The sequence below is a fragment of the Staphylococcus sp. GDY8P45P genome (genome assembly GCF_017892745.1).
GTDB classification, from domain to species: Bacteria; Bacillota; Bacilli; order Staphylococcales; family Staphylococcaceae; genus Staphylococcus; species Staphylococcus cohnii.
The window spans coordinates 519,393-688,515 of record NZ_JAESLS010000004.1 but is presented as its reverse complement, the minus strand read 5'-3'; the positions used below and the strand labels follow the sequence as shown (position 1 = coordinate 688,515).

Genomic DNA, 169,123 nt, shown 5'->3' with positions numbered 1-169,123 from the left:
TTCAGTTTTCAATGTTCATTTAAATAAATAATTGCTTTACTACTATATCATCTTTGTTTACACTTTGTCAACAAAGATTTCATTTGCTTAACAATCATTTAACATTACTTTAACAATATTAAATTATTAATATCTTTTTTTCAAGTATATTTTTTACACTTTTAAAAATTTATTTAAAATAATGTTTTGCCGTTTTGACGACTTTTATATATTATCAACTTCATAATAAAAAGTCAATAGTTTAAATATATTTTTGCAACAAACTTTTCAAGCTACTTAATCGTGCTTTCATTGGTCACAAGAAATTATTCTAACAGCAATTCAAAAAATTGCAAGAGAAAAACTGAGCAGAATTAAAAATTTCTACCCAGTTCTATAAATAATCTATTTTTTTGTTTTGTCGATGATTTGTTTTGCCATTGATTGATATATTTTACCTAGTCGATCATCCGCTTGATAAATAGAAGGTGCGAAATCTTTTGGATTCCATGATGGCTGTTCTAATGGTAATTGACCTAAAAGTTCTGTTTGCAACTCATCAGCTAACTTTTCACCGCCACCTTTACCAAACACGTATTCTTTATTACCAGTTTCTTTACTTTCAAAGTATGACATGTTTTCTATAACACCTAAAATAGAATGTTCTGTATGTTTAGCCATTGCACCTGCTCTTGCTGCAACAAAAGCTGCAGTCGGATGCGGCGTAGAAACAATAATTTCTTTACTAGATGGTAGCATTGTATGAACATCTAAAGCGACATCACCTGTACCTGGAGGTAAGTCTAAAAGAAGATAATCTAAATCTCCCCAACGTACCTCAACAAAAAAGTTAGTTAACATTTTACCTAACATAGGTCCTCTCCATATAACTGGCGCATTTTCTTCTACAAAAAATGCCATCGAAATGACTTTAACTCCATGTCTCTCAACTGGTATAATCTCTTTGCCATCCACTTCTGGCTTTTTGTCTATACCCATCATATCTGGAACACTGAAACCATATATATCAGCATCGACGAGTCCAACTTTTTTACCTTCCCTTGCTAATGAAACGGCTAAGTTTACAGCTACAGTGGATTTACCAACGCCCCCTTTACCAGATGCGATTGCTATAAATTCAACAGGATTATCCTTTGATAGTAAACCTTCTATTGTTTGCGGTTGGTCATCACTGTTACCTCTATACTGTTCAACAACATCAGACGGTAATTCCTCAAATCTTATTCCAACAGTATTCGCGCCATTTTCTTTAAGCACTTCCACAATAGCCATTTGTAAATCTAACTGTGGCTGTCCTCCTAATTGAGCCATAGCCACTTTAACACTTACATGTTCTATCTCATCTTTTGTTGTTACCTCTACGATTCCATCAGTTTCCTTTAAAGGAACATTAATAATTGGATCCTTAAGTTCTCCAACAAGTTCTTTAACTTGCTCTATCGTTAACACAAAGCGTCCCCCTCTATTATATAAATATATCCACTAATATTCTAACAAACATAACTTAATTTTGCTTAAGTAGTTTACACTTAGTATAAATATAATCTTGGTAATACAAAAGCAGTTAGCTCAACGGTCACTTAACCACCTCTTAGCACTTATATCATCAACTATTTATTCTGATTAAGATTTTTGCTATCAGGATAAAAGACTTCTTTACATATAAATAGAATACCCATAATTACAACAATCACCCAAAAATCAATATCTATATATGCATAATGAATGTGAACAATAAAATAGAATAATAACGTTGTAACAACAAATGTTATTAAATGATAAGTTATTCCTTGAAAATAGGGATTATCTGGTAATTTTTTTCTGAAATAATCCATTAAGTTCTCAATAATAAATAAAGTAAAATAACCTAATACGATATAACTGCCGTAATAAATTAAGTTATCATAAAAGCTTTTATTATAACCAAAGTATGCTAGATGAAAAAATATAAGGATACGGCTTAATCCATATAAGCCAAATCCTAAGAATGCTAAAAATATAGCGCCAGAAATGATAAATACCGAAAGCACAATAAGCGTCGTAAATAAATACTTTATATATTTCATTGCTTACTGTCCTCCCCTTCACCTAATTTATTTTCTGCTTATTTCACATTAATCCTTAATTAAAAACTGTTTCTTATTTTACCATTATAACAACATACACCCAAATACAAATAAGCAAGTATTAAAATTCACTAAACTTCAATACTTGCTTAATAATTAAAATACATATAACTTTTTGTTTTTATTCTAAGAATTGAATTTGCGATCATCTTGTTTATACAGTGTATTCCAAAGTACAAACAGTACGATTAAGATGATAAAACTGAGTAAAATCACATTGTGTATTGGTAAATGAATAAATGCGATTGTTAAACCATAAACCGTACCCATAATTGTAGAGCCGATAGAATTACCTAAACTTTTTGTTAATGTATATAATGACATCATACGCTTCATATTCTGTGGGGAAGTTTCTTCTTGAGTTATTACACTATCTTTCGTATAAACTGTTCCAAAACTAATACCAGCCAGCAATAAACTAAACGCTATAAATATTGGTGTTTTTGTACCTGCAAATATAAAAATGCCACATATTGTTAATAATGTAAAAGCAAATATATACAAGCCTTTTCTAGACATTTTTGCTTCTAACCTATTTAAGTTGAAATTTAACACTAACCAAGCAAAGGAAATTGGAAAAATAACAAACCCACTTTGTAATGGTGATAGTCCGAGTTCTTCTTGAAGATATATCGGCATATATAAATTATATCCCATCAATATCATTGCATATAAAAAATCTGTGATGAAAACAAGTATAATTGTTTTGTTAAATTCTTTAACAGGGAAAAATGGAGCCGCTACGCCCTTTTCATTTTTAATTAAGATCATACCCATAGCTATCGCTACAATAAACGAAATACAATTTAAATACCAATGACTGCTATTCATTACTGTAAACATTAAAAAGAAAACAAACAGATAAAATAACATAAGCCCTTTAATATCTAATTTATGTGAAGTTGTCGTTTGTTCATGTTCAAAATGAAATGTAAATACTACCAATAACATCGCAATGATAGCGATAGGTATATTGACAAAGAATAACCAATGCCATGTAGCAAATTCTAAAATCCCACCGCCTAGGACGGGACCTATGATACTTGATATACCCCACACACTGCCCACAATCCCCATGATTTTATATCTTAATGGAATTGCAAAAGCAAGCTTTGGAACTATTTGACTCAAAGCCATCATTATTCCTGCACCTAATCCTTGAATAAAGCGCGAGATAATTAATATACCAAATGTACTACTTATACCTGAAAAAAAGCTTCCAATCGTAAAAAAGACTAATCCTAATAGTGTTATGTATATGATTTTAGTGCGGTCCAACAACTCACCTACAATTGGATTAGCAATTACAATTGCTATAAAATAGACTGAAAATATGAGTGATATTGAACCAGTCACATTTAAATCTTCTTTTATAGTAGGCAATGCTAATGAAACGATTGATGTTTCAATTGCAGACATAAACATAATTAATATTAATGCAACAACAACACCAAATGTTTTTATATTCATAATTAATCTCCTAACACGATACTTTCATTATCAATCATTACTAAATCACTAATTGTGCCTAAGTTCAATAGGTTTGCTGCAAATTACTTCTTTTGCCCTATAAAAAGGGATTAAAAAGAAAGCGAGAATTATAATCAAATGAACCTTTTTGATTTACTTCTCGCTCCCTTATTTGAGTGCTTTTTTAATCCTATTCATTTTGTAAAATAATCATACTTTACATTTAAATGGTCCATCTATTCAATGATTACATAAAATATAAAATAGCTATAAAGTGAAAAACAGAAGCTATTAAAATAAACAAATGCCAAATCATATGAAAATAAGGTCTATCTTTTTGCGCATAGAACCACGCACCTATTGTATAGGCTATACCGCCCAATAGTATAAATAACATAAACTTCAAGCTAGTATCGAAAATAATTGTGGGTAAAAATATTATGCCAATCCATCCCATCACTAAGTACATCGTTAAGCTAAGCTTATGATTGACATGTTTAGCTAAAGATTTATAGAGTATGCCCCAAAGCGTTATACCCCATAAAACAATCATTGCTGTCCAGCCTATCCAACCACCTACTAGTACTAGACACACTGGTGTATAGGTTCCAGCAATGGCAATATAAATCATACTATGATCAATGATTCTAAGTATAAATTTATGTGAAGAATAATTAGGCATTGTATGATAGACCGTTGAAGATAGAAACATTAAAAAAATACTTATTACATAGACAGAAACACTAAAAGAGCCTAAAACACCATGTGCAAAATAACTTTGTAATGCTGCATATGGCAATGCGCATAAAGTAACAAAGGCAGCTACGCCATGTGATACTGCATTACCAATTTCTTCTCCAAAAGTTAATGGTATGATGTTTTTAAATGATTTAGTGACTTTATTGCTTTTAATCTCTAATGGTTTAGTCATTAGTGTAATCACCTTTTCTTAGATCCTATTTAAACGTTTTAAATCAGCTGTAGCGGTTTCCACACTATCTTTGCCCTCTTTGTTTTTTAATGGTGAGAACTCTTCGTCCCTCGGTACTTGTAATGTTATAAAACTATGAGCATATTGGAAGATATCAAAATAAAATAATTCAAATTTTAAAGCAGGATTTTCAATAACGCCAAAATCATCGTCCAATTGTTTAAGCTGTTTTACTGCTAAATGATATGGCAAATGATTATCTACAGCAGTGTTAATAAATTGTAGCTTAAACATATGTATACCAATGTTTGCATTATTTAATTGATTTGCAGTTTCTGCTTCCAATTCTGAGTATTCAAGCACTGTATCTTTATCCTCGTTTGTAACTAACCTTCCGACGCTTTCCCCATGCTTGGGCTGAATCGATTTCGTTGTAATATCCATACTATTTTGGAAAGTATAACCTGCAAAAAATAAATCTAGCACTTTTACCAAAACATTATCAATGTTATTTAAAAAGATATATTCAACACCATTTTCTGTCATATCTTCAAGATATCCTGCTTTTTTGAGTGATTTAAATACGCCACCATTACCATTTGGAGTTTCCAAAATAGAACTATCAACATCTAAAATAAGTTTGCCTTCTTCAGATAATGCGACGATATTATCTTGAATAAAAAAGTGTACATGTTCTTTGTCATATCCAAAATAATTTTTTTCTTCAAAAAACAACTGGGTTTGACTATCATTTATTTTACTTGTCATGATATACCAATCTACATAAACACCCGTTTTTTCTTTCAATTCTAATAATTGACGTGCTTGTAGTTCAAATAAGCTCACACCTTCAATCTCAAATGCACCCTTAGGTCCTTTGTATCCTAAACGTGTGCCTTGTCCACCTGCCATTAAAACTACTGCAAATCTACCTTTTTTAATTGCTTCTATGCCAACATCTTCAAATTGTTTAATTTCTTCATCTGAAAAATTTTCTTTTATATCGTATTTCACTTCATTTACTGAAGATATATCATCTATCATTTGTTTATTTAAATACAAATCACGATATAAATCTTGAATGTAAGCTAAATCTAATTGATCAACTTGACTAGCTAATTGTTCTTTTTCATTATTACTCATTAATTTTTCAAATTCTATTAGATGTTCTTGGTTAAACTTTGCTAACTCTTTCTTATCTAACATGTTCTCTCTCCTTTATATTCAAAATAGATAAAAATAATATCTTATATCTAATAGGAATATATAATTTCACTATATGCACTTTATATTATTACAATTATAATCACAACCATAATCACTAAAAATTTAAAAAGAGATTATTAAAAAATGATTTGAATAATACGTAAAGCGCACCTATTGAAAGCGCGCCTGCTAACGATAAGTCTACTAAGCCACCTGTTTTAAAAACTAAGGGGAATTTAATCGTTAACGGTATTGGATATAATAATTTTACACCTCTAGGTGTTAACATATCTAGTATAACATGTGAAAGCAAACCAAGGATAATTGAAACCAAATAATACTCTGGTGTTTGAATAAAATATAAAAGGATACTAATTATAGAAAGGAATAATAACGAGTGTGTAAATGTCCTATGACCAAACAGTATACGAACTAAAAAACTCAATACTTTGAAACGTCTTCCAACCTTGCTTTGCGTGTGACAAATATCAGGTAATAAGCTTGATATAACTGCAAGCGTCATAATTGTAATCGATGTAAATAAATCTGTTTGGTAATATTCTATAGTTAATGCGCCTACTAATAAACCGCATGATGTGTGTGTTTTACCTGTCATGTGCATTGCCCCTTTTCTCGGCTAAATTTTACCATAAAATTATAGAAAATGCGAACATACTTTCGTAAAATAAAATAGTATGACATAATGATTAAAAGTATCACACAATCACTTGAAAACGATTACTTTTTATTGTATGCTATAGCTATAAATAATTTAAAGGATGTGTTCGCGATATGGCAATGACAGTAAAAAAAGATAACAATGAAGTAAGAATTCAATGGAGAGTCGCTGATATTAAGATTCCAACAAGTGAAATTAAAAATGTTTCTCAAGATCAAAATATCCATGCAGTTCCAAAATTAGATAGAGAAAAAGTTTCACGTATTGGTTCTACATTTGGAAAAACAAATCGTGTTATCATTGATACTGATAATCATGAATACATTATATACACGCAAAATGATCAAAAAGTTTATAATGAAATTACAAAATAATAATCACTAAAAGTTTAATTTAATAAATCTAATTGATTATAAAAAGAAGTGAAATTCTGATAAATAGAATTTCACTTCTTTTTCAATATACAGAGTAAGTGAATATTGAACAATGGCTTTCAATCATATAAAGGTTTAGTTAAATGCTATACTAAAAATATCAATTAGAAAGTAGGTGAATAACATGTATGTTGTTACTAATAGAATAGATGTTAAGAAAGGGTTTGCTGAAAAACTAGCACCAAAATTTACACAAGGCGGAAAAATTCAAGATTTAGATGGCTTTCATCATATTGAAGTGTGGTTAATAGATGACGAAGCAGATTACGACCAAATGTATGTTAATACTTGGTGGGAAAATGAGGCAGCTTTCAACGGTTGGCTAAAAAGTGACGCTTTTAAAGAAGCGCATAGTCAAAACAATAATTCCCAACAAGATGAGCCATCTCCTATTTTAGGAAATAAAATTGTCAAAGCTACTGTTTTAACAGAACTTCACTAATCTAATTAAAAAACACACATTTACAAATATGAGAAATGACTTAAAGGTAGGTTACCTCTAAAAATTTCAAATATGAGTTCATGTGTGTTTTATTTTATTTAATTAAAATAAAGATGTGCCATTAAAGCAATAATTGGTAAAGCGATGATTGTTCTAATCAAGAAAATAACAAACAATTTAAAAATACTAACTGGTATTTTAGATCCTAATATGACGCCACCAACTTCAGATAAATAGATCAACTGCGTAATACTCAAAGCACCAATGACAAACAATGTTATGTCATTGCCCACACCTTCAATTAAAATAGAAGGCAAGAACATGTCAGCAAAACCTATTAAAACTGTTTCTGAAGCCTGTGTAGCTTCTGGAATTTGCAATAAATCTAAATAAGGTACAAAAGGTTTACCAATGATTGCAAATATTGGAGTATAAGTCGCAATGACTGTAGCTAAAGTCCCAACACTCATTACAACTGGTAATATAACGAACCACATATCTATAACAGTTTTAAATCCAGATTTAAAGAACGATTTGAATCCTGGTGCTCTAATTCCTGTTTCTGTAGCCATATCAAATCCATGTCTCAACGCAGTTTTATTTTCAGGTAACTTCTCAGTTCTCATTTCCTCAGATACTTCTTTGGAATATTCATCTTTAATCTTACTCAATGGCCATATTCTAGGTAAAATCAAGGCACATACAATACATGATACGATTACTGATAAATAAAAATAAAAGAAATGATTTTGCATATGTACTGTTTCTGCAACAACAATTGCAAATGTTAATGATACTACACTGAAAGTTGTGGCTATCACTGTCGCTTCACGTCTAGAATAAAATCCACCTTCATACTGCCTACTTGTTATTAAAACTCCAACTGTCCCATCGCCAATAAATGATGCTAAATTATCTACTGTCGAACGTCCTGGCAGCGTAAATAGAGGTCTCATGATTGGTCTGAAAATCGGTCCTAATAATTCTAATAAGCCATATTCCATTAATAAAGGTAAAAAAAGTGCCGCAAAGAAAAACACAGATACAAGCGTTGGTAATAAACTTTCGAACACTAAACCACCAGTATCAGTTGAATAAATTGCTTTTGAGCCCATTTTCAAATATGTCATCCAGACAAAAATAACGGCTAAAACCCTTAAAATAAGCCATACAAATTTTACATTAAATGCGTTATTCATTAATCCATCAGGTTTCAATTTATTTTTCAATACCGTCGAACAGATGATAGATAAAACACCTGAAATAGTAATTATTATTACAATAATCACTGGCATCGCATCACCTAATAAATCTTTTAATAGACCTGCTAAAAATGCCACTGGTAAAGTCGTTTGCTTTTCACCATCTTCAGTCACGGTTATAGGAATCAAAAATAGAATAATCCCCAAAACTGACATCAAAATGAATTTTAATCTTCCTTTGATAATTTGTGCTTTACTATAATCGTCCATTTCGTTCACCCCTTAGGTGTGTATATATTTTCATAAACACTTTAAAAAGCAACAGCAATAATTATAACCTATTTTGTATAAATATGTAAATCAAATTTTAATGTCTTTTTAATGTCATTTCTTTTTATAGCTAATAAAAGGAGTGGGACAGAAATCTAATTTTATTAAATAGATTTCGTCGTCCCACCCCGATAAGGTTGACTAGAATTGAAAAACTTAATCTAAAGCGCGTTTTCAGTTCAGTCATTTTCTGTCAATATGAAGTGAGGTTGGTACAAATGCATGTTGTCTCAGCCTCTACTTTAAATGAAAGCGCTTTCGTTTTCAATCTTTTATATATTAAATTTATAATTTTCTCAATAAAAATAGAAAATATGGTACACCAACAATTGCGACAATGACACCAACAGGAATATCAATTGGCGGATGGATGCCTCTTGCTAGACTGTCGCTTATCATTAAAATTAAAGCACCTAATAAGCCAGACATAAGCGTAATATGCTTATGTTTATGACCAACTAATTGTCTAGCTATGTGAGGTGCAATGAGACCTAAAAAGCTCAGTCCACCAACTACTGATATTGAAGCACCTGCTAGGATGACAGCTAAAAATAAAAGAATTGCTTTTACCTTTTTCACTTTTGCCCCGAGTGCAATCGCTATCTCATCTCCTAATGTCAAAATATCTAGTTGATGACAATAATAAAATATCACCGGTAACGCAACAATAAACCAAGGTAATATCACCCACACATTTGACATACTATGACCATATAAGCTACCTGTTAGCCAGACTAATGCCGTGTTAGCGTCAAGCGGGTTACGTATGAGCATATATTGTACAATTGCTGTACATATTGCACCTATCGCTAAACCAATTAATGCTAACTTAGAGCCCTTTACATTAAATCTTGATATTAATATAGTTAAAATTAAACTTATGATTAATGCGCCTGCAAATGATCCAAATGGCAATATGAATAAAGGCGCTGATGGAAATAACATGATAATTGTAACGGCAGATAAACTTGCACCTTTGGTAATACCTATCACATCAGGAGAAGCCAGAGCATTTCTTACTACGCCCTGTATCAATGCACCGGAAATAGCAAGGCTACTACCTACAATTAATGCCAAAAACATTCTTGGCGCTCTATACTCGTTAATTATAAAATTATTTTGCGTAAAAAGGCTATTTACCGCTTCAAACGGATTGATTAAAACAGCACCTATTGAAAGGGACGCAATTGACGCAATCAATAACAATACTGTAACTAACAAATAGCGAAATATGAATGGACGCCTCATAGCCTTCTCACCCCTTTTATTGTAAATGCTAAGAAATAAAAAGCACCTATAAATGACGTTACTATACCTACAGGTGATTCAAAAGGAAAGGCAATCAATCTACTTAAAACGTCAGATAATAATAATAAGTTTGCACCGATAATCATCGTTAAAGGCACCATTAATCTATAATCTGTTTTAATATAGTGTTTAACAATATGTGGCACTATCAGTCCTACAAAACCAATTGGACCTGCGATTGAAACAGAAGTACCTGCCAACACAATGACTAAGATACCAATGATCATTCTTATCAATTTAACATTTTGGCCTAATGAGGTGGCCAAATCTTCACCTAATTCCATGATTGTCAATTGTTTAGCTATGATAACTGTACAGATAAATGCAAGTATCAACCATGGCAAGATACCTAATACTTGTGTCCATGTAATCGAAGATAAAGATCCTACTAACCAAAACATCACTGTTGATGTTGCATCTTCATTTAATAAGATAATACCCTGTGTCATACTTGAAAAAAATAAATGGATTGCCATTCCGGCAAGCGCTAACTTAATTGGAGTCATCCCTCTAGTTGAGCCAGATAAAGCGTAGACAGTTAGACCACCTATAAAGGCACCTATAAAAGCTAATATCGTTGCATAAGATGACAACGATGGCACAATCATAGTAATCAATACAATCACGAAAGATGCACCTGAATTCACGCCAAATATTTGAGGAGAAGCTAAAGGATTTCTAGTCATCGCTTGCATTAACAATCCTGCTAACCCTAGCGCTGCACCTATGAATAAACCAGCTAACATTCTTGGTATTCGTACATTATGTATTAAAAAAGTTTGTTTCGTTTGTGAATGCGCAAAAAAATAATCATTAAAGTCATTGAAAGTAATATGAGATGCGCCTATACTTAAATTAAAATAAATAATGACAAAAAGCGCACACACACTCACAATAAATGTGAGTGCTGTGCGTTTGTTATTTTTCTTGTCTTCAGTTTTGGTTTGGTTAATGCTATTAGACTTAGTCATTTACCGTTCACCTTACTTTTGTTGTTTATCATTTTTTTCATCTTTTGAAATCTCTACTAACTGTTTAGCAATCTCTTCAGAAGAAATGATACCTCTTGCACGAGCCCAAGTATTTCTATCTACAATAGCAATTCTATCATTTTTAACAGCATCTAAACTTTGCCAAACTGGCTCTTCTTCTTGCTTTTTCAAGTTTGGATCAGCTTTTCCTTTGTCCACCATGATAAACATGCGTCCTGGATTAATGTCTGAAAGCACTTCTGAATTTAGTTGTAAGTATGGTCCTTTTAAATACTTAGATAGATTATCTGTTTCAGTTTTATTAAGCGCGTTGTTAAAACCTAATTCTTTTAATAATTCACCTACATATGTATTTTCTGGGTGTGCAAGCAAACCAGATTTGGCAATTACTGTAGCTAATACTGGTTGAGATTTGTCCATTGTTATTTCTTTCTTATATTTATCCATTAACTCATTATGTTCTTTTAATCTTTCTTTTCCTTTATCTTCTTCACCTGTAGCTTTAGCAATTGTTTTAAATGCCTCTAAGTTGTCTTTATAATCACTATCAAAGCTTGGTAACATTATCGTAGGGGCAATTTTTTCTAAATCTTTTTGTATGCCTTTATGTCTATTACTATCTGCGATAATTAAATCTGGTTTCTGATTACTAATTTCTTCCAGGTTTGGTTGTTTACGTGCACCCACTGATTGATAATCACCTATTTTTTCACGAATCGGTGCTAAAATTCTATCTTTTTTACCATCATCAGCGACACCAACCGGTTTAATATCCAATGCCGCTAATGCATCAACAAATGAAAACTCAAGTGCAACTACACGTTTAGGTTTTTTATCAATGTTAGTTGTTCCTCCATCATGCTTAATCGTTGTGCCGTTTTTACTTTTGTCGTCATTTTTAGATTGGTCAGAACCATTATCACTAACTTTACCACAAGCCGCTAACAGGATAAGCGTTAATGTGATTAATAATAGACCCATCCATTTAGATCTCTGCTTCATCGTTTTCACTCCTTAGATATGTATCATTACACATCTAATTTTATTGATAACGATTCTCAATGTCAATAATTTTTTTATTAAAATTTGATAAAAATCAAATTTTATTCAATATTCTCATATTTTTGATATAACACATTTTTTCAATAACATCATCACTCTGATAATCTTTAGCTAAATTAGGTACAAACATACTTTGTGCTAAAGCTTTGTAACCTAAACTGAACTGTATTTTATCTCCGATACGGTAATGATCATTATTTAATAAATTTATCATAAGGTGGTCACTCGTCGCACCCAAAACTTTCACTTGATGATGTAATGGTTTAATGTCATTAACGTCTGTGTCTAAATTTCCTATATCTACAATTGCTTGTAAATAGTGTTGTCCATCATTCATGTTAATACGTGGTTTGATTTCAACAATTTCTGTTTCTAAAATGATGGCATTTTGATATAAAGTAGCAAATGAATTATTTGTAGTCGTTTCAATTCCTCTAAACAAAGTTTCTCCAACTCTTAATTCATTAATTTTTCCTAAATCGTTATAAAGCATTTGTAATAGCATACTAGAATTGCCACCTGAGATTATTTCAAATTTCATATGTGTTTCTTTCTCGATTGAAGTTATAAACTGATTGATCATCTCAACATCCTCTTCGGTTGGTGCAATAGCATTAAAACACATAAAATTAAAAGCCAATCCTTTGAGGCAAATATGATGCATGTTAATAATTTCTCTAATATAGGCAATTACATCGTAAGTCAGCACACCTTCTCTAGCATCTTTCCAATCAACCATTAATAATATTTTATGTTTCACATTATAATTACTTGCGATTTCATTGATTTGTCGTATTGTTTCTAATTCAGTTTGGATGCTCATGTCAACGTGGCGTACTACATTTTCTAATTCATCATGGTTACTATTTCTAATTAATGTATAAGATATGGCTTCATCTGTACTTTTTAGAATATTGCTGATCCTTGCGTCTGCAACATGTGTAATGCCAATACTTTTCAACGTTTCAACGATTGTTTTATCACCCGCTACACATTTAATCACAGGTGTAAAAGCAATGTGATGTTGTTTTAAAAGTGTGTTTAATGTCATGGCGTTGTATTTAATTTTAGAAAGATTTATGTTGATTTTTGCCATAATTACACCTCATTACTTAAAGGATTATCTAAATCTACAGTTAAATAATTTTTAACCTTACCTTCCATTCGCATACGTAGCAATGCTTTCACATTTATTTTAGCTCCAAATAAGGTTTGTCGTAGTATGTGTGCATGTGCTTTTTTAGAATCAATGGATTGTTCAACTGCTTCGCGTACAAGGTCAAATAGTTCGTCTGCTTCAATACCATCATATTGCGTAAAATGATGTATTAGTTCTGAAATTTGATTTTGAATGACAGCATGTTGAAATTTTGCAATGACCGCTTCAATATTCTCGACGATTAAACTTTTATTAGTAACATTAATGTTAGGTAATTGAGCTTTTAACGTATCTAAGTCAATTCTTGAACCTCCTAAATCTCTGATCATAAACTTCATTTTAAAATCGTGGTTCAAATTAACAATTGTGTTTTGCATGTGCGCTTCTAATGCAACACCGTAATCTTGGATATAGGCTATTAATGGTTTTATAAGTGTTAATGCATAATTACTAATAAATTTTTTAATTGTCTCTTTGGTTAACTTTAGACCAAGCCATTCTATATAACTATCGACAATGATTTGATTATCTACAGGATTTCTATTGACCAAACTTCCAGTTACTATCGTGAGACCAGTGTTTGAAATTTGTGGCTGATAGCGCACAATACAAGCTAATTGGCGTGCGATATCTTCATCTGTATCAGCATATATACCATAGGGCTCCAACGCGACCTTTAATTGAGGATACACATCCATCATATCTTGCAGCTCATAACTTAATTTAGGACCGTCAACGGTTGTTACTGCTGAAACGGTTCTCACTGCACTTGTCGCCTGAACATTTATTGGTAATTTGACATGAAATGGTTTATTGAGTAGCTCCATTGTTCTAAAAGACAGTGTTGCTTTGGATTCTAAGTCAAACGGTGTCGCTACAAGACGTTGTGTTTCTATCCAATGTCCAAATTGTTGTGGAATAACATTTTCATATTGCCATGGATGTACAAATATAATTCGATAATCTGCTAAATCTAAATCATGTGAATCTAGAAATGCTTTTATTTTAACTTTATATTCAGGAATGACTTGATTGATGATATATTGTTCATCGTCTTCCATCGCAGTTGCTATACAAAATTGTTTATGGATAAGCATGATTTTCAATGGAATAATTTTTTCAAATTCAGGCGCATATAATTTAACTTCTTCATTCGTTAAGGGTAACTTTGTTTTAGTTAAAGGGTGCGTTGGATGCCCCTCCACTACAAGACTTTCAGAATAAATTAAATCATTAACGTCATTATCTTCTTTCATATGTTGGAGCCATGTAAAAAAGTTGATCGTAATTGGCATTCTTGAAAAATTCAAACTATCACGAATGTTGGATTGTCTATTATTAAAATGTTCATAACTCATCGCTAGTCCTTCTCGGCTTGATTGTAACTCTGCTGTTAGTCTAGTACTAATAGGGATATCAAATTGATTTGTTAATAATTCAAGCAATTGTTCCAAAGATTCAATATTAAAACTTGCGTCACCTTTAATATAACGTATCTCACCTTCAAAGACATAACGCATTAAAGGACTCTTTCTTATATAGTTAACATTTAATGCTTGTCCTTTGTATTGAAGTTCTAGGCATTTATCAAAAGACTTAAAGAACATTTGCTCAGGAAAAATATGTTCTTTAAGAATTGCATTAAACATGCGGTGTTGAATATTTAAATCTGCTAATTTCCATATATGATGCATCATACAACATTGCCTCCATTTGTTCTTTGTCTGTTAATCGTGCCAAATATTAATGCAATCGTTAAGGTACTTAATCCCATAATAATGAAGGTTTCTATAATACCTATGTACTCAGTTAAAAAACTCATGATCATGGCACCTAGGGGAATCATCCCTCTATCCATCATTACAACACTTAGTATTTTCCCTCGATGTTCTGATTTAACACGATGTTGAAAATAAATCCTATTAGTGGTACGCATCCATTGACTGAACAGACCAATTAAGAAAACTGAAATAAAAAAAACAACAATATTCTGGCTAATACTACCTAATAAAGAAACGCCAAATAATATCGAACTATAATAATACATCTTCACCATAGAGATGTTTTCTAGTAAATTAGGTAAAATCATCGTCGCAATAATACCACCTATTGCACAACATGTCATTGCTGTCCCAAACATCGTTACTTGTTCAGGGAACGTCTTATCTGTTAAAACTGGTAATAATGAAGTATATGTAAAACCACTAGCCATTATAAATAAAGATGTTACAAATATCCTAGTGCCAACACTATTATCTTTAAAGTATTCAAACACAAATTTAATACTCATTTGTGTTTGTGCTTCATTATCTCTCGGTTGTTCAATCTTGAGAGGCAAGCACAGCATTAAAGATATTAAGTAACATACCGCTTGTATAATGAAACTTATTTCTGCGTTATAACTCGCCATTACTAAACCTGCTATAGCAGGACCTATAGATCTACAAATATTAATAATAAATGAATGGTACGAAACAACCTGTGTTGTTGTTAAACGTTTCGTCAAATCTGGTAGTACAGATTGACGAACTGGCGTTTCTATTGCACTCATAATACCTCTACCCAATGAATATAATAAAAATACTACAATCGGTATATCCCATTCTTGAAAGATTAAGACACACAATAAAGTGGTAAGTAAGAAAGAAGAAGAGATAGTTATTTTCAATAATTTCCCCCTATTACATCGATCTGCTAATGCACCAGCCCATACACTTATGAGTAAAATAGGTACAAGACGGAAAAAATTAATGAGTCCAAGATGAATTGCGTTATGATATAACGTATACACATACCAATTTAAAGTGATATGTCCAATCCAATTTCCTAAAAATAATAGGAACGAACTTGGGAAAAAATACTTTGCCATAATTTCACCTGACTTTTTAATTGATAATAATTATCATTATCGATATTATGGATTATACAAATATCTTATACTTTTGTAAAATAATTTTTAGAGGTGCTTTATGAATTCAAAAAGTATTAACAACAATTTTTTAAATAATATTAACAATGACGAACAACATGCATTTGATTATTTATCATCAATCAATGAACAATGGGCAAAATTGTTCCTAAATATGCTTTTAGAAAGTCGAGATAAAATATCTCAAAGATTAATTTCTTCATTACATAGGGAAAATTTAGTAGAAAGTCGGAGCCACAGTAAGGTTATTTCTAATCAAGATTTGAACATTGAACACTTACCAGCAAACAGTAAATTGTTATCCATTGCGTTTCCTAAACTTAATAAGACACTATATGCAACTATAACAGGAGAACATGCATTTGATCGCTTAGATGTTCAAGGGCCATTTTATATTGAACACAATGGCAGTTACAATAGGGTACAACATCCAAATGAAATATTAAACATTATTTTAACAATATCGCCAGAACTTGATAATGAAGCTAGCACTCAATTTTATGAAGATTTGAACAATATTGTCACAAATATGGCAATTGCATTAAGCTATCAAGCATACACATTAGAAAACAATAAAAAAAGTTTATATGATTTAATTATAAATTCAGAGGATAGTTATTTGAGTTCTGAACAGTTTGTTATTGAAGGACACCCAATTCATCCGGGAGCTAAATTACGAAAAGGAATGACACCAGAAACTGTAATTAATTATTCAGCGGAATTTGGTAATGCCATATCCTTACAATTTATTTTAATACATAAATCAATAGCAAAAGCTCAAACTTATATTGAAGAAGAAAATGATTTACTTTTTAGAATGTTTGAAGGGTTAGAAGCAGCTGTTATGAATCATGTTGGTCGTGATCAAATTAATCAATATTACGTAATGGTCGTGCATCCATGGCAATACGACCATATATTATTACAGGAGTACAAAGTAGAATTAAATACCAAGAAAGTGATACCAATTGATTATCAACAATCATATTACGCAGGACTATCATTTAGAACATTAATGCCCAAATATCCTGAAAAATTACCTCATATTAAGTTATCAACTAATGTTCATATTACTGGTGAGATAAGAACATTATCTGAACAAACTACAATAAATGGGCCACAGGTAACACGTATCCTTAATGATATTAAACAAAATGATTCATTGTTTAAGCATATAAACGCTGATACAATTGATGAGCTTGCCGGTATTCATTTTTATAACTCATTGGATGAGACAACTATCAGAACAAAAAGAAGTGAACAACTAGGTACATTATTTAGAACCAATATTTATCAATTGATCAAAAATGATACTACACCCATCATTCCTTCAGCATTAGTTACTTCAACTATATATAATGATGAACCATTAATTGTCTCGTTAATTAAAAAATATAAAGAAAAAAATAAACTTCCGACCTTTGAAATAGCTGCTTTATCTTGGATACAACAATACAGCCAAGCCTTAATAGATATCACGATTCCTCTATATGTGAAATACGGAATCGCCCTTGAAGCGCATCTACAAAATTCAATCGCTACATTTACCGAAGATGGGCTTTTAGATACACTTTATATACGTGATTTTGAAGGGCTACGTATAGATCAAATGCACTTAAATAAGATGGGCTATAGTACTGCAAAATTTCATGAAAAATCTTTAATTTTATCTGACCAACCTCAAACAGTATTCAATAAAGTTTTTTACTCAAGTATTCAAAATCATCTCGGTGAATTAATTGTCAGTATTACAAAATCAAGTGAGCACTCTAATTTTGAAACTCAACTTTGGCAATTGATCCGTGATATTTTAATTGCTAAATTAAAAGTTATTGCAAATGATATAGATGACCAACAACGCGTAGAAAATATTAAATCAATTCTATTGGCACCAAAAATAGATTATAAATGTGTTACAACGATGCGCCTCACAGATGAAGCGGATTATTATACTTATATCAAGGTTAGCAATCCATTATATCAGGAATAAAAATACGCTATATGAACGTACAAAAAAACTACCGGTAAAGTAATTACTTTACCGGTAGTTTTGTATTAAGCATTATTGTAAGCCTTTATTTTCGTTGTTTGAATCTTGGCTTTTTTCATTTTTTTGTGACCATTCTTTTCTAGTCATCACGTCTTCAACACGCATATTCACTTCTACAACTTCAAGACCAGTAATATATTTAACTTGTTCTTTTACTAAGTCTGTCACTTTGCGGAAGATTTTAGGTGCAGATTCACCATATTCTAAAATAACTTTTAAATCAACTGCCGCTTGTTTTTCGCCTACTTCAACGCTAACACCTTGTGTTACGTTGTTACTGCTACCAAATGAACTAGAAATGTTATCAACGAAGCCGCCTTTCATTTCTAAAATACCATTTACTTCGCGTGCAGCAATACCAGCAATTTTTTCAATAACTTCGTCTGAGAAAGTTAACTTATTAGTGAATTCTGGTTCTTGTTGCTGTTGTTGTTGCTGTTGTTGCTGTTCTTGCTCTTTTTCTTTTACTCCAGTTTGATTATCATATGCTTGTTTTGCTTTATTATTATCTACTGCCATAATTAATTCTCCTTTTTTATATAAGATTTTAAAATGATTAATTTACTATTTTAAATTAATTAACTCCATCGATTTAAGAAATTCAAAAAATCCTGCTTACGGTCTTTAGTATACCCAATACCAATACCAATTAAACATAAAACAATTATTAATATTGTACTCCAGAAACCTAACGTTAAAAATAAGATAGCGATAATTAGAAATGCTAAAAATCCAATTATTCTCCATTTAAACGTTTTGAAAAAATCAACAACTTCTTGTGTAGAATCTTGTCTTTGTTGGTTATTATTGTTAGCCATGATAACCCTCCCTTACAACACACGTTTGCCTGAGGCTTTTTGATCTCTAACATTAACCTCTAATTTTGAAACTGGTAATTCTGTGAAATGCTCAACATTTTGTTTAATGTCATTTCTTACTTCTTCTGTCAATGAACCAACTTGAACATCACCTGGAACAAAGAAATCCGCTTTTAAAGCAATATGTGATTTCTTTTTCTTGTTATATAGTTTCGCTATAACATTTGGTTGACGAATTTGGTCATATTTTACAAGTGTATCGTATGCAGATTTTTCAACTGCTTTTCTTGATACATAAATATGTCCATCTTCATAGTCTTTATAAAGTCCAGGTTTTCTGTACGTAGGTTTAAACAAGCTAAATACAAGTATTAGACCTATTAAAATCAGTAGGGCTGCTAAGCCAATAAGCGTCGGTTCAAACCAATTAAATTGCTTGAAGTAGTCTTGGTACTCACTAATTCTAGAATCTTTGATATACATAAATAGTAAAAAACCAACGATGACTACGATTAATAGACCTAGTATAAAATTTTTAATTCGCTTCACCTCGTATGACACCTCCTATAGTTAAATTATATGTACATGTCATACATCTTTATACCCCGTTAAATAAAAGTAAAAACATTTTAAATTGAAATTATAATGTATTTGGTAAAATAATTTTAATTACTGTCGTGATGCGTTTGTGATTGACTATTTTTTTCATGGTCTTGACTCGCTTTTCGATATTGTAAATATTTTTCATCTGAAACAAGTAATTTATTGCTAGGCCGTGGTTTTTCAATTGATAATGATTTGAATAACGACCAAATCATAAAGATAATAACGATTGAAAAAGGTAATGCTGCTATGATTAATAAGTTTTGTATTGACTGTGTACCACCTGTATAAATCATAATCATAGCAAATAGTGCTAAAATAACACCCCAACTTACTTTTACTACGCCAGATGGATTAATACTCCCTTTAGAACTCAACATACCTAGTACATAAGTTGCAGAGTCTGCTGAAGTAACAAAGAAAATCATAATTACAATGAGTGTAATAATACTGAGTAAAAATCCTAATGGAAAATGCTCAAGTGTTGCAAATGTTGCAGTTTCAGTTGCCTCTTTAGCAATGTTGGCAATGCCATTTTGCTGTAAATAAATCGCTGACGCCCCGAACACTGCAAAGAATAAAAAACAAACAAGTGCAGGTACAAAAAGTACACCTAAAATAAATTCTTTAATTGTTCTACCTCGAGAAACTCGAGCAATGAATATGCCAACAAAAGGTGCCCAAGAGACCCACCATGCCCAGTAGAAAATTGTCCACTGTTGCAACCATTGGAATTTCTCTCCACCTGATTGTGGAATACGTAAACTCATGTTAAAGAAATTAGCAATATAATCTCCCAATGAGTTAGTAAACGTATTTAAAATGTTTAACGTAGGTCCGACACAAAATAATGCGATTAATACTACAAAAGCTAAAAACATATTAATATTACTTAAGTTTTTAATGCCTTTATCAATACCTGACCAAGCAGACCACGTAAATAACACTGTAGCAATAACAATAATCACAACTTGTGTACCAAAATTAGAAGGTATTTTAAATAAAAAATTTAGACCTTCATTAATTTGTAATGCACCAAATCCAAGTGTCGCAGCAACACCAGTCACTGTGGCGATAATTGCAAGCACATCGATTGCGCCACCTATTGGCCCACGCATCATCTTTTCTCCTAAAACTGGTCTTAATGTAGCACTCACTAATCCAGGATAACCTTTATGAAAATTAAAGTATGCAAACACAAGTCCAACAATTCCGTACACTGCCCATGCATGTATACCCCAGTGGAAAAATGAGAACTGCATCGCTTCATTTATAGCAGTTTGTGTTCCTGCTTTATGTATCGGTGTTAATGTAAATGCATGACTGATAGGTTCAGCTGTTGTCCAAAATACTAAACCAATCCCCATACCCGCACTAAACAACATTGCAAACCATGATTTTAGTGAAAATTCTGGGTCTTCTCCTTCTTCTCCTAAAGTTATTGTTGAATATCTAGAAAATAATAAATAAATAGATACAACTAAAATAGCTAATACTAATAGTAAATAATACCATCCAAAATTTACTGCAATAAAATTGGTAATCGCTTGTGTAACCGATTCTAATTGTTTAGGCGCAATTGCGCCATAAATAACAAATAGCGTACAAATCGTTAGCGCTACCCAAAAAACTACTGTTAATTTTTTAAGACGCATATTAACATGACACTCTCCCTTTACTTTATGTGTCATATATACCCTTACATCGTGGTAATATGCGTAATTTATGAATTTAATTGTATTTAACACTTTAATTTATACATTTTATATCTTAAATTGTGCGTATATTCAAAAGTAATAATTTTCGATATTGATATTGTGAGAAACCGTTACTTTGAAAAAATAAAGGAGCAAAATAACAATCAAATATACTGTTTTGATTGTCTTTGCTCCTTTGTAGCAGCTATTTTATTGAAAGCTGTTAAACTTTTATAGTATTGCTTAACAATAAGAATTTCTCAATAGCAGTGTTCATATTTATAACATCGTGCACTTTTACTAAATAGAAATAACTAATTTGCCAACCATGCTGTGGTTTTCCATTTTTTTATGCGCTTCATAAATATTATCTGCTGTTAATCCTTTTAACACTTCATTTGCTGTTGGTTTATAGTCGCCTGATTCTACTTTGTTAGTGATATCTTTTAAATAGGTACCATGAATAGACATATCTTCTGTTTTATTTAACGGTCTTGAATACATATATTCATGTGTAAAGGTTACACTTTTAGGCTTCAATAAATTTAAATCTTGCTTATTGTTGAAAGCAACAATTGTAGCAATCTTACCGCGTGGTTTTACTAATTCAATCATTTTTTCGTAATACAAGTCCGTATCAAAAGTACAAAATATATAATCTACTTCACTAATTTCATATTTTTTAAATTCATCTGTCAGATTATTTTTATGATTCAACACGATGTCTGCACCTAATGATTTTGACCAATTATACGTTTCATTGCGAGATGCAGTGGTGATGACGTGTAGCCCGTAATACTTTGCTATCTGTGTTGCGATACTGCCTACGCCACCTGCGCCATTAATTATTAATATGGACTTGCCTTTATTTTCTTCTGGATTATGAGAAATATTAAAAACATCAAAAAGCGTTTCTGAAGCTGTTAAACCAGTTAAAGGGAGACTTGCCGCTTCAACATCACTAATATTACTCGGCTTCAATGCTACCAATCGTTCATCAACAAGTTGATATGTCTGATTCGATCCTTGATACGAAGGTGAACCTGAATAATAAACTTCATCGCCAATCTTAAATTGTTTAACATCTTCGCCTATAGCTTCTACAACACCTACAGCATCATATCCTAAAATTCTTGGCGACTCATTTATAGACGATTGTCTAATTTTCGTATCTACTGGATTCACACTAATAGCAGTTAAACGCACTAATAATTCATATTGCTGAGGCTTTGGCTTCTCTATATCCATTTCATAAAATTGATTACCCTCATCTAATGTAAACGGTCTATCTGCAGCAATTGCTTTCATATGTGCATCTCCTTTACTTATAAATTGTCTGAAACTTGGACCACTTGTTTACCAAAATTATCTCCAGTAAATAAATTTCTAAATGCATTAGGCACGTTTTCAAATCCTTCTACGATCGAAGTTTTTGTTTTTATTTTATCTTCATTTACCCACTGAGCAAGCTGTTGACTCGCTTGTTTAAAGTCATCAGCAAAATTTGCAACAACAAATCCTTTCATAAGTGCTTGTGATTTTATCAAAATCGGCTGAATACGTGGTCCGTGCTCAATACTTTTATCATTATAGCCAGAAATTGCACCACATACTGGAATTCTAGCAAATTGATTTAAGTGTTTCATTACTTCATCTGCAATGTGTCCACCAACATTTTCAAAATAAACATCTACACCATCTGGAACTGCTTGAGCTAATTGTTCTGAGAAGTTATCAGCTTTATAATCTACACTAGCATCAAATCCTAATTGTTCAGTTAAATATTTCGTTTTGGTTGTTCCGCCTGCAATACCAACCACACGCGCACCTTTTAATTTAGCTATTTGACCTACTACTGAACCGACAGCCCCTGAAGCTGCAGATACAACAACAGTTTCTCCTTCTTTTGGTTGGCCGATTTTTAGCAGACCATGGTATGCCGTTTGACCAGTCATACCTAATACACTTAGATATAAATAAAGTGGAATGTCTCTCTGAGTAATTTTCGTAACTTTTTGAGCTGATACATTTGTATATTTTTGCCAAGGTAACATACCTAATACATAATCACCTTGCTCAAAAGTGTCAGCGTTGGATTGCACTACTTTTCCAACAATATGTCCTGCCAATGGTTCATCTAATTGAAATGGTTGTATATAAGATTTACTATCATCCATTCTGCCACGCATATATGGATCTACCGAAATATATATCGCTTCAACTTGAATCTCATCATTACCAGGCTCATCTATTTCAATAGTTTCGTATCTAAATACATCATCAGAAGGTATGCCTTCTGGGCGTTTTGCTAATACAATGCTTTCTGTTTTCATTATTTTGCCTCCATTTCATATTTTCTTCTATTCTATAGTGATGAAGTTATGCAATCAATCAAATCGCTTATTTGATATTTTGTCCTCGTGTTATGATAAATAAAATGGAGCACTTAAATGATTGTAATGAAGGAGAGTGTAATATGCGATTAAGTATACTAGACTATGTTCCAATATTTGAAGGCAGCGATACTACTCAAGCGATAAATCATTCTGTTGAATTAGCTCAATTTGCAGAATCGCTAGGTTTTTATCGATTTTGGGTTGCTGAACATCACAAAGTATTGTCAGTTGCTTCTAGTGCTCCTGAAATGATAATGATGACTTTGCTAGAAAATACAAATTCGATTCGCATAGGCAGTGGTGGTGTTATGCTTCCTCACTATAGTGCATATAAAGTAGCAGAAGTATTTAAAATACTAGAAGGACGTCATCCCGGCAGAGTGGATTTAGGCATTGGCCGTTCTATGAGTTTTAAAAATGTAAATCAAGCATTAAATGAAAACAAAACAACCAACGTTGATTTTAAAACACAAATTGTGGATTTAACAAACTATTTTAATGATGACATTCAAAGACAAAGATTTCTTGGATTATACGCTACACCTTTAATCAATACACAACCTGATATGCATTTATTGGGCACAAGCCAAAATAGCGCTGAACTCGCTGCACAACTTGGTTTACCCTTTGTCACTGCTTTAATGGGTAAGAATAAAGATAAGGTTAAACAATCCATCGATGATTATCGAAAACTATTTTCAAAACTTCATCCAAACCGAACACCTTATGTTATTATTTCAACTTTTGTAATCACTGCAAATGACATTCAAAAGATTAAAGAATTGGAACAAGCTTTTCATCTATGGTTATTGCGTATTAACTATTTAAAACAACCTAGTCACTATCCATCAATTACATTTGCTCAACAAAGACAACCATCTACTAGAGAACTTGAAAAAATGAGGCAAAATGAACCACGCTTTATCAGTGGTTTACCAAATGAAGTTTACACACAATTACAAGCAATCGCACATAACTACAATGCGGATGAAGTAATGATTCAACCACATGTTTATGGGGAGTCAAACCGCAAAAACGTGTTACAATTATTAGCAATTGAAAACAATCAATTTTAAGTTTTTTATAATGAGTAAATATAGTGACTTCATAACTGTTCAAAAGATAATTCTAATATAATAGAGTTATCTTTTTTATTTATAATTCCCAAAGAAATGCATTAATTTGATCTGTAACTTTTTCATTATCATGAAGCTCGCTATGTTCAGCTTTAGGTCCATAAACTTTGTATGTTTTATAAGTTTTAACATGATTTGATAATAAGTACCTTAACGATTCTGATGATACATTCGTTACTCTACCATCAGAATGCGTCCCGTCTTTTAAATCACCATAAATATTAAGAACTTCAGCGTTTTTAGGATAGTGTGCTTGCATGGATAATAAATCGCGGTATTCTTTTAACATCTTGTTGGGTTTGCCATTTTTGTCTAAATGTATATTTAAGTCTAAACCATTGATATCTACTTCTCCGTTAAAGTTTCCAGCTAAACTAACTTGCTTATTCAACTTAGGTAAAACACTATCATCACCATACTTTAACATATAATAACTAAAAGATTGATTTCCCATTGAATGTGCAACAAAATTAAATTTTTTAAAATGATATTTTGCATTAAAAGCTATCATAACATTTTTGATCCATTGTGCATTTTTTTCTAAATTTTTATTTTCATTATCTTCAAGTATAATTTTTATAATTGGACGCTTCATATTGTTAGATATATTTTTATTAAATGTCACCTTTCCATTTGATGAAACTTTAGCTTCAACAACGTCATTTGTAATATTATTTTGGACTGCCGAATTTACCATGTATTTTTCTGATTGAGTTGTTCCAGAATAACCATGTAAATAAAATGTCGGTACTGATGTTTCACTGGACATGTTTTTAATTAACGTTTTGTTAAACACTTGGTTCATGACCAAAAGAATAATGCTAGAAAAAATAATTAATATTAATACGATACTCAATTTTTTTAAGTGATGATTTAGTTTGTTGAATGTCATATGTATAACCTCTAATACTGTTTTATTTTATTATACTTCATACTATTTGAACTTACTAAAATAAAACAAATTCTTTCTATTTTTACGAGTACAAAAGTTGTATACATTTTTGATTATTTATAAAACAAAAAAACTTCCCATATTAATATGGGAAGTTTGAAACGTTTCTTCTGTTTGACATCAATTACCTAAGCAATTAATGTACCAAATCTGTGAGCGAAAAATATTCGCAACAACATTTGGGAAATTAACGTTTTGAGAATTGTGGTGAACGACGAGCTTTTTTAAGACCTGGTTTTTTACGTTCTTTCATACGTGGGTCACGTGTAAGTAATCCAGCGCGTTTTAATGAACCTCTATATTCAGGATCTGCTTCTAATAAAGCACGTGCAATACCATGACGGATAGCTTGTGCTTGTCCAGTGAAGCCACCACCGTGAACGTTAACTAATACATCATAGTTACCTTTAGTTTCTGTAACATCAAATGGTTGGTTTAAGTCTAAGATTAATGATTCGAATGGTAAGTAGCTACGTACATCAGTGTGGTTAACAGTAATGTTACCTTCGCCAGGTACTAAACGTACACGTGCTACTGAGTTTTTACGACGGCCTGTGCCTTTATATTCAACTTGTGCCAATGTAATTTCCTCCTTTTAATTAACCACGTAACTCGTAGTTTTCTGGTTGTTGTGCAGCGTGTGGATGTTCAGCGCCACCATATACAAATAATTTTTTGCCTTGTTTTTCACCTAGACGTGTGCTTGGTAACATACCTTTAATTGAGTTTTCAAGTAGACGTTCTGGGTTTGTAGCTTTTAACTCACCAGCAGAGATTGATTTGATTCCGCCTGGGTGGTTACTATGACGGTAATACATTTTGTCTTGTTCTTTATTACCAGTGAATTGAATTTTAGCAGCGTTGATGATAATTACATAATCACCTGAATCAACGTGTGGTGTATAAGTTACTTTATTTTTACCGCGTAGAATAGCAGCTACTTCTGATGATAAACGACCAAGTGTTTTACCTTCAGCATCAATAACATACCATTTGCGCTCAATGTTTGCTTCATTAGCCATAAATGTTTGACGCATATAATTGTCCTCCTAGAATAAATAAATGTTTCTTGTCTAATTAAAGTGATATTTAAACTTAAATTCATTTATTTTGTTAATTTATAATTTCTACGTGCTTCTATATCTTGTTACACAATAAGATTCCGGGGCTTATCGTGGGGTGATATAAAACAATACCGTTAGTTATCGTATAATTTTTATGGGGTTTTGTCAATGTAATTCAACTATTTTGTGTAGATTTTTTTTGATATATTTTTATATCTTCACCAAAGTCTCTTTTCAGTGCTTTGGGGGATAAATATATATGTTCCAAATACAATCCATCAGCTGGTGCAGTGAACGGAACTTTATTGCGATCTTTAGCAATTAATAATTGTGGAACTACCTCAGGTTGGAATTTCCCTTTGCCTACTCCAATTAAAAATGCTACTAACACACGCACCATATTATATAAAAATCCCGAACCAGTAACGACATAATCAAAACCATATTCTGTTTTTTCTATTTTACTTTCATATAATGTACGGACTTTACTTTCAACTTCTGTTTTTTGGGAACAAAATCCAGTAAAGTCATGTGTACCAATAAACAAATTGGCAGCTTGTGACATTTTTTCAAAGTTTAAACTTTCTGGTACGTGATTTTTCAAACCACATTCAAATGGATTTTTATTAGGTGATTGATAAACTTTATAGCGATAAGTTTTACCGACACAATCATAACGACAATGGAATGATTCATCTACAAATGAAACATCTTTCACATAAACATCATCAGGCAATGCCCGATTCATCGCATATCGCCATTGATCTGGTGAAATGTTAAGCTCTGTGTCAAAATGAAAATATTGTTCTAATGCATGCACGCCACGATCAGTTCGACTACTAGGATGTATCCTGATATGTCGTTTGTGCATGCGCTTAAGTATTTTTTCAAATTGTTGTTGTACAGTTCTACCATTATTTTGGATTTGAAAACCCAAGAATTGACTACCCTGATATGAAATATTTACTAAAACACGAACCATTCTTTACACTCCCATATACTTTAACACAAATAATATTATTGCTATTGGTATAATTGAAATCAATAACAAACTATCAAACCATTGCCAGTCTAATTGACGATAACTTGTTCGCTGTTTGTTTGTTTCATAACCACGGACTTCCATTGCAATGGCTAAATCTTCTGCTCTTTGGAAAGCTGAGATAAATAAGGGTATCAATAAAGGAATAAATGCTTTAACTCTGTTAATTAACCCCCCAGAACTGATTTCAGAACCTCTTGATTTCTGTGCTAAGATAATCTTATCTAGCTCATTCATTAAAGTTGGAATAAAACGTAAAGCGATTGACATCATCATACTCAGTAAATGTACAGGAACTTTTATCAACTTTAATGGATATAATAATCGTTCAAACGCATCAGTAAGATCTAATGGACTTGTCGTTAAAGTCATGATCGTAGATACCATAATGATAAACATTAGCCTCAACACAATATAAATACCTTCTAAAACGCCCTGAGTATCAATTGAAATAAACCCTATCTCAAATATACGCATACCACCTTTAGTTAAAAACAAATGCATTAAAAAGGTGAAAATCAGAAAAATCCATATAGGTGTTAATCCCTTTATTAAAAACCAAGATTTTATGTGCGCTACTTTCATCATGGTTACAATGATCAAGAATAACCATAAATAAGTGATAAATGAATGTGCAAAAAATATTAGTATGATAAATAAAAATACAAATATTAATTTGGCACGTGGATCACGACGATGTACAAAAGTGTCTAATGGAAGATAACGTCCTATAATAAACTTATCTCTCATGTTGTTGCCACTCCTTATACATCTCAGTGAATTCTGATTCGGTTAATGCCGTGCGCTCAAATTTAAATTGATGCTTTGCTTCAATATCTCTCTGTAATTTGACGATGTCTGGTACATCTAAATGCATATCTTTAACATAGTCGTCAGCATTAAACAATTTTCTTGGAGAACAGCTTTCCACTAACTTGCCATGTTTAATAATTTTCACTTCATCAACATATTTTGCAACATCATTCATTTCATGCGTAACTAATATGATTGTTTTATTTTGTTCAAGCTGAAGTTTCTTTAACATTTCCATGATTTGATTTCTACTTTTAGGGTCAAGTCCTGCAGTAGGTTCATCTAAAATAACAATATCTGGATCCATAGCTAATATAGAAGTAATTGCTATTTTTCTCATTTGACCTCCCGACATTTGGAAAGGTGATTGTTCAAGTATATCCCTATTAAAACCGAACTCTAATAATAATTGAAATGCTCGTGTTTTTACTTCTTCAAGTGGCATATTAAAATTTTTAGGTCCGAATAAAATTTCTCGTTCCACGGAGTCTTCAAAAAGTTGTGATTCTGGAAATTGGAATACTACCCCTACACGCTTACGCACTTGCTTTAAATATTTATCTCTAGTCTTGTGCGTAATCATGACCTCATCGACCTCTAAAGCGCCATGTGACGGTTTTAGCAATCCATTAATATGCTGTATTAATGTAGACTTACCAGAGCCTGTTTGACCAATCACTGCATAATACTTACCTTGTTCAAAAGTAGTTACAATCTCTTTCAATGCAAGATGTTCATAAGGTGTTCCTTTTTGATAAACATAGGACACTTGATTGAATTTAACAGTCATAATTTGCTTACCAACCCTTCATAAGAAATATAGTCAGTAACACCTAATAGTTGTTGGCTCATTCTCATTGCAAACGGTAAATCTAAACCTATTTGTGTTAATGCCTCTCCTTTATTAAAAATAACTTGAGGCAAACCTGATTGATATAGAAAGCCTTGGTTTAAAACAACTAAATGATCCGCATCTATAGCTTCAGATAAATCATGAGTGATGGATATAATTGTCACATCTTTTTCTTCCTTTAAACGATGTATGAGTGAAATTAATTCTGTTCTACCTTCTGGATCTAACATAGACGTCGCTTCATCTAATATGATGATATCTGTATTTAATGCTAAAACACCTGCGATAGCGACACGCTGTTTTTGGCCACCAGAAAGTGATTGCGGCTCATATGTAGCTCTGTCCAGCATATCTACATCCGCTAATGCTTTAGGCACAATTTCATGCATTTTCTCGTAAGTCATAGCATTATTTTCTAAACCAAATGCTACATCAAATTCCACAGTAGACCCAACAAATTGATTTTCTGGATTTTGAAATACAATTCCTATATGCTGTCTCAACTTATTTAAGTTATCGTCATTGATACTAACACCGTTTAAATATATTTGGCCCTCAAAAGGTTTTTGAATGCCTATCATCAGTTTTGCTATCGTTGATTTACCTGAACCATTATGACCTACTATAGAGGTCCATTTGCCTCTAGGAATGCTAAATGATACATCATTTAACGCAAGTGGTTCATCGCTATTATATTTAAAAGATACATGATCAAATTTAATTATTTCTTCTGCTTGCGTTATCATACCAGTTATCTCCTAAATCAAAAATATTAATCATATACTTAATCATTTTACATGAAAAACGATAAATAAGCACTTCATCTTCATTAATTTCTCTTTTAAATTTTATTTATTGAGACACGCATAAAGATAATTTTGAGCATAAAATACACTTCTCATTAATATAAATAGTTAACAATTATTGTTTCTTAGCAATTTATCTACTTTTAAATTTATGAACAAAATATTGCCTAGTTAGAACTTCTTATGCATTGGCTCTATGAATGTATTCCTTTACCTTACCCAAATTAAGGCTCAGCAGTTCGCTATTGCTTCGCAATTGCATAAGTCCCCCTAAATTCTTCGAATTAAGGCTCAGCAGTTCGCTATTGCTTCGCAATTGCATAAGTCCCCCTAAATTCTTCGAATTAAGGCTCAGCGGTTCGCTATTGCTTCGCAATTGCATAAGTCCCCCTAAATTCTTCGAATTAAGGGGGACTAACAAAAAAAAGCGCGCACCCCATCATATTTGAGTTCACGCTTTAAAATTTATTAAGTTTGATGGGGTACTCTGAGCTAGACAATATTTGTATGTGGCAAACATTATCGTTGCACTCATTTGCTTTATACATAGTAGTATGTGTATTTAAATTAAACTAATTCTATAATTACTGATTCAGCACCGTCACCGCGACGAGGGCCTACTTTAAGGATACGTGTGTAACCACCTTGACGTTCTGTATAACGTTCAGCAATTTCACCAAATAATTTTTGAAGTGCAGTTTGTGTAGTTTCATCTTCATTTAAGACTTCAACATTACGTAAAGTTTTAGCAGCTTGACGACGAGATGCTAAATCTCCTTTTTTACCTAAAGTGATTAATTTTTCAACAACACTACGTAATTCTTTTGCACGTGCTTCTGTCGTTTCAACACGTTCACTAACAATAAGTGAAGTAGCTAAGTCACGTAACATCGCTTTACGTTGATCAGAAGTACGACCTAATTTTCTGTAACCCATGAGTTAACCTCCTTTTTATTAATCTTCTTTTCTAAGACCTAAGCCTAGATCTTCAAGTTTATATTTAACTTCTTCTAATGATTTGCGTCCTAAATTGCGCACTTTCATCATATCTGCTTCAGATTTATCAGCTAATTCTTGAACAGAATTAATACCTGCGCGTTTCAAACAGTTATATGAACGGACAGATAAGTCTAATTCTTCTATAGACATTTCAAGTACTTTTTCTTTTTGATCTTCTTCTTTTTCAATCATGATTTCAGCATTTTGTGCTTCATCAGTTAATCCAACGAAGATGTTCAAATGTTCAGTTAGGATTTTTGCCGCTAGAGAAACAGACTCTTGTGGCGTAATTGAACCATTAGTCCAAACATCCAAAGTTAATTTATCAAAATCACTACTTTGACCTACACGTGTGTTTTCTACAGTATAGTTAACACGTTCTACTGGTGAATATAGTGAATCCACTGGAATTACACCAATTGGTAAATCACTAGTGTTATTTTGTTCTGCTAATGCGTAACCTCTACCCTTATTAGCAACAAGACGGATTTTTAAATGTCCACCTTTAGATACTGTTGCGATTTTAATCTCAGGATTTAAAATCTCTACATCACTATCATGCGTGATGTCGCTTGCAGTAACTTCGCCTTCATCTTTTACATCAATCTCTAATGTTTTATCTTCTTCAGAATAAATTTTCAATGCTAGCTTTTTGATGTTCATAATAATTGTTGAAACATCTTCTACAACATTATCTATTGCTGAGAATTCATGTAATACACCTTCGATTTCGATGTACTTAACGGCTGCACCTGGTAATGAAGATAGTAGGATACGACGTAAGGAGTTTCCTAGTGTAGTACCGTAGCCACGTTCTAGTGGTTCAACAACGAACTTACCGAATTTAGCATCTTCACTAATTTCAATTGTTTCAATTCTAGGTTTTTCGATTTCAATCATTTACAAATATCCTCCTTGATTACGTCGACTTGAATTGTACTGTGTTTCTCAGTGACTTGCGACAATAACGATAATATTATACGCGACGACGTTTTGGTGGACGACAACCATTATGTGGTACTGGAGTAACGTCACGGATTGCAGTTACATCTAATCCAGCTGATTGTAATGCACGGATCGCTGATTCACGACCTGGGCCAGGACCTTTAACAGTAACTTCAACAGTTTTTAAACCATGTTCCATAGCTGCTTTAGCTGCAGTTTCTGATGCCATTTGTGCTGCAAATGGTGTTGATTTTTTTGATCCTTTAAATCCAAGTGCACCTGCTGATGACCATGATAAAGCATTACCAAATTCATCAGTAATAGTTACGATTGTATTATTGAATGTTGAGCGGATGTGTGCCACACCATTCTCAATATTCTTTTTCACTCTACGTTTACGAGATACTTGTTTACGTGCCATTTAAAATTTGCCTCCTTTACCTATTATTTTTTCTTGTTAGCTACAGTTTTAACTGGGCCTTTACGAGTACGAGCATTGTTTTTTGTCTTTTGTCCGCGTACTGGTAAACCACGACGGTGACGGATACCACGGTATGATGAGATTTCCATTAAACGTTTAATGTTTAAGTTTTGCTCACGACGTAAGTCACCTTCTACTTTATAATTGTCTACTACTTCACGGATACGACCTAATTCGTCATCAGTTAAGTCTTTAACGCGAGTATCTGTAGATACATTAGCTTCTTCAACAATTTTTTGAGCTGTAGTAGTACCGATACCATATACATAAGTTAAAGAAATAACAATACGTTTTTCACGTGGAATATCTACTCCTGCAATACGTGCCATAATTATTTACACCTCTCTTTATTAACCTTGTCTTTGTTTGTGTTTTGGATTGCTACAAATTACCATTACTTTACCTTTACGTTTAATGACTTTACATTTTTCGCAAATTGGTTTTACTGATGGTCTTACTTTCATTTTAATACCTCCCTATATTATGGAGTGACGATTATTTATAACGATACGTAATTCTTCCGCGTGTTAAATCATACGGAGACATTTCTACAGTTACTTTGTCGCCAGGTAGAATTCGAATATAATTCATTCTGATTTTACCACTTACGTGAGCTAAAATCTCATGACCATTTTCTAATTCTACTTTAAACATTGCATTTGGTAAAGTATCTAATACTGTACCTTCTAATTCAATAACATCTTGCTTAGCCATTTATTAACTTCCCCCTTTTTACAATAGTTGGTTATCGTCTAAGATCAACTATAACCATACGAGTCTATAAGTGTTGTTAATAAGTTCAACAAAATTAAAATGAATTACTATATCGCATTGTCACTCTTTTTCGTTTATACTCTTGGCATTACATAGACCGTACAAAGTTGATACTATTTTAGGTTCTCAAGAATATCGATTACGTTTGAAGTAACCTCATTAATATCTTTTGAACCATCAATGTTTTTCAATACATTTTCATTATCATAGTATTCTAGGATTGGCTTAGATTGTTTTACATTGACATTTAAACGATTTGCAACTGTTTCTGGGTTGTCATCTTCACGTTGGTATAATTTACCACCGTCAATATCACAAATGCCATCAACTTTTGGAGGATTGAATACAAGATGATAAGTGTGCCCGCATTTTTCGCAAATTCTACGACCAGTAAGGCGGTTCATTAATTCTTCTTCAGGTACCTCTATATTGATAACAGCATCAATTTTTCTATCTAGTTCTTGCATGATTTCACTTAATGCTTTTGCTTGTTCAATAGTACGAGGAAAGCCGTCAAGTAAGAATCCTTTTTTTGCATCGTCTTCAGAAATTCTTTCTTTAACAATGCCCACAGTAACTTCATCAGGGACTAATTCTCCACGATCCATGTACGATTTAGCTTCTTTTCCTAAATCAGTTTCATCTTTAATCGCTTTTCTGAACATGTCTCCAGTAGATATGTGTGGAATTGGGAATTTCTTAACAATTTCACTCGCTTGAGTTCCTTTACCTGCGCCAGGTAAACCCATTAAAATGATATTCATAAGTGCCCTCCTACAATTTATCTACCACCAAAGCCTCTATAATCTTTTTGACTCACTTGAGCTTCAAGACTCTTCATTGTTTCAATCGCAACACCAATTACGATAAGTAGACTTGTACCACCGACTTGTATCGATTGTGGTAAGTCCATCACCTTAGTAGCAATGATTGGTAGTATAGCAACGACAGCTAAGAATATTGATCCTACAAAGGTCAATCTGTAGAGAACTTTAGTAATATATTTTTTTGTTTGTTCGCCAGGTCTAATACCCGGAACATAACTGCCTTGTTTTTTAAGGTTATCAGACATCTTTTCAGGATTGACTTGTACAAATGCATAGAAATATGTGAATGCAATAATAAGAATCACATAAACAATCATCCCTATATTATTTGATGGATTTGCAACGTCAGATATTTTTTGCGCCCAACTTGCATCAGGGAAGAACAAAGTTAATGTTCTTGGTAATAAGAAGAACGCCATTGCAAAGATGACTGGGATAACCCCTGCAGAGTTAACTTTCAAAGGTAAATATGTTGCTTGTGAACCTAATCGTTGTGCAGACTGTTTTTTCGCATATTGAATTGGTATTTTTCTAATAGCTTGTAGTACGAATATTGCACCAACCGTTAGCAATACCATTCCAACAATTAATCCAATAACTTTTAACCATGCTAAAGTTGTATCATCTTGTCCTACAAAGGACTGTTGGTAAAACTGGATTAATGATGAAGGTAATGAAGATAAAATACCTCCAAAGATAATGATGGAAATACCATTACCAACACCGAATTGAGTGATTTGTTCACCTATCCAAATTAAAAACGCTGTACCAGCTGTTAACACAACAGCTATTGTTAGGTAGCTTATTACGGACTGATCCATAATAAGTTGACCTTTCAAATAATTATTAAATTGGAACGCCATTCCTATTGATTGGATAAAAGCAAGTACAATCGCAAAATAACGGGTTACGTTATTAAGTTTTTTTCTACCTGCATCACCTTGTTTTGCCCACTCTGAAAACTTTGGAACAATATCCATTTGTAATAACTGCATCACAATTGATGCAGTAATATATGGCATTATACCCATGGCAAAGATAGAAAAGTTCTGCAAGGCTCCGCCACCAAACGTGTTAAGTAAGTCAGTGACACCTTGAGAACCTTGTTGACTGTCAAAAGCAGCTGGATTTACGCCAGGTGCTGGAATATAAGTACCTATTTTAAAAATAACTAACATTGCGAGCGTAAAAAAGATCTTGTTACGAACTTCTTTTGTAGTAAAGAAGCTCACAAGCGTTTGAAACATTAGATCACCTCGTGTGCTCCGCCTTTAGCATCAATAGCTTCTGCTGCAGAAGCAGAGAATTTGTTAGCTTTCACTGTTAACTTCTTGTCAAGTGAACCACTACCTAGTACTTTAATACCAGATTTTTCACTTTTAACTACACCAGATTCTACTAATAAAGCAGGAGTTACTTCAGTACCATCCTCAAATTTATTAAGTTGGTCTAAGTTAACAATAGCATATTCTTTGCGGTTAATGTTAGTAAAACCTCGTTTTGGTAAACGGCGGAATAAAGGTAATTGTCCACCTTCAAATCCTGGTCTAATACTACCACCTGAACGCGCTTTTTGTCCTTTTTGTCCACGGCCACTAGTTTTACCGTTACCAGTAGCTGCACCACGACCTACGCGGTTACGAACTTTACGAGAACCTTCTGCTGGTTTTAACTCATGTAATTTCATTTCGGCACCTCCTTAATTATTTTTCTTCTACTGTCACTAAGTGACTTACTTTGTTGATTTGCCCACGAATAGCAGGGTTATCTTCAACAACTACTGAAGAGTTTGTTTTTTTCAAACCTAAAGCTTCAACAGTTTTACGTTGTGTTTCTGGACGACCTATAACACTACGAGTGAGGGTAATTTGTAATTTAGCCATAACTTATTTTCCCTCCTTAATTATATAATTCTTCTACTGACTTGCCACGTAATTTCGCAACTTGTTCAGCATTTTTAAGGTTTTGTAATCCATTAATTGTTGCACGCACCATATTGATTGGTGTGTTTGAACCTAAAGATTTACTTAAGATATCAGTGATACCTGCTAGTTCTAATACTGCACGAACAGGACCACCCGCAATAACACCAGTACCAGGAGCTGCTGGTTTCATTAATACACTACCTGAACTGAATTGTCCAGTGATCATGTGAGGAGTTGTACCTTCGACACGTGGAACTTCAACTAAGTTTTTCTTAGCTGCTTCAACTGCTTTTTTGATTGCTTCAGGTACCTCTTGTGCTTTACCAGTACCGAATCCAACGCGACCGTTTTTATCTCCAACTACTACTAAAGCGCTGAAACGGAAACTACGACCACCTTTTACAACTTTTGCAACACGATTAATTGTAACAACGCGTTCTTCAAATTCTTTCGCTTCTTCTCTACGAGCCATGTAAATGTCCCTCCTTTAAATTAAAATTGTAAACCATTTTCACGAGCTGCATCTGCTAATGCTTTAACACGTCCGTGATATAAATATCCTCCGCGGTCAAATACAATTGTTTTTACGCCTTTTTCATTCGCTCTTTTAGCAATTGTTTCGCCGACTTTAGCTGATAAATCAACTTTAGATCCAGTTTCATTAGCTAGATCTTTTTCTTGTGTTGAAGCTTGTGCTAATGTTTTACCATTAACATCATCGATAACTTGTGCATAAATGTGTTTGTTTGAACGATAAACATTTAAACGTGGTTTTTCAGCAGTGCCAGATAATTTGTTACGGACACGAGCATGTCTTTTCAAACGCACTTTGTTTTTATCAATTTTGCTGATCATTTTATTACTCCTTTCTTCTGAAAGTTATTTATTATTTACCAGTTTTACCTTCTTTACGGCGAACGTATTCACCTTGGTAACGAATTCCTTTACCTTTATAAGGTTCTGGAGGTCTTACTGAACGAATGTTTGAAGCAATAGCTCCAACTTGTTCTTTTGAAATACCTTCTACAGTTACTGTAGTGTTTTTATCAACACCGAAAGTGATACCATCTTCAGCTTTAAATTCAACTGGGTGTGAGTATCCAACGTTTAATACTAGGTCATTACCTTGCATTTGAGCACGGTAACCTACACCTACAAGTTCAAGTGTTTTTTTGTAGCCATCTTTAACACCTAGAATCATATTATTAATCAAAGCACGAGTTGTACCATGAACTGTTCTATCATTTTGAGAATCAGTTGGTCTTACAACTTCTAATGTGTTTTCATCTTGCTTATATGTCATTCTTTCATTCATTGTTTGTGATAATTCGCCTTTTGGACCTTTAACAGAAACTGTATTTCCTTCGATAGTTACTGTAACGTCACTAGGGATGTCAATAATTTTTTTACCAACACGACTCATGTTATCGCACCTCCTTGTTATTAATTATTACCAAACGTAACCTAAGATTTCTCCACCAATATTACGTTTTCTTGCTTCTTTATCAGTGATTACACCTTCAGAAGTAGAAACTAATGCAATACCTAAACCATTTAACACTTTAGGCACTTCGTTTGCTTTAGCATAAACACGTAAACCTGGTTTTGAGATACGTTTTAATCCAGTGATAACACGTTCATTGTTTTGACCATATTTAAGGAATAAACGAATAACCCCTTGTTTATCGTCTTCAACGTATTCTACGTTTTTAATGAAACCTTCACTTTTTAATATTTCAGCAATTTCTTTTTTGATATTTGATGCAGGCAATTCTAACTTATCATGGCGCACCATGTTTGCGTTTCTTACACGAGTTAGCATATCTGCAATTGGATCGTTGATTGTCATTGAATGTTGCCTCCTTTCAGACTTTTTTCTATTACCAGCTAGCTTTACGAACGCCAGGGATTTGGCCTTTATAAGCTAATTCACGGAAACAAATACGGCATAATTTAAATTTACGATATACAGAATGTGGACGACCACAGCGTTCACAACGCGTATATTCACGTACTTGGAACTTTTGTTTTTTTTGTTGCTTAGCAACCATTGAAGTTTTAGCCACTTAATTAGCCTCCTTTAGAGATTATTTTTGAAATGGCATACCGAATTGTGTTAACAATTCACGAGCTTCCTCGTCAGTGTTAGCAGTTGTTACGATAACGATATCCATTCCTCGTATTTTACTTACTCGGTCATAGTCGATTTCAGGGAAAATTAATTGTTCTTTAACACCTAAAGTGTAGTTACCTCTACCGTCAAATGCTGATTTTGATACACCACGGAAGTCACGAACACGTGGAAGTGATACCGCAATTAATTTATCTAAAAAGTCATACATTCTTTCACCACGTAAAGTTACTTTAGCGCCGATTGGCATACCTTCACGTAAACGGAATGTAGCGACAGATTTTTTCGCTTTAGTTACTAATGGTTTTTGACCAGTGATAGCTTGTAATTCTTCTACAGCATCATCTAATACTTTAGAGTTTTGTACAGCATCACCAACACCCATGTTCACTACAATTTTTTCTATTTTTGGTACTTCCATTACTGAACTATAGTTGAATTTTTTTACTAAGTCCGTTGTAACTTCAGAATTAAATTTTTCTTTTAAACGATTCACAGTGGATCCTCCTTTCAATTAGTTATTCATTATTAGATTTGATTTCTTCGCCAGATTTTTTAGCGATTCTAACTTTTTTACCGTCTTCGAATTTGAAACCTACGCGAGTTGGTTCATTCGTTTTAGGGTCTAATAATTGTACATTAGAAACATGGATTGCTGCCTCTGTTTCTAAGATTCCACCTTCAGGATTAAATTGAGTTGGTTTTTGGTGTTTTTTAATAGTGTTAACACCTTCCACAACGACACGGTCTTTTTTAGGTTCTGTAGCTACTACTTTACCTTCTTTACCTTTGTCTTTACCTGCGATAACTTTTACGTTGTCACCTTTTTTGATATGCATGTGTGGCACCTCCTTAAATTTATATATTTATAAATAATTTATTAAAGTACTTCTGGAGCTAATGATACAATTTTCATGAAATTACCTTCACGTAATTCACGCGCAACTGGTCCAAAAATACGAGTACCACGTGGGCCTTTGTCGTCACGAATGATGACACATGCATTTTCATCAAATTTGATATATGAACCGTCATTACGACGTACACCTGATTTAGTACGTACAACAACAGCTTTAACTACTTCACCTTTTTTGACAACGCCGCCTGGTGTAGCATGTTTAACAGTAACGACGATAACGTCACCAATGTTCGCTGTTTTACGACCAGATCCACCTAATACTTTGACTGTAAGTACTTCACGTGCACCAGAGTTATCTGCTACTTTTAATCGTGTTTCTTGTTGGATCATGAGTTAAACCTCCTTTATCTTCACTGTTTATTAAATAATTACTGATTCTTCAACAATATCTACTAAACGGAAACGCTTAGTTGCTGATAAAGGACGTGTTTCTTGAATCTTAACGATGTCCCCTAATTTAGCTGAGTTGTTTTCATCATGTGTTTTGTATTTTTTAGAGTATTTTACTCGTTTGCCATATAGTTTGTGTGTTTTGTATGTTTCAACAAGTACAGTTACTGTTTTATCCATTTTATCGGAAACGACTCTACCTACATAAACTTTACGATCATTTCTTTCGCTCACTTTAGTAACCTCCTCTTTCAATTTGATTATTGATTAGCCTTACCTTGTTCAATTTCTCTTTCACGAGCAACAGTTTTTAGACGTGCAATCGTTTTTCTCACTGTACGAATACGTGCAGTTTCCTCTAATTGACCTGTAGCTAACTGAAAGCGTAGGTTAAAAAGCTCCTCTTTTGAAGATTTGATTTGTTCTTCGATTTCAGAAGTGGTTAAGTCTCTAATTTCCTTAGCTTTCATTTGTTTCACCACCCAATTCTTCACGTTTTACAAACTTAGTTTTAACTGGAAGTTTGTGACTAGCTAAACGTAATGCTTCACGCGCAACTTCTTCGTTTACGCCTGCAACTTCAAATAAAATTCTACCTGGTTTTGCAACTGCAATCCAGCCTTCAACGGCACCTTTACCAGCACCCATACGAACTTCTAAAGGTTTTTTAGTGTAAGGTGTATGTGGGAAGATTTTGATCCAAACTTTCCCGCCACGTTTCATATAACGAGTCATTGCAATACGAGCTGATTCGATTTGACGAGATGTGATCCAAGACGTTGTAGTTGCTTGTAAACCATACTCACCAAATGTTACATAGTTACCGCCTTTAGAACGACCAGTTGTTTTAGGACGATGTTGACGACGATATTTAACACGTTTTGGTAGTAACATTATTATTTTCCTCCTTCACTAGTGTTCTTAGTAGGAAGAACTTCTCCACGATAAATCCACACTTTGACACCTAACTTACCATAAGTTGTGTCTGCTTCTGCGTGTGCATAGCCTATGTCAGCACGTAGTGTATGAAGTGGAACAGTTCCTTCTGAATATTGTTCTGCACGAGCGATATCAGCACCAGCTAAACGACCAGATACTTGTGTTTTGATACCTTTAGCGCCTTGTTTCATCGCTCTTGTAATAGCTTGTTTTTGTACACGACGGAATGATGCACGGTTTTCTAATTGACGCGCAATATTTTCTGCTACCAATTTAGCATCTAAATCAACTTTTTTGATTTCAATTACGTTGATGTGTACTTTTTTATTTGTTAATGAATTTAATTTGTTACGAAGTTTTTCGATTTCTGAACCGCCTTTACCGATTACCATACCTGGTTTACCAGTGTGAATAGCGATGTTGATACGATTAGCTGCACGTTCAATTTCTACATGAGAAACTGATGCTTCACTTAATGCGTTATCAATAAACTTACGGATTTTTAAATCTTCGTGTAATAATGATGCGAAGTCTTTTTCTGCATACCATTTAGCTTCCCAATCACGGATTACACCGACACGAAGTCCAATTGGATTAATTTTTTGACCCACAGTGTTCCCTCCTTAAGATTTTATTAAGCTTCTTTAGCTTCTTCTTTACCGTCACTTACGACGATTGTAATGTGGCTTGTACGTTTGTTGATCGCACTTGCACTACCTTGTGCACGTGGACGGAAACGTTTTAAAGTTGGTCCTTCATTAGCATAAGCTTCTTTAACTATTAATTCATCTGTGTTCATATCATAGTTATGTTCTGCATTAGCTAAAGCGGACATTAATAATTTTTCAATTACTGGTGATGAAGCCTTGTTTGTTAATTTTAAAATCGCTATCGCTTCACCAGCGCTTTTGCCTCTAATTAGATCTAATACTAATCTAACTTTACGAGGTGCGATTCTTATTGTTTTAGCAACCGCTTTTGCTTCCATTCCAATTTCCTCCTCTACCTGTTAGATATTATCTTCTTGTTTTTTTATCGTCTGCAACGTGACCTTTAAATGTACGTGTTGGTGCAAACTCTCCAAGTTTATGACCAACCATATCTTCTGTTACAAATACAGGCACATGTTTACGTCCATCATATACAGCGAATGTATGTCCGATGAAATCAGGGAAAATAGTTGAACGACGTGACCAAGTTTTGATTACTTGTTTTTTCTCGCTTCCGCTTTGAGCTTCTACCTTTTTCATTAGGTGATCGTCAACGAAAGGTCCTTTTTTAATACTACGAGCCATAGTGGCGCCTCCCTTCTTATTATGTGCGTGCAGCGTTTAAGCCGCACACCCAAATAAGTTATTTTTATTTTTTCTTACGTCCACGAACGATAAGTTTATCTGATGATTTTTTACCGCGACGTGTTTTCTTACCAAGTGTTGGTTTGCCCCAAGGTGACATTGGAGAAGGCATACCGATTGGTGCGCGTCCTTCACCACCACCGTGTGGGTGATCGTTAGGGTTCATTACAGAACCACGAACTGTTGGACGGATACCTTTCCATCTTGAACGTCCAGCTTTACCAACGTTAACAAGTTCGTGTTGGATATTACCAACTTGACCAATAGTAGCGCGACAAGTTGAAAGAATCATACGAACTTCGCCAGATCTTAATCTGATTAATACATATTTTCCTTCTTTACCTAATACTTGTGCACTAGCACCAGCAGAACGAGCAATTTGTCCACCTCTGCCAGGTTTCAACTCGATGTTATGAATAACAGTACCTACTGGAATATTTTGTAGTGGTAGGGCATTACCTACTTTAATATCTGCTTCAGCACCACTTTCAAGTACTTGACCTACTTTTAAGTTTTTAGGTGCAATAATATAACGTTTTTCTCCATCAGCGTAAAATAACAATGCGATATTTGCTGAACGGTTTGGATCGTATTGAATTGAATCAACTTTTGCTTGGATACCATCTTTGTTACGTTTGAAATCAATTACACGGTATTGACGTTTATGTCCACCGCCATGATGGCGAACAGTCAATTTACCTTGGTGATTTCGTCCCGCTCTTTTCGGTAGCGGTTGTAATAATGACTTTTCAGGAGTAGTTTTCGTAATTTCTGCGAAATCTAAACTAGTCATATTACGACGACCGTTAGTAATTGGCTTATATTTTTTTAGAGCCATTGTCGTTTACCTCCTTATTGGTAATTTTTTAGTTAAATAGATCGATTGATCCTTCTTTTAATTTAACGATTGCTACGCGTCGTTTGTTTGTATAGCCTTGGTAACGGCCCATACGTTTTTTCTTTGGTTTGTAGTTAATGATATTTACACTATCAACTTTTACATCAAAGATTTCTTCTACAGCGATTTTTACTTGTGTCTTGTTAGCACGAGTATCAACATCGAATGTATATTTGTCTTCAGCCATTGCAACTGAAGATTTTTCAGTGATTACGGGGCGCTTAAGAACGTCTCTTGCTTCCATTATCCGAGCACCTCCTCAACTTTTTTAGCAGCTGCTTCTGTGATTACTACACTATCAGCGCTTGTTAAATCTAGAACGTTTAAACCTTGTGCAGTTGTTACTTGAACACCAGGGATGTTACGTGCTGAAAGTGCAACATTTACATCTTCAGATTCAGTAACTACTAACACTTTTGTAGGTTGTTCTAAGTTAGAAAGTACAGTTTTGAATTCTTTTGTTTTTGGAGCTTCAAAACTTAATGCATCTACAATTGTTAAGCTATTTTCTTGTGCTTTGAAAGATAATGCTGAACGTAATGCTAAACGACGCATTTTCTTAGGCATTTTGTAAGCATAGCTTCTTGGTGTTGGTCCGAATACGATACCACCACCACGCCATTGTGGCGCACGAATAGTACCTTGACGCGCACGTCCTGTACCTTTTTGTCTCCATGGTTTACGTCCACCACCACGTACTGCTGAACGGTTCTTAACAGCATGTGTACCTTGGCGTAATGAAGCACGTTGTAAATTAATTGCTTCAAAAAGAACGTTATTGTTTGGTTCGATTGCAAATACTGCATCGTTTAATTCAACTGAACCTGATTTAGTTCCATCTACTTTTAATACATCATAATTTGCCATTATGCATTTCCTCCTTTCGCTCTATAATTATTTATTACCTTTAATTGATGAAGAGATTTCTAAGTATCCTTTTTTCGGACCTGGTACATTACCTTTTACTAAGATAACATTGTTTTCAGTGTCAACTTGAACTACTTCTAAGTTTTGGACTGTTACAGTGTTTCCACCCATACGTCCTGGCATTTTTTGTCCTTTGAAAACTTTTGAAGCATCAGATGCCATACCTACTGAACCAGGTGATCTATGGAAATGAGAACCATGTGACATTGGTCCACGTGCTTGGTTATGACGCTTGATAGCACCTTGGAATCCTTTACCTTTAGATACGCCAGTTACATCAATGATGTCACCAGCTTCAAATGTATCAACTGAGACTTCTTGACCTACTTCGTATTCATCAACATTAACGTTTCTGAATTCACGAATGAAGCGCTTAGGTGCTGAGCTTGCTTTTTTAGCATGGCCTTCAGCTGGCTTGTTAGCATATTTGCTTGACTTGCTTCCTTTTTTGTAAGCTGCTTTATCAGCATAGCCTACTTGGATTGCATTGTAGCCATCTACTTCTTCAGTTTTCTTTTGTAATACTACGTTTTCACTAGCTTCTACTACTGTTACAGGGATTAAATCACCGTTTTCTCCGAAAACTTGTGTCATCCCGATTTTTCTTCCTAAGATTCCTTTGGTCATCGAAAGTCCACCTCCTAATTTTTTCTATTATAATTTGATTTCGATGTCTACACCAGATGGTAAGTTTAAGCCCATAAGAGCATCTACTGTTTTAGGTGTAGGGTTAACAATATCGATTAAGCGTTTATGTGTACGTTGTTCGAATTGTTCACGTGAATCTTTATACTTATGCACGGCACGAATTACAGTATAAACTGATCTTTCAGTCGGTAACGGAATTGGTCCAGACACATCTGCACCAGAACGTTTTGCTGTTTCAACAATTTTTTCTGCAGATTGATCGATAACTCTGTGATCATAAGCTTTTAATCTGATTCTGATTTTTTGTTTTGCCATAATTTTCCCTCCTTATTCGTCTACATTTAAGTGATAGACTTCTCCACGAAAACTATCTCACACAGCGCCATGGCAAAGCGGCCGGGTGTGTCAGTAACCTTTCGCTTCATCGCGTGTTCTTAAAGTCCAACATTAGATATGTTACATGAAAAGCAGTGATTTATCAAGCTTTTCTGCAAAAGTTTTTACTATTTGCCTAACACATACCTTGTTATTATACTTGAACTACTTATTCAGTTCAACCACTTTTAGGAAATTTTTAGTTTTTGTAATTTTAAATGTTTATTTGCCCTTTTTTATTTTCATTTGATTTATTTCGTTTATACTATTATTAGTTAGGAGTGAATATTAATGAAAAGTGGTATCCGTACGACACTTATAATCCTTAGTTTAATATTAATTGTTGGCGAGTTTATTTATGGCATCCCATTTTTAGGTGGTAGTATCATTTTCAGTTTTGGTTGGCAGCCTTTATTAATCAATGCATTACTTTATTTTATAATCGTGATTATATTAATAGTTGATAAACAAAATTCTATTAAACCAATGTTAATCATACCATTGTTAGGTGTTATTGGTTCTTTTATAGCATTCATACCTTTTGTTGGGATGATTGTCCATTGGGTTTTATTTTTCTTGATGTTGTTCTTTGTTTTGATTATTTTCTCTACGCCGCTTTATGTTCCAAACAAGCATGCAAAAGTTGTTTACACGCAACAAAAGCAAGAGAATAATAAATTTTAAAGTTATACAGCCATGATTATTATATTATAATGAAGAAACACGACTTTTTTATAAACTGAATACAGATAATTAACACGTATAAAAAATCCCTTTGCTTCGATATGGATCGACTGCAAAGGGATTTTTTATTTAGCCGTGAACAAATACAAAATATAATATAAACAGTATCATTAAAGCATACATGATTGGGTGGACTTCTTTATGTCTTTTAGAAATCAACATTGTTATTGGATAAAAGATGAAGCCACAAGCAATACCAGTTGCGATTGAATAAGATAACGGCATCATAATAATCGTGATAAATGCCGGTACTGCAACTTCGAATTTTTTCCAGTCTATTTCCGCAAAATTAGCAGCCATTAATACACCTACGACTACAAGCGCTGGTGTAGTCACTGCACTTGTTACTACTTCCATTAAAGGGCTGAAAAATATCGCTAATAAGAAACAAAAGCCTGTAACAACACTAGCAAATCCTGTACGAGCTCCTACAGCGACACCTGACGTTGACTCAATATAGGAAGTTGTTGTTGTCGTCCCAAAAATCGAACCAACTATTGTTGCTAATGAATCAGAAAATAATGCTCGACCAGCTCTAGGTAATTTATTATTCTTCATCATACCTGCTTGTGTTGCCACCGCAACGAGTGTACCTGCAGTATCGAAGAAGTCTATAAATAAAAACGTTAAAATTACAATTAAAAATTGTACTGTGAACAATTGACTAGGATCTTTAAATGCTTCAAAAGCAGCTCCGAAAGTAGGCTCAATACTAGGGACTTTGCCCACTATGCCACTTGGCGTATGTATTAGTCCTGTAAGCATTCCTAAAATAGATGTTAAGACCATACCTATAAATATCGCACCAGGTACTCTAACAGCATATAATATCACTGTTATTATAATACCGAATATCGTTAACAATACAGGGCCATCAGTGATATGACCCAAAGTTACTAATGTAGAATCATTATTAGTGATGATTCCTGAACTTTGTAATCCAACAAAAGTAATAAATAAACCAATACCTGCTGAAACTGCCATTTTCATTTGATAGGGTATTGCGTTAATAATGGTCTCTCTTAAACCAGTCATAGTCAAAATTGCAAAAACCACACCAGAGAATAACACGCCGGTCAAACCAACTTGCCATGGAATACCCATTGTTAATACCACTGTAAATGCGAAAAATGCGTTTAAGCCCATGCCAGGTGCTAAGGCAATTGGATATCTAGCTATCAAACCCATAAATAAAGAACCGACAAACGCCGCTAATGCTGTAGCAACAAAAATAGCGCCTTGGTCCATTTTCATATCTTCTGAAACACCTTTTACGCCTGCTAAACTAAGTACTTGAGGGTTGACAGCTAATATATATGCCATTGACAAGAAAGTTGTAAGCCCACCAAGTATCTCTTTCTTATAGTTTGTTTTATGCTTTTCAAACTTGAAATACTTTTTCACGGTTTAGTTCTCCTTTTTTTAAAATACCTACACATTCTAATACCAATTACATTATTTTACAATAGCAAACACGAACTTCTTGTTAAAATTTATACTTTTCGTTCGATTAATTTAAAATTTTAATCCTTTTAGTGCATCTTGGAATGGATTGTTCTCTAATCCATCATCGTTATTCATATATTTTTTCAAATCTTTTTTGTTAACTTTATCTGATTTTTTGTTTTTGTGACGTTTATCCATTTGTGCTTGTGTTTCAGTATGGCCACATACACAACGATAAACTGCTTCTTTGCCTTTTCCAAACAACATCATTTTTTTGTGACAATTTGGACAACGTGCATTGGTTTTTCTTTGAATATTCTTTTTAGTTTTACATTTAGGATCCTGACAAACGAGCATTTGACCATTTTTAGTTTTAACTTTAATCATAAATTTGCCGCATGTAGGACATTCCGTCGTTGTTAAATTATCGTGTTTATAATTTTGTTCACTTTCTTTGATTTCATTAACGACTTCATGTGTGAAAGATTTCATTTCAGAAATAAATTGAGTGGCATTATATTTACCTTGCTCTATTAATGATAGTTTTTCTTCCCACTCAGCAGTTAATAATGGTGATGTTAATTTTTGTGGTGCAAGTTCTAGTATTTGCTTTCCTTTAGATGTAACTCTTATCTTACCATCACGAGATTCAATTGCATTCATGTTAAATAACTTTTCTATGATATCTGCTCTAGTAGCAACAGTTCCAATCCCACCTGTTTCTTTCAATGTTTCGTTATATTTTTTATTATTTAATTTAAAGAATTTTTGAGGGCTTTCCATCGCTTTTAATAAAGTACCTTCATTAAAATATGATGGTGGTGTTGTTTCATGTTGTTCGATTTTAGGATGTGTTATGTGCAATTTAGATGATTTGGTTATTTTATCTATTTGTTTGTTGACTGCTGCTTCAGTTTCATAAATCGCTTTAAATCCTAACTTTTTAGTAACTTTATCTTTAAATTCAAATTTATAATTCCCTGCTGCGATATTGATTGATACAGCTTCGTATTCATGTGGTGGCATAAGATTTTCTAAAAATCTTTGAGCAATCATCAGATAAATTTTTGTTTCACGTTGTGAGAGCTGATTCATATCAGGACGTACTTCTGTCGGTATAATTGCATGATGATCAGATACTTTTTGATTGTTTATAAATTTTTCATTTGTTGAAAATGATTGTGCTATTTGAGATTTTGCAATTTCTTTCAATGATGTTCCCATGATCGCTTGAATTCTATCTTTAAGTGTACTTACCATATCGTCAGTTAAATAGTTAGAATCTGTACGTGGGTAAGTTACAAGTTTGTGTCTTTCGTATAATGTCTGTAAAACATTCAATGTTTCTTTTGGACCAAAGTGATAGCGTTTATAGGCTTCTTGTTGTAAATCTGTTAAATTAAACAATTTAGGTGCATATGATTTTTTATGTTTTTTATTAATACTTTCAACCAAACCTTCTTTATCAATAACTTCACTTTTTATCTTTTCAAAAACTGATTTATCATTACTAGACTCCGGCGTCATACATTGGAATGTGAGGCCTTCGGCAACGATATTCATCTTAAAATAAGTTTGCGGTATAAAGTGATTAATTTCATTTTGTCTCATTTGAACAAGTTGTATCGTCGGCGTTTGAACCCTACCAAGTGACAATTGCGCATCGTATTTTGTTGTTAATGCACGAGTTGCATTGATACCAACAATCCAATCTGCTTCACTACGAGCAAGCGCTGCATAATATAAATTATTAAATTTGCGACCATCTTGTAATTTTGCAAAACCATCCTTAATTGCCTTTTTAGTTACTGAGCTAATCCACAATCTTTTGATAGGTTTCTTATTATGAGATTTATCTAAAATTAAACGCGCAACAAGTTCCCCTTCTCTACCAGCATCTGTTGCGATAATAATGTCTTTTGTATTTTTATTATTAATTAATGATTGTACAATAGAAAATTGTTTTTTAGTTTTGCTTATGACAACGGTCTTCATACGTTTAGGTATAATAGGGAGATCGTTAAGCTTCCATTCTTTATAGTTATCATCGTATTGTTCTGGTGTAGCATTTGTAACTAAATGCCCCAGTGCCCAAGTGACAATATACTTATTATTTTCGAAGTAGCCATTACGTTTATCATTTATATTTAATGCTTGCGCAATATCTCTGCCTACAGACGGTTTTTCAGCAATAATGAGTGATTTCATAATTTCGTCCTTTCAATTTCAATGATATTCTTATTGTAACATGTATATAGCACATCAAAACTTCCATTTACATGAAAAAGTTCTTATAATTAACTTAATAGTTCATCATATGGAGGTATTATATGAAAACAACAAATCCGAACGATGTCGATCAAATCTTGGAATTTTTGAATAAAGCTAACTATCAATCTGCTTCCTATTTGTATAAATTGCCACAAATGCATAATGACATTAGGACCGTTATTACCAATGCAATACAAGACCCAGGTGTATTTGCACAAGTGAACAATCAAGATGAAATTACAATGCTGCTTTTGGCTTTAAAATACGAAGACAATAAATATAAAGTATTAGGACCATTCATAGACAAAAGCATCAAGCCTTCTATCGATGAGATGACACAACTTTTCGATGCATTAGCGCAAAGTAAACCTGATACTGCAAATTTTAATTTTTCATTTGAAGAACATGAGCAAACATATTTACCATTTATGAAATCTTTAGGTGCATCCTATAGTTTTACTGATTATTATCTCATTTCTACGAAAGATATTGGCGACGTTGGTAATGAACAGAATATTATTGAATACCAACCTGCGTATTACCGTTATTTTAGTAAATTACACAATCAAACATTCAAACATGATGTAATGACTGCTGACGAAATTGTAAAATCATTAGATGAATACCATCGTCTATTTATATTCATGTCTGAAGGGTTATTAAAAGGCTATTTATATCTTGAAATCGCTGAAAATAACAATGTAGCTGAAATCAAATATTTTTCTTCTCACTCTGATTACAGGTTAATGGGAATTGCTTTTGATTTACTCTCATATTCTTTACATTTTGCTTTTTCAACATTTGATATTAATAAGATATATTTTAAAATACGCAGTAAAAATACTACGCTTGTTGAGCGTTTCAATGAATTAGGTTTTAACATTAATTATGAATATAAAAAATTCAAATACGTAGCGGCATACATTTAAATTGTAAGCGTTCTACATTTTTACATTTTTAATATATACACACACTATTTTAAAAATTAAAAAGCTGAACTGTAATCTAATATTTTTACTATTCGATGCCTTTACTTTAAAATGAGTATCTAGGGCAATCTTCAGTGATTGTTTTATAGAAGGAAAGTAAAATTAAATAGAGAGTGAGTGAAGCTTAGTTATGGATTTATTAATTGCCCTACTCCCAGCGTTATTTTGGGGGAGTGTTGTTTTAATTAATGTGCTAGTTGGTGGTGGCCCTTACAATCAAATTAGAGGGACTACTTTCGGTGCACTTATCATAGGTATCTTATTATTACTTACTGGCAATACAAAATTCGATGACCCCATCGTAATTATTGTAGGTTTAATATCTGGTGCTTTTTGGGCATTGGGACAAGGTTATCAATTAAAATCAGTCAGTTTAATTGGTGTATCTAAAACAATGCCAATTTCAACAGGATTACAACTTGTAGGTACTACTTTATTTAGTGCTATATTCCTAGGTGAATGGAGCACGGGTACGCAAGTTATACTTGGCCTAGTTGCAATGATTTTACTTGTTGGAGGTATTGCACTTACATCAATTAAAGGAAAAAATGAAGCTTCAGAAAGTACTAAAAACTTTGGTAAAGCAATTCCTATCTTGTTAATTTCCACTGTTGGTTATGTCGTCTATGTTGTGGTTGCACAAATTTTTGGTGTTGATGGCATGAATGCCCTATTCTTCCAATCTATTGGTATGGCAATCGGTGGATTAATATTATCTGCTAAACATGAGACTACTATTAAAAGTACCGTGTGGAACTTAATACCAGGTGTCATTTGGGGTATAGGTAACTTGTTTATGTTCTATTCTCAACCCAAAGTAGGTGTGGCGACAAGCTTCTCATTTTCACAATTATTAGTAATTGTTTCTACACTTGGCGGTATATTCCTTTTAGGTGAACGAAAAGATAAACGTCAGATGATAGGCATTTGGACGGGTATCATTTTAATCGTCATAGCTGCCTTTGTTTTAGGTAACATTAAAGCTTAGATAAAGCATTATTATTAAATTTTATTCGACTTATAAACTTTTATAAAAACTAAATTTATGCCGAATAACTAGGAGGAATCTTAAATGTTTGAAGATTTAGCAGGAAAAGTAGTTATTATTACAGGTGCTGGTAGTGGTATTGGAAAAGCGATGGCAGAACAATTTGGTGAAGAAAAAGCGAATGTTGTATTAAATTACAGATCCGAACGTCATATGGACGCTATGGAATCCTCAATTAAATTAATTGAAAACGCTGGTGGTAAAGCGATAAAAGTTCAAGCAGATATCTCTAAAGAGAATGATATTGATCATCTCATCCAAACTACTGTAAATCATTTTGGTACATTAGATATCATGATTAATAATGCTGGATTTGAAAAAGCAATACCAACACATGAAATGCCTTTAGATGAATGGCAAAAAGTAATTGATATTAACTTAACTGGCGCATTTTTAGGTGCCAAAGCAGCAGTTAATCAATTTCTTAAAGAAGATAAGAAGGGTGTTATTCTTAATACCTCAAGTGTACATGACAAGATTCCTTGGCCTAACTATGTAAATTACGCTGCAAGTAAAGGCGGTTTGAAATTAATGATGGAAACAATGTCTATGGAATATGCTCAATATGGCATCCGCATTAATAATATTTCACCAGGGGCAATTGTAACTGAACATACAAAAGAAAAATTTTCAGATCCAACAACTCGTGCAGAAACATTAGAAATGATTCCAGCAAAAGAGATTGGTGAAGCAGATGAAGTAGCAAACGTAGCAAGATTTCTTGCCTCTGATTTAGCAAGTTATATTCATGGAACAACTATTTATGTTGATGGTGGCATGACTAATTACCCAGCATTTATGGGAGGTAAAGGATAAATTCCTCACGTTCCATTCAAAAAATGAACTTAGCCATTAATATCTTTGCTCAAAATAAAAGAGCTAATCCGTTACGGATTAGCTCTTTTTTATATTTAAAGCCTTACAAATAATCAATTAAACAAATAATGCTTGATATATATATAAAATAATAATGCTGATTAAAATCGTTAAGTTGCTCACCATACCAACAAGCGGCAACGTCTTATACTTAAATTGAATTGAATAAGGTATAATAGCAACACCTACTGGTAATAACCAAGCAACTTGCAATGTTGTTTTAATCATATTATTATCAACAGGTAAAAAGAAATAAACCAACAATCCTGCGATGACACCTAATCCATAATGTAAACCTAAATATTTCAAAGCGATAGGTAAGAAACGCTTATCGATACTAAAGTTGAGCATTAAGCCCAATAAGATCATTGATAATGGCATGTTAGCACCAGATAATACTGAGAAAAACTTAATTACAGGTTCTGGAAAATGAATATTAAGCATATTCAAAATAAACATGATGATATATGTCATTAAAGGAACCGATTTTAGTAAATTTTTGCCTAAATACTTAAAGTCAAAGTTATCACCAGCACTGCTAAAATAACTTCCAACAAAGTATGTAACACCAAACATAATCACAGCGCCACCAATATCTGCCATTCCAAAATATATCATTCCTGTTTTAGGCCAAATCGCTTCTACAAGTGGATAAGCAAATAAACCAATATTTAGCGAAGCAGTCATCATTCCAACTGTACCACGGATATGATTATCATATTTTAAGAAAAACCAAATTACGATGACCTTAGCGATAACACCATACAAAATCATCAATATCGGTAGTACTGATAGTGACAAATCTAAACTTGCACCATTTAAATTAACAATCACTAAAGAAGGTAATGTTACGTTTAAAACGAGTGTTGAAAAAACTTGACTATCATTAGCTTTAAAGTAATTTATGCGTTTAAGTGTATAACCTAGTGCAATTAGTAAAATAATAATGATAAATTGTTGGGTCACATTAATCCTTCTTTCATCCAATCATCTGTTTTCATTCTATTTTCATACTTTAACATAAGTAGCAACCATTTTAGAAGCTTTCGAATCCATGTTATAATTTAATTTATATACGAAACGCTTACATTAGACAAAAAGGTGGTAATGGAATGGATTTAAATGACAAATTAGCAGAACTGAAACATGATTACGTTAGATTACAAGGCGACCTCGAAAAAAGAGAATCAGTCAATCAATCTGTGGACCCTTTAGTTAAACAACTTGAAAAGATAGAGCAAGAAATGTCAGAAGTACGTTCAGAAATTAGACAAAAAGAAAATAAATAACATCCTAGTAAATCAATAATTTACATGCTAAGATTAAGGGCGAACATAGAAAGGATGTAATAAATGCAACTGTATCTTATATTTTTGCCAGTGTTATATTTAATCGTAAGTTACATAAGTATATTTAAAATGAACACCATTATAACGCGTATTTTACGTATTATTATGTCTTTACTTTTATTATTCGTAGTAGCTATTACAACTTTATCATTCCCTGCAATAAATTGGTGGGTCTTTATTGTACTACTGCTTATCATAAGTAATGTAGAAATTACAGCTTTCAAAAACAGCAAAAATGATCAAAAAGCCGTCCAAATTTTAAACATTATGAGCGTTATTTTATTTGTAATTTATGTTATTTTGACTTTAGTTTTATATTAAAAAACATTATTTTAAAGATACGATAACGTAACATATATAAAATCAGCCCCGAAAAGCTTTCTAATTATAAGAAACTTATCGGGGCTAATTTTATATATTTATACTTCGTAATGCTTTCCACGCTTACCTCGAACAGGGCATGGTCTTGTACTTTCCAAAAAATATTATCTTTCATACCTCACAGTAATCATTACTTAATCAACTTAGAAAGAAACTCACATCATTTATATTTCCAAACGCCTAATTATATAAGTGCGGACATACGAAATCTTTAAAGGTAGGTAATCTCGTACGTCCGCATTATATTTTATTCTATTTTCGTTTTCTCAAGATTTTCGCCTTAAAAGTAAATAATATTTCATATATTACTGGTACGACTATTAAAGTTAATAAGGTTGAAGAAATCAATCCCCCTACTACAGTTGCTGCCATACCTTTTGAAATAATGATAGAACTATCTTCACCAAATAACATAGGCATCAACGCTCCAATAGTTGCTAATGCTGTCATGAGAATTGGTCTGATACGTGTTCCACCTGCTTCTAACAATGCTGCTTGCATTTCCATACCTTGTTGTTGTTTATTTATCACTCTGTCAATTAAAACTATTGCATTGGTTACAACAATACCAATTAACATAAGCATACCAATCATGCTCGGTACAGAAATTGTCTCACCAGTTACTACTAAAGCAACTACAACACCTATAACTGTATATGGTAATGAGAATAATATAGTGAAAGGTGCCAATGCGCCTTTAAATGTTAACACAAGCACTAAATAAACTATTATAATTGCTGCTAACATCGCCATAGATAATTGGGTTACTGCGTTACCTATATCTTCATTTGCGCCTCCCATGTTGACGTCTACGTTATTAGGTTTATCTATTGTATTTAATTTCGATAACACTTTCTGTGAAGTCCCACCAACATCATCATTTGTAACTTTTCCAGAAACTTTTGACGTATAGTCTCCCGCTTTAGTTTCTATTTTATTTGGCGTCGTTGTTTTTTCTAATGTTGCGATGTCACTTAATTCAATAGCTTGACCAGTAGCTGTTTGTATTTCAGTGTTTTCAAGTTTTTCTTCTGTCCAATCCGTTTCTTTATCTTCTTTAATTTTCACATCTATCGATTTACCATTTTCCTTTACGGTTGTGACACTTTGCTCAGGTGTATTCTGATTTAATGTCATAGCTAATTGAGATGCAGACAAACCATAACTAGAGGCTTTATTTTGATCTACTTTGATATTATATTGTTCGTATGTTTGAGATAAATCAGATTTAACATTAGCTATACCATGAATATTTTTCATTTCTTTTTCGACTTTATTGACAGTTCCTTTTATTGCATCAAGAGATGGTCCAGTAATTGTAACTGCTAATTCATTATTTGTTCCACCTGTGCCCATATCTTGATTTGCCCAATCTCCAGGATGCTGATATTTGTTGATATGTTTTAAAACTTTATCAGGTTCTTCATCAAAATTAGGTGTATTACTATCATATTCAACCATGATAGCCATGCTATTTGAACTGCCTGTAGGGTCTGTTGGAGTTGATCCACCAACGGAATACTGAACTGTTTTAACTTTATCTTTATTGTTCAAATACTTTTGTACTTGTTCAGCATGTGCTAATACCCCTTTTTCTGTTTCACCCGGTTCAGGTGTATAAGTTAATGCCATAAATTTATCTTCCCCAGTTGAGATAAAGCTAGTGCCTAATTTTGCTGCACCTAAACCAATACTAGCGATTAAAATAACCGTACTTAAAATCATTACAATCCATTTGTGCGCTAATGACCAGCGCAGTATACGCTTATATCCTCTTCCTACCAAACCTAATGTTTCTTCTTTACGTTGTTTAACACCTTTTTTGAAAAAAGTAGCACTTAAAGAAGGTACGATGGTAATCGAAACAAGTAAAGAAGCTAGTAAACTAAACGCAATCGCTAATGCAAATGGTCTAAACATCTCACCTACTGATCCATTGACAAATGCCAATGGTAGAAAGACTATAATGGTAACGATTGTCGACGACATTATCGGTTTAAATACTTCACTCGTCGCACTAATAATGAGCTTATTACCACTTAATGGTTCTTTTTTATCTGATAAACGTCTATAAATATTTTCAACTACAACAATTGAATCATCAATAACTCTACCTATTGCAACTGTTAGTGCACCAAGTGTTAATATATTTAATGATACATCTGTTAATTTCAATGCAACCATTGCAATTAATATAGACATCGGTATTGAGACGACTGAAATTGCAGTTGTTCTAATATTTCTTAAAAATAATAATATAACAATTATGGCAACAATCGTGCCGAGTGCTGCTTTTTCAATCATTGTATATAGTGAGTCTTCTATAGGTTTCGCAGTATCCATAACTTTTGTAGCTTTTATATCTTTATTATCTTTGGTAAATTCATCAATTTCTTTTTTCGTGTCTTTCGCTACTTTAACAGTGTTAGCATCTTGTGCTTTCGTCACTTGTACATTGACTGCATCTTTGCCATTTGTTTTAGAAATTGATTGTCGTTCATCACCTACTGAAATATTTGCAATGTCTTTGAGTTTAACAGAAGGCATGCTACTTTCTCCGTCTTGAGCATCTGAACTAGGCATTGCTGTTGCCATGTTACCGCCTTGTGATGAACTTTGAGCACCAGAACTCTGATTTGCACTTCCTTCGTTGCCACCTTGAGCACTCATGCTTGAAGCTGATAATGGAATTTCAAGGTTTTCCAATGCATTTACTGAAGTGAATTGGCCATCAATTACTACCGACTTTTCAGTTTTACCAAACTGAAATAAACCTAATGGGGTTTCACTAGTTGCACCCTTTAAGAATTGTTCCACACTATCTACAGTCAATCCTCTATCTTGCAATTTTTCTTGGTCAAATTTAATTGAAACTTCTCTCGATGTCTGTCCATTCAATTGTGCATTTTGTACGCCATTGATTGTTTGAAGTTTAGGTAGTAACTGCTTATTAACTTTTTTGGTTGTATCTTTTAAATTATTATCATTTGTAGTAAAAGAATAAGCTACAATTGGAAAAGCATTCATTGAATTCCTTGTTAACTCTGGTTCTTCAACGCCTTCTTCGAATTTTATTTTATCAAGTTCTTTTTTTAAATCGTTTTCAGCTTTATCCATATCTGTGCCATTTTCATATTCAACAGAAACCATAGAAGCATTTTGAATAGATTGTGCATTAACATTTTTCACACTTGCCATTGACCTTATTTGGTCATCAATTTTATCACTAATGTCATCCTTTACCGTTTCTGGTGTAGCACCTGGCATGGTTGTTTGTACAGTAATCACTGGAGGTTCAACATCAGGTAATAATTCAAGTTTCATTTTCGCACTTGAATAAACACCGCCTAAAATGACCAGCAATACCATAAGAAAGATTGCAAATTTATTTCCTAGCGAAAACTGCAATAGTTTTTTTATCATATCTTTTCTCCTCTCAAATAACATTTTAATTCGATATTGCATTTATTTTCTTTCTGTATAATCATATCTATGTATTTTCTAAACTCATAAAAAATGCACGTTATAAAGTTTAAGTTGCATATTAAAACTTTATAACGTGTCTACTTTTTTACAAAACTACAAACAAAACTATTTACGTTTTAATTTACGTGAAAGCTTAATTTTAGTCTTAGTCAACTTCGGCTTAACATTTTCAATAACTTGATATAATGGTTTATTTAACACATAATCAAATTCACCTATTTTTTCACTTAAATACGTTCCCCATACTTTCTTAAATGCCCATAATCCATAATGGTCTGATTCCTTGTCTGGATCATTATCTGTACCACCAAAATCATATGTTTTTGCGCCATGTTCTCGAGCGTATTGCATCATAGCAAATTGCATGTGATGATTTGGCAAGAAGTCTCGGTAGTCATTAGATGATGCACCATAAAGATAGTAGGATTTATTTCCAGCAAACATTAGCAATGCACCTGATAAATATAATCCCTCTGGGTGCTTAGCTTCTAACGCTTCCATTTCATTAATAAGTTCTTGTGTTTTTTTCATTTTATTGTCAGCATCGTTTATTTTATTTAATGTCTTTTTATCTTGTTTTTTGTCAGCCAGCTTTACTTTTTCCGCTTCTAATTGTGCGATGTCTTGACGTAAATCTTTAAGGACTGGTTTAGGTTCCAATTTCACTAAAAATAATTCCGCATCTCCATCTGGATGTAAAGCATCGTATATGTTTTGGAAATAGCTAATATCTCTAGTTAAAAAGCCATCTCTTTCGCCAGTGATTTTCATTAACTCTGCAAATGTTTTCAAACCTTCTCTATCAGAACGTTCTACTTTCGTACCACGCTTTAATGCTAACCTTACTTTTGAACGATTACGTCTTTCAAAACTTTGAATTAACGCATCATCGTTTTTATCAATCGGTGTTATCATTGTCATTCTTGGTTGAATATAATCTTTCGAAAGTCCTTCTTTAAAACCTTTGTGTTTAAACCCTAATGATCTTAAATGTGTTAGTGCATCAGCACCTTTATCTACTTCAACATCGGGATCGATTTTAATTGTATAAGCTTTTTCTTCTTTTGCAATTTGAATTGCGTATTCTAGCAATGTTTCTAATGCTAATTTATTACTATAATCCGTTACAAAACCTCTTGAAATATAGCATAGCGTATAAGGTAATTTAGGAACCTTTTTAAATAATAACTGCGCCACACCTAAAATTTCACCATCTTCACCTACTGCGATACGCTTTGAGTACCAGCCAGTCAATTTCTTTGTTTCTGCCCACTTTGTTAATTGCAATAAGTCACCTTGAGGGTGCGCTTTAACAAAGGCATCATGCGCTTGGTTCGTTATATTCATCTTTTCCATAAACCTGATATCTCCTTTTACCATTACATACTTTGTTATTATACATTGCTTCACACATTCTTTCACATCATTTCCCATTATTTGATATAATAATATACGAAATGAGGTGTTTTTGTGCGTATCATTATCTTGTCATTACTTTTTTTAATAAATTTAATTTTTGTAATCCAAACATTTAATACAACTTTTAATGTTTCATATTTAAGTTTAAGAATTATTCTCGCTGTTTTTACATTTGTAGTAACGGGTTATTTACTACTTTTATCTAATAACAATAAATGGGGAACTTACTTAACTATTTTAACACTAATAATTTCTTTGATACACATCATTGTTATTGCACATAGTATGTATGTTTACATTTATTAATCTGCTTCAACTTTGTACTTAAGCCCTCTAATGATTAATGTATATGGTGAAGTTGTATTATCATCTTTCAAAGTGACTGCTTTATAACCCGAATATTCACCATCATATATATGATATACAATATCATCGTTTCCCAATTTTAATGTCGTGAATGTTTCTGTGTTGTTCACGATTTCCATTCCAAACCACTGTTGCCATTTTTCAACCGTATGTGCCCTTTCTGTGCTATTAATTTCAATACTTTTTATGCTAAAAGCATTTTGGCGTAATGGTTTTAACTTTTCTTCTCTTGCTTCAATATTTTCATTCCATTGAATAAAAAATGGCGGCTTCACCCTATAATCAGGATCAGCTATATATAACAAGCGCCATGTAGTCTTTTCTCCTTTTGTGTTTTCTCGTTGCATTTCAACAGGACCTATGACATCTATACTTTGTGCTTCCAGCGTTTCTTTTAATTTGGTAATATCTTGCGTTTGAAATGCTATTGTTTTTAATCCTTCTTTATAATGATCTTGAACAATTTTCGAAGGAAATGACACTCGACCTTCTTCACTTTTTACAATTTTTTGCAATTTCTCTGGTTTATAAATATCTAATAATTCAATGTAAGCATTATTTAAGTAGGCTAAACGATTGTATGTGCCTAATTTCTCATGTTTACCACCTTGATATAGTGTAAATAAATGACCTGGGAATTTGAAATTATCTAATTGTTGTACATAATGAACGATATGATCTAACTTTAAATCTTGCATACCTTTATCCCCCTAATTTTCCTTTACATTTATTTTAACAAATTGTATACATGTTTACTTCTGATAACCCATTATAATGATTTAAATTGCAATTATAAATTTATCTTTATTCAGATATCAAAAGCATCACTTAATAAATAGGTATTGCTTTCCCTGTCCAAATAGGCTAAAATATAACTTGTTCAAAATTAAGTTAGCTTTGCTAACCATTTTCGGAGGTATGCTTTCATGCAAAATAAATTTGTATTTGATAACATCATCGCAATTTATAGACCGTATACAAAAATGTTCCAACCTATCTTTGAATCATTTGATCTATATCCTGCACAATGGCTCGTTTTAAAAGATATTTCCTACAATGCACCAACCACTTTAGTACAAATTTCAAAACGACGCTCTATTGAGAAGCCTACCACAAGAAAAATATTAAAAGTACTTTCTGAAAAATCTCTATTAACTGTTGAAACAGGTACAGATAAACGAGAAAAATGGCTTTCACTTTCTCCAAAAGGAAAAAACCTTTATAAAAACATCAGTTCACGTGTAGATAAAGTGCAAGACGAAATTATTAAAAATACAGGTTTATCAGTTTCAGAAATTGAACACATTACAAAATCACTTCAAATTATTCACGCGCAAATTTTAGAAATGGAGGAATTTTAACATGAATCAAACAGCATCGATGAAGTCACCAATTTGGACGAAAAATTTTAATATCAATTTCATTACAAACTTTTTAGTTTACTTATGCATGTATTTGCTTATCGTCATCATAGCGAGTTATACAAAAACTGAATATCATGCGTCAGACAGTATGGCGGGACTCGTGTCTGGATTATTTATTATTGGTTCTTTAATTGGACGATTTATCACTGGAAAGTATGTTAATAAAATAGGTCCTAAACGTATTTTAATCATTGGTTTAATCTTATTAATCATCACACAACTGCTTTATTTTATAGAAGGTGCCTTAGCTGTTCTAATGTTCACGAGATTAGTTAATGGTATTGCTACTGGGGTTACTACGACAGCAACGGGGACAATTGCTGCTTATGCAACACCACAAGAGAGAAAAAGTGAAGGTATTAGCTTGTTTTCTTTAAGTTTAGTTATAGGCGCTGCAATCGGCCCATTTTTTGGCCTTTTACTTATTAATACATTCCCAATTCAATTGCTATTTTTGCTTTGTTTAATGTGCGGTATCATCAGTTTTATCATTTCATTTTTTATTAAGTTAGATATCGATATCACTAGTGATATCCCGAAAACACAAACAACTGAAAGCAAAAAATTTAATATTAATAATTACATCGCCAAAGAAGCATTACCTGTGGCAATTATTATGCTCCTTGCAGGATTATCTTATTCGTCTATCCTGACATTTTTACAATTTTTTGCCCAAGAAATCAATTTAGTTACAGTATCTAGTTATTTCTTTATTTTTTATGCTATTGCATCACTCATTACAAGACCAATTGCTGGTAGAATGATGGACCTCAAAAACGAAAACGTCATCGCTTATCCTGCTTTTGTCTTTTTAATCCTTACATTTTTAACATTAAGTATTACAAATAATAGTTGGCTATTAATTCTTGCTGGGTTACTCCTTGGCGCTGGTTACGGCAATATTTCATCTTGTATGCAAGCCATTGCAATCAAAGTATCTCCACCAGCTAAATATGGTATTGCTACCTCAACCTACTTTATCGGTTTAGACTTAGGATTAGGTTTTGGACCTTATGTATTAGGCTTTGTAACATCTACAGTGTCATTCGCTCAATTATACGCTATTATGGGCGTATTGGTTTTAATTACTGGTGTTATTTATTACTTCGTTCACGGTAGAAAAGTAAAACACATGAATGCTTATTAATTTTTTCATAAAACAATAAGTTAAGGTTACTGTAAATTATTTGCTTTAGCTGCCAACAAAACTATTTTTGTTGGCAGTTTTTTTGTACTCATTTTAATTATGAAACATCCAGTATTACTTTATATATTTAAATTTGAATAATAGTTATTTCAAGGTTATTATTCAATTTGAATGATCGTATATTTTAAGTTTATTAAAAAAACCAAATGCTATTATAGCACTTGGCTTATCTCTTATTTATATCATTGTCATTGATAATTATCTAATTGTAACTTTAGTGATTAAGCAACTTTTATGTTTTCAATTTCTTTTATAATATCATCTATTACTTTTAACTGCTCATCAGTGTAATAATAGAACACTTGTCTTTCATCTGTTTCTGATCGAACTTTTGAGATCAACTCTTTTTTATAAATCTTTCTTATAATCACATCTATTTTACTAGTGTCCCATAACATTTCAAAATGTAAGGTGTCTCTTAATTCTTTTCCACTAATTTTATTAGCTTCATAAACTTTAAACAACACTACAAATTCTTCGATAGATAAACGGTGAACTGACTTCAACCAATGTTTTAACTGACTTAAAGCCCTCTCAGATGTAATATAAAATGATGCTTTACTTTCCATAAATTTGGCCTCCTCATGATTTACTTTCATTGTTAGTAATGGCTTTATATAATGAATAAGCTTTTAAAATATTATATAACACTTTCTTCATTAAATCTATTATTTTAAAAGAAACAGATAAATAAATTTTACTATTGTAAAGTTTTTATATAGCTACAATTGATTATGGTAATATTTTTCTATTGTTCATTATCTTTAATCGTTAAAAAAATACTTATGTATAATACATTTTCATATAAAAATATCTTTCCACATTTTTGAAATCATTTCACATAAGATATGAGTTCAAATTATAATAAAAAAGAGTAGAAGATAATTCAAATTGAAACTTTGAATTATTTCCTACTCCTAATATTTTTTTAATAATCACAATAGTGATTATAATTATAAAGTTATTAGTTATTTAAACTTTTTAAATATTTAATAGCTGATTATCATGGTCAAATGTTCAGTTCTCATAAATGCTATCACCTAATAAATCAACCACCAATATAGTTCATATTGATTTTTTTCCGTTTTCTATTGGCTACTGTTTGCGCTGTACGTTCATCTGAATATCTATCATCACGAATATTCCATAAAGCTTTAAACTGTTCAAACAGTGCCTCATCTGACACACCAGATCGCATAAATGATTTCACATTAAACCCATCCACGGTACTAAATAGACAACCATAAAACTTACCATCTGATGATAATCTCGCACGTGTACATGTAGAACAGAATGATTCAGACACACTTGTAATCAGACCAAATTTAGCACCATTATCTTTATGTCGATAATATTTTGCAACTTCACCAAAATACTTGGGTTCCACAGGTTCAATATCAAATGATGACTCTACCATTTTTAACATTTCATCTTTTGTTACAACCTTACTGAAATCCCAACCATTATCATTACCGACGTCCATAAATTCAATAAAACGTATTTCAATATCTTTATCTTTAAAATATTGAATCATAGGTAAAATTTGATCATCATTCACACCTTTTTGAACAACTACATTTACTTTTACATGAAAACCTATTGAGACCGCATAATCTATTTGTTGTAAAATCGTGGAAGCTTTAATATTTCGATTATTTATAGCTTGGAACACTTTGTCATCAATCGCATCTAAACTCACATTAATACGTCTTAAACCAGCATCATATAATTTTTGGCCGTGTTTTTTTAATAATAAACCATTAGTGGTTAAACCAATATCTTCTATACCATCAAGTTGGTTCAACTCATATATTAATTTATATAAATCTCTTCTTAATAAAGGCTCTCCACCTGTAATACGTATTTTTTTGACTCCTAAACGTGTATAAACTTTAGCGATACGTACCATTTCATCAAAAGTGAGTAATTCATCTTTGGGTAGGAAAACAAAGTCATCGCCAAATATTTCTTTCGGCATACAATAGTCACAACGAAAATTGCAACGATCTGTAACTGACAACCTCAAATCTCGAATTGGACGTCCAAGTTTATCAGTTATTTGTTCTACCATCTGATCAGCCTCCTATCTATTCATAATGTCGTGATGTAAATCTATTAAGTCTTGTTGATAGTTAATATTTTTGTACCAATAATCAGATGAACCAATTTCACGCACATCTAACCAATCACTTTTGACTTTTGAATAGACATTCTTAAGGCTGTAATCGCCTGATTCCAATGCTGATTCTATAAAAGATAGAGTATGCGGGCTGTAAAAAGCCATCGTTGGAATGGGCATTCCATCTTCTTGGAAACCGGCGATATCTAGTTGATCTTCTATTAAATGTTCCACCATAAATTGATACAATTTACTTATTGCTTTTTGTGTAATCATAGGTGTATCTACAGATATGACAAAGAAAAGTGTTTCGTCTGAATGTTGTCTCATTACTGAGTAAATACCAACCAGTGGACCTTTACCTTTGTTTTTAGCATGATCGATAACAATCTTATCATGATCAAATTCATGTGCTAACGTTTCATTAGTACTAATAATTATTTCATTAAACATATTAGTAGCTTCTAAAACTTCAATGATACGTTTGTAAAACATTTGATAGTTAATCTCTGCAAACGCTTTTGGTTTACCAAATCTTTCTGATTGTCCTCCAGCTAGTATAATTGCTTTCATATGTCTATTACCCTCCACTAACTGGTGGTATCAACGCTACAGTATCATTAGACGTTACGATATCATCACCTTTGACAAATTCTTCATTAACTGCAATTTGAAACTTTTTGTTATTAATATTAGGGTAACGCTCAAACAAATCTGTTACAAATTCATCAACGGTAATATCATAACTTAAGTCAATATCTTCTGAACTTTTACCCAAAACTTCTTTGATTTCCGCAAAGTATAATACTTTCATAACTATTCTCCTCCAACTGCATCCTCATGGCTACCATGTTGGTGACCTTGCCATTCAGCACCATCTTCCCAAATTTCTTTTTTCCAAATGGGTACTACCTCTTTAATACGTTCAATTGCATATTCATTAGCACGATAAGCATCTTTTCTATGTGGCGAAGAAACACTTATCAATACTGCAATATCTGATATCGCTAGTGGCCCAATTCTATGAACAATAGCCGTTTTTGTCCCCGGCCACTTTTGTGAAATCTCATCACCTATTTGTGCCAACTTTTTTTCTGCCATAGGTATATAAGCTTCATACTCCAAATATTCTGTTTTGACTCCCTGTGTCCACTCACGTACATGACCTGTGAAAATAACAACGGCACCTTGATGTTCATTGAGAACATACTGACGATATTGTTCTGTTGCTATTGGCTCGTTTATAACCTCAAATTGTTTCATTCAATCCATTCCTTTTTCATTAACGAAAGATAATAACCATTGTTCAAATTTTTGAAGTGCTAATGGTTGCTCAATATTAATATCGTACTGAATATTTGATAATTTATTTAGCTGTTGGTAATCAACATTATCACGATATATCAGCACTTTATCATAATTTGCTTCTTTGAATCCTTCTACTAAAATGATGTCACTGTCTATTGTAACAGATTTATCAATGATTTCATCCAGTCTTTGATTTTCAATTCGTGTAACTGTTTGTTGTAGATGGTGCCCTTGAACGATACTTTGATCCGCACCAGCATTAAAATGTTTCATGTGATCAACAGTATCCGTTTGAAGTTCAATATCTGATAGGTTTAAGTCATGTTGACCATGATGTTTAATCGTTGCTACGCAAAAACCATGCAATTTTAAAAATTTCACTGCATGTGTCATCAATGTTGTTTTCCCTGAATTTTTATAACCTATAATTTGTAATATCATAGCGTAGTGTCCACTTCATATGTTTGCGATTCAGTTAAAATGACATCAACTGTGTGACCTTTTTGATATCCTCTTGTACCACTTGGTAACACAATCATTGCATTGCTATGTGCAATAGCTACTACTGCACCAGACTTATTAAATCCTGATGGTACCACTGTCATCTCTTTACCATTAAAAGTCACTGTTGCTCGAATAAATCTTGTAAACGGATTTGGCTTTTTAAAGTCTTCCATAAGTGTAGCTTGTACAATTTGTGGATATATAGCTTTGGCGCCCATCATGTGCTGTATTGCAGGTTTGACATAGAGTTCAAATCCAGTGAAACAAGCAGATGGATTACCTGATAATCCAAATAAATATTTATTATTAGCAACAGCTACTGTAGTTACACTACCGGGACGCATGGCAATTTTGTTAAACAGGACTTGCGCATTGACCGCTTCATAAATTTGAGGCAAATAATCGAAATCTCCTACAGATACACCGCCAGTAGTGATTATAATATCATGCTCAGCCATAGCTTCACGCATCACTTGAATACTACTATTCAAATCATCTTGTTGAATTTTATAAGCATTGACTTCTAAGTGATGCTTTTTAGCTAAAGCAGTTATCATAGGGCCATTTGAATTACGAATTTTTCCTGGTTCTAAATCATCTCCAACATCCAATAATTCACTTCCTGTAGCGATAACAGCCACGCTAGGTTTTTCAAAAACCGGAACTTCTGTATAGCCATATGTTGCTAAAACAGCTATAGACCCTGGATTAACACATTGACCTTTTTCTAATAAAATATCTCCAACCTTTGTCTCTTCACCTTTTAACGAAATATTCTCATTTTCGCTAAATGTTTTTCTTATTGTAAAATCTTGTTCTCCTTCGACAGTTTGTTCAAGCATAACGATGGCATCAGCACCTTCAGGTATTTGTGCACCTGTCATAATTCTCACGGCTTCAAATGCTCCAACTGTTTTAGTTGAAACTGACCCCGCTCCAATGTGGTCAATCACTTTAAATTTAATGCGATTGTCACCGCTTGCACCTTTTGTATCAATACTTCTTAACGCAAAACCATCATATGGTGATTTATCAAACCTTGGTATTTCATGGGTCGCTATAATATCTTCAGCTAAAATGTAATTTAAGCTTTCTGCTAAAGGTAAAGTGATTTTATCCATAAAAATTTCTTGGTTTATCACACGTTGAATTGCTTCACTCACTGGAATTGGGTTTCTTTTCTCTACAGACATCGCAAATCTACTCCTTATAATTAATAATTTCATGATATACTAGAACACGATTAGGAGGGATACTTTGACTGAATTTACGCATATTAACAAACAAGGGAATGCGAAAATGGTAGACGTCTCTGATAAAAACATAACAAAACGTTCAGCTACTGCGCATTCAAGTATAACGGTAAATCCAGCGATTTATGAACAAATCGTTGATCACACTAACCAAAAAGGAAATGTGCTTAATACTGCTCAAATTGCTGGTATTATGGCAGCAAAAAATACAGCTGATATTATACCGATGTGTCACCCGTTACCTTTAACTGGTATAGATATCACATTTGATTGGCAAAAAAAAGCACAATCATTCATTTTAAATATACAGGCAACCGTCTCTACAACTGGAAAAACTGGTGTGGAAATGGAAGCACTTACTGCCGCTTCAGCTGTAGCACTTACAGTTTATGATATGACAAAAGCTTTAGATAAAGGCATGGTCATTGGCGAAACTTACCTACTCTCAAAAACAGGTGGCAAATCTGGTGATTACAAAAGATAATTGTCTTAAATATTAATATGTAAGAGATAGAGTCCGACGAACATATAAACGTTGGGCTCTAATTATTTTGTAATCTCTTGAACTAAATGATTCAGTTCTGGTTTAATGAGCTTATTCAATGCTAATTTCACTGCGCCCGTAGAGCCAGGTATACTAAAAATCAATTTATCATTTACGGTACCTGCAATAGCTCGAGATAATAACGCACGTGTTCCAACATCTTCTGCATAACTTAAATATCTAAATAATTCTCCAAACCCTTCGATTTCTTTAGTAATCAAACTGGATACAGCCTCTATCGTTACATCTCTTTGTGCTATACCAGTTCCACCTGTAGTGATAATCACATCAATATCTTCTGCTAACCATTGCTTAATTTGCTGAGTAATTGCTGTTTGCTCATCTTTAACAATCTTATAATGCGATTCAGAAATCGTAACATTTAATGTAGAGATTAGCTCTTTAACTAATTTACCACCTTTATCTGTTTCATAATCTCTTGTATCAGAAACTGTTAATACTGCACATTTAATATTTCTATCAAGTTTAACATTTGTATGCATATTGAACCTCCTTAGCCAAATAATTGGTTGATTAACGTCATCGCTTGTTGTGGGTTAGTCATACCATGAATCAATAACCTTCCGCCTTTAAAGCTAACTATTCTATGTGCTTTATATTCAAAATGTAACATGTAAGGGTTGCGTTGATATGGAATCTCTTGTCGTTGCAAAAATGTCTCCAACATTTCCTGGGAAATTTCAGGGTTTTCATATTGAACAGTATCCCTTCCACATAAAGTTGCAAATTGCCTTTGTGTTGTATTGAGATACGGATATGTTGGTTGTGTGCCACAAGTTTTACAAGCGCTATCTTGCAATTTTTTAAATCCAAATGTAAAATGTGTGCCTTCCCAGATATCACCGTAAGTAACTTTAGGTGCAATTGTTGCGCCTGTTAATATTTTCAATGCATCTTTTAATTGTAAACTAGTCGTCATAGTGACTGCTGGCTGAATGACACCTACTGTATCACAAGTCATATTAATTGCAGGTAGCTGTGGAATCAAACAGTTAAAACAAGGTGTTTGTTCAGGTATAAACGTCGCTTCCACATAAGTACTTTGTACCACACCACCATAAATCCAAGGTATAGCAGCTTTATAGGCAAAATCATTTATCAATTGTCTCGTTTCAAAATTATCTGTTGCATCTAAAATAAGTTGTACATCTTGCGCGTATGTTTCTAAAAATAACCGATCGACATGTGCAATGTGTAAATGCAATCTCAAATTTTGACGTATAGCCATTAAATTACGTTCTGCTGCAACTACTTTTGGTAATTTATCTGCTGCATCCATTTCTGTAAACATCGTTTGGCGTTGTAAATTACTATATTCAATATAATCTCTATCTACAATTGTTAGTTCACCTACACCAGCTCTTACTAATCCTTCTGCTAGGTGCGTCCCTAAAGCTCCCATACCTATAATTAACACATGTGCATTCATAATTTTCTCTTGCCCAGATGTTCCTATATGTTTAAATAACATTTGTCTAGAATAACGTTCTACACTCACTATGAAACCCCTCACTTTGCGTCATTATTTTCATTATAAATCTTGAAGGTCTATGTAACAACGGTTTAAATTCATTATGCAAAAATCCTATATGCCACTTTTATTCATATTACCAATGTAAAACTTAACAAAATAAAAGAGTAAGAACGAAATCAAATTTAGATAGTGATTTCATATTCCTACTCTTTATCGCAAAACAGTTTCAAAAGATATAATGATACATTTATGGTGATTACTGATACTTTGATTTTTGACATTAAAGTCACTAATCATTATTTAAATTTGAATTTTTAATCCATCAAATGCAATGGTTGATTTTAAGCCATCTTCTTCTAATTGCTCTTCTAATTGTTTAATTTGTGCCTTCGTTAAACTTTCAGTAGCTTCAATATGAGTAAAATATGTATGCTTAGCATTAATAGCTTTAGCAATAGTCACACATTCATCAAATGTAGCCTCTCCTAAAGCATTTAACATACCTTCTGGATGAATACGTTCATTAGTTATAGGATTAACTTCATTGCTACCAAAAGGTAAAATAGCAACATCAACATTTTTCAATTTCTCCGTTGGTCGAAAGCCTTTAATTTCATCTGGAATAATAAGTATACGTTTGGTATTTGTAGTTAAATAAAAACCAAACGCGAATTGTTCTGCTAATTGAATCCATTCTACCTTTGTGTCATCAAAATTAATTTCTGCATCATTGTCAACAATTACTAGGTTAATTACGCCTAATGATTCTAAATATTGAACATATTCCCAACGCGCAAAATATGCTTTAAAATCTTCCACTTCTTGAGTTGTAATATAAACCGTTGACGTTTTGGACTTAGGTACTTTGTGAATAAAATCAAAATTGAGTGTTTCCCATATTCTAATCCCCATCGTGTGATCTGGATGCCAATGAGAGTAAATGCCATATTTTATATCATAAATTTTTGATTGTCTTAGTTGTTGAAATATATCTTCTGAAGTGTCAATTAGTAATTGTAAATCATGAATGAAGATACCAGGCCCTGTTCGTTTTTGTGCATCTTTATGCTGTGAAACTGATTGATAAAGTGTTGGTATACCCCCAGAAATTCCTAAACATTCGATAATCATTGCATCAACCCCTACTTATTTATAAATGTGATTACATTTATTACTCAACCTCTCATAAATTATAGTTGCATATCACCTATCACCCTATATTAATAATTTCGTGTGCCAGTATTTCAGCTTCATATTGCGAATGTGTAACAAAGATAATAGGTATATTCCATAATTTAAAAATTCGTTTTACTAACAAAATACTTTCTTCTTTCGTTACATCATCTAAACTAGAAAACGGCTCATCTAGTAACATCAAGTCTGGTTTAGTACTTAAAGTTCTAGCTAATGCAACACGTTGGGATTCACCACCAGATAAGCGAATTGGAAATTTATCTTTTAAATGAACAATATTTAGTTGATTCATTAAATTATCTATGTGCTGAGAGTTCTGTGTCATAAAAGTGATATTTTGAAACACAGTCATATTTGGAAATAATTGGTAATCTTGAAATAAATAACCGATATTGCGTTTTTGAATCTTCACATCAACATTTGAAGTAGTGTCTGTCAATATATGGTCGTTAATCTTTATAAACGCTTGGTCTGGTTGTTGTAAACCAGCAAGCATATTTAAAATTGTTGTTTTACCTATGCCTGAAGGTCCTTTAATGGCATAGATTTTAGGTGTAGTATCATCTATTTCTACATGTAATTGCGTACTATTTAAAAGATGATTCAAAGATATATTTAGCATTAACGAACCTCCCGATAACCATCTTTATTCAATAGATTGATTGTACCAATTACAGTAACCGCAAATGCAACCAATACAATCACCCATAACCATGCTTGATTTTCTTTCCCTTGCTCTACTAAAAAGTATATTTCTAAAGGTAAAGTGTTGGTTTTGTTAGGAATATAACCTGCTACCATTAACGTAGCACCAAATTCTCCAATTGCCCGTGCAAAACTCATCATTACACCAGCAAGTATTGAACGCTTAGATAACGGTAAAACCAATTTAAAAAATATTTTACTTTCACTTGCGCCCATTGTTCTTGCTGTATTCAACATCTTGGGATCTATGTTACGAAAACCTTGTACAGTATGCTGATACATTAACGGAAAGCTTACAATGATAGATGCAAATATGGCACCAGTTAAAGTAAATACAACTGGCAAATGTAAAAAATCGCTAAAAAAACTACCAACCACACTACGAGGTGAAAATATAATCAGTAAAATAAAACCCATCACTGTTGGAGGTAACACGATTGGTAAAACAATGAAACTTTCTAAAAGTCTTGTTATAAAGCCACGACGCTTATACAACCATCTTGATATAAAAACACCTAATATCGTAACGATAATCGTGCTGATAACCGCGACCCTCAATGATATCCAAAATGGCGTGACATCTGGCATTTCTGCTACCTCCTATACTTTGAATTTATATTTTTTTAAAATTTCTTTTGCTTCATCTGTTTTTAAAAATTCAACCCATGCTGTGGCTAACTTTTTATCTGAAATCGTCGCTGACTTATATGTGATAGGCTGTTTTAACTCAGCTGTTTGAATTTCTTTCACATTACTATCACCATTTTTTTGACTTTGATATAAATCTGTTTTATAAACATAAACTAATTGGGCATTGCCCTTTTCAACATAATTTAATACTTGTCGCACGTCCTTTGCAAAAACTAAATGAGATTTAACATCCTCATACAATTGATGATCTTTTAAGTATTGCTCAGCATATTTACCTGCAGGCACGGATTTAGCCTCGCCTATTGCCAACTTTTCACCTTGCTTTAAATCAGACACATTCTTATATGTACTATTAGATTCACCTATAAGCACTAAATCATTTTGTGCGTATTCATATTTGTTTTGAGCTTGTTTACCTAATGCATCAATATCTTTTGTATTTGCAGACATAAATACATCTACAGGTGCCCCTTTCTCTATTTGTTGTCTCAAGGCTCCTGATCCGCCATAATTAAATGTGATTTTAGCATTTTTATGTTTTTTATTAAATGCTTGTTCTAAATCTTTAGTGACATCTGTTAAACTTGCTGCAGCTGAAATATGTATTTCTTTCTTATTATCAACCTTATTGTTAGCATCTTTTTCACTATGATTATTTTCGCTATTAGAGCACCCAGTTATTAACATACAAATCATAATAGTAGCAATAATTAAAAAATGCCAAGTTCTTTTCATTTAATTGCCTCCTTTTTCATATAATTATATGCCTCTTTATTTCAAAAAAAAAGAGCGTATACTAAAGTAAAAATGACTTTGTATAGCTCAATTTTCAAAATATTTATTATAGCGATGTAATAAACGTTTTAAATGCGTTTTGACCTTGTGGTGTGTTTTTGAATACACCTGCATCCTCTAGTACGCGTTTAAATTTAAAACCAAGTTCTTTTTCAATAATTTCCTCTACGTTCTTTTCATTAATATCATATCGTTGTGTCATGTCTTCTGCCCATGGTTGATGTATACCTAACGTTTGTTGTTGATCACCTAATAAAAATGCCTTAACCTGTTGTAATTCTTGTTTTAATCTACCAGGCAAAATTGCAGTACCCATAACTTCTATTAATCCAATGTTTTCTTTCTTAATATGTTGGACGTCTTTATGAGGGTGAAAGACACCATCTGGATATTGTTCCGATGTTTGATTATCTCTTAAAACAATATCAAGTTCATATTGTTGTTCCCTATAACGTGCAATAGGCGTTACAGTATGATGACGCTCGCCATTTTTACTGTATGCGCTTATATCTACAGTTTCATCTGAATAATTATTCCATGCTTTTCTAATAAATTCTGCCGCCGCCACTAAGTCGTTTTTATCTTCACTTTTCAAACGAATGACGCTCATTGGCCAATACAAAGTCGAAGCTGCTACTGTTGGAAATTGTTTTAAACTAAAGCTGTGCAGTTCCTTAGCGTTGTCCATCGGAAATGTGTGTCTACCCGATTGATAATGATTGTGCGTCAAAATCGAACCGCCAACGAGCGGAATATCTGCATTCGAACCAATAAAATAATGTGGAAATTTATCTACAAAATCCAACAGTTGTACAAATGTTTGCTTATCTATATTCATAGGAACATGTGATTGAGATAAAACGATGCTATGCTCTTTAAAATAGGCATATGGAGAATATTGAAATCCCCATTGTTCTTGTCCTAAGTTCAATCTGATGATACGATGATTTGTTCTCGCTGCTTGTATTACAGAGCCTTTAAACCCTTCATTTTCCATGCATAGTGCACATTTAGGATAATCTGTTGCAGGCGCTTCTTTCGCTTTGGCAATTTGTTTAGCATCTTTTTCTGGCTTGGATAGATTGATTGTTATTTCCATATCACCATACTCACTTGCTGTGTTGAAATTTATATTATGCGCAATTGCATCTTCTTTCACATAATGATTGCGTTTGGTTATGTTATAAAAATAGTCTGTCGCTTTCTTCGGACTCTGTTGATATAATTCATAAAACTTTTGATTCAGTACAGATGGACGAGGTGTGATTAAATCTAATATTTGTGCTTCAATGATTTCTTTGCTATATAATGCGTCATCTATACATTTGGAACTGATTGCTTCTTGAATCCAGTGTTGTGTTATCTCAAGTGCAGTTGTCTCTGAATTAAATTTGGAAGTGGTTGTATCATCTATGCCTGAAGCATTTAAAATACTCAGCAACCTATTTTGAATATAAATGGCGTCTTCCGCTTCATAATCCCCATGTGCAATAGCGTGAGATACAAATAATTGGACAGTGTATTTATTCAATAACATGCATTATACCTCCTGATATCCGTTAGGGTGCTTTTCATGCCATTGCCAAGCAGAACTAATAATATCATGTATATCATCATGTTTAGGTTTCCATCCTAATACTTGCTGTGCTTTATTACTTGATGCAATTAATTTACTAGGGTCTCCGGCTCTTCTTTCACCGACAACTGCATTTATTGTTTTACCTGTAACTTTTCTTGCTGCTTCTAAAATTTCAAACACAGAATATCCTTGGCTACTACCTAAGTTAAATGCACCTGATTCTCCTCCATTTTTCAAATGTTGAAACGCTAAGATATGCGCATCAATTAAATCAACGACATGTAAATAATCTCGTATGCAAGAGCCATCTTCCGTATCATAATCATCGCCAAAAACAGTTAGTTCATCTCTTTGTCCTAAAGCTACTTGTAATACAATCGGAATTAAATGCGTCTCAGGTCTATGGTCTTCACCAATTGTGCCATCCTCTTTTGCTCCTGCAACATTAAAGTAGCGTAGTGCAGCATAATTCACACCATAAGCTTCATGACTCCAATGCATCATTTTTTCCATCATTAATTTACTTTCACCATAAGGACTTGTTGGCGTTTTAGAATCATCCTCTGTAATTGGTACAGAATCTGGTTCACCATATACAGCTGCAGTTGATGAGAAAACAATATGCGCTACCTCATGATCATACATAACTTCTAACAATACCTGTAAACCATTAACATTATTATTAAAATAGCTTAGTGGTTTCTCAACAGATTCACCAACTAATGAATATGCACAAAAATGAAATACACCTTCAATATTTTCGTTATTAAATACGTTTTCTAAAAATGCTTTATCACGAATATCACCTTCGTAAAACTTTGCTTTATCGTGTATTGCTGCTTTATGTCCAGTGCCTAAATTATCTACAACAACAACATCATAACCTCTATGAATTAATTGATCTACTGCATGACTTCCAATATAACCTGCGCCACCTAATACTAGTACACCCATAAAAAAACCCTTCCTTTTTTAATTTGATTTTAAATTGTTTTTACGCCATCACTAATGCCGACATGATAAAACGATGGTTCATAACCAATTTTTTCTATATATTTTTTTGTAACTTTATCTTCTAATGCTTGGATTTGATTTTTGTGCACTAACGCAATTGCACAACCTGCAAAACCTGCGCCTGTCATTCTTGCACCGAGCACACCTTCTACTTGTTGAGCTGTTTCTGCCAACGTATCAAGTTCAATACCTGTTACTTCATAGTCATCTTTTAAAGATGCATGTGAATCATTTAATAATTGCCCAAATTTCTCAAAATTATTATCGGATAATGCTTGATAAGCAAGTTTCGTACGTTCATTTTCTGAAACGGCATGTTTTGCTCTTCTACGTTTTACGTCATCTTCAATAAGCATTTGATGTGCTTTAAATTGGTCCATCGTTAATTCACCTAAAGATTCAATATTTAACTTTTGTTGTAATGATGACAGCGCAGATTCACATTCACTTCTGCGTTCATTATATTTACTTTCAGTTAATGAGCGACGTTTATTGGTATTCATAATCGATATGACATAGTCTCCAAATTTTGCCGGTACAAATTCATATTTTAACGTTGCAGTATCTAGTAATACGGCGTGTTCTGCTTTCCCCATACCTATTATAAATTGATCCATAATTCCTGAATTGACACCCATAAATTGATTTTCAGTACGTTGACCTATCTTAATGAGTTCTAATCTCTCTAAATTCAAGTTAAATAACTGTTTTATCAGCCAACCGGTTAATAATTCTATTGATGCAGAAGATGAAAGACTAGCGCCATTTGGAATATTACCTTCTATCAAAATATCAAAGCCTTGTTTAATTTCTGAAAAAGCTTCTACTAAATATTTAATAACACCTTTAGGATAATTCGCCCAATCATGTTCCTTTTCAAAATCTAAATGGTCTAAATCGAAGGTGATCATACCGACCGTTTCAAAATTATTAGAATATAGGCGAACCAAATTATCTTCTCGTTTAACCGCTAAACCATACGTGCCTAATTCAATTGCAGCTGGAAAAACATAACCTCCATTATAATCAGTATGTTCTCCAATTAAGTTAATTCTTCCTGGTGCAAATGCACTCACTTCAGGCTGTTTGTCAAATATTCTTTCAAATTTCTCGCGCATAGCTTCTAACATAATATTCCGCTCCTTTAAAAAACGATATAAACCAAAATCGAACTCCATAGTAAACTTAAATAAAGTTTACTTGTTTACTAAATGTTTTGTCAATATACATTACTTGTTAACTTTAAAAGTCATTCTTTCTTTTAATTGTGCTTCTGCTATAACATGTATGGCAATTTGTCTTGTTTTATTTATTCTCTCTTCAGCCATTCTTACTGCTATTTTTCCATAATCTTCTATTGGTATATGTACACTACTGATAGAAGGAACTGCATACTGAATGACTTCTAAATCATTAAAACTTATCAATTTAATATCATCAGGTAAAGTGTATTTTTTTAGTTGTAATTGTTGCAATATACCTATAGCAATCATATCGTTACCTGCGATAAAAACTTGAGGTAAATGATGGTTTTGTAATAATTCGTTTACTGCATTTATACCATCTTCTTTATTCCAACCATTCATTAATAATCTACCTTTTCTTTGATGCTTGTCACACCAGTCAGTAAATGCGCTATATCGCTTATCTTGGATATTTGGACTATTCAATGTTGGCATACCAGTAAGATTTTTTATTGTATGCGTACCACCAACATAAACAATATCGTTTAAACCTGAACGATCTATATCGTTTAATAATTGAATCATAGCGTCATATAAATCTGAATAAACAGCATCAACAGATTTAGGTGTGTTAGCGTTATTGATAACCACAATATTCTGATTGTAACTCTGTAATTCTAAAATAGCTTCTGAAGCAAAATTCCCCACAACAATAATTGCACCAGCCTTTGTTATTTTAGTGAAATCAATAGGATCATGTTCACTATCAATACGAAGCGTTCTTTTTAATGATAGATTTAAACGTTTCACCTCCGCTTCAATGGCAAGTCTAATCTCACGATAATACGGATCAGACATTTCTTTGGCTCGTGATGCATAAGTAATAATTTGTATACTTTTATTTTTTCTTTCAGACTTTTTATATTGAAAATTATCTGCTATATCATATATTCTTTTTCTCGTTTCTTTAGCGACAGATAAGGTAGGGTCGTTATTTAACACACGAGAAACCGTACCTGGACTGACCTTTGCTTCTTTCGCAATATCTCTTATACTAGCCATTCATCGAGTCACCTCTCAACTTCGTGTTTACTATAAGTTTACTTCTAAGCATGATATATATCAAACATATATTATAGTTATAAGTATGTTTATGAATACAGTTTATTTTTTTTGCAACAAAAAATACGCTAAAATAGTTAGTGAATAGGAACTGGGGGATAAATACTATGAATGAAGATGTTTTGACAAATCAACATATTGTTAGATATGAAAACGGCAAACTTATTGAAACAACAGATCACTACGTCACAGAATTCCCACTGACAATCATGGTCAATGGAGAAGAATTTGCTACAGTCATTTGCAGTCCAAATCATATGAAAGAATTAGTCTTAGGTTTTTTAGCTTCAGAAGGTGCTATTTTAAAAAGTGATGATTTAAAATCTATCCAAATAGACGACAGTAAAGGTTTTGCCCATGTAGAATTAACTAAATCACTTAATGACCGTTTTGAATACTCTACTAAACGTATGATTGCATCATGTTGCGGTAAGAGTCGTGAATTTTATTTCCACAATGATGCTGCTATAGCGAAAACATCTATGTCTAAAATTAAACTTACCCCTCACCAAGTACTTAATATGATGACACGTTTACAAAGCGCAAGTAAAATTTTCAAACAAACTGGTGGCCTACATAATGCTGCCATTAGTGATGGAGAGACATTTTTTGAACACAGACAAGATATTGGTAGACATAATGCTTTAGATAAACTTTATGGTTATTGTATACAACGACATATACCTGTGCGAGATAAAGTATTAATTTTTAGTGGGCGCATATCTTCTGAGATTCTTATTAAAGCTGCGAAAATTGGCGTTGGTGTTATTTTATCTAAATCCGCACCAACTACATTAGCTGTAACGCTTGCCAATGATTTAAATATTACAGCAATTGGTTTTATTCGGGATGGTAATTTTAATGTTTATAGCCATCCAGAACGCATAACATCATAATGATTAAAAAGTATTCCTCACTATGTGAAAATATCAAATTACAGGCAAATCTTATGTGATATGTCACCTAAGGTTTGTTTTTTATCCATTGAGTTATGCAATATTATAAAACACGTATACTCATTCACTATTAAAATATTGAGTGTGAATTGGTGCAGACACATACAAAAAAGCATTAGTCAAATATGAAAGTATGAAGCTATGCCTTCAGAAATCGTGCATAAAAAATGTCGACAAAGTTGGAGACTTTGTCGACACGCTAATATCTTCACTATGTGAAAATACTTTTTATATTATAGTAAAAAACATTGGAGCTTATTCAAATATCTTCTTTTACAATATGATAGCAAAAGCTTATAAATACATAACCTTGCTTCACATACATTTCTTTAGCACTATCTTCTCCATCGGCAATCAGTATCAATGGTTTTTGCATGGCTAATTCTGCGACAAAACTTTGCATCACGCTACCAACACCTTGCCTTTGATGACATGCTAATACGCCAAAACCATCAATTTCAACAGTTGTCTCATCTATAATCAAATCTAATATACCAGCCGGAACACCTTGCTTATAAGCTATAAGACGTGTTTTAGCATCATTAATATATTGGTTTTTAATCATATTAGAACTTTCCCTGACATATTCCTCACCATATGGTGCTGCGAACTGGCTATGAACACTTATATAATCATCTATGGTATTCTCATCCACCACTTTAACTTCGATTTCAGAATCTACATATTTTTCGAAATTTTGAGGTTCAATCGCATATAACTCCATTAGACCTAATTCAAATTGTTCTTGATTAATTAATGCTATCCATTGTTGATCCAATTCTATATTTTCAGGAAAAGTAAAGGTTAAATGATTAGAGCTCTGTTGCTTATGCATATGTGTTTGTGTAGCAATATCTGCTTTCCATTGTTTAATTGAAGGCATTTGTTTGTACACCCATTTATTTGCATCAAATACTAAAGGAATTTGAGGAGTTAAATAAATTACTTTATCTTCATCTTCAGCATAAATATTCCCGGGTTGGAAAATATTGTTTAAAGTAATGTTTGCCATCATTTTCACTCCCCTTTATCGAAACTGATTCTACTTAAGTAATTGTTTAAATCGACTATGATTTAACATGATATTACCAATTAAGCTGGCAATCAGAGCTTTAATAATATCACCAGGCATAAATACAAAAGAAAGCATAATAGATTTAGAAATCGGTAAATTCGTTATAAGTCCCATTATAATCGTACCAACAATATCTAATAAAACGACCCCTATCACTACTGTCGTTATCAATAATACAATAAAGTTGATTCTTTTCAAATATAAGTCTCTTACAAGTCCAATGAGATATGTAACAACAGGATACATAAATAAAAAACCTGCTGATGGCCCTGCAAATACACCAATACCACCACGACCACCTGATAGCAACGGTAAGCCAGCAACTACTAAAAGTAATAAAACAACAATACTCAATGTTCCATATTTACGACCTAATAGAATAGCAGCTAGAAATATACCAATATTTTGTAAAACGATTGGAACAGGCATTATTGGTAACGGGATTGCAGGTACAAAACCTAAAACTGCAATAATTGCAGTCATTAAAGCAGTATAAACTAAATATTTCGTTGACATCATCAAACCTCCTTTAATGAAAAAAATTATACCACAAATGTAAACTATTAAAAACAAAAAGTTTACAATAAAACTATACCCTTTTAATAAACAAAAACATGAGCCTGGACAACTTTACTTCGTCCAAAACTCATGTTTTATTTTGATGATATCTAATTAAACCTCTAAAAAATTACTATAATCAACGCTTTATGAGTTAGATTTCAAAAATTTCTCTTTCAAATCTTTTCTCATAAATTCCAATGTATAAGGATCGTTATACCAATAAGTTTCTGCTTGTACCTCTATGACATGATCATTTTTAACTGCAGATAAATTGTTCCAAAGATCGGTTTTTTTATAACCTGGTTTTGATTTACCTTCGCTTGTAGAAACAATATAATCACCAGCATAATCCGCTATTTTTTCTTGTTTAATTTCAGCCCAGCCTTCTTTTTTAACTAATTCGTTAAGTTTATCAGGCATTTTTAATCCAAAAGCTTGGTAAATGACTTCACCACCACGACCCCAGTTAGAACCGTATGTGTAAAGTTTTTTATCGAATTCATCAAAAATTGATACTGTTGTATTTTCACCAATTTTCGCTTTGATTGCTTCACCATCTTTTTCAGTTTGTGATTTCCATTTTTCTTCCCATTTTTTTACTTTATCTTCTTTTCCAAGTAATTTACCTAATTGTCTTTGTTGGTCTAAATATTTATGCTTACCATAATCGTAAACTACTGTCGGTGCAATCTTTTTATACTTTTTAATGTTTTTATCTGTAGAGTAAGCTACGATTAAATCCGGTTTTGTTTTAGCAACTTTTTCAACATCATTTTCTCCAACTTTTTCAACATCTTTAAATTTATCTTTTAAAATATTACTGCTATCGACTTGCTCATTTACTGCTACAATATTGCCTCCTAAATATTTAATTCCACCTGCATATGTAGGTGCAACAACTGCAATACGTTCTGGATTTTTAGGTATATCAATTTTCTTTCCGCTATCTAATTTATAAGCTTTTGTATCTTCTTTTTTACTATCTGAGCCACTTTCAGATTGTTTCCCACAAGCAGCTAATATTAAAACCATTACAATAATTGGAAATATTAATTTTTTCATAAGGTCCCTCCGTTGAAAATGATTATCATTACCATTGAATTATATAATGATTATAAAATTTGTACAATAGAAAACCTAAAATTTTTATTATTTTAAAAAATAAAAAAAGGAATGAGTTATAAAATCAACTATAATAATTGATTTTTATAATCATTCCAAAATATAAAGCTTGTTCAAAGTATTCATTTACTTTAAAAACAGGCCATGTTTTCTGTATTTATTTGAAGTGACCTAATACACTATGAGCAATATTAGTATAAGCCATGTCTTCCATAGGTGGATTATGGAGTCCAGCTCGCATATCCCTATAGTAACGTTGTAATGGACGCTCCATCTCTAAACTCTTAGCACCCACTATACGCATGGCAATGTCTATCACTTCTAAACCTTGGTTCATCACCAACACTTTACTTGCTGAAGTTTCATTCCAAATTGGTATGTCTTGTTGCTGATTATATAAAGCTGAAGTACTCCATAAAAAGTGACGAGCTGACAATAGTAAGGATTCCATTTTACCGACATTTTGCTGTACGGTCGATATATCCCCAATCACACCATCAATGCTTGCAGGGCTATAATTTTTTGCAAAATCAACAGCATAGTCTCTCGCTGCTTGTGCAATACCTAAATAAGTACTAGGAATATGTAATATCCAACCATTAGGTTTTTTACCACCAGCGCCTCTTATTTCAACAAAATTTTCTTCTGGAATGAAAACATCATTTAAAATCAAATCATGACTTTCAGTTGCACGCATACCCACCATATTCCAATTGTCTGCAATCTCAACACCAGGCGTATCTTCAGATATCAAGAAAAACCCAACAGTATCTATTTCTTCATAATAGGCACTTACAATAAAATGGCTTAACCTTCTACTCATTGAAGTAAATGTTTTGACCCCATTAATCACAAAACCTTTGTCTTTTTTTATTGCATGTGTAGCAGGTCTTGCCCCACGTGTAGGGCTGCCTGTTTCAGCTTCACTGACAGCTCTGTTAACTAATGCACCTTTTTTCACTGCTACTGCAAAGCGCTCTAGCATATCTTGTTCCCAAGCATGTTGTTCATATAATTGTCCAACAACGCTAAGGTGCCAACCAACTGAAAGTGCAGTTGCTCCATCTATTGCTCCTAAATACGTCTGTAGTACAACCATATCTTCAACAGTCGCACCCTCACCACCATAAGCTTTAGGCAACGTTAATAGCGTATAGCCTTCTTTTACCAACCAATCAATATTCTCATATGGAAATCTTGAATGTTTATCATTATACTCAGCTTTTTCTTTAAATTGTTCTTTTATTGAATCAAATTTATCTATCCATTTTTTTTGTATCTCTGTATGTATTAATGCAGAATAATTCACAGTGTCCACCTCATTTTAGACTTTTATCTATTAATCTTAGTGTAACACTCGCTTATAACGAATAAAAGTCTTTAAACTATCTAAAATCTTACTTTACCGATAAGGATTAATGTGATACTTTGTATTTATTGATATTCTGGGGGTTTAAAATGATTACAGTTGAACATTTAATACATAAATATAAAGACCATACTGTTCTAAATGGCGTTAGCTTTTCACAAAATAAGGGTACTGTGACAGCTATTATAGGTCCAAGTGGATCAGGTAAAACGACACTGCTAAGAACATTGAACGCGTTAGCCATACCAAAATCAGGCACAATTCAAATTGACAACCAAAGATTTGTCGCCGATAAACATTCAAAAAAAGACATCTCACAGTTACGAAAGAAATCTGCGATGGTATTCCAAAACTATAATTTATTTAAAAACAAAACAATACTTGAAAATATTACAGTTGGTTTGATACATGGTAAAAAAATGCCCGTTAAGCAGGCAAATGAAATAGCCATCTCTTATTTAGAACGTTTTAATTTATTAAATCAAAAGGATAAATACCCTTCTCAACTATCTGGAGGTCAAAGTCAGCGTATAGGGATTATCCGTGCTTTAGCGCTTAATCCAGATGTATTGTTATTAGATGAACCTACATCTGCATTAGATCCTGAATCAATTCAAGGAGTATTGTCGCTTATCAAGTCTATTGCACAAGAGGGGATGACCATGGTTATTGTCACTCATGAAATACAATTTGCTAAAGCGATTGCTGATCAAATTTTATTTATAGATGAAGGTAAAATATTAAAACAAGGTACACCACAATCTGTTTTAGCGTCTTCAGATTCCAAAAGAATTAACCGTTTCTTAAACACCGTAGAAATGGAGCGTGACTTTTATGAAAAATAATAAGTTACGCTTTTTAATGATTACACTTTTGATTACGGTATTATTCAGCGGATGTAGTCAAGCGCAAAAATCATCAAATCAGAATAAAAAAGAAGAAATCAAAGTAGCAATATCTGCAGAAGTTAATCCACCTTATCTGTATACAAATAAACAAAATGAATTTGCTGGTTTAGATATAGACTATCTAAAACTACTAGAAAAAAAGTTACCTCAATACCAATTTAAATATGAAGTTGGTGAAGAAGAATCTAATCTTGTAGGTATTGGCGCCGGAAAGTTTGATATGGGAATTAATTGGTTTTTTAAAACACCCGAACGCGAAAAACAGTTTCTCTACCAAGACGTCCCTTATAGTTACGCCTTACCTTTGAATGTTGTTCACCAAAATAATTCTGATATACATACACTTAATGACCTACCTGAAAAAAAATTAACACCGATGGCACCGAGTGGCGGGTTATATTCTATATTATCTCAGTATAATAATACACATTCTCCAAAAATTGATATTGATACCATTCAAGAGCCTTCTAACGGGGATAATTTAAAAATGGTTAGTAATGCCAGACGTGATGCCATGATTTTAAACTGGAACACTTATAATGCAATTCAAAAACAAATCAATGCTGATGTCAAAATTGGTGGCATCATAAAAAAAGAATCATTGCATATCGTCTATAATAAAAAACACCAAAAATTACATGACGATATTGACGAAGCTACTCAAGAACTGATAGATGAAGGCAAATTACAGAAGCTTTCTGAAAAGTACTTTGATGTTAATGTATTTGATGATTTGGATGAAATAAACAAGCAAAAAGATAAATTGGAGGTGCAATCATGACAAATTCTGTTGATTGGGTCGATTTATTTAGACAAGTTTTACAGCAATTACCCATAACATTATTAATCTTTATATTGTCACTCTTTTTCGCTTTAATACTGGGATGCTTACTAGCAACAATTCGTATCAAAAAAGTGAAAATATTATCACCTATTGTCCGGATTTATCTGTCTTTTATTCGAAGTACGCCTTTAATTTTACAACTTTTTTTGGCATATTTTGCATTGCCACAATTATTATTATTCATCCAAATCGATATTAATCATTTCAGTAGACTGTTTTTTGTAATTTTAGCATTTACATTACATACAGGTGCTTACCTATCAGAGATTATACGGGCTGGATACCAATCAGTAGATTATAGTCAAATTGAAGCAGGACTTTCTGTCGGTTTATCTTATCCACGGATTTTAAAGGAAATTATTATTCCTCAAGCGTTGCGTAATAGCATCCCAAACTTGACGACACAAGTTATTGAACTGATCAAAGACACATCTTTAGCTTTTACAATTGGGATTATTGATATGATGGGCCAAGTTAAATTAATTATTGGAAATAATTATGGGCTAGGTATGTTAGAAGTTTATATCGTTATATCCATTATTTACTGGATTATCGCCCTTATCATACAAACTATATTTGCACTCATCAATAAACACGCCCAAAAACCATATCGCATCTAAGGAGGCATTATTTTGTCATTTATACTTTATACTTTTTCAGAAGTACTTAAAGGTGTACCTAATACAATCATCATCTCAATTGTAGCAATGATCGTAGGTTTAATCATCGGCACTTTATTTGCCTTTATTCAAACCAAAAATATTCCATTAATCTCTCAACTTGTAGTGATATATAATTCTTTTTTTAGGAGCACACCGCTTATTGTTCAATTATTTATTATGTATTACGGCTTACCAAAATTAGTGATGTGGGGTAATGAAAAATTCACATTGACAATTAATCCTGATATTTTCTCACCGTTAATTATTGCCTTTATTGTTTTTTCGTTACATGCTGTTGCATATTTGTCAGAATCTATTAAAGGTGGATTACTTTCAGTCGACACTGACCAAATTGAAGCCGCTCAAACTGTAGGGCTTTCAACAATAAGAACGTACAAAGAAATTATACTACCACAAGCATTCAGTTATGCACTTCCCAATATTGAAAATCAATTTATCATGCTTATCAAAGGGACTTCTTTAGCATTTGCGGTACAAGTTACTGAAATTATGGCAGTCAGTCATGTTATCGCCAATGAAGGCTACCGATTTATAACAGTATATAGTGTAGCTGCAATATTTTATTGGTTACTTGCCATTGTATTAGAATTGATATTTTCAAAAATAGAAAACCGTTCAACTCAATATATGTATGCAAAAACTTCAGCATAAATTACGAAATTGTATACTCATTTAGATTTGTCATTTTATCAATTTTCAATACTACGTTAACTTAGCTATACTTTTAAAGTTAACGTATGTAATACGAAGTGTCTTATTTGTTATAAGTAAATATATAAGTTAATCATATGTAAAGTGAATATTTCAGGAGAGACGCTCGATGTTCTGTTCTACCAAACAACGTCGAGATGTTGCTACTCTATAAGGATAAAAAACATGAACATGAAAAAAGCCCGTTAATACATTTTAAAAATAATGTATTAGCGGGCTTGATACTGAGATTGATATTTCAGTCTTATTTAAATTTTTGGATTTTAGCATACCTAAATCATTAGACAACTACATTGCCAAACGTTCGGCATACTGTCTTTTTCTTTTATAATAATTTTTAACTTTTTTAGGCATTGTACCGTTTTGTAATTCATCTTTAGTAATAATAGGATAATTTTTGAATACAATCGATCCTAAGTAACCACAAATAGCACTACCTATCGCGCATAATAACGCAACAACTATCACAGTTAATGCATTATTAAAGCCAAACATCACCATTAAACCTGCAATTGGCGTAGCCGTACCTGTAGCTTCATTAACGAGTCCAAACATTGCGATAATTACGCCTGATACTGCACCGCCTATAAAATTAGTCGCATAGACAGGAATAGGATTTGCAGTAACAATATCTGCTTGTGATAATGGCTCAATAGCGACAGAAATCGTTGTTTTTCGATCACCAAACTTCATTCGCTTAAACAAAACAAAATTCATAAATGATGACCCAAAAACTGCCAATGCTCCAATTGCCATAGGTGTACCTGTTAGTCCTAATAATGCAGTTAATGCCATCGAACTTAAAGGTGCAGTAGCTACTACTGTTATAATGCCGCCTAGTACTATCCCCATTAGTACTGGGCTTGACGTTGTCGATTCTTTAATGATATTACCTATTTGCAATAATGTTGCATCTACAACAGGTGCTACACCGATTGCAATAATTCGTGTAATAGGTGCAATGATAATAATTGAACCTATTAAATCCAAACCATCCGGAAATTTTTGCTCTATCCATTTCATACCAAAACTTGCTATGTAACCTGCAACAAAACCTGGTAGTAAATCCATGTTACCGCATGCAACTGCAATAACAAATGCGTATACAGGAGATACACCCATTGCTAAAGCAACCAAACCAGCAGCAGCAACACCACCTAAGCCGCCTGCCGCTTCACCTAACTGGCCTAAAAATGGAATCCCTAGTAAATCGCCACCAACATATTTATGAAATGCTTCCACTAAAAAAGAAGCTATTGCAGCATTTGCCAGGGCTCCCATTGCTTTTCCACCATTTGGAGCCTTACTAGTAAAAAGTGTAAACAAACATAAAACAATACCTAAAAATATAACCCCTAAAAGTAAATTCATAATAACACCCTTCTAATATTTGTATGCGCTTTCATTTAACAAATATTAGTATATCACATTTAAAGTTTTACTCAAATAATATTTTAGTTCAATATATAATTAATAAAATAAAATTACACTTTTCAGAATATTCGTTTTTTTATATATGTAACACGACTCATTTTCCAAAACAAGTTACTTGAGATAATCTTGTAATGTTTTTATCATATGTTCAATTTTTTGATGTTGCGCTTCATTTATATATACAACAACTGTACGTTCATCAATATCACTTCTCTTTTTACTCAAATAGCCCATTTTAATTAATTTTTGTAGTGCCTTCGTTAAATAGTACGGTTTTAACTCTGAATATTGTGCAATTTCTTTCGCAGTAACTTCATAAGATTGACATTCATGTATATAATTCAAAATAAATATTTCTTCATAATTTAATTTGTGATATTTTTTAGTTTCTTTGAAAAACTGCTTTCCTTTTTGATACAAAGTTATTAGTTCATTTAGTTCTTTTAATTTTTCCATAAAACCACTCCTTATGTTTTTTCATGATGTTAATATATTTCAAAGTGTGCCTGTCTTTATGTAATATAATTTTATCCTATTTAGGCTATTGAATTCAATATGGCTTACTATGAAAAATATTAGGAATTGCTACTATTTTTTTAATACCACTTTTTATTATTAAAATTTAGTGCTACATATATCCTTTTTGTTACTAAAAATTCATTAATACCTCTTATAAATTTTTAAAATTATTAGTATTTGACGTTAATTTAATAAATTGAACTCCACAAAAGCAAACTAAATATACTTTGAAATATCAATTACAAATATGGTTACATAAGACAACCAACTAAATTTAAATCAACAAGTCTAACGTAATGCATCTATATGTAGCATATACTCATTTTAAACGCATAACTATCAAATAATCATTTTCAAATTGAACGATTCGCTTTTTACTATTTCTACTATCACTATGTACAAGCGTTTTCTCACTAGGCGTCTGCCGATAAATAAAAAACAACTTGAGACATTTATTAAAGTCCCAAGTTGTGTTAACTATCATTTTTACTTTTTCATTTAAAACGAAACGCTTTATTATATCCATATCCAGCTGATATTTTAATGATTAATTATTTCTTTTTACAATCTAAAGTATCTAATAAGCTAAGTGCTGCTAATCCTGTTAAATCAAGTGCATGTTTTGCACCTGCTTTACCATGACCAGCTTCAAAGTGTTTATACGCTGCTACACCTAGCACTGTAATAGTTAATAGTGAAGCAATGCGTGATAGTCTTTTACTTGCAAAGCTTAATACGAAAAATACTGCACTTAATCCTTCTAAAGCACCAGCTAAAGGTACTGCATTTGCTGGCAAATTAAACACTTCAGTAAAGGTATCTTTCATAGATTTGTCACCTTTTAATTTAGGTTTTGCCGCACCATATAATTCTTTTGCTAATTTTAAATTTGTTAAATAACGTAATATCATTTTTACTCTCCTTCTATTTGTTTTCAAAATATTTATCTACAATAGGTTTTACCCGCTCACCTAATAATTTAATGGTGTTAATTGTATTTTCATGAGGCATTGAGCCCACAGGGGTATGCAACATAAAGCGAGATAAACCTAATGTTTCAACAGTTTCAATAATTTTATTAGCTACAGTTTCTGGACTACCAACATATAATGCCCCATGCGGTCCTGCTTCACGTATGAAGCTATTTTCATCATATAGTGGCCACCCACGTTCCTTAGCTAATACATCATGGCTTGCTTTTACTGAAGGGAAAAATTCACGAAAAGCTTGTTCGTCCGTTTCAGCAATGTAACCCCAAGAATGTGTAGCAATCGGTAATTTACTCACATCGTGACCATAAGATTCAGCTATCGATTTATACATATCAATATTTCTACGGAATCTTTTAGGGTCACCGCCAATTATAGCATAAGTGATAGGTAATCCTAATGCTCCTGCTTTCAATGAAGATTCTGGCGTTCCACCTGTGGCTATAGCAATAGGTAAAACACCTTGCTCAACTCTAGGATACACACCTAAATTTTGTATGTTCGCTCTCAGTTGACCAGTCCAATTTACAATTTCATTTTGATTAATTTGCATCAATAATTCAATCTTTTCATTAAATAGCTGTTCATAGTCATTTAAGTTATATCCAAATAATGGAAATGATTCTATAAATGAACCTCTTCCTACCATTATTTCAGCACGACCATTTGAAATTGCATTTAATGTTGAGAACCTTTCATAAACTCTTACAGGATCATCTGAGGATAATACAGTAACAGCACTACTCAATTTAATTTGCTTTGTATTTCTAGAAGCTGCAGCTAATACTGTAACTGGATCAGAAACAGCATAATCAGGTCGATGGTGTTCTCCTAATCCATAAACATCAAGACCATAACGATCTGCAATTTCAATTTCTTCTATTATATTCCTTATCCTCTGAGCATTACTAATTGCAGGTTCTTTACCTTTATCGGTGAAAATTTCACTATTATCAGCAAAAGATGTTAAGCCAATCTCAATTTTCATTCATTCACCTCGCTTATCAAGTATATTTTTTATACTCATTATCTTAAAACCTTTCAAATAAACTGTCAATATCATTGCTCATTAATATCATGCAAACATTTGTATCAATTATTCTCAATTCTTTCAAAAATAAATAATCTTTCTCTTTAGAAAATAATATATTATTTAAATAACTAAATTTTAGCATTTATTAGCATTTGTAATTTTCTGTTATTTTACAGATTTGTAATAAATTAGAGTGCAATATTACACTTAAATGACCGTAAAATACGATTATAATGGGCATTTAGGCCTATAAAAAGTTAATGTTTTTTGTTACATCTAATGATTAATTATTAGAGTTAAATTACAAAATGATAACATTGCACACAAATCGACCATTATCTGATAAAGTATTGCTTGTCGTTAAAACAACGAAAAAAACTATATTAAACTATTGTCATTTAGAGACTGAGATAATAAATTAAATGCTTTATAATTATTAGGAGGATATTTTACAATGAAAAAAATCGCTACAGCTACAATCGCTACTGCAGGAATCGCTACTTTTGCATTTGCACAAAACGAAGCAGATGCTGCTGAAAACAATAATGGTTATAACCCTAATGATCCAACTTCTTATAGTTATTCATATACTATAGATCAACAAGGTAATTACCACTATACTTGGCAAGGTAATTGGAATCCAAGTCAAGCTGACCAAGCTCATTCAAATAATAATGGTGCTACAAATAATGGTCAAAACAGTAATTACGGTTCTACATATGGTAATTCAACTCAATCATATACAGCTAACAATACAACAGGTGGCGGTGGAGCTGCTTCAAACTCAACTTCAGACCGCAACATCAAAGTAACTACAACTAGCGCACCATCAAGTTCATCAAGTTCTATTTCAAGTACTTCAGGTTCTTCTAGCAACCTTTATACTTCTGGACAATGTACTTATTATGTATTTGATAAAGTTGGCGGTAAAATTGGTTCAACTTGGGGTAACGCTAACAACTGGGCAAGCGCTGCAGCTGCTTCAGGTTACACAGTAAATAACTCACCTTCACAAGGTTCAATCTTACAATCTTCAACTGGTGCTATGGGACATGTAGCATATGTTGAAAGTGTAAACAGTGACGGTTCAATCCGTGTATCTGAAATGAACTATGGCCAAGGTCCTGGTGTTGTTACTTCACGTACAATTTCAGCTAGCCAAGCTTCAAGCTATAACTACATTCACTAATAATCGTAAATATATAAGCGGGTAGGATACAAAATCACTGGCTAAAAATAAGCGTCAATTTCTATTGTAATAATATAGAAATTGGCGCTTTCTTATTTCACTTTTAGATATTGTTTCGATAACATAATGGCATTCGTGATATATATTTGAACAATGTCTTCATTTAAAACGGTTTTAAAATTGCTGACGACTCAGGTGTTTTATAAAATGAAACTATTTTGACATTGAAGCATTCTACAATATAAGCAACAAAATAAAAAAAGTCTAGGACATCATTGATTCGTCCCAGACACTTTAAAAGCAATAAAACATTTATTCATCGAATAGTATCTCAATTTAGCAATTTCATTCAAACCTATATTTTTGTAAATATAACATTACTATCATTATAGATTAAACTGAAGTATAGTCATAAAAATTTTCAATTAATACTTTACTTATTGACATGTAACGATACATATATCATTATTGTATTTTCCAGATAAATCGGTTTTATACTGTACCATCGCTACAATATACAATATAAAACCGACTATAAAATAGATAATAGAAGGATATTTAAAATCTTTACCTATATTGAAATATTGATGTATTCCTTAAAATAAAGCATTATCGCTACAATAAACACTATATTTAATACGGAACCACCTCATCCATAGTTTTGTTTAGCCGAATTATCTATCCCATAAACATATTATTATTAATTTCACTTAAATCTATCTAAAGCGTAGTAATATAAACAAGTTTAAAGTTTGAATATATTACTACGCTTTATTATATTTTAGCATGTTTCTAATATATAATTTTTATCCTTCGCTAGCTTTAGCTTTTTTTATGCCAATACCACTAAAGCCATAAAATATCGCAAATAGGACACATAAATAACAAGGTACAGCCCAAATAAAGAACTGATCAACAGAAACACCTAATTGTTGAGTATAATAAATGCCAGAAGTGCCCCATGGTATCAATGGTATAATCATTGTACCTGAATCTTCTAATGTTCTGGATAAATTTGACCGATCCAAGCCCATTTTATTGTACATATCCATCATTAATACACCAACCATAATTATTACCACAGAAGCAACACCTGCAGCTAACACCATCATTAATCCACCTAAAACTGTGGCAAGAATTAAAGTACCCACTGAATTGATATTACTAGATATTTTCTTCAATATCACATCTAAACATCCTGCCTTTTCCACTATACCAGCAAAGGCATAACCACAAAAAATAGTAACTACAATTTCAGTCATACTCATCATACCGCCCTGTTCTATTAAATTAACAGCTTTATCGGATAATGAGCCGTGTAAATTGGGTACCATACTTTTATTAAATCCATCAAAAGTGGCTTTAAAGCCATCTGTCATATTAAACCCATTATTAAATGCGCCGATAACAATCGCACTTACACTGGAAATTAACATCGACGGCACCGTGGAAATTTTAAGCAATAAACATACAATGATAATGATTAAGGGTAACCATACAAAAAAGTTGATGTTATAAATCGTTGATAGCTCCTTAAGCATCGCATTAACTTGCGAAGTATTCGCGCTACCTTTAAATTGTAAACCAGCAAAATACCATACAATTAATCCAATTATAGATGCTGGCACCGTTGTCCATATCATCGCTCTTATATGTGAGAAGATATTTACTTTAGTTACCAACGCTGCTAAATTGGTCGTATCTGATAGTGGTGACATTTTATCACCAAATACTGCACCTGCAATGATTGCACCTGCAGCCATCCCAGCTGGAATATTTAGTTGTGCACTTATCGCCATCAGTGCTATGCCTGCCGTAGATGCTGACCCCCATGCCGTTCCAGTAGCAACTGAGGTAATTGCACAAATAATAAATGCTGATACTAAAAACAAATTAGGGTTTAAAAACTCTAAACCATAATAAATCAGTGCAGGTACTGTTCCAGAATACATCCAAGTACCTACGATAATACCTACAGATAATATAATAAATATCGCTGGCATTGCTGTTGCTAAGCGATTGGTAATGCCTTCTTCTAAATCTTTCCATTTTAAACCTACTCGTCTCGCAATAATTGCAGCATAAGCTGAAGAAAGAATAAGTAATGCTTGAATTGGAATATCAAACACAACAAAACCAGTAATTACAATAATAATCATCACTATGATCGTTGAAATTGATTCTAAAAAAGTTGGTTGTCTTTTCATACACATTTCCCCTTATTTATATGAATGAATATTATAATTAGTACAATCCTAACTTATCTTTTCCTAACTCATCTATCGTTAATCCCTCTTCAAAGAAGTCACGTTCTAATATTGTAGATGCAATAATAATAATCGCATCAATGTTAGGCGTTGGTACATCAATTTCCCGTCCTAAACTTGACCAAAGTACTAAACCATGTGCAATATCTTCTGTTAAATAACGATTCTTCACATGATTAGGTCCCTTAATTTGAGAAAATACGGGACTCGTATTAAACAAACGGTTAAGTGGTTCATCCTCATCTTGTCTTTCTAAATAACCACGTTCAATTCGAGCTTCTTTTGCAGATGATAACTCAAATCCTAATTTACGTCCTAATGTTAGTCTTTCTAACTCTACTGCATGTAATAAGCGCACAGTATGTTTCGTAATCCCTTCTTCGTACAGAGCGAACGTGTCAGCATAATCAATTCTTCCTACATTTAATAACGTTGGCCCAGGGTGAACTTCAGGGTTACCATTTTCTAAATTTGTTTTCCACAAGCTTTCTTCTTTTACAATATAAGGATACAATTTTTCTATTGTATCGAAGCTATCACTTAACTCTTCTTTATCATATGTTGAAAAATGTACTTTTCTAACATTTAAAGATAAATCGACACGCGCTGCCTCAAAATCGACACGTGTACCATAAGTTAATGTATTTACTTCAGCAAACTTAGGCATTACATCAATGTGCATATCTTCTAGTACATTCATAAAACGTATTGATCCCATTGCAGCAGCAATATTAAAGAATATTAATTGATGTGCTTTGATAAATGGTGCCATAGTATGTGCATAATGTTCAATGAATGATGATGGTATAACAACTTGTACAACATCAGCACCTTCAAGTACGTATTCCATATCGTCACTTATGTCAGTAAATTTTACGAAGGTTTCTTCACCTTCATTATTAAATGTAAAACCACCTTGTTCAATGGCTTTATCAAATTTATCTAAAGATTGATTTCTACAATATAACTTGACTTCATGTCCTTTGCTAACCATATCTAGTGCTGCAGTAACAGCACCATTACCTGATCCTACGATAGCTATCTTCATAAACACCCTTCTTTCTTTAAACATCAAATTTTTCGTGTTAAACATTACTCTCATGTATAACCTATTAAGAAAAATGATAAACACTGGTATACAACCTATTTAATTTTTTCAATTAAATACTTGTTTATGTGCATTTCTATATTTTAACAATATCGCAACATTGTAAACAGTCTTTTTTATAAAATTTTTCAAATAATGTACAACTCATTTTTGGTTTTGTTATAGTAATAGTAAGTTAAAAGGAGGAATAATAATGACTGAAGCTTACTCAAATCGTGAAGTATTAAATCAAGAACCTAATAGTGATTCAAGATTGATGGCAACATTAATTTATGTACTTAGTTTTTTCACTACATTTTTAGCACCACTAATCATTTGGCTTATTAAACGTGAAGACTCAGCATTCGTTGATAGAGCAGGTAAAAATTATTTTAATTTCCTAATTTCATATGTTATTTGGTTAACCGTTTCAACTATTTTGATGTTCATTCTCATAGGATTTATTCTATTTCCTATCATCGCAATTTTAAACTTTATTTTTACAATTGTAGCAGCAGTAAAAGCGTATAATGGTGAAGATTATTTACCACCGCTATCTATTAGATTTTTCAAATAATTTTAATCAAAATTTTGTGATTCTTTACACTCATTGTAATATACAAATCCATCAGATGTGTATATTATGTATTTAAACCTTATACTTGCGCATTTTTTACCATATTACAACAATATTCGCTTTTGTAACCTCACGTGTTGTTTATTACAACAATATGTGAGGTCTTTTTAATTGTTTTACAAATACGTAACAATCCACACAAAGTGATGATCTTCTGTTATTGTATAAATTGTCGTTGAAACTAACGCAGTAATTATATAAATAATTTTTATTAAAATAATAGATGAATTAAATTTGGGAGGACTTTTTTATTATGAAAAAAATAGTAACAGCAACAACATTGACAGCAGGTATCGGCGCAGCAATTGTAGGTTTAGATCACGGAAATGAAGCAAATGCAGCTGAACAAACTACACAAGCTAATCAAAACACAACACAAGCTACATCAGGTTCAAGTGCAAACTTATACACTGCTGGACAATGTACTTGGTATGTATTTGATAAAACAGGTGGCGAAATCGGTTCTACATGGGGAAATGCAAATAATTGGGCTTCTGCAGCATCTTCAGCAGGATATACAGTTAACAATTCTCCAGAGGCAGGTTCTATCTTACAATCTAGTGAAGGTAGCATGGGTCACGTAGCATACGTTGAAAATGTAAACAGTGATGGTTCTGTAAATGTTTCTGAAATGAACTATAATGGTGGACCATACTCAGTAAGTGAACGTACAATTTCAGCTGGCGAAGCTAGTTCATATAATTATATCCACCTTAACTAATATTGCCATTAAATAATCACTATTGGGAGGCATATGTAATATAAAGTCATGTGCTTAAATGACGACTTTATACGTATGATAAATATGGTTGTTTATGTTAAAAATGCCAATAGCAATTCGTTTTCAATAAATAAGTAGTAACTATAAAAGCCTAAGACATTCTTTAATGTCTTAGGCTTTTTTATATTGAAATGATGTCTACATATTGCAGGCTAATTAAAAGTTTGAGAAAATAATAGCGTTTCATGCAAAAAGGAGGTTGAACCAAATGCAGTGGCTTAAAGTTATCGTAGCAGGAATTATAGAAATATTATGGGTTACTGGATTAAACACTGCTGACTCATTCTTGAGTTGGGCTGGTACGATTATTATTTTAATATTGAGTTTCTATTTAGTCATTTCAGCTTGTAAATCGTTACCTGTTGGAACTGTTTATGCTGTATTTGTAGGTATTGGTGCAATTGGAACGGTACTGGTTGATATGATGTTTTTCGGAGACCATTTTAACATTGCGAAAATAGCATTAGTTATCTTACTTGTAATTGGAATTATCGGTCTTAAATTAACTACAGAGGAGGCTGAACAATAATGGCATGGATCATACTATTTATGGCTGGTTTACTAGAAGTTATTGGTGTCATTATTCTAAATGAAATTGCTCGTACTAAAAAGAAAGCATTCGTTGTGCTTTTAGCAGTTGCCTTTATTTGTAGTTTCAGCACACTTAAACTAGCGATGACAATGGGTATACCTATGGGTACTGCTTATGCTGTATGGAGCGGTATCGGTACAGGTGGTGGCACGCTAGCTGGCATGCTCATCTATAATGAATCTAAAAATATCAAACGTATTTTCTTTATTGTTATCATTGTTTTAGCAATTGTTGGTTTGAAAATTGTTGGCTAAAATAACTTTTTAAATTAACGCAATATCTACGATAATAAAATAATCACTTTATTTTAGAACTATAATTATATGTAATATGTACTTTGTTATAATTGAGAGCAATGTAAAAGTTTGTTTACTTATATAAAATTTACTATACTTTAGGTAAAGGAAGTGATTATACATGGTAAAAGTTTTCATTGCAGGCCCAATACCAGAAGTTGGGTATAACTTGCTAAAAGAACAAGGTTATGAAGTCGATATGTATGAAGGTAAAGGAATTATTGATAAAGAAACATTGATCCAAGGCGTTAAAGATGCTGACGCTTTAATCAGCCTTCTATCTACTAATGTTGATAAAGATGTGATTGATGCAGGCTCAAACTTAAAAATCATCACAAACTATGGCGCTGGTTTCAATAACGTAGATGTTGAACACGCACGCCAAAAGCAAATTGATGTAACAAATACACCAAAAGCTTCAACAAACTCTACAGCAGAATTAACTTTCGCACTTGTATTAGCTGTAGCGAGACGTATTCCTGAAGGCGATAAATTATGTCGTACAACCGGATTTGACGGATGGGCACCATTATTCTTCCGTGGCAGAGAAGTTTCTGGTAAAACAATAGGAATCATTGGTTTAGGAGAAATTGGAAGCGCAGTGGCAAAACGTGCGAAAGCATTTGATATGAACGTACTTTACACAGGACCTCATCAAAAAGTTGATAAAGAACGTGAAATAGGCGCTAAATATGTTGATTTTGATACACTCTTACAGCACTCAGATTTTATTACAATTAATGCTGCATATAATCCTGATTTACACCATTTATTTGACACTGAACAATTCAAATTAATGAAACCAACAAGTTATCTCATTAATGCAGCTAGAGGCCCTATCGTAAATGAAGCCTCTTTAGTAGAAGCATTGAAAAATAAAGATATCGAAGGCGCAGCATTAGATGTGTTTGAATTTGAACCTGAAATTAATGATGAACTGAAATCATTAGATAATGTTGTTATTACACCTCACATTGGTAATGCTACGTTTGAATCTCGTGATATGATGTCAAAAATTGTAGCTAATGGCACAATAAGTAAACTTAATGGTGAAGAACCTAAATTTGTCGTTAATTAATCACTGATTATTTAACAAAACATAGACACTGAGATATCTTCATTTTTGACTTATGTTTAAATACCAGTTTCTATTGAAAACAGTTATAAACTCCCGCAATTAATAGGATTAAAATAAAAACGCTTCCGTGCTATTTATTTAAATGAATAGCACGGAAGTGTTTTTCTATTTGCAAGGTTGTTTATGCAATAAAAATTAAGAGCAAATTAAATTTAATCAGATTGTTCTATATGACATAATTTAAGCATTGAAAATGACAAACTAGATTATCACCTTAGTAAAGTTAACAAAATAATAGTCAATTTAGATAAAAAGCCGTAAATGTATTTTTCTAAAATACATTTACGGCCTTTATGATATTGAGCGTTTTGTTCTAAATATATGTTTTACTTTTCTTTCGATTTATAAATAAATTTTGTCTGATTGGATAGTAATCGATCAGGAAGGATTTTAGCAATTTTATTTCTCACTTTAACGACAAATTTATTTGTTCTTTGCGCAGTTTTCCCTATTTTTCTAGAGCGCTTCACTATTTTTTTTGTATGCTTCACACGTAATTTATCATAGCGTTCCAAAGCTAAATCAAAATCATATGATTGCACACAATTCGCGAGAACAATAGCGTCTTCCATTGCTTGACCAGCACCTTGCCCCATGTTAGGTGTCATTGCATGAGCAGCATCACCTAAAAGCACAACACGTTGATAAACAAATGATTTCAATGGGTTTAAATCATACATATCATGTAATAATACGTCTGTTTCACTTTGTTTATCTAAAACTTGTCTAACCTCATTAGGAAAATGATTAAATCTTGCCTGTAGATGTGGTTTCGCAAAAGCATGTATTTTAGTATCATGTGCTTTGGCAGAAATTGAAATAAACCAATAAGCCTGATTATTTAATAATGGCACAATACCCACTCTACCTTTTGTAGACCAAAATTCCTTAGCAATGTGGTTATCTTTTAAATCAATATCTTCAACTAAGCCTCTGAATACTGTGTATCCTTGATAAATTGGTTTACTATTTGGTACTAATGCTTGCCTTATATTTGAATGGATACCATCAGCGCCGATACATAAATCAAATGATTGTGAAGTTTGTTCAGAAAATTGTAAGGTCACTTTCAAGTCCCCATTTTCAATTCCTGTTACATTATGATTTGTGAAAATTACGCTATCAGGCACATAAGATTTAATCACATCTAATAAACTTTGGCGTGACATTGTTAAATTAACAGTGTTTTTTTTCAACTTAAGTTTTGATAATTGTTTGTCTTTTTCATCCCGAACTTCCATCACATCAATAACTTGTCCAATGTTTTTCAGTCCTTTTGCTAAATCATGACCATTTAGTTTTTCAATGACATTACCACCAATGCCAATACCAGCACCTAATTCAGATACTGTATCTTCTTTTTCAAATACACTTACATCATGACCTTGCTCTATTAATAAAGCTGCTGCAGTTAAACCACCTATACCTGCACCGACGATGGCTATTTTCATCTTTATTCACTCCAACTTTCCCTAATCTTTTAATATTATATTCACATTTGTATAATAACATAACAAAATGTAATGTAAGTTTCTAAAAATTGCGGTTGTAATCTTTTATGATGTCACTACAAATAATAATCTTTGTTGATGTCATCTTTTTTAATGCCTAAATTTTTATAAAAATGTTTCATAAACCAAGCGATATTGTCATCCCAATCCACATCACTTGCATATTGATGTTCACCAGGTGTCTTAGGATTCCATCTCATTTGATAAAGTGATATTTGTTTATTATCAAAGTAATTTTTCCTTACAAATTGAGCACCACCCATAATTGCTTTTTCAGGGGATGTCCACGATTGTTTTTTTGCAAAGCTACTACCAGTATGTACTGCATTTTCATCAAATGCACCTATACCAAAAAAGTTATAATATCTTTCATCTCCATCTTTAATACCTTTTGCTAATTCTGATTTACCATTACCTGTTTCAACTAGGGCATGACTCACTAAATATAAAACATTAACATCATACTTATCTTGTGCCTTTAGGAAAGTTTTACCTTTCCCTTTTAATATACCTTTATTTTTTAAAATTTTATTTATCTCGTCTTCGGACATAGATACTTTTTCAGAAATATCCATATGATTTAAATCGTCTTGATCACTATTAACTTCCATTGCTTTTTTCACATCTGCAGTAGAAGCTTTAATAAATTTACCTTCTTGTTCTTTCATATTTAATGCATCTGAGCTTACTTGTTTATCTACCGCTTCATTAAAAGTATGGGTCTTTTGTTTCTCAAATAAAGATGTTTCATTTATTATTAATAAAATCACAAATATAGCGATAATTAATATTAATAATATTAACGGTATACGTTGCTTAACACGCTCATTCATATTTTAAAATCTCCCTGCATTGCATTTTATTGAGTTAATGTGAAATAGGCAAAAATAACCGCAATAAGAACGATTATAAAGGAAACGTTAATTGCAATACGCATGCCCTTTCGATTTCTAAATAATGTGTTGAAAATTACTAAGCTAATTGTCAAAGAAACAACAAACATTGTAATTGCCATCACAACATTTAAAGTAATTAAAAATATAATACCAATGACTAAAAATATATTTGAAATAATAGCCATGGTTTTAATTAATTTCGGATTAATAAGTCTCCACTCCTTGTAACTAAATTCTAAATCAATCATTCTATTCATTGAAATTGTATCATATTTACTTAATTTTCAATATGTCATTTATAATAGCAAAAAGCTCTTATGTGAATAAAATTCACAATAAGAGCTTTTTCATATAATATATGCACTTCATTTTATTATCTAGACATACCTCTGAGCATATTTAACATATAAGTTAAACTACGATTCATTTCATCATCTTTAAGTACACTCATTAAACCAGTAATAGATGTTTTTTGGTTTGGACTAGCTTGATTTGCAACACTTAAGCCTTTATTTACTTTATTTAACATAATGCTCAAATCGTTGACATTCAAATCACCTAAAAGGAAAACAAGTGATGCCATATTGGTAATCAATCCTGTGTATTGTTCTTTATTTAATTCAACTGCGAATTTATTAGCGATAACACCTCGACTATTGACGATACCTGATAGCGCATCTAGTATTTTGGCATCGTCTAACGTGCTAATAATATTAATAGCTTTCATGATACTATCTTTATTTGCTGCAATTGCATCGGTAACTTCTGCTAAACTTTCTTGTTTAATTTGTTCTTCAGACTTTTGCATGCGTTTAATTTTCGTTATTCTCTCAGCCATTATTTATTCACCTGACTTCCTGGGAAAGTGTAATCATCACGTTTCCATTTGTCTTCAACACGTACACTATACTGTGGTTGTCTTTGTTTATTTACTCGGAAGTTTGTTGGGTTCAATGGTGATTTTCCTCTGCGTGTTTTAACTTCCATTCGACAACTTGTACGTTTATAAGAAGGTGTATCTGTATCTTTATCCACATCACTATTTGTCAATAAGTTAATAGCGCCTTGATCGCCATTAATCATGGCATTGTTATTTAATGGAATATAAATTTCTTTCCCTTTCACTCGATCTGTTACGTGTGCGATCAATTCAGCTTCACCACTGTCTGAAATCAACTTAACCTCTGCCCCTTCATGAATATCTCTTTCTTTTGCTAGTTCTGGAGATACCTCTACGAACGGTTGAGGAACTTTATACGCAAGACCTGGTACTTTATATGTCATATTTCCTTCGTGGAAATGCTCTAATAAACGTCCGTTGTTAACATGTAAATCGTATTCTTCATTAACTTTAAAGAAATTATCAAATGTTAAAGGATAGAAATTCGCTTTACCGTCTTCAAAGTTAAATCCATCTAAATACAATGTTGGTTGGTCTGTGCCGTCTTCAGCAACAGGCCATTGTAAACTATTGTATCCATCTAATCTGTCATAATTAACACCTGAATAAGATGGTGTTAATTTAGCAATTTCATCCATGATTTGACTTGGATGTGTGTAATTCCAATCATAACCTAATGTTCTAGCTACATCTTGGATAATGACCCAGTCTGGTTTTGATTCACCTTTAGGTTCAAGTGCTTGATATAAGCGTTGGATACGACGTTCAGTATTGGTGAAAGTACCCGTCTTCTCTAGTGATGGACATGCCGGTAGAACTACATCTGCATATGAAGCAGTGAAAGTGAAAAATTCATCTTGTACGACTAAAAAACCAACTTTTTCAAGTGCAGCTTGTACATAATTAATATTTGAATCAACGATACCTGTATCTTCACCATATAAATACAAAGCGTCAATTTCACCAGCATGAATGCCTTCCATCATTTGATGGTTATCTTTGCCAGGAACACTTGGTAATGTTTCACCATATTCTCTTTCAAATTTAGCGCGGATTTCATCATCTACCACTTTTTGGTAACCAGGGAATTGATCAGGCATACTCCCCATATCACTACATCCTTGTACGTTGTTGTGACCACGAAGCGGATATGCACCAGTACCTGGTTTTCTATAGTTACCTGTAGCTAATAATAAGTTGGATATTGCAGTAGACGTGTCACTACCAATATCTTGTTGTGTTACACCCATAGCCCAGGCAATTGACACTGTTTCAGCATTAACCATTTGATGCGCAAAATCAATGAGCGCTTCTTGCGAAATACCTGTTGTATCTTCGGCAAATGTCATCGTATATGGTGCTAAAGATTTATGATATTCATCGAAGCCATTTACCCATTCATCAACAAAAGCTTTATCGTGTAGGTCATTATCTATAATATATTTTGTCACAGCTGATAACCATACTAAATCAGTACCTGGTTTAGGTTGATAGAAGTTATCAGCTCTTTCAGCCATTTCATGTTTACGTATATCAAACACATTTAAAGTATTATTATATAATTTATGTCCACGTTTAATACGAGAAGCGATGACTGGGTGCGCTTCTGCAGTGTTTGTCCCTATTAAAACAACCATGTCAGCGATTTCAAGATCTTCGATTGAACCAGAGTCACCGCCATGTCCTACCGTTCTAAATAATCCCTTGGTTGCAGGGGCTTGACAGTAACGAGAACAGTTATCCACGTTATTTGTACCAATCACTTGTCTCGCAAGTTTTTGCATTAAATATGATTCCTCATTTGTCGCTTTAGATGAAGAAATGAATGCTAGACCATCTGAGCCGTGAGAAGCTTTTACCTTGTTAAAGTTATCAGAAATCACTTGTAGTGCTTCATCCCACTCTACTTCTTCGAATTGATTATTTTTACGTACTAATGGTTTAGTTAATCTTTCTTCTGAATCAATATAATCCCAACCGAATTTACCTTTCACACACGTTGCAATTTTGTTTGCTGGAGATTCATGTTGAGGTTGTACTTTCAATACTTCTCTACCTTTTGTCCAAACGTCAAATGAACAACCAACACCGCAATATGTACATACAGTCTTAGTTTTTTCGATGCGTTCTTCACGCATCGCTGCTTCCGAATCAGATACCGCAAATAGCGGTCCATAACCTGGTTCTGCCTTTTTAGTTAAATCGATCATCGCAGCAAGTGATCCTGGCTCTAAATCTGTCATATAGCCAGCGTTACCTTCCATGTTGACTTCTAGCATTGCGTTACAAGGACATACCGTCGCACACTGACCACACCCAACGCATGATGAATCATTTATTGTTGTATCATTATCCCAAATGACACGCGGTTGTTGACGTTCCCAATCAATCGTTAAAGTTTCGTTGACTTGGACATCTTGACAAACTTCAACACAGCGCCCACATAGAATACATTGGTCTGGATCATAACGATAGAATGGACCATAATCTTTTTCATATGGTTTTTCCTTGTATTCATATGTTTGATGTTCGAGACCCCACTGATCCATTGTATTATGAATTTCACAATCACCATTATTATAATCACATACTGTACAATAAAGCATATGTTTTTCTAAAATACGGTCTAAAGCTTCTTTTTGACTTGTTTGTACATTATCATTTTGTGTATTAACAATCATTGGTTTATCTATCGTCGTACTACAAGCACGTTGCATCACACCGTCTATTTCTACTGTACACGTATCACAAGTTTCTATAGGACCAAGCGATTCGTTATAACATATAGAAGGTACAAACGTATCTTGTGATTTAATAAATTGTAGTAAGTTTGTGCCGGGTTCCACAAGATAATCTTTGCCATCTAATGTAATAATTAAATGTTCTTGCATACTATTCACCCCTATTAATTTTATAAAGCCCATGTTTATGAATCAAAGATGTTTGATAACATTCCATCCTAAAAGCCCCACACTTTTTGGTAATGTTATTTATATTGTATATGTAAATCAATAAAATGTTAAGGCTTTCCACTATTTTTCGCCTGCTTAATATAAATATTATTTTATAGCGCTAAACATTTTCGCTGAGTATTGATTATTTTAATGACAAAAATAAAAATACACGCAACCAATGTAATTGATTGCGTGTATTTATTAAACTAAATACCTAAATTATCTTTTATATCGCTTTCTATTTCAGATAACGAGCTTTGGCTAGGTATAAAGTAATAAAGCCCATCATCTTGTATCCCGCCTTGACCTTCTAATTGATGACGGTGCACGTTATCGTTTGCATCTTTATAATTACCTCTAACTTTGTTTAACTCTCCTAAAGTCAAATCTGTTTTCACATTGTCTTCAACGTGATTCATCAACGAATTAAAATGTGTAACTGAACTGATACTCGTTAATTTGTTGGCTAGACCTTGTATCACTAATTGCTGACGCTCTTGTCTACCAAAGTCGCCACCAGCGCCTTCTTCTTTACGACTTCTTATAAATGCCATTGCTTCTTTTCCTTCCATATGAGACTTTTGTCCTTCATTAAATTGGAATCCATCATATGAGAAAGTAGCGTTACTAGTGACATCAATACCACCCACGGTATCTATCATATCTTTCATGCCGTCCATATCTACCGTTGCATAGTGATCTATTGGCACATTCAATAGTTTTTCTACTGACTTCACAGCCATGTCAGGCCCACCATAAGCATACGCATGATTAATTTTTTCAGTTGTACCTTTACCTACAATATCCGCTTGAGTGTCTCTAGGTATACTCACAATTTCAGAGGATTTCTTCTCAGGATTGATAGATAACACCATAATCGTATCACTACGTTGTCCCCCACCTTCGGCATCCCTTTTAGCATCTGAATCTACGCCAAATAAAGCAATCGTAAAAGGATCTCCATTATTAAGATTAGCTTTTTCTTCTCTCAAAGATGATTTATCTCTATCTAATGGGTTATGTATTGCCCCACCAACAGAAAATATTTTAAACCCTAAATAAACAACAGCTAAAATTGCTAAGATTAGCAATATACCCAAGAACCACAAAAATACTTTCGTGGGCAAACCCATTTTCTTTTTATTATATTTGTTAGAACGATTCACCTTTTTCATTCTCCATTCTATATTCGATTTTCTATTTCAATTAATTATAAATTATATAGTAAACTTATTTAATAAACATGGTGCTTAAGACCTATTGTTAAATAATTAATAATTTTAAATAATTATTTTTGATATCCAGATCCTGAATTTAGAATCGTCAACATTTCTTTATGGCAAGCTTTATTACTAATAATAAAAGGTCCTGCTTTCGCAAAATCTAAAGTTGTATTATTTAATGTCGTCATTTTTAATCCCAATTCTTCAGCGAATAAAAATTGTGCAGCAATATCCCATGGTTTGGGATTAGTATTTACATGCGCACCAAATTGCCCTAAAATCACACGCACGGAATCTAAACCACATGAGCCAATGAAACGATATCCAAAAGAAGCATCATTGAGTTCATGAATCGTATCATCATTCATCACCAATGTATTAAATGAAATAATTGCATCTTTTAATTGAATAGCTTCAGGCTGTTGCAATAAATTACCATTCATATATGCGCCTTGCCCTTTGATTGCTTTATAAAGTTTGCCGTGTGGATAATCATAGATATATGATAGTGCAGGTTCCCCATCGACAAAGTAGCCCAAAATAATACAATAATCTTCTTGTTGCTTAACCAAATTTGTAGTACCATCAATCGGATCCATGACCCATACATGTCCTTTTTTTGCTAAGATGTCATCATTTGATTTTTCTTCAGCGAAGAGTTGGTGGCTTGGAAAATGTTGCTGTAAAAATTGTTCGAAATTTTGTTGAATAGATTTATCTACATTGGTCACTAAATCAAATCGATTTTGTTTCGTTGAAGTAACCATTTCTTTGATTAACTGTGGAATAATATCATCTAATGTTGTTAGCCAATCTCTTACTAAATTATCAATGTTTAATAACGCTTCTTTATTCATTTGAGACCCCCTCTTTAAACGAATCAATAAATTTTTTTCATTTTAATTATTTAATATGTATAATTTGTTTTATTTTATCATATAAATATAATTACAGTAACAAACCTTTACCATTAATTATTGTTCAATATAGACTCAATACCATAAATAAAGGAATAGGGCTGAAATCGAATTTATTTTAAAATCATTTCATTGCAATCATCTTGACAAAGATGAAATCCAATAAAACGATAAGAGGCTGAGACAATTAATTTGCCCCAGCCTCTAAATAGAAAGGAAAGTAAGTAATAAATATTGAAGATGTTTGCTTAGTAACTCGTACGAAAAAGATATTAACAAAACTATATGTAATAGCCTACCCCTTTGTTATCTTTTCGCTACCCCCTTGTTACTAATTATTATACTAACATAAACAATCAGAAAATGTAAGCGTTTTCTATAACTTTTTTTAAAACTTTATAAATGTCGTCATTGTCACTTTTATGCTATAATGAATGTAATATGTAATCATTTGGGAGGTGACTTTCTAATGAATAAACGCGAAAGGCAAAATAAATTGGTACAAGCAATACAGCAAAATAAGCAAATTACCGCTTCAGAACTTGCGATAGACTTAGATGTATCAAAACGTACGATTTTAAGAGATATACAAGATTTAGAAGATCAAGGGGTAAAAATTCTAGCAAAACATGGCAAATTAGGCGGTTATCAACTTCAAGAAACACCTAATAGTTATGAGCTTGAATTAACTGACAATCAACTTACTGCTTTATTCTTAGTATTGAATGAAAGTCAATCATATACAACACTTCCATATAAAGAAGAGATAAACGCAATTATAAAAAAATGTTTAAATTTACCTTATACGAAAATGAGACGAGCGCTTAAAAAGCTCGACCGGTATATAAAATTTAATCAACAAACGCATGTTGACTTGCCACCCATCTTTTCAGAGGTTTTAATCTATTGCACTGAACGAAATGTGATGGCAATGGAGTATAATAAAGATAACGACATTATTACTGAAAATGTAATTTTTATCGGATTATTATGTACAGACGGATTATGGAAAGCAGTTATTTTTGAAATTGGTCTCGGTAAAACAAATGAAATACCTATTGTTGATATCCATGATATTTCATATTCTTTTGAGAAAAAAATAAAAACACAAGATATTACTATCAATAACTATCAACAATTTTCAAATCCCACTGAGTCCTAAAAACTCAATGGGATTTTTTCAAGGGTTCACATTATGTATATAACGTAATAAGCGTAAAAATAAATGAAATTAAATTATTAAGCATGTGTATACTTACACTTGCTATTAATTTAAATCCTGATTTGATGTATGCATATACCATAGCAATTGCTAAAATTATATAACTCCCTATTTCTAATGGAGATTCCGCTCCCATCACATGCATTAATGAAAATAGAATAGCTGAAATAATCCCCATAACAATAGCATTAAATTTCTTCCCTAGTTCACCTATCAGTAAATGTCTAAAAAATATTTCCTCCACTAATGGCGCTCCAATTACAATCAATAAAAATGTAAATGGCAAAAATGAAGGTTGATCAAACAAATTCATTAGTTCTAGCTCGTTTTGAGTTTCATTAAAACCAATGTCATCAGGTAACATTTGCATAGTCATGTTATAAATTGCACTACAAATCATCATTATAATTGTTACTGTAATCAGAAATAAATAATGTTGCTTTATAAATGCTGTATTTTTCTTCAAATGCATTTTAAAGTCTTTAATATGTAAAAAATAAAAACTAAACACAGTGACAACATATGAGAGTAGTTGTATAACAACACTTAACTTTATCACTATTTTTTCTGTTAAATGATCTACATAAACGAAACTAAATAAAATACCAACCAATGTAAAAACAATCATACTTACAATTAAAATCGCAATCAGAGAAAAGTCTTTCCACACAATATCTTTAAAACGATATTTTGTTCTTTCCACTTTCAACAGCTCCCTTTAAAATCATTTTAAATTTTATATTGTATATCCTACCATTCTTAACAATTCCAGAAAATCATATTCATCATTTTAAATTTTATATGAAAGGATCCGTTTTATGTATAACTTAGAATATCATCAACTCGCTCAACGCATTCATAAACTACTCAATTTAATTGAAACATATAAATTTGCCATCGTTACTCAAAATAAAAAGAAACAACAATACAAACAAGATATCCAACAATTTATTGAAGACGAGCTCACCCTATTCTCAGACATATCCTTACAACGCTTTTCTTTGCCACATTATAATTATTACCAATTCCTTTTAATACATGATCAGAACCCTATTGAAGAACTCACTATCGGCAATACAATTAAGTATCTTGATACCTTACAAAATCAATTATTAGAAACACACAAGTTATTACAAACATTTTTGTAATAATATTTCAAAATGATATTTTTTTAAATTTAAAATTGTAATACTTTTTCATGTATTGTAAAATGAAATCGATTACAGCAATATAGGAGTGATAACATGCATGGCTTTTCCATTTATTTAGGACAACCCATTGATAAATCGTATATTAGACGAATGATTGCTTTAGGATATACTACCATTTTCACATCTGTTCAAATTCCAGAGGAAGATGAAGCATCTAAATATCGCTATTTGGGAGAACTTTTAAATTATTTATCAGACAAACATCTTACGTATATGATTGATATCAATCCTTCATTGCTGAATCATTCTTTTTATGAATTCCTGCAATCATATCATCATGCTCAATTTATGATTCGTATTGATCACAGTACTTCTATAGAAATTATTAATGACATCATTCAACACGGTTTTGACTGTTGTTTAAATGCAAGCATACTTTCCGAATCACTACTTCAACAACTCTATGAAAAACTCGAAGACTTTACGCATTTATGTTACTGCCATAATTATTACCCACGGCCAGATACAGGTTTAACAACTAAATTTGTACATCATCAAAACTCACTAATTTTAAAGTATAATCCAAACGCAACAATTTACGGTTTTATCTCAGGTACAACAAAGCGTGGACCTTTATTCAAAGGTTTACCAACTATAGAATCAACAAGAACACAACACCCTATTGAAAGTGCACAACTACTATTAGATCATCAGACAACACAAATTTTGATTGGCGATTCTAAACTTAATACGCCACTAGACGAACAATTAATGAATGTATTATGCCATAGAACATTCACATTCACAGTTGATTTATTTGATATTCAAGCGACTACGATATTACAGCAAACGCACACTGTACGCTCAGACAACCCACAAGATGTAATTCGATCACAAGAAGCTAGACACTATTGTACAAGTGAAATGAATACTTTTAATACGACAAATCGAGATACAGGTACTGTGACAATTGATAATAAACTGAACGGACGCTATCAAGGAGAATTACAACTCTTGAAAGCTGACTTACCAGCGCATCCGCATGTTAATGTTATAGGTAAAATTTGTGAGTCTGAGCGCAGATTGGTTCATTGCATGAAGCCAAATGATACTTTTAAATTTATTATTAAAACAAGGGAGTAGAAATTAATGAGTGATTTAACTACTGAATCCAGAAATAAAGCTACAATGCATTTAGATGAAATGTCTATTACAGAAATTCTTAAAACAATGAATGATGAAGATCAAAAGGTTCCTCAACAAATTAGAAAAATCATACCAGAATTAACTAAAGTCATAGAAATCACGACAAAACAATTTAGAGCTGGTGGTCGAATAATTTATATGGGGGCTGGAACGAGTGGAAGATTAGGTGTGCTTGATGCTGCTGAATGTGTCCCCACCTTCAATACGTCCCCAGATGAAGTGATTGGATTAATTGCAGGTGGTCAAAGAGCAATGACAGTTGCTGTTGAAGGTGCTGAAGATAGCACTTCTTTGGCAGAAGAAGATTTACATCATATTCACCTTAATGAAAAAGACGTTGTGATCGGTATTGCTGCAAGTGGTAATACACCTTATGTTATCGGAGGATTAAAATATGCAAATAGCATTGGTGCACACACCGTTTCAATTGCATGCAATACAAATACTAAAATAAGTAAAATAGCTACAAAAGCAATTGAAGTTAATGTAGGCCCTGAAGTATTAACAGGTTCCACTAGATTAAAATCAGGAACAGCACAAAAATTGATACTTAATATGATTTCAACTATCACAATGGTTGGTGCCGGTAAAGTATATGATAATCTCATGGTCGATGTAAAAGCTACAAACCAAAAATTAATTGACCGTTCTATACGCATCGTACAAGATATCTGTGACACATCATATCAACAATCTGAGAAGCTATATAATGCCGCAGATCATAACCTTAAAGTTGCTATCGTTATGCATATGTGTGATACATCAAAAGCAGACGCAAAACAGCGTTTAGACAACAATAACCACATCGTTAAGCAAGCAATCAGAGATTAAACCAAGTACTTAAAATAATTTATGTATATAGGAGGGTTTTACGATGACTAAAGAACAAAAACTTGCAGAAAACATTGTAAATGCAGTTGGCGGTTTAGAGAACATGGAAAATGTTATAAATTGCATGACGTGCGTTAGAATTAAAGTGCACGATGAAAATAAAGTTGACTATGATAAATTAAAATCTACTGACGGCGTTATAGGTGTGGTCAAAGACGACCGTGTACAAGTTGTCGTTGGGCCTGGCACAGTTAATAAGGTAGCTGACCATATATCTGAAATGAGTGGTGTGCGTTTAGGTGAAACCATTTCACACCATGATAAAAATTATAAAGCTGAAACTGAAGCAAGAGCTAAAGAAAACAAGGCGGCTTTTCAAAGCAAACAAAAACGCGGTAAGTTCAATAAACTATTAAAAACAATCGCAAATATATTTATCCCATTGATTCCAGCATTTATTGGTGCAGGTTTAATTGGTGGTATTGGTGCAGTTTTAAGCAATTTACTTGCGGCCGAGGTCATATCTGGCGCATGGATCACACAACTTGTCACTGTTTTTAATGTAATTAAAGATGGTATGTTAGCTTATTTAGCAATCTTCACGGGTATAAACGCTGCAAAAGAATTTGGTGCAACACCAGGTTTAGGTGGTGTTATTGGAGGGACAACGTTATTAACAGGTTTGACGGAAGAAAATATGATTACTAATATTTTCACAGGTGAACCTTTACAAGCAGGACAAGGTGGTATAATAGGTGTTATCTTTGCAGTTTGGTTATTAAGTCTCGTAGAAAAGAGATTACATAAAATTGTACCAAATGCCATAGATATCATCGTAACACCTACGATTACTTTGTTCGTTATCGGCTTATCAACAATCTTTATCATCATGCCATTAGCTGGCTTTGTTTCTGATGGTTTAGTATCCGTAGTCAATGGTGTTATTGATATCGGTGGCGTCTTTAGTGGCTTTATCATTGGTGCTTTCTTCCTACCATTAGTTATGTTAGGATTACATCATATATTTACGCCTATTCATATTGAGATGATAAATCAATCTGGTGCTACTTACTTATTACCTATTGCTGCCATGGCAGGGGCAGGACAAGTAGGCGCCGCATTAGCACTTTGGGTAAGATGTAAGAAAAATACTACTTTGAGAAATGCAATTAAAGGTGCACTTCCTGTTGGTTTCCTCGGTATTGGTGAACCTTTAATTTATGGGGTTACGTTACCTCTTGGTAGACCATTCTTTACAGCATGTATTGGTGGAGGTATTGGTGGCGCAGTAGTTGGTGGTATTGGACACATCGGTGCCAATGCTATTGGACCAAGTGGTATTTCATTGTTACCTTTGATTTCAGATCATATGTACTTAGGATATATTGCAGGATTAATCGCTGCTTACATCGGTGGTTTCCTCTTCACCTTCTTTTTAGGTACAACAAAATCAATGAGAGAATCTGATAACTTAGGTGGTTAAACTATGACCAACGTACTTTATAAAATTGATAATATCTATGAAACTTTTACAAAAAGTGAAAAGAAAATTGCTGATTTTATTTTAAATGAACCGCATCGTATTATTAATATGTCTGTCCAAGATCTTTCAAATGAAATTAATACAAGTACTGCTTCAATTGTACGTTTTAGCAAAAAAATCACAGAAAAAGGCTTTCAAGAACTTAAAATTACAATTTCACGTTATTTGCCTGAAGATGCAATTAACAATAATCATATGGAATTAATTGATAATGAATCAGTCGATATTATCAAATCTAAAATGTTAGCTAGAGCAACCGACACAATGAGTTGTGTTGCGTCACAAATTGAGCAACCTCATATCGATGACATCTGCGATACATTGAAACATGCGCGTACTATATTCTTATTTGGTTATGGCGCATCACTCGTCATTGTCACAGATTTATATCAAAAATTGTCTCGCATAGGTTTAAATGTGCGCTTAATACAAGAAACGCATTTATTAATGACTACCATGGCTACACATGATGAACAAGATTGTATTATTTTCGTGACCAACCAAGGTAGTCATAGTGAAATGCAATCTATGGCAAAAGTTGCTACCGACTATAATATACCTATCATTACGATCTCGAGTTCGAACAATAACCCTGTAGCTAAAATTTCTGATTATACTTTAATTTATGGTCAAACAGATGAAAATGAACTGCGCATGGCCGCAACAACATCTTTGTTTGCGCAACTTTTCACTGTAGATATTCTGTATTATCGATTTATCGCTTTAAATTATCAACGCTCATTGGATTCAATCACACAGTCAAAAATGGCACTTGATAATTACCGTAAACATTTATCTAAAATCCAATTTAAACACTAAAACAATGCTAACATCACATTTTAAATAACATAATAAACAAGAACGACCTAGAAATCGCATTTTTATAAAGGATTTCTAGGTCGTTCTCTTTTTTTAATCTGAAGTTAACATTATTTGTTTATTACATCATTATTTTACATCTTTTTGGAAAAAGTCGAAAATATTTTTGGCATTATCAGTATTATCAATATTTCCTTTAAATTTATCACTACCAGGACCATATGCATAAGTATTTACATCTTCTCCTGTATGACCATTTGTAGTCCAACCAGTATTAGATTTGTCATTTATCGGTTTTTGTACAGCATCTTGAACTTTTTGTAATTGACTTTCATATGCTTTTTCGTCTTTTTTAAGATCTTTAAGTTTTTTAGCTTCGTCTTTTATTTTATCAATTTGATCTTGTGAAACTTCAAAACCATAACCATCTTTAATCACTTTCTCCACATTTTTACCCTTGCTGATTTCTTCAGTCATGTATTTACCTGAATGTTTCATTTGGTGAATAGCATCTGGATTCCAAACATAATCTTTACCTTTCGCTATAGACATCCCACCTGTAGAATGATCTGCAGTAGCTACCACAAGCGTATCTGGATTGTCTTTTGCATAATTCATAGCATATTCAAATGATTTTTCAAATCCAGACATTTCAGACATTACCCCTGTTACATCATTTGGATGGCCTGATTTATCAATAGAAGCGCCTTCTACCATTAAAAAGAACCCTTTGTCATTTTGTTTTAATTTATTTACAGCACTATCTGTCATATCCACTAATTTTGGATTTTTATCTGGTGCGTCTATCTGTAACGGCATATCATTATCTGCAAATAATCCTAATACTTGTTTATTTTTAGAGTTTTGTAGTTCATTTTTATTAGTAACTACATCGTAACCATCTTTTTTAAATTTATTTTTTAAGTTGCCGTTATCTTTACCGAAATACTCAGCACCCCCGCCTAATAGTACATCTACTTTATGTTTGCCATTAATTTTGTCATTGTAAAATTGTTTAGCAATTTCATTCTTTTTATCACGATCATCTACATGTGATGCGTATGCAGCAGGTGTAGCATCTGTGATTTCAGCAGTAGATACTAAACCAGTTGATTTACCATTTTCTTTAGCTTGTTCTAAAACCGTTTTAACATTATTTTTATTAGCGTCGACACCAATAGCACCATTATATGTTTTTTGTCCTGAACTAAATGCGGTTGCACCGGCTGCAGAATCAGTAACATTCTCTTTTGGATCATTTGGATTTGTACGCTGACTACCTATTAGATATTTATCAAAAGCAGTTTGATCCATTTCTTTAGTATCAGGATTGTCTGCAAAATAGCGATAAGCAGCATTATACGAAGGACCCATACCATCTCCAACTAAAAAGATGACGTTTTTAGGGTTTTTTGTATTGCCCATGTAAGCTACATCAGAATTCTGATTTGCATCTTTAGTCTCATCTTTTTTCCCAGCTGCATAAATCCCTTGTCCACTCCCTAATGATGAACCGGCAATAATTGTCCCTGCAATTGTAGCAGTAGCTAGTTTATTAAGTATTTTCATATAATAACTCCTTTAGATATGTATTATGACCTCAACTTTATTCTAAAGCACGAGTTTTGAGTGAGTATTTTTATATTGTTAATTTTTTGTAAAACATTAGTGTAATCATATTTACGATATTGTCGATAACAAAATAAGCCATAAATGATACAAGTTAATGTATCATTTATGGCTTTTTAAAAGTTGATTGTAAAACGACCTACTGTTTTACGTTTTGTTTTACTATTTAAATTTGCTTATCATCACTTAATTTATGATAGCCCTTCAGGTAATAGAACAATGTCATACAACCTAAGAATACGATACCAATAACAACTGAAACGACTGTTTCTTTATTAAATAACATGCCTATTAACACCATGATAAAGAACGCCATTGTAATATAATTTGTTATTGCACCGCCTGGCATTTTAAACGGATGATTCTTGATTTCTTCACTGTGATTTTTTCTGAATCTTAAATGACTAATTAATATCATAAACCACGGTACCATACCTGGTAAAATTGAGGCACTGTATACATAAACAAAAATGCTGTCCGCGCCTTTAATGAATAAAGGCAAAATAACGTTCAATAATGCGCCAATTAAAATACCAATTGCTATTGCAGTTACTGTCCAAATAGGAACACCATTTTTCATAACTTTACGGAAAAACTTAGGTAACATTCCTTTTTGAGATAAGTTCAACGTCATTCGACTAGCACTAAATATACCAGAATTACATCCAGACATCGCTGCCGTTAAAACTACAAAGTTAATGAGTCCTGCTGCAAATGTAATACCTACTTTTGCAAATGTTGCAACGAATGGACTGCCGATATTTCCTAATTCATCCCAAGGATAAACAGTTACAATAACGAAGATAGCTCCGATATAGAATATTAATATACGCCATATAACACCATTAACCGCACTTTTAATATTTTTTTGCGGGTCTTTAGTTTCACCAGCAGTGATACCAATTAATTCAACACCTTGATAAGAACCAATTACAATAGAAAGTGCAAAGAAGAATCCTATCCAACCATTAGGCATAAAGCCACCATGTGACCATAAATTAGAGAGTCCAATAGCTTCTCCTCCATTACCAAGGCCAAAGAATATCAAACCGAATCCTGCGATAATCATTAAAATAATTGTTACTACTTTGATCATTGCAAACCAAAATTCAAATTCACCAAATGCTTTAACTGATACTAAGTTAGCACCTGCCAACAATAATACTACAATAATACCTGGTATCCACTGTGGTAAATCAGGGAACCAATAATTCATATATTCTCCAACGGCGATAACTTCACTCATACCTACAACAACCCATTGGAAAATATTGCTCCATGCTGTCAGATAACCAGCAACTGGATTTATGTAATCACTTGCAAAGTTTGCAAATGAACCTGAGGTCGGATGTAAATATACCATTTCCCCCATAGCTCTCATCACTAAAAATAAAAACAGACCTGCTATTAAATATGCAAATATTACTGAAGGTCCTGTCCACTTGATTGTACTTGTCGCCCCCATGAAGAGTCCGACACCAATTGTTCCACCAAGTGCTATCATCCGCATTTGACGTGCACCTAGTCCCCTTTGTAATTCGTTATTCTCATTCATCATTCAAACCCCATCTCATTCAAATATAAGTGATAATAATTCACTTATTATGACGCTATTATACTATAAATTCTAAAAATTAAAACAATTATTTTTCATTTATGTAAGCCCTTACATATGTTTTTATTTTAGATTATTTTGTGAGAAAACGCAATGTAAATTTTATTTTTGATATTATAGCGGACAATTAAATATTCATATTAGTTAATTAATCAGCAGTTTTTAATTATGATTATTTTGTGAATTATTTCACAAAAATGCAGTTACATAGTATAATATTTTTAATTAATAGAAAGTGAGGATAAAGTTTTGAACGAAAAAAACATAAAATGGGATAAAGTTTTTTATGGTAAAGCTTGGGTCCATCATGTCGTAGAAACAATTCGAGCCAAAGATATATTGCAAAGTTTTTATTTAAAACGCTATCTGCTACGTGCCATTATGGCTGGATTTATCTTAGGCGTGATAACAGTTTTTGTCTTACTCATTAAAGGTTCATTAGCATCTGATGTTCCAATGGGTGTTACAAATTTAGTCGGTGCGATTGCATTCAGTTTTGCTTTAGTATTAATACTTTTTACAAATTCCGAATTATTAACAAGTAACTTCATGTATTTTACAGTAGGACTTTATTATCGAGTCATTTCGCCATTCCGCGTTTTTAAAATTTTTACACTTTGTTTTATTGGTAATGCTCTAGGTGGATTAATATTCTTTTTATTGATACGTTCCTCAGATATAATGACTCCTGAGATGATGCAACAATTAGAAGCTACAATCGCCCATAAAACACTAACTGCAGGTTTTGTCGCCATTCTAATAAAAGGTATTTTTGCTAATTTCTTTATAAACATCTCCCTTGTAATAGCTATGCAAATAGACGATGTTCTAGCAAAAATGTTCGTCATGATGTTTGGTGTATCAATTTTTGCATTTATGGGTTATGAGCATGTTGTTTATAATACTGTATTATTCGCAGGCGGCCTCGTATATCAAAGTGATGTCCTTTCAGTCATACCAGCTTTAATCAATTTGCTTGGTGCAGGTATTGGTAATTATATCGGTGGTGGCTTAGTTATAGGCTTGTTCTATGCTTATTTAAATGATCATAAGCAATATCAAAACAACAAAATTCATTAACTGCAGCTTGAGTTATTGTAATTAAAAGTTGAAGTCTAGTATTTATGAAGTTATAGTTCCTAATTTTATATGATATAATGCTCAATAGATTTTATTATAAAGGAGTTCAATATGAATAAACATCTATTGAAACGAACAATCACAGTTTCAATTATATTTGGCATATTATTTTTCCTGATCAATTATTTTAGTGATAGTGATGTTTCTGCCGGAAATTTAGTGCTAAAAAGTTTACTTACGATTGTTGTATTCGGGATACTATATTACTTAATTTTTACTATTGTAAATTCACCAGAACGAAAATATAAATTTGGTATTACTTTACCTATTTCTCTACTAATTGCAATCATTATCAGTGCTATGTTTTCTGCTCTGAAAATCGGTATTATAACCGGCCTAATCATTGGTATAATAGCAGGTTATCTATGGGAATTTATAGATAATCATAAAAACGGTGGTGATAAATCGTGAGCATTGTCATTGGTATTATTGTTATCATTTTATTAAGCGTAAGTTTAATTCCTAATTTAAAAGCTGTAAAAAAATCTAAAGCTACTGGAGAAAAAAATCCACGTTTTGCAATTATGGTAGGTATTGATTCTATTTTACTCGTGTTAGTTATTGTGACACTAATACTTCAATTTTTAAAATAGGCTATCATTTTCATCTTATATTACAAAAACCCCTTATCGACACATTTTTTCAATGTCAAAATAAGGGGTTTTAAATTAAAATTGATTTTGTAAAACAAGAAAATATAAAACCAAAGCTCCCAATAAGTAAACAAGACTTCCAACCATAAATGAGCGAAATTGTATCTTTAACGGAACTTTTTTATTAAAGATTGGACCTAAAACTAAATTTCCTATTGCTAAAACAATTGGACCGCCTAAAAAAAATAGAATTAAATATCCATTCATACACTAGCCTCTACTTTTTTCAAAATATTTTTCAATGATAGCTGTACCTGATAAATCCTTACCTACATAGGCTATGTTACTAAAATCTTGTTTTTCCGTCATATCATTCGTGTTTACAATCACATCTAAACCAGCATTTACCGCAGCGGTTGCCCCATTGACTGAGTCTTCTATGGCTAAACAATTAACTGGGTTATAATTTAATCTTTGAACTGCTGTTAAATATAGTTCAGGACTTGGCTTTATTTCTTCTACATCTTCTCTTCCAACAACAACATCGATATACGTATCTAACCCCAATTGCTCGAATGTGGGTTGAATATCGTTTCTAAAACTACTTGTCGCAATAGCCATTGGTATATGGCGCACTTTACAATAATCCATAAGTTGTTTCATATGCGTAACAATCGGTAAATGTATACTTGTTTCATTATGCTCTTGATAAATTGCTTCCTTGCGTTCTTGTCCGAGTTGAGCCTCCAAGTACTGGTGCAAATCTGAAGCCAATCCCCCGATGGATTGTCGATAAAAATCTAAACTAACTTCCTCCAAACCATAATGATTTAGATGTTTATTTATTATTTCAAACAAGTGTTTTTCTGTATCAATAATTGTTCCATCAAAATCAAATATCACTGCGCGATACATACAGTACCCTCCTCTAAAATAAACAAGATAAAATCAAATTATTGTCAGTGTATCATACTTTCCGTCCCTCTAGCCTGCCATCGCCTCAGATAAAATAAACTAAGATGAAAACACAAAAATATTAATGTTTTCATCTTAGTTATGAATTCCTTATTAATTTCAACCTAAAATCAGTTATATTTACCTTTTGTTCCAGTATTTTGCAAGAATTGGTCCTGTAATATTATGTATTAAGCTAAATACCGCCCCTGGCACTGCAGACAATGGATTAAAATGTACTGTGGCTAAAGAAACTGCTAATCCTGAGTTTTGCATACCTACTTCTATTGATACTGCTTTTTTATCCGGTCGATCTAATTTTAAGATTTTGGCAAATGTATAACCCAATACATATCCAATCAAATTATGAAGAATGACAACCGCAAAAATAAGTAAACCAGTGGCCAAAATTTGTGCTTTACTACTACCAACTACAGACGCAAGTATTAATGAAATAGCAACAACAGAAACAATTGGCAATGCAGTGGCAGTCGTATCAGCAAATTTCTTAAATACTTTTTGAAGTACAAAACCAATGATTATTGGTATTAAAATGACTTGAACTACTGACCAAAACATACTAATAAATGAAACTTGCAACCATTCATGCGCAAATAAATATATTAAAGCTGGTGTTAAAAATGGAGCTAGCAATGTTGAAACACTAGTAATAGCTACTGACAAAGCAACATTTGCATTTGCTAAGTAACTCATAACATTACTAGATGTACCACCCGGACAACATCCAACTAAAATCACACCAATAGCAATTTCTGGAGGCAAATGAAACAGTTTGACAATTAAAAATGCACTTAAAGGCATAATTGTATACTGCAATATCACACCGGCAATTACTGATCTAGGTGCTTGAAATATAATTTTAAAATCTTTAGGATCTATAGTTAATCCCATACCTAGCATAACAATCCCTAGTAAATAAGGTACCCAACTACTTAAAGTAGCAAGTTGCGTTGGAAATATAAAACCAATGATAGCTGCAATAAGCATCCATACTAAGAACGTATTCGTTGCAAACTTACTTACTTTTGATAACATCTAAACACTTCCCTCTCTGTATTAATAAAGAAGAATGTATCATACTTTAAGCCTTGAAACAACAGAATTTTCTAAATATTATGAATTTAAAATTTGCAACTTTTAAAAAATTTTATACTTCGTTCTAAAGACCTAGTGTCTTCTTTTAAAAAGAGTGGTACAATTTAATAGAATTTAAAACATGTACAATTTTAAGTGCAGTAGAATATTATTTTTAATATACGTATGTCACTTTATATAGATATGGAGGTATAATATGTTTTTAGATAAAACTGAAACGTTTGTATTAAACATCAGTGGTTTAAATAAACGTCATATCCGCAAAAATTTGTTAAAACTTTTGAAACAAGTACACTTTTGTAAATCCTTCAAGTTTACTATTTTCAAAAATAATCATTTATATGCTTTAGAAGTGAATTTACCTAAGCAACAACTACCTTATTTAATTAGTTTTCTCAGTTTCCACAATTATTTAATCTATCAAATTTTAGAAAATAATCATGCACATGAACTATTAGACTTAGATCATTTACTATTATCATCTAAACGTTTCGAAATTGCTGTTGACGGCCTTCACGATGCTTTTATTAAAGATAAAGTTATCGATATTATGAATTTACTCAATCACACTGAAACTATTGTTTATACCTTCAATCGAAATACCATCAACGTTTCTTGTTCACCTACAGTATTCTCTAAATTAATTCACGCTATCGCAACACACAACATTGATATTTATAGTGCGACCTATCAACCACGTTTAATGCATAAAACTAGAATTTCTTAAAGCACACTCATGCACGATATCACTAATATAAACAACAAACTCGATTTGTTTCTTTTCCACTGAGAATTAATAAACATGAGTCTAAAGTATCAATATCTCAGACTCAATCATAAACGTCAATTTTTATTGTAATTATATAGAAATTGACTTTTTTTGTGTTCTGTAATGAACCTTTTCTTTTGTATCTTGAGAAATATTTCAAACAATTTTGCATCGTGCTGACGCCCAGGGCAATGATATGAGCGAGAGACTACAGGCTCGAGCCATATTCCCAGGCAAGCATGCACGATCAAAATCGCAATTTATCCATATAAAAAGGACAATTCTTTATTACTTATTATTTCAAAGTAATTCATGTTATTAATTTTATAAAATAAGCACTTCATCAATTTATCAGGGTTAATGAATTGTTTTAATTGAGCTTTTTCTTTTATATCTTGAGAAATATTTCAAACGATTTTGCATCGTGCTGACGCCCAGGGTAATGATATGAGTGAGAGACTACAGGCTCGAGCCATATTCCCAGGCAAGCATGCACGATCAAAATCGCAATTTATTCATATAAAAAAGGACTAATCCATTTTTTTCATATGGATTAGTCCTTTTTTGAGCATAATCTTATATGTAACCTTTTTATTAATTATTTTTTTCTTCAAATACTAAATTTTCAAATGCTTCTCTTACTTGAGGTACAGACATACCTACTACGACTTGCACATTTTTCCCACTTTTTACTAAACCATGTGCCATTTGTCTATGCGTAAAGTAATCACTATCTTCAACTTTATTGACATCATTCACTGTTAATCTTAGACGCGTCGTACAATTTGTAACGTCTTTAATATTTTCTTTTCCACCCAGACCTTCTAAATAATATATTGCTTTATCTTCAAACTCATTTGTTGAACCAGTTTTTTTAGTAACTGCTCCTTTACCATCCTTGTTTTTATAATCATCTTTACTATATAATTTCATATCCTTGTCGTCTTTTTTACGCCCAGGAAGAGGAATATTAAATTTTATAATTAAAAACTTGAATAAAAAGAAATAAATTGCTGTAAAACCTAAACCAATTGCAATTTGAATCACATAAGTTAACCAATGATTCTGTGCCAAAGGTATCCAATTCGTAGCAAAGAAATCTAATAACCCTCCGCCAAAGTTACCTACTAAGCCAAAACCATACATTAACGTATCCATTGTTGCTGCTAAGATTGCATGTAAAACGAATAAATAAGGTGCTATAAATAAAAACGTAAACTCTAATGGTTCAGTAATGCCAACAACAATCGCTGTCAATGTTGCTGGAATTAACAATGCTGCAATTTTCTTTCTATTTTCTTTCGGTGTTGTTGCATACATTGCTAAAGCAATACCAATTGAACCGAAGACTTTCCCGTTACCTTGTAACATAAAACCATACGGGAACAATTCTTTTAATGGCTCTTTACTTTTAGCAAATTCATTTACATGTTCAAACCATTCTGCTTTTAACCCATGATTCACAACAACAGGACCTACTTCTATTGGTGCATAAATAAAGTGGTGTAATCCTGTTGGTATTAATACTCTTTCTAAGAAATGATACAACCAAACACCTATATAACCAGAACCAATAATAAAACCTTGCAATGAAGAAATACCGTTTTGTACCGTTGGCCATACAATACAAGTAATTAAAGCAATCGGTAACATGACAAAAAATGAAATCGTTACTACAAATGTCAAACCTTGAAATACACCAAGCATTTCAGGTAATTTTTTACTATAAAATCGATTATGTATCCATGTCACAATGCTTGAAATAATAATACCGCCTAGAATATTAGTGTCTAATGTTTCTATACCAGCAATCGCTTTTAACCCCGTTACATTTTCCACACCTTTTTCCAAATTTGCTCCGAATGTATGTGGCCATTGCGTTAATATGGCATTGATAAAAGTATTAAACATTAAATATCCCATTAATGCTGCTAATGCTGCATGTCCAGGTGCTTTTTTGGCCAAGGATAAAGGTAGTCCAACAACAAACACCACTTCCATGTGATTAAATATTGTCCAACCACCAGACTCTATCACTGACCATATTTTGAACCAATTCGTACCTTCATCTGCAATACTCCCCATTATTGAAGGATTTTTAAATAGCGTCGCTAAACCGAGTACAATACCAAAAAATGCAAACATTAATACAGGTACAATCATTGCACTCCCAAATCTCTTTATTGCGTTCATATAAAATTCCCCCTTCTTTCTAAATTTCTGAAATTATCCATTTATAATTATAAAGTGCTTATCAATTCGAATGATTAAATATCAATTTATCTTCGATTTTATAGTAAACGCTTACATACAAACAATAGTTTGACGCTATTACGAACAATTTTGTACAATAAGATTATATTTTCAAAACGTGAAAATATTTTCAAAAATTTGAGGTGAGACCATTGCTTTTAGATGAACGTATTAACAATAATTTTAATAAATTAAATGAAAATGACCTACAAATCGCTCATTTTATAAACACACATATATCAGAATGTAAAACAATGAAAATACAAGATCTAGCGGCTTATACACATGCATCAAATGCAAGTATCCATCGTTTCACTCGTAAGTTAGGATTTGATGGCTATAGTGATTTTAAATCATATTTAAAATTCGAATCTGAACAAGTTCATCAATTGCCTTCTGACTCTATGAATGCTTTTAAGCAAGAAATTGAAAATACCTTCACTTATTTAGAGCGTATTGATTACGACCTAGTTACAGACAAAATATATCAAGCTGAAACGGTATACTTATATGGCACAGGTTTAGCACAAATGAACGTTGCGCAAGAAGCTCAAAGAATTTTATTAACCATACATAAGAATATTATTGTGCTACACGATGTACATGAATTTAAAATGGTATTAAATAAAGCTTCTGATAATGATTTATTTTTTATTATTTCTTTATCCGGAGAGACAGATCATTTATCTGACATAACGAATTTATTGCAACTGCGTCAAAAATATTTTATTTCTATTACTACGCTCCAAGATAACACATTAGCTCAAAAAGCAAATTATAATATTTACGTTTCAAGTAATACTTTTTATTTAACAAATGGCATCGATTATTCCAGTTTTATCAGTTATCATATATTTTTTGAAACGGTACTGCGTAAGTTTAATGAGCGTAAACAATATGGTCAATTTACCCATAATAATTAATCTATAAAATAAAAGAAGGCTGGACAAATTAATTGTCTCAGCCTCTTAGTCCAACTACTTTTTTATTGAGTTCGGTTGAATTGATATAATGATTTTATTGTTCTTCTTCATATTCTTCTAGCGTTGTTTGAAGCTTATCAAATAGCATTTCAAAACCATGCGCAGTGGAATCATGATATTCCTTTTTCTTTTGCTTATATTCTAACGATGTCAGTCTACGTTCTCTAGGCACATAAGCCGTGTAACTAAAAATCATTTGAGTAATACCTGGTTCTCTTTCAAACATCTCAACTTCAATAGTATCTTCAGAGTCACTTAATTCAGGCATACCTATAGTCATAACAATATATGCATTTGGGTTCAATGTAACATATGAACCCTTTACTATATTTTCTTTTCCCTTACGTACATCAATAATTTTATAGCCACCGTTTTGTACAGCATCTATTTCTATTGATTTATTCGTTCGTTCTGTTGTCATAAACCATTGTTTAAGCAATCGTTGCTCGGTCCAAGCTTGATATACTAATTCAGGTTCAACTTTAAAAAGTCGTTCCAATTGAATTTCTACATTTTCATTTTCCACATTGTATCTAGCCATGATTGTTCACCTACTTTCACTCTTATTACTATTCTAACTCATTATACTAGACTTCTAAACAATAATACTATGAAATCCAACTTCCCTTTATTTTCACTATAAAAGTGACAGCCTATTTATTTTATCGTTATTAGTCAGTAAACGTCAAAATTTTACCCTTTTTTTATTTAAAATGTTTATTTTTAAATATCGTATTATTTATTAAAAACAGGGGAGTCAGTCTATATTCAATTGGTATAAACCGACGCCCCTCCTTATAATTAATTTTTTTTGTTTAATTTTGGTAATCTAAAGATGATTGCAATTAATCCACAAATACCTAGAATTATAGGATAAATTGAATACGGCATTAATGAAACTGGCGAAATAGACGCCACACCTGCCGCTGCTATAACTTGCGGGCTATAAGGTAATAAGCCTTGGAAACAACTTGCAAACATATCTAAAATACTTGCAGATTTTCTTGGATCAATATCGTATTCGTCCGCTATATCTTTAGCTAAGGGACCTGCCATTAATATCGAAATTGTATTATTGGCAGTTGAGATATCAGCAGCACTTACAAGTCCTGCTATACCTAATTCTGCACCACGCTTTGATTTAACCCTATTGCGTACAAAATTTAATAACCAAGTTATACCACCATTATGTTGTATCAATGCTACAAGTCCGCCAATTAATAGCGCAATAATTGCAATATCTTCCATACCAACAATTCCTTTTGAAATCGAACTAAGCAATCCTGACCAATTAAATGACCCATCAACTAGTCCAATAATAGCAGATAATACGGTACCACCTATCAATACTATAATTACATTGATGCCTGCTAGCGCTAAAATTAACACCAATAAGTATGGAATAACTTTAATAAAATTATAATCATATGATTTTGTCGTATCTATCTGAGCACCATGAGTTAAAAACCAGAGCGCTATAACAGTAAATATCGCACCAGGTAATACAATTTTTATGTTCACTTTAAACTTATCACTCATTTTAGTCTTTTGAGTACGTACTGCAGCAATTGTCGTATCAGAGATCATTGATAAATTATCACCAAACATTGCACCACCTACTACAGTAGCCATTGTAATCGCTGCAGAGACATCCGTCGCCTGACTTAAACCAAAGCCAACTGGTGCTATGGCTGCAACTGTACCTACTGAAGTACCCATTGAAAGTGATACAAACATACAAATGATAAATAAACCGACGATAATTAAGTTCTCTGGTATGAAAGATAGTCCTAAATTAACAGTTGACTTGACTCCACCCATATCTTCTGTGGTTTGAGAAAATGCACCCGCAAGTAGAAATATTAACATCATCAAAATAATATTTGAATGTCCTGCACCTTTTGTAAACACATCTACTTTTTTATGAAATGTTTCTTTTCTATTCATCAATAAACCCACGATAGATGCAATAATGATTGCAACATTAAGTGGCATTATTGAAAAGTCACCAGTAATAACGCCCACACCTAAAAATATACCAACAAATATGATAAGCGGTACAAGCGCCCATGCATTACCTTTTTTATTTTCCGCCATACAAAACCAACTTTCTTTATCATTACTTTTATAATCAATCGTTTTATTTACTTACCATAAAAATTAAAAAACTCTTTTCTTGTAGAAGAAAAGAGTAAATCGTTACATCTTTAATCTTATCTTCTAGCACAATTTATGCTACTGGAATTGGCACACGCATCACCATGTTGCCGAAGTTTCAATGGGCCAGTCCCTCCACTTCTCTAGATAAGCTATTTTATTTATTTTATAACAGTACACTATTCATGCGACTTCGTCAATTATATATTTGCAGTATGAAATGATACTTTAACTCAAATATTATTCCGTTGGCCTAACAATTGTAAATGTATCACCGATTGATGCATAATCATTTCCGGCTAACCGGCACACGGCTTCTAGTGCTTGCGCATTTATCTTACTGTCCTCAAAATACACATCTTCATTAATATGAAACATCAATACCTCACCAATAATTAGATCTGACCCCTCTTCAGTATCTCCTAAAGGAATAATCCGCTCTAATTTACATTCCATACGTATCTTCGCTTGCTCAATGCCAGGTACAGATATAAGTTCCGAGTCGACAAGGGTTAATTCTGTGCGTTCTAATTCATTTTCTCTACGCTCCAATGGTGCGGCTGTGCGATTAATTTGTTCTACATTTGTTTCATCAGTAATATGCACTACAAAATTTTCAGTCTCTTCAATATTAAGCGAAGTGTCTTTACGTTTGCCTTCCGAACGTCCTGTAGAAATCATAATCATCGGTGGTGCACTATTCACTACGTTAAAGAAACTGAACGGTGCCGCATTTAACTTGCCATTTTTATCTTGAGACGTAACAAATGCTATAGGTCTGGGTATGATACTGCCACTCAATAATTTATAGTTTTGCCTTTTAGACAATTGACTTGCTTTAAAATGCTTCACTGAAATTCACTTTCCTTTCATAAATAAAAAGTGGCTATGTCAAAATGTCAGTGCGTAAACCGTTCATTTAAGCACTAATCACTTTGAAATAGCCATCTATCAAATTAATCTAATTGTGTACCACCCGTAACGCCATATACTTGGCCAGTTGTGTAACTTGATTCATCCGCTGCTAAATGAACATACACACCAGCTAATTCTACAGGTTGACCTGCTCTACCAAGCACTTCTTTTTGGCCAAATGCCGGAATTTTCGATTGTGGTTGTCCACCTGATATTTGAAGTGGTGACCAAAATGGTCCTGGCGCGACACAATTAACACGGATACCTTTAGCACCTAATTCTTCAGACAAGCTTTTAGTCAACGATATGATTGCAGCTTTTGACGCTGCATAATCATGTAAAATAGGATTAGGATTATAACCTTGTACAGATGATGTTGTCGTAATTGTAGCACCTGGTTCCAGATAATCGATTGCTTTTTGTACTGTCCAAAATATTGGATACACATTCGTTTCAAAAGTTTCAGCAAATGATGCTGTATCAAAGTCTTTAAGCGTATCTCTGTATTGCTGATGACCAGCTACGAGTGTAACATTATCTAATCCGCCTAACGCATGATATGCTCGCTCTACTAACTCATAATTGAATTGTTCATTGCGTAAATCACCCGGTATTAGCACAGCTTTTTGTCCAGCCGATGCAATAACTTCTTTTACCTCTTCAGCATCCTCTTGTTCTGATGGCAAGTAATTAATCGCAACATCAGCACCTTCTTTAGCATAAGCTATCGCAGCAGCCCTACCTATAGCTGAATCTCCACCTGTTACCAACATCTTTAAACCTTTCAATCTACCGTAACCAATATATGAAGTTTCTCCACAATCTGGTTTAGGGTTTAGATTTTTTTGTAAACCTGGAACGGCTTGCTCTTGTTTTGGAAAATCTGCATTTGAAAATTTCGTTCTAGGATCTTGAGACACCATGGCTTAATCCTCCTCAAAAATAATGATTATAATTATTTTTTACCCAAATTAAATCGTCCATAACATAAGCTATTACTTTAAGATTCATTTAATAATTTCTGTACAAATGTTACAAAGTAATCTGGTACTTTTTCTAAAATACGTTCATCGGGATCGTATTTTGGATGATGTAAATCATAATCACTATTCGAGCCAATAAAGACAAATACACTTGGGTACTTATTAGCAAAACCAGAAAAATCTTCACCAATGGTTAATGGCTGTTCCATTATATTCACATTATAACCCACTTGCTTAGCAATGTTGATTGCATCATCCGTTAATTTTTCGTCATTGATAACCGCACCTGGTAAACGGATATATTCTGTTTCAATTTCAACATCAAATACTTCTGCCAGTCCATTACCAATTTCTCTCAACCTTTTTTCAATGAATGTACGAATACGTTCATCAAAACTTCTCACTGTACCTTGTACATAAGCTTGATCTGCAATAACATTCCATGTGTTACCACAAGAGACTTCTCCTATCGTTACCACAGCATTATCAAAAGCAGATAAATTTCTGCTGACGATGGATTGAACGCTATTGATTAATTGACCTAACACGACGACTGGATCATTACCTTGTTCAGGTTTTGCTGCATGCGCACCTTTACCTTTAATTTTAAATTCAAAACGATCTACAGAAGATGTCACAGCACCGGATTTCACTGCTAATGAACCTATATCCATCGTAGGATAATTATGATAACCTAGCACAGCTTTTGTACCATCAATGGCACCTGACTCAGCTAATTTAACAGCACCATAGCCTAGCTCTTCGGCAGGTTGAAAAATAAAACGTACCCTACCTTTTAATTGCCCTTCAATTTCTTTTAATCTTGTAGCTACTGCTAAAATACTTGCCATATGGATATCATGCCCACAAGCATGCATAATGCCTTTATTAGTTGAAGTGAATTCATGTACAACTTCTTCATTAATTGGTAATGCATCAATATCTGATCTAACAGCAACAAATGAATCTCCTTGTCCTACTTCTGCAATCAATCCAGTTTCCAAAGGTATATCTAAAATTTTAATTTCATAACTCTCTAAAATACGTCTTAATCGTTTCGTTGTTTCATATTCATCATCCGACAATTCAGGAAACTGATGAAATGTACGTCTCCACTTTACATAATCTTCATATTGTGGCATTACATGTCACGTCCTTTCTAAATTTATAAAACGTTTTAAAAAATAATATAGTATTGTTACAACCACTACTCCGAGCGCTAAATTATTAGAAATTAGGATAAGCACCATTGTTAGTATTACAATGAAAGCATTTATTAATGGCGATTGGCGTATAAAAGGTATTGTACGTCGATCAAATGTGTTCAGTGAAATGGTAATGAGTACAGTAGCTAAAACAGCCATTGGAATATGTCCTATAATTTCACCAAAAACAAATAAACTTACCAGTAAAAAACTACCGGTAACAAACGTCGAAATTCTAGAATTCGCACCCATTGTCACATTAAAACGTGATTGCCCAACAAGCGCACTTCCACCATAACCACCAAATAACCCTACTACAAAATTGGCTATACCTTGACCTATCGACTCACGATTTTTATCACTTGTTGTAGCGGTTACTTCATCCATCATACTTGCTGTTAAAGTCGTTTGAACAATTGCAACAATAGCCATCATCAACCCATATAACAACGCAGTTAAGAAGAAATTAACATTTAATATTTCAGTAGGAATACTTGGATAAGGTAGTTTAATATGTATTGAAGATAGATCATGCACATATTTAATATCAGGCTTTAATATCCACGAAAATATAGTCAATATTATGATTGATATTAACGGTGCAGGGATAATTTTGATATATCGATTGCCCAACCAAATAATTAAAAATGATACGATTGCAACAATATACGTTGGCATAGAAATCCCCAAGATATTCTTTAGCTGAGATGTGAATAATAGTATTCCTAAAGCATTCATAAATCCAATTACTACACCTACTGGTATCAATTCTAACCATTTATTAATTTGAAAATATCCCAATATAACTTGAATGATTCCCATAAATAATGTAGCTAAAATGACTGCTTGCATCCCGTGACTTGCTGCTAAAGGTGCTACGACTAATGATACACCACTACTTGGTGCTGAAACCATCAAGGTTCTATTTCCAGTCAAGCTGAGTACGAGCATCATCAAACCAGTACTTAACATACCGATTGTTGGGGTCACGCCTGCTATAAATGAAAAAGCAATTGCTCCAGGCAACAATGCAAGTGCAAGTAATATACCTGTAAGCATATTCTGTACTATGTCGCCTTTCCATTGATCAATATATCCAGCGTTACTCACACTATACTTCACCCCCAACCCCTTTAATTACTATACTATCATAATTGTCAAAATATTTTATTAACTTGCGTTTTATGTACTTTTAGATTTTACGTTTAGAAAGTATGTATATTACAAAAATAACTAAAATAAGAATAGAGCAAGGAACAAATCAATATTGTTGATTTCATTCCTCACTCTATCTAGTGTCAAAAGTCTTAATGATTCATTTTAATTACAGTTTCACTTTTAAAGTTTTACGCGATTATCAAATAGTACCTTGCCATCTTTAATCACTCTTTCTGCGTGATTAATACCATAATGATAAGGAATATATTCATGGTTCGGTGCATCCCAAATTACAATATTTGCTTTATCACCCTTATTGATGGTACCTGCATCAACATTAATCGCTTTAGCTGCATTCACTGTCACTGCATTCCAAATTTCATTTGGGGATAATTTTAATTTTAATGCTGCAATAGACATCACTAATTGTAAATTATTAGTCACACAGCTACCTGGATTGAAGTCAGTAGCTATGGCAATAGCGCCGTCGTTATCTAACATACCTCTCGCATCTGCATATGATTCCTTATCAAGGTAAAAAGTTGTACCTGGAAGTAATACCGCAACCGTATCACTATCTTTCAATTTTTGTTTGCCTTTTTCACTAGATGCTACTAAATGATCTGCAGAGATTGCATTTTCATCAATTGCAAGTTCTAAACCACCTAATGGATCAATTTCATCCGCATGAATTTTAACATCAAAGCCTTGTTTTTTAGCCGCTTCCATATAAGCTTTAGATTCTTCTACAGTGAACACACCTGTTTCACAGAAAATATCAGCAAAGTCAGCGTACGGTTTAACTTCTGGCAATAAATCTATCATTTCTTGTAAGAAAGCTTGGTTAGACTTCGCATCTTTTGGTACAGCATGTGGCCCAAGGAATGTATGTTTCATGTCTAAATTATATTTTTTTGCTAATCGATTCGAAACGCGCAATTGTTTAAGTTCATTTTCTTTATCTAATCCATAACCACTCTTACTTTCAACTGCTAAGACACCGTGTTGTAACATGGTTAATAGGTTTTTTTCCGCTTTTTCAAAAAGTTCGTCTTCTGTCGCTTGACGTGTAGCTTCTACAGTAGATAATATGCCGCCACCTTGTTCAAGTATTTCTAAATAAGAGACACCTTGACGTTTGAGTGACATCTCATGTTCACGTGAGCCACCATGCACAAGATGCGTATGTGCTTCTACTAATGCAGGTGAAACGACTTTTCCTGAGGCATCTATTGTCTCATTTGCTTCATAGGCCTCAGAATGTTCACCAGCATAAACAATCTTGCCATCTTGCACAACTACTGTTCCATTTTCAATAATGTTTAAATCATCTAATTCTTTGCCTTTTAAAGGACGATCGGTAGCCTTTGGTAAAATTAGTTGTTTAATGTTTTGAATAATTAAGTCGTTCATTTTTTATCTCCTTTTCCCGTAATCATTGGAATGTGAATACCTTTTTCATTTGCTACATTAATCGCTGATTCATAACCTGCATCAGCATGTCTTACTACTCCCATACCCGGATCTGTAGTTAGTACTCGTCCTAACCGTTTGTCTGCCCTTTCTGAACCATCAGCAACAACTACCATGCCGGCATGTAATGAATAACCCATACCAACACCTCCACCATGATGGAATGAAATCCAAGATCCACCTGCTGCAGTATTGATTAACGCATTTAATATTGCCCAGTCTCCTACAGCATCTGAGCCATCCTTCATACCTTCAGTCTCACGATTAGGACTAGCTACTGAACCCGAATCCAAATGATCTCGGCCAATTACAATTGGTGCAGAAATTTCACCTTCACGTACAAGTCTATTTAATGCCAATCCCATTTTTGCACGTTCTCCATAACCTAACCATGCAATTCTTGAAGGCAATCCTTGAAATGCAATTTTCTCTTGTGCTAAATCTAACCAACGGATAAGTTTTTCATTTTCAGGAAATAGCTTTCTCATTTCTTCATCTGCACGCTCAATATCTTTAGGATCTCCGCTTAATGCTGCAAATCTAAATGGCCCCTTACCTTCACAGAATAATGGTCTGATATATGCTGGCACGAACCCAGGAAAATCAAAAGCATTTTTTAAGCCGTCATTATATGCGACTTGTCTTATATTATTGCCATAATCAAAAGCGACTGCACCTTGTTTTTGAAATTCTAACATCAACGAGACATGTTTATGCATTGATGCTTGAGATTCTTTTACGTATTGTTTTGGGTCTTTATTGCGTAGTGCACTTGCTTCTTGTAATGAATACCCTTGTGGCACATATCCATTTAAAGGATCGTGTGCACTCGTTTGATCCGTAATAATATCAATTCTAAATCCTTTATCTAAAATTGCTTGATGTACATCGACCGCATTACCAACCAATCCAATAGATAATGGTTTACCCTGTTTGCGTGCGTCTTCCGCTAAACTTAATGCTTCATCTAAATCTCGTGTCTTCACGTCACAATAACGTGTATCAATACGCTTATCAATGCGGGATTCATCTACATCAACTCCAATGACAACACCGCCATTCATTGTAACTGCTAATGGTTGTGCACCACCCATACCGCCTAGACCAGCAGTTAGTGTAATCGTCCCATTTAATTTGCCATTAAAATGTTGATTAGCGAGTTCACCAAATGTCTCATATGTACCTTGAACGATGCCTTGTGAACCTATATAAATCCAACTACCCGCAGTCATTTGTCCGTACATCATTAATCCTTTTTGATCTAATTCATTAAAATGATCCCAGTTTGCCCATTCAGGTACTAATACAGAATTAGAAAGTAACACACGTGGTGCTTCTTCATGCGTTTTAAATACAGCAACCGGTTTACCTGATTGGACTAACATTGTTTCATCAGCTTCTAATGAACGCAGTGTGGATTCAATTGCTTCAAATGCCTCCCAGTTCCGAGCTGCTTTACCTATGCCACCATAGACAACCAAATCTTCAGGTCTTTCTGCAACTTCAGGATCTAAATTATTATATAGCATTCGTAATACTGCTTCTTGTTCCCAACCTTTACATTCAATCTCTAAACCTTTTTTTGCTTTAATTTTTTTCATGAAAAATCTCTCCTTCATCGATTTTAATTCAACCTTTGTTTTGATATTTAAAATATCCATAATGCAAATGGAATTGTAATCAGTAGTGTTAGTACTACTCTTTCAAACCAAATAAGCACAAGTTTTCCTACTGAAATTTTAATTTCTGTAGATAATATGACTGGAACAACGCTTGAAAAAAAGATAATCGCTGAAACACTCATTACTGCTACTGTAAATCTTGTTGCTAAATCTGCTGATTGTGCAATTGCAGCTGGTAATAACATTTCAACAATTGAAATCGTTGAAGCCTGTGCTAATACCCCCACATTTTCTACTGGAAAAATGCTAATGAATGGATAAAAGATGTAAGAAATATATTCGATAACTGGTGTAAATTCTGCGATTACTAACCCTAGAAAACCTATTGACATGATAGAAGGTAAAATAGCTATAGTCATTACGACACCATCTCTTAAATTTTCAAATACATGCTCCATTAATGACTTTGACTGTTTCACAGCTAATTTTGCTTCTAACCAAGATTCTTTTAATAATGGCATATTTCTACGAATCTCTTTTTTATATGGCTGGTCTTTATATGTCGTATGCTTTTCAAATCTGATAGGTGGGAGTTGTACGGTAATAGCAGTAACAATAAATGTCACTACGAGTGTAAACCAAAAATATAAATTCCAATGCTGAATAATTCCTAATGTATTAGCTACAATAATCATAAACGTAGCGGAAACCGTAGAAAATCCTGTTGCTACAACTACTGCTTCTTTATGTGTGTAACTACCACTCTTGTAGACTTTGTTTGTTATCAGTAAGCCTATTGAATAACTACCAACAAATGATGCTACTGCATCGACCGCTGATTTTCCTGGCGTCTTAAATATTGGTCGCATTATCGGCCGACAAATCACACCGATAAACTCTAACAAGCCGAAACCTACTAAAAATGATAAAAATATCGCTCCTATAGGAATTAAAACACTTAATGGTATTGCTAGCTTTTCGTATAAAAATGGTCCGATACTTTCTTTTAAAACAAAAGCAGGCCCTATATTGAAAACAACCATGAAAGCAATGAATACCCCTACCACTTTAAATAAACTAAAGATTATGTTTGTTTTCGATTCATTCCACCGTTGATTGAGAAATGGATGAATTGCACCTATAATAATTAAAATCAATACATAATATGGTAAAACAGGTTTCACGATTAGTGTGATCCATTGCACAATATGATCAATCATAATTGTTGATTGACCATGTATAGTCACAGGAACAAAGAAAAATATAATGCCAATCAAGCTATAAATAAAAAATCTCCACATGTACTTCACGCCCCTAACATGAAAGTACGACTCCCTCTATATCTAAAAGTATAATATGTTATTATATAGACTACCAATATCAATAAACTAATTATTAATAGTTTTAAACTATAAATACACGAATCATTTAGGAGTGACATTCATTTGAAAATTGTTCAATTAGAATATTTTATTGCCGTCGTTAAATATAATAGTTTTACAAAGGCTGCAGATTTTTTACATATAAGCCAACCGTCTTTAACGAATACAATTAAAAAAATAGAAGCAGATTTAGGTTATGATTTATTTTTAAGAACTACAAAGGATATTAAAATTACAGAAAAAGGTATCCATTTTTATAACTATGCCGTTCAACTCGTGCAAAGTTATCATCAAACGCTGGAAAAAATGTATGATTTAAAAATGGGGCATGCACCTAAAATAAAATTTTCTATTCTTGAATCTTCAAATCAATGGATCTCACAAGTAGTTGCTATGCATCAAAAGGAATATGCAGACCAAACATATCATGCTTCAGAAGTACATGATCAGAGCACCATATTAGAGCGACTTTTAAATTTTGAAAATCATCTAGGCCTAACAAATGAGCAGATTGTCCATGACGATATACACTCTGTCCCACTATATAAAGAATCTTATGTACTCATAACGCCTAAAAATACATTCCCGAATAGCAAAAAAGTTTCTATTAAATCTTTACCACTAATTTTACCTACAAAAGGTTCACAAGTACGCAAGCATTTAGATGACTATTTTAACCGTCTAAATATTCATCCAAATATTATTATTGAAGCCGACCGCTTTGAAGCTTCAACTAATTTCGTTCATCGAGGATTAGGTTATGCAGTCATACCACGTGTCTATTACCAATCTTTTAATGCACGAGATTTAGATGCAATTGAAATTAAGCCAACACTCAGTCGTACGATTTACATCAATTACTTAAAAAAAAGAAAGCACCCTGAACGAGTACTTTCCTTTATAGATTTATGTCTTTATTATTGGAATATTAAAGAATAAAATGATGTAAAAAATTAGCTGAGAGCTTTGCTGTACGATTATCGACATCATATTTAGGGTTGGTTTCAGCAATGCTAATCGTTGAGACTTTTTCATTTGGGATAATACGTTTGGCAAGTTCAAGTACAATATGTGGAAATAGGCCTAATACTGCATTAGCACTTACGCCTGGTGCGTATGCGCTATCGATAACATCCATACATATTGTGAACATAATAACGTCATGGTTGTGTATAAAACGTTCTACCTTATCTTTTACAGGAGGAGATATTTGATGTAATAATTCCTCGGCATAAACAAAGCCGATATCTTTTTCGTTTGCATAATCAAATAGGCCTTGTGTATTACCACCTTGTTGTATGCCTAATACTAAATAGTCTGCTTGATTATCTTGATCTAAAATCTGCCTAAAACTCGTTCCAGAAGTGGACTGTGCTTCTGCTCTGGTATCAAAATGCGCATCAATATTAATAATACCTAAAGAAGCATCAGGATAAACTTCTCTTATGCCTAAATACTGGGCATAAGCGATATCATGTCCGCCTCCCAATAAGAACGTCTGTTTATGTCTTTGGATTGAGGTTGCAACATATTGTGCGAATTCTTTTTGGGTATCTTCTAAGTGATTGTGATCATGTTCTACATTACCATAATCATATATCTTGCAGTCACTCAACACAGGTAGATTGGCAAATGCTTTCTTAATTGCGTCGGGACCTTCTTTTGCACCTAATCTTCCTTTGTTCAATTCAACACCCTTGTCTACTGCGTAACCTAATAACCCCACACCTTGGCGTTTCTCACGATAGTCATCTTTGATATTCCTAAAATTTACAGTTTGAAAATGTCTAAATTGAGATGAATCTGTTTCACTATCGACTCTACCTGTCCATAAATCGCGCTGTGCTAATTTATACATAATTCTCCTCCTTTTAAAACAATATCCTCATATAAAAGTATACGCTTACATTGAATTCAATTCAATTTATGCTTTTATTTACCCAATATTCAGCTGCTTAATTTTTCAAATTACAATTAATTATTTCATTTAGATGTTAGTTTTGGCATTACTATTACATTTCAATGATAAATATCTAAATTTAATTTATTTCTGATTAATAAATATGTATAATTAGTGATAAATGATTTTCTGAACCCTATTGGAGGTTACATAATGAATAAACAACGTATATCAGGTTTTCAATGGGCAATAATGATTTTTATTTTCTTTATTATTGCTTATGCAGCTCCTATTATACTAAAAGATTTACAAAGTACTATTTCACTTAAAACTTTTGTCTTTGACTTAAGTGCTATAGCACCATTTATTGCTGCGCTTATTTGTATTATTGTTTTTAGTAATCGCAAAGCGCAGTTATCTGGTTTAAAACTAACAATAGATTTAAAAGTGATTGAACGAATTCTACTTGCATTTATATTACCTTTAGTCATTTTCTTGATTGCTATGGTAAGCTTCAACATCTTTGCAGATAGTTTTGTATTATTACAAGCAGAAGATTTATCAGTTTCTATAACTGCAATTATACTCGGACAGCTAGTGATGGCATTCTTAATAGAGTTCGGTTTCCGTTCTTACTTGCAAAACATTATAGAAACGAAAATGAATACATTTTTTGCATCAATTATTGTTGGTATATTATATTCCATTTGGAATATAAACATGGTATTTAGTCTTGAATATACTTTATATGGTTTATTATATACATTTGCATTCTCTATGATTATAGGTGAATTGATTCGTGCTACAAAAGGACGCACGATTTATATCGCAACGATCTTCCATGCAGCAATGTCATTTGGTCTTGTTTTCTTATTCAATGAAGAGCTCGGCAGTGTTTTCGCAATGAAAGTAATTGCACTATCTACATCAGCTGTAGCAGTCGTTTACATTTTATTAAGTATTATTATTCGCGCGATACTCTATTTCTTTACAAAGCGCAGTTTAGATGAAGTCGATAATAATAATTATTTGGACCACGTTAATGAATATTCAGAAGCACCTCAAGAAGAAGACAGCAGTGAAACACCCGATGATGCAACAACAAAAGCACAAGTTCATACAGAAGATGACGAGCACAGTGAATCTACTACTTCTCAAACTGAAGAGGCAACAGACAAACATGTAAATTCAGATGATGCTGACTCAAAAACATCAACTGAACTTATGGATGATACTGACACTCAAAATAATCACCAACAAACAAATCATGATGACAGTCGAAACAATATTATAGATGAAAACACACCACAAACACCTGAGAACAACGACGTTCAAGGAGAACACAACCATGTTAAAACACAGGTAAACGGTGCTGTTGAAAATTCTACTGAGAGAGCACAAACAGAAGCAACATCAACAGAACATGATAATGATCAAAATACTTCTGAGACAATCACACAACAAAATAAAAAACGACAACGCTCACCTTTTAAACTAAAAAACAAACGTGATCATCGTCGCTAATTAACAAAAAGCAGGTTACACTTACCGTATATTCAGATACAATGACTAAACCTCATGATTATCTTAATTTATACCGGTAGTTAACCTGCTTTTATTATATTTTAATATACCAAATTATTATTTATTTAAAATTTTAACACCTTTTTGTGTACCTATAATGACTTGATCTGTAACATCGATAAAATAACCAGTTTCTAAGACACCTACTAAATGAATTAAAAATTCATGCATAGCATAAGGATCGATAGATGAATTCAATGTAACATCAAGAATATAATTTCCATTATCAGTTATAAATGGGACATCATCCACCATCCGACGTATCACTTGCAAATTATCGTAAGCTGCAATTTTTTTAGAAACTAATAACCAATTAAATTTATCTACTTCTACAGGTAAATTAAACGTTTCACCTAAATATGATACACACTTAGATTCATCGACTAAAACAATAAATTTTTCCGCCATGGCGTCAATCACTTTTTCTCTAAATAATGCGCCACCGCCACCTTTAATTAAATTCAAATTGTTATCCACTTCGTCTGCACCATCAATTGCAACGTCTATTTTCTCAATATCATTGACATCCACTACTCGAATACCTAATTCTTTGGCGATATAAGCGGTTTTATTAGAAGTGCATACACCTGTAATATCAATCTGTTCATGGTTCAATTTCTCAGCTAATTTTGGGACAAGCAACTCTATTGTTGAACCAGAACCAATTCCAACTACCATACCGTCGCTGATTTGGCTTAACGCGTCATTAAATGTACTAATTTTCAACTGTTTCGTATCCATAATGCGTCCCCTTTACATAACTTACTCTCACCTTTATTGTACATGAGATTGAAAAAAATACATAGCTAAAAAATATGTATAAATTTTAAATTAATATATCTTCTTGCATAATCAAATATGTGCTTTACAATAATAATACATAACCAACAAGGGGGATTGTCATGATTTATGATTTAAAAGCGATTGCTACAGGAAAAATAGAAGATTTACCTTATAGTTCTAAAAGACCGATGCGTTCAGCACTTAACAAACAGCCATTCACCGGTAGAATGTGGCTTTCAAAAACAGGTTTTTCTGAAGATGAGCAAGAATACAAAGGACATGGCGGTCCCAATAAAGCTGTGTGTTTATATAGTGAAAAAAATTATAATTTATGGAAAGATGATGTCTCGGTTTTACCAGAGTATGCAATGTTTGGCGAAAATTTAACTGTCAAAGATTTGGATGAAAAAGACTTACATTTTGGTGATCAATTTCAATTAGGTGAAGCGATTATCGAAGTTTCAGAGATTAGAGAACCTTGTTGGAAAATACAAGAAAAGTATAAAATTCCTAACCTTATTAAACGTATGTCTAGTACATGTAGAACTGGTTGTTACCTTAGAGTAATTAAAGAAGGTTTTGTTAGCGACTCATCTCATCTTCAGCTCATAAAATACGGAGAGCAAGATTCCCTTTTAACTGTATTTGAACTCAATGATATTTATTACAATGATAATAAAAATGTTGCGCGCTTAGCCTATGCCTTAAAAAATCCTTATTTAACTGAAGAAAGACGACGCAAATTAGAAAAGTATCTAAAACGCGCACAAAAATAAACATCACAATATACTAAAATGCCATATTCTAATGCGCAATAAAAAAACAGATCCCTGTACAACAAGCATCTGTAAATATTATACATTTATTAAACTCAGGTTAAGTAACTGACAAAATATGATATTCATACAGATTCACTAACCTGAGTATTTCTTTTAAAACTATCTTCTATAGCACGATATTATAAAACGTCGGTTGCTTATTCACAAGTACCACTTGATTATTTTGCATTACTTTAAATCACTTCAATGTACTTGATTCAACCACAGTAATATTATTCTGCTTCCCCACCTGTTTTTTCAGCAATTTTATATGAAGTCTTAGAATAAAAAGGTTGATTCGCTTCTAATATTGATGGCGCATTTTCTCCATACAAATTAATATCATTGGGGATGCATTGCGATTCTAATGTAAATCCTGAATGTGCTTTATAAATATTAAAGTCACTTTCCCATTCCGTAGTATCATTAAAAGTAAAAATCACGACATTAGGCATATCTGTCTCAACAGACAGTTGAAAATGCTTATTTTCAACTGTCATACCTTGCTCTCCAATTTGAAACGGATGATCCAGACCACCATATCGTTTCATTTGTGTTTGAATATCATGGTGTTCACTATTAAAAATATCTTTAAATTGAATTTGACTACGCTCAAACACACTTTCTAAATTTAATGGTTCTTGTTTTGTTACAAAATGATTATTGTCTAATAAGTGCATTTTTAATACTGAACTTGAGATGCTATGATTATCGATGACGTTATTGTCTCTGTTCAAATTAAAGTATACATGATTCATAGGATTAAAAATTGTTTTTTCGGTAGCTACAGCTTTATACTCAATTGTCCATTTGTGGTCAACATCATAAGTATGTATCACCTCTAAATTGATATTTCCTGGGAAATGATCATCTGACTGCTGAATTGTGGTAGAAAATACAATTTTCACTTGGCCTACTTGCTCAAAGATTTCATAATCGAAATAACATTTATCTATACCTTTAAAGCCACCGTGAATATTATTTTCACCATCGTTTGTATCTAATCGGTACGTTGTACCATCTAAATGAAACTCAGCATTTGCTATACGTCCGCCATAACGACCTACAGTAGCACCAAAATAAAAAGGGTTTTGTTGATAGAATTCATCCGCTTCTACCACATTACCTAATACAATATTGTTATCATCATATTTCCATGACACGATACGGGCGCCATAGTTCGTGAAAACAATCTTAGTTGCTTCATTGTCTATTTTAATTAAGTCAATACCATTACTTTGTCTTTCTACTTTTGCAAACATCATCAATTACTCCCTTTCGAACCAAACATATTATTATTCACTTTAACTTTCAGCTTTATCTTGAATAAAACTTCAATCACAACTGTCACGAACATCATTCTTGCTTTATTAAACAAGATACAATATTCTCATCAGTTTAATAATGCATTACTTTTAAAGTGAATTGCACAGCATTTTAAATTAGCTTAGATAATTATGCGCTCAATATGTCCCCATTTACTGAGCAAAATACCTCATTCACTAATATTTAAAATTTTAAAACAGTTTACTACTTCCCTAGGTAGTTATCTTACTTTCCTATAGTGTAACAACTTAACCAAATCATTATCTATACTAATTATTAATTCTATCAAATATTATTTAAAATTGTGATGTTTTTTCTAGTTTTTTTATAGATATGATTTATTTAGCATATTTAATGCACTTGCAAATCACGCTTCCAAGTATTTTTTATAAAAAAGTAGGGATGAAACCATTATGTTGTTTTAGTTTCACTCCCCTACTCATATATTTAAATACACTTCAAAAAGTTATTGGTTTATCTATAACTTATCTTAATGATTGTTAACACACTTTAATTTTTACTGAAGACACGTTTCATAGACTTTAACAAGCCTTTATCAAAACTTAATATTGTATCTTTATAACTTCTTACTGCAATATAAAGTAAGATAAATATTGTTAATATTGATAAACTCATACTTACTACAATTTCCCAAGTAGCTACGTCAGGTGTTGATGCACGTAAAAACATGATAAAGGGAGATAATAAAGGAATAAAACTTGCAACTTTTATGAGCGTCGTGTCAGGATTTATAACACCAAACATTGCCATATATAATGCAATGATACTAATCAAAGTCATCGGCATAAGTGATTGGTTAATATCTTCGATTCGTGCAGTAATCGAACCCAATATAGCGGCCAATATAATATAAGAAAGTATACCTAAAATAAGAGAAAGTATACCTACGATAATTAATTGTACTGTTAGATCATTAGGCTCAACATCAAATCCTTTAAGCATATCTCCAATATCAAATAGCAACACACTTATGATGCCTACAATAATGAAAATACTAATTTGTGTTAATGCCACAGCGATGACGCCACACAATTTTGCAAGTATGTGTGTTACTGGAGATATGCTTGTGATAATCATTTCAATGACACGTGAGGTCTTCTCAGTTGCAATTTCCATTGCCACTTGATTGGCATAATTTATGATTATGAAAAACATGAGCATAATGCCTGCATAAACGATAATCGTATTAAATGTTTTTTGTGACTCACTTAAATTTGTCTCGTTCGCACTATCTGAAAGCACTTGTGAGCTTACTTCACTTTGAGATTGCAATTGTTTTAGCTCATCTTCAGATAGATTTAAACTAGATGCCACAAGTTTGGTTTGAATGGCTGACAAAGTAGTTTGTAATTTTTGTTCATCTGTTTTTGACACGGTATCTTTACTTAAAATTTTACCAGTCAGTTTGTGATTATCATGCAAATCAATGACATACGCTTTATCTAACTTTTCATTTTTTACTTGTTGATGTGCTTGTGATTTAGTCACTTTTTTAAATTTCGCATCACTATCAAGGTGATTACTTTGTGCTTTAATCACTTTATATACTTGGTCCTGATTAACTACAATACCAATCTTATCAGGGCCATTATCAAATAGATCGACGATTTTATTAATATTAGCGGCTGCCAACATTAATACAACTACAATCGCAGTGAAAATCATAAATGATTTTGTTTTTACTTTACTTTTATACGTAAGTGAAAAAGTAGCCCAAAATTTATCCATTTGCATCACCTACTTTATCTATAAAAATCTCATTTAACGTTGGTTCTATAACTTGAAACCTTTTGACAAAACCATACTGAACTACAATATTATATATTTCTTCAGCAATCACTTCGTCTTCTATCAACGCTCTTATTTCCCTTTTATTACGTTCAACCTGGATAACACCAGTAATATCATCTATTTCTGACATCGCATGATTTGTTTCAATTATAACGCTTTTATTGCCATGATTTGCTTTCACCTCATCAATTGGCCCAGAAACAACAAGTTCACCTTTATTCAAAATGCAAACATCATCACATAGTTCTTCTACATGTTCCATTCTATGAGAACTATATATAATCGTCGTTCCTGCATCATTTAAATCTTTTACGGCTGATTTTAATAATTCAACATTAACTGGATCTAAACCACTAAAAGGTTCATCCAAGATTAATAATTCTGGATTATGTAACATACTTGCTAAGAGTTGAATTTTTTGCTGATTTCCTTTAGATAACGCTTCTATTTTCTTTTCTCTATTTTCTTCAATATCAAAACGATTTAACCAATAATCAATAGATTTGCTTATCTCTTTTGATTTCATCCCTTTTAATGTAGCTAGATATCTCAATTCATCTTCTACTTTCATTTTCGGATGTAACCCTCGTTCTTCAGGCAAATATCCTATTTTATCATATATTGATTGGTCAATCGCCTTATCTTTATATAAAATTTGTCCTTCTGTAATCGGCGTCAAACCAAGTATCATTCTAAAAGTTGTCGTCTTTCCTGCACCATTACGTCCTAAAAATCCTAGCATCTTTCCTGATTCTAAAATTATCGATATGTCATTAACTGCTGTAAAATCCTTATATTTTTTTGTAACATTTGCTATTTTTAAGGACATGATAAGATTTCCCTCCCTTAAAGTCGAATGAATATATATTGATAATAACATTTCGCACCTTAAATATACATTTCAAATTGTATTTTAGCTTTTTAACCTATTTGTATGATGATTCATATCAACTCTTACCTTCCATTATTATCTAAAAACGTTGTTATCTTTACAATGTTTTTTGCAAGCACTATTATTAGATTAAATAAGTAATCAGAACTTATTAAAATGATTATTGGGAGGCAATGCCGCATGAGTTACAGTATTGGGATCGATTTTGGTACAGCATCTGGTCGTGTATTTCTCGTAGATACCTCCAATGGTGAGATTATTTCTAGCTACATAGAAGCATATCCTCATGGTACAATTTCAGGTTCATTGAACGGCCATGATTTACCGCATAATTATTTTTTACAAAACGCTGAAGATTACACAAATATATTAGAAAAAGGTGTTCAACACGTTTTATCAGAAAGTAAAATTGATCCATCAAATGTAATTGGTATGGGAATCGATTTCACAAGTTGTACGATTGTCTTTTTAGATGAACATTTCAAACCATTACATACACATGAATCATTAAAAGATGAACCACATGCTTATGTTAAGCTTTGGAAACACCATGGTGCTCATGAAGAAGCAACATTTATGAAAAAAATAAATGACACATATAACGCAAATTGGTTAGACTTTTATGGTCATAGTGTTAATAGTGAATGGATGATTCCAAAAATATTAGAGGTTAAACACAAAGCGCCAGAAATTTTAGCGCAGAGTGCATATATTATGGAGGCTGGAGATTATATTGTTAGTTTATTAACCAATCGCAATATTCGTTCAAATTGTGGCATAGGGTTCAAAGGTTTTTACAACGAAAAAGATGGCTTTAATTATTCGTTTTTTGAAGCGGTAGATAAAGACTTACCTTCAATTGTAAAAAATAAATGTGAGGCACCAGTGATAAATATTGGCGAAAGTGCAGGGGCTTTAACTACTTATTATCAAAAATTATGGGGGCTATCAGATAAAGTTCAAATTTCTCCTTATATTATAGATGCTCATTCAGGAGTACTCGGCGTTGGTGCAATCGAACAGGGTGAATTTACACCTGTTATAGGTACTAGCACTTGTCATCTCATGCTCGACGCTAAGCAAGTTGCAATTCCTGCGATTACAGGATCAGTCAAAGATGCAATTATCCCAGGTTTATATGCTTATGAAGCTGGTCAAGCTGCAGTTGGTGATTTATTTAGTTATTCAGCTAGTCAGGCCCCAGCGTCCATAGTAAAACAAGCTGAAAAAGAAGGTATTACTATATTAGAACACTTAGAAAATTTAGCTTCTGAGATACCAATTCATCAACAGCACGTAACCGTTTTAGATTGGCATAATGGTAATCGTAGTATATTAAGCAACAGTAACCTTACTGGTAGTATCTTTGGCTTAACGTTACAAACACCATTCGAAATGATTCATCGTGCTTATATTGAAGCAACGGCTTTTGGGACTAAGTTAATTATGCAACAATTTGAAGATAACCAAATACCGGTTAATACTGTTTATGCTGCTGGTGGTATACCAATTAAAAGCGAATTACTCGTAGATATATATACTAATGTCTTAAATAAAGAAGTCGTCGTTATGGATTCTTCCAATGCTACAGCATTAGGTGCAGCAATGTTAGGTGCAAATGTAGGTGGTGCTTATCAAACACTTGAAGAAACAGTACATCATATGAAACAACCTGTTTATTACCGTTTACAGCCTGATCCAAAAAAGGTAAAACAATATGAAGTACTTTTTCAACGCTACAAAGCTTTGCATGACGTATTAGGAAAACATTATCCAAATTTATCATATATTAATAATTAAACTTTATAAAAACCCAATTATGACAAAAAACAGTCTAACAGTTTGACTTGTCATAATTGGGTTTATTTTAACTATTGCTCTCTATACATGTCATCAATTTTAGTATATTGGTTTGCATATTTATGACTTGGACCATATTTATTTGTTTTTCGTTCACTATCCAAGCAACTAACGACTAGCGCATAAATACCAAAACCTATATAGAATGCGTATATCAATACGATGAAAATCACACTTGCCATATGATTGAAATCTGAATCTAGTAAAGCTATTACTGTAAATATGATATATGAAAACACTGAAATACCTAAATAAATAAGTGGTAGTAACATCGATCTACCTGTATCATGAAATCTTCTAATAAATATCGCCCAATTAGGTATTAAAGTAGCTAATCCGTACACAGCTATATATATCACACTGATAATAAGAAAGATTACGCTTATCATAATGACCGTTTCAGATTGAGAAGCAGCAGCGCTAATTAATGCAATCAAACCAATGAAATATACAACAAACGCTGGTACTAGAAAAATCATATGCCATAAAACCATATACCAATATTCACTTCTGCGTGCACGGCCTTTGAAGTTAAAATAATTTTTCCAAAATAGTTTTAATGCTTCTCCAAATCCAATTTTTCTTTCCAAATTGCTCCCCCCGTTTCAAGTACATTTGATATAATGTTCATTTAACTTTAATATAGTCATTGATACTTTAACTTATGAGTTTTTAATTTTTAGTAAACTTATAAGGTTATTCTACCAAAATTCTCACATGCTTGTAACACAATTTTACAATTTAATAAAAAATTTTTAAAAACATTTAATTTCAAAAACTATTATATGGAGGATTAATAAATGGATTTTTTACAACGTGATACAGTCACTATCGCCAAAGATTTATTAGGTGTGCGTGTCATTTTCGAAGATGATTTACATACATTTACTGGATACATCGTTGAAACTGAAGCCTATGTTGGTGAAAAGGATCAAGCCGCTCACGGATTTAATGGCAAACGCACACCCAAAGTAGAATCATTATATAAACTTGGTGGCACTATTTATGCCCATGTGATGCATACGCATTTACTCATCAACTTTGTAACACAATTAGAAGGTGTACCTGAAGGTGTCCTGATACGTGCTGTTGAACCAGAAGAGAATATTGAAGCTATGCGTTCAAATAGAAACAAAGATGGCTTTGAATTAACAAATGGCCCAGGAAAATGGACTAAAGCATTTAATATACCGAGACATTTGGATGGTTCACGATTAAATGAAGGCAATCTAAAAATAGATACTAAAAACCGTAAACATCCTAAACATATTGAGGAAACACCGAGAATTGGTATTCCTAATAAAGGTGAATGGACGCAAAAACCGCTTCGCTTTATTGTTAAAGGCAATCCCTACGTTTCAAGAATTTCAAAACGTACTACCATACCACCACAAGATACATGGCGTTAATAAAAGGGAAACAGAGATTAAAATTTAATATAATCTCTGCTTCCCTATAATATTATTAAATTATTTGAATTATAAACGCTCACTTTGAATGGCTAGTCTGTGATATATCATTTTCACTTTCTAATAATTAGCTTAATTAAAATAGAAATTATTTAGAAAGGTTTTTTTCTTTATCAAGTAAACCAAATTGTATCGTAATAACCGTACAAATGACAAATATCACAGGATAAAATGTGTATTGTAAAACTTCTATATAAGAAACATCTCCATATTGTTCAACCATTAACATACCACTATCATGCGGCAGTACCATTAAGGCACAACATGCGAATATATCTAATAAGCTTGCCATACGTTTAGGAGGTACCTTATATTCATCTCCAATTTCTTTAGCGATAGGCGCAGAAATTAAAATTGCTAACGTATTGTGTGATAAAGCAGCAGAAAGTACACCGGACATTAAACTAATCACATATTCTGCACTTTTTCGGCCTTTTGCTTTTTCTTTCATTGTTTTAATAATCCAATCAACACCGCCATAATAGCGAATTAATGCCACAAGTCCAGAAACTAAAAACGCCACAAGAAAAATAAGGAACATGCTTTCCATACCTTCACCAATAGCTTTTGTAAACTGGAATATGCCCAAATTGCCTTGAAGCAAACCAATGACACCTGCCATTATGATACCGATGATCAACACTAAAATCACATCCAAACCTGCGATTGCTGCTATAAGTACAAATAGATATGGCAGTATATTTATAAAATTAAAACTTAAGTCACCTTCCACTTTACCTGTTCCACCCACAACTGCATATATAACTGCAGTAATAAGTGCAGCAGGTAGCGCAATCAACACATTCATCTTAAATTTATCTTTCATCTTAGCACCGACGCCATTTGTAGCTGCAATCGTCGTATCTGAAATAATGGATAAGTTATCACCAAAATATGCACCTGCAATAACAGCGGCACCTGCTGCTGCGACACTTAAATCAGCAGCTTGAGCTACAGCAACACCTACTGGAATAAAAGCAGCTTGCGCCCCCGTAGAAGTACCCAACGTTAACGCAGCAAAACCACTCATAATGAATATACCAGGTATGAGTAGACTTGGTGGGATGACTGTAAGCCCCATATTCACCATTGCTGTCTTACCGCCCATTTCTGAGGTAACGGTAGAAAAAGCGCCTGCTAATAACAGTATCAAGCCTAGATTAACAATACCTGAATTGCCTGCATGCGCTGTAAATATTTCTACTTTTTTAGAAAACTTCGTTTTTCTATCATAGCATGTCCAAGCGATAACGATGCCGATAAAAATAGCAACATGTCTTGGTAATTGATCAAACGCATCTTCTTTACCCATTATGGTAAAAGTGAGTCCTACACCAATATATAACCCTAAAAATATGATTAATGGTAGAAGTGCTAAAACACCATATTGCTTATCACTTCTATTCAATTCCTGCATAACACTCCTCCTTATAAACCTAGTAATTTTATATGGCTTATAGTATATCAAAAAAGAAGCAAACACAGAAATTTAAAATTTCATCAATTCTCAGGCTAATAACAAAATAATTATAAATTATTTTCAATATCACTATAATTTTAATACGAAAACTAAAATATGAGCATAAGTCAAAATCGTTTTAGTGAATTGACTTTGATATGCTTATACTCACACAATGTAGTTTAATGCATACGATGTTATTTACTCATATTTTCAATTTTAGTTGATTTCTGCATTACCTGTGTCCGTTTCAATATGAATGAGGTTAGAGCCATTACCTACTTGTTTGTTTTTAAACAAGTGATTATTAATGTCCAGTTCTCCTACGTCGCTATCAAATTCTATGCGTGTGTTTTCAGGCTGATTATTCGTATATGCCATTGCTATGTTGCCTACATCCGTTTTCACTTTAATTGGTATATCAATAGGCGTGTCTTTGATATTGATTGATCCAGTATCAGCTTCGAACTCACCTGAATTAAATTGAGTCGTTGCCATATACATATCTGCAACATCAACTTCAGCAATTAAACGATCAAATTTAGCATGCGTGATATTTAATTTTCCAACATCTGCGTATAACTTAGCATAATCCGCTTTTATTTGATCAATCATAATCGAACCAGATTCAGTATTAACATTTAAATGGCTCAATGATTTAGGTAATGTGATAATGACATCATTATTTTTAAAGTCCATAAATGTAATATCGACATTGCTATCTAATGATTTATCTTTCACATATAACGTACCGTTTTTTATAGTAGTATCCATATTTATTTTGTCGTTAGAACCTCGTGATTCAACTTTAAGTTGATCACCTTTTTTAAGTTTTAAATTACTATTGTTCAAATCTATATTGAGATTTTTTACTTTATTTTCATCATATTCTTTATGATAATTCTCTGTGACTTCTTTCGACTTTTTACTTTCTACTTGAAATTGGTTTACTACACCAATGCCACAAACAATCGTTACAATTAATCCAATTACAAAAAGACTAATCAATGTTTTCTTCATGAAATCCCACTCCTTTTCACAACACTTATATTCCACTTGAGATACTTCACACAAATTAAATAAAATGCTTTAGAAATTAAATACGTAATCACAAATAACATTAATCCCATTCCAAACAATGCACCTACTGCATATACATCAAAAAGTAATACATTTTCAAATCCACTTAAAAATCCTTTTACCAATAATAATATTGGACTTAAAACGAATGAAATTGTCGTTACAATTAATGAAACAACGATACTTAAAACGAAAATAAACGGTACTAAAATTACAAAGAAATTTAATATACTTAAACCCATCACTGCAAAAATGGCGTTCCCAACGTCGCCAAATTTTTTACTGTCAGCAGCTTTTTCTACAGCAGCTGTCGCATTCATTTCTTTAGCTAAAGTTCTAGGATCACCTAGTTCTTTTGAAATTTGTGCTTCTGTTTTACCTTCTTTTAATCCGCTATAAAAATGTGTTTCGTACTCATTTAAAATATCTTGTCGTTCTGCATCAGAATCATGTTTCAAATGTTTATGCAACTGTTTTAAAAATTCATTTTTAGTCATTCCATTCACTCTCCTTTATAAATACTTCTACAATATTCGAAAACGATCGCCATTCATGTAATAAGTCAACTAATCTGTCATTACCTTGGTCAGTCACTTTGTAATATTTCCTTGCTGGACCCTCTGAAGAAGGTTGGTAATATGTCGTGAGTTCTCCATTTTTCACTAATCTTCGTAGCAATGGGTACACTGTTCCTTCTGCAATACTCATATGTCTCGAAATATTTTGAACGAGCGAGTAACCGTACTGATCATCTCTTTTGATAATAAGTAGCACTATAAGCTCTAGCGCGCCCTTTTTAAATTGGCTATTCATATGTTACCTCCTATGTAAATCCAGTACTATACATTACACAGTAGCTGTCGAAAAGAATATAACACAGACTACTATACATTGCAAGGTACTGTGTTATAGATAAGTCGTGTATTCATTCTTCTAACATCTATTTTTGCGTATTAGACAAGAGAATGATTATCTGAAAATTACAAATAAAACAATCTCTATTTATTCTATTTAATATTTAATTCCAAACTAGATTTATACTATTTAAATATGTATAATAGATAGCATGGAGTTTTGTAAGCACTTTCTTTATTGTCATTTTGCACATGACTCCATCTATATAACCAGACACACAGGAGAGTTTCATTTGAAATTTAAGGGGGATTGAAAATGCTAGAGCTAGATGCAATTACTACTTTAGCAATCGCAAGTTTGTTATACCTTTTAGGTATATATATTGTTAATCATATTTCAATATTAAGAAGGCTTTGTATTCCTGCACCTGTTATCGGTGGTTTAATCTTCTCGATTTTAGTTGCAATATTACAATCTACAAATATCATAACAATCAAACTGGATTCTGAATTTATACAAAACTTCTTTATGCTTGCGTTCTTTACAACAATTGGATTAGGCGCTTCTTTAAAGTTATTACGCTTGGGTGGAAAAGTACTTATTTTATATTTTATATTTTGTGGTTTTCTTGCAGTCTTCCAAAACCTTATTAGTATTTCATTAGCAAAAGTATTAAACATACCACCATTATTAGGCTTGACAGCAGGTTCTATGTCTATGGAAGGTGGTCATGGTAATGCTGCCGCCTATGGTCAAACCATACGCGACATGGGCTTTGATTCTGCATTAACCGCAGCTTTAGCAGCAGCAACATTAGGTCTTGTAGCTGGTGGTTTAGTAGGTGGTCCAGTAGTGAAATTTTTAATCACTAAATATAATTTAAAATCTGAACATGCAGAAGAAACTACGACAGACTATGGTAACGTAAAATCTAATGAATACTTACATAATCGCATGAACCCTACTACCATCTTTTTCTTACAATTTACGATTGTAACCATTTGTATGGCTATTGGTTCATATTTAGGAAATACATTCTCTGATTTAACAGGTATTAACATTCCTATATATGTTGGTGCAATGTTTGTTGCGGTAATTATTCGAAATATTTCTGAATATAATAATTTAAATCTTATTGATATGAAATTCGTGGATAAAATTAGTGACATATCACTAAGCCTATTCTTATCTATCGCTTTGATGAGTATACAACTTACAGAAATATATCAATTGGCTTTACCTTTAATTATTATCGTTTTAATACAAGTCGTGTTTATCGTGCTATTCTCTATATTTATCGTGTTCCGCGGTTTAGGAAAAAATTACGATGCTGCTGTAATGATTGGTGGCTTTATTGGTCATGGTCTTGGTGCAACCCCAAATGCTATGGCAAACCTAGATGTAATTACCAAGAAATTCGGAGCTTCACCAAAATCATATCTTGTCGTACCAATTGTGGGCGCATTTTTAATTGATTTGCTTGGTGTCCCAATCGTTACTACATTTATCAATCTATTCTAATGATATAATTTGATTTTTAACATAAGAAAACCTGAGACATAATGTCTCAGGTTTTTTCTATAATAATTTCATATACGAAAATCAACACAGTAGTTAATGACCTAACCTACAAAAATGATTTCTTTATGAGATATTAATTAGAAATATCAATATTTCGCTGATCTATCCAAGATTGTAGTTTAGGACCAAAGATCATTTTCGAACCTTTTAAATCATTTATTGTAGGCGCATTTAACATCGTCATAATTTTTTTCATATGTTCAGTAAATTGTTCTGTATAGTTTAGTGTTTCTGTAATACCATATTGTTCAACTTGATTTAAAAATGGTCGCGACATACCAACCGCACTCGCTCCAAGCGCTAAACATTTCACAGCATCTAAAGGAGAGCGCACGCCACCACTAGCAAGTATATCCATATCTTTTTGATAAGAAGTACTTTCTAATAATGATTCCACAGTCGTTTGTCCCCACATACTTAAATAGTCCATGTCCTTGTATGCACGTCTTTCATTTTCAATATCTACAAAGTTCGTACCACCACGTCCACTCACATCTACATACCTAATGCCAATTTCATATAAGTTTTTGATTGTTTCTTTACTCATGCCAAACCCTACTTCTTTGACAATTACTGGGACATTTACCCGTTCTACAATTTGCGCAAGATTGTCCATCCATGTAGAAAAGGTTCTATTACCTTCAGGCATGACTAATTCTTGTGGTGCATTGACATGTACTTGTAATGCTTGAGCATCTAGCAATTTTACTGATTCGACAGCTTTATCAACAGGTACATCGGCACCTACGTTACTAAATATAATCCCCTCTGGGTTTGTGTCACGCACGACTGTAAAAGATGATGCCATATCACTATTACGTAACGCTGCATGTGTAGAACCAACTGCCATTGCAATACCGCTTTCCCGAGCCACAATTGCCAATTTTTCATTAATTTGTTTCGTCCATTCACTGCCACCAGTCATCGCATTAATATAAAGTGGTTGACTAAGTGTAAAATCTTTTAGCGAATGCTCAAGATTAACATCACTTACATCTATACTCGGAATAGAATCATGTACAAATCTAATTTCATCAAAATCTGAGATTGTAGCATCCGTTTGTGCCATTGCAATCTCAACGTGTTCATTTTTTCTTTGTTCTCTTTTTAAATCGCTCATTGTTTACTCCAATCCTCAATAGTTATTTTACTCAAGTCAGTTTAAAACTGCATCATTAATATAATACTATGATATTAAAACCATTTTTCTTTTTTAAAATAAATCACACAACCTATACTAATACATAGCATAAGTGCTAAAACAAAATAATAACCATATTGCCATTTTAATTCTGGCATATTTATAAAATTCATACCATAAATACCTGTAATTAATGTCAATGGTAAAAAAACAACTGACACCAAGGTAAGGACCTGCATAATCCGATTCATTTTATATGAAGCATATGATGTCAAATTATCTTTTATTTCATTTGTCATTTCTTGGCATATTTTCAAAATATTTTGTTGTTTAATCATATGATCATCAATATGTTGAAGATAAAGTTTATCCTTGTCATCTAATAATAATTGGTGACTTTCTTTTAATTGATTAACTAATTCTGTCATTGGATAAATCACACGCTTTAATTTAATTAGCTCAGAACGTATTTTAAATACATTATCCATCGCAAATTTCATAGAACCATTCATATTTTCACTGTCTTCGAAGTCATATACCTTATCTTCGATGGCATAAACGAATTCAAAATAACGATCTACTAAACAATCTAACACCAAGATAAATATATATGTTGGGAGAATATTACGTATTGTTTGCGTTTTGAAAGTAGTTTCTATCTTCTTTAAAATATCAAATGGCTGATGATGGTATGTAATAAGCAAACGATCTTTTATAAAAATATTTAATGCTTTTGCACTAAAATTCTCGGAAGCTACATCATGAACAACTATATACTGATATGTGTCATATGCTTTGTATTTAGCTCTCGGTGTCCCGTTCACTGTATCATCAATTTCAAGTTTATTAAAGTTAAAACGTGTTTTTAAAAATGTATTTTCAGACTCGGTTGGTTGGTTAAAATCACACCATATAAACTGCGCTGTTTCAGGAATGTCTTCTAAACAATTAACGCTTGCTAATGTATTTTCAGAAGATAAGTATCTAATTGTTATAGCCATAGGTCACCCCTATAATCAATTTTCTTTATTTTATCATGAAATACTATTTGTGTATGTTATATACAATTTTTAGTAAACTTAGGTTAGCTTAAATAATATAAATATGTCTATTTTAACAATTAAAGTTTTAAAGGAGATGTAACAATGAAAAATCCTTTCACAATTTCCAACAATGTGACACCCGATATGATTGACCATAACGGTCATGTACATGATGCGAATTATAATATGGTCTTCAGCGAAGCTATCAATCAATTTAATTATACACATGGTTTATCTTTAGAAGAACGTACCAAGTTAAATTACACACTATTCACTGTTGAAGAACAAACAGCTTATTTATCTGAACTAACTGAAGATGACACATTTACTATTACAATTTACATCTATGATTATAATGAAAAAAGCTTACATTTCTTTTCCGTTATGACGAATCAAGACGGCAGCAATATAGCAACAAATGAAGCAATGATGTTAGGGATTGATCGCACAATCAACAAAACAGCGCCATTCCCTCAATCATTTGCTGACCAAATTAGCAATTATTATGATAACCAACAATTAATCGAATGGCCAAAACAATTAGGTCATAAAATCGGTATCTCAAGATAAGGAGTGATAAATATGTCACAAGGATTAATCGACACAATCAAAGTGCAACTTTATGATTTAAATGATGATATGAAAGCTGCACTTAGTGAACTCAATCAAAACAAACAGCTGGTCATTAATGGACCTGATAGTCAATTGATTAAACGCGGTTTTGATATTAGTTACTACCAAGGTCAAAAACAAGCTATAGATACTATTACTTCATTAGTGGAACAAATTGATGTAGAAGCAGCTTTTATACAGCGTTACACAACTTTTGTTCAAAAAGAAACACAACTATATGAAAAATATCTCTCGAAATTTAACAATATGGATATACCAACGCAAGATTTTAACGATTTTATAGCACAATACTATAAGCTAAAAGGGACACAATCTATATTAACTGTCCTTGATACAACAATGAATGAACATCATTAATTGACCGAAATGTTTGAGCATATAAAAACAGAAGCAAGGCGATATCAACAAAATTATATTTGGTGTCTGCCCCGCCTCTGTTTTTAATTTTTCGTAGCCTTATCATCATTTTAAAAATCGAGTGTATGCTTCCACATTAACGTTTATCGTGAATTGTATTGACGATTTCTTTAACAACTTTATGCGATTCTCTAATAGGTAATAATGCGAATGCATTTACCATTTTTTTAAAAGTATACAGTTGAACTGGCTGACGCATATCTTCTAACGTATAAGCCAATTTTTTCATATCTGGTAAGTAAATCTCTCTTCCGCCACCAAATATATATATGGGTGGTAAACCAAATAATTCTCCATTAATTGGTGATAACCTACTATCGTTTAATGGAAGATTTCCAGACCATACTTTCATAATTTTTTGTAAACCTTCTATATTTATGATGACATCTTTATCGATTAAATCATCTGTAATATTTTCATTATCCAACTTTGCATCTAGCATCGGTGAAAACAAATACAATTTAGCTGGTAAAGGTTGATTATTTGATTTTAACTGTTGCACAAAACTCAACGCCAATGCGCCTCCAGTTCCATCTCCCATCACAATAATATCTTCATTACTACATTCTGTTAATAATTGTTGGTACACTTTATGAATCGCAGCATAAGTATCCTCAACATGATATTTGGGTGCTTTTGGATAAATTGGCAAAATAACTTCATTTAAAGTACTTAACGCAAGTTTATCCATAAATCTCCAGTGAAATGCAGAAGGTTGTAAAATATTATATCCACCGTGAATATATAATATTTTCTTTTGTTGACTGTGTCTAAAGCGAAATCTGAACACCTGCATATCATCCATCATTTGTTTTTCTAAGTCTGATTTTACATTTAAAGTTTCAGGTTGCTTGTGCTTTTTTTCATTCATCGTTAATCTTTTTTGTAAAAATTTTTCAAAGCTTTGTTGGTCATCAAATATAATTGAACGATGTGGTAATAAATATTTATTAACAAATTTTGTTGTTAGTCTTGATTTCATTCATAATCATCCCTATCTTTTTTGTAACAAATTTTAGAATTATAGAATTTTTGTTTCAATTCAGTATTTAAAATAAATTATATGATAAAATAAAAATAATGACATAAAAACGAAGTTATAATAGATATTGAAGTTAAAAAATATGACCATTCATACTAAAAATTAAATTATTCAACTTCATTGGTTAAAATGTAACAGTTATTACATATTATAACAAAATAAAAGTCATAAAATAACTAGATCCCCATCTAATGTAATGAAAGGAGTAAGTTATGACCGCAAATAATCAGCAATTTAAAGATTTTGAACATACTTTAACGAGTGAAACAATGCAACGAGGCGCTCGTTATGGAAAAAAGAAAAAATCTTGGGTTAGCCTTATTATACAAGTTATCGTTTTAATCCTAGTTGCTATTTCAGGTTATAGTATGTTTAAGGAACCTATATTCAATTTAGTTTTTGTAGATAAAACGGTTAATTTTAAAGAATTAACAAATTTTCAAGAAACTATCAATAACTTAACGAATTTAAATATCAACGTTGAAAGTATCGATAACTTACAAACAAGCATTGATCGCTTGATACTTGTATTTTATGTATTTTTTATCGCTTGTATATTAAGTTTAATCTTAACCTTTTTTACGTTGTTTTTTAACAAAACTATATTGAAAATAGTTAACATGTTTATCATAGCGATCATGCTTGCAATTACTTTCGGTTTTTCTGCATTGATTAAAAATATTGCAACAAGAATTGCCGATTCAATGAATCAGTATTATATCACTGTTGATTCAGCTCAAATATTAACAGAGTCAAATGCAATCCATAACGCTTTTATTTTATTAAGTTGTAGTATCGCTTTACTATTAATTAGTTTATTTTTTAGAAATCGAAAACCTAGAATATAACTTCATTTAAACTTTACCAAAAAGCCGATACATATACTATCATAGATTACACCCGTAAATGAATGACTGAAAAAAATTCATTTGCGGGCTTTTTTTCTCCACTTAATCGATACACCAATCGGTAAAAAGGATTTTAAAACAAGCAATTTTTCAAGACTACAATCAATATCATATATATTATCTAATTAACTTGCGAATTTATAAAAACGATTTAGCTTTCACTTATAATGTACATAAAATCAACTTAGCACAAGTTTTTATCCCAATCGCTTTAACTATATGAAAATATTAACTCAGACTGTATTAATAACAAAATAAGCGTCAATTTCTACGTAACTATTATAGAAATTGACGCTTATTCATTAATCAGTGATGTTACATCACTGTTTTTTTCACTTATTCTTCATTTGAAATATAATGTGACTTGCCTTTTAAGAACAAACTCAAAATAAATGCCAAAGCACTTAATAAAGTGGCTATTAAGAAAGCACTATTTACACCATTAATAGAAGCAAGCTTTTGCACAAATTCTAAAACTTGAGAAGTTGCCATTTGTTCTCCACCCATTGCTTGAGCCATTTCTTGTAAACGGTCTTTAATAAATGGATTTGTTTTATCTAAATCTTGTGTATATGAGGCGATATGTTGTGTTGTTTGTGTAGACATTACTGTAACTAGTAAAGCCGTACCAATTGAACCTGCCAATTGTCTCAATGTATTAGATAAAGCATTGCCATGTGCTATGAGTCGTTGTGGCAACGCGTTCATACCAGCAGTCATTATTGGCATCATGATAAAACTCATACCAAATGATCGAATGATATAAATAACCATTAAGTGACCATACGTTGTATTCATGTTTAATTTTGTTAATTCCCACGTAGCATAGGTCATAATTGCTGTCCCTACTAAAGCTAGTGGTTTAATACCAATCGTATCTAATAATTTTCCTGCGATTGGACCCATGACACCCATTATTAAAGCACCTGGTAATAATAATAAACCTGATTGTACTGGTGTAAAGCCTCTTAAGTCTTGTAAATAAAGTGGTAATAAAATCATGCCACCAAATAAACTCATCGTTACAATCATGTTAATAACGGTTGTTAATGTAAAACCTGAATATTTTAAAACTTCCATACTTAGCATTGGCACACGCATTGTAAGCTCTCTAATTACAAAAGCAGTAATAAAAATGACACCAAGGATAAGAGATACTACAACAATTGGAGAACTCCAACTATTATTTCCTGCTTCACTGAAGCCATATAATAGCGCACCAAAACCTATTGTACTAAATATGATACCTGGAATATCTGCTTTAGGATTTGTAGTAACTTGATAAACTCTGAACCATATATATGCGATAGCTAATGAAATAAGTCCTATGATGAACATACCATAGAACATCACGTTCCAATGATAATTTTCTACAATATAACCTGACAATGTCGGACCTATAGCGGGTGCTAAAATCATTGCTATACCGAGTGTCCCCATTGCTGCGCCACGTTTTTCAGGTGGAAATATAGTCATAAATACATTTGTACCAAGTGGCATTAAGATACCTGCACCAATTGCTTGCAGTACACGGCCTACCATCATTATTGTAAATGAACCTGACATACCACATACTAAGGAACCTATTGTGAACAATGCCATCGCTATTAAGAATAATTTACGATACGAATATTTATTAAATAAATAAGCACTGATTGGTATCAGAATACCATTCACAAGCATAAATCCTGTCATAAGCCATTGACCTGTATTTGCTGAAATATTAAAATCAGTATTTATTTTAGGCAATGCAACATTTAATAACGTTTGATTCAAAATAGCTATAAACATACCGAAAATCATCGCTATTAAAACTTTGCCTTGAGAAGTGCCTTTTCCAAACATAAATGAACTATGTTTAGCTTTCAGCTTTTCATTTACTTGTGCTTCTTCAGAATTCGGATTGATTTGTTCATGATCCGAATCATGTTGTGTTGATGATTCAGAAGTGTCACTATTAGCGTGACTTGCATTCTCTGCCTTTTCTTCTGTAGTTTCACCTTTGTTTTGCTCTTGGTTTTCTGTTGTTGTTTTATCGTCTTTAACTTTAAATTTAGATTGATAACTTTCGTTAGAAGCAATGCTTTCATACTTAGATTGTTCCATTTTTCGGGTAGATTTTTGCTTATTTCTTTTCACGATAAAGAGATTAAGTCCACCGACAAGAATGAGCGCTATGACTACGTAAACAATAATGAAGGTCATTGTCATTTTAAGACCTCCTTAATTTTTATGAATTTTTACTTCAGCGTTCATTCCTGGAACAACATTTTTAGATGGTTTTGAATCTAGTGAAATTTTCACTGGTACCACTTGTGATACTTTTGTATAGTTGCCATCACTATTTGATGAAGGCATCATTGAAAAGCTTGAAGCAGTTGCTTTACCTACTTCTTCTACTTTACCTTTTAATTCAGCGTCTTCACCATCTAATTTAATATTTACATCTTTACCTTCTTCAACGTCTGCAATATCTTTTTCATCCACATTAGCAGTTATATAAGAATCATCTAAATTATAAGCGTAAGCGATTGGTGTGCCAGCTTGAGCCATTGAGCCTTCCATGCCATCAACTTTTACAATTGTGCCATCTTTAGGCATTTTAATACTCATATCTTGAGATTGACCACCTTCACCTTTAGCAGCAACCTCTGCAACTTTATCACCTTTGCTTAATTTTTCATTATTTTTAACATCAAGTGACTTGATTTCGCCAGAAGCTGGAGCTGACACCTTAATTTGTTCTCCATCCACTTTAGCATTATCTGTACTTACAAAAGATGTTGCTTGATTATAAAAATGGAATCCTACGACACCAATAATTACAAGCACAACAATGGTAATGACATTGATTAATACCATTTTCTTCATGATACTTTCCTCCTATTTGCATTTAAAATTCACCTTGTATATTATAAAGAGATGAAATTTAAAAGTATACCGACACTTAAATAAAATGTGTTGGGTACATTATTTATGTTCTATGAAGGAGTTATTATGAAACAAAATGCAAAACGAAAAATCATCCGTAATATGATTGCATTACTCGAGTTACATCCATTTGAAAATATAACTATCAAAATGTTATGCGCATATAGTGGTATAAATAGGACTACATTTTATGATTACTTCGTAGATAAATATGACCTTTTAGCTACAATACAATCACACCATATTCAAAAATATAAAACACTATTAGAAAATCTATATAAAAGTTCAGAAGAAATTGCAGATAATCACTCTAAACTATATCAATTTTTCAAAATCATTTTGCGTTATATCAAACGTCATTATGGCTATTTCCATGCTATTTTAGTCACATATCCTAATCGTAATTTATTTTTTGAGTATATGCATGCAACGCGGGACACTTATATTAAAATTTTGGACGACTATACCGATGTATTAAACAAAAAACAATTTGTAATTTACGCACTAGGTGGTCAAATGGGCCTTGTTTATACTTGGATTAAAGAAGGATGTAATCAATCGGTTAAAGATTTAGCTCAAATTTTATTAGCTAATACAATTAAGTTGAATCGTTAATAAATTATCTAATTAAAAAGACTACTAAATTTCTACAAAATAATAGAAATTTAATAGTCTCATTATATTAACTAATTCGAACACATATATATAAAAATTGATACTATCATAGTGCGACATAATCTAGTATCTGTAGATCAACATGGTATACCAAAAGCAAATAGATTTTCACCAACCTCAATCACTCATGTAAAATAAATCAGAGTAAGACAGCAATCTAATTTATTTAAACGGATGTCATTGTCACAACTTCTGCTCTGTGGATTAAAGTTGAATTAACTTTAAGTATTTGAGCTGAAGCTCATGTATCAGTTACTGCCAATGTAACACCAAGATTTTACACATATGCACTTATGCTCTTTTCCTTGTTCTAAACACAAAGTAACTCATCACTTGCAGTAATATTAATAACAGACCCGCGATTATGATAATTGTGACATAAGGCACATAATTCCCTTCTCCCATTAAACCTACGAGCGGTGAAACCACCCCTCCTAATAAGTATTGCACAAGTCCAAGTAAACTTGATGCACTCCCATTACCTCCAGTACGTTCATCCATCGCAATAGAAAAACCAAGCGTTGCTACACCAGTAACTGGTGCAACAAGAATGATAAAACCTAAGAATAAAATCCATATTGAAAAATGGTTTAATAAAGTAATCGTTACACTTAAAATTCCTACTAATTGAATCAACGTCAAAATCCGTAACAATGTTTGTCGATTTATATAATCAACGAACTTACCAGTCAATTGACTTGAAATAATGAGACTAATACCAATAATTGCAAACATAATACTAAATTGCTGTGGAGACATACCATATATATGTTGCGTGATAAATGGAGAAGCTGAAATATAACTAAACAAGATGATAAATGTAACACCTTGAATCAACATTGGTAATACAAAACGTGGCGTTACTAATAATTGTTTAAAATTCTTAAATATAATTGCTATATGAGGACTGTCTCTATGTTCGATAGATAATGATTCTGGTACTTTAAACATAGTCCCCAAAAACATAAGTATCCCAAATAAAGTTAGTATGACAAAAACCATATGCCAAGTGGAAAATGATAAGATCACGCCACCTAAAGCAGGTGCTAACACAGGTGCCACACCATTGACTAACATAAGTAAAGCTAAAAATTTTGTTAATTGTTTGCCACTGTACAAATCGCTAGAAATCGCCCTAGAAATAACTGCGCCTGCGCCTCCACAAAAACCTTGTACAAACCTTAAAATAATCATCCACCATATATTGTTTACAAAAATAATACCTAAACTTGCTAATGTAAATAACAACATCGCAATCATAAGTGGTTGCTTACGCCCGATTGAATCAGAAAAAGGACCCGTGAATAAATTCCCAACGGCTAAACCAATCATAAATAAAGATAAAGTTAATTGTGAAGTTGAAGTTGTCGTATTAAAATCAGACTGAATTTGAGGTAAACCAGGTAAAAACATATCAATCGATAAGGCACCAATCGCAGTTAACGCACCTAGAATTAAAATAAAAATGAATGATTGCTTTTGTTGTTGATTATCTATCATTTTATACCTCCTTCAAAAATTACTTGAAATATCCAATTCGACGATATTTACACTTGTTTATGTATTGTTAACTAACTTATTACAAATTATTAATTAATAAGCATTATTACTATTATAGCTTTAGCTTAAAAACAAAGAAAGTGTCAATTTCTATTAACTATTATAGAAATTGACACTTATTCATGAGTCAGTGTTGGCTTGTTTCCAGATTCCTCTGCTTATCCACTACTCCATATATTATTATCAGCAAGCATATCTTTATATTACTCTTCCGAATATTTCACAACTTTAAGGTTACTGGCATCATCATCGCCTTCAAGTTGGTAATCCACTTCGCCATATTGACCATTTTCTTTGACGGTTTGAGCTGTAATATAAAATGTTTCACCTTGTCTCACAATTTCAGTGATTTGTGGCTGAGGTAAATAAAATACAGCATTTTCTTTCACATTATTTTTTATAGATTTATAGTTATCAGTATTTTTTTTCAAATAAGATGAAACTAATTTAAAGTTACTTTGACTATGTGCATTATTCATTGCAGCAGTATAATTACCGAAAAAACGAGCCACCTTATTTCTGAAGCTATTTTCTTCTTTTTCTTTTTTATCTACATAGTCTTGAATTTCATCACCATCAAAGTTCAATGTTACATATGTTTTATCCTTCAAGTTATCCGTTTTAACAGTCGTTTCAGCTGATTTAAATGTCTTTTTCTTCGCTTCTCCTTCAGCAGAAACTGTTAACTCTTGTGTTTTTGGATATGGTCCTATTTCTTTATTATCAGCATAGTCATATGTTTTATCATTCACTTTCACTTTAACAGTATCTTTATCTATTTCAGATGCACCTTTCAAATCTAAGACGATATAAGCTTCATTAAAATCTTCTGATACATCAACTGTCTCATGATTACTATTATTAAAATTAAATTTGAGTTCACCGCTAAACTGTCCGTTAGCCATCTCTTTTTTAGACTCTATGACGTAATCACCTGGTATAAATTCACCGAGTACTGTCGTCTTATTCTTCTGTGCATGTACTGTTCTTTGTTTATCATTTGCTTTGAATTTGTAAGTTGTATCGTACTTAGGCTTTACAATCGCTTCTTTTGTAGGCGCTGTAAAACTCATATTATCAAATATCAAGTAACGTCGCCCATTTTTGCTGATACGCAAAACTTTTTCACCATTTTTTGCTGTTACAAAGTCTTCTTCACTAGTCTCATTTTTATTTAATGATTTTATTTTTTGCTTAATATCTTTCGTATATTCTTTCATGCCAACTTCTTTTTTTATATATTTAATATAAGCTTTTGCCTCATTTTCATCTACACTATTATTTTGCGTGCTTAATAAGGTTGATAATTTTTGAGTATCATTATTGTCTACTGCGTTAATTAATATTTCCGATTGTGCTTCCGGCGAATTAAAATTTTTCAATAAGATAAATATAATAACCAGCAGGATAATGATAAAAGCTGCAATACCCCAGGGAATAATTTTCCTTGCTTTGCTATTAACAGTTTTTTTATTTTCTTTTGAAGTTCGAGTCATTTTTTCGTTACTAGTCGACTCTAAACGATAGCCACAATGACTACATCTTCGTTGTCCTATCCTTATGTTTCCCCCACATTTAGGGCACTTTTGCATTTTATCACCACGCTTAGTCCTTATTTTTTACATTATCCCGTTATTTTAACATAATATATTCATAAACTATACGGCTTTATCAAGCCGTTTTCACCAATTTTTTGTAGTTTTTTAATTAAGTAAAATTCATTTTTACACTACTTTATTTCTATTATATGTACATGAATAAGTAAAAGATATACATCATTAGTCCAATGTCTTTTTACAATTCCTTTAATTTTTTCTTCAATCTTATATAGTTGTTCTTTTAATGAGGCACTTCAAATAAATCATTTTTACATGGACACATCATTCTAGTTATTGAAATATGTTTTAATTAAACGCATTTTGCTTTACTTAAAAATATTATCATTGTTTTTACTATTAAACACTGTGTTTCAAATTGAAATTTTTTAATCTTTGATCAATAATCTCTAAAACATATCTTGCTTGTTCGATTTGTTCATCCGATAAGTCGTGTAATATATCACTGACAATTGTATTGATAATTTCCTTACTTTGTTTATTAAATTGTTTACCTTTTGCTGTTAATTTAATATATTTTAACCTTTGATCTGCATTTTCTTCAGCTTTCTCCCATTGCACTACTTCTGCTTGTATTAATTTTTTTATTCTCCGGCTAACGGCAGCTTTATTTACGCCTTGTCTTTCAGTTATTTCTGTTAATGTCATTGCTTTTTCGTTTTCTAACATTAATATAACATTGGCTTGCTCTTTTGATACGTTATAGTCTTCTCTTAGTTCTTTTAACAATTTAGCTAATAAAGTATTCACATCATTTATAAACTCACCCATAAAATCAATATGACTACTTAAATTTTTAACCATAACTTCTCGCACCTCTACTATTCTAGCTCACATAAGTAAACGTTATTTTTTTTATATTATGTTAATAATATCAATATTCGAGACGGTATAAAAGCAGAAATTTCTAACCGCTGCGTTTTTAATTTTTAAACCTATCTAAATTACAATCAACAATACCTATAAAATTTGATTAATTTTAAGAATTGCTCTACATTTAAAATATTATAAATTTTCGGGGTGAACCATGTATACGTTGTCTTTAATTATAAGTTTATTTATTTTATGTGGTTTTATTGCTATGTATAAGAATTTAAAATTTACTACTAATTTAACTTTTTTTGTAATTCAAATCATTTTAGGCTACATTGTTATCATCTTACATGTAGGTAAGTCATCTTTGCCGATCCCTCTAATCATAACGATGTTTGTTGGTGTATTGCTTTTACAGATCAAACATCATCATCTATTTAAACATAGTGTAAGCACACTTTTTTTGCGCCGTTTATACGCTATAGCATATAAGGTATTACTGTTCATGATTGCTTGTGCTTATATTAGTCTAATTCCTGTGGGCATCAATGTGATTTTTTATTGGTTAGCCGCTATTGCCTTTAGTGCATGTTTCACCTTCATTTGTTATGCACTTTGTGCCTCTGCCTTTTCAAATGTTACGTATAAACAAGATTTTGACGTCATATTGGTGTTGGGCGCAGGTATTTTTACAGAACAAGTAACACCTATGCTTGCTAAAAGATTGGACAAAGCTATAACGTTATACCATTTACATCCAGGCGCACATATCATTGTTAGTGGTGGGCAAGGACCTGACGAACCAATTTCAGAAGCCTTGGCTATGTATCGATATTTAGTGCAAAGAAATATTAATCCTTCAGCAATCATACTTGAAGACCAATCGACGAGCACTTATGAGAACCTTAAATATACGAAAGTGCTCATTCAGCAATTATTTAAATATGAACCAAATATCATATGTGTCACTAGTCAATTTCATATTATGCGCGCTTTAAGGTTTGGACAAAAATTAAATCTCAATTTAAAAGGTGTCGGCAGTCATACACCTTATCATTTTTTTGAAATTGCATTAATCAGGGACTTTTTAGCCATCATGTATCAATATAAGCTTTTACTAACTTGTTTTTTTGCAGTGTTATTTTGGGCATGTATAATGGCACTGTGGCATATACCAACCATTTAAAGTCATTAACTACGAAATAATATGTGGATACTACATTCGATTGAATGTGCAATGCTATTCATAAAAAAGGGAGTGGGACAGAAATCTAATTTTATTAAAAAGATTTCTATCCTACTCCCATTTAATTTGAAAACACGACTTTTATCATGTCTCTTTTAAATATACTATCGATTAACAATGACACCATCATCTAATTCGATTACTCTGTCAGCATAATCAAATAGTCTTTTATCATGTGTAATCATAATACCTATCATATTTTTACTTTGAATTTGATTTTTAATCATATCTATCACTTCTGTAGCACGTTCGGCATCTAAGCTTGCAGTTGGCTCGTCAGCTAATATTATTTTAGGATTATTCATTAATGATCTCATGATGGCAACACGTTGCTTTTGTCCACCTGAAAGTGTGTGTGGAAATACGTTTAACTGGTCTGCTAAACCGATTTGTGTTAATAATTTTTCTGCTCTATCAGTGGCTTCTTTTTTAGCCATTCCCGCTTCTTTACCTATAGTTATTAACTGATCTTTAACTTTTAAATACGGTACTAAGTGTGAAGATTGAAATATAAATCCAATTTCATTTAATCTTAGTTCAGAAGCTTTTTTATCACTATCGTATAAATGTTCACCATTATATAATATTTCTCCACTACTTTGTGACAATAATCCACCTAAAATAGTTAAAAGCGTCGTTTTACCAGAACCTGAGGCTCCATTTAAAATTATAAATTCTCCATCATTCACTTCAAAATTGATCCCTTTTAGTACTTTAGTTTCGGAAGAGCCTTTACCAAAAGATTTTTTAATATCTTTAACTTGTAAACTCATTATTCTCCACCTCCTATAGCTTCAATAGGGTCTACTTTAAATAATTTAATAAATGATAGTGCTGCACCGACAATTGCAACAACTATGAAAATACCCACGACTAATAATATATTTGTAACAGTTACATGGAAAGGCATAGAAATTGGCATTACTAATGACAATCCACTGATTAACGCCACAGAAATAATAACTGCAATCATTGTAGTTATTAATATTTGAATGATTAATGCACTTAATAAATGTCTTGTCTTAATTCCAATTGCTTTTAAAATACCGATTTCAGGAATTTTTTGTATCGTCATAACATAGAAGAATGCACTAAGGACTATAGCAGAAATAACAAACAAGCTAACTATCATCATATTAAGTGGTGCTTGTTCTGCTTGATAACTTGGTATTTCACTTGTGATATCATCTTCTGTAAATACATCTATACCATTAATATCTTCTAATTTATTCATCTGTTTTTGTGACATATCTTTAATTGGATAAACAGTACTCACATTTTTATTCAATTCATCAAATCCATTATTATTCATCATAACCACTGAACTATGAGAATACATTGTGTCATCCAAAACACCTGAAACTTTTAACGTTTTACCGTCTTTAATTTTAATGTTGTCTCCAACATCTACCCCACTTGCAGTTAATTTACTATTAATTGCAATTTCATTGTCTTTTTTAGGATAATGCCCTTCTGACAATTTGGGTTTTTCATTTTTCACTGTATTCGTCATAACAACATCTTCTTCATCTTTATCAATTTTCAAAGTTTGAGATGCTATTTTTAAAGGTGACTGCCCGCTAATATCTTCAATCTTCTCTTGCTGTTCTGGTTTAATAATTGATTTTTCAATTTGTGGTGTTTTGTTATTTTGCATCACATATTTTTCAGCTTTCATATTGTCTAACATAGAAATATTTTCTCTTGCTAAACCTTGTGCCAACCCACTAATAAATAGAACCATAACGCCTAATAATAATATAATTAACATGATTAATATATAACGAAATTTATAATATTTTATTTCTTGCCATGCTAATTTCATAGTGATTCACTCCCTTTCAAGAACTTATATTTAAAGTTTAGTCTCTGTATATGAACTCAATATGAACTATGATTAACTTTTTGAAATATTTCCTATTTGTTAAGTTAAATTTTTCCATATATAATGTCTGTAAAATGATTAAGGAGATTTTGAGCATGACAACTTGTTTAATTGTCGATGATGACAGTAAAATTTTAGAATATGTTTCAAATTATATTTCACGAGAAGGATTAGATGTAGTAACACAATCAAGTGCTGAAAACGCATTGTCATATTTAGATACACATCAAGTTGATATTGCTATCGTAGATGTAATGATGTCTGGCATGAGTGGTTTTGAATTATGTAAAATTTTAAAAGAAGATTTTGAAATGCCAGTTATTATGTTAACAGCTAGAGACGCACTTAGTGATAAAGAACAAGCTTATTTAACTGGCACAGACGATTATGTTACCAAGCCATTTGAAGTGAAAGAACTTATCTTTAGAATAAAGGCCGTATTAAAACGCTATAATATAAATGCTAATAATGAGTTGAAAGTTGGAAATCTTACGCTTAATCAAGCTTATTTAGAGCTTCAATCTTCTACTAAATCAATGAACTTGCCAAATAAAGAGTTTCAACTCTTATTCTTACTTGCCTCGCATCCAAAACAAGTATTTAACCGTGATGATTTGATTGAAAAAATTTGGGGGTTTGATTATGAAGGTGATGAACGAACAGTTGACGTACACATTAAACGTTTGAGAAAACGTTTATCGAAACTAGGAGCTACTATTACAATTCATACAGTGCGTGGCTTAGGTTACAAGGTTGATGACAATGTTTAAATCACTATATTCACGTATTGCTATATATACAATCGTCATCTTACTATCAAGCGCTGTGCTTAGTTTCCTATTAACTAACGTCATTTATCATAATCATTTAAAAGAGAATAATGATGCTAAAATCATGAGAACATTAAAAGATGCAATTTCTTATGAAAAGCAATCTAAAATACAATTGCCAAAACCCTTTTTCGAACACCTTGGAC

The 169,123-nt window shown here is 32.5% G+C and carries 179 protein-coding genes and 1 riboswitch (1 of these 180 running past the window's edge); of the genes, 48 read left to right on the top strand and 131 right to left on the bottom strand.

Going from position 1 to position 169,123, the window contains the following annotated elements:
* Nucleotides 1-384: 384 nt before the first annotated feature.
* From KA873_RS03535 to KA873_RS03510, 6 genes are all read right to left on the bottom strand, one after another.
* A complete protein-coding gene (locus KA873_RS03535) occupies nt 385-1,449 on the bottom strand; it encodes an Mrp/NBP35 family ATP-binding protein (RefSeq protein ID WP_107385224.1) in 1,065 nt (354 codons plus the stop codon).
* Nucleotides 1,450-1,610: 161 nt separating this feature from the next.
* Nucleotides 1,611-2,066 (bottom strand): SepA family multidrug efflux transporter, encoded by a 456-nt coding sequence (locus KA873_RS03530; RefSeq protein ID WP_107385225.1) that lies wholly within the window; start codon nt 2,064-2,066, stop codon nt 1,611-1,613.
* 186 nt (nt 2,067-2,252) lie between these two features.
* On the bottom strand, nt 2,253-3,596 hold the full coding sequence (sdrM, locus tag KA873_RS03525) for a multidrug efflux MFS transporter SdrM (RefSeq protein WP_107505110.1): 1,344 nt from the start codon (nt 3,594-3,596) through the stop codon (nt 2,253-2,255).
* Nucleotides 3,597-3,843: 247 nt separating this feature from the next.
* Entirely contained in the window at nt 3,844-4,527 is a 684-nt protein-coding gene (trhA, locus tag KA873_RS03520; RefSeq protein WP_107385227.1) for a PAQR family membrane homeostasis protein TrhA, read from the bottom strand.
* 18 nt (nt 4,528-4,545) lie between these two features.
* Entirely contained in the window at nt 4,546-5,733 is a 1,188-nt protein-coding gene (locus KA873_RS03515) for a UTP--glucose-1-phosphate uridylyltransferase (RefSeq protein WP_107385228.1), read from the bottom strand.
* Nucleotides 5,734-5,848: 115 nt separating this feature from the next.
* Complete coding sequence (locus KA873_RS03510; protein WP_107386485.1) at nt 5,849-6,349, bottom strand: metal-dependent hydrolase; 501 nt, start codon at nt 6,347-6,349, stop codon at nt 5,849-5,851.
* 176 nt (nt 6,350-6,525) lie between these two features.
* Here KA873_RS03510 and KA873_RS03505 point away from each other — a divergent pair, with 176 nt between their 5' ends.
* Both KA873_RS03505 and KA873_RS03500 read left to right on the top strand, forming a co-directional pair.
* Nucleotides 6,526-6,786 (top strand): SunI/YnzG family protein, encoded by a 261-nt coding sequence (locus KA873_RS03505; RefSeq protein ID WP_107385334.1) that lies wholly within the window; start codon nt 6,526-6,528, stop codon nt 6,784-6,786.
* A gap of 184 nt (nt 6,787-6,970) precedes the next feature.
* On the top strand, nt 6,971-7,288 hold the full coding sequence (locus KA873_RS03500; RefSeq protein ID WP_107385333.1) for a heme oxygenase: 318 nt from the start codon (nt 6,971-6,973) through the stop codon (nt 7,286-7,288).
* Nucleotides 7,289-7,386: 98 nt separating this feature from the next.
* On the opposite strand, the gene KA873_RS03495 is transcribed toward KA873_RS03500, so the two are convergent.
* The 7 genes from KA873_RS03495 to KA873_RS03465 all read right to left on the bottom strand — a co-directional run bounded on the left by KA873_RS03495 (nt 7,387) and on the right by KA873_RS03465 (nt 16,210).
* The gene (locus KA873_RS03495) at nt 7,387-8,760 is read right to left on the bottom strand and encodes a YjiH family protein (protein ID WP_107505111.1); all 1,374 of its coding nucleotides are present in this window, start codon (nt 8,758-8,760) and stop codon (nt 7,387-7,389) included.
* Between the two features lie 345 nt (nt 8,761-9,105).
* Complete coding sequence (locus KA873_RS03490) at nt 9,106-10,068, bottom strand: FecCD family ABC transporter permease (RefSeq protein ID WP_107386484.1); 963 nt, start codon at nt 10,066-10,068, stop codon at nt 9,106-9,108.
* Nucleotides 10,065-11,099 carry a FecCD family ABC transporter permease gene (locus tag KA873_RS03485; protein ID WP_107383885.1) on the bottom strand — a complete coding sequence of 345 codons (1,035 nt, stop codon included), beginning with the start codon at nt 11,097-11,099 and terminating at the stop codon, nt 10,065-10,067. The genes KA873_RS03490 and KA873_RS03485 overlap by 4 nt, the downstream gene beginning before the upstream one ends.
* 12 nt (nt 11,100-11,111) lie before the next feature.
* Nucleotides 11,112-12,122, bottom strand: coding sequence for an ABC transporter substrate-binding protein (locus KA873_RS03480; RefSeq protein ID WP_107505112.1), 1,011 nt, complete (start codon nt 12,120-12,122; stop codon nt 11,112-11,114).
* A gap of 94 nt (nt 12,123-12,216) precedes the next feature.
* Nucleotides 12,217-13,278, bottom strand: a complete 1,062-nt coding sequence (locus KA873_RS03475; protein WP_107505113.1) for an alanine racemase — start codon at nt 13,276-13,278, stop codon at nt 12,217-12,219.
* A 2-nt stretch (nt 13,279-13,280) separates the two neighbouring features.
* On the bottom strand, nt 13,281-15,038 hold the full coding sequence (locus KA873_RS03470) for an IucA/IucC family protein (protein ID WP_107383888.1): 1,758 nt from the start codon (nt 15,036-15,038) through the stop codon (nt 13,281-13,283).
* Nucleotides 15,035-16,210 carry an MFS transporter gene (locus tag KA873_RS03465; RefSeq protein WP_107383889.1) on the bottom strand — a complete coding sequence of 392 codons (1,176 nt, stop codon included), beginning with the start codon at nt 16,208-16,210 and terminating at the stop codon, nt 15,035-15,037. Before KA873_RS03465 ends, KA873_RS03470 begins: the two co-directional genes overlap by 4 nt.
* 100 nt (nt 16,211-16,310) lie before the next feature.
* Between KA873_RS03465 and KA873_RS03460 the strand changes: the two genes are divergently transcribed.
* Nucleotides 16,311-18,260, top strand: a complete 1,950-nt coding sequence (locus KA873_RS03460) for an IucA/IucC family protein (protein WP_210140158.1) — start codon at nt 16,311-16,313, stop codon at nt 18,258-18,260.
* A gap of 72 nt (nt 18,261-18,332) precedes the next feature.
* Here the strand turns inward: KA873_RS03460 and KA873_RS03455 are convergent, their stop codons facing one another.
* The 6 genes from KA873_RS03455 to KA873_RS03430 form a co-directional block, all read right to left on the bottom strand.
* Entirely contained in the window at nt 18,333-18,839 is a 507-nt protein-coding gene (locus KA873_RS03455) for an Asp23/Gls24 family envelope stress response protein (protein WP_107383891.1), read from the bottom strand.
* A 59-nt stretch (nt 18,840-18,898) separates the two neighbouring features.
* A complete protein-coding gene (locus KA873_RS03450) occupies nt 18,899-19,138 on the bottom strand; it encodes a DUF2273 domain-containing protein (RefSeq protein ID WP_019468675.1) in 240 nt (79 codons plus the stop codon).
* 12 nt (nt 19,139-19,150) lie between these two features.
* Nucleotides 19,151-19,687, bottom strand: coding sequence for an alkaline shock response membrane anchor protein AmaP (amaP, locus tag KA873_RS03445; protein WP_107383892.1), 537 nt, complete (start codon nt 19,685-19,687; stop codon nt 19,151-19,153).
* A gap of 116 nt (nt 19,688-19,803) precedes the next feature.
* Nucleotides 19,804-21,396 (bottom strand): BCCT family transporter, encoded by a 1,593-nt coding sequence (locus tag KA873_RS03440; protein ID WP_107383893.1) that lies wholly within the window; start codon nt 21,394-21,396, stop codon nt 19,804-19,806.
* Between the two features lie 342 nt (nt 21,397-21,738).
* Nucleotides 21,739-22,746 carry a zinc-binding alcohol dehydrogenase family protein gene (locus KA873_RS03435; protein WP_107383894.1) on the bottom strand — a complete coding sequence of 336 codons (1,008 nt, stop codon included), beginning with the start codon at nt 22,744-22,746 and terminating at the stop codon, nt 21,739-21,741.
* A 17-nt stretch (nt 22,747-22,763) separates the two neighbouring features.
* Nucleotides 22,764-23,771 carry an NADP-dependent oxidoreductase gene (locus tag KA873_RS03430; protein WP_107383895.1) on the bottom strand — a complete coding sequence of 336 codons (1,008 nt, stop codon included), beginning with the start codon at nt 23,769-23,771 and terminating at the stop codon, nt 22,764-22,766.
* A gap of 143 nt (nt 23,772-23,914) precedes the next feature.
* Between KA873_RS03430 and KA873_RS03425 the strand changes: the two genes are divergently transcribed.
* Complete coding sequence (locus tag KA873_RS03425; RefSeq protein ID WP_107383896.1) at nt 23,915-24,910, top strand: LLM class flavin-dependent oxidoreductase; 996 nt, start codon at nt 23,915-23,917, stop codon at nt 24,908-24,910.
* Nucleotides 24,911-24,989: 79 nt separating this feature from the next.
* On the opposite strand, the gene KA873_RS03420 is transcribed toward KA873_RS03425, so the two are convergent.
* The 36 genes from KA873_RS03420 to rpsJ all read right to left on the bottom strand — a co-directional run bounded on the left by KA873_RS03420 (nt 24,990) and on the right by rpsJ (nt 44,973).
* Nucleotides 24,990-25,862, bottom strand: a complete 873-nt coding sequence (locus KA873_RS03420; RefSeq protein WP_107504557.1) for an alpha/beta hydrolase — start codon at nt 25,860-25,862, stop codon at nt 24,990-24,992.
* Between the two features lie 247 nt (nt 25,863-26,109).
* Entirely contained in the window at nt 26,110-26,502 is a 393-nt protein-coding gene (gene rpsI, locus KA873_RS03415) for a 30S ribosomal protein S9 (protein ID WP_019468668.1), read from the bottom strand.
* Nucleotides 26,503-26,521: 19 nt separating this feature from the next.
* Nucleotides 26,522-26,959 carry a 50S ribosomal protein L13 gene (rplM, locus tag KA873_RS03410; protein ID WP_107383898.1) on the bottom strand — a complete coding sequence of 146 codons (438 nt, stop codon included), beginning with the start codon at nt 26,957-26,959 and terminating at the stop codon, nt 26,522-26,524.
* A 202-nt stretch (nt 26,960-27,161) separates the two neighbouring features.
* A complete protein-coding gene (gene truA, locus KA873_RS03405) occupies nt 27,162-27,968 on the bottom strand; it encodes a tRNA pseudouridine(38-40) synthase TruA (protein WP_107504558.1) in 807 nt (268 codons plus the stop codon).
* A 3-nt stretch (nt 27,969-27,971) separates the two neighbouring features.
* Complete coding sequence (locus KA873_RS03400) at nt 27,972-28,778, bottom strand: energy-coupling factor transporter transmembrane component T family protein (protein ID WP_210140157.1); 807 nt, start codon at nt 28,776-28,778, stop codon at nt 27,972-27,974.
* On the bottom strand, nt 28,768-29,631 hold the full coding sequence (locus tag KA873_RS03395) for an energy-coupling factor transporter ATPase (protein ID WP_107504560.1): 864 nt from the start codon (nt 29,629-29,631) through the stop codon (nt 28,768-28,770). Before KA873_RS03395 ends, KA873_RS03400 begins: the two co-directional genes overlap by 11 nt.
* Nucleotides 29,628-30,440, bottom strand: coding sequence for an energy-coupling factor transporter ATPase (locus KA873_RS03390; protein WP_019468663.1), 813 nt, complete (start codon nt 30,438-30,440; stop codon nt 29,628-29,630). Before KA873_RS03390 ends, KA873_RS03395 begins: the two co-directional genes overlap by 4 nt.
* A gap of 627 nt (nt 30,441-31,067) precedes the next feature.
* Nucleotides 31,068-31,436 (bottom strand): 50S ribosomal protein L17, encoded by a 369-nt coding sequence (rplQ, locus tag KA873_RS03385; protein ID WP_019468662.1) that lies wholly within the window; start codon nt 31,434-31,436, stop codon nt 31,068-31,070.
* Nucleotides 31,437-31,454: 18 nt separating this feature from the next.
* On the bottom strand, nt 31,455-32,399 hold the full coding sequence (locus KA873_RS03380; RefSeq protein WP_019468661.1) for a DNA-directed RNA polymerase subunit alpha: 945 nt from the start codon (nt 32,397-32,399) through the stop codon (nt 31,455-31,457).
* A 76-nt stretch (nt 32,400-32,475) separates the two neighbouring features.
* Complete coding sequence (gene rpsK, locus KA873_RS03375; RefSeq protein WP_019468660.1) at nt 32,476-32,865, bottom strand: 30S ribosomal protein S11; 390 nt, start codon at nt 32,863-32,865, stop codon at nt 32,476-32,478.
* A 23-nt stretch (nt 32,866-32,888) separates the two neighbouring features.
* Nucleotides 32,889-33,254: a 30S ribosomal protein S13 gene (rpsM, locus tag KA873_RS03370; RefSeq protein WP_107383902.1), complete on the bottom strand. Its 366-nt coding sequence runs from the start codon at nt 33,252-33,254 to the stop codon at nt 32,889-32,891.
* Nucleotides 33,255-33,275: 21 nt separating this feature from the next.
* The gene (gene rpmJ, locus KA873_RS03365; protein ID WP_002482634.1) at nt 33,276-33,389 is read right to left on the bottom strand and encodes a 50S ribosomal protein L36; all 114 of its coding nucleotides are present in this window, start codon (nt 33,387-33,389) and stop codon (nt 33,276-33,278) included.
* Between the two features lie 31 nt (nt 33,390-33,420).
* Complete coding sequence (gene infA, locus KA873_RS03360) at nt 33,421-33,639, bottom strand: translation initiation factor IF-1 (RefSeq protein ID WP_001118443.1); 219 nt, start codon at nt 33,637-33,639, stop codon at nt 33,421-33,423.
* A gap of 173 nt (nt 33,640-33,812) precedes the next feature.
* A complete protein-coding gene (locus tag KA873_RS03355; RefSeq protein WP_019468658.1) occupies nt 33,813-34,463 on the bottom strand; it encodes an adenylate kinase in 651 nt (216 codons plus the stop codon).
* A 17-nt stretch (nt 34,464-34,480) separates the two neighbouring features.
* Complete coding sequence (secY, locus tag KA873_RS03350) at nt 34,481-35,773, bottom strand: preprotein translocase subunit SecY (protein ID WP_107383903.1); 1,293 nt, start codon at nt 35,771-35,773, stop codon at nt 34,481-34,483.
* Nucleotides 35,773-36,213 (bottom strand): 50S ribosomal protein L15, encoded by a 441-nt coding sequence (gene rplO / locus KA873_RS03345; RefSeq protein WP_019468656.1) that lies wholly within the window; start codon nt 36,211-36,213, stop codon nt 35,773-35,775. Before rplO ends, secY begins: the two co-directional genes overlap by 1 nt.
* Nucleotides 36,214-36,229: 16 nt before the next feature.
* On the bottom strand, nt 36,230-36,409 hold the full coding sequence (gene rpmD, locus KA873_RS03340) for a 50S ribosomal protein L30 (protein WP_002482630.1): 180 nt from the start codon (nt 36,407-36,409) through the stop codon (nt 36,230-36,232).
* A gap of 16 nt (nt 36,410-36,425) precedes the next feature.
* On the bottom strand, nt 36,426-36,923 hold the full coding sequence (rpsE, locus tag KA873_RS03335) for a 30S ribosomal protein S5 (protein WP_019468655.1): 498 nt from the start codon (nt 36,921-36,923) through the stop codon (nt 36,426-36,428).
* A 20-nt stretch (nt 36,924-36,943) separates the two neighbouring features.
* Nucleotides 36,944-37,306, bottom strand: a complete 363-nt coding sequence (rplR, locus tag KA873_RS03330; protein WP_107383904.1) for a 50S ribosomal protein L18 — start codon at nt 37,304-37,306, stop codon at nt 36,944-36,946.
* Between the two features lie 31 nt (nt 37,307-37,337).
* A complete protein-coding gene (gene rplF, locus KA873_RS03325) occupies nt 37,338-37,874 on the bottom strand; it encodes a 50S ribosomal protein L6 (protein ID WP_019468653.1) in 537 nt (178 codons plus the stop codon).
* A 27-nt stretch (nt 37,875-37,901) separates the two neighbouring features.
* Nucleotides 37,902-38,300 (bottom strand): 30S ribosomal protein S8, encoded by a 399-nt coding sequence (gene rpsH / locus KA873_RS03320; protein WP_019468652.1) that lies wholly within the window; start codon nt 38,298-38,300, stop codon nt 37,902-37,904.
* Nucleotides 38,301-38,331: 31 nt separating this feature from the next.
* A complete protein-coding gene (locus tag KA873_RS03315) occupies nt 38,332-38,517 on the bottom strand; it encodes a type Z 30S ribosomal protein S14 (protein ID WP_002482625.1) in 186 nt (61 codons plus the stop codon).
* Between the two features lie 21 nt (nt 38,518-38,538).
* Entirely contained in the window at nt 38,539-39,078 is a 540-nt protein-coding gene (gene rplE / locus KA873_RS03310) for a 50S ribosomal protein L5 (protein ID WP_026034769.1), read from the bottom strand.
* 22 nt (nt 39,079-39,100) lie between these two features.
* Complete coding sequence (gene rplX / locus KA873_RS03305) at nt 39,101-39,421, bottom strand: 50S ribosomal protein L24 (RefSeq protein ID WP_107383905.1); 321 nt, start codon at nt 39,419-39,421, stop codon at nt 39,101-39,103.
* A 41-nt stretch (nt 39,422-39,462) separates the two neighbouring features.
* On the bottom strand, nt 39,463-39,831 hold the full coding sequence (gene rplN / locus KA873_RS03300; RefSeq protein WP_019468649.1) for a 50S ribosomal protein L14: 369 nt from the start codon (nt 39,829-39,831) through the stop codon (nt 39,463-39,465).
* 30 nt (nt 39,832-39,861) lie between these two features.
* Entirely contained in the window at nt 39,862-40,125 is a 264-nt protein-coding gene (rpsQ, locus tag KA873_RS03295; protein ID WP_019468648.1) for a 30S ribosomal protein S17, read from the bottom strand.
* Between the two features lie 26 nt (nt 40,126-40,151).
* Entirely contained in the window at nt 40,152-40,361 is a 210-nt protein-coding gene (rpmC, locus tag KA873_RS03290) for a 50S ribosomal protein L29 (protein WP_002482620.1), read from the bottom strand.
* Nucleotides 40,351-40,785, bottom strand: a complete 435-nt coding sequence (rplP, locus tag KA873_RS03285; RefSeq protein ID WP_019468647.1) for a 50S ribosomal protein L16 — start codon at nt 40,783-40,785, stop codon at nt 40,351-40,353. The genes rpmC and rplP overlap by 11 nt, the downstream gene beginning before the upstream one ends.
* Before the next feature lie 2 nt (nt 40,786-40,787).
* Nucleotides 40,788-41,441, bottom strand: a complete 654-nt coding sequence (gene rpsC / locus KA873_RS03280; protein ID WP_019468646.1) for a 30S ribosomal protein S3 — start codon at nt 41,439-41,441, stop codon at nt 40,788-40,790.
* Nucleotides 41,442-41,464: 23 nt separating this feature from the next.
* Nucleotides 41,465-41,818 carry a 50S ribosomal protein L22 gene (rplV, locus tag KA873_RS03275; RefSeq protein ID WP_019468645.1) on the bottom strand — a complete coding sequence of 118 codons (354 nt, stop codon included), beginning with the start codon at nt 41,816-41,818 and terminating at the stop codon, nt 41,465-41,467.
* Between the two features lie 28 nt (nt 41,819-41,846).
* Nucleotides 41,847-42,125: a 30S ribosomal protein S19 gene (gene rpsS, locus KA873_RS03270; protein WP_019468644.1), complete on the bottom strand. Its 279-nt coding sequence runs from the start codon at nt 42,123-42,125 to the stop codon at nt 41,847-41,849.
* Between the two features lie 64 nt (nt 42,126-42,189).
* On the bottom strand, nt 42,190-43,023 hold the full coding sequence (gene rplB, locus KA873_RS03265; RefSeq protein WP_107383906.1) for a 50S ribosomal protein L2: 834 nt from the start codon (nt 43,021-43,023) through the stop codon (nt 42,190-42,192).
* A 28-nt stretch (nt 43,024-43,051) separates the two neighbouring features.
* The gene (rplW, locus tag KA873_RS03260; RefSeq protein WP_019468642.1) at nt 43,052-43,327 is read right to left on the bottom strand and encodes a 50S ribosomal protein L23; all 276 of its coding nucleotides are present in this window, start codon (nt 43,325-43,327) and stop codon (nt 43,052-43,054) included.
* Nucleotides 43,327-43,950, bottom strand: coding sequence for a 50S ribosomal protein L4 (gene rplD, locus KA873_RS03255; RefSeq protein WP_019468641.1), 624 nt, complete (start codon nt 43,948-43,950; stop codon nt 43,327-43,329). The genes rplW and rplD overlap by 1 nt, the downstream gene beginning before the upstream one ends.
* Before the next feature lie 27 nt (nt 43,951-43,977).
* Nucleotides 43,978-44,637 carry a 50S ribosomal protein L3 gene (rplC, locus tag KA873_RS03250; protein ID WP_019468640.1) on the bottom strand — a complete coding sequence of 220 codons (660 nt, stop codon included), beginning with the start codon at nt 44,635-44,637 and terminating at the stop codon, nt 43,978-43,980.
* 27 nt (nt 44,638-44,664) lie between these two features.
* Nucleotides 44,665-44,973 carry a 30S ribosomal protein S10 gene (gene rpsJ / locus KA873_RS03245; protein WP_002482611.1) on the bottom strand — a complete coding sequence of 103 codons (309 nt, stop codon included), beginning with the start codon at nt 44,971-44,973 and terminating at the stop codon, nt 44,665-44,667.
* Nucleotides 44,974-45,324: 351 nt separating this feature from the next.
* Between rpsJ and KA873_RS03240 the strand changes: the two genes are divergently transcribed.
* Nucleotides 45,325-45,717 carry a hypothetical protein gene (locus tag KA873_RS03240; RefSeq protein ID WP_107383907.1) on the top strand — a complete coding sequence of 131 codons (393 nt, stop codon included), beginning with the start codon at nt 45,325-45,327 and terminating at the stop codon, nt 45,715-45,717.
* 129 nt (nt 45,718-45,846) lie between these two features.
* On the opposite strand, the gene KA873_RS03235 is transcribed toward KA873_RS03240, so the two are convergent.
* Both KA873_RS03235 and KA873_RS03230 read right to left on the bottom strand, forming a co-directional pair.
* Nucleotides 45,847-47,181: an NCS2 family permease gene (locus KA873_RS03235; RefSeq protein WP_040029981.1), complete on the bottom strand. Its 1,335-nt coding sequence runs from the start codon at nt 47,179-47,181 to the stop codon at nt 45,847-45,849.
* Nucleotides 47,182-47,292: 111 nt separating this feature from the next.
* Entirely contained in the window at nt 47,293-49,431 is a 2,139-nt protein-coding gene (locus KA873_RS03230; protein WP_107383908.1) for a DNA topoisomerase III, read from the bottom strand.
* 122 nt (nt 49,432-49,553) lie between these two features.
* On the opposite strand from KA873_RS03230, the gene KA873_RS03225 reads away from it, so the two are divergent.
* The 3 genes from KA873_RS03225 to KA873_RS03215 all read left to right on the top strand — a co-directional run bounded on the left by KA873_RS03225 (nt 49,554) and on the right by KA873_RS03215 (nt 52,347).
* The gene (locus tag KA873_RS03225; RefSeq protein ID WP_107521359.1) at nt 49,554-50,423 is read left to right on the top strand and encodes a GNAT family N-acetyltransferase; all 870 of its coding nucleotides are present in this window, start codon (nt 49,554-49,556) and stop codon (nt 50,421-50,423) included.
* Between the two features lie 190 nt (nt 50,424-50,613).
* Nucleotides 50,614-51,471 carry a RhaT/GlcU family sugar-proton symporter gene (locus KA873_RS03220; protein ID WP_019468635.1) on the top strand — a complete coding sequence of 286 codons (858 nt, stop codon included), beginning with the start codon at nt 50,614-50,616 and terminating at the stop codon, nt 51,469-51,471.
* A gap of 84 nt (nt 51,472-51,555) precedes the next feature.
* Nucleotides 51,556-52,347: a glucose 1-dehydrogenase gene (locus tag KA873_RS03215; protein WP_107383910.1), complete on the top strand. Its 792-nt coding sequence runs from the start codon at nt 51,556-51,558 to the stop codon at nt 52,345-52,347.
* Nucleotides 52,348-52,464: 117 nt separating this feature from the next.
* On the opposite strand, the gene KA873_RS03210 is transcribed toward KA873_RS03215, so the two are convergent.
* On the bottom strand, nt 52,465-53,373 hold the full coding sequence (locus KA873_RS03210) for an AEC family transporter (RefSeq protein WP_107383911.1): 909 nt from the start codon (nt 53,371-53,373) through the stop codon (nt 52,465-52,467).
* A 146-nt stretch (nt 53,374-53,519) separates the two neighbouring features.
* Here KA873_RS03210 and KA873_RS03205 point away from each other — a divergent pair, with 146 nt between their 5' ends.
* Entirely contained in the window at nt 53,520-53,696 is a 177-nt protein-coding gene (locus tag KA873_RS03205) for an SE1832 family protein (protein ID WP_019468077.1), read from the top strand.
* Between the two features lie 63 nt (nt 53,697-53,759).
* Complete coding sequence (mspA, locus tag KA873_RS03200; RefSeq protein WP_107386330.1) at nt 53,760-54,077, top strand: membrane stabilizing protein MspA; 318 nt, start codon at nt 53,760-53,762, stop codon at nt 54,075-54,077.
* 312 nt (nt 54,078-54,389) lie between these two features.
* On the opposite strand, the gene KA873_RS03195 is transcribed toward mspA, so the two are convergent.
* From KA873_RS03195 to KA873_RS03185, 3 genes are all read right to left on the bottom strand, one after another.
* Nucleotides 54,390-57,560 (bottom strand): efflux RND transporter permease subunit, encoded by a 3,171-nt coding sequence (locus tag KA873_RS03195; protein ID WP_107504804.1) that lies wholly within the window; start codon nt 57,558-57,560, stop codon nt 54,390-54,392.
* Between the two features lie 168 nt (nt 57,561-57,728).
* Nucleotides 57,729-58,979: a lipid II:glycine glycyltransferase FemX gene (locus KA873_RS03190; protein WP_107385096.1), complete on the bottom strand. Its 1,251-nt coding sequence runs from the start codon at nt 58,977-58,979 to the stop codon at nt 57,729-57,731.
* 365 nt (nt 58,980-59,344) lie between these two features.
* A complete protein-coding gene (locus KA873_RS03185; RefSeq protein WP_107504803.1) occupies nt 59,345-60,106 on the bottom strand; it encodes a VOC family protein in 762 nt (253 codons plus the stop codon).
* Nucleotides 60,107-60,334: 228 nt separating this feature from the next.
* Here KA873_RS03185 and KA873_RS03180 point away from each other — a divergent pair, with 228 nt between their 5' ends.
* Nucleotides 60,335-60,769: a MarR family winged helix-turn-helix transcriptional regulator gene (locus KA873_RS03180; RefSeq protein WP_107504802.1), complete on the top strand. Its 435-nt coding sequence runs from the start codon at nt 60,335-60,337 to the stop codon at nt 60,767-60,769.
* Between the two features lies 1 nt (nt 60,770).
* Nucleotides 60,771-61,979: an MFS transporter gene (locus tag KA873_RS03175; RefSeq protein WP_107504801.1), complete on the top strand. Its 1,209-nt coding sequence runs from the start codon at nt 60,771-60,773 to the stop codon at nt 61,977-61,979.
* A gap of 281 nt (nt 61,980-62,260) precedes the next feature.
* Here KA873_RS03175 and KA873_RS03170 read toward each other — a convergent pair whose 3' ends face one another.
* The 7 genes from KA873_RS03170 to KA873_RS03140 form a co-directional block, all read right to left on the bottom strand.
* On the bottom strand, nt 62,261-62,608 hold the full coding sequence (locus KA873_RS03170; protein ID WP_019468084.1) for a transcriptional regulator, SarA/Rot family: 348 nt from the start codon (nt 62,606-62,608) through the stop codon (nt 62,261-62,263).
* 479 nt (nt 62,609-63,087) lie between these two features.
* Complete coding sequence (gene moaA / locus KA873_RS03165; RefSeq protein WP_107504800.1) at nt 63,088-64,110, bottom strand: GTP 3',8-cyclase MoaA; 1,023 nt, start codon at nt 64,108-64,110, stop codon at nt 63,088-63,090.
* 12 nt (nt 64,111-64,122) lie between these two features.
* Nucleotides 64,123-64,731, bottom strand: a complete 609-nt coding sequence (gene mobA / locus KA873_RS03160) for a molybdenum cofactor guanylyltransferase MobA (protein ID WP_107504799.1) — start codon at nt 64,729-64,731, stop codon at nt 64,123-64,125.
* A gap of 7 nt (nt 64,732-64,738) precedes the next feature.
* A complete protein-coding gene (gene moaD, locus KA873_RS03155; RefSeq protein WP_019468087.1) occupies nt 64,739-64,972 on the bottom strand; it encodes a molybdopterin converting factor subunit 1 in 234 nt (77 codons plus the stop codon).
* Between the two features lie 2 nt (nt 64,973-64,974).
* Nucleotides 64,975-65,421, bottom strand: coding sequence for a molybdenum cofactor biosynthesis protein MoaE (locus KA873_RS03150; protein ID WP_107384120.1), 447 nt, complete (start codon nt 65,419-65,421; stop codon nt 64,975-64,977).
* A complete protein-coding gene (gene mobB, locus KA873_RS03145; RefSeq protein WP_107504797.1) occupies nt 65,422-65,907 on the bottom strand; it encodes a molybdopterin-guanine dinucleotide biosynthesis protein B in 486 nt (161 codons plus the stop codon). It lies immediately after the preceding gene.
* Nucleotides 65,904-67,163, bottom strand: coding sequence for a molybdopterin molybdotransferase MoeA (locus KA873_RS03140; RefSeq protein WP_107384122.1), 1,260 nt, complete (start codon nt 67,161-67,163; stop codon nt 65,904-65,906). Before KA873_RS03140 ends, mobB begins: the two co-directional genes overlap by 4 nt.
* Before the next feature lie 64 nt (nt 67,164-67,227).
* Here KA873_RS03140 and moaC point away from each other — a divergent pair, with 64 nt between their 5' ends.
* Nucleotides 67,228-67,707, top strand: coding sequence for a cyclic pyranopterin monophosphate synthase MoaC (moaC, locus tag KA873_RS03135; RefSeq protein WP_107384123.1), 480 nt, complete (start codon nt 67,228-67,230; stop codon nt 67,705-67,707).
* Between the two features lie 62 nt (nt 67,708-67,769).
* Here moaC and KA873_RS03130 read toward each other — a convergent pair whose 3' ends face one another.
* From KA873_RS03130 to KA873_RS03085, 10 genes are all read right to left on the bottom strand, one after another.
* Nucleotides 67,770-68,270 (bottom strand): MogA/MoaB family molybdenum cofactor biosynthesis protein, encoded by a 501-nt coding sequence (locus tag KA873_RS03130; RefSeq protein ID WP_107504796.1) that lies wholly within the window; start codon nt 68,268-68,270, stop codon nt 67,770-67,772.
* 11 nt (nt 68,271-68,281) lie between these two features.
* A complete protein-coding gene (locus KA873_RS03125) occupies nt 68,282-69,286 on the bottom strand; it encodes a ThiF family adenylyltransferase (RefSeq protein WP_107384125.1) in 1,005 nt (334 codons plus the stop codon).
* A gap of 276 nt (nt 69,287-69,562) precedes the next feature.
* Nucleotides 69,563-70,393 (bottom strand): MBL fold metallo-hydrolase, encoded by an 831-nt coding sequence (locus KA873_RS03120; RefSeq protein WP_107384126.1) that lies wholly within the window; start codon nt 70,391-70,393, stop codon nt 69,563-69,565.
* A 79-nt stretch (nt 70,394-70,472) separates the two neighbouring features.
* A complete protein-coding gene (locus KA873_RS03115; RefSeq protein ID WP_107384127.1) occupies nt 70,473-71,078 on the bottom strand; it encodes an ATP-binding cassette domain-containing protein in 606 nt (201 codons plus the stop codon).
* The gene (gene modB / locus KA873_RS03110) at nt 71,078-71,749 is read right to left on the bottom strand and encodes a molybdate ABC transporter permease subunit (protein WP_107384128.1); all 672 of its coding nucleotides are present in this window, start codon (nt 71,747-71,749) and stop codon (nt 71,078-71,080) included. The genes KA873_RS03115 and modB overlap by 1 nt, the downstream gene beginning before the upstream one ends.
* A gap of 12 nt (nt 71,750-71,761) precedes the next feature.
* Nucleotides 71,762-72,547 carry a molybdate ABC transporter substrate-binding protein gene (gene modA / locus KA873_RS03105; protein ID WP_210140156.1) on the bottom strand — a complete coding sequence of 262 codons (786 nt, stop codon included), beginning with the start codon at nt 72,545-72,547 and terminating at the stop codon, nt 71,762-71,764.
* A 106-nt stretch (nt 72,548-72,653) separates the two neighbouring features.
* On the bottom strand, nt 72,654-74,144 hold the full coding sequence (gene galT / locus KA873_RS03100; RefSeq protein WP_107504794.1) for a UDP-glucose--hexose-1-phosphate uridylyltransferase: 1,491 nt from the start codon (nt 74,142-74,144) through the stop codon (nt 72,654-72,656).
* Nucleotides 74,145-74,147: 3 nt separating this feature from the next.
* Nucleotides 74,148-75,140, bottom strand: coding sequence for a UDP-glucose 4-epimerase GalE (gene galE, locus KA873_RS03095; protein ID WP_107384131.1), 993 nt, complete (start codon nt 75,138-75,140; stop codon nt 74,148-74,150).
* Between the two features lie 29 nt (nt 75,141-75,169).
* Nucleotides 75,170-76,330 (bottom strand): galactokinase, encoded by a 1,161-nt coding sequence (locus KA873_RS03090; protein WP_107386205.1) that lies wholly within the window; start codon nt 76,328-76,330, stop codon nt 75,170-75,172.
* Between the two features lie 99 nt (nt 76,331-76,429).
* Entirely contained in the window at nt 76,430-77,446 is a 1,017-nt protein-coding gene (locus KA873_RS03085; protein WP_107384133.1) for a LacI family DNA-binding transcriptional regulator, read from the bottom strand.
* Nucleotides 77,447-77,613: 167 nt separating this feature from the next.
* On the opposite strand from KA873_RS03085, the gene fdhD reads away from it, so the two are divergent.
* On the top strand, nt 77,614-78,402 hold the full coding sequence (gene fdhD, locus KA873_RS03080) for a formate dehydrogenase accessory sulfurtransferase FdhD (protein ID WP_107384134.1): 789 nt from the start codon (nt 77,614-77,616) through the stop codon (nt 78,400-78,402).
* A gap of 319 nt (nt 78,403-78,721) precedes the next feature.
* On the opposite strand, the gene KA873_RS03075 is transcribed toward fdhD, so the two are convergent.
* The 4 genes from KA873_RS03075 to KA873_RS03060 form a co-directional block, all read right to left on the bottom strand.
* Nucleotides 78,722-79,474, bottom strand: a complete 753-nt coding sequence (locus KA873_RS03075) for a GNAT family N-acetyltransferase (protein WP_107386204.1) — start codon at nt 79,472-79,474, stop codon at nt 78,722-78,724.
* Nucleotides 79,475-79,504: 30 nt separating this feature from the next.
* A complete protein-coding gene (locus KA873_RS03070) occupies nt 79,505-80,053 on the bottom strand; it encodes a biotin transporter BioY (RefSeq protein WP_107386203.1) in 549 nt (182 codons plus the stop codon).
* A gap of 189 nt (nt 80,054-80,242) precedes the next feature.
* Nucleotides 80,243-81,160: an ABC transporter substrate-binding protein gene (locus KA873_RS03065; RefSeq protein ID WP_107504793.1), complete on the bottom strand. Its 918-nt coding sequence runs from the start codon at nt 81,158-81,160 to the stop codon at nt 80,243-80,245.
* Nucleotides 81,161-81,377: 217 nt separating this feature from the next.
* A complete protein-coding gene (locus tag KA873_RS03060; RefSeq protein ID WP_210140155.1) occupies nt 81,378-82,529 on the bottom strand; it encodes an acyl-CoA dehydrogenase family protein in 1,152 nt (383 codons plus the stop codon).
* Between the two features lie 149 nt (nt 82,530-82,678).
* Between KA873_RS03060 and KA873_RS03055 the strand changes: the two genes are divergently transcribed.
* From KA873_RS03055 to KA873_RS03040, 4 genes are read left to right on the top strand one after another with little or no spacing between them, the layout of a single operon-like run.
* Nucleotides 82,679-83,434: an amino acid ABC transporter ATP-binding protein gene (locus KA873_RS03055; protein WP_107384139.1), complete on the top strand. Its 756-nt coding sequence runs from the start codon at nt 82,679-82,681 to the stop codon at nt 83,432-83,434.
* Nucleotides 83,424-84,278, top strand: a complete 855-nt coding sequence (locus KA873_RS03050; RefSeq protein WP_210140154.1) for a transporter substrate-binding domain-containing protein — start codon at nt 83,424-83,426, stop codon at nt 84,276-84,278. Before KA873_RS03055 ends, KA873_RS03050 begins: the two co-directional genes overlap by 11 nt.
* Nucleotides 84,275-84,961, top strand: a complete 687-nt coding sequence (locus tag KA873_RS03045; RefSeq protein ID WP_107384141.1) for an amino acid ABC transporter permease — start codon at nt 84,275-84,277, stop codon at nt 84,959-84,961. Before KA873_RS03050 ends, KA873_RS03045 begins: the two co-directional genes overlap by 4 nt.
* 12 nt (nt 84,962-84,973) lie before the next feature.
* Complete coding sequence (locus tag KA873_RS03040) at nt 84,974-85,675, top strand: amino acid ABC transporter permease (RefSeq protein ID WP_107384142.1); 702 nt, start codon at nt 84,974-84,976, stop codon at nt 85,673-85,675.
* A gap of 348 nt (nt 85,676-86,023) precedes the next feature.
* On the opposite strand, the gene KA873_RS03035 is transcribed toward KA873_RS03040, so the two are convergent.
* From KA873_RS03035 to KA873_RS03020, 4 genes are all read right to left on the bottom strand, one after another.
* Nucleotides 86,024-87,106, bottom strand: coding sequence for a PTS sugar transporter subunit IIC (locus KA873_RS03035; RefSeq protein ID WP_107386200.1), 1,083 nt, complete (start codon nt 87,104-87,106; stop codon nt 86,024-86,026).
* 174 nt (nt 87,107-87,280) lie between these two features.
* Complete coding sequence (locus tag KA873_RS03030; RefSeq protein WP_107384144.1) at nt 87,281-87,625, bottom strand: transcriptional regulator, SarA/Rot family; 345 nt, start codon at nt 87,623-87,625, stop codon at nt 87,281-87,283.
* Nucleotides 87,626-88,239: 614 nt separating this feature from the next.
* Nucleotides 88,240-88,599 carry a DoxX family protein gene (locus KA873_RS03025; RefSeq protein WP_107384145.1) on the bottom strand — a complete coding sequence of 120 codons (360 nt, stop codon included), beginning with the start codon at nt 88,597-88,599 and terminating at the stop codon, nt 88,240-88,242.
* Between the two features lie 13 nt (nt 88,600-88,612).
* Entirely contained in the window at nt 88,613-89,665 is a 1,053-nt protein-coding gene (locus KA873_RS03020) for an LLM class flavin-dependent oxidoreductase (RefSeq protein ID WP_107384146.1), read from the bottom strand.
* Between the two features lie 499 nt (nt 89,666-90,164).
* On the opposite strand from KA873_RS03020, the gene KA873_RS03015 reads away from it, so the two are divergent.
* On the top strand, nt 90,165-90,899 hold the full coding sequence (locus KA873_RS03015; RefSeq protein WP_107384147.1) for a CHAP domain-containing protein: 735 nt from the start codon (nt 90,165-90,167) through the stop codon (nt 90,897-90,899).
* An 806-nt stretch (nt 90,900-91,705) separates the two neighbouring features.
* Here KA873_RS03015 and nhaC read toward each other — a convergent pair.
* Together nhaC and KA873_RS03005 are read right to left on the bottom strand one after the other, a co-directional pair.
* The gene (nhaC, locus tag KA873_RS03010) at nt 91,706-93,106 is read right to left on the bottom strand and encodes a Na+/H+ antiporter NhaC (RefSeq protein ID WP_107384148.1); all 1,401 of its coding nucleotides are present in this window, start codon (nt 93,104-93,106) and stop codon (nt 91,706-91,708) included.
* A gap of 37 nt (nt 93,107-93,143) precedes the next feature.
* On the bottom strand, nt 93,144-94,214 hold the full coding sequence (locus KA873_RS03005; protein WP_107384149.1) for an NAD/NADP-dependent octopine/nopaline dehydrogenase family protein: 1,071 nt from the start codon (nt 94,212-94,214) through the stop codon (nt 93,144-93,146).
* Nucleotides 94,215-94,467: 253 nt separating this feature from the next.
* Between KA873_RS03005 and KA873_RS03000 the strand changes: the two genes are divergently transcribed.
* From KA873_RS03000 to KA873_RS02980, 5 genes are all read left to right on the top strand, one after another.
* Nucleotides 94,468-94,830, top strand: coding sequence for a DUF4870 domain-containing protein (locus KA873_RS03000; RefSeq protein WP_107384150.1), 363 nt, complete (start codon nt 94,468-94,470; stop codon nt 94,828-94,830).
* Nucleotides 94,831-95,143: 313 nt separating this feature from the next.
* Nucleotides 95,144-95,611, top strand: coding sequence for a CHAP domain-containing protein (locus KA873_RS02995; RefSeq protein ID WP_107384151.1), 468 nt, complete (start codon nt 95,144-95,146; stop codon nt 95,609-95,611).
* 268 nt (nt 95,612-95,879) lie between these two features.
* The gene (locus tag KA873_RS02990; protein ID WP_107384152.1) at nt 95,880-96,200 is read left to right on the top strand and encodes a DMT family transporter; all 321 of its coding nucleotides are present in this window, start codon (nt 95,880-95,882) and stop codon (nt 96,198-96,200) included.
* Nucleotides 96,200-96,517, top strand: coding sequence for a DMT family transporter (locus tag KA873_RS02985; protein ID WP_107384153.1), 318 nt, complete (start codon nt 96,200-96,202; stop codon nt 96,515-96,517). The genes KA873_RS02990 and KA873_RS02985 overlap by 1 nt, the downstream gene beginning before the upstream one ends.
* Before the next feature lie 163 nt (nt 96,518-96,680).
* Nucleotides 96,681-97,637, top strand: coding sequence for a 2-hydroxyacid dehydrogenase family protein (locus tag KA873_RS02980; protein WP_107505044.1), 957 nt, complete (start codon nt 96,681-96,683; stop codon nt 97,635-97,637).
* A gap of 386 nt (nt 97,638-98,023) precedes the next feature.
* On the opposite strand, the gene KA873_RS02975 is transcribed toward KA873_RS02980, so the two are convergent.
* The 7 genes from KA873_RS02975 to KA873_RS02945 all read right to left on the bottom strand — a co-directional run bounded on the left by KA873_RS02975 (nt 98,024) and on the right by KA873_RS02945 (nt 106,039).
* Nucleotides 98,024-99,148 (bottom strand): FAD-dependent monooxygenase, encoded by a 1,125-nt coding sequence (locus tag KA873_RS02975; protein WP_107384155.1) that lies wholly within the window; start codon nt 99,146-99,148, stop codon nt 98,024-98,026.
* Nucleotides 99,149-99,264: 116 nt separating this feature from the next.
* Nucleotides 99,265-100,041: an N-acetylglucosaminidase gene (locus KA873_RS02970; protein WP_107505043.1), complete on the bottom strand. Its 777-nt coding sequence runs from the start codon at nt 100,039-100,041 to the stop codon at nt 99,265-99,267.
* Between the two features lie 26 nt (nt 100,042-100,067).
* Nucleotides 100,068-100,352 (bottom strand): hypothetical protein, encoded by a 285-nt coding sequence (locus KA873_RS02965; RefSeq protein WP_181187396.1) that lies wholly within the window; start codon nt 100,350-100,352, stop codon nt 100,068-100,070.
* A 125-nt stretch (nt 100,353-100,477) separates the two neighbouring features.
* Nucleotides 100,478-100,942, bottom strand: coding sequence for a helical membrane plugin domain-containing protein (locus KA873_RS02960; RefSeq protein WP_107505042.1), 465 nt, complete (start codon nt 100,940-100,942; stop codon nt 100,478-100,480).
* Nucleotides 100,942-103,896: a formate dehydrogenase subunit alpha gene (fdhF, locus tag KA873_RS02955; protein WP_107505041.1), complete on the bottom strand. Its 2,955-nt coding sequence runs from the start codon at nt 103,894-103,896 to the stop codon at nt 100,942-100,944. Before fdhF ends, KA873_RS02960 begins: the two co-directional genes overlap by 1 nt.
* A gap of 269 nt (nt 103,897-104,165) precedes the next feature.
* Complete coding sequence (locus tag KA873_RS02950; RefSeq protein ID WP_394860903.1) at nt 104,166-105,134, bottom strand: LCP family glycopolymer transferase; 969 nt, start codon at nt 105,132-105,134, stop codon at nt 104,166-104,168.
* Nucleotides 105,135-105,247: 113 nt separating this feature from the next.
* Nucleotides 105,248-106,039 carry an inositol monophosphatase family protein gene (locus KA873_RS02945; protein WP_107385139.1) on the bottom strand — a complete coding sequence of 264 codons (792 nt, stop codon included), beginning with the start codon at nt 106,037-106,039 and terminating at the stop codon, nt 105,248-105,250.
* Nucleotides 106,040-106,568: 529 nt separating this feature from the next.
* Between KA873_RS02945 and KA873_RS02940 the strand changes: the two genes are divergently transcribed.
* Nucleotides 106,569-107,261, top strand: coding sequence for a helix-turn-helix transcriptional regulator (locus KA873_RS02940; protein WP_019468333.1), 693 nt, complete (start codon nt 106,569-106,571; stop codon nt 107,259-107,261).
* A 31-nt stretch (nt 107,262-107,292) separates the two neighbouring features.
* Here KA873_RS02940 and KA873_RS02935 read toward each other — a convergent pair whose 3' ends face one another.
* Complete coding sequence (locus tag KA873_RS02935; protein ID WP_107521366.1) at nt 107,293-108,024, bottom strand: CPBP family intramembrane glutamic endopeptidase; 732 nt, start codon at nt 108,022-108,024, stop codon at nt 107,293-107,295.
* 115 nt (nt 108,025-108,139) lie between these two features.
* Between KA873_RS02935 and KA873_RS02930 the strand changes: the two genes are divergently transcribed.
* The 5 genes from KA873_RS02930 (at nt 108,140) to KA873_RS02910 (ending at nt 112,871) form a co-directional block, all read left to right on the top strand.
* Complete coding sequence (locus tag KA873_RS02930; RefSeq protein ID WP_107505308.1) at nt 108,140-108,469, top strand: hypothetical protein; 330 nt, start codon at nt 108,140-108,142, stop codon at nt 108,467-108,469.
* Nucleotides 108,470-108,565: 96 nt separating this feature from the next.
* On the top strand, nt 108,566-109,615 hold the full coding sequence (locus KA873_RS02925) for a MupG family TIM beta-alpha barrel fold protein (RefSeq protein WP_107505307.1): 1,050 nt from the start codon (nt 108,566-108,568) through the stop codon (nt 109,613-109,615).
* 6 nt (nt 109,616-109,621) lie between these two features.
* Nucleotides 109,622-110,509 carry an N-acetylmuramic acid 6-phosphate etherase gene (murQ, locus tag KA873_RS02920; RefSeq protein WP_107385087.1) on the top strand — a complete coding sequence of 296 codons (888 nt, stop codon included), beginning with the start codon at nt 109,622-109,624 and terminating at the stop codon, nt 110,507-110,509.
* A gap of 43 nt (nt 110,510-110,552) precedes the next feature.
* Nucleotides 110,553-111,992: a PTS transporter subunit EIIC gene (locus KA873_RS02915; RefSeq protein ID WP_210140153.1), complete on the top strand. Its 1,440-nt coding sequence runs from the start codon at nt 110,553-110,555 to the stop codon at nt 111,990-111,992.
* A 3-nt stretch (nt 111,993-111,995) separates the two neighbouring features.
* Nucleotides 111,996-112,871 (top strand): MurR/RpiR family transcriptional regulator, encoded by an 876-nt coding sequence (locus KA873_RS02910; RefSeq protein ID WP_107385089.1) that lies wholly within the window; start codon nt 111,996-111,998, stop codon nt 112,869-112,871.
* 129 nt (nt 112,872-113,000) lie between these two features.
* On the opposite strand, the gene KA873_RS02905 is transcribed toward KA873_RS02910, so the two are convergent.
* Both KA873_RS02905 and KA873_RS02900 read right to left on the bottom strand, forming a co-directional pair.
* Complete coding sequence (locus KA873_RS02905; RefSeq protein WP_107385090.1) at nt 113,001-114,440, bottom strand: alkaline phosphatase; 1,440 nt, start codon at nt 114,438-114,440, stop codon at nt 113,001-113,003.
* A gap of 226 nt (nt 114,441-114,666) precedes the next feature.
* Nucleotides 114,667-116,055, bottom strand: coding sequence for an amino acid permease (locus tag KA873_RS02900; protein WP_107385091.1), 1,389 nt, complete (start codon nt 116,053-116,055; stop codon nt 114,667-114,669).
* A 309-nt stretch (nt 116,056-116,364) separates the two neighbouring features.
* Here KA873_RS02900 and KA873_RS02895 point away from each other — a divergent pair, with 309 nt between their 5' ends.
* The 3 genes from KA873_RS02895 to KA873_RS02885 all read left to right on the top strand — a co-directional run bounded on the left by KA873_RS02895 (nt 116,365) and on the right by KA873_RS02885 (nt 117,848).
* Nucleotides 116,365-117,195 (top strand): formate/nitrite transporter family protein, encoded by an 831-nt coding sequence (locus KA873_RS02895; RefSeq protein ID WP_107504907.1) that lies wholly within the window; start codon nt 116,365-116,367, stop codon nt 117,193-117,195.
* A gap of 111 nt (nt 117,196-117,306) precedes the next feature.
* Nucleotides 117,307-117,666 carry an SND2/TMEM208 family protein gene (locus KA873_RS02890; RefSeq protein WP_107385266.1) on the top strand — a complete coding sequence of 120 codons (360 nt, stop codon included), beginning with the start codon at nt 117,307-117,309 and terminating at the stop codon, nt 117,664-117,666.
* Nucleotides 117,663-117,848 (top strand): hypothetical protein, encoded by a 186-nt coding sequence (locus KA873_RS02885; RefSeq protein ID WP_107385267.1) that lies wholly within the window; start codon nt 117,663-117,665, stop codon nt 117,846-117,848. Before KA873_RS02890 ends, KA873_RS02885 begins: the two co-directional genes overlap by 4 nt.
* A gap of 75 nt (nt 117,849-117,923) precedes the next feature.
* Here the strand turns inward: KA873_RS02885 and KA873_RS02880 are convergent, their stop codons facing one another.
* The 3 genes from KA873_RS02880 to KA873_RS02870 form a co-directional block, all read right to left on the bottom strand.
* Nucleotides 117,924-118,115: a hypothetical protein gene (locus KA873_RS02880; RefSeq protein ID WP_107385268.1), complete on the bottom strand. Its 192-nt coding sequence runs from the start codon at nt 118,113-118,115 to the stop codon at nt 117,924-117,926.
* Nucleotides 118,116-118,118: 3 nt separating this feature from the next.
* On the bottom strand, nt 118,119-118,763 hold the full coding sequence (locus KA873_RS02875) for an HAD family hydrolase (protein ID WP_107385269.1): 645 nt from the start codon (nt 118,761-118,763) through the stop codon (nt 118,119-118,121).
* 180 nt (nt 118,764-118,943) lie between these two features.
* On the bottom strand, nt 118,944-119,858 hold the full coding sequence (locus KA873_RS02870; RefSeq protein WP_107504906.1) for a bile acid:sodium symporter family protein: 915 nt from the start codon (nt 119,856-119,858) through the stop codon (nt 118,944-118,946).
* A 256-nt stretch (nt 119,859-120,114) separates the two neighbouring features.
* Here KA873_RS02870 and KA873_RS02865 point away from each other — a divergent pair, with 256 nt between their 5' ends.
* Nucleotides 120,115-120,645 carry a hypothetical protein gene (locus tag KA873_RS02865; RefSeq protein ID WP_107385271.1) on the top strand — a complete coding sequence of 177 codons (531 nt, stop codon included), beginning with the start codon at nt 120,115-120,117 and terminating at the stop codon, nt 120,643-120,645.
* Nucleotides 120,646-121,281: 636 nt separating this feature from the next.
* Here the strand turns inward: KA873_RS02865 and KA873_RS02860 are convergent.
* A complete protein-coding gene (locus KA873_RS02860) occupies nt 121,282-122,880 on the bottom strand; it encodes an alpha-glucoside-specific PTS transporter subunit IIBC (protein ID WP_107386222.1) in 1,599 nt (532 codons plus the stop codon).
* A 212-nt stretch (nt 122,881-123,092) separates the two neighbouring features.
* On the opposite strand from KA873_RS02860, the gene KA873_RS02855 reads away from it, so the two are divergent.
* Nucleotides 123,093-123,863, top strand: coding sequence for a MurR/RpiR family transcriptional regulator (locus KA873_RS02855; RefSeq protein ID WP_107504905.1), 771 nt, complete (start codon nt 123,093-123,095; stop codon nt 123,861-123,863).
* A 94-nt stretch (nt 123,864-123,957) separates the two neighbouring features.
* Here KA873_RS02855 and KA873_RS02850 read toward each other — a convergent pair whose 3' ends face one another.
* From KA873_RS02850 to KA873_RS02810, 9 genes are all read right to left on the bottom strand, one after another.
* Entirely contained in the window at nt 123,958-124,464 is a 507-nt protein-coding gene (locus KA873_RS02850) for an SRPBCC family protein (protein WP_107504904.1), read from the bottom strand.
* A 260-nt stretch (nt 124,465-124,724) separates the two neighbouring features.
* Nucleotides 124,725-126,020: a Na+/H+ antiporter NhaC family protein gene (locus KA873_RS02845; protein WP_210140152.1), complete on the bottom strand. Its 1,296-nt coding sequence runs from the start codon at nt 126,018-126,020 to the stop codon at nt 124,725-124,727.
* A gap of 113 nt (nt 126,021-126,133) precedes the next feature.
* A riboswitch (SAM riboswitch) is annotated at nt 126,134-126,234 on the bottom strand.
* A gap of 86 nt (nt 126,235-126,320) precedes the next feature.
* The gene (locus KA873_RS02840) at nt 126,321-126,932 is read right to left on the bottom strand and encodes a flavin reductase family protein (RefSeq protein WP_107384921.1); all 612 of its coding nucleotides are present in this window, start codon (nt 126,930-126,932) and stop codon (nt 126,321-126,323) included.
* Nucleotides 126,933-127,036: 104 nt separating this feature from the next.
* The gene (locus tag KA873_RS02835; protein ID WP_107384920.1) at nt 127,037-127,918 is read right to left on the bottom strand and encodes an SDR family oxidoreductase; all 882 of its coding nucleotides are present in this window, start codon (nt 127,916-127,918) and stop codon (nt 127,037-127,039) included.
* A 77-nt stretch (nt 127,919-127,995) separates the two neighbouring features.
* Complete coding sequence (locus KA873_RS02830; protein ID WP_107384919.1) at nt 127,996-129,120, bottom strand: amidohydrolase; 1,125 nt, start codon at nt 129,118-129,120, stop codon at nt 127,996-127,998.
* Between the two features lie 6 nt (nt 129,121-129,126).
* Nucleotides 129,127-130,293, bottom strand: coding sequence for a SulP family inorganic anion transporter (locus KA873_RS02825; RefSeq protein ID WP_233422648.1), 1,167 nt, complete (start codon nt 130,291-130,293; stop codon nt 129,127-129,129).
* Nucleotides 130,294-130,521: 228 nt separating this feature from the next.
* Complete coding sequence (gene hutI, locus KA873_RS02820; protein ID WP_107504903.1) at nt 130,522-131,754, bottom strand: imidazolonepropionase; 1,233 nt, start codon at nt 131,752-131,754, stop codon at nt 130,522-130,524.
* Complete coding sequence (gene hutU / locus KA873_RS02815; RefSeq protein WP_107504902.1) at nt 131,751-133,415, bottom strand: urocanate hydratase; 1,665 nt, start codon at nt 133,413-133,415, stop codon at nt 131,751-131,753. The genes hutI and hutU overlap by 4 nt, the downstream gene beginning before the upstream one ends.
* Nucleotides 133,416-133,462: 47 nt before the next feature.
* On the bottom strand, nt 133,463-134,737 hold the full coding sequence (locus KA873_RS02810) for a YjiH family protein (protein WP_107504901.1): 1,275 nt from the start codon (nt 134,735-134,737) through the stop codon (nt 133,463-133,465).
* 144 nt (nt 134,738-134,881) lie between these two features.
* Between KA873_RS02810 and KA873_RS02805 the strand changes: the two genes are divergently transcribed.
* Nucleotides 134,882-135,757 carry a LysR family transcriptional regulator gene (locus KA873_RS02805; RefSeq protein WP_107384915.1) on the top strand — a complete coding sequence of 292 codons (876 nt, stop codon included), beginning with the start codon at nt 134,882-134,884 and terminating at the stop codon, nt 135,755-135,757.
* On the opposite strand, the gene hutG is transcribed toward KA873_RS02805, so the two are convergent.
* Entirely contained in the window at nt 135,747-136,676 is a 930-nt protein-coding gene (gene hutG, locus KA873_RS02800; RefSeq protein WP_107504900.1) for a formimidoylglutamase, read from the bottom strand. The two genes, KA873_RS02805 and hutG, sit on opposite strands and share 11 nt — an antisense overlap.
* A 255-nt stretch (nt 136,677-136,931) precedes the next feature.
* Here hutG and sdpC point away from each other — a divergent pair, with 255 nt between their 5' ends.
* Nucleotides 136,932-138,242, top strand: coding sequence for a peptidoglycan release complex CPBP-like subunit SdpC (gene sdpC / locus KA873_RS02795; protein ID WP_107504899.1), 1,311 nt, complete (start codon nt 136,932-136,934; stop codon nt 138,240-138,242).
* A gap of 117 nt (nt 138,243-138,359) precedes the next feature.
* Here the strand turns inward: sdpC and KA873_RS02790 are convergent, their stop codons facing one another.
* Nucleotides 138,360-139,046, bottom strand: coding sequence for a ribose 5-phosphate isomerase A (locus KA873_RS02790; protein ID WP_181187394.1), 687 nt, complete (start codon nt 139,044-139,046; stop codon nt 138,360-138,362).
* A gap of 158 nt (nt 139,047-139,204) precedes the next feature.
* On the opposite strand from KA873_RS02790, the gene KA873_RS02785 reads away from it, so the two are divergent.
* Entirely contained in the window at nt 139,205-139,861 is a 657-nt protein-coding gene (locus KA873_RS02785; protein WP_107384626.1) for an MOSC domain-containing protein, read from the top strand.
* A gap of 275 nt (nt 139,862-140,136) precedes the next feature.
* Here the strand turns inward: KA873_RS02785 and KA873_RS02780 are convergent, their stop codons facing one another.
* From KA873_RS02780 to KA873_RS02770, 3 genes are all read right to left on the bottom strand, one after another.
* Nucleotides 140,137-141,165 (bottom strand): aldose epimerase family protein, encoded by a 1,029-nt coding sequence (locus KA873_RS02780; protein ID WP_182474473.1) that lies wholly within the window; start codon nt 141,163-141,165, stop codon nt 140,137-140,139.
* Between the two features lie 574 nt (nt 141,166-141,739).
* Entirely contained in the window at nt 141,740-142,978 is a 1,239-nt protein-coding gene (locus KA873_RS02775) for an ABC transporter permease (RefSeq protein ID WP_107384624.1), read from the bottom strand.
* Nucleotides 142,971-143,870, bottom strand: coding sequence for an ABC transporter ATP-binding protein (locus KA873_RS02770; RefSeq protein WP_107384623.1), 900 nt, complete (start codon nt 143,868-143,870; stop codon nt 142,971-142,973). The genes KA873_RS02775 and KA873_RS02770 overlap by 8 nt, the downstream gene beginning before the upstream one ends.
* A gap of 243 nt (nt 143,871-144,113) precedes the next feature.
* Between KA873_RS02770 and KA873_RS02765 the strand changes: the two genes are divergently transcribed.
* Nucleotides 144,114-145,733, top strand: coding sequence for a ribulokinase (locus KA873_RS02765; protein ID WP_107505084.1), 1,620 nt, complete (start codon nt 144,114-144,116; stop codon nt 145,731-145,733).
* Nucleotides 145,734-145,804: 71 nt separating this feature from the next.
* Here the strand turns inward: KA873_RS02765 and KA873_RS02760 are convergent, their stop codons facing one another.
* The gene (locus KA873_RS02760; RefSeq protein ID WP_107505085.1) at nt 145,805-146,383 is read right to left on the bottom strand and encodes a DUF805 domain-containing protein; all 579 of its coding nucleotides are present in this window, start codon (nt 146,381-146,383) and stop codon (nt 145,805-145,807) included.
* A 210-nt stretch (nt 146,384-146,593) separates the two neighbouring features.
* On the opposite strand from KA873_RS02760, the gene KA873_RS02755 reads away from it, so the two are divergent.
* Nucleotides 146,594-147,202, top strand: coding sequence for a DNA-3-methyladenine glycosylase (locus KA873_RS02755; RefSeq protein ID WP_107505086.1), 609 nt, complete (start codon nt 146,594-146,596; stop codon nt 147,200-147,202).
* A gap of 148 nt (nt 147,203-147,350) precedes the next feature.
* On the opposite strand, the gene KA873_RS02750 is transcribed toward KA873_RS02755, so the two are convergent.
* From KA873_RS02750 to KA873_RS02735, 4 genes are all read right to left on the bottom strand, one after another.
* Nucleotides 147,351-148,679: a Na+/H+ antiporter NhaC family protein gene (locus KA873_RS02750; RefSeq protein WP_107386389.1), complete on the bottom strand. Its 1,329-nt coding sequence runs from the start codon at nt 148,677-148,679 to the stop codon at nt 147,351-147,353.
* Between the two features lie 261 nt (nt 148,680-148,940).
* Nucleotides 148,941-149,741: a DUF4097 family beta strand repeat-containing protein gene (locus tag KA873_RS02745; protein WP_107384619.1), complete on the bottom strand. Its 801-nt coding sequence runs from the start codon at nt 149,739-149,741 to the stop codon at nt 148,941-148,943.
* The gene (locus tag KA873_RS02740) at nt 149,738-150,298 is read right to left on the bottom strand and encodes an HAAS signaling domain-containing protein (protein ID WP_107384618.1); all 561 of its coding nucleotides are present in this window, start codon (nt 150,296-150,298) and stop codon (nt 149,738-149,740) included. The genes KA873_RS02745 and KA873_RS02740 overlap by 4 nt, the downstream gene beginning before the upstream one ends.
* On the bottom strand, nt 150,291-150,614 hold the full coding sequence (locus KA873_RS02735; protein WP_107384617.1) for a PadR family transcriptional regulator: 324 nt from the start codon (nt 150,612-150,614) through the stop codon (nt 150,291-150,293). Before KA873_RS02735 ends, KA873_RS02740 begins: the two co-directional genes overlap by 8 nt.
* Before the next feature lie 357 nt (nt 150,615-150,971).
* On the opposite strand from KA873_RS02735, the gene gltS reads away from it, so the two are divergent.
* A complete protein-coding gene (gltS, locus tag KA873_RS02730) occupies nt 150,972-152,177 on the top strand; it encodes a sodium/glutamate symporter (protein ID WP_107384616.1) in 1,206 nt (401 codons plus the stop codon).
* A gap of 133 nt (nt 152,178-152,310) precedes the next feature.
* Here the strand turns inward: gltS and fni are convergent, their stop codons facing one another.
* Both fni and corA read right to left on the bottom strand, forming a co-directional pair.
* A complete protein-coding gene (fni, locus tag KA873_RS02725; protein WP_107384615.1) occupies nt 152,311-153,357 on the bottom strand; it encodes a type 2 isopentenyl-diphosphate Delta-isomerase in 1,047 nt (348 codons plus the stop codon).
* Between the two features lie 74 nt (nt 153,358-153,431).
* Nucleotides 153,432-154,379 (bottom strand): magnesium/cobalt transporter CorA, encoded by a 948-nt coding sequence (corA, locus tag KA873_RS02720; protein ID WP_107505087.1) that lies wholly within the window; start codon nt 154,377-154,379, stop codon nt 153,432-153,434.
* Between the two features lie 144 nt (nt 154,380-154,523).
* Here corA and KA873_RS02715 point away from each other — a divergent pair, with 144 nt between their 5' ends.
* Both KA873_RS02715 and KA873_RS02710 read left to right on the top strand, forming a co-directional pair.
* A complete protein-coding gene (locus KA873_RS02715; RefSeq protein ID WP_107384613.1) occupies nt 154,524-154,991 on the top strand; it encodes a thioesterase family protein in 468 nt (155 codons plus the stop codon).
* Between the two features lie 12 nt (nt 154,992-155,003).
* A complete protein-coding gene (locus KA873_RS02710) occupies nt 155,004-155,411 on the top strand; it encodes a hypothetical protein (RefSeq protein WP_107505089.1) in 408 nt (135 codons plus the stop codon).
* 136 nt (nt 155,412-155,547) lie between these two features.
* Here the strand turns inward: KA873_RS02710 and KA873_RS02705 are convergent, their stop codons facing one another.
* On the bottom strand, nt 155,548-156,453 hold the full coding sequence (locus tag KA873_RS02705) for an alpha/beta hydrolase fold domain-containing protein (RefSeq protein WP_107505090.1): 906 nt from the start codon (nt 156,451-156,453) through the stop codon (nt 155,548-155,550).
* A gap of 272 nt (nt 156,454-156,725) precedes the next feature.
* Between KA873_RS02705 and KA873_RS02700 the strand changes: the two genes are divergently transcribed.
* Nucleotides 156,726-157,361: a hypothetical protein gene (locus KA873_RS02700; protein ID WP_107505326.1), complete on the top strand. Its 636-nt coding sequence runs from the start codon at nt 156,726-156,728 to the stop codon at nt 157,359-157,361.
* Between the two features lie 396 nt (nt 157,362-157,757).
* Here the strand turns inward: KA873_RS02700 and KA873_RS02695 are convergent, their stop codons facing one another.
* Nucleotides 157,758-159,632 (bottom strand): DHA2 family efflux MFS transporter permease subunit, encoded by a 1,875-nt coding sequence (locus KA873_RS02695; RefSeq protein WP_107385692.1) that lies wholly within the window; start codon nt 159,630-159,632, stop codon nt 157,758-157,760.
* 12 nt (nt 159,633-159,644) lie between these two features.
* Nucleotides 159,645-160,292, bottom strand: a complete 648-nt coding sequence (locus tag KA873_RS02690; RefSeq protein WP_107385104.1) for an HlyD family secretion protein — start codon at nt 160,290-160,292, stop codon at nt 159,645-159,647.
* A gap of 126 nt (nt 160,293-160,418) precedes the next feature.
* On the opposite strand from KA873_RS02690, the gene KA873_RS02685 reads away from it, so the two are divergent.
* Complete coding sequence (locus tag KA873_RS02685; RefSeq protein WP_107505327.1) at nt 160,419-160,967, top strand: TetR/AcrR family transcriptional regulator; 549 nt, start codon at nt 160,419-160,421, stop codon at nt 160,965-160,967.
* A 351-nt stretch (nt 160,968-161,318) separates the two neighbouring features.
* Here KA873_RS02685 and KA873_RS02680 read toward each other — a convergent pair whose 3' ends face one another.
* The 3 genes from KA873_RS02680 to KA873_RS02670 form a co-directional block, all read right to left on the bottom strand.
* Complete coding sequence (locus tag KA873_RS02680; RefSeq protein ID WP_119517692.1) at nt 161,319-162,527, bottom strand: putative multidrug effflux MFS transporter TcaB; 1,209 nt, start codon at nt 162,525-162,527, stop codon at nt 161,319-161,321.
* Nucleotides 162,528-162,790: 263 nt separating this feature from the next.
* A complete protein-coding gene (locus KA873_RS02675; RefSeq protein WP_107385107.1) occupies nt 162,791-164,179 on the bottom strand; it encodes a membrane-associated protein TcaA in 1,389 nt (462 codons plus the stop codon).
* Between the two features lie 363 nt (nt 164,180-164,542).
* Complete coding sequence (locus KA873_RS02670) at nt 164,543-165,007, bottom strand: MarR family transcriptional regulator TcaR (RefSeq protein ID WP_107385132.1); 465 nt, start codon at nt 165,005-165,007, stop codon at nt 164,543-164,545.
* 223 nt (nt 165,008-165,230) lie between these two features.
* Between KA873_RS02670 and KA873_RS02665 the strand changes: the two genes are divergently transcribed.
* Complete coding sequence (locus KA873_RS02665) at nt 165,231-166,202, top strand: YdcF family protein (RefSeq protein ID WP_107505118.1); 972 nt, start codon at nt 165,231-165,233, stop codon at nt 166,200-166,202.
* A gap of 164 nt (nt 166,203-166,366) precedes the next feature.
* On the opposite strand, the gene KA873_RS02660 is transcribed toward KA873_RS02665, so the two are convergent.
* Together KA873_RS02660 and KA873_RS02655 are read right to left on the bottom strand one after the other, a co-directional pair.
* Nucleotides 166,367-167,035: an ABC transporter ATP-binding protein gene (locus KA873_RS02660; RefSeq protein ID WP_107505119.1), complete on the bottom strand. Its 669-nt coding sequence runs from the start codon at nt 167,033-167,035 to the stop codon at nt 166,367-166,369.
* Complete coding sequence (locus tag KA873_RS02655) at nt 167,035-168,087, bottom strand: ABC transporter permease (RefSeq protein ID WP_107385695.1); 1,053 nt, start codon at nt 168,085-168,087, stop codon at nt 167,035-167,037. The genes KA873_RS02660 and KA873_RS02655 overlap by 1 nt, the downstream gene beginning before the upstream one ends.
* A gap of 155 nt (nt 168,088-168,242) precedes the next feature.
* On the opposite strand from KA873_RS02655, the gene KA873_RS02650 reads away from it, so the two are divergent.
* Both KA873_RS02650 and KA873_RS02645 read left to right on the top strand, forming a co-directional pair.
* Nucleotides 168,243-168,917, top strand: a complete 675-nt coding sequence (locus KA873_RS02650; RefSeq protein WP_107385696.1) for a response regulator transcription factor — start codon at nt 168,243-168,245, stop codon at nt 168,915-168,917.
* Nucleotides 168,910-169,123: the 5' portion of a sensor histidine kinase gene (locus KA873_RS02645; RefSeq protein WP_107385137.1), read on the top strand. It continues 1,151 nt past the right edge of the window; 214 of the gene's 1,365 nt are visible here — the first part of the coding sequence; it begins with the start codon at nt 168,910-168,912; its stop codon lies beyond the right edge, outside the window. Before KA873_RS02650 ends, KA873_RS02645 begins: the two co-directional genes overlap by 8 nt.

Excerpts from the sequence above, each read along its gene's own strand:
- KA873_RS03530 (WP_107385225.1), bottom strand. The coding sequence starts at position 2,066 with ATGAAATATATAAAGTATTTATTTACGACGCTTATTGTGCTTTCGGTA.
- sdrM (WP_107505110.1), bottom strand. The coding sequence starts at position 3,596 with ATGAATATAAAAACATTTGGTGTTGTTGTTGCATTAATATTAATTATG.
- trhA (WP_107385227.1), bottom strand. The coding sequence starts at position 4,527 with ATGACTAAACCATTAGAGATTAAAAGCAATAAAGTCACTAAATCATTT.
- KA873_RS03515 (WP_107385228.1), bottom strand. The coding sequence starts at position 5,733 with ATGTTAGATAAGAAAGAGTTAGCAAAGTTTAACCAAGAACATCTAATA.
- KA873_RS03510 (WP_107386485.1), bottom strand. The coding sequence starts at position 6,349 with ATGACAGGTAAAACACACACATCATGCGGTTTATTAGTAGGCGCATTA.
- KA873_RS03505 (WP_107385334.1), top strand. The coding sequence starts at position 6,526 with ATGGCAATGACAGTAAAAAAAGATAACAATGAAGTAAGAATTCAATGG.
- KA873_RS03500 (WP_107385333.1), top strand. The coding sequence starts at position 6,971 with ATGTATGTTGTTACTAATAGAATAGATGTTAAGAAAGGGTTTGCTGAA.
- KA873_RS03495 (WP_107505111.1), bottom strand. The coding sequence starts at position 8,760 with ATGGACGATTATAGTAAAGCACAAATTATCAAAGGAAGATTAAAATTC.
- KA873_RS03490 (WP_107386484.1), bottom strand. The coding sequence starts at position 10,068 with ATGAGGCGTCCATTCATATTTCGCTATTTGTTAGTTACAGTATTGTTA.
- KA873_RS03485 (WP_107383885.1), bottom strand. The coding sequence starts at position 11,099 with ATGACTAAGTCTAATAGCATTAACCAAACCAAAACTGAAGACAAGAAA.
- KA873_RS03480 (WP_107505112.1), bottom strand. The coding sequence starts at position 12,122 with ATGAAGCAGAGATCTAAATGGATGGGTCTATTATTAATCACATTAACG.
- KA873_RS03475 (WP_107505113.1), bottom strand. The coding sequence starts at position 13,278 with ATGGCAAAAATCAACATAAATCTTTCTAAAATTAAATACAACGCCATG.
- KA873_RS03470 (WP_107383888.1), bottom strand. The coding sequence starts at position 15,038 with ATGATGCATCATATATGGAAATTAGCAGATTTAAATATTCAACACCGC.
- KA873_RS03465 (WP_107383889.1), bottom strand. The coding sequence starts at position 16,210 with ATGGCAAAGTATTTTTTCCCAAGTTCGTTCCTATTATTTTTAGGAAAT.
- KA873_RS03460 (WP_210140158.1), top strand. The coding sequence starts at position 16,311 with ATGAATTCAAAAAGTATTAACAACAATTTTTTAAATAATATTAACAAT.
- KA873_RS03455 (WP_107383891.1), bottom strand. The coding sequence starts at position 18,839 with ATGGCAGTAGATAATAATAAAGCAAAACAAGCATATGATAATCAAACT.
- KA873_RS03450 (WP_019468675.1), bottom strand. The coding sequence starts at position 19,138 with ATGGCTAACAATAATAACCAACAAAGACAAGATTCTACACAAGAAGTT.
- KA873_RS03440 (WP_107383893.1), bottom strand. The coding sequence starts at position 21,396 with ATGCGTCTTAAAAAATTAACAGTAGTTTTTTGGGTAGCGCTAACGATT.
- KA873_RS03435 (WP_107383894.1), bottom strand. The coding sequence starts at position 22,746 with ATGAAAGCAATTGCTGCAGATAGACCGTTTACATTAGATGAGGGTAAT.
- KA873_RS03430 (WP_107383895.1), bottom strand. The coding sequence starts at position 23,771 with ATGAAAACAGAAAGCATTGTATTAGCAAAACGCCCAGAAGGCATACCT.
- KA873_RS03425 (WP_107383896.1), top strand. The coding sequence starts at position 23,915 with ATGCGATTAAGTATACTAGACTATGTTCCAATATTTGAAGGCAGCGAT.
- KA873_RS03420 (WP_107504557.1), bottom strand. The coding sequence starts at position 25,862 with ATGACATTCAACAAACTAAATCATCACTTAAAAAAATTGAGTATCGTA.
- rplM (WP_107383898.1), bottom strand. The coding sequence starts at position 26,959 with ATGCGTCAAACATTTATGGCTAATGAAGCAAACATTGAGCGCAAATGG.
- truA (WP_107504558.1), bottom strand. The coding sequence starts at position 27,968 with ATGGTTCGTGTTTTAGTAAATATTTCATATCAGGGTAGTCAATTCTTG.
- KA873_RS03400 (WP_210140157.1), bottom strand. The coding sequence starts at position 28,778 with ATGAGAGATAAGTTTATTATAGGACGTTATCTTCCATTAGACACTTTT.
- KA873_RS03395 (WP_107504560.1), bottom strand. The coding sequence starts at position 29,631 with ATGACTGTTAAATTCAATCAAGTGTCCTATGTTTATCAAAAAGGAACA.
- KA873_RS03390 (WP_019468663.1), bottom strand. The coding sequence starts at position 30,440 with ATGATAACGCAAGCAGAAGAAATAATTAAATTTGATCATGTATCTTTT.
- rplQ (WP_019468662.1), bottom strand. The coding sequence starts at position 31,436 with ATGGGTTACAGAAAATTAGGTCGTACTTCTGATCAACGTAAAGCGATG.
- KA873_RS03380 (WP_019468661.1), bottom strand. The coding sequence starts at position 32,399 with ATGATTGAAATCGAAAAACCTAGAATTGAAACAATTGAAATTAGTGAA.
- rpsK (WP_019468660.1), bottom strand. The coding sequence starts at position 32,865 with ATGGCACGTAAACAAGTATCTCGTAAACGTAGAGTGAAAAAGAATATT.
- rpsM (WP_107383902.1), bottom strand. The coding sequence starts at position 33,254 with ATGGCACGTATTGCAGGAGTAGATATTCCACGTGAAAAACGTATTGTT.
- rpmJ (WP_002482634.1), bottom strand. The coding sequence starts at position 33,389 with ATGAAAGTAAGACCATCAGTAAAACCAATTTGCGAAAAATGTAAAGTC.
- infA (WP_001118443.1), bottom strand. The coding sequence starts at position 33,639 with ATGGCTAAGCAAGATGTTATTGAATTAGAAGGTACAGTATTAGATACT.
- KA873_RS03355 (WP_019468658.1), bottom strand. The coding sequence starts at position 34,463 with ATGAATATCATTTTAATGGGTTTACCTGGCGCAGGTAAAGGAACTCAA.
- secY (WP_107383903.1), bottom strand. The coding sequence starts at position 35,773 with ATGTTTCAAACGCTTGTGAGCTTCTTTACTACAAAAGAAGTTCGTAAC.
- rplO (WP_019468656.1), bottom strand. The coding sequence starts at position 36,213 with ATGAAATTACATGAGTTAAAACCAGCAGAAGGTTCTCGTAAAGTTCGT.
- rpmD (WP_002482630.1), bottom strand. The coding sequence starts at position 36,409 with ATGGCTAAATTACAAATTACCCTCACTCGTAGTGTTATAGGTCGTCCA.
- rpsE (WP_019468655.1), bottom strand. The coding sequence starts at position 36,923 with ATGGCTCGTAGAGAAGAAGCGAAAGAATTTGAAGAACGCGTTGTTACA.
- rplR (WP_107383904.1), bottom strand. The coding sequence starts at position 37,306 with ATGATCAGCAAAATTGATAAAAACAAAGTGCGTTTGAAAAGACATGCT.
- rplF (WP_019468653.1), bottom strand. The coding sequence starts at position 37,874 with ATGAGTCGTGTTGGTAAAAAAATTATTGACATCCCTAGTGACGTTACA.
- rpsH (WP_019468652.1), bottom strand. The coding sequence starts at position 38,300 with ATGACAATCAACGATCCAATTGCAGATATGCTAACTCGTGTAAGAAAC.
- rplX (WP_107383905.1), bottom strand. The coding sequence starts at position 39,421 with ATGCATATCAAAAAAGGTGACAACGTAAAAGTTATCGCAGGTAAAGAC.
- rplN (WP_019468649.1), bottom strand. The coding sequence starts at position 39,831 with ATGATCCAACAAGAAACACGATTAAAAGTAGCAGATAACTCTGGTGCA.
- rpmC (WP_002482620.1), bottom strand. The coding sequence starts at position 40,361 with ATGAAAGCTAAGGAAATTAGAGACTTAACCACTTCTGAAATCGAAGAA.
- rplP (WP_019468647.1), bottom strand. The coding sequence starts at position 40,785 with ATGTTACTACCAAAACGTGTTAAATATCGTCGTCAACATCGTCCTAAA.
- rplV (WP_019468645.1), bottom strand. The coding sequence starts at position 41,818 with ATGGAAGCAAAAGCGGTTGCTAAAACAATAAGAATCGCACCTCGTAAA.
- rpsS (WP_019468644.1), bottom strand. The coding sequence starts at position 42,125 with ATGGCTCGTAGTATTAAAAAAGGACCTTTCGTTGACGATCACCTAATG.
- rplB (WP_107383906.1), bottom strand. The coding sequence starts at position 43,023 with ATGGCTCTAAAAAAATATAAGCCAATTACTAACGGTCGTCGTAATATG.
- rplW (WP_019468642.1), bottom strand. The coding sequence starts at position 43,327 with ATGGAAGCAAGAGACGTTCTTAAGCGCCCCGTAATCACTGAAAAATCT.
- rplD (WP_019468641.1), bottom strand. The coding sequence starts at position 43,950 with ATGGCAAATTATGATGTATTAAAAGTAGATGGAACTAAATCAGGTTCA.
- rplC (WP_019468640.1), bottom strand. The coding sequence starts at position 44,637 with ATGACCAAAGGAATCTTAGGAAGAAAAATCGGGATGACACAAGTTTTC.
- rpsJ (WP_002482611.1), bottom strand. The coding sequence starts at position 44,973 with ATGGCAAAACAAAAAATCAGAATCAGATTAAAAGCTTATGATCACAGA.
- KA873_RS03240 (WP_107383907.1), top strand. The coding sequence starts at position 45,325 with ATGAAAAGTGGTATCCGTACGACACTTATAATCCTTAGTTTAATATTA.
- KA873_RS03230 (WP_107383908.1), bottom strand. The coding sequence starts at position 49,431 with ATGAAATCACTCATTATTGCTGAAAAACCGTCTGTAGGCAGAGATATT.
- KA873_RS03225 (WP_107521359.1), top strand. The coding sequence starts at position 49,554 with ATGAAAACAACAAATCCGAACGATGTCGATCAAATCTTGGAATTTTTG.
- KA873_RS03220 (WP_019468635.1), top strand. The coding sequence starts at position 50,614 with ATGGATTTATTAATTGCCCTACTCCCAGCGTTATTTTGGGGGAGTGTT.
- KA873_RS03215 (WP_107383910.1), top strand. The coding sequence starts at position 51,556 with ATGTTTGAAGATTTAGCAGGAAAAGTAGTTATTATTACAGGTGCTGGT.
- KA873_RS03205 (WP_019468077.1), top strand. The coding sequence starts at position 53,520 with ATGGATTTAAATGACAAATTAGCAGAACTGAAACATGATTACGTTAGA.
- mspA (WP_107386330.1), top strand. The coding sequence starts at position 53,760 with ATGCAACTGTATCTTATATTTTTGCCAGTGTTATATTTAATCGTAAGT.
- KA873_RS03195 (WP_107504804.1), bottom strand. The coding sequence starts at position 57,560 with ATGATAAAAAAACTATTGCAGTTTTCGCTAGGAAATAAATTTGCAATC.
- KA873_RS03190 (WP_107385096.1), bottom strand. The coding sequence starts at position 58,979 with ATGGAAAAGATGAATATAACGAACCAAGCGCATGATGCCTTTGTTAAA.
- KA873_RS03185 (WP_107504803.1), bottom strand. The coding sequence starts at position 60,106 with ATGCAAGATTTAAAGTTAGATCATATCGTTCATTATGTACAACAATTA.
- KA873_RS03180 (WP_107504802.1), top strand. The coding sequence starts at position 60,335 with ATGCAAAATAAATTTGTATTTGATAACATCATCGCAATTTATAGACCG.
- KA873_RS03175 (WP_107504801.1), top strand. The coding sequence starts at position 60,771 with ATGAATCAAACAGCATCGATGAAGTCACCAATTTGGACGAAAAATTTT.
- KA873_RS03170 (WP_019468084.1), bottom strand. The coding sequence starts at position 62,608 with ATGGAAAGTAAAGCATCATTTTATATTACATCTGAGAGGGCTTTAAGT.
- moaA (WP_107504800.1), bottom strand. The coding sequence starts at position 64,110 with ATGGTAGAACAAATAACTGATAAACTTGGACGTCCAATTCGAGATTTG.
- mobA (WP_107504799.1), bottom strand. The coding sequence starts at position 64,731 with ATGAAAGCAATTATACTAGCTGGAGGACAATCAGAAAGATTTGGTAAA.
- moaD (WP_019468087.1), bottom strand. The coding sequence starts at position 64,972 with ATGAAAGTATTATACTTTGCGGAAATCAAAGAAGTTTTGGGTAAAAGT.
- KA873_RS03150 (WP_107384120.1), bottom strand. The coding sequence starts at position 65,421 with ATGAAACAATTTGAGGTTATAAACGAGCCAATAGCAACAGAACAATAT.
- mobB (WP_107504797.1), bottom strand. The coding sequence starts at position 65,907 with ATGATATTACAAATTATAGGTTATAAAAATTCAGGGAAAACAACATTG.
- KA873_RS03140 (WP_107384122.1), bottom strand. The coding sequence starts at position 67,163 with ATGTCTGTAGAGAAAAGAAACCCAATTCCAGTGAGTGAAGCAATTCAA.
- KA873_RS03130 (WP_107504796.1), bottom strand. The coding sequence starts at position 68,270 with ATGCATACAAATGTTAAACTTGATAGAAATATTAAATGTGCAGTATTA.
- KA873_RS03120 (WP_107384126.1), bottom strand. The coding sequence starts at position 70,393 with ATGATTATCGAATGTTTAGGAATTTCTGGGGGTATACCAACACTTTAT.
- KA873_RS03115 (WP_107384127.1), bottom strand. The coding sequence starts at position 71,078 with ATGCTAAATATATCTTTGAATCATCTTTTAAATAGTACGCAATTACAT.
- modB (WP_107384128.1), bottom strand. The coding sequence starts at position 71,749 with ATGCCAGATGTCACGCCATTTTGGATATCATTGAGGGTCGCGGTTATC.
- modA (WP_210140156.1), bottom strand. The coding sequence starts at position 72,547 with ATGAAAAGAACTTGGCATTTTTTAATTATTGCTACTATTATGATTTGT.
- galT (WP_107504794.1), bottom strand. The coding sequence starts at position 74,144 with ATGTTATTGAATAAATACACTGTCCAATTATTTGTATCTCACGCTATT.
- galE (WP_107384131.1), bottom strand. The coding sequence starts at position 75,140 with ATGGGTGTACTAGTATTAGGTGGCGCAGGTTATATTGGAAGTCATGCA.
- KA873_RS03090 (WP_107386205.1), bottom strand. The coding sequence starts at position 76,330 with ATGTTAGAAGCTATGCGCGAGAAATTTGAAAGAATATTTGACAAACAG.
- KA873_RS03085 (WP_107384133.1), bottom strand. The coding sequence starts at position 77,446 with ATGGCTAGTATAAGAGATATTGCGAAAGAAGCAAAGGTCAGTCCAGGT.
- fdhD (WP_107384134.1), top strand. The coding sequence starts at position 77,614 with ATGAATGAAGATGTTTTGACAAATCAACATATTGTTAGATATGAAAAC.
- KA873_RS03075 (WP_107386204.1), bottom strand. The coding sequence starts at position 79,474 with ATGGCAAACATTACTTTAAACAATATTTTCCAACCCGGGAATATTTAT.
- KA873_RS03070 (WP_107386203.1), bottom strand. The coding sequence starts at position 80,053 with ATGTCAACGAAATATTTAGTTTATACTGCTTTAATGACTGCAATTATT.
- KA873_RS03065 (WP_107504793.1), bottom strand. The coding sequence starts at position 81,160 with ATGAAAAAATTAATATTTCCAATTATTGTAATGGTTTTAATATTAGCT.
- KA873_RS03055 (WP_107384139.1), top strand. The coding sequence starts at position 82,679 with ATGATTACAGTTGAACATTTAATACATAAATATAAAGACCATACTGTT.
- KA873_RS03050 (WP_210140154.1), top strand. The coding sequence starts at position 83,424 with ATGAAAAATAATAAGTTACGCTTTTTAATGATTACACTTTTGATTACG.
- KA873_RS03045 (WP_107384141.1), top strand. The coding sequence starts at position 84,275 with ATGACAAATTCTGTTGATTGGGTCGATTTATTTAGACAAGTTTTACAG.
- KA873_RS03035 (WP_107386200.1), bottom strand. The coding sequence starts at position 87,106 with ATGAATTTACTTTTAGGGGTTATATTTTTAGGTATTGTTTTATGTTTG.
- KA873_RS03030 (WP_107384144.1), bottom strand. The coding sequence starts at position 87,625 with ATGGAAAAATTAAAAGAACTAAATGAACTAATAACTTTGTATCAAAAA.
- KA873_RS03025 (WP_107384145.1), bottom strand. The coding sequence starts at position 88,599 with ATGATATTACGTTATTTAACAAATTTAAAATTAGCAAAAGAATTATAT.
- KA873_RS03020 (WP_107384146.1), bottom strand. The coding sequence starts at position 89,665 with ATGAAAATTGAGATTGGCTTAACATCTTTTGCTGATAATAGTGAAATT.
- KA873_RS03015 (WP_107384147.1), top strand. The coding sequence starts at position 90,165 with ATGAAAAAAATCGCTACAGCTACAATCGCTACTGCAGGAATCGCTACT.
- nhaC (WP_107384148.1), bottom strand. The coding sequence starts at position 93,106 with ATGAAAAGACAACCAACTTTTTTAGAATCAATTTCAACGATCATAGTG.
- KA873_RS03005 (WP_107384149.1), bottom strand. The coding sequence starts at position 94,214 with ATGAAGATAGCTATCGTAGGATCAGGTAATGGTGCTGTTACTGCAGCA.
- KA873_RS03000 (WP_107384150.1), top strand. The coding sequence starts at position 94,468 with ATGACTGAAGCTTACTCAAATCGTGAAGTATTAAATCAAGAACCTAAT.
- KA873_RS02995 (WP_107384151.1), top strand. The coding sequence starts at position 95,144 with ATGAAAAAAATAGTAACAGCAACAACATTGACAGCAGGTATCGGCGCA.
- KA873_RS02990 (WP_107384152.1), top strand. The coding sequence starts at position 95,880 with ATGCAGTGGCTTAAAGTTATCGTAGCAGGAATTATAGAAATATTATGG.
- KA873_RS02985 (WP_107384153.1), top strand. The coding sequence starts at position 96,200 with ATGGCATGGATCATACTATTTATGGCTGGTTTACTAGAAGTTATTGGT.
- KA873_RS02980 (WP_107505044.1), top strand. The coding sequence starts at position 96,681 with ATGGTAAAAGTTTTCATTGCAGGCCCAATACCAGAAGTTGGGTATAAC.
- KA873_RS02975 (WP_107384155.1), bottom strand. The coding sequence starts at position 99,148 with ATGAAAATAGCCATCGTCGGTGCAGGTATAGGTGGTTTAACTGCAGCA.
- KA873_RS02970 (WP_107505043.1), bottom strand. The coding sequence starts at position 100,041 with ATGAATGAGCGTGTTAAGCAACGTATACCGTTAATATTATTAATATTA.
- KA873_RS02965 (WP_181187396.1), bottom strand. The coding sequence starts at position 100,352 with ATGATTGATTTAGAATTTAGTTACAAGGAGTGGAGACTTATTAATCCG.
- KA873_RS02960 (WP_107505042.1), bottom strand. The coding sequence starts at position 100,942 with ATGGCTGAGAGAATAACGAAAATTAAACGCATGCAAAAGTCTGAAGAA.
- fdhF (WP_107505041.1), bottom strand. The coding sequence starts at position 103,896 with ATGCAAGAACATTTAATTATTACATTAGATGGCAAAGATTATCTTGTG.
- KA873_RS02950 (WP_394860903.1), bottom strand. The coding sequence starts at position 105,134 with ATGAAAAAGGTGAATCGTTCTAACAAATATAATAAAAAGAAAATGGGT.
- KA873_RS02945 (WP_107385139.1), bottom strand. The coding sequence starts at position 106,039 with ATGAATAAAGAAGCGTTATTAAACATTGATAATTTAGTAAGAGATTGG.
- KA873_RS02940 (WP_019468333.1), top strand. The coding sequence starts at position 106,569 with ATGAATAAACGCGAAAGGCAAAATAAATTGGTACAAGCAATACAGCAA.
- KA873_RS02930 (WP_107505308.1), top strand. The coding sequence starts at position 108,140 with ATGTATAACTTAGAATATCATCAACTCGCTCAACGCATTCATAAACTA.
- KA873_RS02925 (WP_107505307.1), top strand. The coding sequence starts at position 108,566 with ATGCATGGCTTTTCCATTTATTTAGGACAACCCATTGATAAATCGTAT.
- murQ (WP_107385087.1), top strand. The coding sequence starts at position 109,622 with ATGAGTGATTTAACTACTGAATCCAGAAATAAAGCTACAATGCATTTA.
- KA873_RS02915 (WP_210140153.1), top strand. The coding sequence starts at position 110,553 with ATGACTAAAGAACAAAAACTTGCAGAAAACATTGTAAATGCAGTTGGC.
- KA873_RS02910 (WP_107385089.1), top strand. The coding sequence starts at position 111,996 with ATGACCAACGTACTTTATAAAATTGATAATATCTATGAAACTTTTACA.
- KA873_RS02905 (WP_107385090.1), bottom strand. The coding sequence starts at position 114,440 with ATGAAAATACTTAATAAACTAGCTACTGCTACAATTGCAGGGACAATT.
- KA873_RS02900 (WP_107385091.1), bottom strand. The coding sequence starts at position 116,055 with ATGAATGAGAATAACGAATTACAAAGGGGACTAGGTGCACGTCAAATG.
- KA873_RS02890 (WP_107385266.1), top strand. The coding sequence starts at position 117,307 with ATGAATAAACATCTATTGAAACGAACAATCACAGTTTCAATTATATTT.
- KA873_RS02880 (WP_107385268.1), bottom strand. The coding sequence starts at position 118,115 with ATGAATGGATATTTAATTCTATTTTTTTTAGGCGGTCCAATTGTTTTA.
- KA873_RS02875 (WP_107385269.1), bottom strand. The coding sequence starts at position 118,763 with ATGTATCGCGCAGTGATATTTGATTTTGATGGAACAATTATTGATACA.
- KA873_RS02870 (WP_107504906.1), bottom strand. The coding sequence starts at position 119,858 with ATGTTATCAAAAGTAAGTAAGTTTGCAACGAATACGTTCTTAGTATGG.
- KA873_RS02865 (WP_107385271.1), top strand. The coding sequence starts at position 120,115 with ATGTTTTTAGATAAAACTGAAACGTTTGTATTAAACATCAGTGGTTTA.
- KA873_RS02860 (WP_107386222.1), bottom strand. The coding sequence starts at position 122,880 with ATGAACGCAATAAAGAGATTTGGGAGTGCAATGATTGTACCTGTATTA.
- KA873_RS02850 (WP_107504904.1), bottom strand. The coding sequence starts at position 124,464 with ATGGCTAGATACAATGTGGAAAATGAAAATGTAGAAATTCAATTGGAA.
- KA873_RS02845 (WP_210140152.1), bottom strand. The coding sequence starts at position 126,020 with ATGGCGGAAAATAAAAAAGGTAATGCATGGGCGCTTGTACCGCTTATC.
- KA873_RS02835 (WP_107384920.1), bottom strand. The coding sequence starts at position 127,918 with ATGGTGTCTCAAGATCCTAGAACGAAATTTTCAAATGCAGATTTTCCA.
- KA873_RS02830 (WP_107384919.1), bottom strand. The coding sequence starts at position 129,120 with ATGCCACAATATGAAGATTATGTAAAGTGGAGACGTACATTTCATCAG.
- hutI (WP_107504903.1), bottom strand. The coding sequence starts at position 131,754 with ATGAACGACTTAATTATTCAAAACATTAAACAACTAATTTTACCAAAG.
- hutU (WP_107504902.1), bottom strand. The coding sequence starts at position 133,415 with ATGAAAAAAATTAAAGCAAAAAAAGGTTTAGAGATTGAATGTAAAGGT.
- KA873_RS02810 (WP_107504901.1), bottom strand. The coding sequence starts at position 134,737 with ATGTGGAGATTTTTTATTTATAGCTTGATTGGCATTATATTTTTCTTT.
- hutG (WP_107504900.1), bottom strand. The coding sequence starts at position 136,676 with ATGTATAAATTAGCACAGCGCGATTTATGGACAGGTAGAGTCGATAGT.
- sdpC (WP_107504899.1), top strand. The coding sequence starts at position 136,932 with ATGAATAAACAACGTATATCAGGTTTTCAATGGGCAATAATGATTTTT.
- KA873_RS02785 (WP_107384626.1), top strand. The coding sequence starts at position 139,205 with ATGATTTATGATTTAAAAGCGATTGCTACAGGAAAAATAGAAGATTTA.
- KA873_RS02780 (WP_182474473.1), bottom strand. The coding sequence starts at position 141,165 with ATGTTTGCAAAAGTAGAAAGACAAAGTAATGGTATTGACTTAATTAAA.
- KA873_RS02775 (WP_107384624.1), bottom strand. The coding sequence starts at position 142,978 with ATGGATAAATTTTGGGCTACTTTTTCACTTACGTATAAAAGTAAAGTA.
- KA873_RS02770 (WP_107384623.1), bottom strand. The coding sequence starts at position 143,870 with ATGTCCTTAAAAATAGCAAATGTTACAAAAAAATATAAGGATTTTACA.
- KA873_RS02765 (WP_107505084.1), top strand. The coding sequence starts at position 144,114 with ATGAGTTACAGTATTGGGATCGATTTTGGTACAGCATCTGGTCGTGTA.
- KA873_RS02755 (WP_107505086.1), top strand. The coding sequence starts at position 146,594 with ATGGATTTTTTACAACGTGATACAGTCACTATCGCCAAAGATTTATTA.
- KA873_RS02750 (WP_107386389.1), bottom strand. The coding sequence starts at position 148,679 with ATGCAGGAATTGAATAGAAGTGATAAGCAATATGGTGTTTTAGCACTT.
- KA873_RS02745 (WP_107384619.1), bottom strand. The coding sequence starts at position 149,741 with ATGAAGAAAACATTGATTAGTCTTTTTGTAATTGGATTAATTGTAACG.
- KA873_RS02740 (WP_107384618.1), bottom strand. The coding sequence starts at position 150,298 with ATGACTAAAAATGAATTTTTAAAACAGTTGCATAAACATTTGAAACAT.
- KA873_RS02735 (WP_107384617.1), bottom strand. The coding sequence starts at position 150,614 with ATGAATAGCCAATTTAAAAAGGGCGCGCTAGAGCTTATAGTGCTACTT.
- gltS (WP_107384616.1), top strand. The coding sequence starts at position 150,972 with ATGCTAGAGCTAGATGCAATTACTACTTTAGCAATCGCAAGTTTGTTA.
- fni (WP_107384615.1), bottom strand. The coding sequence starts at position 153,357 with ATGAGCGATTTAAAAAGAGAACAAAGAAAAAATGAACACGTTGAGATT.
- corA (WP_107505087.1), bottom strand. The coding sequence starts at position 154,379 with ATGGCTATAACAATTAGATACTTATCTTCTGAAAATACATTAGCAAGC.
- KA873_RS02715 (WP_107384613.1), top strand. The coding sequence starts at position 154,524 with ATGAAAAATCCTTTCACAATTTCCAACAATGTGACACCCGATATGATT.
- KA873_RS02710 (WP_107505089.1), top strand. The coding sequence starts at position 155,004 with ATGTCACAAGGATTAATCGACACAATCAAAGTGCAACTTTATGATTTA.
- KA873_RS02705 (WP_107505090.1), bottom strand. The coding sequence starts at position 156,453 with ATGAAATCAAGACTAACAACAAAATTTGTTAATAAATATTTATTACCA.
- KA873_RS02700 (WP_107505326.1), top strand. The coding sequence starts at position 156,726 with ATGACCGCAAATAATCAGCAATTTAAAGATTTTGAACATACTTTAACG.
- KA873_RS02695 (WP_107385692.1), bottom strand. The coding sequence starts at position 159,632 with ATGACAATGACCTTCATTATTGTTTACGTAGTCATAGCGCTCATTCTT.
- KA873_RS02690 (WP_107385104.1), bottom strand. The coding sequence starts at position 160,292 with ATGAAGAAAATGGTATTAATCAATGTCATTACCATTGTTGTGCTTGTA.
- KA873_RS02685 (WP_107505327.1), top strand. The coding sequence starts at position 160,419 with ATGAAACAAAATGCAAAACGAAAAATCATCCGTAATATGATTGCATTA.
- KA873_RS02680 (WP_119517692.1), bottom strand. The coding sequence starts at position 162,527 with ATGATAGATAATCAACAACAAAAGCAATCATTCATTTTTATTTTAATT.
- KA873_RS02675 (WP_107385107.1), bottom strand. The coding sequence starts at position 164,179 with ATGCAAAAGTGCCCTAAATGTGGGGGAAACATAAGGATAGGACAACGA.
- KA873_RS02670 (WP_107385132.1), bottom strand. The coding sequence starts at position 165,007 with ATGGTTAAAAATTTAAGTAGTCATATTGATTTTATGGGTGAGTTTATA.
- KA873_RS02665 (WP_107505118.1), top strand. The coding sequence starts at position 165,231 with ATGTATACGTTGTCTTTAATTATAAGTTTATTTATTTTATGTGGTTTT.
- KA873_RS02660 (WP_107505119.1), bottom strand. The coding sequence starts at position 167,035 with ATGAGTTTACAAGTTAAAGATATTAAAAAATCTTTTGGTAAAGGCTCT.
- KA873_RS02655 (WP_107385695.1), bottom strand. The coding sequence starts at position 168,087 with ATGAAATTAGCATGGCAAGAAATAAAATATTATAAATTTCGTTATATA.
- KA873_RS02650 (WP_107385696.1), top strand. The coding sequence starts at position 168,243 with ATGACAACTTGTTTAATTGTCGATGATGACAGTAAAATTTTAGAATAT.